General features: G+C 65.0%; 208 protein-coding genes, 1 other RNA gene and 3 pseudogenes. 123 read left to right on the plus strand and 89 right to left on the minus strand.

Annotation, left to right across the window (positions count from 1 at the left end; all coding sequences use genetic code 11):
• Window positions 1–38: 38 nt before the first annotated feature.
• On the minus strand, window positions 39–764 hold the full coding sequence (gene phnF, locus JQ604_RS04095; RefSeq protein ID WP_212353360.1) for a phosphonate metabolism transcriptional regulator PhnF: 726 nt from the start codon (window positions 762–764) through the stop codon (window positions 39–41).
• Window positions 765–868: 104 nt separating this feature from the next.
• On the opposite strand from phnF, the gene phnG reads away from it, so the two are divergent.
• The 9 genes from phnG to JQ604_RS04140 are packed head-to-tail and all read left to right on the plus strand — an operon-like array spanning window position 869 to window position 7,820.
• Window positions 869–1,330: a phosphonate C-P lyase system protein PhnG gene (gene phnG / locus JQ604_RS04100; RefSeq protein WP_212353363.1), complete on the plus strand. Its 462-nt coding sequence runs from the start codon at window positions 869–871 to the stop codon at window positions 1,328–1,330.
• A 4-nt stretch (window positions 1,331–1,334) separates the two neighbouring features.
• Window positions 1,335–1,943, plus strand: a complete 609-nt coding sequence (gene phnH, locus JQ604_RS04105; RefSeq protein ID WP_212353366.1) for a phosphonate C-P lyase system protein PhnH — start codon at window positions 1,335–1,337, stop codon at window positions 1,941–1,943.
• Between the two features lie 3 nt (window positions 1,944–1,946).
• Window positions 1,947–3,050 carry a carbon-phosphorus lyase complex subunit PhnI gene (locus JQ604_RS04110; protein WP_212353369.1) on the plus strand — a complete coding sequence of 368 codons (1,104 nt, stop codon included), beginning with the start codon at window positions 1,947–1,949 and terminating at the stop codon, window positions 3,048–3,050.
• A complete protein-coding gene (locus JQ604_RS04115; protein ID WP_212353373.1) occupies window positions 3,047–3,931 on the plus strand; it encodes an alpha-D-ribose 1-methylphosphonate 5-phosphate C-P-lyase PhnJ in 885 nt (294 codons plus the stop codon). Before JQ604_RS04110 ends, JQ604_RS04115 begins: the two co-directional genes overlap by 4 nt.
• Window positions 3,924–4,724, plus strand: coding sequence for a phosphonate C-P lyase system protein PhnK (phnK, locus tag JQ604_RS04120; protein ID WP_212353376.1), 801 nt, complete (start codon window positions 3,924–3,926; stop codon window positions 4,722–4,724). Before JQ604_RS04115 ends, phnK begins: the two co-directional genes overlap by 8 nt.
• Before the next feature lie 8 nt (window positions 4,725–4,732).
• Window positions 4,733–5,431 (plus strand): phosphonate C-P lyase system protein PhnL, encoded by a 699-nt coding sequence (gene phnL / locus JQ604_RS04125; protein WP_212353379.1) that lies wholly within the window; start codon window positions 4,733–4,735, stop codon window positions 5,429–5,431.
• 13 nt (window positions 5,432–5,444) lie between these two features.
• Window positions 5,445–6,599, plus strand: coding sequence for an alpha-D-ribose 1-methylphosphonate 5-triphosphate diphosphatase (locus JQ604_RS04130; protein WP_212353381.1), 1,155 nt, complete (start codon window positions 5,445–5,447; stop codon window positions 6,597–6,599).
• Window positions 6,596–7,192 carry a phosphonate metabolism protein/1,5-bisphosphokinase (PRPP-forming) PhnN gene (phnN, locus tag JQ604_RS04135; protein ID WP_212353382.1) on the plus strand — a complete coding sequence of 199 codons (597 nt, stop codon included), beginning with the start codon at window positions 6,596–6,598 and terminating at the stop codon, window positions 7,190–7,192. The genes JQ604_RS04130 and phnN overlap by 4 nt, the downstream gene beginning before the upstream one ends.
• Window positions 7,193–7,208: 16 nt before the next feature.
• Entirely contained in the window at window positions 7,209–7,820 is a 612-nt protein-coding gene (locus JQ604_RS04140; RefSeq protein WP_212353385.1) for a pyridoxamine 5'-phosphate oxidase family protein, read from the plus strand.
• Between the two features lie 12 nt (window positions 7,821–7,832).
• Here JQ604_RS04140 and JQ604_RS04145 read toward each other — a convergent pair whose 3' ends face one another.
• The 4 genes from JQ604_RS04145 to JQ604_RS04160 form a co-directional block, all read right to left on the minus strand.
• Window positions 7,833–8,057 carry a hypothetical protein gene (locus JQ604_RS04145; RefSeq protein WP_212353387.1) on the minus strand — a complete coding sequence of 75 codons (225 nt, stop codon included), beginning with the start codon at window positions 8,055–8,057 and terminating at the stop codon, window positions 7,833–7,835.
• Between the two features lie 192 nt (window positions 8,058–8,249).
• Window positions 8,250–9,050: an SDR family NAD(P)-dependent oxidoreductase gene (locus JQ604_RS04150; protein ID WP_212353389.1), complete on the minus strand. Its 801-nt coding sequence runs from the start codon at window positions 9,048–9,050 to the stop codon at window positions 8,250–8,252.
• Window position 9,051: 1 nt separating this feature from the next.
• A complete protein-coding gene (locus JQ604_RS04155; protein WP_212353391.1) occupies window positions 9,052–9,606 on the minus strand; it encodes a carboxymuconolactone decarboxylase family protein in 555 nt (184 codons plus the stop codon).
• Between the two features lie 37 nt (window positions 9,607–9,643).
• Window positions 9,644–10,597 carry a hypothetical protein gene (locus tag JQ604_RS04160; protein ID WP_212353393.1) on the minus strand — a complete coding sequence of 318 codons (954 nt, stop codon included), beginning with the start codon at window positions 10,595–10,597 and terminating at the stop codon, window positions 9,644–9,646.
• A 201-nt stretch (window positions 10,598–10,798) separates the two neighbouring features.
• Between JQ604_RS04160 and JQ604_RS04165 the strand changes: the two genes are divergently transcribed.
• The 4 genes from JQ604_RS04165 to JQ604_RS04180 all read left to right on the plus strand — a co-directional run bounded on the left by JQ604_RS04165 (window position 10,799) and on the right by JQ604_RS04180 (window position 17,562).
• Window positions 10,799–14,269, plus strand: a complete 3,471-nt coding sequence (locus JQ604_RS04165; RefSeq protein ID WP_212353396.1) for an indolepyruvate ferredoxin oxidoreductase family protein — start codon at window positions 10,799–10,801, stop codon at window positions 14,267–14,269.
• A gap of 169 nt (window positions 14,270–14,438) precedes the next feature.
• Window positions 14,439–14,882, plus strand: coding sequence for a hypothetical protein (locus JQ604_RS04170; RefSeq protein WP_212353398.1), 444 nt, complete (start codon window positions 14,439–14,441; stop codon window positions 14,880–14,882).
• A 108-nt stretch (window positions 14,883–14,990) separates the two neighbouring features.
• A complete protein-coding gene (locus tag JQ604_RS04175; RefSeq protein ID WP_212353401.1) occupies window positions 14,991–16,565 on the plus strand; it encodes an alkaline phosphatase D family protein in 1,575 nt (524 codons plus the stop codon).
• A gap of 178 nt (window positions 16,566–16,743) precedes the next feature.
• Window positions 16,744–17,562 (plus strand): aldo/keto reductase, encoded by an 819-nt coding sequence (locus JQ604_RS04180; RefSeq protein WP_212353404.1) that lies wholly within the window; start codon window positions 16,744–16,746, stop codon window positions 17,560–17,562.
• 160 nt (window positions 17,563–17,722) lie between these two features.
• Here JQ604_RS04180 and JQ604_RS04185 read toward each other — a convergent pair whose 3' ends face one another.
• Window positions 17,723–17,938 (minus strand): hypothetical protein, encoded by a 216-nt coding sequence (locus JQ604_RS04185; RefSeq protein ID WP_212353407.1) that lies wholly within the window; start codon window positions 17,936–17,938, stop codon window positions 17,723–17,725.
• 440 nt (window positions 17,939–18,378) lie between these two features.
• Here JQ604_RS04185 and JQ604_RS04190 point away from each other — a divergent pair, with 440 nt between their 5' ends.
• Window positions 18,379–18,666 carry a helix-turn-helix domain-containing protein gene (locus tag JQ604_RS04190; RefSeq protein WP_349631048.1) on the plus strand — a complete coding sequence of 96 codons (288 nt, stop codon included), beginning with the start codon at window positions 18,379–18,381 and terminating at the stop codon, window positions 18,664–18,666.
• A gap of 15 nt (window positions 18,667–18,681) precedes the next feature.
• Here the strand turns inward: JQ604_RS04190 and JQ604_RS04195 are convergent, their stop codons facing one another.
• A complete protein-coding gene (locus tag JQ604_RS04195; RefSeq protein WP_212353410.1) occupies window positions 18,682–19,920 on the minus strand; it encodes a PLP-dependent aminotransferase family protein in 1,239 nt (412 codons plus the stop codon).
• A 165-nt stretch (window positions 19,921–20,085) separates the two neighbouring features.
• Window positions 20,086–20,625 (minus strand): DUF3124 domain-containing protein, encoded by a 540-nt coding sequence (locus JQ604_RS04200; RefSeq protein ID WP_212353413.1) that lies wholly within the window; start codon window positions 20,623–20,625, stop codon window positions 20,086–20,088.
• Between the two features lie 160 nt (window positions 20,626–20,785).
• Between JQ604_RS04200 and JQ604_RS04205 the strand changes: the two genes are divergently transcribed.
• From JQ604_RS04205 to JQ604_RS04220, 4 genes are all read left to right on the plus strand, one after another.
• Window positions 20,786–22,510 carry a cation:proton antiporter gene (locus JQ604_RS04205; protein WP_212353415.1) on the plus strand — a complete coding sequence of 575 codons (1,725 nt, stop codon included), beginning with the start codon at window positions 20,786–20,788 and terminating at the stop codon, window positions 22,508–22,510.
• Between the two features lie 116 nt (window positions 22,511–22,626).
• The gene (gene ribB, locus JQ604_RS04210; protein ID WP_212353418.1) at window positions 22,627–23,703 is read left to right on the plus strand and encodes a 3,4-dihydroxy-2-butanone-4-phosphate synthase; all 1,077 of its coding nucleotides are present in this window, start codon (window positions 22,627–22,629) and stop codon (window positions 23,701–23,703) included.
• Window positions 23,704–23,787: 84 nt separating this feature from the next.
• Window positions 23,788–25,002 (plus strand): acyl-CoA dehydrogenase, encoded by a 1,215-nt coding sequence (locus JQ604_RS04215; protein ID WP_212353421.1) that lies wholly within the window; start codon window positions 23,788–23,790, stop codon window positions 25,000–25,002.
• Between the two features lie 164 nt (window positions 25,003–25,166).
• Complete coding sequence (locus JQ604_RS04220; protein WP_212353423.1) at window positions 25,167–26,087, plus strand: MBL fold metallo-hydrolase; 921 nt, start codon at window positions 25,167–25,169, stop codon at window positions 26,085–26,087.
• A 162-nt stretch (window positions 26,088–26,249) separates the two neighbouring features.
• Here JQ604_RS04220 and JQ604_RS04225 read toward each other — a convergent pair whose 3' ends face one another.
• Both JQ604_RS04225 and JQ604_RS04230 read right to left on the minus strand, forming a co-directional pair.
• The gene (locus JQ604_RS04225) at window positions 26,250–27,107 is read right to left on the minus strand and encodes a DUF1499 domain-containing protein (RefSeq protein WP_212353426.1); all 858 of its coding nucleotides are present in this window, start codon (window positions 27,105–27,107) and stop codon (window positions 26,250–26,252) included.
• Between the two features lie 257 nt (window positions 27,108–27,364).
• Complete coding sequence (locus JQ604_RS04230) at window positions 27,365–28,993, minus strand: fatty-acid--CoA ligase (protein WP_212353429.1); 1,629 nt, start codon at window positions 28,991–28,993, stop codon at window positions 27,365–27,367.
• Between the two features lie 238 nt (window positions 28,994–29,231).
• Here JQ604_RS04230 and JQ604_RS04235 point away from each other — a divergent pair, with 238 nt between their 5' ends.
• Window positions 29,232–30,257, plus strand: a complete 1,026-nt coding sequence (locus tag JQ604_RS04235; RefSeq protein ID WP_249157987.1) for an extensin family protein — start codon at window positions 29,232–29,234, stop codon at window positions 30,255–30,257.
• A 26-nt stretch (window positions 30,258–30,283) separates the two neighbouring features.
• Here JQ604_RS04235 and JQ604_RS04240 read toward each other — a convergent pair whose 3' ends face one another.
• Window positions 30,284–30,961, minus strand: coding sequence for a L,D-transpeptidase (locus JQ604_RS04240; RefSeq protein WP_212353433.1), 678 nt, complete (start codon window positions 30,959–30,961; stop codon window positions 30,284–30,286).
• Window positions 30,962–31,302: 341 nt separating this feature from the next.
• Between JQ604_RS04240 and JQ604_RS04245 the strand changes: the two genes are divergently transcribed.
• The 5 genes from JQ604_RS04245 (at window position 31,303) to JQ604_RS04265 (ending at window position 33,869) form a co-directional block, all read left to right on the plus strand.
• The gene (locus JQ604_RS04245) at window positions 31,303–32,280 is read left to right on the plus strand and encodes a magnesium transporter CorA family protein (RefSeq protein WP_212353436.1); all 978 of its coding nucleotides are present in this window, start codon (window positions 31,303–31,305) and stop codon (window positions 32,278–32,280) included.
• Window positions 32,281–32,309: 29 nt separating this feature from the next.
• The gene (locus JQ604_RS04250; protein ID WP_212353898.1) at window positions 32,310–32,504 is read left to right on the plus strand and encodes a type II toxin-antitoxin system HicA family toxin; all 195 of its coding nucleotides are present in this window, start codon (window positions 32,310–32,312) and stop codon (window positions 32,502–32,504) included.
• On the plus strand, window positions 32,504–32,710 hold the full coding sequence (locus JQ604_RS04255) for a type II toxin-antitoxin system HicB family antitoxin (protein WP_212353439.1): 207 nt from the start codon (window positions 32,504–32,506) through the stop codon (window positions 32,708–32,710). Before JQ604_RS04250 ends, JQ604_RS04255 begins: the two co-directional genes overlap by 1 nt.
• Before the next feature lie 123 nt (window positions 32,711–32,833).
• On the plus strand, window positions 32,834–33,028 hold the full coding sequence (locus tag JQ604_RS04260) for a hypothetical protein (protein WP_349631049.1): 195 nt from the start codon (window positions 32,834–32,836) through the stop codon (window positions 33,026–33,028).
• Between the two features lie 352 nt (window positions 33,029–33,380).
• Window positions 33,381–33,869, plus strand: a complete 489-nt coding sequence (locus JQ604_RS04265; RefSeq protein ID WP_212353445.1) for a hypothetical protein — start codon at window positions 33,381–33,383, stop codon at window positions 33,867–33,869.
• Between the two features lie 31 nt (window positions 33,870–33,900).
• Here JQ604_RS04265 and JQ604_RS04270 read toward each other — a convergent pair whose 3' ends face one another.
• Together JQ604_RS04270 and pdxH are read right to left on the minus strand one after the other, a co-directional pair.
• A complete protein-coding gene (locus tag JQ604_RS04270) occupies window positions 33,901–34,653 on the minus strand; it encodes an SDR family NAD(P)-dependent oxidoreductase (RefSeq protein ID WP_212353450.1) in 753 nt (250 codons plus the stop codon).
• A gap of 43 nt (window positions 34,654–34,696) precedes the next feature.
• Window positions 34,697–35,338 (minus strand): pyridoxamine 5'-phosphate oxidase, encoded by a 642-nt coding sequence (gene pdxH / locus JQ604_RS04275; RefSeq protein ID WP_212353452.1) that lies wholly within the window; start codon window positions 35,336–35,338, stop codon window positions 34,697–34,699.
• Window positions 35,339–35,458: 120 nt separating this feature from the next.
• On the opposite strand from pdxH, the gene JQ604_RS04280 reads away from it, so the two are divergent.
• Together JQ604_RS04280 and JQ604_RS04285 are read left to right on the plus strand one after the other, a co-directional pair.
• On the plus strand, window positions 35,459–35,854 hold the full coding sequence (locus JQ604_RS04280; RefSeq protein ID WP_433996223.1) for an RT0821/Lpp0805 family surface protein: 396 nt from the start codon (window positions 35,459–35,461) through the stop codon (window positions 35,852–35,854).
• A 109-nt stretch (window positions 35,855–35,963) separates the two neighbouring features.
• Window positions 35,964–36,923 carry a DnaJ C-terminal domain-containing protein gene (locus JQ604_RS04285; RefSeq protein ID WP_212353454.1) on the plus strand — a complete coding sequence of 320 codons (960 nt, stop codon included), beginning with the start codon at window positions 35,964–35,966 and terminating at the stop codon, window positions 36,921–36,923.
• 384 nt (window positions 36,924–37,307) lie between these two features.
• Here JQ604_RS04285 and JQ604_RS04290 read toward each other — a convergent pair whose 3' ends face one another.
• Both JQ604_RS04290 and JQ604_RS04295 read right to left on the minus strand, forming a co-directional pair.
• Window positions 37,308–38,072, minus strand: coding sequence for an anti-sigma factor family protein (locus JQ604_RS04290; protein ID WP_212353459.1), 765 nt, complete (start codon window positions 38,070–38,072; stop codon window positions 37,308–37,310).
• 67 nt (window positions 38,073–38,139) lie between these two features.
• A complete protein-coding gene (locus JQ604_RS04295) occupies window positions 38,140–38,628 on the minus strand; it encodes a sigma-70 family RNA polymerase sigma factor (protein ID WP_212353462.1) in 489 nt (162 codons plus the stop codon).
• A gap of 287 nt (window positions 38,629–38,915) precedes the next feature.
• Between JQ604_RS04295 and JQ604_RS04300 the strand changes: the two genes are divergently transcribed.
• A complete protein-coding gene (locus JQ604_RS04300) occupies window positions 38,916–39,515 on the plus strand; it encodes a histidine phosphatase family protein (protein ID WP_212353465.1) in 600 nt (199 codons plus the stop codon).
• Window positions 39,516–39,524: 9 nt separating this feature from the next.
• On the opposite strand, the gene JQ604_RS04305 is transcribed toward JQ604_RS04300, so the two are convergent.
• On the minus strand, window positions 39,525–39,935 hold the full coding sequence (locus tag JQ604_RS04305; RefSeq protein ID WP_212353468.1) for a hypothetical protein: 411 nt from the start codon (window positions 39,933–39,935) through the stop codon (window positions 39,525–39,527).
• 129 nt (window positions 39,936–40,064) lie between these two features.
• Here JQ604_RS04305 and aroC point away from each other — a divergent pair, with 129 nt between their 5' ends.
• From aroC to JQ604_RS04320, 3 genes are read left to right on the plus strand one after another with little or no spacing between them, the layout of a single operon-like run.
• Window positions 40,065–41,153, plus strand: coding sequence for a chorismate synthase (gene aroC, locus JQ604_RS04310; protein ID WP_212353472.1), 1,089 nt, complete (start codon window positions 40,065–40,067; stop codon window positions 41,151–41,153).
• 41 nt (window positions 41,154–41,194) lie between these two features.
• Window positions 41,195–42,388, plus strand: coding sequence for an adenylate/guanylate cyclase domain-containing protein (locus JQ604_RS04315; protein ID WP_212353475.1), 1,194 nt, complete (start codon window positions 41,195–41,197; stop codon window positions 42,386–42,388).
• A gap of 12 nt (window positions 42,389–42,400) precedes the next feature.
• Window positions 42,401–43,285 (plus strand): DMT family transporter, encoded by an 885-nt coding sequence (locus tag JQ604_RS04320; RefSeq protein WP_212353477.1) that lies wholly within the window; start codon window positions 42,401–42,403, stop codon window positions 43,283–43,285.
• Here JQ604_RS04320 and JQ604_RS04325 read toward each other — a convergent pair whose 3' ends face one another.
• The 3 genes from JQ604_RS04325 to clpS all read right to left on the minus strand — a co-directional run bounded on the left by JQ604_RS04325 (window position 43,286) and on the right by clpS (window position 46,070).
• A complete protein-coding gene (locus tag JQ604_RS04325; protein WP_212353478.1) occupies window positions 43,286–44,590 on the minus strand; it encodes an FAD-dependent oxidoreductase in 1,305 nt (434 codons plus the stop codon). It abuts the gene before it with no gap.
• A 34-nt stretch (window positions 44,591–44,624) separates the two neighbouring features.
• Window positions 44,625–45,602, minus strand: coding sequence for an ABC transporter substrate-binding protein (locus tag JQ604_RS04330; RefSeq protein WP_249157988.1), 978 nt, complete (start codon window positions 45,600–45,602; stop codon window positions 44,625–44,627).
• 162 nt (window positions 45,603–45,764) lie between these two features.
• Window positions 45,765–46,070 carry an ATP-dependent Clp protease adapter ClpS gene (clpS, locus tag JQ604_RS04335; protein ID WP_212353481.1) on the minus strand — a complete coding sequence of 102 codons (306 nt, stop codon included), beginning with the start codon at window positions 46,068–46,070 and terminating at the stop codon, window positions 45,765–45,767.
• A gap of 228 nt (window positions 46,071–46,298) precedes the next feature.
• Between clpS and JQ604_RS04340 the strand changes: the two genes are divergently transcribed.
• A complete protein-coding gene (locus JQ604_RS04340; protein ID WP_212353483.1) occupies window positions 46,299–47,159 on the plus strand; it encodes a DUF1194 domain-containing protein in 861 nt (286 codons plus the stop codon).
• Between the two features lie 108 nt (window positions 47,160–47,267).
• Here JQ604_RS04340 and JQ604_RS04345 read toward each other — a convergent pair whose 3' ends face one another.
• From JQ604_RS04345 to JQ604_RS04390, 10 genes and pseudogenes are all read right to left on the minus strand, one after another.
• Window positions 47,268–48,092 carry a nucleotidyltransferase domain-containing protein gene (locus JQ604_RS04345; protein ID WP_212353485.1) on the minus strand — a complete coding sequence of 275 codons (825 nt, stop codon included), beginning with the start codon at window positions 48,090–48,092 and terminating at the stop codon, window positions 47,268–47,270.
• A gap of 73 nt (window positions 48,093–48,165) precedes the next feature.
• A complete protein-coding gene (locus tag JQ604_RS04350; protein WP_212353486.1) occupies window positions 48,166–49,407 on the minus strand; it encodes a class I SAM-dependent RNA methyltransferase in 1,242 nt (413 codons plus the stop codon).
• Window positions 49,400–50,161, minus strand: coding sequence for a TlyA family RNA methyltransferase (locus JQ604_RS04355; protein WP_433996226.1), 762 nt, complete (start codon window positions 50,159–50,161; stop codon window positions 49,400–49,402). Before JQ604_RS04355 ends, JQ604_RS04350 begins: the two co-directional genes overlap by 8 nt.
• On the minus strand, window positions 50,158–50,718 hold the full coding sequence (locus tag JQ604_RS04360; RefSeq protein ID WP_212353492.1) for a nucleoside 2-deoxyribosyltransferase: 561 nt from the start codon (window positions 50,716–50,718) through the stop codon (window positions 50,158–50,160). Before JQ604_RS04360 ends, JQ604_RS04355 begins: the two co-directional genes overlap by 4 nt.
• A gap of 313 nt (window positions 50,719–51,031) precedes the next feature.
• Window positions 51,032–52,966 (minus strand): 1-deoxy-D-xylulose-5-phosphate synthase, encoded by a 1,935-nt coding sequence (dxs, locus tag JQ604_RS04365; protein WP_212353497.1) that lies wholly within the window; start codon window positions 52,964–52,966, stop codon window positions 51,032–51,034.
• Window positions 52,967–53,311: 345 nt separating this feature from the next.
• Entirely contained in the window at window positions 53,312–54,610 is a 1,299-nt protein-coding gene (locus JQ604_RS04370) for an alpha/beta fold hydrolase (RefSeq protein ID WP_212353499.1), read from the minus strand.
• Window positions 54,611–54,778: 168 nt separating this feature from the next.
• Window positions 54,779–55,030 carry an exodeoxyribonuclease VII small subunit gene (locus tag JQ604_RS04375; protein ID WP_212353500.1) on the minus strand — a complete coding sequence of 84 codons (252 nt, stop codon included), beginning with the start codon at window positions 55,028–55,030 and terminating at the stop codon, window positions 54,779–54,781.
• Between the two features lie 74 nt (window positions 55,031–55,104).
• The gene (locus JQ604_RS04380; protein ID WP_212353501.1) at window positions 55,105–56,031 is read right to left on the minus strand and encodes a histone deacetylase family protein; all 927 of its coding nucleotides are present in this window, start codon (window positions 56,029–56,031) and stop codon (window positions 55,105–55,107) included.
• Between the two features lie 174 nt (window positions 56,032–56,205).
• Window positions 56,206–57,862, minus strand: a pseudogene (locus JQ604_RS04385) (bifunctional metallophosphatase/5'-nucleotidase).
• Window positions 57,863–57,923: 61 nt separating this feature from the next.
• Window positions 57,924–58,679 carry a crotonase/enoyl-CoA hydratase family protein gene (locus JQ604_RS04390; protein WP_212353502.1) on the minus strand — a complete coding sequence of 252 codons (756 nt, stop codon included), beginning with the start codon at window positions 58,677–58,679 and terminating at the stop codon, window positions 57,924–57,926.
• A 137-nt stretch (window positions 58,680–58,816) separates the two neighbouring features.
• Between JQ604_RS04390 and JQ604_RS04395 the strand changes: the two genes are divergently transcribed.
• From JQ604_RS04395 to JQ604_RS04410, 4 genes are all read left to right on the plus strand, one after another.
• Entirely contained in the window at window positions 58,817–59,758 is a 942-nt protein-coding gene (locus JQ604_RS04395; protein WP_212353503.1) for a ring-cleaving dioxygenase, read from the plus strand.
• Window positions 59,759–59,765: 7 nt separating this feature from the next.
• On the plus strand, window positions 59,766–60,452 hold the full coding sequence (locus tag JQ604_RS04400; protein WP_212353504.1) for a phytanoyl-CoA dioxygenase family protein: 687 nt from the start codon (window positions 59,766–59,768) through the stop codon (window positions 60,450–60,452).
• A gap of 168 nt (window positions 60,453–60,620) precedes the next feature.
• Window positions 60,621–61,610: an amino acid ABC transporter substrate-binding protein gene (locus tag JQ604_RS04405; RefSeq protein WP_212353902.1), complete on the plus strand. Its 990-nt coding sequence runs from the start codon at window positions 60,621–60,623 to the stop codon at window positions 61,608–61,610.
• A gap of 27 nt (window positions 61,611–61,637) precedes the next feature.
• Entirely contained in the window at window positions 61,638–62,528 is an 891-nt protein-coding gene (locus JQ604_RS04410) for a L,D-transpeptidase (RefSeq protein WP_212353506.1), read from the plus strand.
• A 51-nt stretch (window positions 62,529–62,579) separates the two neighbouring features.
• On the opposite strand, the gene JQ604_RS04415 is transcribed toward JQ604_RS04410, so the two are convergent.
• Window positions 62,580–62,819 carry a hypothetical protein gene (locus JQ604_RS04415; RefSeq protein ID WP_212353508.1) on the minus strand — a complete coding sequence of 80 codons (240 nt, stop codon included), beginning with the start codon at window positions 62,817–62,819 and terminating at the stop codon, window positions 62,580–62,582.
• Between the two features lie 237 nt (window positions 62,820–63,056).
• Here JQ604_RS04415 and JQ604_RS04420 point away from each other — a divergent pair, with 237 nt between their 5' ends.
• From JQ604_RS04420 to ligA, 18 genes and pseudogenes are all read left to right on the plus strand, one after another.
• On the plus strand, window positions 63,057–63,263 hold the full coding sequence (locus JQ604_RS04420) for a hypothetical protein (RefSeq protein WP_212353511.1): 207 nt from the start codon (window positions 63,057–63,059) through the stop codon (window positions 63,261–63,263).
• 30 nt (window positions 63,264–63,293) lie between these two features.
• Complete coding sequence (locus tag JQ604_RS04425; RefSeq protein WP_212353513.1) at window positions 63,294–63,476, plus strand: hypothetical protein; 183 nt, start codon at window positions 63,294–63,296, stop codon at window positions 63,474–63,476.
• Window positions 63,477–63,672: 196 nt separating this feature from the next.
• The gene (paoA, locus tag JQ604_RS04430) at window positions 63,673–64,314 is read left to right on the plus strand and encodes an aldehyde dehydrogenase iron-sulfur subunit PaoA (RefSeq protein ID WP_212353516.1); all 642 of its coding nucleotides are present in this window, start codon (window positions 63,673–63,675) and stop codon (window positions 64,312–64,314) included.
• Window positions 64,311–65,261, plus strand: coding sequence for an FAD binding domain-containing protein (locus JQ604_RS04435; protein WP_212353518.1), 951 nt, complete (start codon window positions 64,311–64,313; stop codon window positions 65,259–65,261). The genes paoA and JQ604_RS04435 overlap by 4 nt, the downstream gene beginning before the upstream one ends.
• A 4-nt stretch (window positions 65,262–65,265) precedes the next feature.
• Complete coding sequence (gene paoC / locus JQ604_RS04440; protein ID WP_212353520.1) at window positions 65,266–67,473, plus strand: aldehyde oxidoreductase molybdenum-binding subunit PaoC; 2,208 nt, start codon at window positions 65,266–65,268, stop codon at window positions 67,471–67,473.
• Between the two features lie 790 nt (window positions 67,474–68,263).
• Window positions 68,264–69,415, plus strand: coding sequence for a putative lipid II flippase FtsW (gene ftsW / locus JQ604_RS04445; RefSeq protein WP_212353523.1), 1,152 nt, complete (start codon window positions 68,264–68,266; stop codon window positions 69,413–69,415).
• A 133-nt stretch (window positions 69,416–69,548) separates the two neighbouring features.
• Complete coding sequence (murG, locus tag JQ604_RS04450) at window positions 69,549–70,649, plus strand: undecaprenyldiphospho-muramoylpentapeptide beta-N-acetylglucosaminyltransferase (RefSeq protein ID WP_212353526.1); 1,101 nt, start codon at window positions 69,549–69,551, stop codon at window positions 70,647–70,649.
• 110 nt (window positions 70,650–70,759) lie between these two features.
• Entirely contained in the window at window positions 70,760–72,163 is a 1,404-nt protein-coding gene (gene murC, locus JQ604_RS04455; RefSeq protein ID WP_212353528.1) for a UDP-N-acetylmuramate--L-alanine ligase, read from the plus strand.
• Between the two features lie 49 nt (window positions 72,164–72,212).
• On the plus strand, window positions 72,213–73,136 hold the full coding sequence (murB, locus tag JQ604_RS04460) for a UDP-N-acetylmuramate dehydrogenase (protein ID WP_212353532.1): 924 nt from the start codon (window positions 72,213–72,215) through the stop codon (window positions 73,134–73,136).
• A complete protein-coding gene (locus JQ604_RS04465; protein WP_212353536.1) occupies window positions 73,136–74,122 on the plus strand; it encodes a D-alanine--D-alanine ligase family protein in 987 nt (328 codons plus the stop codon). Before murB ends, JQ604_RS04465 begins: the two co-directional genes overlap by 1 nt.
• A gap of 84 nt (window positions 74,123–74,206) precedes the next feature.
• Window positions 74,207–74,401 (plus strand): annotated as a pseudogene (locus JQ604_RS41435) (D-alanine--D-alanine ligase); the annotation flags it as partial.
• A complete protein-coding gene (locus JQ604_RS04470; protein WP_212353538.1) occupies window positions 74,359–75,354 on the plus strand; it encodes a cell division protein FtsQ/DivIB in 996 nt (331 codons plus the stop codon). The pseudogene JQ604_RS41435 and the gene JQ604_RS04470, both read left to right, overlap by 43 nt.
• Window positions 75,351–76,667, plus strand: coding sequence for a cell division protein FtsA (gene ftsA / locus JQ604_RS04475; protein ID WP_212353542.1), 1,317 nt, complete (start codon window positions 75,351–75,353; stop codon window positions 76,665–76,667). The genes JQ604_RS04470 and ftsA overlap by 4 nt, the downstream gene beginning before the upstream one ends.
• An 87-nt stretch (window positions 76,668–76,754) precedes the next feature.
• The gene (ftsZ, locus tag JQ604_RS04480) at window positions 76,755–78,545 is read left to right on the plus strand and encodes a cell division protein FtsZ (RefSeq protein ID WP_212353544.1); all 1,791 of its coding nucleotides are present in this window, start codon (window positions 76,755–76,757) and stop codon (window positions 78,543–78,545) included.
• Between the two features lie 351 nt (window positions 78,546–78,896).
• Window positions 78,897–79,856, plus strand: coding sequence for a UDP-3-O-acyl-N-acetylglucosamine deacetylase (lpxC, locus tag JQ604_RS04485; protein WP_212353547.1), 960 nt, complete (start codon window positions 78,897–78,899; stop codon window positions 79,854–79,856).
• A gap of 256 nt (window positions 79,857–80,112) precedes the next feature.
• A complete protein-coding gene (locus JQ604_RS04490) occupies window positions 80,113–81,021 on the plus strand; it encodes an outer membrane protein assembly factor BamD (RefSeq protein ID WP_212353550.1) in 909 nt (302 codons plus the stop codon).
• Window positions 81,022–81,034: 13 nt separating this feature from the next.
• Window positions 81,035–82,708, plus strand: a complete 1,674-nt coding sequence (recN, locus tag JQ604_RS04495; RefSeq protein ID WP_212353553.1) for a DNA repair protein RecN — start codon at window positions 81,035–81,037, stop codon at window positions 82,706–82,708.
• A gap of 12 nt (window positions 82,709–82,720) precedes the next feature.
• Window positions 82,721–84,871: an NAD-dependent DNA ligase LigA gene (gene ligA, locus JQ604_RS04500; protein WP_212353556.1), complete on the plus strand. Its 2,151-nt coding sequence runs from the start codon at window positions 82,721–82,723 to the stop codon at window positions 84,869–84,871.
• Window positions 84,872–85,018: 147 nt separating this feature from the next.
• Here the strand turns inward: ligA and JQ604_RS04505 are convergent, their stop codons facing one another.
• Both JQ604_RS04505 and JQ604_RS04510 read right to left on the minus strand, forming a co-directional pair.
• On the minus strand, window positions 85,019–86,296 hold the full coding sequence (locus tag JQ604_RS04505) for a multidrug effflux MFS transporter (protein WP_212353559.1): 1,278 nt from the start codon (window positions 86,294–86,296) through the stop codon (window positions 85,019–85,021).
• A gap of 264 nt (window positions 86,297–86,560) precedes the next feature.
• Entirely contained in the window at window positions 86,561–88,390 is a 1,830-nt protein-coding gene (locus tag JQ604_RS04510) for an aminopeptidase P family protein (RefSeq protein ID WP_212353904.1), read from the minus strand.
• Window positions 88,391–88,642: 252 nt separating this feature from the next.
• Between JQ604_RS04510 and JQ604_RS04515 the strand changes: the two genes are divergently transcribed.
• On the plus strand, window positions 88,643–88,822 hold the full coding sequence (locus JQ604_RS04515; protein ID WP_212353562.1) for a hypothetical protein: 180 nt from the start codon (window positions 88,643–88,645) through the stop codon (window positions 88,820–88,822).
• Between the two features lie 3 nt (window positions 88,823–88,825).
• On the opposite strand, the gene JQ604_RS04520 is transcribed toward JQ604_RS04515, so the two are convergent.
• Window positions 88,826–89,710: a 50S ribosomal protein L11 methyltransferase gene (locus tag JQ604_RS04520; protein ID WP_212353565.1), complete on the minus strand. Its 885-nt coding sequence runs from the start codon at window positions 89,708–89,710 to the stop codon at window positions 88,826–88,828.
• Between the two features lie 172 nt (window positions 89,711–89,882).
• Here JQ604_RS04520 and JQ604_RS04525 point away from each other — a divergent pair, with 172 nt between their 5' ends.
• Both JQ604_RS04525 and JQ604_RS04530 read left to right on the plus strand, forming a co-directional pair.
• On the plus strand, window positions 89,883–90,047 hold the full coding sequence (locus JQ604_RS04525; RefSeq protein WP_212353568.1) for a Flp family type IVb pilin: 165 nt from the start codon (window positions 89,883–89,885) through the stop codon (window positions 90,045–90,047).
• Window positions 90,048–90,313: 266 nt separating this feature from the next.
• Entirely contained in the window at window positions 90,314–90,478 is a 165-nt protein-coding gene (locus tag JQ604_RS04530; RefSeq protein WP_212353570.1) for a Flp family type IVb pilin, read from the plus strand.
• 68 nt (window positions 90,479–90,546) lie between these two features.
• On the opposite strand, the gene JQ604_RS04535 is transcribed toward JQ604_RS04530, so the two are convergent.
• Window positions 90,547–90,906, minus strand: coding sequence for a hypothetical protein (locus JQ604_RS04535; RefSeq protein ID WP_212353572.1), 360 nt, complete (start codon window positions 90,904–90,906; stop codon window positions 90,547–90,549).
• 253 nt (window positions 90,907–91,159) lie between these two features.
• Entirely contained in the window at window positions 91,160–92,761 is a 1,602-nt protein-coding gene (locus JQ604_RS04540) for a phytoene desaturase family protein (protein WP_212353575.1), read from the minus strand.
• A gap of 171 nt (window positions 92,762–92,932) precedes the next feature.
• Between JQ604_RS04540 and JQ604_RS04545 the strand changes: the two genes are divergently transcribed.
• The gene (locus JQ604_RS04545; RefSeq protein WP_212353577.1) at window positions 92,933–95,212 is read left to right on the plus strand and encodes a fused MFS/spermidine synthase; all 2,280 of its coding nucleotides are present in this window, start codon (window positions 92,933–92,935) and stop codon (window positions 95,210–95,212) included.
• Window positions 95,213–95,357: 145 nt separating this feature from the next.
• Complete coding sequence (locus JQ604_RS04550) at window positions 95,358–96,641, plus strand: hypothetical protein (protein ID WP_249157990.1); 1,284 nt, start codon at window positions 95,358–95,360, stop codon at window positions 96,639–96,641.
• A gap of 79 nt (window positions 96,642–96,720) precedes the next feature.
• Here JQ604_RS04550 and JQ604_RS04555 read toward each other — a convergent pair whose 3' ends face one another.
• The gene (locus JQ604_RS04555) at window positions 96,721–97,521 is read right to left on the minus strand and encodes a L,D-transpeptidase (protein WP_212353579.1); all 801 of its coding nucleotides are present in this window, start codon (window positions 97,519–97,521) and stop codon (window positions 96,721–96,723) included.
• A gap of 295 nt (window positions 97,522–97,816) precedes the next feature.
• Here JQ604_RS04555 and JQ604_RS04560 point away from each other — a divergent pair, with 295 nt between their 5' ends.
• Window positions 97,817–98,143, plus strand: a complete 327-nt coding sequence (locus JQ604_RS04560; protein WP_212353581.1) for a hypothetical protein — start codon at window positions 97,817–97,819, stop codon at window positions 98,141–98,143.
• A 6-nt stretch (window positions 98,144–98,149) separates the two neighbouring features.
• On the opposite strand, the gene JQ604_RS04565 is transcribed toward JQ604_RS04560, so the two are convergent.
• From JQ604_RS04565 to JQ604_RS04585, 5 genes are all read right to left on the minus strand, one after another.
• Complete coding sequence (locus JQ604_RS04565; RefSeq protein ID WP_212353583.1) at window positions 98,150–98,911, minus strand: ABC transporter permease; 762 nt, start codon at window positions 98,909–98,911, stop codon at window positions 98,150–98,152.
• Window positions 98,908–99,831 carry an ABC transporter ATP-binding protein gene (locus JQ604_RS04570; protein ID WP_212353585.1) on the minus strand — a complete coding sequence of 308 codons (924 nt, stop codon included), beginning with the start codon at window positions 99,829–99,831 and terminating at the stop codon, window positions 98,908–98,910. The genes JQ604_RS04565 and JQ604_RS04570 overlap by 4 nt, the downstream gene beginning before the upstream one ends.
• A gap of 415 nt (window positions 99,832–100,246) precedes the next feature.
• Entirely contained in the window at window positions 100,247–100,909 is a 663-nt protein-coding gene (locus tag JQ604_RS04575) for an OmpA family protein (protein ID WP_212353586.1), read from the minus strand.
• Window positions 100,909–101,322: a hypothetical protein gene (locus tag JQ604_RS04580; protein ID WP_212353589.1), complete on the minus strand. Its 414-nt coding sequence runs from the start codon at window positions 101,320–101,322 to the stop codon at window positions 100,909–100,911. Before JQ604_RS04580 ends, JQ604_RS04575 begins: the two co-directional genes overlap by 1 nt.
• 80 nt (window positions 101,323–101,402) lie before the next feature.
• Window positions 101,403–104,024, minus strand: coding sequence for an ATP-dependent helicase (locus tag JQ604_RS04585; RefSeq protein WP_212353591.1), 2,622 nt, complete (start codon window positions 104,022–104,024; stop codon window positions 101,403–101,405).
• A 273-nt stretch (window positions 104,025–104,297) separates the two neighbouring features.
• Between JQ604_RS04585 and JQ604_RS04590 the strand changes: the two genes are divergently transcribed.
• The gene (locus JQ604_RS04590; RefSeq protein WP_212353594.1) at window positions 104,298–104,471 is read left to right on the plus strand and encodes a DUF1328 domain-containing protein; all 174 of its coding nucleotides are present in this window, start codon (window positions 104,298–104,300) and stop codon (window positions 104,469–104,471) included.
• Window positions 104,472–104,483: 12 nt separating this feature from the next.
• Here the strand turns inward: JQ604_RS04590 and JQ604_RS04595 are convergent, their stop codons facing one another.
• Complete coding sequence (locus JQ604_RS04595) at window positions 104,484–104,993, minus strand: thioesterase family protein (protein ID WP_212353597.1); 510 nt, start codon at window positions 104,991–104,993, stop codon at window positions 104,484–104,486.
• Window positions 104,994–105,078: 85 nt separating this feature from the next.
• On the opposite strand from JQ604_RS04595, the gene JQ604_RS04600 reads away from it, so the two are divergent.
• From JQ604_RS04600 to JQ604_RS04610, 3 genes are all read left to right on the plus strand, one after another.
• A complete protein-coding gene (locus JQ604_RS04600) occupies window positions 105,079–106,503 on the plus strand; it encodes an FAD-binding oxidoreductase (RefSeq protein ID WP_212353600.1) in 1,425 nt (474 codons plus the stop codon).
• A 128-nt stretch (window positions 106,504–106,631) separates the two neighbouring features.
• Window positions 106,632–107,969, plus strand: a complete 1,338-nt coding sequence (locus JQ604_RS04605) for a Spy/CpxP family protein refolding chaperone (protein ID WP_212353604.1) — start codon at window positions 106,632–106,634, stop codon at window positions 107,967–107,969.
• Between the two features lie 84 nt (window positions 107,970–108,053).
• Window positions 108,054–108,470, plus strand: a complete 417-nt coding sequence (locus tag JQ604_RS04610; RefSeq protein WP_212353607.1) for a hypothetical protein — start codon at window positions 108,054–108,056, stop codon at window positions 108,468–108,470.
• Between the two features lie 2 nt (window positions 108,471–108,472).
• Here the strand turns inward: JQ604_RS04610 and JQ604_RS04615 are convergent, their stop codons facing one another.
• Window positions 108,473–108,934 (minus strand): cupin domain-containing protein, encoded by a 462-nt coding sequence (locus JQ604_RS04615; protein WP_212353610.1) that lies wholly within the window; start codon window positions 108,932–108,934, stop codon window positions 108,473–108,475.
• A gap of 115 nt (window positions 108,935–109,049) precedes the next feature.
• On the opposite strand from JQ604_RS04615, the gene JQ604_RS04620 reads away from it, so the two are divergent.
• Window positions 109,050–110,603: a winged helix-turn-helix domain-containing tetratricopeptide repeat protein gene (locus JQ604_RS04620; RefSeq protein ID WP_212353613.1), complete on the plus strand. Its 1,554-nt coding sequence runs from the start codon at window positions 109,050–109,052 to the stop codon at window positions 110,601–110,603.
• Window positions 110,604–110,607: 4 nt separating this feature from the next.
• Here JQ604_RS04620 and JQ604_RS04625 read toward each other — a convergent pair whose 3' ends face one another.
• The 11 genes from JQ604_RS04625 to JQ604_RS04675 all read right to left on the minus strand — a co-directional run bounded on the left by JQ604_RS04625 (window position 110,608) and on the right by JQ604_RS04675 (window position 121,122).
• Window positions 110,608–112,296: a SulP family inorganic anion transporter gene (locus JQ604_RS04625; protein WP_212353615.1), complete on the minus strand. Its 1,689-nt coding sequence runs from the start codon at window positions 112,294–112,296 to the stop codon at window positions 110,608–110,610.
• A 71-nt stretch (window positions 112,297–112,367) separates the two neighbouring features.
• Window positions 112,368–113,348 (minus strand): hypothetical protein, encoded by a 981-nt coding sequence (locus JQ604_RS04630; protein ID WP_249157992.1) that lies wholly within the window; start codon window positions 113,346–113,348, stop codon window positions 112,368–112,370.
• Window positions 113,348–114,124: a creatininase family protein gene (locus JQ604_RS04635; protein WP_212353618.1), complete on the minus strand. Its 777-nt coding sequence runs from the start codon at window positions 114,122–114,124 to the stop codon at window positions 113,348–113,350. The genes JQ604_RS04630 and JQ604_RS04635 overlap by 1 nt, the downstream gene beginning before the upstream one ends.
• 12 nt (window positions 114,125–114,136) lie before the next feature.
• On the minus strand, window positions 114,137–114,922 hold the full coding sequence (locus tag JQ604_RS04640) for an HvfC/BufC N-terminal domain-containing protein (protein ID WP_212353621.1): 786 nt from the start codon (window positions 114,920–114,922) through the stop codon (window positions 114,137–114,139).
• On the minus strand, window positions 114,919–115,815 hold the full coding sequence (bufB, locus tag JQ604_RS04645; RefSeq protein WP_212353624.1) for an MNIO family bufferin maturase: 897 nt from the start codon (window positions 115,813–115,815) through the stop codon (window positions 114,919–114,921). Before bufB ends, JQ604_RS04640 begins: the two co-directional genes overlap by 4 nt.
• Window positions 115,816–115,913: 98 nt before the next feature.
• The gene (gene bufA2, locus JQ604_RS04650; RefSeq protein ID WP_212353627.1) at window positions 115,914–116,171 is read right to left on the minus strand and encodes a BufA2 family periplasmic bufferin-type metallophore; all 258 of its coding nucleotides are present in this window, start codon (window positions 116,169–116,171) and stop codon (window positions 115,914–115,916) included.
• A 198-nt stretch (window positions 116,172–116,369) separates the two neighbouring features.
• Entirely contained in the window at window positions 116,370–116,633 is a 264-nt protein-coding gene (gene bufA2 / locus JQ604_RS04655) for a BufA2 family periplasmic bufferin-type metallophore (protein WP_212353630.1), read from the minus strand.
• Between the two features lie 291 nt (window positions 116,634–116,924).
• Complete coding sequence (locus JQ604_RS04660) at window positions 116,925–118,715, minus strand: thioredoxin domain-containing protein (protein WP_212353635.1); 1,791 nt, start codon at window positions 118,713–118,715, stop codon at window positions 116,925–116,927.
• An 86-nt stretch (window positions 118,716–118,801) separates the two neighbouring features.
• Complete coding sequence (locus JQ604_RS04665; protein WP_212353638.1) at window positions 118,802–119,266, minus strand: DoxX family protein; 465 nt, start codon at window positions 119,264–119,266, stop codon at window positions 118,802–118,804.
• Between the two features lie 114 nt (window positions 119,267–119,380).
• A complete protein-coding gene (locus JQ604_RS04670) occupies window positions 119,381–120,112 on the minus strand; it encodes a cytochrome c biogenesis CcdA family protein (RefSeq protein ID WP_212353641.1) in 732 nt (243 codons plus the stop codon).
• Between the two features lie 263 nt (window positions 120,113–120,375).
• A complete protein-coding gene (locus tag JQ604_RS04675; protein ID WP_249157993.1) occupies window positions 120,376–121,122 on the minus strand; it encodes a FadR/GntR family transcriptional regulator in 747 nt (248 codons plus the stop codon).
• Window positions 121,123–121,290: 168 nt separating this feature from the next.
• Between JQ604_RS04675 and JQ604_RS04680 the strand changes: the two genes are divergently transcribed.
• From JQ604_RS04680 to JQ604_RS04715, 8 genes are all read left to right on the plus strand, one after another.
• Complete coding sequence (locus JQ604_RS04680) at window positions 121,291–122,322, plus strand: TRAP transporter substrate-binding protein (protein WP_212353644.1); 1,032 nt, start codon at window positions 121,291–121,293, stop codon at window positions 122,320–122,322.
• A 7-nt stretch (window positions 122,323–122,329) separates the two neighbouring features.
• Window positions 122,330–124,183, plus strand: coding sequence for a TRAP transporter large permease (locus JQ604_RS04685; RefSeq protein WP_212353646.1), 1,854 nt, complete (start codon window positions 122,330–122,332; stop codon window positions 124,181–124,183).
• A 9-nt stretch (window positions 124,184–124,192) separates the two neighbouring features.
• The gene (locus tag JQ604_RS04690; RefSeq protein ID WP_212353649.1) at window positions 124,193–125,170 is read left to right on the plus strand and encodes an NAD(P)-dependent oxidoreductase; all 978 of its coding nucleotides are present in this window, start codon (window positions 124,193–124,195) and stop codon (window positions 125,168–125,170) included.
• Window positions 125,171–125,329: 159 nt separating this feature from the next.
• A complete protein-coding gene (locus JQ604_RS04695) occupies window positions 125,330–126,526 on the plus strand; it encodes an ABC transporter substrate-binding protein (RefSeq protein ID WP_249157994.1) in 1,197 nt (398 codons plus the stop codon).
• Between the two features lie 21 nt (window positions 126,527–126,547).
• On the plus strand, window positions 126,548–127,405 hold the full coding sequence (locus JQ604_RS04700; protein ID WP_212353651.1) for a branched-chain amino acid ABC transporter permease: 858 nt from the start codon (window positions 126,548–126,550) through the stop codon (window positions 127,403–127,405).
• The gene (locus JQ604_RS04705; protein ID WP_212353652.1) at window positions 127,405–129,204 is read left to right on the plus strand and encodes a branched-chain amino acid ABC transporter ATP-binding protein/permease; all 1,800 of its coding nucleotides are present in this window, start codon (window positions 127,405–127,407) and stop codon (window positions 129,202–129,204) included. The genes JQ604_RS04700 and JQ604_RS04705 overlap by 1 nt, the downstream gene beginning before the upstream one ends.
• A complete protein-coding gene (locus JQ604_RS04710; protein WP_212353654.1) occupies window positions 129,185–129,931 on the plus strand; it encodes an ABC transporter ATP-binding protein in 747 nt (248 codons plus the stop codon). The genes JQ604_RS04705 and JQ604_RS04710 overlap by 20 nt, the downstream gene beginning before the upstream one ends.
• 45 nt (window positions 129,932–129,976) lie before the next feature.
• Window positions 129,977–131,269, plus strand: a complete 1,293-nt coding sequence (locus JQ604_RS04715) for an MFS transporter (protein WP_212353656.1) — start codon at window positions 129,977–129,979, stop codon at window positions 131,267–131,269.
• On the opposite strand, the gene JQ604_RS04720 is transcribed toward JQ604_RS04715, so the two are convergent.
• Window positions 131,266–131,877, minus strand: coding sequence for a TetR/AcrR family transcriptional regulator (locus JQ604_RS04720; protein WP_212353658.1), 612 nt, complete (start codon window positions 131,875–131,877; stop codon window positions 131,266–131,268). The two genes, JQ604_RS04715 and JQ604_RS04720, sit on opposite strands and share 4 nt — an antisense overlap.
• Window positions 131,878–132,047: 170 nt before the next feature.
• On the opposite strand from JQ604_RS04720, the gene JQ604_RS04725 reads away from it, so the two are divergent.
• From JQ604_RS04725 to JQ604_RS04735, 3 genes are all read left to right on the plus strand, one after another.
• On the plus strand, window positions 132,048–133,280 hold the full coding sequence (locus tag JQ604_RS04725; protein ID WP_212353660.1) for a cytochrome P450: 1,233 nt from the start codon (window positions 132,048–132,050) through the stop codon (window positions 133,278–133,280).
• A 176-nt stretch (window positions 133,281–133,456) separates the two neighbouring features.
• On the plus strand, window positions 133,457–137,134 hold the full coding sequence (locus JQ604_RS04730; RefSeq protein ID WP_212353662.1) for an AsmA family protein: 3,678 nt from the start codon (window positions 133,457–133,459) through the stop codon (window positions 137,132–137,134).
• Window positions 137,135–137,243: 109 nt separating this feature from the next.
• Complete coding sequence (locus JQ604_RS04735; protein WP_212353676.1) at window positions 137,244–138,521, plus strand: cystathionine gamma-synthase family protein; 1,278 nt, start codon at window positions 137,244–137,246, stop codon at window positions 138,519–138,521.
• Between the two features lie 195 nt (window positions 138,522–138,716).
• Here JQ604_RS04735 and JQ604_RS04740 read toward each other — a convergent pair whose 3' ends face one another.
• The 5 genes from JQ604_RS04740 to ssrA all read right to left on the minus strand — a co-directional run bounded on the left by JQ604_RS04740 (window position 138,717) and on the right by ssrA (window position 142,123).
• Entirely contained in the window at window positions 138,717–138,989 is a 273-nt protein-coding gene (locus JQ604_RS04740) for a ribbon-helix-helix domain-containing protein (RefSeq protein WP_212353679.1), read from the minus strand.
• Window positions 138,986–139,189 (minus strand): DUF4169 family protein, encoded by a 204-nt coding sequence (locus JQ604_RS04745; RefSeq protein WP_212353682.1) that lies wholly within the window; start codon window positions 139,187–139,189, stop codon window positions 138,986–138,988. The genes JQ604_RS04740 and JQ604_RS04745 overlap by 4 nt, the downstream gene beginning before the upstream one ends.
• A gap of 398 nt (window positions 139,190–139,587) precedes the next feature.
• Entirely contained in the window at window positions 139,588–141,006 is a 1,419-nt protein-coding gene (gene fumC / locus JQ604_RS04750; protein WP_212353684.1) for a class II fumarate hydratase, read from the minus strand.
• Window positions 141,007–141,094: 88 nt separating this feature from the next.
• Window positions 141,095–141,613, minus strand: coding sequence for an SspB family protein (locus JQ604_RS04755; protein ID WP_212353686.1), 519 nt, complete (start codon window positions 141,611–141,613; stop codon window positions 141,095–141,097).
• 152 nt (window positions 141,614–141,765) lie between these two features.
• Window positions 141,766–142,123: a transfer-messenger RNA gene (ssrA, locus tag JQ604_RS04760) on the minus strand.
• A 138-nt stretch (window positions 142,124–142,261) separates the two neighbouring features.
• Between ssrA and JQ604_RS04765 the strand changes: the two genes are divergently transcribed.
• The 12 genes from JQ604_RS04765 (at window position 142,262) to JQ604_RS04820 (ending at window position 153,202) form a co-directional block, all read left to right on the plus strand.
• Window positions 142,262–142,873: a chromate transporter gene (locus JQ604_RS04765; RefSeq protein WP_212353688.1), complete on the plus strand. Its 612-nt coding sequence runs from the start codon at window positions 142,262–142,264 to the stop codon at window positions 142,871–142,873.
• Window positions 142,870–143,403 carry a chromate transporter gene (locus tag JQ604_RS04770; RefSeq protein ID WP_212353690.1) on the plus strand — a complete coding sequence of 178 codons (534 nt, stop codon included), beginning with the start codon at window positions 142,870–142,872 and terminating at the stop codon, window positions 143,401–143,403. Before JQ604_RS04765 ends, JQ604_RS04770 begins: the two co-directional genes overlap by 4 nt.
• A gap of 91 nt (window positions 143,404–143,494) precedes the next feature.
• Entirely contained in the window at window positions 143,495–144,310 is an 816-nt protein-coding gene (locus tag JQ604_RS04775; protein ID WP_212353693.1) for a tripartite tricarboxylate transporter TctB family protein, read from the plus strand.
• A gap of 7 nt (window positions 144,311–144,317) precedes the next feature.
• Window positions 144,318–145,832 carry a tripartite tricarboxylate transporter permease gene (locus JQ604_RS04780; protein WP_212353695.1) on the plus strand — a complete coding sequence of 505 codons (1,515 nt, stop codon included), beginning with the start codon at window positions 144,318–144,320 and terminating at the stop codon, window positions 145,830–145,832.
• 218 nt (window positions 145,833–146,050) lie between these two features.
• The gene (locus tag JQ604_RS04785; RefSeq protein ID WP_212353697.1) at window positions 146,051–147,031 is read left to right on the plus strand and encodes a tripartite tricarboxylate transporter substrate binding protein BugD; all 981 of its coding nucleotides are present in this window, start codon (window positions 146,051–146,053) and stop codon (window positions 147,029–147,031) included.
• A 173-nt stretch (window positions 147,032–147,204) separates the two neighbouring features.
• A complete protein-coding gene (locus tag JQ604_RS04790; protein WP_212353700.1) occupies window positions 147,205–147,999 on the plus strand; it encodes a thymidylate synthase in 795 nt (264 codons plus the stop codon).
• Entirely contained in the window at window positions 147,996–148,487 is a 492-nt protein-coding gene (locus tag JQ604_RS04795; RefSeq protein WP_212353703.1) for a GNAT family N-acetyltransferase, read from the plus strand. Before JQ604_RS04790 ends, JQ604_RS04795 begins: the two co-directional genes overlap by 4 nt.
• Window positions 148,487–148,990: a dihydrofolate reductase gene (locus tag JQ604_RS04800; protein ID WP_212353706.1), complete on the plus strand. Its 504-nt coding sequence runs from the start codon at window positions 148,487–148,489 to the stop codon at window positions 148,988–148,990. The genes JQ604_RS04795 and JQ604_RS04800 overlap by 1 nt, the downstream gene beginning before the upstream one ends.
• A gap of 159 nt (window positions 148,991–149,149) precedes the next feature.
• Window positions 149,150–150,289: an FtsH protease activity modulator HflK gene (gene hflK, locus JQ604_RS04805; RefSeq protein ID WP_212353709.1), complete on the plus strand. Its 1,140-nt coding sequence runs from the start codon at window positions 149,150–149,152 to the stop codon at window positions 150,287–150,289.
• Window positions 150,286–151,185 (plus strand): protease modulator HflC, encoded by a 900-nt coding sequence (gene hflC, locus JQ604_RS04810; protein ID WP_212353712.1) that lies wholly within the window; start codon window positions 150,286–150,288, stop codon window positions 151,183–151,185. Before hflK ends, hflC begins: the two co-directional genes overlap by 4 nt.
• Before the next feature lie 81 nt (window positions 151,186–151,266).
• A complete protein-coding gene (locus tag JQ604_RS04815; RefSeq protein WP_212353715.1) occupies window positions 151,267–151,467 on the plus strand; it encodes a DUF2065 domain-containing protein in 201 nt (66 codons plus the stop codon).
• Window positions 151,468–151,684: 217 nt separating this feature from the next.
• Complete coding sequence (locus JQ604_RS04820) at window positions 151,685–153,202, plus strand: Do family serine endopeptidase (protein ID WP_212353912.1); 1,518 nt, start codon at window positions 151,685–151,687, stop codon at window positions 153,200–153,202.
• A 57-nt stretch (window positions 153,203–153,259) separates the two neighbouring features.
• Here the strand turns inward: JQ604_RS04820 and plsY are convergent, their stop codons facing one another.
• The 9 genes from plsY to serB form a co-directional block, all read right to left on the minus strand.
• Entirely contained in the window at window positions 153,260–153,943 is a 684-nt protein-coding gene (gene plsY, locus JQ604_RS04825; RefSeq protein WP_212353718.1) for a glycerol-3-phosphate 1-O-acyltransferase PlsY, read from the minus strand.
• Window positions 153,944–154,050: 107 nt separating this feature from the next.
• Complete coding sequence (locus JQ604_RS04830; RefSeq protein ID WP_212353721.1) at window positions 154,051–154,278, minus strand: hypothetical protein; 228 nt, start codon at window positions 154,276–154,278, stop codon at window positions 154,051–154,053.
• Between the two features lie 132 nt (window positions 154,279–154,410).
• Window positions 154,411–155,214, minus strand: a complete 804-nt coding sequence (locus tag JQ604_RS04835; RefSeq protein WP_249157996.1) for a dienelactone hydrolase family protein — start codon at window positions 155,212–155,214, stop codon at window positions 154,411–154,413.
• 97 nt (window positions 155,215–155,311) lie between these two features.
• Window positions 155,312–158,029 carry an AMP-binding protein gene (locus tag JQ604_RS04840; RefSeq protein ID WP_212353916.1) on the minus strand — a complete coding sequence of 906 codons (2,718 nt, stop codon included), beginning with the start codon at window positions 158,027–158,029 and terminating at the stop codon, window positions 155,312–155,314.
• Window positions 158,030–158,344: 315 nt separating this feature from the next.
• Window positions 158,345–159,115, minus strand: a complete 771-nt coding sequence (locus JQ604_RS04845) for an SDR family NAD(P)-dependent oxidoreductase (RefSeq protein WP_212353724.1) — start codon at window positions 159,113–159,115, stop codon at window positions 158,345–158,347.
• Between the two features lie 11 nt (window positions 159,116–159,126).
• Window positions 159,127–160,791 carry a thiamine pyrophosphate-binding protein gene (locus JQ604_RS04850; protein WP_212353726.1) on the minus strand — a complete coding sequence of 555 codons (1,665 nt, stop codon included), beginning with the start codon at window positions 160,789–160,791 and terminating at the stop codon, window positions 159,127–159,129.
• A 150-nt stretch (window positions 160,792–160,941) separates the two neighbouring features.
• Window positions 160,942–161,469 (minus strand): hypothetical protein, encoded by a 528-nt coding sequence (locus JQ604_RS04855; RefSeq protein WP_212353729.1) that lies wholly within the window; start codon window positions 161,467–161,469, stop codon window positions 160,942–160,944.
• 641 nt (window positions 161,470–162,110) lie between these two features.
• Window positions 162,111–162,350 (minus strand): DUF2442 domain-containing protein, encoded by a 240-nt coding sequence (locus JQ604_RS04860; RefSeq protein ID WP_249157997.1) that lies wholly within the window; start codon window positions 162,348–162,350, stop codon window positions 162,111–162,113.
• 4 nt (window positions 162,351–162,354) lie between these two features.
• Window positions 162,355–163,260, minus strand: a complete 906-nt coding sequence (serB, locus tag JQ604_RS04865) for a phosphoserine phosphatase SerB (protein WP_212353733.1) — start codon at window positions 163,258–163,260, stop codon at window positions 162,355–162,357.
• Here serB and miaA point away from each other — a divergent pair.
• The 8 genes from miaA to ilvC all read left to right on the plus strand — a co-directional run bounded on the left by miaA (window position 163,259) and on the right by ilvC (window position 171,447).
• Window positions 163,259–164,179 (plus strand): tRNA (adenosine(37)-N6)-dimethylallyltransferase MiaA, encoded by a 921-nt coding sequence (miaA, locus tag JQ604_RS04870; RefSeq protein ID WP_212353735.1) that lies wholly within the window; start codon window positions 163,259–163,261, stop codon window positions 164,177–164,179. The genes serB and miaA overlap by 2 nt on opposite strands.
• 331 nt (window positions 164,180–164,510) lie before the next feature.
• Window positions 164,511–166,286 (plus strand): acetolactate synthase 3 large subunit, encoded by a 1,776-nt coding sequence (locus JQ604_RS04875; protein WP_212353737.1) that lies wholly within the window; start codon window positions 164,511–164,513, stop codon window positions 166,284–166,286.
• A gap of 207 nt (window positions 166,287–166,493) precedes the next feature.
• Entirely contained in the window at window positions 166,494–167,480 is a 987-nt protein-coding gene (locus JQ604_RS04880) for a threonine dehydratase (protein WP_212353739.1), read from the plus strand.
• A gap of 24 nt (window positions 167,481–167,504) precedes the next feature.
• On the plus strand, window positions 167,505–168,047 hold the full coding sequence (gene ilvN, locus JQ604_RS04885; protein ID WP_212353749.1) for an acetolactate synthase small subunit: 543 nt from the start codon (window positions 167,505–167,507) through the stop codon (window positions 168,045–168,047).
• A gap of 3 nt (window positions 168,048–168,050) precedes the next feature.
• Window positions 168,051–168,746 (plus strand): class I SAM-dependent methyltransferase, encoded by a 696-nt coding sequence (locus tag JQ604_RS04890; RefSeq protein WP_212353751.1) that lies wholly within the window; start codon window positions 168,051–168,053, stop codon window positions 168,744–168,746.
• Between the two features lie 36 nt (window positions 168,747–168,782).
• Window positions 168,783–169,661: an EamA family transporter gene (locus JQ604_RS04895; RefSeq protein WP_212353753.1), complete on the plus strand. Its 879-nt coding sequence runs from the start codon at window positions 168,783–168,785 to the stop codon at window positions 169,659–169,661.
• Window positions 169,662–169,668: 7 nt separating this feature from the next.
• Window positions 169,669–170,271, plus strand: a complete 603-nt coding sequence (locus tag JQ604_RS04900; protein WP_212353756.1) for a LysE family translocator — start codon at window positions 169,669–169,671, stop codon at window positions 170,269–170,271.
• 156 nt (window positions 170,272–170,427) lie between these two features.
• Window positions 170,428–171,447, plus strand: coding sequence for a ketol-acid reductoisomerase (gene ilvC, locus JQ604_RS04905; RefSeq protein WP_212353758.1), 1,020 nt, complete (start codon window positions 170,428–170,430; stop codon window positions 171,445–171,447).
• Window positions 171,448–171,604: 157 nt separating this feature from the next.
• Here ilvC and JQ604_RS04910 read toward each other — a convergent pair whose 3' ends face one another.
• Window positions 171,605–171,853 (minus strand): PilZ domain-containing protein, encoded by a 249-nt coding sequence (locus tag JQ604_RS04910; RefSeq protein WP_249157998.1) that lies wholly within the window; start codon window positions 171,851–171,853, stop codon window positions 171,605–171,607.
• Between the two features lie 181 nt (window positions 171,854–172,034).
• On the opposite strand from JQ604_RS04910, the gene JQ604_RS04915 reads away from it, so the two are divergent.
• Complete coding sequence (locus JQ604_RS04915) at window positions 172,035–175,058, plus strand: bifunctional diguanylate cyclase/phosphodiesterase (RefSeq protein ID WP_212353760.1); 3,024 nt, start codon at window positions 172,035–172,037, stop codon at window positions 175,056–175,058.
• Window positions 175,059–175,106: 48 nt separating this feature from the next.
• Here JQ604_RS04915 and JQ604_RS04920 read toward each other — a convergent pair whose 3' ends face one another.
• Together JQ604_RS04920 and JQ604_RS04925 are read right to left on the minus strand one after the other, a co-directional pair.
• The gene (locus JQ604_RS04920; protein ID WP_212353762.1) at window positions 175,107–176,216 is read right to left on the minus strand and encodes a DUF2336 domain-containing protein; all 1,110 of its coding nucleotides are present in this window, start codon (window positions 176,214–176,216) and stop codon (window positions 175,107–175,109) included.
• Between the two features lie 253 nt (window positions 176,217–176,469).
• On the minus strand, window positions 176,470–176,916 hold the full coding sequence (locus JQ604_RS04925; RefSeq protein WP_212353763.1) for a MerR family transcriptional regulator: 447 nt from the start codon (window positions 176,914–176,916) through the stop codon (window positions 176,470–176,472).
• Between the two features lie 90 nt (window positions 176,917–177,006).
• Between JQ604_RS04925 and JQ604_RS04930 the strand changes: the two genes are divergently transcribed.
• From JQ604_RS04930 to JQ604_RS04965, 8 genes are all read left to right on the plus strand, one after another.
• Window positions 177,007–178,290 carry an NADH:flavin oxidoreductase/NADH oxidase family protein gene (locus JQ604_RS04930; RefSeq protein WP_212353765.1) on the plus strand — a complete coding sequence of 428 codons (1,284 nt, stop codon included), beginning with the start codon at window positions 177,007–177,009 and terminating at the stop codon, window positions 178,288–178,290.
• Between the two features lie 37 nt (window positions 178,291–178,327).
• Window positions 178,328–178,699: a lysozyme inhibitor LprI family protein gene (locus tag JQ604_RS04935; RefSeq protein WP_249157999.1), complete on the plus strand. Its 372-nt coding sequence runs from the start codon at window positions 178,328–178,330 to the stop codon at window positions 178,697–178,699.
• A 28-nt stretch (window positions 178,700–178,727) separates the two neighbouring features.
• Window positions 178,728–178,967, plus strand: coding sequence for a hypothetical protein (locus JQ604_RS04940; protein ID WP_212353767.1), 240 nt, complete (start codon window positions 178,728–178,730; stop codon window positions 178,965–178,967).
• Between the two features lie 86 nt (window positions 178,968–179,053).
• Window positions 179,054–179,314: a TetR/AcrR family transcriptional regulator gene (locus tag JQ604_RS41440; RefSeq protein ID WP_249158000.1), complete on the plus strand. Its 261-nt coding sequence runs from the start codon at window positions 179,054–179,056 to the stop codon at window positions 179,312–179,314.
• A 90-nt stretch (window positions 179,315–179,404) separates the two neighbouring features.
• Entirely contained in the window at window positions 179,405–181,114 is a 1,710-nt protein-coding gene (locus JQ604_RS04950) for a sulfatase-like hydrolase/transferase (RefSeq protein ID WP_212353769.1), read from the plus strand.
• Between the two features lie 244 nt (window positions 181,115–181,358).
• A complete protein-coding gene (locus JQ604_RS04955; RefSeq protein ID WP_212353771.1) occupies window positions 181,359–182,525 on the plus strand; it encodes a COG1470 family protein in 1,167 nt (388 codons plus the stop codon).
• A complete protein-coding gene (locus tag JQ604_RS04960; protein WP_212353773.1) occupies window positions 182,522–183,508 on the plus strand; it encodes an ABC transporter ATP-binding protein in 987 nt (328 codons plus the stop codon). The genes JQ604_RS04955 and JQ604_RS04960 overlap by 4 nt, the downstream gene beginning before the upstream one ends.
• The gene (locus JQ604_RS04965; RefSeq protein WP_212353774.1) at window positions 183,498–184,460 is read left to right on the plus strand and encodes an ABC transporter permease; all 963 of its coding nucleotides are present in this window, start codon (window positions 183,498–183,500) and stop codon (window positions 184,458–184,460) included. The genes JQ604_RS04960 and JQ604_RS04965 overlap by 11 nt, the downstream gene beginning before the upstream one ends.
• A 6-nt stretch (window positions 184,461–184,466) precedes the next feature.
• On the opposite strand, the gene JQ604_RS04970 is transcribed toward JQ604_RS04965, so the two are convergent.
• The 3 genes from JQ604_RS04970 to JQ604_RS04980 form a co-directional block, all read right to left on the minus strand.
• Window positions 184,467–186,023 carry an ABC transporter permease/substrate-binding protein gene (locus JQ604_RS04970; RefSeq protein WP_212353777.1) on the minus strand — a complete coding sequence of 519 codons (1,557 nt, stop codon included), beginning with the start codon at window positions 186,021–186,023 and terminating at the stop codon, window positions 184,467–184,469.
• Window positions 186,020–186,808, minus strand: coding sequence for an ATP-binding cassette domain-containing protein (locus JQ604_RS04975; RefSeq protein WP_212353779.1), 789 nt, complete (start codon window positions 186,806–186,808; stop codon window positions 186,020–186,022). Before JQ604_RS04975 ends, JQ604_RS04970 begins: the two co-directional genes overlap by 4 nt.
• 172 nt (window positions 186,809–186,980) lie before the next feature.
• Entirely contained in the window at window positions 186,981–187,196 is a 216-nt protein-coding gene (locus tag JQ604_RS04980; protein WP_212353781.1) for a hypothetical protein, read from the minus strand.
• 282 nt (window positions 187,197–187,478) lie between these two features.
• On the opposite strand from JQ604_RS04980, the gene JQ604_RS04985 reads away from it, so the two are divergent.
• Entirely contained in the window at window positions 187,479–188,315 is an 837-nt protein-coding gene (locus JQ604_RS04985; RefSeq protein ID WP_212353783.1) for a metal-dependent phosphohydrolase, read from the plus strand.
• Window positions 188,316–188,422: 107 nt separating this feature from the next.
• On the plus strand, window positions 188,423–189,094 hold the full coding sequence (locus tag JQ604_RS04990) for a hypothetical protein (RefSeq protein WP_249158001.1): 672 nt from the start codon (window positions 188,423–188,425) through the stop codon (window positions 189,092–189,094).
• A 254-nt stretch (window positions 189,095–189,348) separates the two neighbouring features.
• Here the strand turns inward: JQ604_RS04990 and JQ604_RS04995 are convergent, their stop codons facing one another.
• The 7 genes from JQ604_RS04995 to JQ604_RS05025 form a co-directional block, all read right to left on the minus strand.
• Window positions 189,349–190,272 carry a ketopantoate reductase family protein gene (locus tag JQ604_RS04995; RefSeq protein WP_212353785.1) on the minus strand — a complete coding sequence of 308 codons (924 nt, stop codon included), beginning with the start codon at window positions 190,270–190,272 and terminating at the stop codon, window positions 189,349–189,351.
• Between the two features lie 79 nt (window positions 190,273–190,351).
• On the minus strand, window positions 190,352–191,722 hold the full coding sequence (locus JQ604_RS05000; RefSeq protein WP_212353787.1) for an allophanate hydrolase: 1,371 nt from the start codon (window positions 191,720–191,722) through the stop codon (window positions 190,352–190,354).
• 2 nt (window positions 191,723–191,724) lie between these two features.
• Complete coding sequence (locus JQ604_RS05005; RefSeq protein ID WP_212353789.1) at window positions 191,725–192,513, minus strand: ABC transporter permease; 789 nt, start codon at window positions 192,511–192,513, stop codon at window positions 191,725–191,727.
• A 16-nt stretch (window positions 192,514–192,529) separates the two neighbouring features.
• Window positions 192,530–193,351 carry an ABC transporter ATP-binding protein gene (locus JQ604_RS05010; protein ID WP_212353791.1) on the minus strand — a complete coding sequence of 274 codons (822 nt, stop codon included), beginning with the start codon at window positions 193,349–193,351 and terminating at the stop codon, window positions 192,530–192,532.
• Window positions 193,348–194,358, minus strand: coding sequence for a taurine ABC transporter substrate-binding protein (locus JQ604_RS05015; RefSeq protein WP_212353793.1), 1,011 nt, complete (start codon window positions 194,356–194,358; stop codon window positions 193,348–193,350). Before JQ604_RS05015 ends, JQ604_RS05010 begins: the two co-directional genes overlap by 4 nt.
• A gap of 41 nt (window positions 194,359–194,399) precedes the next feature.
• Entirely contained in the window at window positions 194,400–195,710 is a 1,311-nt protein-coding gene (locus JQ604_RS05020) for a M20 family metallopeptidase (RefSeq protein ID WP_212353794.1), read from the minus strand.
• A 204-nt stretch (window positions 195,711–195,914) separates the two neighbouring features.
• The gene (locus JQ604_RS05025) at window positions 195,915–196,655 is read right to left on the minus strand and encodes a Crp/Fnr family transcriptional regulator (RefSeq protein WP_212353796.1); all 741 of its coding nucleotides are present in this window, start codon (window positions 196,653–196,655) and stop codon (window positions 195,915–195,917) included.
• Window positions 196,656–196,827: 172 nt separating this feature from the next.
• Here JQ604_RS05025 and JQ604_RS05030 point away from each other — a divergent pair, with 172 nt between their 5' ends.
• The 5 genes from JQ604_RS05030 (at window position 196,828) to JQ604_RS05050 (ending at window position 202,002) form a co-directional block, all read left to right on the plus strand.
• Window positions 196,828–197,649 carry an ABC transporter ATP-binding protein gene (locus JQ604_RS05030; protein ID WP_212353798.1) on the plus strand — a complete coding sequence of 274 codons (822 nt, stop codon included), beginning with the start codon at window positions 196,828–196,830 and terminating at the stop codon, window positions 197,647–197,649.
• On the plus strand, window positions 197,649–198,434 hold the full coding sequence (locus JQ604_RS05035) for an ABC transporter permease (protein WP_212353800.1): 786 nt from the start codon (window positions 197,649–197,651) through the stop codon (window positions 198,432–198,434). Before JQ604_RS05030 ends, JQ604_RS05035 begins: the two co-directional genes overlap by 1 nt.
• A gap of 136 nt (window positions 198,435–198,570) precedes the next feature.
• Window positions 198,571–199,266: a RibD family protein gene (locus tag JQ604_RS05040; RefSeq protein WP_212353802.1), complete on the plus strand. Its 696-nt coding sequence runs from the start codon at window positions 198,571–198,573 to the stop codon at window positions 199,264–199,266.
• Between the two features lie 12 nt (window positions 199,267–199,278).
• Entirely contained in the window at window positions 199,279–200,547 is a 1,269-nt protein-coding gene (locus JQ604_RS05045; protein WP_212353804.1) for a flavin monoamine oxidase family protein, read from the plus strand.
• 231 nt (window positions 200,548–200,778) lie between these two features.
• Window positions 200,779–202,002 (plus strand): MFS transporter, encoded by a 1,224-nt coding sequence (locus JQ604_RS05050; RefSeq protein ID WP_212353806.1) that lies wholly within the window; start codon window positions 200,779–200,781, stop codon window positions 202,000–202,002.
• A 105-nt stretch (window positions 202,003–202,107) separates the two neighbouring features.
• On the opposite strand, the gene JQ604_RS05055 is transcribed toward JQ604_RS05050, so the two are convergent.
• The gene (locus tag JQ604_RS05055; protein WP_212353808.1) at window positions 202,108–202,557 is read right to left on the minus strand and encodes a cupin domain-containing protein; all 450 of its coding nucleotides are present in this window, start codon (window positions 202,555–202,557) and stop codon (window positions 202,108–202,110) included.
• A gap of 220 nt (window positions 202,558–202,777) precedes the next feature.
• On the opposite strand from JQ604_RS05055, the gene JQ604_RS05060 reads away from it, so the two are divergent.
• The 3 genes from JQ604_RS05060 (at window position 202,778) to JQ604_RS05070 (ending at window position 205,509) form a co-directional block, all read left to right on the plus strand.
• Window positions 202,778–203,803 carry an ABC transporter substrate-binding protein gene (locus JQ604_RS05060; RefSeq protein WP_212353811.1) on the plus strand — a complete coding sequence of 342 codons (1,026 nt, stop codon included), beginning with the start codon at window positions 202,778–202,780 and terminating at the stop codon, window positions 203,801–203,803.
• A gap of 77 nt (window positions 203,804–203,880) precedes the next feature.
• The gene (locus JQ604_RS05065; RefSeq protein WP_212353813.1) at window positions 203,881–204,582 is read left to right on the plus strand and encodes an NUDIX hydrolase; all 702 of its coding nucleotides are present in this window, start codon (window positions 203,881–203,883) and stop codon (window positions 204,580–204,582) included.
• A gap of 657 nt (window positions 204,583–205,239) precedes the next feature.
• Window positions 205,240–205,509, plus strand: a complete 270-nt coding sequence (locus JQ604_RS05070; RefSeq protein ID WP_212353815.1) for a hypothetical protein — start codon at window positions 205,240–205,242, stop codon at window positions 205,507–205,509.
• 151 nt (window positions 205,510–205,660) lie between these two features.
• Here JQ604_RS05070 and JQ604_RS05075 read toward each other — a convergent pair whose 3' ends face one another.
• On the minus strand, window positions 205,661–206,479 hold the full coding sequence (locus JQ604_RS05075; RefSeq protein WP_349631051.1) for a FadR/GntR family transcriptional regulator: 819 nt from the start codon (window positions 206,477–206,479) through the stop codon (window positions 205,661–205,663).
• Between the two features lie 281 nt (window positions 206,480–206,760).
• Here JQ604_RS05075 and JQ604_RS05080 point away from each other — a divergent pair, with 281 nt between their 5' ends.
• From JQ604_RS05080 to JQ604_RS05110, 7 genes and pseudogenes are all read left to right on the plus strand, one after another.
• On the plus strand, window positions 206,761–208,080 hold the full coding sequence (locus JQ604_RS05080) for an ABC transporter substrate-binding protein (protein WP_212353819.1): 1,320 nt from the start codon (window positions 206,761–206,763) through the stop codon (window positions 208,078–208,080).
• A gap of 12 nt (window positions 208,081–208,092) precedes the next feature.
• The gene (locus JQ604_RS05085) at window positions 208,093–208,866 is read left to right on the plus strand and encodes an ABC transporter ATP-binding protein (protein ID WP_212353821.1); all 774 of its coding nucleotides are present in this window, start codon (window positions 208,093–208,095) and stop codon (window positions 208,864–208,866) included.
• Between the two features lies 1 nt (window position 208,867).
• Entirely contained in the window at window positions 208,868–209,572 is a 705-nt protein-coding gene (locus JQ604_RS05090; RefSeq protein WP_212353823.1) for an ABC transporter ATP-binding protein, read from the plus strand.
• Between the two features lie 10 nt (window positions 209,573–209,582).
• Window positions 209,583–210,464: a branched-chain amino acid ABC transporter permease gene (locus JQ604_RS05095; RefSeq protein WP_212353825.1), complete on the plus strand. Its 882-nt coding sequence runs from the start codon at window positions 209,583–209,585 to the stop codon at window positions 210,462–210,464.
• A pseudogene (locus JQ604_RS05100) lies at window positions 210,461–211,505 on the plus strand (branched-chain amino acid ABC transporter permease). The gene JQ604_RS05095 and the pseudogene JQ604_RS05100 overlap by 4 nt, the downstream one beginning before the upstream one ends.
• On the plus strand, window positions 211,438–212,358 hold the full coding sequence (locus tag JQ604_RS05105) for a polyphosphate kinase 2 family protein (RefSeq protein WP_212353827.1): 921 nt from the start codon (window positions 211,438–211,440) through the stop codon (window positions 212,356–212,358). The pseudogene JQ604_RS05100 and the gene JQ604_RS05105 overlap by 68 nt, the downstream one beginning before the upstream one ends.
• A 467-nt stretch (window positions 212,359–212,825) precedes the next feature.
• Entirely contained in the window at window positions 212,826–214,388 is a 1,563-nt protein-coding gene (locus JQ604_RS05110; RefSeq protein WP_212353829.1) for a 2-isopropylmalate synthase, read from the plus strand.
• Window positions 214,389–214,535: 147 nt separating this feature from the next.
• Here the strand turns inward: JQ604_RS05110 and JQ604_RS05115 are convergent, their stop codons facing one another.
• The gene (locus JQ604_RS05115; protein WP_212353831.1) at window positions 214,536–214,715 is read right to left on the minus strand and encodes a type VI secretion system tube protein Hcp; all 180 of its coding nucleotides are present in this window, start codon (window positions 214,713–214,715) and stop codon (window positions 214,536–214,538) included.
• A 134-nt stretch (window positions 214,716–214,849) separates the two neighbouring features.
• On the opposite strand from JQ604_RS05115, the gene JQ604_RS05120 reads away from it, so the two are divergent.
• Window positions 214,850–215,038, plus strand: a complete 189-nt coding sequence (locus tag JQ604_RS05120; RefSeq protein WP_212353833.1) for a hypothetical protein — start codon at window positions 214,850–214,852, stop codon at window positions 215,036–215,038.
• Window positions 215,039–215,175: 137 nt separating this feature from the next.
• Here the strand turns inward: JQ604_RS05120 and JQ604_RS05125 are convergent, their stop codons facing one another.
• Window positions 215,176–215,574, minus strand: coding sequence for a GFA family protein (locus JQ604_RS05125; protein WP_212353835.1), 399 nt, complete (start codon window positions 215,572–215,574; stop codon window positions 215,176–215,178).
• Window positions 215,575–215,937: 363 nt separating this feature from the next.
• On the opposite strand from JQ604_RS05125, the gene JQ604_RS05130 reads away from it, so the two are divergent.
• Window positions 215,938–216,894: a LysR substrate-binding domain-containing protein gene (locus JQ604_RS05130; RefSeq protein ID WP_212353837.1), complete on the plus strand. Its 957-nt coding sequence runs from the start codon at window positions 215,938–215,940 to the stop codon at window positions 216,892–216,894.
• Window positions 216,895–217,013: 119 nt separating this feature from the next.
• On the opposite strand, the gene JQ604_RS05135 is transcribed toward JQ604_RS05130, so the two are convergent.
• The 3 genes from JQ604_RS05135 to JQ604_RS05145 all read right to left on the minus strand — a co-directional run bounded on the left by JQ604_RS05135 (window position 217,014) and on the right by JQ604_RS05145 (window position 220,823).
• Complete coding sequence (locus tag JQ604_RS05135) at window positions 217,014–217,580, minus strand: hypothetical protein (protein ID WP_212353839.1); 567 nt, start codon at window positions 217,578–217,580, stop codon at window positions 217,014–217,016.
• 22 nt (window positions 217,581–217,602) lie between these two features.
• Window positions 217,603–219,204, minus strand: a complete 1,602-nt coding sequence (locus JQ604_RS05140) for a hypothetical protein (RefSeq protein WP_212353841.1) — start codon at window positions 219,202–219,204, stop codon at window positions 217,603–217,605.
• Between the two features lie 320 nt (window positions 219,205–219,524).
• Window positions 219,525–220,823 carry a hypothetical protein gene (locus JQ604_RS05145; protein WP_212353843.1) on the minus strand — a complete coding sequence of 433 codons (1,299 nt, stop codon included), beginning with the start codon at window positions 220,821–220,823 and terminating at the stop codon, window positions 219,525–219,527.
• Window positions 220,824–221,074 lie beyond the last annotated feature (251 nt).

The following is a 221,074-nucleotide window of genomic DNA, read 5'->3' on the forward strand; positions in this document are numbered from 1 at the left end:
CACAAGGGGAGAGGTGCACCGTCAGCGTGGCGACATGTTCAGCTGTTCTCCACCAGGAACTCCACCCGCTCCGCCGCAAACCGCGAGCGCTTCGTCACCAGCGGCCTGTCCGCCGGATCAACGTCCGTCGAATCCACCACCAGCACCGGCCGCCCCAGCGCGAGATCGAGCCGCGCGGCGTCGGTGGCGTCCGCAATCGCCGCGGTGATCCGCGTGGAGGAACGCCGGAAATCCCCGACGCCGTAATGTGCCAGCATCTTGGTCATCGAGCGGACATTCGCAAACACGCGACCCGCATTGGGAAAGCGCTCGGCTGACAACCACGTCGTCGACACGCAGATCGGCGTGCGGTCGGCGAGCCGCACCGATTCGATCCGGATCAGCGGCGCGCCGGTTTTCAGTCCCAGCTCGCGCGCGATCTCGCGGGTCGCCACGTCATCGGAGGCATCGATCAGCTGGCCGCGCGGCTCGTGGCCGCCGGCGCCGACGATCTCGGAAAAGCGCGTGCGCGAGCGCAAGGGATAGGCGAGGCGTTGCGCCTCGACATAGGTGCCGCTGCCGCGCTCGGCCCGCACCAGCCCGCGTTCTGCGAGCGCTGCCAGCGCCCGCCGCACGGTGTGGCGATTGACGCGGTAGGTGTCGGCGATCTCCATCTCGCCCGGCAGCTTCTCGCCCGCGGCAAAACGGCCGTCGGCGATGCCGCGCTCGATGCCGTCGGCGACCTGGCGCCACAAGGCGACGCCGGAACTTTTCTGCATGCTCATCATGCGGTGATACCAGAAATCATCCCGATGTCACGAAACAGTCATGGCATTCCCCTATCAAGTTGTCTATTATCATAGACAACTTGAACCAGGCAAGGTTGCCCATGAGTTCCACGGTGCGAGACAGCAAGCAGGCGCAGCGCAAGGCGGCGATGACGGTGCTGGCGCATTCCGACGCCGCCGATATCGGCCGCCGTCTGGAAGCGATCGCGGTTCCCGCGCATGAAAACCTGCGGCAGCCCGAAAACGGCCTCGTGATGGTGCGCGGCCGGATCGGCGGCGACGGTGCGCCGTTCAATCTGGGCGAGGCCACGGTGTCGCGCGCGGCGGTGCGGTTGGCGAGCGGCGAGGTCGGCTTCGGCTACACGCTCGGCCGCGATGCCGGGAAGGCGCAGCTGATTGCGCTGTGCGACGCGCTGGTGCAGTCGGCGGATTTTTCCGCCGAGGTGGAGGCGAAGGTGATCGCGCCGCTGCGCGCGGACCTGATCGCCGAACGCAATCGCAGGGCCGCGGAGACTGCGGCGACGCGGGTCGATTTCTACACCATGGTGCGCGGTGAGGGGTGATGCGATGACGACGGTTGCCGAACTGCCCGCAGGATTTGCCGACAAGGTGCTGTCGGCGCAATCGACCTTCCGTTCGGTCATGGACGCGCTGGCGCGCCCTGGCAGCGTGCAGCTCATCACCGCGAAGGTCGGGACACCTGCCGGCATGATGCGCGGGGCGGCTGCGATCGCGCTGACGCTGTTCGATCACGACACGCCGATCTGGCTCGACGGCGCGATGTCGGCCACCTCTGATGTCGCCAAATGGCTCAAATTCCACACCAGCGCGCCGGTCGTTGCAGATTCCTCGATTGCGCATTTCGCGCTGATCGGCGATGCGCAGAATCTCCCGCCGTTCGACCACTTCGCGTTCGGCAGCAATGAATACCCGGATCGGTCGACGACGCTGATCCTGCAGGTCGACAGCCTGACCCAGGGGCCGGCATTCGAGCTGAAGGGCCCCGGCATCGACGGGTCAGCATTATTGCAGGCCATGATTCAGCCGCGCGACTTGTTCGAGCGGCTGGCGGTTAATAGAACCCTGTTCCCGCGCGGCATCGATGTCGTGCTGGTTCATGGCGACCAGATCGTTGCAATCCCCCGCACTACGCGGCTTGTCGCAAGCGGAGCGTAAGAGATGTATGTAGCCGTCAAGGGAGGCGAACGCGCCATCGAGAACGCCCACCGCCTGCTCGCGCATGAGCGGCGCGGCGACCGCGATGTGGCCGACATTTCGCTGGCGCAGATCGCCGAGCAGCTCTCGCTCGGCGTTGACCGCGTCATGACCGAGGGTTCGCTCTATGACCGCGAGCTTGCGGCGCTCGCGATCAAGCAGGCGCGCGGCGATTTGATCGAGGCGATCTTCCTGGTCCGCGCCTTCCGCGCCACCTTGCCGCGCTTCGGTGCGACCGAGCCGGTCAATACCGGCGAGATGCAGATCCGACGCCGCATCTCCTCGACCTTCAAGGACATTCCGGGCGGGCAAATTCTGGGCCCGACCTTCGACTACACCCACCGCCTGCTCGACCCGCAACTCGCCGACGGCTTTGTGCCGGAGCAGCCGGCAATGTCGGAGGCGCCACAAGCCGCGACGCCGCGCGTCACCGATATCCTCGGCCGCGACGGGCTGATCGAGCCGTCGCCGCCAGCCGATAGCGACGCGCCGGTCGGCGACCTCACGCGTGAACCCCTGAGCTTTCCGGCGGATCGCGATCTGCGGCTGCAGAATCTCGCCCGCGCCGACGAAGGCTTCCTGCTCGCGCTCGGCTATTCCTCGCAGCGCGGCTATGGCCGCAACCATCCTTTCGCTGGCGAAATCCGCTTCGGCGAGGTCGAGGTCGAATTCTTTGCCGAGGATGTCGGCTTTGCCGTGCCGCTCGGTTCGATCGAACTGACCGAGTGCCAGATGGTCAACCAGTTCAAGGGCTCGGCGACGGAAGCGCCGTGCTTCACCCGCGGCTATGGCCTCGCTTTCGGGCAGAGCGAGCGCAAGACTATGTCGATGGCGCTGGTCGACCGCACGCTGCGCGCACGCGAACTCGGCGAAGAGGTCAAGTCGCCGGCGCAGGACGAGGAATTCGTGATGTCGCATTCCGACAATGTGCAGGCGACCGGCTTCGTCGAGCATCTCAAGCTGCCGCACTATGTCGACTTCCAGTCCGAGCTCGGCCTGCTGCGCAAGCTGCGTCAGGAATTTTCCGATGCCAATGCGGCGCCGGAGATGCAGGAGGCCGCGGAATGAACGCGCCGACGTACAATTTCGCCTATCTCGACGAACAAACAAAACGGATGATCCGCCGCGCGATCCTGAAGGCGATCGCGATTCCCGGCTATCAGGTGCCGTTCGCCAGCCGCGAGATGCCGATGCCCTATGGCTGGGGCACCGGTGGCGTGCAGGTGACGGCCGCGATCCTCGGTCCCGACGACGTGCTGAAGGTGATCGACCAGGGCTCCGACGACACGACGAACGCGATCTCGATCCGAAAGTTCTTCGAAAAGACCGCTGATGTCGCCACCACGACCGCGACGCCGGACGCGACCGTGATCCAGACCCGCCACCGCATTCCCGAGGCGCCGCTGCATGCGGGGCAGGTGCTGGTCTATCAGGTGCCGATCCCGGAACCGCTGCGCTTCCTCGAGCCGCGCGAGACCGAGACGCGGCGCATGCACGCGCTCGCCGAATATGGCCTGATGCATGTCAAGCTCTATGAGGACATCGCACGCTTCGGCCACATCGCGACCTCCTACGCCTATCCGGTGAAGGTGAACGCGCGCTACGTAATGGACCCGTCGCCGACGCCGAAGTTCGACAACCCGAAGATGGACGATTGCCCGGCGCTGCAGCTGTTCGGCGCCGGCCGCGAAAAGCGGATCTATGCGATCCCGCCGCACACCAATGTGGTGTCGCTCGATTTTGAGGATCATCCGTTCAGCCGCTATCGGTTTGACGCGCCTTGCGCGCTGTGCGGCGCCGACGATTCCTACCTCGACGAGATCGTGACCGACGACAAGGGCGCGCGGATGTTCGTCTGCTCCGACACAGATTACTGCGAGGGTCGCCAGGCTGCCGGCCATCACGGCACCGAGAGCGGGGCGCCGCACAAGGAGAAGGCGCATGTCTGAGCTCACGAGCGCCCTCGACAACGACCAGCCGCTGCTGGTCGCTGACAGCCTGTCGAAGAATTACGGCCGGCTCTCCGCCTGCCGCGATGTCTCGTTCGCGCTCTATCCCGGCGAGGTGCTGGCTGTTGTCGGCGAATCCGGCTCGGGCAAGTCGACGCTGCTGCAGCTGCTGTCGGCGCAACTGGAGCCGAGCGCAGGCCGGGTGTCTTACCGGATGCGCGACGGCGTGCTGCGCGATCTCGCTTCGCTCGGTGAAGCCGAGCGGCGCTTTTTGTTTCGCACCGATTGGGGTTTTGTGCACCAGGATCCCGCGCAGGGCCTGCGCATGGCGGTCTCGGCCGGCGCCAATGTCGGCGAGCGGCTGATGGCGGTTGGATGGAATCACTATGGCCGGATCCGCGATACCGCGTCGAACTGGCTCGAGCGCGTCGAGATCGATGTCGGCCGCATCGACGATGCCCCGAAGACCTATTCGGGCGGCATGCGGCAGCGGCTGCAAATCGCACGCAATCTCGTCACCGAGCCGCGGCTGGTGTTCATGGATGAGCCAACCGGCGGCCTCGATGTCTCCGTGCAGGCGCGGCTGCTCGATCTGATGCGCTCTCTCGTCAGCGAGCTGGGGCTCGCCGCCATCGTCGTCACCCATGATCTCGCCGTCGCACGCCTGCTGTCGCATCGCGTGATGGTGATGAAGGGCGGTTCGGTGATCGAGACTGGCCTGACCGATCAGGTGCTCGATGATCCCCGCGAGCCCTATACGCAACTGCTGGTTTCCTCGATCCTGCCGCCATGAGCCGACCAATGACTGCGATGATCGATATCTCGAACGCCGAAAAGACCTTCACCATGCATCTGCAGGGCGGTGTCGAACTGCCCGTGGTGCGCGGCGTCTCCTTTCAGGTCGAGCCCGGCGAATGCGTGGTGCTGTCGGGGCCGTCGGGCGCCGGCAAATCCTCGATCCTGAAGATGATCTTCGGCAACTACCGTTGCGACGGCGGCCGGATCGGCATCCGCCACCAGGGCCAGGTGGTCGATCTCGCCACTGCCGAGCCGCGGCAGGTGCTGAGCATCCGCCGCGCCACCATCGGCTATGTCAGCCAGTTCCTGCGCGCGGTGCCGCGCGTGCCAACTATCGACGTCGTGGCCGAGCCGCTGATCGCTACCGGCATGGCGCGCGAGGAGGCCCGCGCGCGCGCCGGCCAGCTGCTGCGTCGGCTCAATATTCCGCAGCGGCTCTGGCAACTGCCGCCCTCGACCTTCTCCGGCGGCGAGCAGCAGCGCGTAAACATCGCGCATGGCTTCATCTCCGATCTGCCGATCCTGCTGCTGGACGAGCCGACCGCCTCGCTCGATGCCGCCAACCGCGCCGTGGTGGTCGAGCTGGTGGCCGAAAAAAAGAAGGCCGGCGTCGCGATGGTCGCGATTGTCCATGACGACGAAATCCGCCATCTGATCGCCGACCGTATCGTCGACGTCACCGCGTTTGCTGCCGCTGCCTGAAGGACCGACTGAAATGACTGCCAAGCAAGACACCATCATCGGCAATGCCCGGATCGTGCTGGCCGACCGCGTGATCGAGCACGGTTGGGTGGCGATCGCAGATGGCAAGGTCGCCGAATTCGGCGAGGGCAAAGCGCCGGGTGCTGCCGAGGACGCCGGCGGCGATCTGATCATGCCGGGCCTGATCGAGCTGCACACCGATCACCTCGAAGCGCATTACGTGCCGCGGCCAAAGGTGTTCTGGGATCCGGTCGCGGCCGTGATCTCCTATGACGGCCAACTCGCGACCTCGGGCATCACCACGGTGTTCGATTCGCTCCGGGTCTGGCGCGAGGACGGCGCCGAGGAGGTCGACGGTCGCGCCGGCGTGCTCGCCAAGGCGATCTCGGTGGCGCGTGACGAGAATCTGCTGCGCGCCGATCACTTCCTGCATCTGCGCTGCGAGGTGCCGATGCCGAGCGTGGTGGAGGAGGCCAGGGAGCTGATCGACCGGCCCGACGTGCGGCTGATGTCGCTGATGGACCACACGCCGGGCCAGCGCCAGTTCCGCGACGAGGTCAAGCTGCGCGACTATTATCGCGGCAAGGGCGGCGGCATGACCGATGCCGAGCTCGACGTGCTGTTCGCGCGCCGCTTCGACTACCAGCAGAAATACGCCGCCACCAACATCCGCGAGATCGTCGCCCTTGCGCAGGCCTACAACATCCCGCTGGCAAGCCACGACGACACCACGGAAGAGAACGTGACCGATGCCATCAAGGACAAGGTTGCGGTCGCCGAATTCCCGACCACGATGGAGGCGGCGCGCGGCCTGCACGCGGCCGGCATCGATATCCTGATGGGCGCGCCGAACGTTGTGCGCGGCGGCTCGCATTCCGGCAACATCGCCGCCGTCGATCTGGCACATGAGGGGCTGCTCGACATCCTGTCGTCGGACTACATCCCGTCAAGCCTGTTGATGGCGGCGCTGCAGTTGCCAAAGCTCGTGCCGGCGATCGATCTCGCCTCCGCCGTGCGCACGGTGACCAAGACGCCGGCCGAGGCCACCGGGCTCGATGATCGCGGCGAGATCGCGGTCGGCCGGCGCGCCGATCTGATCCGCGTGCATGTCGCGCGCGATCTGCCCGTGGTGCGCAGCGTGTGGCGCGAGGGAGGGCGGGTCGCATGAGCGAAGCCCCCGTCATCACCGAACAACGGGTTGGTGCAATCGGCCCGGGCCGCTTGATCCTGGTCGTCGGCCCGAGCGGCGCGGGCAAGGATACGCTGTTGGGACTGGCGAAAGCCGCCTGTGCGGATGACGGCAACGTCGTGTTTGCGCGCCGTCTGATCACCCGCGAATCCTCGGCCTCCGAGGACAATGAGGAGGTCAGCGCGGAAGCGTTCCAGCGCGGCATCGCCGATGGCGACTACGCGATGCATTGGGAAGCCCACGGCCATCGCTACGCGCTGTCGCGGGCGATCGACGATGACATTCGCGCCGGCCGCACCGTGATCGCCAATGTCTCGCGCACCGTGATCGCCGCGACACGTCGCAGCTACGCCAACGTCGTGGTGGTCTCGATTACCGCGCCGCCGGACGTGCTCGCGGCCCGACTGGCGATGCGGGCGCGGGTGAGCGACGGCGGCATCGCACAACGGCTGGCGCGCACAGTCGATGAGTCGACGGCGACGCCGGATTTCACCATCGTCAATTCCGGTGTTGCCGATTACCACGCGCGGCAGCTGGTGCGGATCATCAAGGGCGAACGCTGGGACTGCTGAAAATGAAGAGGAACGCATGTCGGTGATTGAAACGATCGAGCAACTGGAGGCGATCTACGGTACGACGGGCGAAGCCTCGACGGTGAAGGTCGCCGACCGCGTCACGTCCTCCTATCGCGTGCTAATCGAAAAATCGCCGTTCGCGGCGCTGGCCACCTGCGGGCCCGAAGGGCTCGATTGCTCGCCACGCGGCGATCTGCCCGGTTTCGTGCGGATCCACGACGACAAGACGCTGATGATGCCCGATCGCCGCGGCAACAACCGCTGCGATTCACTGCGCAACATCGTGCGCGATCCGCGCGTCGCGCTGATGTTCCTGATCCCCGGTTCCGGCACCACGCTGCGCATCAACGGCCGCGCGCACGTCTCCGCCGATGCCGAGCTGTGCGCCTCGTTCAAGATGGAGGGAAAGGCGCCGCGCACCGTCATCGTGATTGATGTTGAGGAGATCTACTTCCAGTGCGCGCGAGCGATCGTGCGCTCCGACCTCTGGAATCCCGACAAGCGGATCGATCCCAAGACGTTGCCGACGCCCGGCCAGATCCTGGCCGAGATGAGCGACGACACGGTCGGCGGCGAAAAATACGACCGGGAATGGCCGGCGCGTGCGGCCGCCACGATGTGGTGAGACCGCACGAGATCAGGCCGCGAGATCCTGCAGCAGCTTCTCCGAGCCGCGCACCAGCATCTTGCGGCCGGCAGGCGTGAGCGCCAGGGAATCGCCGCGCGGAGCGACCAGGCCGAGCGTGATCAGGCTTTCGACCGCAAAGCGGCGCATGCGCGACGGGTTTGCCTCAGGCGCGCGCAGCGCCTTCAGCGCCTCCCACTGATCGGGCCGGAGTTCGAGTTCGATGTCGTTGTTCATCGCGGTGCCTGCACTTCCAAACTTGATGGCGTGCCTGATACCGAGCGCAGATGAAAATCGTGCGACCACAACGCGTCCGGATTTCGATTTATGTGGACGCGGCGTCACATCATCGTGTCATTGGAATATCTCAACTTTTTCGAATCATGCGACGCGTTGCCGCGCTTTTCTGCACGATGCGCGCCACAAGCGTTAACCGCGCCGCACGCTCGATCCGCCGTCGACCGGCAGCGTGACGCCGGTGATGAAGTCGGCTTCGTCGGACGCGAGGAACAGCGCGGCGTTGGCGACGTCCCAGCCGGTGCCCATCTTCTTGCGCAGCGGCACCTTGCTGTCGCGCTCGGCCTCGACCTCGGCGCGGCTTTTCTTGAACTCGCGCGCACGGGTGTCGACCGCCATCGGCGTATTCATCAACCCGGGCAGGATCACATTGGCGCGAATGCCATATTGCGCGTTCTGGTAGGCGAGTTGCTCCGTGAAGGCGATCATCGCCGATTTCGTCGCCTTGTAGGCGACGTAGGGATAGGTCGTGATTGCCGCCATCGACGAGATGTTGATGATGGAACCGCGCTGCTGCCGCCGCATGATCGGGATCACATGTTTTGCCGCAAGGATGCAGCTCTTCAGGTTGATCGCGACGCAGCGGTCGAACGCTTCCTCGGATATCTCCAGCAGCTCGGCATCGCCGCCGGACAGGCTGACGCCGACATTGTTGTGCAGGATGTCGACGCTGCCCCAGCGGGTATGCGCGTCCGCCACCATCGCCTTGATCTCGGCGTTCTTCGTGACGTCGGCCCTGAACGCAACCGCAGTGCCGCCCTTGGCCGCGATCAGGTCGACGGTTTCCTGTGCCGAATCGAGGTGATGATCGACGCACAGCACTTTCGCGCCTTCGCGCGCGAAGGTCAGCGCGGTGGCGCGGCCGTTGCCGATGCCCTCGCCGGGGCTCTGGCCGGCGCCGACGACGATGGCGACGCGATCTTTCAGCCTCATGTCAGGTCACTCCCGGGATCGGGTACTGCTGCAGTACCTCTTTGTAGGTGGGATCATTGTCGATCTTCATGGTCGCGAGCACGCGGACCACGGCGCAGTAAAACGCGATGGTCAGCACCAGATCCGTCATGTGCTCGTCGGAGAGATGCGTCTTGATCTCGGCGAAGGTTGCATCCGACATCGCGAGCTCCCGCACCATCTCGCGGGCGCCTTTCAGAATCGCCTTCGCCAGCGGCTCCAGCTTCGACGGTTTGCCCTCGGTCTCCGCAAACAAGCCCTGGATGTCCTCGTCGGTGACGCCGAATTCCTTGCCGATCTTCACATGGTGGGTGAATTCGTATTCCGATTTCTCCAGCCAGCCGACCTGCAAGATCGCGAGTTCGCGTAAGCGCGGATCGAGCTTGCTCTTGAAACGGATGAAATTGCCGACGCCGTTGAAGGCACGCGCCATGTCCGGCGAGTTGACCAGCAGCTTGTGCAGATTGGTGTTGCGCTTGAGCATGTCGCGATACTCGGGCGCGACCTCTTCGGCTTCGAGATAGGGCAGGCGGGCCATTGTTGGGTCCTTCTGTCTGCTTATGTGGGGAGACGGATCAGCCGTAGAGCGCTTTGTGCTCGCTTTGGTAGTTGGCGTAGGAATCCTTCATGCTGGCGCCGTTGAGCAGCATCGTCGCAATCACCTGGCCCTCGGCGTCGAACACTGACGTGCGCACCCACATGCTCTCGGTGCGCTTGCTGCCGGAGAGCGCGACGACCTCGCGCTCGGCGTAATAGGTTTCGCCCGGGAACAGCGGCCCGCGCAGCAGACGGATCTCCTGATCGGCGAACAGCCCGATGGCGGGGCCGCGGACCGGCAGGCGATCTTCGCGCGCGCGGTACTGGAACAGCACGCTCAGCATCTCCATCGGAATGACGGCGCGGCCCCAGGGATTGTGCTCCTGCGCATAATAGGCGTCCGAAGGCTCGGTGATCACCCTCAGCTTCTCGGCCAGCGAGAACGGATAGAGGTCACCCATGTGCTGGTCGAAATCCATCTTGATGGCCTGGCGTGGTGTCTTCATGCCGACCTTGATGTCGGCGAGGATCACGGGATCAGCCAGCGGCTTCAACTCGCCGAGCCGATGGGCGAGCGCCGTCTCGCGGCCTTCGCCGCCGACCGAGGCTGTGCCGCGCAACACCTCGGTGCCGTCGCGCTTGATCATGCCAATGGCGCACACGGTCTGGCCCGGCTTCGGTGCCTCGATCTGGGCCTGCACCTCTTCGCCTTCGTAAGCCACGTTGCGGTAGTGCGCGGAGATGCAGCCGGTCTCGAACCACGCGCGGCCCCAGATCCGCTCGCAGAGCGGTGCGAACTGGCTGAAATGGGTCGGACCCTCGATCGTGCCGCCGCGGAAGCCGAGTTTTTGCGCGGTTGCGTCATCGTGGATGGAGGCGTGGGAATCGTAGGTCTGCGCCTGCAGCATCTGCTTCGGGCTGCGCCATGGACCGACCAGCAGATCGCCATCAGGCACGATTTCGGTCGTGAATGCGGTTTCAACTTTCAGCATCCTTGGTCTCCCTTTACCGGCACCGTTTCAAAGATGGCAGGCTCGCGCAAGACCTCGCGGAGGCAGGATGCAGATATGTCCTGCGGCCATGGAACGGGGCTGTTCATGCATAACAAAATCAGTGCATGCTGATGCATGATCTTGCGCGGATAAGACCGGTTCGCAACCGGCGCGACACTCCGGGACGGGGAGCCCCAAAGCATGGCGTTGATGGAAGTCGGGCTGGACGACAAGTACCGGTTGGACGCAAAGCGAATCTTTCTGTCCGGGACCCAGGCGCTGGTCCGCTTGCCCATGTTGCAGCGCGAACGCGATCGCGCCCAGGGGCTCAAGACTGCAGGCTTCATCTCCGGCTATCGCGGCTCGCCGCTCGGTATGTACGACCACGCGCTGTGGCGCGCGAAATCCTTCCTGAAAGAACATGACATCGCCTTCGTGCCCGGCCTTAACGAGGATCTCGCTGCGACCGCGGTGTGGGGCAGCCAGCAGGTCGGTATGTTCCCGGGTGCCAAGGTCGATGGCGTGTTCGGCATCTGGTACGGCAAGGGCCCCGGCGTCGACCGTTCGCTGGATGCGCTCAAGCACGCCAACTCGGCCGGCACTTCGGCCAACGGCGGCGTCATCGCGCTCGCCGGCGACGATCATGGCTGCCAGTCCTCAACATTGGCGCACCAGAGCGAGCAGGTGTTTGCTTCCGCGCTGATGCCGGTGGTCAATCCGGCGACGCTGCAGGATTATCTCGATCTCGGCATTCTCGGTTTCGCGCTGTCGCGCTATTCCGGCTGCTGGGTCGGCTTCAAGGCGATCTCGGAGACGGTGGAAAGCTCGGCGTCGATCGTCAGCGACCCCGATAGAATCAGGATCATCACGCCCGATGATTTCGAAATGCCGCCGGGCGGATTATCGATCCGCTGGCCCGATCCGCCGCTGGAGGCGGAGCGGCGGCTGCATGGCGCGAAGATGGACGCGGTTGCGGCTTTCACCCGCGCCAACCGGTTTGACCGCATCGTGCTGGATTCGAAACCTGCGCGGCTCGGCATCATCGCGACCGGCAAGGCCTATCTCGATCTGCGCCAGGCGCTGGCCGATCTCGGCATCAGCGACGGCGACGCGCAGGAGCTCGGCCTGCGCATCTACAAGGTGGCGCTGACCTGGCCGCTGGAAGAACGCGGCGCACGCGCCTTCGCCGAAGGCCTGCAGGACGTGCTCGTCGTCGAGGAGAAGCGTGGCTTCATGGAGGACCAACTGGTCCGCATCCTTTACAATGTCGACGCCTCGCGGCGTCCTTCCGTGGTCGGCAAGCGCGACGAGAGTGGCGCGCCGCTGCTGCCGAGCGAAGGCGAACTGACGCCGACCATGGTCGCCGCTGCCGTCGTGGCGCGCTTGCGCAAACTCGGCCATCGCAGCCCGCTGCTGGAGCAGCGGCTTGCAAAACTCGAGGCGTTCGATCGCCCCGTGGAGGGCGTCGGTGCCGCAAAGCTGCAGCGCACGCCGTATTTCTGCTCGGGCTGCCCGCACAACACCTCGACGAAGATTCCGGAAGGCAGCCGCGCCATGGCCGGCATCGGCTGTCACGGCATGGCGCTGTCGATTCCCGCGCGGCGCACCCAGACCATCTCGCATATGGGCGCGGAGGGCGTGGCCTGGATCGGGCAGGCGCCGTTCACCGACGAGCAGCACGTCTTCCAGAACCTCGGCGACGGCACCTACACCCATTCCGGCCTGCTGGCGCTGCGCGCGGCGGCCGCGGCCGGCGTCAACATCACCTACAAGATCCTCTACAACGACGCGGTGGCGATGACCGGCGGCCAGCCCGCCGAAGGCGCCTTCAACGTCTCGCAGATCGCGCATCAGGTCGCGGCCGAAGGTACAAAACGTCTTGCGATCGTCTCCGACGATCCCGACAAATATCCCGCCAATTATTTCCCGGCAGGCGCCACCATACATCATCGTCGCGAGCTCGATGCCGTGCAGCGCGACTTGCGCGACATCCCGGGCCTCACGGTCCTGATCTACGACCAGACCTGTGCTGCCGAAAAGCGCCGCCGCCGCAAGCGCGGGCTCTATCCCGATCCGCCGAAGCGCGTCTTCATCAATGAGCGCGTCTGCGAAGGCTGCGGCGACTGCTCGCAGGTCTCGAACTGCGTCTCGGTGCAGCCGCTGGAAACCGAGCTCGGCCGCAAGCGCCGCATCGACCAGTCGAACTGCAACAAGGATTTCTCCTGCATCGAGGGCTTCTGCCCGAGTTTTGTCACCGTGCTCGATCCCAAGCTGCGCAAGGCGGACCGCACTGCGGCCGATCCCAAGGCGCTGTTCGCGGATCTGCCGACGCCGCCGACACCGACGCTCTCCGGTCCCTACAACATCCTGGTCACCGGCATCGGCGGCACGGGTGTGATCACCATCGGCGCGCTGCTCGGCATGGCCGCGCATGTCCAGGGACTGGCCTGCTCGACGCTCGACTTCACCGGCCTGTCGCAGAAGAACGGCGCCGTCATGAGCCATGTGCGGCTGGCACCCGTTGCGGATGATCTCGCCAGCGTCCGCATCGCGCCCGGCGGCGCCAACCTCATTCTCGGCTGCGACATCGTGGTGGCGACCAGCATCCCGGCGCTGACCCGCGCCGAGCGCGGCGTCACCCGCGCCGTGGTCAATGCCGATCTGCTGCCGACCGCGAGCTTCGTGATCGATCCCGACATCGATTTCGAGGCCAGTTCAATGCGCGATGCGCTGAACGAGGCGGTGACGCCTGGCGACCTCGACATCCTCGATGCCACCGGCCTCGCCACCGCGCTGATGGGCGACAGCATCGCGACAAACGCTTTCATGCTCGGCTTCGCCTTCCAGCGTGGCGCGATCCCGCTGTCGCTCGAAGCGATCATGAAGGCGATCGAGCTCAATGGAGCCGCGATCGAGATGAACAGGCTGGCGTTCTCCTGGGGCCGGCTCGCCGCGCACGATCTGCCGCGCGTGGTCAGCGCCGCGCGCTTCAAGAGTGCGGGACAGGCGCCGGCGAAGCGCTCGCTGGATGAGACCATCGCGTTCCGCACCAAATTCCTGACCGACTATCAGGACGAGGCCTACGCAAAACGCTATCTCGCCGATGTCGAACGCGTCCGTGCCGCCGAGACCGCATCCGCGCCCGGTTCGCAGGAACTGACGGAGGCCTTCGCAAAGGGTTTGTTCAAGCTGATGGCCTACAAGGACGAATACGAGGTCGCGCGGCTCTATAGCGATGGTGAATTCACGAAAGCCCTTCGCGAGCAGTTCGAAAGCTCGTCGAGCTTGAAAATCCTGCTCGCGCCGCCGCTGCTGGCGCGCCGTGATCCCGTCACCGGCCATCTGCAGAAGCGCGAGTTCGGGCCCTGGATATTCAAGGCGTTCGACGTCCTCGCCAGCCTGAAGCGCTTCCGCGGTACCGCCTTCGACATCTTCGGCTACACCGCCGAGCGCAGGATGGAGCGGGCGCTGCCGGGCGAATATTCGGCGACGATCTTCCGGCATCTCGGCGGCAAGGCGCTCGACCTGCCGCGGCTGGTGGCGCTGGCGAAATCGGCCGAGTTGGTGCGCGGCTACGGCCACATCAAGGAAGCCAACGTCGCGCGCTACCGCGCTGAATGTGCGCGGCTGGAGAAGGCGATCGGCCAGCCGGTGGCGCAGGCGGCGGAATGAAGCATGATCATGCTTAAAACATAGGCTTTCGCGACGATGAACGGCCGCGGGAACTTTCCGCGGCCGGCTTGGTTCACCAGTAACCTTGCCGGCGGGAATGGCTGGAATTACCGGCCCGGCTCCCTACATCATGCTCATTGTTTCCCTGAGTGATTTCAGGAGGCCTTGAATGGTCCTGAAAAGCGCTTTCGTTGCAGCGGTTTGCACCCTCGTCGTGGCGTTGTCCGGCTCCGCAAGGGCCGACGAATACCGTCCGGGCGAGTTCTTCACGCTCGACCTCTCCAAGGCTGTGCTGTCGCCGAAGCGGCTTGGGCCGCCGGCGGAATTCGCATCCGTTCCGGTGGAGGCCAAGGCCGACCGTAGCCTCGAGCCGCAGGCCGCCGTCGAGCCGAAGGTCATATCCGAGCCCCCGGTCGAGCGCCGCAAGATGGTCCGCACCAGCAAGGTGACGGAAGAGCCGGCCGAGCGTCCGCGCGCCACCGCGCGTGCGCATGTCCCGGCGCGGGCAAAGCTTGCGCGCCGGCACACCAATCCGCTCGACGCGCAGGCGCGCGACACGCGGATCCAGACCTGGCCGTGCCGCTCCGGCGGCATCTGCAACTGGCGGCGGTGAGCGGTCATCTTCCTGTCGCAAAACCGTAAGGTCGGAGTCAGAAAACCGTAAGCGCGGAGTCAAGGAGCGCAGGCACAACCGTCGTCGCGACTCGACGAAGGTTATTCGATGCCGATATCCGCAGCCGCCGGCCTCACCCGGCGACAGCTCCTGGTCCGCTCCGCCTCGACGGCCGCGCTCGCCGGCCTCGGCAGTCTTGCGAAGCCCTATCTCAGCCGCGCTGCCGATCGTCCGCAGATTGCCGGCGGCATTCAATCCGGCGACGTCGCCTCCGACTCCGCAGTGATCTGGGCGCGCGCCGATCGGCCGGCGCGGATGCAGGTCGAATGTGCAACGGTGGAAAGCTTCTCCACCATCCTGCGAACCGCCACCATCGACGCACTGCCCGAGCGCGACTTCACGGCCAAACTGCTGCTCGATGGCCTGCCGGCCGGACAGGACGTCTTCTATCGGGTGCGCTTCGAAGACGCCGATGGTCTCCGCGGCGAATCCCGCATCGGCCGTTTCCGCACCGCGCCGACGGGCCGTCGCTCCGTCTCGTTCGTCTGGTCCGGCGACACCGCGGGACAAGGTTGGGGCATCGATCCCGCGCGTGGCGGCATGCGCACGTATCGCACGATGCTGAACGAGGCGCCGGATTTCTTCATTCATTCCGGCGACCACATCTATGCCGACTGCACGGTGCCTTCGACGCTGCAACTGCCCCATGGCGAGACCTGGCGCAACATCGTCACGGAAGAGAAATCCGTCGTCGCGCACAGCCTCGCCGAGTTTCGCGGCAACTACAAATACAACTGGCTCGATGAGAACTTTCGCGCCTTCCACGCCGACGTGCCGATGTTCGCGCAATGGGACGATCACGAGGTCACCAACGACTGGTCGCCGATCGGCAGTGCCGACGACACCGGCTATGACGAGGATGGCACCTCGCGTCTCGTGGCGCGGGCGCGCCGTGCCTTCCACGAATTCATGCCGATGCGGCTGATGCCGGAGCGCGACGGCCGGGTCTATCGCAAGATCGCCTATGGTCCGCTGCTCGACGTCTTCATGCTCGACATGCGCTCTTACCGCGATTCCCTCTGGAACAAGCAGGGCGATCCGAACCAGACTTTCATCCTCGGCCCGACGCAACTCGCCTGGCTGAAGCGCGAGCTGGTCGCATCGAATGCGACCTGGAAGGTGATCGCCGCCGACTTGCCGATCGGCCTGATCAGCCTCGACGCCGTCGCGCTCGGCGACGGGCCGCCGGAGCGGCGCGAGCACGAGATCGCCGATCTGCTCGGCTTCATGAAGCGCGCCGGCATCCGCAACACGGTGTGGCTCACCGCCGACATGCACTACACCGCCGCGCATCACTACGATCCGAACCGCGCCGTGTTTAGGGATTTCGAGCCGTTCTGGGAGTTCGTCTCCGGCCCGCTGCACGCCGGCAGCTGGTCGCCGGGTGAGCTCGACAACACCTTTGGCCCGAAGGCGATGTACCAGAAGGGCTGCACGGCGGAGCAGGGCGACAATCTCGCGCCATGCTTCGGGTTGCAGTTCTTCGGCCATGTCGCCATCGACGGCCGGACCGAGGTGATGACGGTGACCTTGAAAGATGTCGACAACCGGAATCTCTGGTCGGTCGATATCGCGCCGCGGCCCGATGCGCGGCCGGGCCAGATCATGGCGCAGCATATTTAGCCCAAGGCGAGTCGCGGCATCTTCAAGTCGCGACATCTTGATGACCGGGCATCTTGCCCGGCGCGCCCCTTTGCAGGCAGACTGCGATCGGCAGACCTGCCGTCTCTTTCCACAAACCCATTTGCTTGCGCGATGCCGCTGTTTTTTCCCTGGTGGCGCACGTCTTCAGGAGCCATGCATGGACAATCTCAAAACCCAGGGCATCAGCCTGCCCAAGCTCGGGCTCGGCACCTACCGCATGCAGGGCGACGTCTGTCGCGCGGCGGTCGAAAGCGCACTCACCCTCGGCTACCGGCATATCGACACCGCCGAGATGTACGGCAATGAGGACGCGATCGGCGCCGCGATCGCGGCCTCGAAGGTCGCCCGCAACGACCTGCATGTCACCACCAAGGTCTGGAACGAGAATCTGACGCCGGACGCGATGCGCCGAGCGTTCGACACCAGCTTGAAGAAGCTGCGGCTCGATCATGTCGATCTCTATCTCGTGCACTGGCCGGCGCGGAACATGAACCTGCGCGCGATGTTCGAGACGCTCTCGAAGCTGAAGGACGAGGGCCGCACTCGCGCCATCGGCGTCGCCAATTTCAACATCGCGCTGCTGAAGACCGTGGTCGAGGACATCAAGGCGCCGATCGCCTGCAACCAGATCGAATATCACGCGATGCTGGACCAGACGAAGGTGCGAGGCTATCTCGCCAAACACGCGATTCCGCTGGTCGCCTATTGCCCGCTCGCGCAGGGGCGCTTTGCCTCCGACGAGACGATGGCGAAGATCGGCAGGAAGCATGATGCGTCGGCTGCGCAGGTCGCGTTGAAATGGTTGCTCGATCAGGACGGCGTCGCCGCGATCCCGAAGGCGTCGCGCGCGGAGAGCCAGCAGGCCAATCTCGATGCGCTGAAGGTCGAGCTCGATGACGACGACCGCAAGGCGATCGCGGCGTTGCGCAAGGACATGCGTTGCGTGAATCCGGGCTTTGCGCCGGCGTGGGATTGAGAGTGTGGAATGCGTAGGGTGGGCAAAGGCGCTCTTGCGCCGTGCCCACCATTCCCGGCGTGCTCGTGATGGTGGGCAGGCTTCGCTTTGCCCACCCTACGAACCTAGAAATCGCGCAAGAAAAATGGCTCCTCGCGGAGCCATTTCCTCGTGTCGGTTCTCAGTAACGATGCTTCTTCACGATCACGACGCGGTCGTGATGATGACGATCCCAGCCACGATGCCAGCCGCGGTCATGACGCATCTCGGCGCGCGCGCCGTGCCAGCCATAGTGATGGCCGCCGCGCTTGACCACGATGGTCTCCGCGCTCGCGATCGACGGCAATGCCACGGCAAGCGCACCAAGGGCTGCAACAACAAGACCAAGCTTCTTCATCTCATCCTCCTCAAAAATCGAGCGAGGATGAAACAGCGCGTGGATTGAAACGTTCCGAAGGAACCTGAAGAGTTTTCTGAATGGATGTTCAGCAAGACCACGCGCGTGCGGCTTTCGTTGCGCTGTTTGCGAACCGACTGAGCCAAACAACTCAGTGTCGTCCTGGCGAAAGCCAGGACCCATGACCACAAATGCGAATCGTTGCGCGACGCTGCGGCAACGGTCCCTTACACAACAAGACTCGGTGGTAATGGGTCCTGACTTTCGTCAGGACGACGGCGAAGCGCTTGCGCAACCGGCGCGTCCGACGCATCTTCGCGCCTGGCCCTACCGGTCGCCGTTTGCGGTGAGGTGAGGGCGGCTTCCTGTTTCGTCATTGATCCGGATCAAGGACGGGACCGTCTGCTCCTCGATAATCGCCAACAGATCGAGGGCGGAACGTGGTTGGCAGGCAGGATCAGTCGGCAAGCGTATCGGCTCTCTCAGAGGCAGAGAGGGCGGAGGAGGCGACGTGGCACTCCGAGGAGCGCGAGTTCTTGGCTCAACTCGGCGCGGCCATGCGTCACGCGCGCCAAAATCGTGAGATGTCGCGCCGCGATCTGGCGCGCCGATCCGGCGTGTCCGAGCGCTACATCGCCATGATCGAGGCCGGCAAGGGCAATGTCTCGATCGTGTTGCTGATCCGCCTGCTGAAGGTATTCCGCAGCGATGTCTCCGATGCAGCGTGAGGTCGCCGAGCGGTGTTACGCCCGCTTCTCCACATTGCTGCTGCGCGCGGGCACGCCGAACTCCCGACGGCAGACGTCTGCGAGCACGGCGACGCCCTCGCGGATCTGCTGCTGCGAGGGGCTCGCGAAGCAGAGCCGCAGCCGGCTGCCGGAGAACGCCTTGTCGGTCGACCATTCCGGCCCCGGATTGATCGAGACGCCCGCCGCCAGTGCCGCCTGATAGAGCTTCAGCGTATCGACATTGTCGGGCAGCTTGACCCAGAGGAAGATGCCGCCCTTCGGCGCCTCGAATTCGGCAGCTGTGCCGAACTGCTCGGCCAATGCCTCCATCAGCGTGTCGAGCTTCTTGCGCAGGCCCTTGGTCAGCCGCGGCACATGGGTCGCAAAATGCGGCGCGCAGAATTCGGCCAGCACCATCTGCTCCAGCGCGCCACTTCCGGCATCGGTCTTCAGCGCCAACATCCGCGACATCACATCCCAGGGCGCGACGATGAAGCCGACGCGGAGCGCCGGCGCGATCGATTTCGAGAACGAGCCGATATGGATGACGCCGCAATGCTGGCTCATGGCGTAGATCGCCGGCGGTCGCTCGCCGGTCCAGATCAGATCGGCGTAGCAATCGTCCTCGAAGATCGGCACGCCGTACTCTTGCGACAGAAGCAGCATCTCGGCGCGCCGGCTCTCGGGCAGGATCGAGCCGGTCGGGTTCTGCACGGTCGGGATGGTGTAGATGTATTTCGGCGTGATGCCGCGCCGCTTGTGATCGGCGAGCGCTGATGCCAACGCATCCATCCGCATGCCCTCGGCATCGAGGGGGATGCCGACCTTATTGACGCCGAGCCGGGTCAGGCGGTTCAGCGAGCCCTGATAGGTCTCCTGCTCGACCAGCACGGTGTCGCCCCTCGTGAGCAGCGTGGCGTTGACGAGATCGAGCGCCTGCAGCGAGCCGGAGACGATCATGAGGTCATCAGGCGTGCAGGTGATGCCGGCGTCGCGCTTGAGTTTCTGGGTCAGGAATTCGCGCAGGCGGACATAGCCCTGCGGCCCGCCGGCAAGATTATAGGTCGCGAGATTCCTGCCCTCGCGTTTCATCACCGCATTGAACGCCTCGAGCAGGCCATCGACCGGCACCTGCTCGGGATCATTGTTGCCGCCGACAAAGCTGTACTTTGCAAGCCCGGTCCACCGTGCCGCGGGCGCGGGCAGGCCGGCCGGCAGCAAGGGTGCAAAGTCGAATCGGGCTGATGTGGACATGGAATTTCGCTCCCGTCTTGTTTTTGTTTGAGAGGACCGTTGCAGTCCTCCGGTCTTGCTTGGTCTAAAGCGCGATGAGATTAGGTTGAATCGTCATCGCGCTTTAGCTCTTTGTTTGAGCATGATCTTTTCGGAAAACCGCTTCACACTTTTCCGGATCATGCTCTAGTTCTTGACCAGCCGGATCGAACGCCCCTGGCTGACGAAGGCATAATGCCCCGGGCCGACGCCGCCGACCATCAGCGCTTCCACCGCCGGTTCCGCAATCTCGTTTGGCGCGGCCCAATCGACCACGAAATTGGCGCCGGTGCCGCCGCGGGTATCCGTGGTTGCGATGAAGACCTCGACGGTGGCAAACGGCTTCAGGGCGATCGGCGCCTTGAGGTAGTTTTCCACCATCTTGCCTGATGTGTCGAAATAGGCGATCCGCTTCAGCACCAGCGGCTTGGTCTCCGAGGCGTTGTGGACGCTCAGCGTCACCGAGAAGTCGGCCCGAAGCTTGCCCTGGCTCATCGACACGCTGGAGTAGACGGGCACGTAGAAGGCGCCGGAGACGGTCAGGGGCTCCGTCGGGACCGCGGTCAGCGAGCCCGCAAATGTCTGCTCGATACTTCCGGCGGATTGCGCCAGCGCCGCGGTCGTGCGCACGGTGAACAGGCAGGCCAGAATCGCGATAGACAGGGCGCCTGCGCGGATGTGACACATTGCTCGTTTGATCCTGGAGCCCAGCCCTCTAGAGCTATTTTCGTTCCGATGGAATCGGAACGGAGCTCTGGATTCTTGTTTCGACGCGTTTTCTTTACGCGAACCGGTAGCCACTTCGCTTGAAAACGCTTTAGGTTGCGGCATTGGGAAGTTTTGACGCATGCATGAGCTCGTTGGCGATATCACTCTATGTATCCTGTTTGCCTGGGTGCTCGGCCTTCTGGCGCATTTTTTCCGGCAGCCGCTGATCCTCGCCTACCTTATCGCCGGGTTCCTGATTGGTCCATTCGGCATGGGCTGGGTCAAGTCCCAGGAGTCGATCAGCGTCATCTCCGAGCTCGGCCTGATCTTCATGCTGTTCATGATCGGGCTCGAGATCGACCTGAAGAAGATCATCCGCGCCGGCAAGGTGATCCTGTTCGCGGCCGCGGGCCAGTTGCTTGGCGGCTGCCTGCTCGGCACGCTGTTCTTTGTCGCGATCGGTCTTGCGCTCGGCGGCGGCAAGTTCGATGCGCTCTATCTTTGCGTCGCCTGTGCGCTGTCCTCGACCGTGATCATCGTCAAGGTGCTCTACGAGAAGCGCGAGCTCGACACGCTGCCCGGCCGCATCACGCTCGGCGTGCTGGTGCTGCAGGATATCTTCGCCATCCTGTTCCTGGCGGTGCAGCCGAGCCTCGACAATCTGCAGGTCACGGTCGTGCTGATCTCGATCGCCCGCGTCGCGGCGCTGGTCGCGACCGCGCTGGTGCTGAGCCGCTACGTGCTGCCGCGGCTGTTCCACCAGATCGCGCGGCGGCCGGAACTGATGATGCTCGGCGCGCTCGCCTGGTGCTTCCTGGTCGGGGAGATCGCCGAACGGCTGCACCTGTCGCGCGAGATGGGCTCGCTGGTTGCCGGCGTCTCGCTCTCGACCTTCCCTTACGCGCTCGACGTCACCGCCAAGGTCACCACCCTGCGGGATTTCTTCATCACGCTGTTCTTCGTCGCGCTCGGCATGACGATCCCGATCCCCGGGCCGTCAGTCATCGCCCTCGCGCTTGTGATCGCCGCCTTCACGGTGGCGAGCCGCATGCTGACCACCTTCACGCCGCTCTATCTGATGAAGCAGGGCCTGCGCGCCAGCCTGCTGCCGGCGATCAATTTGGCGCAGATCTCGGAGTTCTCGCTGGTGGTGATTCAGACCGGCGTCGCCGCCAATCACATCACCACGGCGACCGCGAGCGCCGCCTCCTTTGCCTTCGTCGTGCTGGCGGTGCTCTCGACCTTCGTGATGGGCCGCAGCGACCAGGCGGTCCGCGGCCTGATCGGGTCCTTGAAGCGGATCGGCATCCGCGATCTCGATCACGGCCACGAGGAGGGCGGCCATGAGGGTGACCACGGCGAGATCAACCGCATCGTGATCCTCGGCTTCTTCCGCGCCGCCAGTGCGCTGCTCAGCCAGATCGAGCGGCAGAACCAGTCGCTGCTGGAGCAGATCAGCGTGATCGATTTCAATCCCGTCGTGTTCCGCACCCTGACCGACCGCGGGCTGCACGTGATCTATGGCGACATCAGCAATGTCGACACCCTCGTCCATGCCGGCATCGGCAAGGCCGAGATCATCATCCTGAGCGTGCCGGATTTCCTCCTGGTCGGCGCCGACAACGAGAAGCTGGTGCGCCACGTCCGCACCCTGAACCCGACCGCGAAGATCGTCGCCACCGCCGACCTCCTGGCCGACGTCGCCGATCTCTACGCCGCCGGCGCCGACTACGTCACCGTCACCCGCATCAGCGATGCCGGCGAGCTCTACGCCGTGATCGAGGCGGCCGACGCCGGCCTGCTCGACGACAAGCGCGCCGAGATGGACGCGCAACTCAGCGAGCGGCGCGAGGTCCTGCCGTAGGACGGCAGATACCTCCCGACATGCTTGCCGGACGCATGGCGGCCTGCATAATGATACTGGCGCGCGGTTCGGAACCCGGCTAATCCACTGCCTGCAAATAACGAGATATCAGGACAATGGCCGATACGATCCAGGAAGTGCTGCAAGCCTTTGCGCGGGGCGAACTCGTCGTCGTCACCGATGATGACGACCGGGAAGGCGAGGGTGATCTGATCGTCGCCGCCTCGCTCTGCACGGCGGAGAAGATGGCTTTCATCATCCGCCACACCTCCGGCATCGTCTGTGCGCCGATCACGACCGACGATGCACGGCGGCTGCGGCTCGATCCGATGGTGGCGCATAACGACTCCAGCCACACCACCGCCTTCACCGTCTCGATCGACTACAAGCCCGATGGCGGCACCGGCATTTCCGCCGACGAGCGTGCCTCCTGCTGCCGCGCGCTCGCCAATCCCAATGCCGGCGCCAACGACTTTGCCCGCCCGGGCCACATCTTCCCGCTGATCGCCCGCGACGGCGGCGTGCTCTTGCGCTCCGGCCATACCGAGGCCGCGGTCGATCTCTGCAAGCTCTCCGGGCTGCCGCCGGTCGGCGTCATCTCTGAATTGATGAACGACGACGGCACCGTGATGAAGGGCGAGCAGGTCGCGAAATTCGCCGCCGCCCACAGGCTCAAGCACGTCACCATCGCCGACATGATCGCCTATCGCCAGGCCCGCGAGAAGCTCATCGAACGTGTCACGACCTTCACCGTCGAGAGCCCGATCGGCCCGCTGCAGGGCTATGCCTACCGCTCGCCGTTCGACGAGATCGCCCATGCCGCCTTCGTCTACAACGGCATCGGCGACGGCAAGAACGTGCTGACCCGGCTGCACAAGCCCAACATCGTCAAGGACCTCTTCACCGGCCAGGCGCGGATGGAAGCCGTGCTGCGCCATTTCAAGCTGGCCGGCCGAGGCGTTCTGGTATACCTGCGCGACGGCGCCGCCGGTGTTCCGGTCCAGCCCGTCGGCGAGCCGAAGAGCGCGGAGGCCGATCGCAACAGGCAGTGGCGCGAGGTTGGCGTCGGCGCGCAGATCCTCAGGGATCTCGGCATCACCTCGATCGTCAACCTGACCTCCTCGGTGCATGACTACAAGGGCCTGTCCGGCTTCGGGATCGAGATCGTGTCCAACGAGCGGTTGGAGACCTGACGGCAGCCAAGTTCCGGTCGCGCGAGGTTGCGCCGGAATTATTTTAAGTATAAAATATCTAGGATCGATGCGAAAGGATAAGCCATGAGCGTAAGCCCGAAGGCCAAGGACAAGCCGGCAGCCGCCAGCTTCCAGTGGGACGACCCGTTTCTGCTCGACGATCAGCTCACCGAGGATGAGCGCCTGATCCGCGACACCGCGCGGGCCTATGCGCAGGACAAGCTGCTGCCGCGCATCACCAAGGCCTATCTCGAAGAGAAGACCGATCGCGAGATCTTCAACGAGATGGGCGAACTCGGCCTGATCGGCGTCACGCTGCCGGAAGAATATGGCTGCGCCAACGCGAGCTACGTGGCCTACGGCCTGGTGGCGCGCGAGATCGAGCGCGTCGATAGCGGCTATCGCTCGATGAACTCGGTGCAGTCCTCGCTGGTGATGTATCCGATCTACGCCTATGGCGACGAGACCCAGCGCAAGAAATATCTGCCGAAGCTCGCGACCGGCGAATGGGTCGGCTGTTTCGGCCTGACCGAGCCGGATGCCGGTTCCGATCCCGGCGGCATGAAGACCCGCGCCGAGAAGGTCGCCGACGGCTACAAGCTGAACGGCGCCAAGATGTGGATCTCGAACGCGCCGATCGCCGACGTGTTCGTGGTCTGGGCCAAGTCGGCCGCGCACGACAACCAGATCCGCGGCTTCATCCTCGAGAAGGGCATGAAGGGCCTGTCGGCGCCGAAGATCGGCGGCAAGCTCTCGCTCCGCGCCTCGATCACCGGCGAGATCGTGATGGACAACGTCGTGGTGCCCGAGAGCGCGCTGCTGCCCAACGTCTCCGGCCTGAAGGGCCCGTTCGGCTGCCTCAACCGCGCTCGCTACGGCATCTCCTGGGGCGCGATGGGCGCCGCCGAGGACTGCATGGCGCGCGCCCGGCAATACACGCTCGACCGCAAGCAGTTCGGCCGCCCGCTCGCCGCCACCCAACTGGTGCAGAAGAAGCTCGCCGACATGGAGACCGATATCGCGCTCGGCCTGCAGGGTAGCTTGCGCGTCGGCCGCCTGATGGACGAGGGCAAGATGGCCCCGGAGATGATCTCGATCGTCAAGCGCAACAATTGCGGCAAGGCGCTCGACATCGCCCGCATCGCCCGCGACATGCACGGCGGCAACGGCATCCAGATCGAGTATCACGTGATGCGCCACGCCGCGAATCTGGAAACCGTGAACACCTATGAAGGTGCGCACGACGTCCACGCGCTGATCCTCGGCCGCGCCATTACCGGCATCCAGGCGTTTTCGTAAGAGGTACGAGAGCGCCATCAAAGACGCTGTCATCGTCCGCCCTGTGCGCATTTGCGCACTGGAGCGAACGACCCAGTATTCCAGAGGCCTCTCGTCCAATCCCGACTGCCGGTGTTTACTGGATCCCCCGCTTTCGCGGGGGATGACACTGAGTGTAGGTGCCCATGGCCGACAACGACGACATCCCGTTCAACCGCGATTTTCCGCTGAAGCCTGGCATCGTCGAGGAGGTCCGTCCCGGCGTCCGCCGCGTTCTCTGCAACAATCCGAGCCCGTTCACCTTCACCGGCACCGTCAGCTACATCGTGGGTACCGGCAAGGTCGCGATCATCGACCCGGGGCCGGACAATGCGGCGCATGCGGACGCGCTGCTCGACGCGGTGCGGGGCGAGACGGTGACGCATATCCTGGTCACCCACACCCACCGCGACCATTCGCCGAACACCGCGCGGATCAAGGCCGCGACCGGCGCGACCGTCTATGCCGAAGGGCCGCACCGCGCCTCGCGCCCGCGCTTCGAGAGCGAGAAGCACAATCCGGAATCCGGCGCCGACCGCGACTTCCGCCCGGACGTGCAGGTCAAGCATGGCGACGTCATCGAAGGCGCAGGTTTTGCGCTCGAGGCGGTGGCAACGCCCGGCCACACCGCGAACCATCTGGCGTTTGCGTGGGGCGAGCGCAGCCTCACTTTCGTCGGCGATCACGTGATGGGTTGGTCGACCTCGATCGTGGCGCCGCCCGACGGCTCGATGATCGACTACATGGCTTCGCTCGACGTGCTGGAGCAGCGCCCCGAGCAATTATACTTCTCCGGCCACGGACCCGAAATTCCCGAAGGCCCGCGCTTCGTCCGCTTCCTGGCGCGCCACCGCCGCGCGCGCGAGACTTCGATCCTGCATCGCCTGGCCAAGGGCGAGGCCGACATCCCGACCATGGTGCGTGCGATTTATATCGGGCTCGATCCGCGCCTTGCGGGCGCCGCCGGCTATTCGGTGCTGGCGCATCTGGAAGACCTGGTCGCGCGCGGCGTGGTCGCGACCGACGGCGATCCCGTGATCGGCGGCACGTATCGGCTGGCCTCTTAACCTCTCCCCGCTCTTTGCGGGGAGAGGTCGAAATTCGAGCGCAGCTCGAATTTCGGGTGAGGGGCAAGGCACGCTCCCAATCCGACTTCGGTGCTCGCGGAGAGAAGCCCCTCACCCCAACCCTCTCCCCGCAAGAGCGGGGCGAGGGGGCGCACCTGTGCGCTATTTCTTCACCGTCTTCGCCGGCGGGGTCTTGGTCGGCGGCGGCGTGGCCTTCTTGACCGGCTTTTGCGCGGCCGCTTCGGCGGCGGTGTTGATGTCCTCGATCAGCTTGGTCACGCGCGAGGCGTTGCTGCCGAGGTCGGCGTCGAAATAGCGCGAGGCGGAACGGATATCGACCCGGGAGTCGTCGCCGTCGGGCGTGACGCGGATCGAGACATCCTCGCGGAATCCCATAATCGGCGTGCGCGCCACCGCCTCGATCCGGCCGATCCGGCGCGGCGGCGTCGGCGGGCGCTCGTCGATCACGATCCATTTGCGGCGGTTGACGAGCTTCAGCGTCACCTCATAGGCGCGGTCGACCGGCACTTCGAGCTCGACCGGCTCGATATCGGGATAGGCGATGCGCTGCTGCTCGGCCGAATAGAGGCCGGCATAGACGGCCGGATTGACCCCATCGCCGGTGCGCAGGCGCGCCAGCGCCTCGAAGCGCGGCGGATCGATCGGATCGGTGGTGATGTCGTGGATCTTTGGCAGCTTCTGATATTTGAGGCCGAGATAGGCGGGGTAGGCGAGCACGACCGCGTCGATCAGGAACGCCAGCAGGATGCGGCTCATGCCGCGGCTGCCGTTCTGCCAGATCGCGGCAAAGGCGCCGAGCCCGACCAGGATCGACAGCCCCGCGCAGGCCAGCGCCCCGAAGAAGGTCGCCATCGCCGGCTTGATCTCGAGGAAATCGAACCGGACGATGATGACCGAGACCACCACCACGATGACCGAGAAGATCGCAAGGTTGCGCGACCAGGTGGCGAGGCCGGACACGGGCTCCGACTGGTAGGGAGCGGAAAACCTGCGGGCCATTCGATAAAATCTGCCTGATGGTGCTCTGCCGGCGCTTAAGGCCGGCTCCAATGGCCCCGTGAGACCATGGACCTGCGGCAAATTCAAGGGATTTGGGCTGTCGCCCTTGCCTCTCCCGCTTGCGGGGGAGGCCGACGCACTCGAAGAGTGCGGCGGGTGGGGGTCTCTCCGCGCAGAGAGTCCCAACGCGGAGGCACCCCCACCCCAGCCCTCCCCCGCAAGCGGGAGAGGGGGCTCAGTACCGATGCCGTTGACGCTTACGCCGCCGCGTTCGGGAATCTGTAGTCCTTGAACTGGTCGCGCAGCGCGGTTTTCAGGATCTTGCCGGTCGCGGTGTGGGGGATGCCGTCGACGAAGGCGACGTCGTCGGGCATCCACCATTTGGCGATCTTGCCGTCCATGTATTTCAGGATGTCCTCGCGCGAGGCGTTCTGACCGGCCTTGAGCTGCACGATCAGCAGCGGCCGCTCGTCCCATTTGGGATGGTAGATGCCGATCACCGCAGCCTCCGCCACCGCGGGATGGCCGACCGCGAGGTTTTCCAGGTCGATCGACGAGATCCACTCGCCGCCCGACTTGATGACGTCCTTGGAGCGGTCGGTGATCCGCATGTAGCCATGCGCATCGATCGTGGAGACGTCGCCGGTGTCGAAATAGCCGGCCTCGTCGAGGATGTCAGCATCGACCCGGAAATAGGCTTTTGCGACCGCGGGACCCGACACTTTGAGGCGGCCGAAGGTCTTGCCGTCCCACGGCAGCTCCTTGCCGGCGTCGTCGGTGATCTTCATCTGCACGCCGTAGGGCGGGTAGCCCTGGGTCTGCAGGATGTCGAGGGCCTCGTCGCCGGTGCGGCCGGAGAATGGCGGCTTCAGCGTCGCCAGCGTGCCGATCGGGCTCATCTCGGTCATGCCCCAGGCGTGGCGGACCTCGACGCCCATGTCGAGGAAGTTCTTGATCATCGAGCGCGGCATCGCCGAGCCGCCGCACACCACCATCTTCAGATGCGGCAGCTTCAGATTGTTTGCCGCCATGTGGTTGAGCAGCATCAGCCACACCGTCGGCACGCCGGCGGTGTAGGTGACCTTCTCGGTGTCCAGGAGCTCATAGACCGAGGCGCCGTCGAGCTTCGGCCCGGGCATCACCAGCTTGGTGCCCATCGAGGGCGCGGAGAACGCGATGCCCCAGCTGTTGGCATGGAACAGCGGAACCACCGGCAACATCGTATCCGCAGCGGAGGTGCCGAGCGCATCCTTGTTGTTGGCCATCAGCGCATGCAGCACGTTGGAGCGGTGCGAATACAGCACGCCCTTCGGATCGCCCGTGGTCCCCGAGGTATAGCACATCGCGGCCGCGGTGTTTTCGTCGAAATTCTTCCACTCGAACTTGCCGTCGGAGGCCGCGATCCAGTCCTCATAGGCGACTACGTTCTTCAGCGTGGTCTCCGGCATATGCGCCTTGTCGGTCAGCACGACATAGCGCTCGACGCTCGGCAGCGAGCCTGCGATCTTCTCCAGGATCGGAATGAAGGTGAGGTCGGTCATCACCACGCGATCCTGGGCGTGGTTGATGATCCAGGCGATCTGCTCCGGGAACAGGCGCGGGTTCACGGTATGGCAGATCGCGCCGATCCCCATGATGCCGTACCAGACCTCGAGATGGCGCCAGGTGTTCCAGGCGATGGTGGCGACGCGGTCGCCGAGCTTGATGCCGTCGCGTTCCAGGCTCTGCGAGACTTTCAGTGCGCGGGCATGAATTTCGGCGTAATTGGTGCGATGAATCGGGCCCTCGACCGACCTTGTAACGACCTCCTGCGTGCCGTGATATTTCGCCGCGTGCTCGATAATCCGATGACACAGCAAAGGCCAGTCTTGCATCAAGCCAAGCATACGCAAATCCCTCCTCATTCCTCGCGCATGACCCGCCGGCCTCTCAAGGGGGCGGCGGTGAAATCATGGAACTGACATGAACTCTAGCGCGGAGAAAGCAAGCCGAAAATGGGCCAACGCGTTTTCGAGCGAAGTGGACACCGGTTCGCGTGAAGAAAACGCGTCAAAAGAAGACCTCAGCGACCCCAATCGGAACGGAAATGCCTCCGGTGTGAGGTTTGGCCGCGGGCGGGCAGCCATGGTTACCGCTGCGATGGCGCTGATCTGGCTTGGCATGCAAGCAGATCCCGCCGAGGCGCGGCGGCCGCCGCGCTCGCCCTGGGATGACCTGTTCGGCGGCCCGCCGCCGAAGTTGCGGGGACCGGTCCACCATCACTCGGTCGTGCCGTTGCCAAAGCCGCGCCCGGCCGAGGCGCCCGCCGCCGAGCCGGAAGAGCCGCCCGCGGCCGAGAAGCAGCCGCCGGCCGGGACGGCCAAGCCGGCAGAGCAGGCGGCGCCCGCCGCGCCTGCGCAATCGGCCTGCCGGCAGGCGCTGACCGCCGAGATCGCGATCGCACCGAGCATACCGGACATCCATGGCGCCGGCGGCTGCGGAGGTGAGGATCTGGTGCGGTTGGAAGCGATCGTGCTGCCCGACAGGCGCCAGGTCGCGGTGAAGCCGGCGGCGATCCTCCGCTGCAAGATGGCGACCGCGATCGCCAACTGGATCCGCTCCGACATCGCGCCGCTGGCGCAAAACCTCGGCAGCACCATCAGCGATCTCGACAACTTCGATTCCTTCGAGTGCCGCGGCCGTAACCGCATCGTCGGTGCCCAGCTCTCCGAGCACGGCCGCGCCAACGCGCTCGACGTGCGCGCCTTCAAATTGGCCAACGGCAAGCAGATCTCGCTGACGGATCGCAGCGTGCCGCGGGATCTGCGCGAGACCGTGCTGCATTCGGTCTGCGCGCGGTTCTCGACCGTGCTCGGCCCGGGCTCGGACTGGTACCACGAGGACCACATCCATCTCGACCTGATGGAACGGCGCAACAATTACCGGATCTGCCAGTGGAACGTGTACGAACCGCTGCCGCATGTCGCGCCGCTGTTGCCGGCCGAGCGCCCCGAGGAGGCGCCGCCGCGCGAGGTCGCCGCGAAGTCCGAGGGCAAATCGAACAGTGCCAGGCCCGAAGCGGACAAGTCCGACGAGGAGGCCGAGCCGGAGGCCCCGGCGGACACAAAGCCGCAGCCAACAAAAAAGCGCCGGCAAAACCGGCGCCTTTAATCTCTTTGAGCGTTGCCTTTCGGCGATCAGTAGTTGGCGTTGCCGCCGCCCTGCAGCGCCATCTGGGGCTTGTAGGGGGAGTCGCCATGCTTCGGCTCGAGCACCACCACGACGGTGCCGACGCCGACGCGATCATAGAGGTCGATCGCATCCTCGTTGGTCATGCGGATGCAGCCCGACGAGATCGAGGCGCCGATATATTCCGGCTGGTTGGTGCCGTGGATGCGGAACAGCGTGTCCTTGCCGCCCGAGTAGAGATACATCGCGCGCGAGCCCATCGGATTGTCAGGGCCCGGAGCGACGTAGGTCGGTACGCCCAGGCGCGAGATCTCGCCAGGGGTCGGGTGCCAGGCCGGCCATTCCGTCTTGCTGCCGATCTTGGCGATGCCGGACCAGGCCATGGCTTCTTCGCCGACGGTGATGCCGTAGCGGATCGCCTTGCCGTCCTTCTGGACGAGGTAGAGATAGTGGTTGTCGGAATCGACCACGATGGAGCCCGGGGCTTCCTTGCGGTGATATTCGACGATGGCGCGGCGGAACGGTTCTGCGACCGGCGTCTTCACATAGGTGGTCTTGGCGAGCAGTTCCTTGTCGCGCGGCTTGAAGTTGGCGGTGTTGGTCGCCTCCCAGGTCGTGGCCTGCATGCAGCCCGACAACATCAGGCCGGTGGCCAGAATCCCCAGGGTCACTTTCAACGATGACATGACTACAGTTCCAATCGAAAAACTACGCCTGAAAGCGCCAAGATTGCGCCCCAAACGCCACGACTCCATTAAGGCGATTATCGCCGAAACCTGCCTTTATTCCCAGCGCTTAGATGCCCGTGACGCGCTGCGGGACGCCGCCTGTGGCTTTTTTGCCGCAAGTCTTGTGGCGTCCGTCCGGTTTTTGTGCAAACAGGCAACGGTCGTCGTATCGGTGCCCCGTCACCGCCACTTCGTTGCCACATATGTGGATGGACGGTTAATGCGACGGTCATGATGCGACCGCCAGAATCGCGCTAACCCCGCCCGATCGCCTGCCTACCGTTTCCCGGAGTTTCCTGATGCTGTCGGTGTACGTCCCCTCCGATTTCTCCCTCAAGAAGGCCACCGTCACCGACCTGGCGGCGTTGCCCGACAACGCGGTCTGGGTCGACCTGGTGAACCCGACCCAGGAGGAGGACCGGGCGGTCGAGAAGCTGGCCGGCATCGCTGTCCCGACGAGGGAAGACATGCAGGAGATCGAGATCTCCAGCCGTCTCTATCTCGAGAACAGCGCCCGCTACATGACGGCGACGCTGATGTGCCAATCCGACACCGACATGCCCCGCACCACGGCGGTGACCTTCATCCTGACCGGCCATCGGCTCGTGACCGTGCGCTACGACCTGCCAAAGCCGTTCGCGCTGGTGGAGAACAAGCTGGCGCGGTCCTGCTCGCCCGGCATCACCGGCGAGATGGTGCTGATGGAACTGCTGGATGCCGTGATCGACCGCTGCGCCGACATTCTGGAGCGCTGCGGCCTCGAGATCGACGAGGTCTCGCACGACATCTTCGAGCCCGAGAGCGAGCGCCATGGCCATGCCAAGCAGTATTCGCAGATCCTGATCGCAATCGGCCGCAAGGGCGACCTGACCTCCAAGGTCCGCGAAAGCCTGGTCTCGATCGGCCGGCTGGTCGCTTTCCTGTCCGCGGTGATCGAAGGCATCAAATGGTCCAAGGACATGCGCGAGCAGCTCAAGACCATGCAGCGTGACGTCGTGTCGCTGACCGATCACGCCTCCTATCTCTCCAACAAGATCACCTTCGTGCTGGACGCCATGCTCGGCGTCGTCAATCTCGAGCAGAACAACATCATCAAGCTGTTCTCGGTGATGGCCGTGGTGCTGATGCCGCCGACCCTGATCGCCTCGATCTACGGCATGAATTTCAAGTTGATGCCCGAGCTTGAATGGGCCCACGGCTATCCGATGGCGCTTTTGATGATGCTGGCGGCGGCGATCGTGCCGTACTGGATCTTCAAGTGGAAGAAGTGGCTGTGACGCTGGCAGGATGATGCATCGCCCACATGATGAAGGTCAGGGACATCATTCGCTTGCTGGAGGAGGACGGCTGGTTCTTGGTTGCTACCCGCGGGAGCCATCGTCAGTACAAGCATCCCGTCCGGCCCGGGCGGGTTACCGTAGCAGGTAAGCCTTCCGAGGACCTTGCGCCGGGAACTTTGAACAGTATCTTGAAGCAATCCGGTCTTAAGGAGCGGGATTGATGCGCTACGCTGTCGTAATCGAGAAAGCCGAGGGCAATTATTCGGCCTATGTGCCGGACTTGCCGGGTTGCGTCGCTACTGGTGACAGCGTCGCCACTGTGGAGAGCGAAATTCGCGAAGCGATCCGCTTTCACATCGAAGGATTACAGGCCGATGGCCTAGTTGTCCCAGAACCGACCAGCATCGCAGAATATGTCGAAGCGTGATCGGTTCGCCTCATTTCCTCCCCTAAAATTTGAGCGTTGCGCTGAACGTTTGGGCGAAACTTGTCTGCGATAACGCGCTCCTCAGGCCGGAGGACAGCAATGGTTGAGAGAGTGATAAGACCGGTGCGCAATGTCATCGACTTTGCGCGCTATCAACAAGACCGCACGCTCGGCAAGGTGCAACCGATGCCGGCGCGCGCGTGCCGCCATTGTGGCGCAGCGCTGCTCGATGGCGAGAACGAAGACGACTGCTCCAGCGCATTCAATGTCGGCGCGCTGCAGCCTCGTGAGAAGCCGCGCAGGTTCTACGCGGACTAACTCACGCTCTAACAACGAGGCAGGAGCCTCGTTGCCTCGTTGCAAATGCCGCCCCGGCATCTGCAGTCGAAGCCATCCCGAGAAAGCGGTCGCGGCGGCGGCCGGGGATTGCTCCTTCACCGTCATTCCACAAGCGATAGCTCTCAGCAGTGCTGCGGATTGCCGTTAGCGAAATTTCGGCGCCAACTCGTACGAGCTGTTCCCTAGTGGGCCAAGGTTGACATCGTTAGCATTAGGTAACGGCGATGGTCGCGATTTTCTGGCTACGATTTTCGGCTTCTTGGTAGCTGGAACGTAAGGTGGCCGTTCGCCTGCATCAATTTCCGGCGGCAAGGACCTGCGAAAGTCGTACATGAAGGCTAAGCTGGCAATTGCAGCGGTCTCCGTCGCTAGTGTCACTTTGCTCGGCTATGCGTACGTTCACAGTTGCCCGCCATTTACCTCCCAATTCGTGCAAACCTGCGACAGGGCCGTCAAGCAGCGGCTGGCGGTTCCGTCCTCCTATCAACGGACGGGGTTGGAGGAGTCGAGGAGGGAGATTACGTTCGACGAGTTTTTTGCCGACCCGCTTCGCGCCGTATCGGAAGCAGCCCAGAAGGCCATGATCGGAATTGCGCGCGTGCCGCCGGTTCAGTACGTCGCGGTCATTGACTACGAAGCGCAGGAATCAAAAGGCGCCAGCATTCGCGAACGGGCGGCATGCACGTTCAACTCGCTCGATGGGACCGATGCGCCAACGCGTACCTACTGGGTCAAGATCGATGGCGAGTACAACCTCGTCTGGGCTGCGAGGGAGCGCAAAGACGCCATGTTTGATCGGCGCTGGCGAGAGCTCGAGTAGTGTCGCCCGGACTAGGTAAGCCGAACAGATCTCACACGTGCTGACCACCGTTAATGTGGATTTCCGCACCGTTCACGTAAGAGCTGGTTTCCGTACACAGGACGTAAATGATCTTGGCGACCTCGTCCGGCGTGCCGAGCCGGTGCATCGGAATCTGCGTATCGACGATCTTCTCGGTGCCCGGCGACAGGATCGAGGTGTCGATCTCGCCCGGCGCGATCGCGTTGACGCGGACGCCGACGCGGCCGAAGTCGGAGGCCATCTCGCGGGTCAGCGCGGCGAGTGCCGCCTTCGAGGTCGCGTAGGCGGCGCCCGCGAACGGATGCACGCGGGAGCCGGCGATCGAGGTGACGTTCACCACCGCACCCCTGGCGTGCTTCAATTCCTCGATCAGGCCGCGCGCCAGCATGATCGGCGCGAAGAAGTTGACGCGGAAGACGTGCAGCCAGGTGTCGATGTCGGTGTCCATGGTGCCGAGCCGCGAGCCGCCGTCGCCCTTCGGCGAGATCGCGGCGTTGTTGACCAGCGCGTGCAGCTCGTCATTGACCAGCCGCTTGCGGATCTCGGCGATCGCGCGGACCGTGTCGTCGTGGTCGCCGAAATCCACCTCGATGTGATCCTCCGGGCCGGCGCCCCAGGGGCAGATGTCCGGAAAGGCATGCCGCGAGCAGGTGATGACGCGCCAGCCGGCGGAGGAAAAGCGGATCGCGGTGGCGTGGCCGATGCCGCGGCTCGCGCCGGTGAGGAGGAGCGTGCGGCGCGGCGCGTTGGACGGAGGGGACATATCGAACTTTCAGGCTGTGAGGTCTTTCAGGCTGTCGTCGTCATTACGGATAGAGGCGGACCTTGGACCAGGCCTGCCCTGAGCCTTCACGGCGGAATTCGATGCGGTCGTGCAGGCGGAAGGGGCGGTCGTGCCAGAACTCGAAACGCTGTGGCGTGATGCGCCAGCCGCTCCAGCCCGGCGGCCGCGGCACCTCGCCGATGAGGTATTTGGCGCCGACCTTCGCGATCGCCTGCTCGAAGGCGAAGCGGCTTTCCAGCGGCTGCGATTGCTTGCTGGCCCAGGCGCCGATCTGCGCCTGCTTCGGGCGGGTCGCGAAATAGGCGTCGGCCTCGGTATCGGTCACCGGCGTCACGTCGCCGCGGATTCGCACCTGCCGGCGCAGCGACTTCCAGTGAAACAGTAAACCGGCCTTAGGATTTGCGGCAAGTTCGCGGCCCTTGGCGCTGGCGATGTGGCTGTAGAACACGAAACCGTCGGCATCAAAACCCTTCATCAGCACCATGCGCACGTCGGGCAGGCCGCTTTCGTCGACGGTGGCGAGCGCCATCGCGTTCGGATCGTTCGGCTCGGACTTGCAGGCTTCCGCAAACCACTCGCCGAACAGCGCAAACGGTTCCTCCGCTGCGGTAAAATCACCCGATGTTAACGGTGTCGGGTGTTTCATGTCGGTTGTGTCGGTCATGTCAGGAGTCCCGAATTGCGTCCGTCCGCGTCAGAGCGCGCGTTTGAAGCCCTATATAGGGCATGGGGGCGCGTTGGCCTATCGGTGATCCCGACGGCGAGAGCCGTTGCATCGCTGATTTTGATCGGCCTGGGCGCCTCCGGCTGCAGCCTGTCGCGCAGCGATGCCGTCGCAAAGATGGACGACAAGGATGTGACGGGTTCGATCACGCCGGTGGCTATGGTCGACCGCGAGCCGACCGAGGCCGATCTCGCCTTTGCCCGCAACGCCGCCTCCGACGTGCTGACCAAGGGCGACAAGGATTCCAGCCAGCCCTGGTCGAATCCCGAGACCGGCGCGCGCGGCTCGGTGACGCCGCTGGCGCAGGCCTATGCCGGCGAGGACGGCCGCACCTGCCGGGACTTCCTGGCGAGCTACGTCAATGGCGCCACCGAAAGCTGGCTGCAGGGCGCTGCCTGCAAGACTGGACAGGGCCGCTGGGAAATTCATACGGTGAAGCCGTGGCGCAAGTCCTGAAATTGGTGCCCGGCTAGTTGCAAAAATGCCACGGAGCCCCCAGATGACAACAAACTGGGGCCATTGGTTCCAAATCCAGGACTGAATTCCCGTGAAGGAGACGTGACGGATGCGCGACCCCTATGAGGTCTTGGGGGTGCAGCGGAGCGCCAGCGCCGCGGCGATCAAGAGCGCCTATCGCAAGCTCGCCAAGAAACATCACCCGGACCAGAACAAGGACGATCCGAAGGCGGCGGCCAGGTTTGCCGAGATCAATTCGGCCAACGAGATCATCGGCGACGAGGACAAGCGCAAGCAGTTCGATCGCGGCGAGATCGATGCCGACGGCAAGCCGCGTTTCCAGGGCTTTCCCGGCGGCGGCCCGGGCGGCGGTCGTGCCGGTCCCGGCGGCTTCGAATATTCGTTCCGCACCGGTCCCGGTGGCGGCATGGGCGGTGGCGGTGGCTTCGAGGACATCCTCAACAGCATGTTTGGCGGCGCGGCCCGTGGCGGTGCACGCGGCGGCCGCTCGAGCCCGTTTGAATTTGATACCGGCGGGGTCGGGCTCGACCTCGATCTCAACGTGTCGATGTCGGTGTCGCTCGAGGAGTCGGTCCATGGCGGCGAGAAGCGCGTGCGCCTGCCCACGGGGCGCGAGCTCAACGTCAAGATTCCGGCCGGCGTCACCGCGGGCCAGCAGATCCGCCTGAAAGGGCAGGGCGAGACCGCGCAGGGCCATCCGCCCGGCGATCTCCTGATCACGGTCTCGATCGCTCCGCATCCATACTTCAAGGTCGACGGCAACGATCTGCGGGTCGATCTGCCGATCACGCTGTACGAGGCGGTGCTCGGCGGCAAGGTCCGCGTGCCGACGCTGGGCGGCGCGGTGGAGTTGTCGATCCCGAAAAACACCTCCAGCGGCCGCACCTTCCGCCTCAAGGGCAAGGGGCTGCCGAAGGCAGGCGCGACCGGCGACCTCTACGTCACCACCCGCATCATCCTTCCTGACGGGAACGATGCCGAGCTTGAGGCATTGATGCAAAAGTGGCGCGACGGACACCCCTACAATCCGCGCAGTGATCTCGGCTGACCGCCGGGATCAGCGCTCTTCAGATGCGAAACTGACCTGCCCCCGCAATTTCCGGGGGTAGACAGTGAGCATCGTCAGGGCGTTTAGAAGACGACAGACCGACGTCCCCTGATCTGCGGCGGCAGATTGATCGGGATAGCGGACAAAGGAGTGCGGCCTCGAGAGGGGGACCAGCGCGGTACCAAACCCCAATCGAGGCCGCGTGCGCCGATCGGCGGATCGAGCGCAGCATCATTTTCGCGTGAGCACCCGGTGCGATAATGAGACGCGCTGGTGACGTGATTCCAGATATTCAATGACGGAATTGGGACGCCGAGTGAGGCCGGATTCATTCTGCGCTTTTGCACGTCCGGCGTGACGACGGCTTCCGTAGAATTACGGAAATCAGCCGCCGCCCTTTTCCATCTGGTCGTAGACGGCCTGCGCCACCTGGGTCAGCCGCGAGCGATCGACCGCGCCGCTGACGACATAGGCGACGCCGCGGTCGGCCCAGAACAGCGCGCTGTCCGAGCCCTGCGCCGAATAGCGCATCTGCGTCGCCTCGGTCTCGGCCTTGGCGGTGTAGATGGTGAAGCGCTCGCCGGAGGCGCTCTCATACATCAGGAACGAGGCCGGCCCGCTCGGCCCGGGCAGCAGCCGGCCGCCGACCAGCTTCAGCCCGGCAAGCTCCGGCGCGCGGACGTCCCAGCCGCAGCGCTTGGTCAGCCATTGTTGCAGATGCGCGCGCTCGCTGCCCGGCACCTCGACGGGATGGCGGACCTCGACCACGTAGAGGCGGTGCGCATCCAGCGCGTCGACCGTAAAACTCTGGAACGTCGAGGGCCTGGCCGCGGCGCCATGCGCCACCCAGCCGACGCCGCCACCGGCCATGAAGGCGGCGAGCGTCGCGGCGACCGCGCCATAGACCCAGCGGCGCGGCTGGCGCACCAACTGCTCGATCTCGAGCCGCTTCGGCACCGCCTCGTCCAGCACGGAATCGTAACGCGCATGCAGGGCGTCGGCCATCGTGCGCCATGACTGCACCCGCGCGGCTTCGTCCGGATGCGCCGCCAGCCACGCCTCGACATCGCCGCGCCGCTCGGCCGGCAGCTCATTGTCGACGTAGGCGTGGAGCTCGTCCTCGGTGACGGGAATCTTCGGATCGGTCATCTCAATCGTCTCTGTCAGATCTCGAAATGTGATTGCTCAAGCAAGGCACGGACCACTCATTGCTCTGTCATTTCACCCGCCTCAGCGTCGGCCGCTCGCCCTCTATCGACGCTTTGACGTGGGCACGGGCGCGCGCCAGGCGCGACATCACGGTGCCGATCGGCACGCCCTGGATGTCGGCGACCTCGCGGTAGCTCATGCCTTCCAGCATCACGAGCAGCAGCACCGAGCGCTGCTCTTCCACCAGCGTCGACAGCGCGCGCTCGATGTCGCGTCCCTCCGCCTCGGTGCCGCTGGCGTCGGGATTGTTGTCGAGCAGCGGCATGAACTGCGGCCGCCGGGCCAGCGAGCGCCGGCGGTTCTTGTTCAGATTGGTCAGGATCGTGTAGAGCCAGCTCCTGACGTCGCCGCCGAGAAACAGCTTTTCCGAACGCAGCGCCCGCACCAGCGTATCCTGCACCAGATCGTCGGCGATGTCGGCGTCCCGCGTCAGCGCACGCGCGTAGCGGCGGAGCGCCGGAATCATGGCTTCGACACTTTGACGAAACGCGGTCATGCCACCCAGTCTTCGATGGTTTCGGCGCGAACGCCTTGCTCAACATAACACCCAAATCGCGCCACTATTCCGAATGCGGCGATTTGCACGAAACAGCGTTAACCCATGCTGGAATGGGACTGTACCCCGCCAGAGTGCTGGTGTACCTCGGGACCATATACCACGCATGATGGGAACGAGATGTCGCGGAGTTCGGGGCCAATGCAGAAGCGCCGCAGCGTGATCACCAGGGAATACGGCGCCGGCGCGCGCGACCTGTTGCCGGGCAAGGATTGAGTGCGCGTACGATGCCGGTCCCAACGATCTACTACATCCGCCACGGCGAGACGTCGTGGAATGCCGAAGGCAGGCTGCAAGGCGTGCAGGACATCGTGCTGAACGATCGCGGCCGCAAACAGGCCGCGCATGCCGGCCGCATCCTTGCCGATTTGTTTGCACGCCACGGGCACGACAAGGCAAAACTGTCGTTCGTTGCGAGTCCATTGATCCGGGCGCGGGCGACCATGGAGTTGGTGCGCGGCGAATTGAATCTGCCGGCCGGCGACTACACGCTCGACCCGCGGCTGCGCGAGATTGCTTACGGCACTTGGGAAAGCCTGACCTTGGCCGAAGCGCAGGTCAACGATCCCGCGCTCTACGCCAAACGCCAGGTCGAGAAGTGGACGGTCTCGCCGCCGGGCGGCGAGAGCTATGTCGACGTGCAGGTCCGCATGACCGACTGGTACGGCTCGGTGACCTCGGACACCGTCGTGGTCGCCCATGGCGGCACCGCGCGCGCGCTGATGGTCGCGCTCGGCTTCGAGACGCCGCAGAGCGCCGCCGATCTCACCATCGAGCAGGGCGCCGTCTACCTGTTCCGGGACGGCAGCCTGCAGAAATACAGTTAACCGCCAGTCTCAAAACAACGTGGCGAGGAACGCCGCAGCCTCGTCCGAAATGCCGACGATCTTGTTGGTCGCCTGACGATAGAATTTGAAATTGAGCTCGGTGCCGGGCTGGCCGTCGTTCCAGTCGGTGAGGGGTTTAAGCTCGGTCCGGCCCAGCGGCCGTTTGGCCCGTGCCGTCCGCTTCACCGTGATGCTCACGCGCGGTGTTTGCCGATCACGGCCAGGCTTTTTTCGAGCCGCTGTGGCCGAGGTCACCACGCCCCGTGCGACAAGGCCCGCGCCGCCCTCGTTCTCGCTGGCGAAGAGGAAAATCGCGTCCCCCTCCGCGATCTGCTTGCCGCCATACATCGTCTTCTGCGCGATGAAGGTGAATGTTTTCGCCTTGGGATCGCTGATCTCGGCCTTGATCGCATATGCCATCCGTCTCCTCCCGCCCGATGCCATCCCTATATGTAGCCGGCGGTCCGGAAGGCCAGATTTTACGCGTTTGACGGGCCCGCAGCGGCGCGTTACCACACGGTCGGAATTGGCTTACAACTCAGTAAACAGATGTCCTTCAACACCTTCGGCCACATGTTCCGCGTCACCACCTTTGGCGAGAGCCACGGGGTTGCGATCGGCTGCGTGGTCGATGGCTGCCCGCCGTTGATCCCGCTGACGGTGGAGGAGATCCAGCGGGACCTCGATCGCCGCAAGCCCGGCCAGTCGCGCTTCACCACCCAGCGCCAGGAGCCGGATGCGGTGAAAATCCTGTCCGGCGTGATGGCGCATCCGGAGACCGGCGTGCAGGTGACGACGGGCACCCCGATCGCGCTTCTGATCGAGAACACCGACCAGCGCTCCAAGGACTATTCGGAGATCAAGGACAAGTTTCGCCCGGGCCATGCCGACCTCACCTATGAGGCGAAATACGGCCTGCGCGACTATCGCGGCGGCGGCCGCTCCTCGGCGCGCGAGACCGCTACCCGCGTCGCGGCCGGCGCGATCGCGCGCAAGGTGTTGCCCGAGGTGAAGGTGCGCGGCGCGCTGGTGCAGATCGGCCCGCACAAGATCGACCGTCAGAAGTGGGACTGGGACGAGATCGCGAGGAATCCGTTCAACTGCCCGGACAAGGATAAGGCGGCGTTCTTCGAGAGCTACCTCGACGGTATCCGCAAGAGCGGCTCATCGATCGGCGCGGTGATTGAAGTGGTCGCCGAAGGCGTGCCGCCGGGGCTCGGCGCACCGATCTACGCCAAGCTCGACAGCGACCTGGCGGCGGCGATGATGACCATCAATGCGGTGAAGGGCGTCGAGATCGGTGCCGGCTTCGCGGCCGCGGAATTGACCGGCGAAGAGAACGCCGACGAGATGCGCTCTGGCAACAACGGCACGCGCTTCCTGTCCAACAATGCCGGCGGCATTCTCGGCGGCATCTCGACCGGGCAGCCGATCGTGGTGCGCTTTGCGGTGAAGCCGACCTCATCGATCCTCACCCCGCGCCAGACCGTTGACCGCAAGGGCGCCGACACCGACATTTTGACCAAAGGCCGCCACGACCCCTGCGTCGGCATCCGCGCCGTCCCGGTCGGCGAGGCCATGATGGCCTGCGTGCTGGCGGATCATTTTCTGCGCGATCGTGGGCAGATCGGGCGCTGATCCCTATATAGTGGCGGTCGCCAGATCGCCGGGGAGCTGCCATGAATGCGTCGGAGTTGCGGGACATCGTCGCGTGGATGATCGGCGGTGCGCGGTCGGCTCCGACCCCGCCGCAGATGATGGCGGAATGCTGCGAACGGCTGGTGCGGGCCGGATTGCCGCTGTGGCGCGTCGGCGTCTTCGTTCGCACATTGCATCCCGAGATTTACGGCCGCCACTTCCTCTGGAAACCGGGGAGCGAGGTCGAGCAAGGTACCGTCGACCACAAGATTCTGGATACGCCGGAATTTTCCGTCAGTCCGCTCTCGATCGTCTTCAAGCAGGGGCTTGAAGTCAGGGCGCGGCTCGACGATCCCGCAAGCGCGCGCTTTCCGATCATCGAGGACCTGCGTGCCGAAGGTGTGACCGACTATATCGCGCTGCCGCTGGTCTATACCGACGGCTTCGTCAATGCCTCGAGCTGGACCACACGGCAGCCGGGCGGCTTTACCGAGGAGCAGTTGAGTGCGCTTCGGTCGATCGCCGTGCCTTTGGCGCGCTACATCGAGATCGTCACCTTGCGCCGCACCGCCTCGCTGCTGCTCGACACCTATGTCGGCAACCGGGCCGGCGAGCGCATCATGGGCGGCCAGATCAGGCGCGGCCATGCCGATACGATGGACGCCGCAATCTGGCTGTCCGACCTGCGCGGCTTCACCGCGTTGTCGGACCGCTTGCCGGCCGAGACCGTGGTGGAGATCCTCAACCTCTACTTCGATTGCCAGGTGTCTGCGATCCGCGCCCATGGCGGCGAGGTGCTCAAATTCATGGGCGATGGCCTGCTCGCGGTATTCCCGATCGACGAATATCTCGGCGACGAGGTCCAGGTCTGCTCGCAGGTGCTCGAAGCCGCGCGCGAATCCCGTGCCGGCATCTCGGCCCTGCAATTCCCCAACGGCGACGACGTCGAGCGCTTCCGCTTCGGCGTCGCATTGCATCTCGGGCGCGTGCTCTATGGCAATATCGGCGGCGGCAACCGGCTCGACTTCACCTGCATCGGTCCGGCGGTCAATCTTGCAGCAAGGCTGGAGAAGATCGCCGGCCGGCTCGGCCGCACGGTCGTCGCATCCGAGCGCTTCGCGGGCATCTGCGACGGCGGCTGGAGCGATCTCGGCGAATTCCCGATCGCCGGCTTTTCGAAGGCCGAACGGATCTACGGTCTGTTCGACGAGGCGTCGGCCGCGTCGGCTGGATAGGCCGGGCATGGCATGACGGTGGACGTCGATCGACAGCATCGGACCGGCATCGTGCTGGTGGTCGCGGCGGCGGTGGCATGGAGCACTGCGCCGTTCTTCACCCGGCTGCTGCATCAGGATTCCTGGACCATCCTGTTCTGGCGCGGTGTGTTCGCCAGCATCTTCATCACGTCCGTGCTGGCCGTGACCGAGGGCCGCAAGGGCCTGCGCAATCTCGTCGCGATGCGGCCGCACGGATGGCTGGTGGCGGGGCTCTCCGCCTTCGGTATGATGACCTTCATTCCCTCGCTGCAATTGACCAGCGTCGCCAATGTCGCGGTCATCGTCGCGGTGCAGCCGTTTGCGGCGGCCGCGATCGCCTGGATCTGGCTGCGCGAGAAGGTCGCGCTGCGGACGCTGCTGGCGAGCCTGCTGGCGTTCGCCGGCATCGTCATCACCGTGAGCGGTGCCACCGGCGCTGCCGACTATCGGGGCATCGGCCTTGCGGTCGCGATGATGCTGGCGATCTCGCTGATGACGGTCGTGATCCGCCGTCACCGGGAGACGTCGATGCTATCAGCCGTCGCAATGTCGAACCTGATCAGCAGCCTGACCTGTCTACCCTTCGCCTACGGCCATGTGTTGGTCTCGCAAGCCGACCTCGTCACGCTCGCACTGTTCGGCTTCTGCCAGGTCGGCATGGGGCTGACGCTGTTCACGCTGGGCTCGCGGCTGATGCCGTCGGGGCAGGCGTCCCTGATCGCGACGCTGGAAACGCCGTTGATGCCGTTCTGGGTGTGGCTCGCATTCCACGAGGTGCCGTCGGGCCGCGCCCTGATCGGCGGCGCGCTGGTGATGGGCGCGGTGATTGCCGACATCGTCGCCGACCGACGGGTGCAGGCTGTCGCCGCGCCCTGATCAGTCCGTCCGCTCCAGATTATCCCGCAGGCGCCGCTGCAGCGCGTCGATGTCGATCTGATGCACGCTGCCGCTGCCGGCGAGGTCGAGCGCGTGCGCGGCCGCTGCGCCCATCGCCATGCACGGTCCCATCACCCGCACGCTCGACAGCGCCGCCTTGTCGCCATCGATGCAGCGGCCGGCGGCCACGACATTGTCGGCTTCCGCCGGCGTCAGGCTGCCGAACGGCACATAGTGGACGTGATCCTTGTCGAACACGTGCCAATGGTGGCCGGAGCCGTGATCGTGCAGCTCGATCGGCCAGGCCGTGCGGCCGATCGCGTCTTCGAACTTCGTGCCGGCGCGCACGTCGTCGACCGACAATTGCTGGCGGCCGACGATCCAGCGGGTCTGGCGGATGCCCGGAAAACCATAGGAGCGGATGCGGGCATTGCCGAAGCAATCCGGAAATTCGTTCTTGAGAAATGCAAAGGCGCGGTCCGCCTGATCCTTGCCTTCGATGCCCTTCTGGCTCGCCGCGAGCGGCTCCAGCGGGGTCTCGACATGGGTCATGTTCATCGCGGCGACGCCGCGGCCGGGAATCACAAAGGACAGGCCCTCGCGCCGCAGCAGCCCATACTCGCCGGCCTTCTCGCGCATCCGCGCCGGCAGCTCCTCGCGGCTCGGCACCTTGCTCTCGTCGATATTCTCCACGATCAGCATCTGCGTGCCGTAGATCGGGCCGTCGTCCGGCTCGCGGCAGGCGAACCCCGCCTGCCACACCAGCGCGGCATCGCCGGAAGCATCGACAAAGCCGTTGGCCTCGACCTCGACGTCGCCATAGCGGGTGGAGAGATCGAGGCCGGTGACGCGCCGGCCGGAAACCTTCACGTTGCGCATGACCGCGCCGACGATCACGGTGACGCCGGCCGCCAGCATCGCCTTCTCGACCCAGCGCCCGAGTGCGACCTCGTCGTAATAGACGACGGTGGTGTGCGGACCGCGGCGATAGAACAGCGCGTTCTCCTGCGCGCCGAGCTCGCGCAAGATGTCGTCGGCGACGCCGTGGGTGAACTGGTAGCCGTCGGTGCCGTTGGAGAACAGGCCGCAGAAGGTGCCGATGATCGAGTTGACCGCTTGTCCCCCGAGCGCGGGCAGGCTGTCGACCAGCACGACGCGCCGGCCGGCCCGCGCGCCCTCGATCGCCGCCGACATGCCGGCCGCCCCCGAGCCGACCACGCAGATGTCGGCGGTGACGCGCGACGGCGTCGGATTGGCGCCGCGGCGGACGATCCTGGTGCCCGCGGTGACTTCGCTCGCGCTCATGGGCGGCTCCGTGTTCTTGTTGTCGTCGTCCTGGTCATTTCCGCTCGGTCGGCTTGTCCGGCACGAAGGATTTGTCGATGATCTTGTCAGCCTCGATATCTCCCTCGATCATCTTCTGGCGCTTGAACCACGCGACTTGTCGCGCGATGTCGGCGCTGTCGAGCGCGGGATCGACCACCGACAGCCCGATGCGCAGCGTCTCGAGCTTCTGCTCGGTGTATTTGGAGATGATGGCGAGCATCGCATCGCCCTCGTCGCTACGGACGAATTTGCCGTCGGCATCGCGCTGCAGCAGCACGCGGGCATATTCCTCGGTGCCGCGGCGATAGGCGGCCAGGACCTTCTCGATCAGCTTGCGGTTCTTGTCGATGGCAGCGGTGGAAGCCACCGCGCAGCCGAGCATCCACGGCGTCTCGTCGCCGACAAAGCCGAGCACAACCGCATCGCCGGAGGCCACGACCGGGCTGATCGTGGTCGTCGCCGTCAGGGCCGCGTCGAGCGTGCCGCCCTTGATGGCGGCGGCGACATTGGGCAGTGACTGCAGCGGCACCACGCGGACGGTGCCGATGTCGAACTTCAGCTTGTCGGCGATCAGGCCGAGCGAATAGTGGAAGGTCGAGCCGACCTGCGTGATGCCGACCGAATGGTTCGGCAGGTCCTTCAGCGTCTTCAGGCCGGCATCATAGGCGCGCTTGGAAGCGACATAGGCGGTGTTCTGGAAGCCCGGCGCCTCGCGCGCCGTGCCGGCGATCACCTTCAACCCGCCCTTGCCGGCGAGATTGTAGAAAGCCGCAGTAAAGCCGGTGAAGCCGATATCGATGTCGCCGGAGACGGTCGCGACCGCGATCGGCACCGCCGCATCGAAGAACCTGAAATCGACGTCGATGCCTTCCTGCTCGAAATAGCCGCGTTCCTTGGCGAGGAACAACGGCGCGGCCGAGGACAGCTTCAACAGCCCGATCCGCACCCGTTCGGCGGCCTGCGCCGCGGTCGCAGCGAACGCGATGGTCATTGCCAGCAGCAGACTCAGAACCGGTCGGCCCCTTGCTCGGAGGCTTCTTGAGGTCGCTTGCATGCCGTTGTTTCCCGCCCTTGTGCTGTCCGGCTTGGGCCGGTCCTTTGCGGGGATTGTCGATGATCCCGGGCGGGAATGCAAAGCCTGCCGTCGTCCGGGCTATTCCTCCGGCTCGGTGGTGAACAGTAGCGGATAGCCCTTGGCGCGGCCGGCGTCGGTGGCGCGCGTCGCCTTGGTCTCGGCGACGTCCCGGGTGAACACCGCGACCACGCAGACGCCGCGCTGGTGCGCTGTCAGCATCACCTTGTAGGCCTGGTCCTCGGTCATGCGGAATTCGGCCTTGAGCACGCTGACCACGAACTCGCGCGGCGTGTAGTCGTCGTTGACCAGAATCACCTTGTGCAGGCGCGGCCGCTCGACCTTGGTCTTGGTCCGGGTTTTCGGCTTGACGACGGTCTCGGGCATCGCCCGGCACTCCCTAAGGGCTTACCGTAAGAATACCGTCTTCGCGGCTGGCTTGGAACTGACCGATTTGCACGGGTTCGTTGCGACACGAGCAAGCCGCATCGGTGTCCATGGTGCGCTCAAATCAGGGCGACGTTCCTAACCTGAATGTGAAGGATGGATCATATCAGCGCTTTGCGCTTGGCGATTTGCATGTCACCATGACGGGCATACGACGGGAGGGCCGCCATGCGCTGGTATGTCTCGATCGGAGCTGTGCTTGTCGCGGGCGTGCTCGCCGGTGGCGATGTGGCCGGTGTTGCCGCGCCCAACCCCCTTCTGCGAGGATCTGGCAACCAGCCACAGCTCGCCCAGAAGGAAGCCAACCCGAGCGTCGATGTCGAGCTGATCCTCGCGGTCGACGTCTCCTATTCGATGGACATGGACGAGCTCGCGATCCAGCGCGAGGGTTATGCACAGGCGATCGTCTCCAAGGAATTCCTGCAGGCGCTGAAGAGCGGCCCGAACGGCAAGATTTCGGTCACCTATTTCGAATGGGCGGCCTCGACCGACCAGAAGATCATCATTCCCTGGCGCGTGATCGACGGCCCGGAGACCGCGGATGCGGTCGCCGCCGAGATCATGAAGACGCCGATCCGCCGGGCCTCGCGCACCTCGATCTCGGGCGCGATCTATTTTGCGATGCCGCTGTTCGACGAGAACCCGCATCGCGGCATCCGCCGCGTGATCGACATCTCCGGCGACGGTCCGAACAACAACGGCAGTCCGGTGCTCGCCGCGCGCGACGAGGCGTTGTCGAAGGGCATCGTGATCAACGGCCTGCCGATCATGGTGAAGGAGCCGTCCTACTCGACGATGGATATCGACAACCTCGATTACTATTACGAGGATTGCGTGATCGGCGGCCCCGGCTCGTTCGTGGTCACGATCAAGGACCGCGACAAGTTCAAGGAAGCGATCCGCACCAAGCTGCTGCTCGAGGTCGCCGGCCGCACCCCGGAGCGGCGCATCGTGCCGGTCGATGCCAAGGAGCCGCGCGTCAATTGCATGATCGGCGAGAAGATCTGGTCGGACAGGTGGGGCAGGTAGCTGTTGCGTAGCGCTGCCGTAGGATGGGTGGAGCGAAAGCGATACCCATCATCTCACCACGCGGCACGAAAGTGATGAGTATTGCTGCGCTCCACCCATCCTGCGATTTCACGATATCTGGCGCAGTTTCTGCTCCAATGCCCGTAATATCTGCAGCGCCGCATCATATTGTCCCGATCCAATCAATCTCCAGACCTTGGCAACCTGCGCCGCCAAACCATCGATCGTCACCGGAAGGCCAGCGGCCTCAGCCAGCGCGCCTTTCTCGTTGATCAGATAGCGCTCGTTGATCGCAAACAACACCTGCCCGATGCAGGCGAGCGCGCGATAAGCGCATCCGGCGATATGCGTCGTGTCGCCGCGTGCCACGGCGAGCTCGGCATTCTCGATGCTGAACAGCACCTCCCACTGAAATCGCCGGATCAGGGCGTCGCGCAGCGGGCGCGGGTAGGGCGACGTCTTCGCCTTCAGGCCGGTGATGACACCATCGGGATCACGCAATGGCTGGCACAGCGCGATCTCGCCCATCCAGATCGCCGAGCCAAAGCCGTGCGGATGGCCTGGTTGGTAGTGCATTCTGACATCGCCGTTGCGGCAGGCATCGATCGTCACCGCGACATCCTCGATGCTGCGATAGAGCAAATCGACCTTGCGGCCGCCGATCCTGAGCCATGCGCCGCCGACGATCCATGGCCCCCATTCACCGATCTTGGTCACCGCGGCGTCGTCGGGCTGATCGGCCAGGCCTCTCACCACTTCGCGAAGCCGATCGACATCCAGCGGGGCCGCGTCGGAATAATAAAGTCCGATGTCGTAGTCCGACCCATCATGCGCCGTGCCGCGTGCTCGCGACCCGCCGAGCACGATGGCCGCGATGCCGGGGACGCTCGAGAGGATGGGGATGATGCGTTCGAGGAGAGGATCGTTGAGCATGGAACGGGCTTCACAGAATGAGCCCGCAGTATATCGAGCGCATCGCGGATCGTGAAAGTCGTATCGCGCAGTTTCAGCGTGTAAACTTCGCCACCAGCTCGACATGCGGCGTGTGGCGGAATTGGTCGACCGGCGTGACGCCGGCGAGCTTGTAGCCGCCGTCGATCAGGATTTTGGCGTCGCGCGCAAACGTCGCGACGTTGCAGGACACGGCCACCACCGTCGGCACTTTGCTGGCGGCAAGCTGCGTCACCACCGCCTGCGCGCCCTGGCGCGGCGGGTCGAACACCACGGTGTCGAAGTCGCGCAGCTCCTGCGGCACCAGCGGGCGGCGGAACAGGTCGCGGGCCTCGGCCTTGATCGGCTTCAGGCCCTTGGTGGCGGTTACCGCTTTCTGCAGCGAGGTGATGGCGCCGGCATCGCTGTCGAAGGCGGTGACGCGCGCAGACGTCGCGAGCCGCAGCGCGAACGGTCCGACGCCACAGAAGAGATCGGCGATGTGCTTGCTGCGCTTGCAATGGCCTTGCACGAGTGCGGCCAGCGTCTCCTCGCCGGCGGCCGTCGCCTGCAGGAACGAGCCCGGCGGCAACGTCACCTGCGCGGCGCCCATGGTGACGACGGGTGCGCTACGCATCAGCACCAGTTCGCCGTGGCGCGTCAGCCGCGCCAGACGATGTTTTTCAGCGACGCGCGACAGCGTCGCGATCATTGCCGTCGGCAGTGGACCCGAGCCGCGCACGTCGACATCGAGACCATTGAGCGTTGCCGTGACCTGGATGTCGAGCGGCTTGCCCGAGGAGATCAAGGGTTCGGCGATCGCCCAGGCCGCATCGAGCGCGCCATCCAGGGCGGGATCGAGGATCGGGCAGCGATCGACCGGAATAATGTCGTGCGCGCCGGCCGCCGCGAAACCGACTTTCAGGATCTCGTGGGTGCCCATGCGCGCATGCAGCGTCATGCGGCGTCGGCCTGCGCCGTGAGCATCGACCAGCGGCGCGACGTCGCAGGCGATCTTCGCCTGCGTCAGCGTCTCCACGACGATGTTGCGCTTCCACGCGCGATAGGCCTCGTCAGACCAGTGCTGGATGGCACAGCCGCCGCAGACGCCGAAATGGGGACAGAAGGGGGCAATGCGCTCGCAGCTGGCATTTTCGACGCGCACGAGCCGGCGGCGGTCGGGATGATGGCCGGGAACGTCGGTGACCTCGACCGTTTCTCCGGCCAACGTATAGGGTACGTAGATCGACTGGGCGCCGACGATGGCGACGCCGTCGCCGCGGTGGCCGACATGATCGATGGTTAGGAGCTCAGCCACGGCGCGCGCCGATGAAGAATTCGATGTTGCCGTCGCCGCCTGATATGGAGGACGGGAACACCTGGATGTCGGTGCAGCCGAGCGAAGCGGCGAAGGCTGCGATGTCGTCGCAGATCTCCTGATGCACCATCGCATTGCGGATGATGCCGCGCTTGGAATGCTTTCGCTGCGCCTCGAATTGCGGCTTGATCAGTGCCAGCAGATGCATCGGCGCCGCCGCCAGCGACAGCGCGACCGGCAGCACGGTCTTCAACGAGATGAAGCTGACGTCGATCACGACGACATCGGGCCGTGCGGGCAGCCGCTTGCCTTCAAAACTGCGGATGTCGGTCGCCTCCATCGAGACGATCTTGGGATGGCCGTGCAGCGAGGGATGCAACTGGCTGTGGCCGACGTCGATGGAGAACACCAGGCTCGCGCCATTGGCGAGCAGCACTTCGGTGAAGCCGCCGGTGGAGGCACCGACGTCGAGGCAGATATGGTCCTCGATCTCGATCGGATAATGTTCGAGCGCGCCGGACAGCTTGACGCCGCCGCGCGAGACCCAGGGATGCGCCGGTTGCGCGGATAGCTCGGCCGTCGCTGCGACGATCTCGGAGGCCTTTGCGATCGGCTTGCCGTCGGCGATGACGAGCCCGGCCTCGATCGCGGCCCGCGCCCGTGCGCGGCTTTCGAACAGGCCGCGCTCGACCAGCAGCACGTCGATCCGCTTGCCCGCAGGCGAACCGCTATCGTTCTTGTCCGCCAAGGTCAGCTCTTTGCGTTGGCGCGATCCGCGGCGAGGCGAACGCACGCCTCGAAGCATGCGAGATCATGCCAGATATCGGCGGGCCTCACAGCCGGCGTCACCAGCGGGGCGCCGTGCAGGTCGAGTGCATGGATCATCATGAGATTGTCGGGCCAGCCAAAGTCTTCCACGGTCAGTCCCTCCGGGTCGACGTGCGGGCCGCCGGGCCTTTCCGTCACATCATAGTGCTGCGCGACGCGCTCGCGATATGACGCCGGATCGTTCGAATAGGCGAAGCACAATTTGCCGCGGCCCGCCATGTAGCCGAGCTCGTACACCGTGCCTGCGTCGGCACTGGGGCCGCGAAACGGCGTCAAATTGGCGATGATCGCGTCGGCCGCATCCATCATCGCCTCGTTGGCCTTGAAGATCGCGAGCGAAGCGTCGGGGCTGGAGAGATCAACGACATTGTCGAGCGGGTAGAGTCCGGTCAGCCCGTGGCGTGCACACTGCGCCGCCTTCTTCCGCCCAATCTCGATCGCGTCCGGCAGGAACACGTCGGGACCTGCCAGATAGATCTTCATGGAGCGACCGCAGGTTCAGGTGAGTGATGGCGTTGCTGCGGCGTTTACGGTGCGACACCTTTGCCGAGGGCCAAGCTGTGGACACGTCTCTCGCAGCCGATCTTGTTTCAGGCCACGCGAGAGGTGGGAGGGCTCTCTCCCCCCTTGCGGGGGAGAGTTGGAGAGAGGGGTGAGCCACGAACACCGCCCGTGCGGCTTACCCCTCTCCCTAACCCTCCCCCGCAAGGGGGGAGGGAACCCATCCGCTCGTGCCTTCCTGACGTGCGCGCTCTCGCAGAGACGAGGGCGCACCCTTGGGAGAGGTGAAGCAAGCTCACGCCAGCTTGACGGTCTCGGCCTTGAAATCCTTGCCAAGCGCCGCGAACACCTTGGCGACGATGCTCTTGGCGTCGAGGCCGGCGCGGGCATACATCGCGTTCGGCGTGTCGTGGTCGAGGAACATGTCGGGCAGGATCATCGAGCGGAACTTGAGCATGCCGCTGTCGAGCATCGCATTGTCGGTCAGGAACTGCGCGACGTGGGAGCCGAAGCCGCCGATCGAGCCTTCCTCGATCGTGATCAGGATTTCGTGGTCGCGCGCGAGCTTCAGCACCATGTCCTCGTCGAGCGGCTTCATGAAGCGCGCATCGGCGATGGTGGCGGAGAGACCGTGGGCGGCGAGCTCGTCGGCCGCCTTCTCGCATTCGGCGAGACGCGTGCCGAAGGAGAGCAGGGCGACCTTCTTGCCTTCGCGGATGATGCGGCCCTTTCCGATCTCGAGGGGAATGCCGACTTCGGGCATCTCGACGCCGCGGCCTTCACCGCGGGGATAGCGCACCGCGCTCGGCCGGTCGTTGATCGCGACCTGGGTTGCGACCATGTGCACCAGCTCGGCCTCGTCGGACGCCGCCATGATGACGAAGTTCGGCAGGCAGCCGAGATAGGCGTTGTCGAACGAACCGGCATGGGTCGCGCCGTCGGCGCCGACGAGACCGGCGCGATCGATCGCGAAGCGGACCGGGAGCGACTGGATCGCGACGTCGTGGACCACCTGGTCGTAGCCGCGCTGCAGGAAGGTCGAGTAGATCGCGCAGAACGGCTTGTAGCCTTCGGTGGCAAGGCCGGCGGCGAAGGTCACCGCATGCTGCTCGGCAATGCCGACGTCGAAGGTGCGGGTCGGGAACGCCTTGTTGAAGATGTCGACGCCGGTGCCCGACGGCATCGCCGCGGTGATGGCGACGATCTTGTTGTCCTTCTCGGCTTCCTTGACGAGGCTCTGGCCGAACACGTTCTGATAGGCCGGCGCGTTCGGCTTGGCTTTCGCCTGCGCGCCGGTGGCGACGTCGAACTTGACGACGGCGTGGTACTTGTCGGCGGAAGCTTCGGCCGGGCCATAGCCCTTGCCCTTCTGCGTCACGACGTGGACCAGGATCGGGCCGGTCTCCATGTCGCGGACGTTCTTCAGCACCGGCAGCAGATGGTCGAGATTGTGACCGTCGATCGGGCCGACATAGTAAAAGCCGAGTTCCTCGAACAGCGTGCCGCCGTCCATCATGAAGCCGCGGGAGTATTCCTCGACGCGGTTGGCGCGGTTGGCGATGATCTTCGGCAGCCGCTTGTTGATCTGCTTGGCCGCCTCGCGCAGCGAGCGGTAGGTCTTGCCGGAGTAGAGGCGCGACAGATAGGCGCTCATCGCGCCGACCGGCGGCGCGATCGACATGTCGTTGTCGTTGAGGATCACGATCAGGCGCGAGTTCATCGCACCGGCGTTGTTCATGGCCTCATAGGCCATGCCCGCCGACATCGAGCCGTCGCCGATCACCGAGATGATGTTGTTCTTGCCGCCGGAGAGGTCGCGCGCCACGGCCATGCCGAGGCCGGCCGAGATCGAGGTCGAGGAGTGCGCAGCGCCGAACGGGTCGTAATCGCTCTCGGTGCGCTTGGTGAAGCCGGACAGGCCGCCGGCGGTGCGCAGCGTGCGGATGCGGTCGCGGCGTCCGGTCAGGATCTTGTGCGGGTAGGCCTGGTGGCCGACGTCCCAGATCAGGCGGTCGCGCGGGGTGTCGAAGATATAATGAATCGCAGTGGTCAGCTCGACCACGCCGAGGCCGGCGCCGAAATGGCCGCCGGTCACGGACACGGCGTCGATGGTTTCCTGGCGCAGCTCGTCGGCAACCTGCCGCACCTGCTCGATCTTCAGCTTGCGCAGGTCGTCAGGCGTTCGAATGGTGTCCAGCAGCGGCGTCTTACTAAATTCGGTCACAGCCATATTCCAATTTTTACAGGTCGCGGCACGGGGCCGGACGCGAGAGGGGTGCGCGGTCCCGCGCAGTGAAAAGTCAGACACAGGTTTGCCGCCCCGGCAGGCCGATATCTGATCTAAAAGCCTAGATGCACTCCGGATAGAACCACGTGACTACAATCACGTTGGTGTCCCAAAACCCGTCCCGGTTCAGTTTATCGAACCATTTGAAGCGCTTGCTGCCGTCGGAAAACGGCCGCTTGCCACCTTCAAATGCCCATAGAACTGGAAGCATTACACCAAAGCGCCCCCTAAAGCCAACCCGCAAGCCGCACCGGGTTCCCGACCAGGGATGCGAAAAGTTCAATGTTTTCAACGCATGGAGCGGGCGGAAGGTTCCATGCCGCCCATTTGAGAGGCATGGACATGGTTACCGGCGGCCGATTCGATCTCGGCCCAGGCCCGCTCCCGGGCCGCCTTGTCGCCGCTTGCGATGGCCAGTGCGGCGTCGGGATGGGCCATCCGATCGGTCACCGGCACCGGTCCGCACACGATCATGAAGAAGTCGTACGGAGCCGGCCGGTCATTGGCCATCACGAACTGGAAGTGGACGCGGAAGAACTGCCAGCGGAACGAGTCGTAATCCTCTTCCCTGACCAGATCGCGGAAACGAACTGCAACAATCCGCGGATTCCGTCTGGCCGCGCCGACATCGATGCCGTGGCTCAAGATCGGATCGAACTGGAAGAAGTTCATCACGTCCTTGCGCGCCTGGCAGTCGATCCAGTCGATCGAGGGCGCGATCGCGAGCTGCCGCAGGTGCTCGCGGAAATCTCTGGAAACGGAGTGATAGCCGACGATCGGGAAATTCCCGCCAATGGTCAGAAGCACCACGCGCGGTCCGCGCTCGCCGAGCGCGGGATCGAGCAGAAGCGCCCGCGCCAACAGCTCGGTGCCGAGGAACGATCCGGAACTGTGGCCGACGATAACGATTTCGTCGGCGTCCGTCGTGCGCGCGACATTGACGAGATGCTGCGCGAAGCGGTCGATCCGCCGGTCCCATTCCGGCCGTTCGCGATGCGAGAATTCCCAGGTCCAGATCGTGTCCGCCAGCAGATACAGCACATAGGTGCTGTTCTCGGTGTATTTCAGCATGACGCCGAGCAGCGCGATGAAGATCGCGACAGCGGTCGCAATGCTGATCGGCGCTGGAATACCGATCGCCGTCAGCCCCTTCTCGAACACGAACGCGACCGCGGCAACCAGCATCGCTTCCAGCAGCAGCACGATGTGCGGATAGGAGATGAAGGTCGCAAAGCGCCAGTTTGCCTTGGCAAAGCGCGCGATGGTGCCGGAGACGATCAGCCGCAAATAGATCCAGACCGCATGCAGCACCGTGCGCCAGATTGGGGATGCCAGATCGCGCTGGATGAAATCCTCAAAGCGCAGGAAATCGTAGGCGGTATGGGTCTGCCAGTCGTCGGCCCTGGTATCGACGGTCCAGGATGCGATCTCGTCATCGGCCGCGACCTTGGGCCGGCTGATCGTCGCGTTGACCTGATAGAGCCGGCCGAACTTGCGCAGCTCGGTCCGGAACATGCGGTAATATTGCGCCAGCCCGCGCGGATCGTAACCCTGGATATAAATGATATGGCGGTGCTGGACGCGCAACGAGATAACCCCCCTGAGGGCGCGACTATAGCAGGCCGCCTCCCGCGCCAAGAGCCAATTTGGCCGTAGCACGGCGCACGCAGCGCACAAATCGGCTGATTGTTGGCAGCTGTTGCCGGGGAAGCGCTACTGAACGTCGGCTGCTGGACGTCCGCTACTGAACGTCCACTACTGAACGTCTAGAGGCTCGGTGCCCGCGGCCTGGCCGGAGGCATCCGTGGTGATCTTGTCGACGCGGGCTTCCGCCTGGCGCAACAGTTCCTCGCAGCGCCGCTTCAGCGCCTCGCCGCGTTCATAGATCGCAACCGATTCCTCAAGCGGCACCTTGCCGTCCTCGAGCCGCTTCACGATCGATTCCAGTTCCTCGATCGCGCGTTCGAAGGAGAGCTTTTTCACGTCGGCTTGGGTGTTTTCGGCCATCTCATGTTCCCAGCTGCGCCCGTTCCCCGAGCGCAGAATCAATCGAATTTTTGCGGGCGTATTGTGGCGGGGATTCAAGCGCCCATCAATGCGGTGACGTGAGATGCCACCGACTCTTTCAGCCCCTGCAAATCATACCCGCCTTCCAGCACCGAGACCACGCGGCCGCCCGCGCTCCTGTCGGCGACGTCCATCAGCTTCCTGGTCACCCAGCCGAAATCCTCGCCCTTCAGGTTGATCGAGGCGAGGGGATCGCGGTGGTGCGCGTCGAAGCCGGCGGAGATGATGACGAGCTCGGGCGAGAATTTCGTAAGCTGCGGCAGGATCAGGTTCTCGAACGCCGAGCGGAATTTTGCGCTGCCATCCTCCGGCGCCAGCGGCGCGTTGACGATGGTGTCGTGCTCGCCGCGTTCGCCCAGCGCACCGGTGCCCGGAAACAGCGGCATCTGGTGCGTCGAGCAGTACATCACGGTCGGATCGGCCCAGAAGATGTCCTGCGTGCCGTTGCCATGATGAACGTCGAAATCGATGATCGCCGCGCGCTTGATGCCGTATTTGCGCTGCGCGTGGCGCGCCGCGATCGCGACATTGTCGAAGAAGCAGAAGCCCATCGGCGTCGACTTCTCGGCGTGGTGTCCGGGCGGCCGCACCGCGACGAAGGCGTTGTTGTGCTGGCCCTGCATCACCGCATCGGTCGCGGTCACCGCGCCGCCGACGCCGCGCATCACGGCTTCCCAGGTGCCCGGCGACATCGAGGTGTCGCCGTCGAGATAGATCATGCCGGACGTGGGCGCGACATGGCGCAACTCGCCGACATAATGCTCGCCATGGCAAAGCAGCACCGAATCCAGATTGCCTTCCGGCGCCTCGCCGCGCGTCAATCCCTTGAAACGATCTTCGCCGAGCACCTCGGCGACCGCGCGCAGCCGGTCGGGCCGTTCAGGGTGGCCGGGCGGCGTGAGGTGATTGAGGCAGGCGGTGTGCGTCAGCAGCAGTGTCATGCAAATTCCCGGCGCAAACCGATGCGCGTTCCAGTCGGGGCTAATCTAGGCCGTTACCGGCCGCCCGGAAAGGCCTGAGTTCGTTCTCCGTCATTGCGAGCGCAGCGAAGCAATCCATTCTTCCGCACGCTCGGTGACAATGGATTGCTTCGCTGCGCTCGCAATGACAACGGCTCAATTGATCCTGAGAATGCGATGTCCCGCGGCCGGGCTGACCGGATTGTTGGCCTGGAAGAAGGCATAGAGCGCATCGACGTCATAGATGCCGAACCGTTGCGCCGTGCCGTGCGTGAACACGGTAAAACCGTCGCCGCCGTCGGCGAGATAGTTGTTGACGGTAACGCGATAGCTCGCAGCCAGATCGATCGTCTTGCCGTCGAGCGCCATCTTCTCAGTGACGATGCGGCTGCCGTCCGGCTTGCTCGCGTCCCATGTGAAGGAAAATCCCTTCGAGACCTGCAGGATCCGCGGCCGCTTCGGATCGGTCCATTGCTGCTCCAGCATGTCCTTCAGCTGCTGGCCGGTCAGCGTCATCGTGACGAGCTGATTGCGGAACGGCTGGCTGGCGAAGATGTCGGCATAGGTCACCGCGCCGTCCTCGCGGCGGACGATGTCGGTGCGCACGCCGCCGGGATTGGTGAAGGCGATCACGGCGCCGCCGTTCGCTTCAGCCGAGGTCGCCGCGAGCTGCGCATCGGCGACGATATCGCCGAGCACGCTTTCGCCTGATTCATTCGGCGTGCGCGACAGCGTCTCCGTCACCGCGCCCGCGGCGCGATTGGCGATGGGGGCGGCGAGCCGGTCATAGGCTTCGAGCAGCGCGCTCTGCTCGGGATCCTTCGGCGTATTGAGCCGCACGATGGTATTGTCGGCCTTGGCGCTGATCACGTCCTTGGTGGCCGGATCGAGCTGCAGGTCGATCGCGGTGACCAGCGTGCCATATTTGTCGCCCGAGGTGACGAGACGTCCGTCGATCTCGCAGACATAGGCCTGATGGGTGTGGCCGGAGATCACGAGGTCGACCGCGCGATCGAACTTCTTGACGATGTCGACGATCGGCCCGGAGATGCCCGGGCAATCATTATAGTCGCCGGTCGGAAAGCCGCCCTCGTGGATCAGCACCACGATCGCTTCAACGCCCTTTGCTTTCAACTCCGGCACCAGCGCGTTCACCGTCGCAGCCTCGTCGCGGAATTCGAGCCCTGCGACGCCGGACGGCGAAACCAGGTTCGGCGTGTTCTTCAAGGTCAGCCCGATGAAGGCGACCGGAATGCCGTCGAACGTCTTGATCTCGTAGGGCGGAAATACGGTCTTGCCCGCCGCCTTGTCGAACGTGCTGGCGGCGAGGTAGCGGAATTTGGCGCCGGTGAAGGGATGCGGGCCCTGGCACTTGTCGGTCGGATGACAGCCGCCATTCTGCATCCGCAGCAACTCGTCCTTGCCCTCGTCGAATTCGTGATTGCCGACCGAGGAGATCGCAAGTCCCATCATCGACAGCGACTCGATGGTCGGCTCGTCATGGAACATCGCCGACAGGAACGGGCTCGCGCCGATCAGATCGCCGGCCGCGACGAAGATGTTGTTCGCATGAGCGCAACTGCTTGACGATGGTCGCCATCCGCTCGGCGCCGCCGGCGGGCACCACGACCTTCTTCGCGTGGTCGGCGGGATCGCTGATGCGGATGCCGCCGGGCGGGGGCCGCAGATAGCCGTGGAAGTCGTTGATCGCGAGGATGCGCAGATTGACGGGCGCCGTGCCCTCGGCGCGGACAGGACCGGCAACCAGGGCAAGCGACAGGATGGCGGCGGCGAGGGCAGGCGGGCGGGTCATCACGCGTCCATGGAACACGTACCCATGACGCAGCGCCACTACATTCTTGCGACGGCCCCGTTCAATCCTTCGTGCGCTCGACGAATCCCTTGAAGGCGGCGATCGCTTCCGTCGAGCGCATCCGCTCGGTGAACAGATGGTTCTCCTGGTCGATCCGCCGCGTGACGTCCTCGGGCGGCAGGCGGATCAGCCGCCGCGAGATCGCCACCGCCTCCGCCGGCAGCGCGCAGATCTCACGCGCCACCTTCTTTGCCTCGACCTCGGCATGGCCCGCCGCCACCACCGTGTTGACGAAGCCCGCCACGCGGGCGTCGTCGGCGGTCATGGTGCGCCCCATCACCAGCATCGCAAAGGCGCGCTGATGGCCCATGCAGCGCGGCATCAGCAGGCTCGAGGCGCCTTCCGGCACCAGGCCGTAATTGCTGAAAGGTGTCGAGAAGCTCGCCGCTTTGCTGGCCAGCACGTAGTCGCAATGGAACAGCATGGTGGTGCCGATGCCGATCGCGACGCCGTCGACGGCGGCGATGATCGGCTTGACGTTGTGCGCCAGCGAATACAGCAGCTTGACCAGGTTCGAGGCGCGCGGCTGATCGGAAGTACCCTCGTTGAGCAGATCCTCGATGTCATTGCCCGCGGTGAAGACGCCGGAGCCGCCGGTCACGATCAGGCAGCGGATATTCGGATTGTTCTGCGCCTTGTCGATCGCATCGCTCACCGCGCGATACATGTCCTGGGTGAAGGCGTTCTTCTTCTCCGGACGGCGCAGCCTGATCACCCGCGTGGCGGCTTCATCGGTGACTATGACGTGCTCGGTCATCAGGCGGTTCCCCGGGGCGCGCGGCGGGCGGCATCGTTGCCGCCGGCCGGCTTTCTGACATTATCCTTACATGAACCGACACCGGCCCCAAGCGTCGGCCGCGAATTTTCCCGCCATGCGACCATGAGGAGAGCGCAATGCAGTTAACCGGCATTCACCATCTGACGGCGATTTCGGCGCGACCGCGCGACAACCTCGCCTTCTATACCGGCATGCTCGGCATGCGCCTGGTCAAGAAGACCGTGAACCAGGACAATGTCAGCGCCTACCATCTGTTCTACGCCGACGGCGAGGCGCGGCCGGGCACCGACCTCACCTTCTTCGATTTCCCGGTTCCCTCCGAACGCCGCGGCACCAACGCGATTTCACGCACGGGTCTGCGCGTCGCGGGCGAAGCGAGCCTCGGCTACTGGCGGGATCGCCTGAAAGCGGCCGGCGGCACCACCGGCGATGTCATCGAGGTCGACGGCCGGCTGACCCTGCCGTTCGAGGATGGCGAAGGCCAGCGCCTGGTGCTGGTCGACGATGGGGGCGCCGGCACGGCTTCGCCTTGGGCGCGCAGTCCCGTGCCGGCGGAGCATCAGATCCGCGGCCTCGGTCCGATCGTGCTGACCGTGCACGACCTGTCGCGCACATCGGCGGTGTTGACCGACGTCATGAACATGCGCCGCGTGCGCGATTATGCCGCACACGGCGCGCACATCCACGTCTTCGACATGGGCGAAGGCGGTCTCGCCGCCGAGCTGCATGTGATCGAGGACAAGGCCTCGCCGATGACCCGGCAGGGCGCCGGCGGCGTCCATCATGTTGCCTTCCGCACGCCTGACGAGACGCAGTATCACGGCTGGACCGAACATTTGAGCAAGCTCGGCATCCGCCACTCCGGCGAGATCGACCGCTTCTATTTCCGCAGCCTGTATTTCCGCGAGCCCAACGGCATCCTGTTCGAGATCGCCACCGACGGCCCGGGCTTCGCGAGCGACGAGCCGATGGACAAGCTCGGCGAGAAACTCGCCCTGCCGCCGTTCCTCGAACCGCGGCGCGCCGCGATCGAGGCGGGGCTGAAGCCGATCGAATGACGCGCACATGACATTGTCGGACCGCGACACCGAAATTTTTACGCGCGACGGCGCGTTGCGACTGGCATCGGCGCTGAACGCGGCGTCGCTCGGTGAGCTCGCGCACGCGCTCGACGATATTCCGCTGCATCACGCCGGCACCCGGCTGCACGGCGTGGCTGCACTCGATCCATTTCTCGCGACGTCAGGTCCCGTCGGTGCGGTGGCCGCTGCCGCGATCGGCGCGGCGGCACGGCCGGTGCGGGCGCTGCTGTTCGACAAGACCGCGTCGGCGAATTGGTCGGTGCCCTGGCACCAGGATCGCACCATCCCGGTGGTCGAGCGCGTCGAGGTCGCGGGCTTTGGTCCGTGGACGATGAAGAGTGGCCTGCTGCACGTCGCGCCGCCTTTCACGGTGCTCGCGAAGATGGTGACATTGCGCGTGCATCTCGACGCGGTGCCCGAGACCAACGCACCGCTCCTGATCGCGCCCGGCTCGCATCGGCTTGGGCAAATCAGGGAGCGTGACGTGAAGGACGTCGTGCAACGATGCGGTACCGCGGTGTGCGAGGCGGAGCCCGGCGACATCTGGCTGTATTCCACGCCGATCCTGCACGCCTCCGAGGTGGCTCGCGCGCCACGGCATCGTCGGGTGCTGCAGGTCGATTTCGCGGCGGACGATCTGCCCGGCGGCCTCACATGGCTCGGCGTGTGACACTGCGTTGACCCAGATCAAGCCCCGCGCCTTTCGGCAAGAAAGACTCAAATCCCGGTTGCATCTCGCTCTCCCGTTAGCGAAACTTCTCCCATCCCGCGCGCCACCTACGATCGCGAGACCGTCATGCCTGGTTGTATACGACGAGCCCTCATCCTCTGCGCCGCAATGCTCGGCATGCTCGTTGCGGGGAACCCGCCCGCGCAGGCGCAGACTCTGAAAGCCGTCAAGGAACGCGGCACGCTCAACTGCGGCGTGGGGCAGGGGTTGCTCGGTTTCTCGAGCCGGGATGACAAGGGCAGCTGGACCGGCTTCGACGTCGATATCTGCCGCGCGGTCGCGGCCGCCGTGCTCGGCGATCCCGCCAGGGTGGCGTTCACGCCGCTCGATGCAGGAAGCCGCTTCGCAGCGCTGCAATCCGGCCAGATCGATGTGCTGTCGCGCAACTCGACCTGGACGATGTCGCGCGAGACATCACTCAACCTGCTGTTCGCCGGCGTCGCCTATTATGACGGCCAGGGTTTCCTGCTGCGCCGGGAGAGCGGCGTCGATACCGCGCTGCAGCTCGGCGGCAAGACCATCTGCGTGCAGGCCGATACGACCACCGCGCTCAATCTGGCGGATTATTTCCGCGTCAACGAGATGGCGCTGAAGGTGCTGGCGCTCGCCACCGCCGAGGAGAGCCGGAAAGCCTATGACGATCGCAAATGCGACGTGCTGACCAGCGACGTCTCGCAGCTCTACGCCGAGCGGCTCAAGCTCGCAGCACCCGACGGCCAGGTCATCCTGCCGGAAGTGATTTCAAAGGAGCCGCTCGGGCCGGTGGTGCGCCAGGGCGACGATCAGTGGTTCAACCTGATCAAGTGGACGCTCTATGCGCTGATCAACGCCGAGGAGCTCGGCGTGAAGTCGACCACGATCGACGACGCGTTGAAATCGTCGGATCCCAATATCCGCCGCCTGCTCGGCGTCGAGGGCGAGTTCGGCACGCAGCTCGGTCTCTCCAACGACTGGGCCGTGCGCGCCATTCGCGCGACCGGCAATTACGGCGAGATCTATGAGCGGAACATCGGCACGCAATCGCGGCTCAGCATCCCGCGCGGACTGAACGCGCTGTGGTCGAAAGGCGGCATCCAGTACGCGCCGCCGGTCAGGTAAGTCTAAGGCAAGTCTTGGGGGTGACCCATGGACGTGGATTATTTCGTGGTGCTGTCGAGGGCGGTCGCGGGCAAGGACGCAGCCGCGCGCGACAAGATCTACGGCGACGCGCACGCGCTGCTCCGGCGATCGCGCCTCTCGCGCGAAGCCGTCGCGGCGCACACCGCCGCACTCGAGGCCGCCATCGGGCGGATCGAGGACCAGCTCGCCGACGATCAGTCGGAGCGGGCGGCGGAAGTCCAGGAGGTTCTGTCATCGGGCGGAAGCCGCGCACCACTCTTCGCCGGCATCGCCGCGCTGGCGGCCGTCGTGATCGCGGCGGGCCTCGGCTACTACATCTACATCGCAACGCGAGGCGAAGGCACCGGCACCGTTGCCAGGGTAACGACGACATCGCCGAAGGCCGCGCGCGCCAGCGAAGATGCCGTGGTGGCGGACCTGAGTCCCGGCACCGACGGCGGATCGACCGGCGCCGGCCTGCCGTTCGCGCTGCAGCGGCAGGTGGTGTTCTATCGCACCACCATCGTTCCCGGCTCGATCGTGATCGACCGCGACAACCGCTTCCTCTACCTGATCGACGCCAACAATTCCGCGCGCCGCTACGGCATCGGCATCGCGCAGGAATGCCTCAAGGGCGGCAGCTTCTTCAAGGTCACCAACAAGATGGAATGGCCGGACTGGAAGGCCGCCGACAAGAAGGACGCGGGCTCGCTGCTCGCGTCTGCCGGCCAACCCGGCAGCCTGCTCGGCGCCCGCGCGCTGCTGCTCGACAAGCCCGGGCTCCTGATCCACGGCACCAACTCGCCGAAGACCATCGGCCATCTCGTCGCGAGCGGATGCATCCGCCTCGTCAACGACGACGTCGAGGATCTGTACCGGCGCGTGTCGCTGGACACACGCGTGGTGTTCGTGAGCTAGCTGCCGCTGCACAATTGCGCGGGGAAACGCAGGGCCGCCGCGTCGGCGTCCTCACTTCAAGGCGACGGCGATCTTGTGTCCGAGATGGCCGGTCTGGTGATCGCGGCGAAGCTGGCTCAGCGACGTCTCGTTGAGATTGATCAGAACGTCGCTCAGTTTCTCGGTGTCGGGATAGCCGGCGGCAAAGCTCCGCCCGTAGATCTTCCGCAAGGTCCCAAGGGCCGTGGTTCCGTGCGCGCCCCTGATTTCGGCGTCTTTGCTGTGCAGATTGTCCGGGCCTGCCTTGCTCATGCTGCTCTCCCTGGTGGCCGCAGCCGATAGCATCCGCCTCAAGCAATCAAATGGCAACTCACCAATATTCGATGGCTATTCGTTGCGTGTTGGGTCAATGCTGGTCCTGAACGGATTTCGTTGCGGTGGTTGCGTGCTGATTTCGTTCCACGAGCCCACGCGCGACGGAGCCACAAGCTTCATTGCACTGCGGCACGGTCCACGCGACAGCGGCGGTCGTACCCCGCAGGTCGACACATGTCATATGCTTACAAGCTGAACGAAGACGTCCTCCATCAGCGCCAGGGCCCGCAAGGACGTGCGGAAACCGAGCCGCAGAGGATCTACACCATCGTTCAACGCATGCCGATCGAAGCGGATGGACGCCTGAGATATCGCATCAAGAGCAAATCGGAGAATGTCGAACGCGTCGTGACGGAAGATGAGCTGTCGTATTGTCAGTGATGTGACGCGCTTGGAGATGGCAGGAATCGAATGACGTCGACCGAACGGGAAAAGGTCTTGAGCGCGCTTCGCGAGAAGCCGCTCAAGCTCTACGAAATCATGCGACGCACCAACATTGCGAACGAAGAAGCCTGCCAATCGCTGCTGCTGAAAATGCGCGATGAAGGTCTGGTGAAGTTCGACATCCACAAGGGGCGGTGGCACCTCGGCTGATCGAGGCGGCCGACGACGGCCGCGGCATCACGCCTTCCGGCACTTCCGCAAACCGCGCCTGAGCACATCGCGCTCGCGATTTGTTCAGCACTCGTAAGAAACATTCCGCTTCCCTCCGAATTCAAATCCTTGGCTCGGCAGCTGTCGGCCGCGCGTCGTCGTGCGCGCGAGTTCCCATGCGAACAGGGAGAGCGGCATGCAAATTCGCGGCGGTTTGGAACTATCTCGTCGCCATCTGTTGATTGGGGGAGCCGCTTCGCTGGCGGCGTCCCACGTCGCGCCGGCACAAGCGGCGGCGAGCCCATCTGCACCCTCCGGAGCGCCCGTGATGACAAGAGTGTCCTTTGACGTGAACGGCAAGGCCTGCGCGCTCGAGCTCGACACGCGCACCACGTTGCTCGATGCGCTGCGCGAGCATCTGCATCTGACCGGTACCAAGAAAGGCTGCGATCACGGCCAGTGCGGCGCCTGCACCGTGATCGTCGACGGACGGCGGATCAATGCATGCCTGACGCTCGCGGTGATGCACGAGGGCGACGAGATCACCACCATCGAAGGTCTCGGCAAGCCCGACAAGATGCATCCGATGCAGGCCGCGTTCGTCAGTCATGACGGCTATCAATGCGGCTATTGCACGCCGGGCCAGATCTGCTCGGCGGTTGCCGTGCTCGACGAGGTCAAGGCCGGCATTCCCAGCCACGCGACATCCGACCTGAACGCCACGCCGCAGCTGACCAATGCCGAGCTGCGCGAGCGCATGAGCGGCAACATCTGCCGCTGCGGCGCCTATTCCAACATTGCGGAAGCGATCGCTGAGGTCGCGGGGAGGAGCGCATGAGAGCCTTCACTTATGAGCGGGCGCATTCGCCGGCTGAGGCCGCTGACGTTGCCGCACGCACCGCTAACGCAAAATTCATCGCAGGCGGCACCAATCTGCTCGACCTGATGAAGCTCGAGATCGAGACGCCCTCGCATCTGATCGACGTCAACGGCCTCGCGCTGGATCGGATCGAAGCGACCCCCGAAGGTGGTTTGCGGATCGGCGCGCTGGTGCGCAACACCGATCTCGCCGCCGACGCCAGGGTGCGCCGCGATTACGCCGTGCTGTCGCGCGCGCTGCTCGCGGGCGCCTCCGGCCAGCTGCGAAATAAGGCGACGACATCGGGCAACCTGCTGCAGCGGACGCGCTGTCCCTATTTCTACGACACCAACCAGCCCTGCAACAAACGCGCGCCCGGCAGCGGCTGCGCTGCGATCGGCGGCTTCAGCCGCCAGCATGCGGTGGTCGGCGTCAGCGATGCCTGCATCGCGACCCATCCGAGCGACATGGCGGTCGCGATGCGCGCGCTCGATGCGGTCATCGAGACCGTGCGGCCCGACGGCACCACGCGCGGCATTCCGATCGCGGAATTCTATCGTCTGCCTGGCGACACGCCGCAGCTCGAGACCGTGCTGCAGGCCGGCGAACTGATCACCGCGGTGACGCTGCCAAAGCCGGTCGGCGGCACGCAGGCCTATCGCAAGGTCCGCGACCGCGCCTCCTATGCGTTCGCGCTGGTCTCGGTCGCCGCGATCGTGCAGCGCGACGGCACCGGCCGTGTCGCGCTCGGCGGTGTCGCGCACAAGCCGTGGCGCCTCGATGCCGCGGAGGCCGAGTTGCCGCGTGGCGCCAAGGCCGTTGCGAGGGGCCTGTTCGTCGATGCGCATCCGACCGAACACAATGCATTCAAGCTGCCGCTGGCCGAGCGAACGCTGGCCGCGGTGCTTCGCGACGCGAGGGCTTAACGTCATGAAGTTCGAACATCCCGCCACGTTCAACCCGATCGACCAGCTCAAGGTGGTCGGCCATCCGACCAGCCGGATCGAGGGACCGCTGAAGACCACCGGCACCGCGCCTTATGCTTATGAGCGGCATGACGTCGTGGCGAACCAGGCCTATGGCCATGTGATCGGCTCCGCGATCGGCAAGGGACGCATCGCGTCGATGGATTTGCGCGCCGCCAAGGCCGCGCCCGGCGTGCTCGCGATCGTCACCGCTGACAATGCCGGCAAGCTTGACAAGGGCGAGCGCAATGCGGCGCCGCTGCTCGGTGGCCCCGAGATCGCGCATTATCATCAGGCCGTCGCCGTCGTCGTCGCCGAGACGTTTGAGCAGGCGCGCGCCGCCTCCCAGCTGGTGCGCATCGATTATGAGAAGGAAGACGGTAAATTCGATCTCGCCGCGGGCCGGGACAAGTCCAGCGTGCCCGATCCCAAGATCGGCGGTCCCGCCGATACGGCGATCGGCAGCTTCGCATCCGCTTTCGCGGCATCGCCGGTGCAGCTCGATGCCACCTACACCACGCCCGATGAGAGCCACGCGATGATGGAGCCGCATGCGTCGATCGCGGCCTGGGACGGCGACAAGCTCACGATCTGGACCTCGAACCAGATGATCGCCTGGGGCGTCACGGATCTCGCAAAGACGCTTGGCATGCCCAAAGAGAACGTCCGCCTGATCTCGCCCTATATCGGCGGCGGGTTTGGCGGCAAGCTGTTCCTGCGCGCCGACATCTTGATGGCAGCGCTTGGCGCGCGCGCGGCGAAGCGGCCGGTCAAGGTCGCACTGCAGCGGCCGCTGATGTTCAACAACACGACGCACCGGCCGGCGACGATCCAGCGCATCCGGCTCGGCGCCAACAGAGACGGCACCATTGCCGCGATTGGTCATGAGAGCTGGTCGGGCAATGTCGAGGGCGGCGAGCCCGACATGGCAGTGAGCCAGTCGCGGCTGCTCTATGCCGGCGCCAACCGGATGACCGCGACCCGGTTTGCCGGCCTCGATCTGCCCGAAGGCAATGCGATGCGCGCGCCCGGCGAGGCCTCCGGCATGATGGCGCTGGAGATCGCGGTCGACGAGCTCGCCGAAAAGCTTGGCATGGATCCGGTCGCACTGCGGATCAAGAACGACACCCAGGTCGATCCGGAGCATCCGGAGCGGCCGTTCTCGCAACGCCAGTTCATCGAATGCCTGCAGACCGGCGCCGAGCGCTTCGGCTGGAGCCAGCGCAAGCCGCAACCGGGCCAGGTTCGCGACGGACGCTGGCTGATCGGTATGGGCATGGCCGCGGCGTTCCGCAACAATCTCCTGACCAAATCGGCCGCGCGCGTGCGGCTCGATCGCGACGGCATCGTCACCGTCGAGACCGACATGACCGATATCGGCACCGGCAGCTACACCATCATTGCGCAGACCGCAGCCGAGATGATGGGTGTGCCCTTGGAGAAGGTCGCGGTGCATCTCGGCGATTCCGACTTCCCTGTGTCCTGCGGCTCCGGCGGGCAGTTCGGTGGCAACAATTCCACTGCTGGCGTCTATGCCGCCTGCGTCAAGCTGCGCGAGGCCATCGCGCAAAAGCTCGGCTTCAATTCCGACGAGGCGGTGTTTGCCGACGGCTTGGTCTCCTCAGGCAATCGCAGCGTGCCCTTGGCGCAGGCCGCCGGCAATGACGGCCTGATGGCCGAGGACGGCATCGAATACGGCGATCTCGCCAAGACCCATCAGCAATCGACTTTCGGCGCGCATTTCGTCGAGGTCGGCGTCGATGCCGACACTGCGGAGATCCGCGTGCGGCGGATGCTTGCCGTCTGTGCCGCGGGCCGTATCCTCAATCCGAAGGCGGCGCGCAGCCAGGTGATCGGCGCCATGACCATGGGCGTCGGCGCTGCGCTGATGGAGGAACTCGTGGTCGACACCCGTCAGGGCTTCTTCGTCAATCACGACCTCGCCGGTTACGAAGTGCCGGTTCATGCCGACATCCCGCACCAGGACATGATCTTCCTCGACGAGACCGATCCGATGTCCTCGCCGATGAAAGCCAAGGGCGTCGCCGAACTCGGCATCTGCGGCGTCGCCGCCGCCGTGGCCAATGCGGTGTACAACGCGACCGGCGTCCGCGTGCGGGAGTATCCGATTACGCTGGACAAGCTGTTGGCCCGGATGCCAGAGGTGGGGTAGCTAGCGTAGGGCGCCCCCGCCTACATTGGACTCACTGATTTGCCCGACGGCGCAAGGCTTCCAGGCAAAAGATTCCTCTTTACACGAACTTCCGATTATGCTAACAATGTGCCCATCTCACCCTCTGAGGGGCGTTGCGCAACGTCAGGAACGCGGGTCGGGATGCGGTGGACGCCGAGTGTGCAACTGACGTGTGCATGCAAGGCGTACGGTGAAGTCGTGTGGGCCTGCCGCCCCGATGTTGGTGGTAAGCTCGTGAGAGGCCTAAAGCCGCTCGCGGATGATGGTGGCACAAAAGCAGAGTCTCACCAGGGCGAGCACGTATAAGCCGTAAGACCATCGCGCAGGGAAGGCCGGCGTGCCTCCGCTGCATTTGTATGCCCGTGTGCGCCACTTTCTCCCCATTGCGCACGGGACCGCGGGTGCAGCGTGCACCCGGTCTTCCCTGCGCCCTCTTTCAGGAGAGAGGGCGGAACGAACGGAAAAACTCGGGCAAATCATGTCGCGAGAATGCGAAGCTGCGAGTTGTTGAGATTGCTGCGCACCACAGACTCGTCGTCCTGGCGAAAGCCTTGACCCATTACCACGAGTGTGAATTGTTGCGCGACGCTCGGGCCACGATCCCTTTCACTACAAAACTCGGTGGTTATGGGTCCTGGCTTTCGCCAGGACGACGATGAGGGGAGAGCCGTGCAAGACCCTCATCCCTCAAATCTTCCACACCCCGTTAACGCCTTGGAAACCATCCTGCGCCACCAATGGAGCCTACCTCTGCCATCTGGGGACGCCCATGCTCGCCCGTGACCAACGCACCCCGTTCTCGGACTGGTGGTGGACCGTCGACAAGCTGCTGCTTGCGGCGATCGTCGCGTTGATGCTGGGCGGCGTCATCCTGTCGCTGGCGGCATCCCCGCCGGTGGCGACCCGCATCGGGCTCGAACCCTTCCACTTCTTCACGCGCCACGTGATGTTCCTGCTGCCGTCGATTGCCGTGCTGCTGACGGTGTCGTTCCTGTCGCCGCGGCAGATCCGCCGTGCGGCGCTGGTGGTGTTCGCGGTCAGCATCATCCTGATCGTGGCGACGCTTTTGATCGGGCCCGAGGTGAAGGGCTCGCGGCGCTGGATCACGCTGGTTGGCGTCAACATCCAGGCCTCCGAATCCGCCAAGCCCGCGTTCGTGATCCTCGCCGCCTGGCTGTTTGCCGAGTCCACGAAACGGCCGGAGATGCCGGCGACCTCGATGGCGATGGCGCTGCTGCTGTCGCTGGTCGCGCTGCTGGTGATGGAACCCGACTTCGGCCAGACCATGCTGATCACGATGGTGTGGGGCTCGCTGTTCTTCATCGCGGGAATGCGGATGATCTGGGTGCTTGGGCTAGCCGGCGCTGCCAGCGCCGGCCTGTTCGGCGCTTATCTCCTGGTGCCGCACGTCGCCGGCCGCATCAAGCGCTTCATGAACCCGGCCTCCGGCGACACTTTCCAGGTCGACACCGCGATGGAAGCGTTCTGGAACGGCGGCTGGTTCGGCCTCGGCCCGGGTGAAGGCATCGCCAAGCGCAGCCTGCCGGACAGTCACACCGACTTCGTGTTCGCGGTCGCTGCCGAAGAGTTCGGCATCATCCTGTGCCTCATGCTGCTCGCGCTGTTCGCCTTCGTGGTGATCCGCACCTTGAGCCGCGCCTATTCGACCGACGACATGTTCGCGCGCTTCGCCGCATCGGGCCTTGCGATCCTGTTCGGCGTGCAGGCCGCGATCAACATGTCGGTCAATCTGCAGCTCATTCCGGCCAAGGGCATGACCTTGCCCTTCATCTCCTATGGCGGCTCCTCGATCGTGTCGCTGGCTTATGGAGTCGGCATGATGCTGGCGCTGACCCGGCAGCGGCCGAAAACCGAGATTGAATCGGCGGAAGGCGCCAGCACCAGGCAGGCCTACGCGTGATGCATTTCGCCGTCATTGCGAGCGCAGCGACTTGTCCGCCGTAGCCTTGGCGAAGGCGGAAGCAATCCATAGAGCCGCACATTGGATGGATGGATTGCTTCGCTTCGCTCGCAATGACGGTATAAGTGTCACTATGGCTGAATCACCCCTCATCCTCCTGGCCGCCGGCGGCACCGGCGGCCATCTGTTCCCGGCCGAAGCCCTCGGTGTCGAGCTGATCAAGCGCGGCCTGCGCGTGCGGCTCGCGACCGACGCGCGCGCGCTGAAATTCAGCGGCCTGTTCACAAGGGACATGATCGACGTCGTGCCGAGCGAGACCGTGCGCAGCCGCAATCCGATCGCGCTGGCGCGTACCGGTCTGATGCTCGGTTACGGCATGCTGGTCGCGCTCAATGTGGTGCGGCGCCTGAAGCCGGCCGCCGTCATCGGCTTCGGCGGCTACCCGACCCTGCCGCCGCTGCTGGCCGCGCGCGTGCTCGGCCGGCCCGGCATCATCCATGATGCGAACGCGGTGCTCGGCCGCGCCAACCGTTTCCTCTCCACGCGAGTCAATGCGATCGCGACCTCGCTGCCCGGCGTGCTCGACCGAGATCCCGCGTTGGCGAGCAAGGCAACGACCGTCGGCACGCCGATGCGTCCGGCGATCCTCGCTGCGGCGGCGGTGCCTTACGCCTCGCCCGAAGTGAACGGCCCGCTGCGCCTGCTCGTGGTCGGCGGCAGCCAGGGCGCGCGGGTGATGAGCGACATCGTTCCTCCCGCGATCGAGAAGCTCGAGCCCGCGTTGTGGAGCCGGCTCATCCTGACGCAGCAGGTGCGCGACGAGGACATGGCGCGGGTCCGCGCGGTCTATGACCGGCTCAAGATCAACGCCGAGCTCGCGCCGTTCTTCAGCGATCTGCCGGCCAAGCTCGCCTCCAGCCATCTCGTGATCTCGCGCTCCGGCGCCGGCACCGTCGCCGAGCTTGCCGCGATCGGCCGGCCCTCCATCCTGGTGCCACTGCCCGGCGCGATCGACCAGGACCAGTTCGCCAATGCTGGCGTGCTGGCCAAGGTCGACGGCGGCTTGCGCATTCCGCAGAACGAATTCACGCCGGACAGGCTGGCGTCGGAGATCTCCGCTCTTGCCGCCGAGCCCGCGAAACTCACCGCGATGGCGGTCGCCGCACGCGGCGTCGGCCGGCTGGATGCTGCGGAACGGCTGGCCGATCTGGTGATGAAAGTGGCTGGAATTTAGGCCGGAATGACGAATTTAAGGGGAAGGCCGGGCTTGTCCCGACCGTCCCTGTCTTTCATAAGTCGGTTGATGTCCGGATCGAATCCGGACGCGACGAAGGTGATAGCAAGATGAGACTGCCGCGCGAGATCGGGCCCATACATTTCGTCGGAATTGGCGGCATCGGCATGAGCGGCATCGCCGAGGTGCTGATCAATCTCGGCTACACCGTGCAGGGCTCGGACGCATCGGACAATTACAATCTCGATCGCCTGCGCAAGAAGGGCGCGAAAATCTCGGTCGGCCACGCCGCGGAGAATGTCGATGGCGCCGATGTGCTTGTTGTCTCGACCGCGATCAAGCGCGACAATCCGGAACTGATGGCGGCGCGCGAGCGACGCATTCTCGTGGTGCGGCGCGCCGAGATGCTGGCGGAGCTGATGCGGCTGAAGAGCTGCGTTGCGATCGCCGGCACCCATGGCAAGACCACGACCACCACGATGGTCGCGACCTTGCTCGACGCCGGCAATCTCGATCCGACCGTGATCAATGGCGGCATCATCAATGCCTACGGGTCCAATGCGCGGCTCGGCGCCGGCGACTGGATGGTGGTCGAGGCCGACGAGAGCGATGGCACCTTCCTGAAGCTGCCGTCCGACGTCGTGATCGTCACCAACATCGATCCCGAGCATCTCGACCACTTCAAGACCTTCGAGGCGATCCAGGACGCGTTCCGCAATTTCATCGAGAACGTGCCGTTCTACGGCTTTGCCGTGATGTGCATCGATCATCCCGTGGTGCAGACCCTGGTCGGCAAGATCGAGGACCGCCGCATCATCACCTACGGCCAGAACCCGCAGGCCGATGCGCGGCTGGTCGACCTGACGCCGATGGGAGGCGGCTCGAAATTCACGGTCGCGATCCGCGATCGCAAGACCGGTGCGACGCACGAGATATCAGACATCACGCTGCCGATGCCGGGCCGCCACAACGCGTCGAACGCGACGGCGGCGATCGCGGTGGCGCATGAGCTCGGTGTCTCCGACGACGTGATCCGTAACGCCATGGCCAGCTTCGGCGGCGTGAAACGGCGCTTCACCAAGACCGGCGAGTGGAACGGCGTCACCGTGATCGACGATTACGGCCATCACCCCGTCGAGATCGCGGCGGTGCTGAAGGCGGCGCGCGAATCCGTCAACGGCAAGATCATCGCCGTGGTGCAGCCGCATCGCTACACCCGCCTGCAGTCGCTGTTCGAGGAATTCTGCACCTGCTTCAACGACGCCGATACCGTCGTCGTCGCCGACGTCTATGCCGCCGGCGAAGCGCCGATCACGGGCGTCGACCGCGATCATTTCGTCACGGGCCTCCGCGCCCATGGCCATCGCGACGTGGTGCCGCTGCCGAACGCGAGTGAGCTCGCCAAGATCGTGCACGGCAAGGCCAGGTCCGGCGATCTCGTTGTCTGCCTCGGTGCCGGCAACATTACGCAATGGGCGTACGCATTGCCCGATCAGCTGAAGGCGTTGGGGTGATGGACGCTTCGTACCCCTCCACGTCATGGCCGGGCTTGGGAGGGTGACCATGACCTTCCCCGACATCACCCCCGATCTCAAATCCGCGATGCCCGGGCTGCGCGGCCGCTTGCTCGCCAACCAGTCACTTGCCGAACTCACCTGGTTTCGCGTCGGCGGTCCGGCGCAGGTGCTGTTCACGCCGGCGGATGAGGACGATCTCGCTTATTTCCTGAAGCACCTGCCGAAGGATCTGCCGGTCTATGTCGTCGGCGTCGGCTCCAATCTGATCGTGCGCGACGGCGGGTTGCCCGGCGTCGTGATCCGCCTCGCGCCGCGCGCGTTCGGCGAGACCAGCGCGGACGGTGACATCGTCACCGCTGGTGCTGCGGCGCTCGACAAGCGTGTCGCGGAGACGGCTGCGAGCGCCAACATCGGCGGCATGGAATTCTTCTTCGGCATCCCCGGCACGATCGGCGGCGCGCTACGCATGAATGCCGGCGCCAATGGCGGCGAGACCAGGGATGTGCTGCTCGAGGCGACCGGTGTCGGCCGTGACGGTACGAAGCACGTTTTTGGCAATGCCGACATGAAATTCGTCTACCGCAACAGCGGCGTCGATCCCTCCATCATCTTCACCTCCGCGCGCTTCCGCGGAAAGCTCACCGACGCCGAGGCGATCCGCGTCCGCATGAATGAGGTGCAGGCCCATCGCGAGACCGCGCAGCCGATCCGCGAGAAGACCGGCGGATCGACGTTCAAGAATCCGCCCGGCAACAGCGCCTGGAAGCTGATCGATGCTGCCGGCTGCCGCGGCCTGAAGGTCGGTGGCGCGCAGGTGTCGGAGATGCACTGCAATTTCCTGATCAACACCGGCAGCGCCACGGGTCACGACATCGAGACGCTCGGCGAAACCGTGCGTGAACGGGTCAGGCAGACATCCGGAATTGAGCTACACTGGGAAATCAAGCGGATTGGAATCGGACGAGACTGATGCGCACCACCATTCTCTTTGGCGGCACCAATAAAGAGCGGCTGGTTTCGGTCGCGAGCACGCAGGCGCTGTGCAAGGCGCTGCCCGAGGCAGACCTCTGGTTCTGGCACGTCAACGACACTGTGCACGTGGTGCAGACCGATGAACTGCTGCGCCATACGCGACCGTTCGAGGACGAGTTCAAGCCGGCCGCGCGCGGCATCCCGTTGGCTGAGGCGCTGGACCAGGCCAAGGCCGAGGATCGCGTGCTGGTGCTCGGCCTGCATGGCGGTCGTGCCGAGAACGGCGAATTGCAGGCGATGTGCGAACTGCGCGGCGTGCCCTTCACCGGCTCCGGTTCGGCGTCGTCGAATCTCGCGTTCGACAAGCTCGCCGCCAAGCGCTTTGCGGCGATTGCGGGTGTGAATGCACCGCAGGGCATCGCGCTCGGGGATCTGGACGACGCCTTCGACAAATATGGCAGGCTGATCGCAAAGCCCGCCAAGGACGGCTCGAGCTACGGGCTGATCTTCGTCAACGCCAGACAGGATCTGATCGCGGTCCGCAACGCGGCCAAGACCGAGGAATATCTGATCGAGCCGTTCGTCGCCGGCATCGAATCGACCTGCGGCGTGCTGGAGCGCGCCGACGGCTCGATCATCGCGCTGCCGCCGATTGAGATCGTGCCGGGCGAGGGCGCCTTCGACTACGCGGCGAAGTACCTGCTCAAGTCGACCCAGGAGATCTGTCCGGGGCGTTTTGCGCCCGATGTGACGGCTGCGCTGATGGACCAGGCGGCGCGGGCGCACCGGGCGCTGTCATGCAGCGGCTACTCCCGCAGCGACTTCATCGTCTCCCCGACCGGGCTGGTCTATCTCGAGACCAACACCCTGCCGGGCCTGACCGCCGCCTCACTCTATCCGAAGGCCCTGAAGGCGCAGGGCATCGCGTTCGCCGACTTCCTGAACGACCAGATCGAGCTGGCGAAACGCCGCGCGCAGAAATAGGGAACCCGGGAGTTGCACGGGGAGGGGAACCCAAACTGTTGCAAAAATGCTAACGAGTTCGCGCCAAAGCACTCACAAGGTTGATCAAAACACGCTCCAGTCGGGTCGGTTTTACCATTTGTTTACCAGGAAGCCCGAAGGTTAACGCTGGCGGCGCATGTTGCGACATCCCTCAAGACGTCACCTGCGCCGGAACCCGCAAGTTGTGCGGGCACAACCTGTGACGAGCTCGTGCAATGGATGGTGCAGGACGCCTCGCCCGATCGACCCGATCGCTGAGGCCCCAAGCTGACCTGAAAGCAGCCGCTATTGGAGCGGCCGTGCTGACGCGCGAGTTTTTCGCCCGCCATCTTCCGCGCCCCCGCCGCAAGCCCGCCCCGATCATCGACCGCGAGCCGTCGAACCGCGTGATTCTGCTGCTGGAGCGTTATCTGCCGCGCCGCATCGGCGTCACCGCGACGCTCGCGATCCTGCTCGGCAGCGCCGGCTTAGGCATCGTCAAGGGCGGCCATGTTGATGAGGCCGTCGAGGCCTTCAGCGACGCCCGCAATGCGCTGGCCAATTCCGCCGGCTTCCGCATCACCACGGTCGCCATCAACGGCCGCAAGCAGCTGAGCCAGGACGAGGTGCTCGCGATCGGCGGCGTCAACGGCCGCTCGTCGCTGCTGTTCCTCGATGCCGCGACCGTGCGCGAGAAGCTCAAGGCCAGTCCCTGGATCGCGGATGCCACGATCCTGAAACTCTATCCGAACCGGCTGCAGATCGACATCGTCGAGCGCGCCGCGTTCGCGTTGTGGCAGCAGGATGGCCGCCTTGCCGTGATCGCCGACGACGGTGCGGTGGTCCAGCCGTATTTCTCGCGCCGCTTCGTCAACCTGCCGCTGGTGGTGGGCAAGGGCGCCGATACGCGCGCGAAGGATTTCCTGGCGCTGCTCGACCGCTACCCGCAGGTGCGCTCGGTCACCAAGGCCGCGATCTTCGTCGGCGAACGGCGCTGGAACCTGCGGCTGAAGGACGGTCTCGACATCCGTCTGCCGGAGAACGACGTCGGCAATGCGCTGGCCGCGCTCTCCAGGCTCGACAAGGAAGACAAGCTGTTCTCGCGCGACATCGTTGCCGTCGACATGCGCCTGCCCGACCGTCTGTTCGTGCAGCTCTCCGAGGACGCCGCAAAGGCGCGCGAAGAGCTGTTCAAGGACAAGAAGTCCAAGAAGAAGGCCGTTGACCTATGACCGGCCTCGACCGCAATTTGACCCCGAAGACCCGCCCGATGCAGAAGCGCACCGCGCTGGTGGCCTCGCTCGACGTCGGCTCCAGCAAGATCGCCTGCATGATCGCGCGGCTGAAGCCGTCGCCGCCGAACGAGGCGTTGCGCGGCCGCAGCCATGCGGTGGAATTGATCGGCTACAGCCAGATCCAGTCGCGCGGCGTCAAGGCCGGCGCGGTGGTCGACCTCGCCGAATGCGAGAAGGCGGTGCGTCACGCCGTGGCGCTCGCCGAGCGCATGGCCAAGGTCCGCGTCGAATCCGTGCTGCTCTCGGTTTCCGGCGGCCGGCTGCATGGCCAGCTGGTCGAGGCTGCCGCCGACATCCGCGGCGGCTCGGTGACGTCGGACGACATCAGCCGCGTCACCTCGGCCGGCATGCGCCACGCCACCGGCGAGGGCCGCACCGTGCTGCATGCGCTGCCGGTCGGCTACGCGCTCGACGGCGTCAAGGGCATCCGCGATCCCAGAGGCATGGTGGCGCGCCAGTTCGGCGTCGACATGAATGTCGTGACGGCGGACGCGACCGTCGCCAAGAACCTGATGCTGGTGGTGGAACGCTGCCATCTCAACGTCGAGGCCATGGCGGCGAGTCCTTATGTCGCAGGTCTCTCGATCCTGACCGATGACGAAGCCGATCTTGGCGCCGCCGTGATCGAAATGGGCGCGGGGTCGACCACGATCGCGACCTATTCCGGCGGCCGCTTCGTGCACGCGTCGGGATTTGCGCTCGGCGGCCAGCACATCACGATGGATCTCGCGCGCGGCATCGGCGCCTGCATTGCGGATGCCGAGCGAATCAAGACCTTATACGGCACCGTGTTGACCGGCGGTTCGGATGCGCGCGAGCTGATGTCGGTTCCGACCGCAGGCGACGACCGCGATACCCCGCAGATCGTTTCCCGCGCCACGATCGCGAACATCGTCCGGCATCGCGCCGAGGAGATCTTTGAGATGGTCCGGGACCGGCTCGCCGACTCCCCCTTCGCCGCGGAGCCGAGGGCGCGCGTTGTGCTGAGCGGCGGCGCCTCGCAGCTGACCGGCACCGTCGAGCTCGCCACGCGCATTCTCAACCGTCCCGTCCGCATCGGCCGTCCGCTCGGCTTCGGCCGGCTGCCCAACGAGGCCAAGGGCGCCTCGTTCGCGGTGCCTGCGGGCCTGCTCGTCTATCCGCAATACGCTCATCTTGAACATGTCGAACCGCGACACACGCGGCAACTCAGGACAGGGACTGACGGTTACTTCGGAAAGGTCGGACGATGGCTTCGCGAGGGCTTCTGATGACCGACACCCATCACCAAGGAATTTCACCAACTCCCGCGGCCGCCGGCCGGGGCGAACCCACGCGCGCGTAATCGAGAGGCAACCATGGCACTCAATCTGACCCCCCCTGACATCAGCGAGCTGAAACCGCGGATTACCGTCTTCGGCGTCGGTGGCGCAGGCGGCAATGCCGTCAACAACATGATCACTGCCGGGTTGCAGGGCGTCGATTTCGTCGTCGCCAACACCGACGCACAGGCGCTGACCATGTCGAAGGCGCAGCGCATCATCCAGATGGGTACGCAAGTCACCCAGGGTCTCGGCGCCGGTTCGCAGCCCGATGTCGGCGCGGCCGCCGCCACCGAGGTCATCGACGAGCTCCGCGATCATCTGACCGGTGCCAACATGGTGTTCGTCACCGCCGGCATGGGCGGCGGCACCGGCACCGGCGCAGCTCCCGTGATCGCCAAGGCCGCGCGCGAGATGGGCATCCTCACCGTCGGCGTCGTGACCAAGCCGTTCCACTTCGAAGGCGGCCGCCGCATGCGCACCGCCGAGCACGGCATTGCCGAGCTCCACAAGGTGGTCGACACGCTCCTGATCATCCCGAACCAGAACCTGTTCCGGGTCGCCAACGAGAAGACCACCTTCGCCGACGCGTTCGCGATGGCCGACCAGGTGCTCTATTCGGGCGTCGCCTGCATCACCGACCTGATGGTCAAGGAAGGCCTGATCAACCTCGACTTCGCCGACGTCCGCGCCGTGATGCGTGAGATGGGCAAGGCGATGATGGGCACCGGCGAGGCGACCGGCGAGAAGCGCGCACTGACCGCAGCCGAAGCTGCGATCGCCAACCCGCTGATCGACGATAGCTCGATGAAGGGCGCCCGTGGCCTCTTGATCTCGATCACCGGCGGCAAGGACCTGACCCTGTTCGAAGTCGACGAAGCCGCCACCCGCATCCGCGAGGAAGTCGATCCCGACGCCAACATCATCGTCGGCGCCACCTTCGACGAGACCCTCGACGGCATCATCCGCGTCTCCGTGGTTGCGACCGGCATCGAGCAGGCCGCGATCGCCCGCAACGCTGCCGCCGCGCCGGCCGTGCAGACGAACGGTTCGCCGGAGAACCGGCTCGCCGACCTCACCGCGCGCCTGAAGGCCGACAATGCGCGGATGGCCGAGCGCGCCCAGAAGCTGGAAGCCGCTCCCGCCCCGGTGACGGTTGCTCCGATCGTGACCCCGGCGCCCGTCGCGCCGCAGCCGCCGCGCCAGGCCATGAATAATGTCGAGCGCGGTGCTTTGGCCGCGATCGCCGCGGCGGTCGCCCCGGAGGCCCCGGCGCCGATGCAGGCGGCAGCCTATGGCGATGTGACGGTCCGCCCGATCGCGCAGAAGCCGACCCTGTTCCCGGATCATGAGGTGGCCAAGATCGAGCACCACGAGCCGGCAACCCCCGAAACCTTCATCCCTCAGGCGGCCGAACGTGCGCCGGCCCGCGCCCCGCGGATGCCGAAGTTCGAGGACCTGCCGATGCCGGCCCAGGCCGAGATCCGCCAGGCCCGCGGCGACGGCGAGGAGGAGCACCAGCAGCAGAAGACCCGGCTGTCGCTGCTGCAGCGTCTGGCCAATGTTGGCCTCGGCCGTCGCGACGAAGAGTCGGAACCGCCGATCGCCGCCCGCTCCGCGAATCCGGCGATGCCGCCGCTTCCCGAGCGCAAGCCGGCCCGCTCCGTGGCGCAGCAGATCGCAGCTCACGATCCGGTATCCGAGTATGCGAAGCGCCCGGCGCCGCAGGGTCTGGACGCCCATGGCCGTCCCGCACCTGTTGCCCAGGCGCCACAGGGCGACGACCATCTTGATATCCCGGCCTTCCTCCGCCGGCAGGCAACCTGAAGTTTGTTACAATTCTGGCGACCCAACAGGCCCCGGCGCGACCCGCCGGGGCCTTCGCTTTTGGATCGTTGCCGTAGTCACAGTTTGGTGACCAAGCAGCTGATATTAAATGATTAATTATTCTTTCGGTGATCTGATGAAGGGGCTGAAAAGGCGCTTTTGCGCTGCCGCAATTTGGTTAACCCTTGGCGCGATTGCGGCGGAGATGGGGTAACAATCGGTAAAGAAGCGTGAGTTGGCTTCCTTAGGGCAGTGACTATGGTCTGCCGTGACTTGGGGAGCTCAAGCGAGTCGGCCTTGGGGAAATTGGCCTCTCTGTTTGAGTGAAGTCGGGTAGTGGGCAGTTATCGAATGAAATTGAATCGCCAAACGACGCTTCGGTCGCAAGCCACCGTGACGGGTGTAGGCGTTCACTCCGGTTTGCCGGTCAATCTGACGTTGGGACCTGCGCCTGTCGACGCAGGTTTTATTTTTGTCCGCACCGGTCTCGACGGTGCCGACCGTGAAATCCAGGCCAACGCCAGTGCCGTGATCGCGACCGATTTCGCGACGGTGCTGGGCGACTGCGAAGGTCCGCTGGTCTCCACCGCCGAGCATGTGCTTGCTGCGCTGCGCGGCATGGGCGTCGACAACGCTGTCATCGAAGTCGACGGTCCCGAAGTTCCGATCATGGACGGCAGCGCTGCGGCTTTCGTTGCCGCGATCGAGCAGGCCGGTATCGTCACCCAGCAGGCCGCCCGCCGCTTCATCCAGGTGTTGAAGCCGGTCAAGGCAGTCATCGGTGATTCCGTCGGTGAACTGCGCCCCTTCGCCGGCGGGTTCCGCGCCGAGGTCGAGATCGACTTCGCCAACCCTGTGATTGGCCGCCAGGTCTACAATTTCGATCTCTCGCCCGAGAGCTTCCGCCGTGACGTCGCCCGCGCCCGCACCTTCGGCTGCATGAACGACGTGGCCCGCCTCTGGAGCGCCGGTTTCGCGCTCGGCGCCTCCTTCGAGAATTCCGTCGTGTTCGACGACACCCGCCTGCTCAACACCGAAGGCCTGCGCTACAGCGACGAATGCGTCCGCCACAAGGTGCTGGACGTGGTTGGCGACCTCGCGCTGGCCGGCCTGCCGCTGCTCGGCCTCTATCGTTCGGTCCGCGGCGGCCACAAGCTGAACCACGCGGTGCTGAAGGCCCTGCTGGCCGATCCCAGCGCTTGGCGGGTGGTCGAATCGGGGACCGCACGTCGCCCCCGCGGTTATGTCGAGGCCGGCGTTGGCATGGTCGGCGGCATCGTTTCCCCGGCCTACGGCCCGGACGTTTCCTGATATCGCGTCGCGCGTTGCAATTTCCGTAGTATCCACAATCGGTAAGGCCTGTGGCCGGCCGCCTTAATCCGGGCGAAATGGCTCCCTATTCGATTGGTTCAGGACTGTTTTTCGGGTAGAAGGCCTGCGGCTGCACGACACGCGCCGTTGGCGTGGGGAATTACCGGGGACGGGGAATATTGCGTCCATGGCCGCGTTTCATGGATGACGTGGGCTTCGCCGTTAACCGCATCAAAGGCGTCAGGTTTTACATTTCATGTCGGCAAAGCGTATGACGCTCGAAGCACGCAACTCGTCTGACGTTTCCGGCCTCTCGCAGGCCGTGCGCTCGCTGCGCTTCGCAGCGGGCCTGATCGTGCTCGCGCTGCCGCTCAGCGGCTGCGGCACCGGCGCGCTCTGGGACAAGTTCATGGCGAAGGACGACACCTTCGTCGAGGAGCCCGCGGACAAGCTCTACAATGAGGGCTTGTACATGATGAACCAGAAGAAGGATCCGAAAGCGGCCTCGAAGAAGTTCGAGGAAGTCGACCGCCAGCATCCTTATTCGGACTGGGCCCGCAAATCGCTCCTGATGTCGGCCTATTCGTTCTATCAGGCCGGCGACTATGACAGCTGCATCGGCGCCGCCAGCCGCTACGTCACGCTGCATCCGGGCAGCCCGGACGCAGCCTATGCGCAGTACCTGATCGCGGCCTCGCACTTCGACCAGATTCCGGACATCTCCCGCGACCAGGGCCGCACCGAGAAGGCCATCAACGCGCTGCAAGAGGTGGTGCGCAAATATCCGACCTCGGAATACGCGACCTCCGCCAAGTCCAAGCTAGAGGCCGCGCGCGACCAGCTCGCCGGCAAGGAGATGGCGGTCGGCAAATACTACATGGAGAAGCGTGACTTCACCGCCGCGATCAACCGCTACAAGTCGGTGGTGACGCAGTACCAGACCACGCGTCATGTCGAAGAGGCGCTCTACCGCCTGACCGAGGCCTATATGGCGATCGGCATCAACGGCGAGGCGCAGACCGCGGCCGCCGTGCTGGGCCACAATTTTCCTGACAGCCGCTGGTACAAGGACGCCTATAATCTAGTAAAGTCCGGCGGTCTCGAGCCGAGCGAGAATCAAGGGTCCTATATCTCCAGGGCCTTCAAGAAGATGGGTCTCGGCTAGGAATTAGTCTGGCATGCTGGCGCGTCTGTCGATCCGTGACATCGTCCTGATCGAACGGCTCGATATCGAATTCTCCCGTGGCCTCGCCGTCCTCACTGGCGAAACCGGCGCGGGCAAATCCATCCTGCTCGATGCCTTTGCGCTGGCGCTCGGCGGCCGCGGCGATGCCGGCTTGGTGCGCCATGGCGCGGAGCAGGGGCAGGTCACCGCCATGTTCGATGTGCCCAAGGGACATCCGGCGGCGAAGATCCTGGCCGAGAACGGCCTCGACGACACCGGTGAGATGATCCTGCGCCGCGTCCAGCTCGCTGACGGCCGCACCCGTGCCTTCATCAACGACCAGACGATCTCCGTGCAGACTCTGAAGGCGGTCGGCGCCGCGCTGGTCGAGATCCACGGCCAGCACGACGAGCGCGCGCTGGTCGATGCATCGACCCATCGCCGACTGCTAGACGCCTTCGCGGGGCTGGAGAAGGACGTCGCGGCGCTGGAGGTGTTGTGGGACGCCCGCCGCGTCGCCACCGCGGCGCTGGAGGAGCATCGTGCCGGCATGGAACGCGCCGCGCGCGAGGCCGACTATCTGCGCCATGCCTCGCAGGAATTGCAGGCGCTGGCGCCGAAGGAGGGCGAGGAGACCGAACTCGCCAACCGCCGCACCACCATGATGCAGGGTGAGAAGATCGCGACCGACCTGCGCGAGGCGCAGGACGCGATCGGCGGCTCGCACTCGCCGGTGGCGACGCTGTCGGCTGCGGTGCGCCGGCTGGAGCGGCGGGCCGCCAATGCGCCTGGGCTGATCGAGCCCGCGGTGAAGGCGATCGACATTGCGATCAACGCGCTGGAGGAGGCCGACCAGCATCTCCATGCCGCACTGGCTGCGACCGATTTCGATCCCGCCGAGCTCGAACGCATCGAGGAGCGGCTGTTCGCGCTGCGCGCCGCTTCGCGTAAATACTCGGTGCCGGTCGATCTGCTGGCGCGGCTGGCGGCCCAATATGCCGACGACGTCGCCTTGATCGATGCCGGCGCCGACCAGTTGAAGAAGCTGGAGGCTGCCGCCGCCAATGCCGACAAGGTCTATGCCGCGGCTGCCGCGAAGCTCTCGGCCGCGCGGACCAGGTCGGCCGACAAACTCAACAAGGCCGTCAATGCCGAGCTCGCGCCGCTCAAGCTGGAGCGCGCCAAGTTCACCACGCAGGTCGAGAGCGACGCCAACGCGCCGGGCCCCGAGGGCATCGACCGCGTCGAGTTCTGGGTGCAGACCAATCCGGGGACGAAGCCGGGGCCGCTGATGAAGGTCGCCTCCGGCGGTGAGCTGTCGCGCTTCCTGCTGGCGCTGAAGGTCGTGCTGGCCGACCGCGGCTCGGCACCAACCCTGGTGTTCGACGAAATCGACACCGGCGTCGGCGGTGCGGTCGCGGACGCGATCGGCTCGCGGCTTTCGCGGCTCGCCGGCAAGGTGCAGGTGATGGCGGTGACGCACGCGCCGCAGGTCGCCGCGCGCGCCAGCCAGCATCTCCTGATCTCCAAGGACGCCCTCGACAAGGGCAAGCGCGTCGCCACCCGCGTCAACGCGCTGGCCGCCGATCACCGCCGCGAGGAGATCGCGCGGATGCTGGCGGGCGCGGAGATCACGGCTGAGGCAAGGGCTGCTGCCGAGCGGCTGCTGCGCGCGGCGACGGCGTAGTTTTGCATCGCTATGGCAAGAGCAGCAAAGTCAAAACCGCTTCCCGATGTCGAGAAACTGACCAAGCCTCAGGCTAAGGTCGAGCACATGCGCTTGGCGCTCGAACTCGAAGGCCACGATCGGCGCTACTACCAGGACGACGCGCCCTCCGTCACCGACGCCGAGTACGACGCGCTGCGTCAGCGCTTCAACGCGATCGAGAAGCGCTTCCCGGAATTCGTCAGCGCGGACTCGCCGTCACAGAAGGTCGGCGCGGCGCCGTCGGGGCGGTTCAAGAAGGTCCGTCATTCGGTGCCGATGCTGTCGCTCGACAACGCCTTCGCGGAAGAAGACGTGGTCGATTTTGCCGGTCGCATCGTCCGCTTCCTGAAGCTCCCCGACGACAAGATCGATTTCTCCGCCGAGCCGAAGATCGACGGTCTGTCGATGTCGCTGCGCTATGAGGGCGGCGAGCTCGTCAAGGCCGCAACTCGCGGCGATGGCGCGGAAGGCGAGGACGTCACCGCGAATATCCGCACGCTGGAAGACGTGCCCGAGAGGCTGAAGGGCCGCAACATCCCTGATATCTGCGAGGTGCGCGGCGAAGTCTACATGACCAAGAAGGCCTTCCTGGCGCTCAACGAGCGCCAGAAGGCGGCCGGCGACACCATCTTCGCCAACCCGCGCAACTCGGCGGCCGGCTCGCTGCGGCAGAAGGATCCGACGATTACCGCCTCGCGCCCGCTCGGCTTCTTCGCCTATGCCTGGGGCGAGATGAGCGCGTTGCCGGAGGAGACGCAGAGCGGCATGATCTCTTGGTTCGAGCGCTGCGGCTTCAAGACCAATCCGCTGACCAAGCTGTGTCACTCGGTCGAGGAGCTGATCGCGTTCCATCGCAAGATCGAGGAGCAGCGCGCCGAGCTCGACTACGACATCGATGGCGTCGTCTACAAGGTCGACCGCATCGACTGGCAGGAGCGGCTCGGCTTCGTCTCGCGCACGCCGCGCTGGGGAATCGCGCATAAATTCCCGGCCGAGCGCGCCATGACGGTGCTGCGCGACATCGAGATCCAGGTCGGCCGCACCGGCTCGTTCACCCCGGTCGGCAAGCTTGAGCCGATCGGTGTCGGCGGCGTCATCGTGCAGAACGTTACGCTGCACAATGAGGATTACATCAAGGGCATCGGCAACAAGGGTGAGGTGTTGCGCGAGGGGCGCGACATCAGAATCGGCGACACCGTCGTGATCCAGCGCGCCGGCGACGTGATTCCGCAGGTGGTCGACGTTATCATCGACAAGCGGCCGAGCAGCGCGAAGGAATTCCACTTTCCGAAGAAGTGCCCATGCCCGCTGCACACCGACGTGGTGCGCGGGGAGACCGCGGCTGGCGAGGAAGAGGCACGCGCCCGCTGCAGCGGCGAGTTCGCCTGTCCCTATCAGAAGATCGAGCACTTGAAACTGTTCGTGTCGCGGCGCGCCTTCGACATCGACGGGCTCGGCGAGAAGCAGCTGCAATATTTCTTCGACGAAGGCTGGGTGAAGGAGCCCGCCGATATCTTCACGCTGCAGAAGCGCAACAGCAAGCTCAAGCTGGAAGAGATCGAAGGCTACGGCGAGACGTCGGTGCGCAATCTCTTTGCCTCGATCGAGGCGCGCCGCAGAATCGCGCTGGAGCGCTTCATCTTCGCGCTCGGCATGCGCCATGTCGGCGAGACCACAGCGCTGGCGTTGGCGCGCGGCTATGGTTCCTGGGACGCCTTCCACGATGCCTGCCTCGCGGTCGCCAAGGGTGACGAGGAAGCGATTGCCGAGATGGATGCGCTGGACCAGATCGGCGACACCGTGATTAGGAGCATCGCCGATTATTTCGGCGAGAAGCACAATCGCGGCATCGTCGAGCGGCTGACCGAAGAGCTTGACGAGATCGTCGACGCCGAGAAGCCGAAGAGCAATTCAGCGGTCGCCGGCAAGACGGTCGTGTTCACGGGCTCGCTCGAGAAGATGACGCGCGACGAGGCCAAGGCCACGGCCGAACGGCTCGGCGCCAAGGTCTCGGGCTCGGTGTCGAAGAAGACCGACCTCGTCGTCGCCGGCCCCGGCGCCGGCTCGAAGCTGGCGGACGCCAACAAGCATGGTGTCAAGGTGCTGACCGAGGACGAATGGCTGACGCTGATTGGGGAGTAGGCGCTCTGCCGCCACATTCTCCGGTGTCATCCCCGCGCATGCGGGGACCCAGTATTCCAGAGGCGGCGGTGGGATGCGGAGAAGCCGCGGCATACTGGATCCCCGCGTGCGCGGGGATGACATGCGAAAGCGAGGCGCGAGCACGCCTCACATCATCCCGCCCTCATCCTCCTCCGCCTGTGCGATCAGCTCCTCGCTCACCACCACATCCCGTCGCGGCACGATGAAGATCATCGTGCACGCACACGCCACCGAGATCGCGAAGATCGCCGACATCAGCGGCAGCGTGCTCGCATAGTGGCCGCCGAGATAGGCGCCGAATTGCGAGACCAGCGCGCCGATGCCTTGCTGCAGGAAGCCCATGGCGCCGGAGGCGGTGCCGGCGGCTTCGGGGCGGATGCTGATGGCGCCGGCGGCGGAGTTCGCCATCACGAAGGCATTGGCGACCATCACGATCATCTGGGTGCCGAACAGCCAGGCCGGCGCCTGGTTGACGCCCATAAAGCTCCAGATCAGGTTCAAGAGGCTGCCGCCGACCTGCAGTGCGAGTCCGAACCAGATCAGCTTTTCCAGCGAATGCCGTGGCGCAAACCGCACGCAGAGCAGGTTGCCGACCAGATACGCAAAGCCCGTGCAGGCGAACCACGCGCCATATTCGGCGCTGTTGCGGCCCATCTGCGTCACCACGATATAGGGGCCGCCGCCGGCGAAGGCGAAGATGATCTGCGAGGCCAGCACCTGGCACAGCAGATAGCCGATGAAGGCGCGGTTGGTGAAGAGCTTGCCGACGTCGCCGCGGAAGCCGCCACCTTCGACGCGGTCGCGCTTCGTTTCCGGCAGCGCCAGCGCGATGAAGATCGTGATCACCAGCGACGCGCCGGTGATGAAATAGAGGACCGCGCGCCAGCCGAACGCGGTCTCGAGAAGACCGCCGGTCAGCGGGCTGACCATCTGTCCGACCATCAGCGCGGCGACGACCAGGCTGATCATGGCGCCGACGCGCTCGCGCGGATAGAGATCGCGGATGATGGCGCGAGAGATCACCATGCCGCTGGCGCCGCCGAGCGCCTGGAAGAATCGCGCCGCGATCAGCTGCGGCAGGTTCTCGGCGAACACACTCGCGATGCCGGATACGACCATCAGCCCGAGACCGCCGAGCAGCACCGGGCGGCGGCCGAACCGGTCCGACAGCGGCCCCATGATCAGCTGCGACAGTGCGATGCCGACCATGTAGAGCGACACCGTCATCTGCGCCACCGAGATGTCGCGGCCGAAGGTGGTGGCGAGCACCGGCAGCGCGGGCACCAGCATGTACAGCGAGATCGGCGCCACGCCCGTCATCACGACGAGCATCAGCAGCATGACCTTCGATGTCGCAAGTTTCTCCGTGGCCGCCATGGGCGGCTTGCCCATCATGCCGTGCATTCAAATCCGTGTCCGTGTTGCGGTCAGACTGTAGCGTGCTGGTCCGCGCGGAATACGGGTGTTTCGGCATGCGGCCATGCCGAAAGCGGGAGGCGGAGCTGGGATTTCGTCTCGCGCAACAGTCCTCGCTGTCATCCCCGCGCATGCGGGGACCCAGTATTCCAGAGACCGTGGTGGGATACGGAGAAGCCACGGCGTACTGGTCCCCCGCTTTCGCGGGGGATGACAGTGGGGTGTGTGGCTGCCGTGGTGCTCGAAAGCGAGCTACTTCAATTCCGCCGTCGCATCATCGAGCCACAGCTTGGTCGCGTTGTCGTCGAGATGCGGGCGGACCGCCTTGGCCACGCGGGCGTGATACTCGTTCAGCCACTTCAACTCGCCTTCGCTCAGCATGCCGACATCGATCAGGCGCCGGTCGATCGGCGCCAGGGTCAGCGTCTCGAACGCATTGACCGGCTTCTCCGCGCCCTTGATGTCGGTGCCGATGACGAGCTCGAGGTTCTCGATCCGGATGCCGAAGGCATCGGTCTTGTAGTAGCCGGGCTCGTTGGAGAGGATCATGCCGCGCTTCAGCGGCGTGGTGCCAAGCTTTGAAATTCGCGCCGGGCCTTCGTGGACGGACAGGTAGCTGCCGACACCGTGGCCGGTGCCGTGCTCGAAATCGACGCCGGCCGACCACAGATATTGCCGCGCCAGGGTGTCGAGCTGCGCGCCGGTGGTGCCATCGGGAAACACGGCGCGCGCGATCGCGATATGGCCGCGCAGCACGCGGGTGAAGCGGTCGCGCATCTCGTCCGAGGGCTGGCCGATCGCGATGGTGCGGGTGACGTCGGTGGTGCCGTCTTCGTACTGCGCGCCGGAATCGATCAGCAGGAGATCGCCGGGCTCGATGCGGCGGTTGCTCTTGCGGGTGACGCGGTAGTGTACGATGGCGCCGTTCGGCCCGGTGCCGGCGATCGTTGGAAAAGACACATCCTTTAGCGCGCAGGTCTGGCGGCGGAAGGTTTCCAGCGCCTCGACGGTGTCGATCTCGGTCAGGCCGCCCGACGGCGCCTCGCGATCGATCCAGGCGAGGAAGCGCGTCAGCGCCACCGCGTCGCGCTGGTGCGCCGTGCGCGTGCCCTCGATCTCCGTGATGTTCTTCACCGCCTTCAACAGGCTGACGGGATCGTTGCCGCGTACCGGCTTGCCGCCGTTGCCTGATATCAATCGGCTCAACGCGTCGGCCGCGGTGGTACCATCGAGCGCGATCGAGGCGCCGCGTTTGGCGAGCTCGACCAGCTTCGGCGTCAGCGCCGCCGGCTCCTCGACACCGGCGGATTGTTCGAGATGGTCGCGCGTCGCGTTGGAGAGCTTGCGGTGGTCGATGAAGATCAGCGGCCGGCCGTCCTTCGGCACCAGCGCGTAGGACAGCGGCAGCGGGGTGTGCGAGACGTCGGCGCCGCGGATGTTGAAGGTCCAGGCCACCGCGTGGCTGTCCGAGAGCACCAGCGCATCGACGCCGAGCTTGTTGATCTCGAGCCGGATCCGCTTGAGCTTCTCGGCCTCGATCTCGCCGGAGAATTGCGGGCCGTGGATCGCGACGGGCCCGAGCGGCGGGGCCGGCCGCTCATTCCAGACCGCATCGACCGGATTGCTCTCGACCGCCACCAGCTCCGCGCCGGCCTTGGCGCAGGCCGCGGCCAGCCGCTCGGCTGCTGCGGAAGTGTGCAGCCACGGGTCAAATCCTAGGCGGTCGCCGGCCGAAAGGTGCCGCGCCAGCCAATGCTCCGGCGGCGGCTCGACCAGCGGCTCGACCTGCCAGGCCTTGCGGTCGACCTGCTTGCCGGCCTGCAAGGTGTAGCGGCCGTCCACGAACACCGCGGCCTCCCGGGCCAGCACGATGGCCTGGCCGGCAGAACCGGTGAAGCCGGTCAGCCAGGCCAGCCGCTCCTCGGAGGGCGCCACATACTCATTCTGCTGCTGATCGGCGCGGGGAACGACAAAACCCGTCAGCTTGCGGCGCGCCAGCTCCTCGCGGAGCGCGCCCAGCCGCGCAGACAACGCCACGCCGGTCTCCGGTTCCTCGAACGTCTGGAAGTGGGCTTCGAACATCGGCGGGCGGCCTCTCAGGTGGAGCATGATCTTATCGGAAAACCGGTCTCCACCTTTCCGGATCATGCTCGCGGTTGAAGAAAAGTGGACAAGTCCGCGACGCGGCAGACCTGCCTATAATTTGGCATAGCTTATGCTTGAATCATGGCGTCATCATTAGAAAAGCCGGAACGGTGTCCACGACAAGCCGTTTGGTCAGAAAATGCCGGGAGTGCCCAGGAGTGTCTCAACTCAACGGTGAGGGGAAACACGATGCCTGCTTTCTCGTTTGAGAAGATCTCGCCGCCGGTCCGTCGCGAGCCGATTGCGTCGATCGAGCAAAAGCAGCGCGGCGTCATCGTCCAGATCCTGGACCGGATTGTCGAAGCCCGCGTCAAGCGCGGCATGAAGACCGGCAAGACGACCGTCATCCCCCGTAAATCGACCGATTGAAATTCAGCCGGCCTTTCGCAGCAGCAGGCTGCTCCAGCCCTCGATCCTGAGATGCCGCAGCGGCACCAGGCCACGGGCGCGGTAGGCTGCGATCACGGCCGGCGCCTGATGGGTCAGCAGGCCGGAAAGGATCACCTGCGCCGACGGCGCCAGATGCCGCGCCATCGGCCCGGCCAGTTGTCGCAGCGGATTGGCGAGGATGTTCGCGAGCACCAGATCGAACGGCCCGCGTTGCGCGAACTGAGGCGCGGCGAAGCCGGTGGCGCGGATCACGTCGACCCAAGGCCCGGTCTCGTTCAGCTCAGCATTCTCCGCGGCGACGCGCACCGAGGGCGGGTCGATGTCGCTGGCCAGCACCTTGCCATGCAGCGCCTTGGCGGCGGCGATCGCCAGCACGCCGGTGCCGGTGCCGAGATCGAGCACGCGGCGCGGCTGATGCGCCTTCAGCACATGATCGAGCAGCAGCAGGCAGCCGCGCGTGGTGCCGTGATGGCCGGTGCCGAAGGCGAGCGCCGCCTCGATCTCGATGGCGAGCTTGTTCGGCGCGACGCGGTCGCGATCATGCTGGCCGTGCACGACGAAGCGGCCGGCCGGCACCGGCACGAGATCTTCCAGGCTCGCCTTGACCCAGTCCTTGGCTTCGATGGTGTCGAAGCTGACGCTGCGCGCGATCTCCTCGCCCGTGGCGTGACCGATCAGTTCGCGGATCAGCGTCTGGTCCGGGGCCTCGGCAAAATGCACCGTGACGTCCCAGCGCCCGTCCGGCCGCTCGAACGCGGCGAACGCCGCCTGATCCTCAAAGAACATCTCGGACAATGTATCGACCACGCGCCGGGCGGACGGCTCATCGGTCAGGGCAATGGTGGCGCGGTGCGTGACTGGGATCATCGGGGGGAGTTCGTCGATTTTTATGCAAATTTCAACTGAGATTGCTGCGGTTTCACGCATAGATTTAGTTATGGGTCATTAAAACAACCTTAGATGTTACCGTACTAGTACGGGACCTGGAACTTGGAAGCATCCCCCAGTTCCGGGATTTAAAAATAGGGCAGGTCAAACCATGAAGTCTTTTGTCGTTAAGTTCTTGAAGAACGAGTCCGGCGCCACCGCGATCGAATACGGACTCATCGCCGCCGGCATCGCGATCGCGATCATCGCTGCGGTCAACGGTGTCGGCACCTCGCTGAGCTCCACCTTCTCCAGCATCAGCACCTCGTTGAAATAGGTCTTAAGGCCTTCTCGGCGTTCTCCAGGCATCGGGCGTTCCTGTCGCCCGGTGCCTTTTTCTTTGGACCGGATAGGTTGGCGCCGCGCGTGACGTCGGAGGCGCGATCCGGCCGCGGTGATCCCTCAAGTTTGAACGGTGATTGACTCGAATTATCGGGAAAATCGTGTCGTGACGCTTAAAGCAACCTTAGATTCCCTTGGTTATGACAACGCCGGACCTCGGACGCACCGTTCCGGGACGCTGCAACAAGGGTAGGATCAAACATGAAGGCGATTGTCGCAAAATTCCTGAAGGACGAATCCGGTGCTACCGCGATCGAATACGGCCTCATCGCTGCCGGCATCGCGATCGCGATCATCGCGGCGGTCAAGGGCGTCGGCACCCAGCTGAGCTCGAACTTCGCCACGATCAGCACGTCGCTGAAGTAAGCACCTTACGTCTCAAGGCGTTCTCGGCGCACCGGGCGACTCCGTCGCCCGGTGCTTTCTTTTTGGCGTTAGCGCCGCAGTTCACGTGTTTTGTCGAAGGCTTGCCGGACCATGTTGTTGATCATCGTGGCCCCCTCGGACATTTTTGCCGCTCTCGGACGCCCTTCCGTGTTGCCCACAAATTTTGACAGGAAGTCCGCTTCTGGCTTGGCGCACAGCTTGATGTAGAGACTGCGAAAGCTTTCGAATGTCACCGCACCTTTTTCGTGTGCAGCCACTGTCACTGCGCATTTCGTCAGCGCCCTGAACGACGCATAGGTCGCGTCTCGCTTGCCATCATCGTCGCCTGCGACGGCCGGCGTGAGAGCAGCAAAGCTCGCGGCAACGGCAAACGCGGCCGGGCGGATCCATTTTTCGAGCTTGTTCATCATTCCTCTTCTCTCGCGCAGTTTGCCGCAACGCAAACCTATCCAATTTCCAATGGATGTTCGCATCTTCTCCGCAGGGTTTTGCACGGGATATCCAGAGAGCTGGAAGCGGCGCCATCGACAACCGGTCCACAGCTTTGCACGCGATCTATGCCGGACTTATCCACCGCTGAGCCCGTGGCTTTTCCCGGCGATATCCATCGCCTGCCCACAGCCTTTCCACCGGCTTTTGCACCGCGCCTGTTGATCATTGTCACGAGAACAGCCCGCGGTGATCCGACAAAATCGCCCGCGCCGCGTTGTGGCCGGGGGCGCCGGTGACGCCGCCGCCGGGATGGGCGCCGGAGCCGCAATGGTAGAGGCCGCGCAGCGGGCCGCGGTAGTCGGCATGGCCGAGCATCGGGCGGGCCGAGAAAATCTGGTTCAGGGTTAAGGCCCCGTGAAAGATGTCGCCGCCGAGCAGGCCGAATTGCCGCTCCAGGTCGAGCGGTGACAGCACCTGCCGGCCGACGACACTCGCCGCGAAGCCGGGCGCGAAACGGTCGACGGTCGCGATCATGAGATCGGCGACCTCGTCGCGATGATCGTCCCAGCTCCGGCCCGCGGGCAATTCCGGCGCGACGTGCTGGCAGAACAGGCTCGCGACGTGCTGGCCAGGCGGGCTCAAGGAGTCGTCGAGCGTCGAGGGGATCAGCACCTCGACGACCGGCTCGCGGCTCCAGCCCTGCGCACGCGCGTCGAGCCAGGCGCGATCCATATAGGCGAGATCAGGCGCGATGATGATGCCGGCGGTGAGATGATCGCCGGTGCCCGGCAGCGCCGTGAACGAGGGCAGGGCGCTCAGCGCGACATTCATGCGGAACGTGCCGGAGCCGTTGCGCCAGCGCGAGATCCGCGTCAGGAAATCCGGCGCCAGCGCATCCGCCGGCACGAGGCGCGTGTACAGCAGCTTTGGATTGACGTTCGAGACGACGTATCTGGCGCGAATGGTGTTGCCATTGTCGAGGGTCACGCCGACCGCGCGATCCTTCTCGACGATCACCTCGCGGACGCCGGCATCGGTCTCGATTGCGACGCCGTGGCTTTGCGCTGCGCGCGCCATCGCCTGCGTGATCGCGCCCATGCCGCCGACCGCGTGACCCCAGACGCCCTTCTTGCCGTTCACCTCGCCGAAGGCGTGATGCAGCATCACATAGGCGGAGCCGGCCGCATACGGGCTCGCATAATTGCCGACGATGGCGTCAAAGCCGAACAGCGCCTTCACCAGATCATGCTCGAAACGCGCATCGAGCATCTCGCCGGCCGACATCGTGAACAGGTCGAGCAGCGCGCGCTGCTGCTCCAGCGTCAGCTTGCGCAGGATGTTGGCGGTGCCGAGCGCGTTGAAGGCTTCGCCGATCGCACTCGCCCCAAAGCTCTCGACCAGGTTCGGCGGCGCGCGCAGCACGAATTGCCGGAGCACGTCGGCGATCGCCTCCAACTCGTGCGAGAAGGTTTCGATTGCGACGGCGTCACGCGGATTGAGCCGCGCGACCGACTCCCTGGTGCGGCCTTCGCCTGTCAACAGATAGCTGCCGTCGGGCGCGGGCAGGAAATTCTGGGCGCGCCGCTCGACGATTGTCAGGCCGTGCTCGCCGAGTTTCAGGTCAGACATGATTTTCGGGTTGAGCAGGCTCACCGTGTAAGCCGCGACCGAATTGCGGAAACCCGGGCAGAATTCCTCCGTCACCGCGGCGCCGCCGACCACCTTGCGGCGTTCCACGACGCGGACCTTCAAGCCGGCCATCGCCAGATAGGCCGCGCAGGTGAGGCCGTTATGCCCCGCACCGATGATGACGACGTCCGTTTCGTTCATGTCCGCTTCAAGATGCAGTGATTAGAACTGCTAGTCGCGCCTGAGCAGCGCTTCGTCAAGTCCGCGTGACGCCACTTTCTTGCCCGCCATGTTGCCATATGCTCAACTCAGACCCTCCGGCGCGGTGCCGCCGGACCATCCGGCGCCCGCCGGGTCCATGCCGGAGCTTTCATGAATTCTGAGCCGTCCGCCTCGCGAAACCGGCTGGTGCTGGTCGTCTACACCGCTGCGATCTTCGTCAGCGCGCTGCTGCTGTTTTCGGTGCAGCCGCTGTTCACCAAGATGGTGCTGCCGCGGCTCGGCGGCTCGCCGGCGGTGTGGTCGGTGGCGATGGTGTTCTTCCAGTCGCTGCTGCTGGCGGGCTACGCCTATGCGCATCTGCTGATGAAGCTGCAAAACCGCGTCATTCCCGTCGCGGTGCATCTGGTGCTGCTGGTCGTCGCACTCTTGACATTGCCGCTGTCGATCAAGAGCGGCTGGGGCGAGCCGCCGACCTCAGGCTATGCGATCTGGCTGCTCGGGCTGTTTGCGGTCTCGATCGGCCTGCCGTTCTTCGCGCTCGCTGCCAACAATCCGCTGCTGCAGGCCTGGTTCGTTCGGACCGGCCATCCCAACGGCCCGGATCCGTACTTCCTCTATGCGTCCTCGAACATCGGCAGTTTCCTCGCGCTGCTGTCCTATCCGGTGCTGCTGGAACCGATGTTCACGCTGCGCACCCAGAACCTGATCTGGACCGGCGGCTATGGCTTGCTGATCCTGCTGATCGCGGGTTGCGGCATCCTGCTGCTGCGCTCGCCGGCCAAAGCGGCCGCGCTCAACCTGCCCGCGGATGATGCGGATGCGCCGGCACCCGGCTGGCTCACGCGCGCACGCTGGATCTTTCTCGCCGCGGTGCCGTCCGGCCTCCTGATCGCGGTCACCGCGCACATCTCGACCGACGTCGCCGCGGCGCCTTTGCTTTGGGTGCTGCCGCTGTCGCTCTATCTGCTGACCTGGGTGCTGGTGTTCCAGTCGCGGCCGCTGCTGCCGCACAAATGGATGCTGCTGGCCCAGCCGCTGGCAATTGCCGGCGTGGTGATCCTGCTCGCGGTCGGCGGCGAGCAGAATCTGCTGCTGACGCTCGGCGGGCATCAGCTGTGCTTCTTCGTCATCGCGATGGCTTGCCATGGTGAACTGGCGCGGACGCGGCCGGCGGCCAAATATCTCACGGGCTTCTATGTCGCGCTGTCGTTCGGCGGCATGGTCGGCGGCCTCTTTGCGGGCTTGATCGCGCCCTTCACTTTCTCCTGGATCGCCGAGTACCCGATCCTGCTCGCGCTGGCGGCGCTGTGCCGGCCGACCGGCGGCGCCGAGCGTCTGCCGCGCTGGAGCGCGTGGTACTGGCCGTTCCTCGCGGTGCTCGCGGTTGCGCTGATCGCACCGACCACCACGGCCGGGCAAAACTTCGACGCGCAGATCTTCAACTGGTTCGACGACCGGCGGGTCTGGATGATCGGCGCGGTCGGCGTGCTCTCGGCGCTGCTGGCGCTGGCGTTCAATGCCAACCGCTGGAAGATCTTTGCCACCGTCGTCGTCGCGCTGGTGCTGCTGCGCGCCTATCCGTCGGATGACGGCCGCGTCGAGACCGTGCGCAGCTTCTTCGGCGTCCACAAGATCGTGGTGACCCCGAACGGCCAGTATCACGTGCTGATGCACGGCACCACGATCCACGGCGCCGAGCGCTTCAAGAACGATGACGGCACGCCGGCGACCGGGCGGCCCGAGGCGATCACCTATTATCACAAGGACGGTGGCATCGGGCAGGCGATCTCGGCGATGCGCGAGCGGAAGGGCGGGCCGCTGAAGGTTGCCGTGATCGGGCTCGGCTCGGGCACGCTGACCTGCGCCTCGGAGCCGGGCGAGGATTGGAAATTCTTCGAGATCGACCAGACCATGGTCGACACCGCGCGCGATCCGAAATACTTCACCTACATCCAGAGCTGCGAGCCGAATTTGAAGCCTGTGATCGGCGATGCCCGGCTGACCTTCGCCAAGGAGCCGGACGGCGTCTACGATCTCATCATCGTCGACGCCTATTCGTCGGATGCGATCCCGATCCATCTGGCGACCGAGGAGGCGATGGAGATCTACAAGGAGAAGCTCGCGCCGCAGGGCGCGGTGGTGATGCACGTCTCCAACCGCCATCTCGAGCTCGCCAGCGTCATCGTCGGCATTGCCGATGCCAACGACATGAAGAGCTGGGTCTATAGCGAGGATTCCGGCCGCGACAACGAGTACATCTTCTCGACCTCGGTCGTGGTCTCCGCGCGCGAGGAGGCCGATGTCGGCAAGCTCGCCTCATCGGACGTCTGGGCCGAGACCGAGGCCGACGAGAAGCAGCGGGTCTGGACTGACGATTATTCGAACGTGCTCGGCGCCGTCTACCGCCGCCTACGCGACGGCGAGCAGTAGGGGCCAGCCGTTACTTGCTTGTCAGGCGTCGCGGCATTCGCCGACGAGCAGCGGGACGGTCGAACCGTCGTTGACGATGCTTCCGCGCGGTCCGATAAAGGGTGACCGACAAGCAAGACCAAGAACGAATTCGGGAGACGATCCAATGCCGGGATGGCACGTCCTCATCGCGATGACGGCTCTGGTGATTTCACAACATTCCGCCGCGGCGGAGGATTTCCTCGCCGGCCCCAGGCTCTACAAGGACGTCGCGCAGTATGCGTCGTTCGGCCTGCATCGTTTCGGTTCACCGGGCGACAAGGCGACCTCGGACTGGATCGCGAGCGAGCTTGCGACCGCAGGCTTCCGTGTCGGATTCCAGCCGGTCACGCTGGGACGGCAGTATGTCGTCGAGCGCGCGACCGCGGAAACGGGCGGCACGGCGATCGAGGCGACGCCGTTCTGGTGGCCGCCGGAGGACAAGGCCAGCTTCCGGCTGTCCGCGCCATTGGTGCGGGACGGCGATGTCGCGGGCAAGATCCTCTGGGTCGAGCTGCCCTACGACCGTGGCGCCTATCTCGGGCCCGAGCATCGCGCCGCGATTGCCAGGGCGGCCGCACGCAAGCCCGCGGCAATCCTGCTGACGATCGGCAATCCCGCCGACGACCGCTTCGCCTACAATGTCACGCAAGAGGACCAGCCCTGGCCGGTGCCGGTCATGGTCGTCGCCGGCAAGGCGCGCGGCGTGTTCGAGAAGGCGGTGGCTTCAAGCGCGCCCGTGACGTTCGATGTCAGCGGCCGCTACGAGCGCGATGTCACCGGCCGCAATGTCATCGCGCTCGTCGGCGAGAAGGCGGGGCCAGTGATCGTGGTCTCGACGCCGCTGACCGGTTGGTACAGCTGCGTCTGCGAGCGCGGCCCGGGCATCGCCAATTTCCTGGCACTCGCGCGCACCGTCGCGGCCGAGAAGTGGCCAGCGAAATTCGTCTTCATCGCCACCGTCGGCCATGAGATCGGCCATGGCGGGATGGAGCTGTTCCTGAAGCAGGGCGCACCGCCTCCGAAGGAGACGCTGGCCTGGGTGCATTTCGGCGCGTCGAATGCGTGCTACGCCTACAGCGAGGGTCCGCAAGGCCCGACGAAGAGTACGCAGGCGGATAGTGAGCGAGTCCTGGTCATCAGCAGGTCGGCGGTGCCGCTGGTGACGGAATCTTTCGGCGCGGTGACGGCCAAGCAATTGGTTGCGGAGAAACAGGCGGTCGGCGAATTGCGCGACGTGCATGCAGCCGGCTACCAGAACTTCCTCGGCATGGCCGCGCGACATCACTTCTTCCACACGCCGGCCGACGATCTCGCCCTTACCGGACCCGAGATCCTGGAGCCGGTGGCGCGGGCGTTTGCCGATGCGGTCCACAAGGCGGTGACGCGCGGCGAAGGCGCGTTCAAGTAGTTGAAATCACCAGGTCGCCGGTGCGATGCCGCCGCGCGCTGCGCCCGCTTCGGCGATGCGCGCGCCTGCGGTTCGAACGCTACTGATAATAGCCGGGCTGCTGCTGGTAGTAGGTTTGCGGCTGCTGGTCGTAATAGCCCTGCGGCGCCGGAGCGTAGCCGCGATTGTAGTAATACTGCTGCTGCGGCTGGCCATAGACCTGCGCATCATAGAGGCGGCGCGCGCTCGGCGGCGCCGGATAGCGCTGGTCGGTGGAACTGCCGTCGGCCGGATAGATGTAGCCGTCATCCGCACGGGCCTGCGCGGGATAGCCGGGCTGCGCCGGATAGACGCGCGGCTGCGGTGTCAGCACCACGGGATCGCCGGCGGTGCCGTATTGCGGATCGATCTGCTGCGGCGCGCCGCGGGCGACTGCGGTGCCATTGCGGCCCTTCGGATTGCGCGCCAGCGCGACCTGCGCGGAGCCGGTCAGGGTCACGGTGGTGTTGAGCACGCCTTCCTTCTGCACGAGCGCATAGAGCGTCGTCGCATTGTCGCGCGACAGCCGCACGCAGCCGTGCGAGGCGGGCGAGCCGAGCCGGCCGACCGAGTCGGTGCCGTGGATCGCATGACCGACTTTGGTGAAGAAGATCGCGTGCGGCATCGGCGCGTCGTCGAATTCCTTGGAGTAGTGATCCTCTTCCATGCGGAAGGCGCGGAAGGCGCCGTTCGGCGTTTCGCGCGAGGGGATGCCGGTCGAGACCGGCCAGCGGTAGCGCGCGACGCCGTCGACCGCGACCGTCATCTGCTGATTGTCCTTGTCGACGGTGATGTCGACCTTGGCTTGCGCGGCGGCGCTGAAAAGCATCAGGGATGAAAACGCAATGATGAGGGAACGCATTTGACTGAAGGCCCTCCAGGCCCGCTTGCAGCACCGCAACTCTCCGTCCCCGACATCCAATATGCCCGGAATCCGGCCTTCGTTCCAGTGTCCTGCCCATCCATCGTTAATCGCGGGCGCGGCGCAAACAAGGCGGAAGCGTGCTCGCCGCGATCACTGTTGTCTGACGTTTTCGCGAGCCCAAAGGTTCAGCCAATTGGACTCGAATTGGCCACACCGGCGCAACCATTTCGCCGCCGGGACGTTTCAGACTCCCGCCCGTTGACGCATCCCGTCGCGTTTCCAAGGACTGAAGATGAACAAGACCAAGGTCAAAGTTGCCGCCGTCCCGGCCGGCCTGCCTTGGCGGCTACTGCTCGCCGCCGCGGCAATCATCCTCGCGCTGCTCGCGATCCCCCCTGCCGGCCATGCCCAAGGCATCGTCCGTGGGGCGCAGGAGGGAGCGCATGAAGGTAACCGGATCGCCGGACCGGTCGGCAGTGTGGTGGGCGGCGCAGTCGGTGCCGGTGTCGGCGGCGCCGTCGGTGCGGTCAACGGCGTGCTCGGACTTCCCAACCGCGGCTGGCACCACCGCTGTCGCGGCTACTACACGCGCCACGGTCATTTCCGGTGTTACGGATGAAGGCCGTCAGTTCTTCAGCCGATAACCCGTCTTGAAGATCCAGGCCACGATCGCCATGCAGGCTACCAGGAACCCGATGGTCATGCCGATGCTCAAGGTCACGCTGACATCGGCGATCTCGTAGAAGCTCCAGCGGAAGCCTGAGATCAGATAGACCACGGGATTGAGCAGCGTGATGGTGCGCCAGCCCGACGGCAGCATGTTCACCGAATAGAAGCTGCCGCCGAGGAAGGTCAGCGGCGTCACCACCAGCATCGGGATCATCTGGAGCTTCTCGAAGCCGTCGGCCCAGATGCCGATGATGAAGCCGAACAGGCTGAAGGTGACGGCGGTCAGCACCAGGAAGGTCAGCATCCACACGGGATGATGGATGTGCAACGGCACGAACAGGCCGGCGGTCGCCAGGATGATCAACCCTAAGATGATCGACTTGGTCGCGGCGGCGCCGACATAGCCGATGACGATCTCCAGATACGAGATCGGCGCCGAGAGAATCTCGTAAATGGTGCCGACGAATTTCGGGAAGTAGATGCCGAACGAGGCGTTGGCGATGCTCTGCGTCAGCACCGACAGCATCACGAGGCCGGGCACGATGAAGGTGCCGTAGCTGACGCCCTCGACCTCGGTGATGCGCGAGCCGATCGCGGCGCCGAACACCACGAAATACAGCGAGGTCGAGACCACCGGCGAGACGATGCTCTGCAGCAGCGTGCGCCAGGTGCGCGCCATTTCGAACAGGTAGATGGCCTTGATGGCGCGGAAATTCATGGCGCCCTCACGAGGCTGACGAAGATGTCTTCAAGCGACGACTGCTTGGTATCGAGATCGCTGATGCGGATGCCGGCATTGCGGAGATCGCTGAGCAGGCTGGTGATGCCGGTGCGGTCGCCCTTGGTGTCGTAATTGTAGGTCACCTCGCGGCCATCGGCGGACAGTTCGAGATTGTAGGCGGCGAGCGTCGACGGGATCGCATCGACCTTGTTCTGCAGATGCAGTGTCAGCTGCTTGCTACCGAGCTTCTGCATCAGGGTCGCCTTGTCCTCGACCAGGATGATCTCGCCCTTGTTGATGACGCCGATGCGGTCCGCCATCTCCTCGGCTTCCTCGATGTAATGCGTGGTCAGGATGATGGTGACGCCGGACTCCTGCAGCGCGCGCACCACCTCCCACATGCCCTTGCGCAGCTCGACGTCGACGCCGGCAGTGGGCTCATCCAGGAACAGGATCTTCGGCTCGTGCGACAGCGCCTTTGCGATCATCACGCGGCGCTTCATGCCGCCGGACAGCGTGACGATCTTGTTGTCCTTCTTGTCCCACAGCGAGAGGTCCTTCAGCACCTTCTCGATATGGGCGGGGTTCTTCGGCTTGCCGAACAGGCCGCGGCTGAAGCTGACGGTCGCCCACACGCTCTCGAACGCGTCGGTGTGCAACTCCTGCGGAACCAGCCCGATCATTGACCGCGCGGCGCGATAGTCGGAGATGATGTCGTGGCCATCGATCGCGACATTGCCCGTGCTCGGATTGGCGATGCCGCAGATGATGCTGATCAGCGTGGTCTTGCCCGCGCCGTTCGGCCCCAGCAGCGCAAAGATCTCGCCGCGGTTGATGTCGAGATTGATGTTGTTCAGCGCCTTGAAGCCGGAGCCGTAGGTCTTTGACAGATTTTTGACGGAAATGATCGGCGACATGAGCGGTCGATGGCGGGTGTGACAGGGATGAGTCGCGCGGCGTTGCGGCCCGAACTGGCGCGGGGAGGGGTCTTCGGCAGATAGGGACGCGCAGTGCGTTCTGCAATCACCCGGCGTGATAGAAATTTATTCTGCGGCGTGTGCGCGGACCCTAGGCGGTAGCGGAAATTCACCTCTCCCCGCGCTTTTGCGGGGAGAGGTCGACGCCGGAGCGTAGCGCAGGCGGCGGGTGAGGGGCGAGGCACGATGCTTCGACAGGTTCGCAATGAGACAACGACTGGTCGATCGAGGAGTCGGAGAAGCTGATTGCATGGCATCGCTGTGCACAGCCCCTCACCCGGATCGCATCTGGCGATGCGATCCGACCTCTCCCCGCCAAAGAGCGGGGAGAGGTGAATCAAAAATTGGTTCCGTCTCAGTGCTTCTTCTTCGCCGGCTTCTTGGCCGGCGCGGCAGGGGCCGGATGGGCCGGCGGCTCCGCCTCCGGGATCTTGCCGACCAGGAAGATCTGCAGCTGGTTGTTGACCGGCGCGTTCGGGCGCGCGGGGTCGAGCAGTTGCTCCTCGCCGAGGCCGACCGACTGCAGGCGCTTGGCCGAGATCTTGAAGGTGTTGACCAGGATGTCGCGCACCGCGTCGGCGCGGCGCTGGCTCAGGATCGCGTTGTTCTCGCGCCGGCCGGTCGATTCGATGTGGCCGACGATCAGGAACGTGTAGGGCAACAGCGACGCATGCGTCATCGCGTCGGCGATCCGGCCGATCGTCTGGTAGGACGACGGCAGGATGATCGGGGTATCGACGTCGAAGGCGATGTCGAGATTGACCACCGGGGACTTGTTGAGGTCGGGCGCGATCGGCGGCCGCTTCTGCGGCGGCGGCTCGTTCTTGCCGCGGGACTTCGAGCGCTCGCCGACCTGCTGGCGCAGCGCAGGGACGTCGATCTCCATCGGCGTCTCGAAATGATCGAGCTTGCCGATGATGTCGTCGCGCGTCACCGCGGACTGCGCGCGCACCGGCGAGGTCTGCAGCGCCAGCAGCAGCGCCGCCAGCATGCCGGCGCCTCGCGAAATGCGAAGCATCACTGATACCCCGCGTCGGTGATGGCCTGCGTGCAGTTGCGGCTGACGCCCTTGGCGGCGATCACGCAGGGCACTGCCTTGCTGGTCTCCTTGGTCGAGCCGTTGCACAGCTTGACGATCTCGCGCGTGCAAGCATTGGCAACCGTGACGCGCGCCGCAATCCGCTTCTGGATCGCATCGAAGGTCGACAGGTAGCTCGACTTGCACTCCGGCGTCATGACGTCCTGGTTGCGCGTCAGGCACTCTTTCAGGCGGTTGGAATCGAGGTTGACGCCGCGGCAATTGGCCGTGATCACCGTCCCGCAAGTCTTGGCGAGCTGCGCCGCCGAATCGCCAAAGCTCATCGTCTCCGCAACCGCCAGCGACGGCGCAGTCAGCGCGATGACAAAAAGGACAAAACCTCCCCGGACCATGCGGCCATCTCAACCTAGGAATTCAGCGGCGGTCAAGGGCCACCAATAGAGAAGGGCGACCGACAGAGAGAGGCCCTCTGTCACACCCGCTCCACAAAACTGTCGACCACCTTCTTCTCGCCGGCCTTCTCGAAGGCGATGGTGAGCTTGTTGCCGTCGATCTTCACCACATGGCCGTAGCCGAATTTCTGGTGAAATACCCGGTCGTCCACCGAAAATTCCGATGATGTGCCGGTGGATTTCGCCACCAGCTCGCCCTCGATCACCAGCGGGCCGCGCTTGGTGCGGGCGAAGCCGGTGCCCGATGCAAAGGACGATTGCCGCTCCTCGAAGCCGCCGTTCCCGCCACTGTTGCCATTGCCCCCGCCGCCGCGGGCCTGGCCGCGATTGCGGTTGGCCTGGGCGCGCTGCCAGCCCGGCGTCGAATAGCTCGAGCCGAATGATTCGAGGTTGTCGAAGCGCGAGGCGCCATAGCCGCCGGCGCCGCCCCAGCCCGAACCGCCCTTGGACTCCGTGATCTCGACATTATGCGCCGGCAGTTCGTCGAGGAAGCGCGAGGGGATCGTGGTCGACCAGGTGCCATGGATCCGGCGGTTGGTCGCGAAATAGAGCTTTGCACGGCGGCGCGCCCGGGTCAGGCCGACATGGGCGAGGCGGCGCTCTTCCTCGAGGCCCGCGCGGCCCTGTTCGTCGAGGGTGCGCTGGCTCGGGAACAGGCCTTCCTCCCAGCCGGGCAGGAACACGTTGTCGAATTCGAGGCCCTTGGCCGAATGCAGCGTCATCAGAGACACCGCTTCCTCGCCGGCCTCGCCTTCGCGGTCCATCACCAGCGAGATGTGCTCGAGGAAGCCCTGCAGGTTCTCGAACTCCTCCATCGAGCGGATCAGTTCCTTCAAATTGTCCAGCCGGCCCGCGGCGTCGGCTGAGCGGTCCTTCTGCCACATCTCGGTGTAGCCGCTCTCGTCGAGCACGATCTCGGCGAGCTCGGTATGCGACATCACCTCGCGCGCGGCGCGCCAACGATCGAACTGCATCACGAGATCGCGCAGGCTGCCGCGCGCCTTCGGCTTCAGCTCGTCGGTCTCGACCACGGCGCGCGCGGCCTCGAACAGCGGAATCCGGCGCTTGCGGGCGTGGTCGTGCAGCATCTGCACGGTGGCGTCGCCGAGCCCCCGCTTCGGCACGTTGACAATGCGCTCGAAGGCGAGATCGTCGGCCGGTGAATTGATGGTGCGCAGATACGCCAGCGCGTCGCGGATCTCGGCGCGCTCATAGAATCTGGGACCGCCGATCACGCGATAAGGCAGGCCGAGGGTGACGAAGCGATCTTCGAACTCGCGCATCTGGAACGAGGCGCGGACGAGAATGGCGATGTCGTTGAGGTTCTCGCCGGCGCGCTGCAGGTCCTCGATCTCCTCGCCGATCGCGCGCGCCTCCTCTTCCGAGTCCCAGGAGCCGGTGACGGTGACCTTCTCGCCGTCGACATCCTCGGTGCGCAGCGTCTTGCCGAGCCGTCCCTCATTGTGCGCGATCAGATGCGAGGCGGCGGCGAGGATGTGACCGGTGGAGCGGTAGTTGCGCTCGAGGCGGATCACCTTGGCGCCGGGGAAATCGTGCTCGAAGCGCAGGATGTTGTCGACCTCGGCACCGCGCCAGCCATAGATCGACTGGTCGTCGTCGCCGACGCAGCAGATGTTTTTCAGCGCCGATGCCTTTCCCCTCTCCCCGCTTGCGGGGAGAGGGTCAGGGTGAGGGGGAGTCTCCGCGAGTTCGGTCTGCGGAGAGTCCCCCTCACCCGACGCGCTCTGCGCGTCGACCTCTCCCCGCAAGCGGGGCGAGGTGAGATCACCCGGGATCACCGCCGACAGCGGCGCGTTCGGCCGCGACGGCGCCTGCGACAACAGCCGCAGCCACAGATATTGCGCGACGTTCGTGTCCTGATACTCGTCGACCAGGATGAACTTGAAGCGGCTCTGGTACTGCCGGAGAATGTCGGGGTTCTCGCGGAACAGGCGGATGTTCTCGAGCAGGAGATCGCCGAAATCGGCGGCGTTCAAAATCTTCAGCCGCTCCTGATAGGTCGCGTAGAGCTTGCCGCCCTTGCCGTTGCCAAAGGACGCAGCTTCGGCCGCCGGCACCTGCGACGGCGTCAGGCCGCGGTTCTTCCAGCTGTCGATCAGCCCGGCCAGCATCCGTGCCGGCCAGCGCTTGTCGTCGATATTCTCGGCCTGCAGCAGCTGCTTCAACAGCCGCACCTGGTCGTCAACGTCGAGCACGGTGAAGTTGGATTTCAGCTGCACCAACTCGGCATGGAAGCGCAAAATGCGTCCGCCGATCGAGTGGAAGGTGCCGAGCCACGGCATGCCCTCGACCGCCTGGCCCAGCATCTGGCCGAGCCGCAGCTTCATCTCGCGCGCGGCCTTGTTGGTGAACGTCACCGACAGGATGTCCTGCGGCCGGGCGCGGCCCTGGCTCAAGATGTGCGCGATGCGCGTGGTCAGGACCCGCGTCTTGCCGGTGCCGGCGCCGGCGAGCACCAGCACGGGACCGTCGAGCGTCTCGACCGCGTCGCGCTGCTCCGGATTGAGACCGTTCAGATATTGCGGACCGCCCGCGGCCGCCCGCGCACGCGCGGCGATGCCGCCAGCCACCGGCTGGTGCTCGGGAACGCCGTGATGGGGCAGCTTGCTCGGCTCGGTCATGTCCTTGCGAATCATTCGTCCCGCGATGGCGCCGCGGGAAAGGGAGCCTTCTTAGCAGGGATTGAGGGGCATATAGGGCCTGATCGGCCATTTTGACAGGTTTTATCGCCGCTGCGTCGTGGCCTGATGTGGCCGACTTTGTTCCTGACGAATGCGAAAATTTCCCGGTTTCGGCGTTCGGAACCGGTGTTTCCCGGTTGGATTGTCTCAGCAGGCAGAGCGACGGACTTCGGTCCGCGCTAGGAGAGCAAAACGGAAGCAGAGGTTCTGGTCATGCTGAGCTGGGTCGTAACGTTTTTGGTGATCGCCCTGATCGCGGGCGTTCTGGGTTTTGGCGGTGTTGCCGGTGTCTCCATCGAAATCGCCAAGACGATCTTCTTCATCGCCATCATCCTGTTCCTGGTCTCGGCGGTGATCGGACTGGCGCGCGGACGAACGAGGGTCTAGCGCGCAATCAACCTACTTCGGGGGCATCGCCACGTTGCGGCCGATGCCCCCGGGACGCGGCACGGCCGCATGCGCGCCCACGATCGCCTGAGCACGGGCGCGGATATCAGGTGGAAACGGTCCGACCTTCCGTGCCTGCATGTCCATGTGAAGCGACATATTCTCCGACGTCGCCGAGAGCCAGCCTTCGTCGGCGTGGCGCAACTCCTCAAACGTATGCAGTCGCTTGTCGTCGGCGCCGAGCAGATAGACTGAAATCTGCACGGGATCGCCGAGATGGATTTCCCGCAAATAGCGCACATGGCATTCGGCCGTGAAGGTCGAGCCGTGCCGCTCCTTCATGTAGGTCGGGCCGATGCCGATCTCGAGCCACATCTCGTCGATGGCGCGGTCGAACATCACGTTGTAATAGGCCATGTTGAGATGGCCGTTATAGTCGATCCATTGCGGCTCGATCTGCATCACCGAGGCGCGGAACGGGGCGGGCGGAAGCGGCAGATCGTTGGCAGTTTCGGTCGTCATTTCCATCCCTGGTTACTCTGATGTGATCTCTTGACCCCTTATATAACCTTTGCCACGGTCGGCTAAAGCCGGGAGGAATTTTGACGTGGCGACAACGATTTCGAACAGTGTGGCGCGGCCCGATCCGATAGCCCTGAAAAGCGCGATCGACGCGCTGGCGGCGCGCTTCGGCAACCGGCTCGTCACCTCGCAGGCCGTGCGCGAGCAGCACGCCCATACCACCACATGGTTGCCGAACCAGCCGCCGGATGCGGTGGTGATGGCGCAGGAGACGGCAGACGTTCAGGACGTGGTGCGGATCTGCGCCAGGCATCGCGTGCCCGTGATTCCCTTCGGCACCGGAACCTCGCTGGAAGGCCAGGTCAACGCGCCCGGCGGCGGCGTGTGCATCGACATGCGCGACATGAACAAGGTGCTGGAGGTCCACGCCGAGGACCTCGACTGCGTGATCCAGCCCGGCGTCACGCGCAAGGCGCTCAACGAGCATCTGCGCGACCAGGGCCTGTTCTTCCCGATCGATCCCGGCGCCGACGCCTCGCTCGGCGGCATGACCTCGACCCGCGCCTCCGGCACCAACGCCGTGCGCTACGGCACCATGCGCGAGAACGTGCTGGCGCTGAAGGTGGTGCGCGGCGATGGCGAGATCATCACCACGGGCACGCGCGCCAAGAAATCCTCGGCCGGCTACGACCTGACGCATCTGTTCGTCGGCGCCGAGGGCACGCTCGGCATCATCACCGAGCTCACCATCCGTCTGCGCGGCATTCCCGACACCATCGCGGCCGCGGCCTGTTCGTTCGAGACCGTGCGCGGCGCCTGCCAGGCCACGATCCTCGCGATCCAGACCGGCATTCCCGTCGCCCGCATCGAGCTGCTCAACGCGGCGCAGGTGAAGGCGTGCAATTCCTATTCGAAGCTGACATTGCCGGAGACGCCGCTGCTGCTGCTGGAATTCCATGGCAGCGAGGTCGAGGTCGCCGAGCAGTCGAAGAATTTCCGCGACATCGCGGCCGAATGCGGCGGCGGCGATTTCAGCTGGACCACCAAGCCGGAAGATCGCACCAGGCTGTGGCAGGCGCGGCATGACGCCTACTGGTCGGTGAAGGCGCTGCGTTCCGGCGACAACATCGGCGTGGTCGCGACCGACGTCTGCGTGCCGATCTCGCGGCTCGCCGATTGCGTCACCGAAACCGAAGAGGATCTGGCGCAGCTCGGCCTGCTGTCGCCGATCGTCGGCCATGTCGGCGACGGCAATTTCCATTGCTCGCTGGTCTGCGACGTCAACGACAAGGAGGAGATGGCGCGCGGCGAGGAATTCATGCATCGCCTGGTCGAACGCGCCCAGGCGATGGGCGGCACCTGCACCGGCGAGCACGGCATCGGGCAGGGCAAGCAAAAATATCTCAAGGCCGAACTCGGCCCGGAAGCGCTCGACGCGATGCGGGCGCTGAAGCAGGCGCTCGATCCGCAGAACATCTTCAACCCCGGAAAGATCGTGCCGGCGGCCTGAAATAGCGCCTGTCCACACATTTGCCGGCCGCCTGTCCGCGGCCGCGCGTGGAACCTTTCGGTTCCATCAGCGTCTTCCTTGTGCCGCAGTGTGATGCCGCAATGTAAGCGGTCGCACAGGAGGAAGCCGTGGTCAGACGGGCAATTGGAATTGCAGTTGTTGTCCTTGCGATGGCGCTCTCGGGCGACGTGCTCGCCCGGGGCGGCGGTGGCCATGGAGGCGGTCATGGCGGCGGCCATGGTGGAGGCCACGGACACGGCGGCGGTCATGGGCACGGCTTCGGCCGCGGCGGCGGACATCACGGCGGCTTCGCGCGGTCGCACGGCTTTTCCGGCCATCGTTCCTTTGCCTCGCGCGGCGCGAATTTCGGCCAAATGCGAAATGCCGCGATCAGGCCCGGCAATGCCCGTAACTCCTTCGCCGCGCTCTCGCGCAGCGGCGCATTGCGAAACGGCCGCTTGCTGAGCAATCCGGCGGCGCGCGCGCAGTTCGCGACCGCGGCGGCGCTTGCGGGCTGGCAAGGCGGCGTCGCCGCGAATGGCTGGTGGCAGCATGCCGGCGGCGGTTACGGCTGGGTCGGCCCGCTGTTCTGGCCGTTCGCCTACAATGACATCTACGACTACGCGGTCTGGGGCGATGACAACGCCTTCTGGGGCTACGGCTATCCGGACATCTATGCCGGCATCTTCGGACCCTATGGCTATGATGACCTCAGGGGCTATCTGCCCGATCGCCGGGCGGGCCGCCGGTATCGCAGTGGCGCGCCGATCGAGCAGATGTGCGGCAACGACAGCCGTTCGGTTGCGGGCCTGCCGGTCGATCAGATCGCGGACGCCGTGCAGCCGACGCAAGCGCAACTGGCGGCGCTCAGCGAACTCGGCAACGCCTCGCTCGCCGCGGCGAAGTCGATTCGCGCGGCGTGCCCCTCGGAAGTGGTTTTGACGGCGCCGGGCCGGCTCGCCGCCATGCAGCAGCGGGTCGAGGCGATGATCGCCGCGGTCGCAACCGTGAAGCCGCCGCTTGAGAGGTTCTACGGCCTGCTCGACGATGAGCAGAAGGCGCGGCTGAATGCGCTCGCCGAGAACCAGCGCAAGGACAGCGCGGCAAGGGATACGACAAGGGATTCGAAGGCAGCGATCGCCGAGAACTGCGGCGCCGCGCAGCCGGCCGCGCAGGAATGGCCGACCGCCGAGATCGACGCCAGGCTGCAGTTGAACACGACGCAGCGCGGGGCGCTCCAGGCGCTCCAGGACACCAGCGCCAACGCAGCCCAGAAACTCAAGGCGGCGTGCCAGGGCAACGAGACGCTGACGCCACCCGCGCGGCTTGCCGCCGTTTCCAGGCGGCTCGACACCATGCTGCAATCCGTCAAGGACGTTCGTGCCGCGCTCGAGAACTTCTACGCCACCCTCAGCGACGAGCAAAAGGCGCAATTCGAGGCGATCGGTCCGAGGCGGTCGGCCTAGCCGTTGTCGCGCTGATTTCAATGCCCAGTGTGCGGTTCACAAACCGCATCGTCAGCCGCTATGCTCCGGCCTGGAGGAGTGGCAATGCGTTGGTTCGGCAAGACGCCGCAGACAGAAGTCTGGGACCAGGAGATCGCGGAGCCGCTCGGCGACATCGAGGCGTCGCAGAGGATTCGCGCGATCTGCCGTGCGGTCACCGACAGCGCGGAGAAGCTCGGCAAGCCCGACGCCCATTCGCCCAAGAAGCTGCAGCGCGAACGCGAGCGCTACGAGCGTGCCGCCAAGGTCGCGATGGAGCTCGCGATGAAAATCTCCGACCAACTGATGCGCGACGCCTCGGTGCGCGAGATCATCGGCATCTGCATGAAGGCCAACAACATCAAGACCGCGACCGCGCTGTTCCGTGTGATCCAGGCCCCGTCGATCCGCGCGGAGGTGTCGAAGGAGCATCCCATGCTGGGCGGGCAGGGCCCAGCGGGCGCGCCGGAAACGGCCCGATAAGCCTAAGACCGCGTCGTCAGTGTCGACAGTTGATCGGTGTCGTAGCGGTCGCGCAGCCGGGCGAGGGCATCGGGATCAGGCGAGCCCTTCGCCGCTAGCTTTGCCAGCTCCTCGAAATAATGTTCGTGGCCGGGCGGCGACACGGTCATGAGCACGCGTGCCGTCTTCTCGCTGACATTGGTGATGTTGTGCGGCACGCCCGGCGGGATGAACAGATAGGTCCCCGGAGTGGCTCGGATCTTCTTCTCGCCGACGTGCCATTCGCACTCGCCCTCGAGCACATAGAAGGTCTCTTCCTGCACGCGATGAACATGCAGGCCGGTGGCGAATCCCGGTGGAATCGTCCAGTCGAACATGCTGGTATGCTTCGTGTCCTTGCCCGTGACGAGAAACACCATTGGCTGACCGCGCAGCGTGACGCCATTGTTGGTCTCGGGCAGGCGAATGACGGGCGCGGCGCTCATGTGATCCTCCGTTGGCTCGAACTCCTTCCAGGAGGGTGCGTCCGTCGTGCGCGCAAGTCGTGAAGCGGTTCCGAAATTGTTGCGAAAAGATCGCAAACGCGGTCCTATCCGAACCATGGCGAAGAGCTTCTCATTTGGTCCGTTTCGCCTCGACGTCGAGGCCGGAATCCTGTTCCGCGGCGCCGAGCCGGTGGCGCTCGGCCAGCGCGCGGTCGCCTTGCTCGCCATCCTGCTCAAGCAGGCCGGGTCGCCGGTTGCCAAGGACGCGCTGGTCGAAGCCGCATGGCCCGGACAGGCGATCGAAGACAGCAATCTGACGGTCCAGATCGCTGCGATGCGGCGGGTCCTGGACGCGCAGGCGGGCGGCGCCGCCTGGATCGAAACGCTGCCGCGGCGCGGCTATCGCTATGTCGGGCCTTCGGTCGTCGGCGATGAACCTTATTCGGCCCCGGTCGTCACGACCGCAGCGGGACTGCAATTGCCGGAGAAACCATCCGTTGCCGTGCTGCCATTCCAAAACCTGAGCGGCGATCCCGATCAGGATTACTTCGCCGACGGCATGGTGGACGACATCATCACCGGCCTCGCGCGGATCAAGTGGCTGTTCGTCATCGCGCGCAACTCGACCTTCACCTACAAGGGCCGCGCCGTCGACGTGCGGCAGGTCGGCCGTGAGCTTGGCGTCCGCTATGTGCTTGAAGGCAGTGTGCGCAAGATGGGAAACAGCCTGCGCGTCACCGCGCAGATGATCGATGCATCGAACGGCGCGCACATCTGGGCCGAACGCTACGACCGCAGCTCCGACGACATCTTTGCGCTGCAGGACGAGATTGCAGTCTCGGCCGTCGGCGCGATTGCGCCAAGCTTGCGGCGGGCCGAGATCGACCGGGTGAAGCGCCAGCGTACCGACAGCCTCGACGCCTACGACCTCGTGCTGCGCGCGCAGCTCGACGTGGATTCGGGCATGCCCGCACAGGTCACGCGCGCACTCGTGTTGCTCGATCAGGCAATTGCGCTCGATCCGGCCTATTCGCTCGCGCATGGCAACGCCGCGATGTGCCATCATTGCCTGTTCCTGCGCGCGGGCCTGCAGGAGACCAGCCGCGCGGCGTCGATCCGCCATGCGCGCGCCGCGATCCTGCACGGTCAGGACGATGCGGCCGCGCTGACGCTCGCGGGGTTTTCGCTCGGCATGGACGGGCACGACCGTGGTGCCGCCTTCACCGCGATGGAAACCGCGCTCGCTCTCAGCCCGTCGTCGGCGCTGACTTATATCCTGGGCGGCGTCATGCTCGGATGGGGCGGCGAGGCCGAGCGCGCCATCGAATGGAGCGAGCGCGGCATGCGCCTGAGCCCGCTCGACTCCTGGGCCTTCGCCGCGTTCGACGCGCAGGCGATGAGCCATCTGCTGCGAGGCCGCTATCACGAAGCCTGCCAGGCCGCCTACAGGTCGGTTCAGGCCAATCCCGCCCACAGCATCACCTATGTGCAACTGGCCGCGGCGCTCGCCAGGCTTGGACGGCTGGAGGAGGCGAGGGCCGCTGCCGCCCGGGTGCTCGAACTGCATCCGACATTCCGCTACAGCCGCCAGTTCAAGGCTGTGAACTGCGCACCGGCGCTTGCGGAAACGCTGGGCGACGCGCTGCGGGCCGCGGGGCTACCCGAATAGACCGCTATGTTGTCCCGGCCAGAGCCCGCACGGCTTCGTCGACGCTGTGGAAGACGTGGTCCTTCGGCAGCACGGCATAGAGATTGAACCGTTCGAAGGCCTCCTGCGCGCGGGTCGATTCCAGCCGGGCGATGGCGACGGTGACGCTGGCTTCGCGGCAGTCGCGGAGCAGATCGAGCAGGGCTTGGGCCGCGGTGAAGTCGATCTCGATCACGCCGCTGGCCTCGATCACCACCAGTTTTGGTTTCGGCGTCGCCGTGCTGATCACCTTCTGCACGTCGCTGCGGAAGTTGGCGGCGTTGAGGAAGGACAGCGGCGCCTGCAGGCCGACCACGGCGACGTCAGGCTTCCGTTCGCCGGTCATGTGCGGGCTCGCCGGCCACCAGATCGTGGTGCCGGGCACGCGGTCGAACTGGATCAGCCGCGCCCGCGTCGTGGTCCAGACGCCGTGCAGCAGCGACAGCGCGATGCCGACGGCGACGCCTTGCTCGATCGGCAGCACGATGATCGCGGCGGCGGTTGCCACGATCAGCAGGAATTCGCCGAACGACTGGTGGAAGATCGTGATGATCTGCTTGAGGCGGATGATGCGCAACGCGACGAACAGCAGCACACCGCCCAGCGCCGCGTCCGGCACGTGCTGCAGCAGCGTCGCGCCGAAGGCGAGCAGCGCCAGCACGATCGCGGCCGCGAACAGCCCGGCGAGTTGCGTTCGTCCGCCGGTCTCCGACACGATGCCGGTCCGCGGCGGGCTGGCATTGACCGGGAAGGCGCCGAACAGGCCGGCCAGAATGCTGCCGGCGCCGGCGCCGAGGAAATCGCGGTCGACATCGGCCGGCTTGTCGGGATCGGACAGGAAGGAGCGGGTGGTCGCCGCGGTCTGCACCATTACGACGATCGCGATCAGCAGCGCCAGCGGCACCAGCTTCACCCAGCGTTCCGGCGCGAGATCGGGGAATGATGGCGTCGGCAGCGTGCCTGGCACGGTGCCGACCACATTGACGCCCTTGCTCTCGAGACCACCTGCGACGACGGCGATGGTGGCGGCGACCAGGCCGATCAATGCGCCGGGAATCCGCGCGCTGATCTTCTCCGATCCGGCGACGAGCGCGAGCACGCCGAGGCCGATGACGAGCGTGTAGGGATTGGTCTGGCCGAGCTGTTGGGCGAGGATGCCGATCTTGTCGAGCATCGGTCCGTTCGGCGACGGCAGTCCGAGCACACCCGGCAATTGCGAGACCAGGATGTGCACGGAGATGCCGGCGAGGAAGCCGACGGTGACCGGCGTCGACAGCAGATTGGCGATCCAGCCGAGCCGGAACAGGCTGCCAAGGATCATGGTCACGCCGACCAGCAGCGCCAGCGCGACCGCGAGCGCCTGATAGTCCGGCGTGCCGCTTGCTGCCATCAGCACCAGGCCGCCGGCGAAGATCGGCGTGATCGTGGAGTCTGCACCGCAGGACAGGAAGCGGTTGGCGCCGAGTGCGGCAAAGCCGAGCGACCCGGCAATGAACGCAAAGAAGCCGATCTGCGGCGAGAAGCCGCCGAGCCTTGCGGTCGCCATCTGCTCGGGGATCGCGATCGCCGCCAGCGTCAGGCCTGCAATGAGGTCACCCGGCAGCGCGCTGGGCTGAAAGCCGGCGAGCGAGCGGAAGATCGGCCAGTGCCTTGTTGTTTGATGATCCTGGGCCATCGCTCCGGGCTCTCGTAACGCGTTGAGTCCGGAATATTCCGCTATCATGCGACCAAAAGCCAGAGCCGCCGTCAGCGCCGCTCGGTGATCGCCTTGCGGATCGCGGCCAGCGGCGCGCTGTCGTCGAACGCGACACTCTCGCCGTTCATTCTCACGCCGAGTTCGCGCCAGAGCGTGGCGAGGTCAGGTGTTACCGGCTTTGGCCCCATCTCATTGTGCAGGCGCGTCAGCACGTCGACGCCGACGGCCTTGTCGGCGGTCGAGAGCACCCGCTCGATCGTCCAGTCCTTCTCGTGATTGCCGCCTGCGGCAATCACGCCGCGCATGGCGTCCTGCAGGCCAAGTTTGTTGTTGGTCGCCTTGCGTATCTCGACATCGGCGAGCAGGCAGAACATCGCGCCACCCCAGTACTTCCGGCCCCAGGTATCGGTATTGTCGAGGCCGCGGTCGCCGGCCTGTGGCAGGCCCTTCGGCATGTCACGCGCCATCGCATGCCAGATCTCGCGCGCGGTGAGGTCGCCGGCCTGCACCCGCGCGATCGGTTCGATGTAGACGGCGAGGCCTTCCGAGAGCCAGCCATAGCGGTCGTCGAGATCGGGCAGCGCGGTGTGCACCATCTCGTGCACCATCACCCAGTCGCGCTTCAGATCGTCTTCGCTGGCGTCGCGTCCGATCGTCACGCGGATCGCGGCACCCCGATAGCCCCAGGTGGTGCCGCCGCGCACCCGCGGCCCATCCACCGGCACAAGCAGCAATCTGAGCGAGTCGACCGGGAAGCGGCCGTAATAGGTCGAGATGGCCCGGGAAGACATCTTCACCCAGTCGAGAATCTTGTCCTTCGGCAGCGCCATCTCGCCGGGCGCGAAGCCGACATGGATGACGCCGTTCGGTACGTCGATATCGGTCTTTCGCAGGCGATCAAAGGCATCATAGGGCATGCGATCGCCGCGCATGAATTCGGACTGTGCCTCGGCGCGGGACGAAGCGACCCCTGCGAGTGTTGCCGCGGACAGCATTATCGCCGTGATCCAGCGAAGGAGCAGGGCACGCATCATCGCTTCGCTCGCGCCGGTGAGGCACGCGCCTTCTCCAGGAGGAGCGCGTCGACCTGTTCATGGAGATCATCGAGGATTGCGGACAGCAATGCCTCGCCTTTTGCCAACGTCGCCAGCGTCGGGTCGCCGTAGCTGCCGGAACGGCTGTAGTTCGGCGAGGCTGGGTTGGTTGGCGTCAGGCGGCCGGGCGTATCGCGTGGGACGGCGGGGCTCGCCTCGGCGCGCGCCATGTCGACCAGTCCGGGAGCGAGCGCGAGCATCAGCGAAGTCTCGAGTTCGTCGGCGTGGCTGCCGTGGCTCTGCTGGCAGAGTTCTTCACGGACGTGGCGATAGCGGGGGCCGTCGTAGATGCGCAGATGCGACACCTTGCGTGAGCCAAGTTGCTCCAGCGCGCGCTCGACAGGTGCCAGTGTGCTGATGCCGGTGTTGAGCACGAACAGCAGCTCGCAGCCATGACGAAGAATTCCGGCTGCGATCTCCTGCACCATCGCTTCGAATGTGGAGCTGGAGAGGCTGGCGCTGCCCGAATACGCGACGAACGCGGGATAATGGCCATAAGTCACGGCCGGCCAGATCAGCGCATCGATGCGGGCGGCGAGCTTTGCGGCGAACCATTCGGCCTGCACCTGATCCGTATTCAGCGGCAGATGAAAGCCGTGCTGCTTGGCCGCAGCCCCGATCGGCAGGATCGCCGGATTGCCGGCCGCGATCCGTCGCGCGACCTCATTCCAGGTGAGGTGCGCGATGAAGAAGGTATCGCCCTCGGTGCCCATGCGGCTGGCCCTTCATTCGGGGACGCTAGCGCCGGTCAGAAGTCCGGCCGTGATCCAGCCATGCAGATAGCCGGCGCCGCGCGCGGCTGCTCCGTCGGGATCGTCATAGGTCGCAAGCATCTCGCAGAGCACGCCGAAGGGGATGCCGTTGGCGGCCTCGTCCCACATCATGGCCTCCTCGATCGGGATTTCGCGGAACATGGGTGTGGTGTCCTGCCGCCAGATCAGCAGTCGCGACGGCTCTCCAAGCGTCGCTGCCTCGGGCGGTGTTTCCCCGTTCTTCAGGGCCATCCAGATCACGGCGGCATTGGTCGCGACGTCGAGCCTGATCGCGCTCGGATGCGGCGTAAAGACGAGATCGTTCCACTGCTGCGGCGCAAATCCCGCCATCGCCTCCAGTACGAGCACGTCGCCTTCGCCGGCATCGAAGGCATCGTTGAGCGCCTTCTCCAGCGCGGCGAGGTCGGACAACACGGGATACTTGCTGTAAGGCTCCGCCGACTTCAGGAAATCGGGCAGCCCTTGCGAGAACCAACGCAGGTTCGGGTGCTCCGACGGCCTCGCCTTGACATAGGCATGGCCCATCTCGTCAAAGGTCTCGTCGCCGAGATAGGAATGCAGCAGCTCATGGTCGCTGCGCATCGCCTCGACCAGGCGTGAGCTGTAGGCGTAGCGGTAGACGCCGAACAGGGTTTGCCGCGTCTCCCTGGGGCTGTCTAGAATTTCGGCCAGGATATTATCGTCGCCGGTCAATATGGACCGCTGGAATTCGGCCTGTTGCCGCGCGAAATCGCTCATCGCGCCGATGCGCCTTCGGGCAAGATCTTCCCGGCGATCTCGCGGGTGCGGTTCACCTCGTCCAGCAATTCGTCGAGCGGCGGAATGTTGTCGTCGCGCTCGATCATGGTCGAAACGCGGCCGAAGCGCTTCAGCGCCGCGGCATAGAGATCCCAGACATCCTCGCAGACGGGATGATCGTGGGTGTCGATGATATGCGTCCCCATGTGGCTGTGGCCGGCCATGTGGAACTGCACCACGCGATCGGCTGGAATGCCCTCGAGGAAACTCAGCGGGTCATAGCCGTGGTTGAAGGCGCTGACATAGACGTTGTTGATGTCGAACAGCAGCCAGCAGCCGGAGCGGCGCGACAGCTCCGAGAGGAATTCCCATTCCGTCATCTCGGAATTACTGAACTGCACGTAGGTTGAGACATTCTCGAGCACGAGCGCGCGGCCGAGATAGTCCTGCACCAGCTGGACGCGGCTGACGACGTGATCGAGCGCTTCCCGCGTGTAAGGGATCGGCAGCAGATCGTGCAGGTTCTTGCCGTGCACGCCGGTCCAGCAGAGATGATCCGAAATCCATTTTGGCTGCACGCGTAAGGCGAGTTGCTTCAGGCCCTGCAGATAGTCGAAATTCGGCGGCGCGGTGGAAGCGATCGACAGCGACACACCGTGCATCACCACGGGGTAGCGTTCGCATATCCGATCGAGGATGCGCAGCGGCCGGCCGCCGGGCAGCATGTAATTCTCGCTGATCACCTCGAACCAGTCGATCGGCGGATTGCCGTTGAGGATTTCGTCGTAATGCTGCGCGCGCAAGCCGAGACCGAAACCAAGGAACGGCGGCCTGGCTGATGAGCGCTCTGCGCGCGCCGTCGGCTCGTCCGGCAACCGGCTTGCGACGTTCATGGCACCTCCGCCCTTCCGGCGCCGAGCTCGCGGCGCCTGCGCCAAAACTATCATGCAAACGAGGCCCGGCCTACACCGGGCCGCGCTTGATCCGATACTCAACCGGCCTTGAACTTGCCCTTTGCCGCGGTGCAATCGGCCTTGGTCATCTCGGCGAAGCCCTGACCTTTGCAGGCGTTCTGGCCCTTGCAAGCATGATTGCCGCCCTTGCAGGCGCTCTGGCCCTTGCAGGCATTTGCGCCAACGCACTTGCCTTCGCCTGCTGCGTAGCTGGTGCTCGACACCACGGCGCCCGCCAGGAACAGAGTGGCTGCAGCGGCGGCAAGTGCGGCTCCGGACTTGGTCGTAACCTTCATGGTCATCTCCTGAGAAGAAGTTTGAAGGTGCGCCGCCCCGCAAGCCTTGTCGGTTCCGGCTCAGAAGGCTGCACCCGGGGATAGCTACGCGCGCAACGTGCTCCAGGTTACACACCTGTTAGCAATTATTTTCAACAACGGGAGATGAAGAAGGCCCGGCAGCGACGCCGGGCCTTCGGGTGCGTCCGATCGGAACGATCAGCCCTTCACATACTTGCCGCCCTGCGCCATGCACTGCTTCTCGGACGTCATAGAGAAGCCGTTGCCCTTGCATGCGTTCAGGCCCTTACAGGCATTGGCGCCGCCCTTGCAGGCGCTCTGGCCCTTGCAGGCGTTGCCGGCCATGCACTTGCCCATCGCGGCATTCGCCGGCGATGACGTGGTCGAGACCACGGAGCCGGCGAGAAACAGGGTGGCGGCAGCGACAGCGAGCGTCGCACCGGGCTTGGAATTGAGCTTCATGACGTCTCCTCGATGATTGTGTGACAACAACAGGCACGCTGTGAACGTCCGATGATCGCTCGATCACGGCCGCACAACGAATGGATCGGAAAACAATCGGATCGCGGTGTGCTGGAGGTTCGCTTCCCTCGATCTGATTGCTCATCCAGAAACAGCTACGGGGTGTCCGGCGATTTGGTTACACAGTTTCAAAAGAAAATCTTTTTGTCGGGTTGGACATCCCGACCGAGCCAAATCCCGCGGCCGCGAGAAGCTCCTTCGCCGGCTCGCTGCGTTGCACAACGCTGTGCATCAGTTCTGCGCTGCGCGCGCCGGCTTCAGCTTGGCCATCTGGGTCACATTGGTCTGCAGTTCGGCACCGTTGAACGCCGGGAAGGAGCAGATGCGGTTGCTGCATGCAAAGGCCGCGGGCTCGCCGAGGTCGGGGTATTCGACGTCGGGGTTTGGCAGCTTGCCCTCGCGCGGATCGAGCCATTCCAGTCGCTTGTAGCGGGCCGGCAGGGCGCGGGCGATCGCGTGCAAAGCTTGCGCGCGGCTGTCGTCCTTGTTGCCGACGATCGTCAGGTGCGTCGGCTCCAGGGCCAACTCGTCGTCAGCCAGCAGCACGCCCGGCAGCGGGCGCGGCATGTCTGCTGACGCCGCGGAGAGATAACGCATCGCGTGCGCGGCCTGCTCGCGATAGGCCTCGTTGCCGAAGTAGCGATTCAGCAGGTTCATGACGCGTGCGACTTGTACCTGATCATCGATCAGCTTGGCCGGCTTGGCGAATACGCCACTTTTTCCCTCTGACGTCTTCGAGGTGAAGAAGCCGCCGGCCTCATCGCGGAAAGTAACCACGACATCGCCAGCCCTGGCGGCGGAGGTCAACCAGTCGCGATTTCCGGTCGCCGCGTAGAGATCGAGGAAAGCCTGCGTCATCGCCAGCGTATCGCCGAGGAACGGTCCGCCGCGATCCTTGTCGCCGTGGCGGAAACCCGCGTCCGGCTGCGCACGGTTCGCAAGCACCCATTTCGCCGCGCGCTCCGCGGCGGCCAAGATCTTCGGGTCGTTGGTGACGTTATAATGGGCGGTCAGCCCCGAGATCGCCCAGCCGTTCTCCCGCGCGTAGAGGTTCTTGTCGATGCGGGGCAAGCCAAGCTTGCGGCGCTCGGCGTCGGATAGCGCGTAGTATTTGTGACCGTCGGTGTCGTGGTTGAGATCGGCATCCTGGCTGACGTAGAAGGCCCCGTTGGAGTCTTGCAGGAATCCGGTCAGGTAGCGGGCGACGTCGCGCGCCGCAGCAAGATATTTCGGGTCTTTCCATTGCGCATAGGCCTGGCTGTATTGCCGCAGATACTGCGCCTGGAACGACATGATCTTCTCGAAATGCGGATGTGTCCAGGAGCCCGCCTCAGAGTACTGGAACGCGCCACCCCACACCGGATCGATCAGTGCGATCGCCGCATCAAGCGTCTGCCGCACGCGCTTGACCGCGGTGGCATCGCCGGCCTCGGCGCGGCTGAGCGCAAAATCGAGGCTGTCGGCATCGATGTATTTCTGGTTCTCGCCCCAGCCGCCGAGCTTGTCGTCCCAGGATTCGTCGAATGTTTTCGTCAGCTCCGCGCGCTGCTGCTTGCTGAGGAAAGCTGACGTCGCGGGTTTCACCTCGAAGGCCTCGCCGACCGACGGACCGGGCGAGGGATCGTCGATCACCGCCTTGAGCAGCGCCTGCATTCGCTCCGGTTCGATATATCCCCTGATCTTGGCGATCTCGGTCCCGTCGGGGCCGAACACGATGGTGGCCGGCCAACCCCAATCGCCGTAGCGGCTAGACAAATCCGGATTGGCGTCCTGGTCGACGCGAACTGGAAGATACTTATCCGCCAGCAACGCCTGCACCTTCGGATCGGCGTAGGTCGTCTTCTCCATCACGTGGCACCAATGGCACCAGACCGCCTCGAGATCGAGGATGACGAAGCGCTTCTCCGCGGTAGCGCGCGCGAACAGATCCTCGCTCCAGTCGCTCCATTTTGGTCCATCCGCCGCAAGCGCGGGTGAGGCGGTAAATGCGGCGACGATGGCGGCAATGCGGACGAGTTTCATGATGGCTCCCGGATGCGCGTGGCATTGCCAGCTACGCGCTGGCGGACATCGAGGCTCGCGGCGTCACGGGAAAGTGAGGCGCTTCTTTACGTCGACTCCTTCGGATGCCCGGTCGTATTCAACAGCAACCGATCGAGCGAGGCCGCACCGGGACCTGCGATCGCAAGCCACATGAAGGCGGCGAAGTAGGTTGCTTCCTCGAAGCCGAGCAGCGTTTCCAGCGAATCGACATCGCCCCATTTGGCCGACTTGATCGCCACGATCATCACCACCGCCAGCATTGCGGCCGGGATTCGGGTGAACAGGCCGAGGATCAGCATCGCGCCGCCGAAGAATTCGACGCCGGAGACGAAGGGCGTGAGGATGTTCGGGAAAGGTATGCCCCAGCCGACAAAATTCTCGGTGACCTGGGCCAGGTTGGTGAGCTTGCCCCAACCGGCCAGCATGAAGGTGTAGCCGACGATCAGGCGCATGATCAGTGGACCTGCCCAAGAGAAATAAGAGGCGATCCGCGCGGGCAGCAAGATTAGCAAATTGACGATGAAATTCATGGAACCCCCTCCAGAATGCCGTCACTCGATGAGCACGCAGCATAGGGCCGAACCCAGAGCTACGGCCGCATCATGGAGAGAGTTTCGCGCGCGCCGCCCGCTTGTTACGTGGCGTCAGCCGATATTTTGCAGCGCCGGAAAGGTCTCGAGCAGCCAGACGCTGACATTGGAGACGGCGCCGGTGAGGAAGCCGATGCCGGTGATCACCATCAGCACGCCCATCGCGCGCTCGACCGTGTCGAGATGCCGCTTCATCCGCGCAAACAGCGAGGAGAACTGCTTGATCATGACGGCCGCGAGCAGGAAGGGAATGCCAAGGCCGGCCGAGTAGACCGCCAGCAGTCCGGCGCCCTTGGTGACGGTGGCTTCCGCCGCCGCGATCGACAGGATCGCCGCCAGGATCGGCCCGATGCAGGGCGTCCAGCCGAACGCGAAGGCCAGCCCCATCACATAGGCGCCCCACATCCCGACCGGCTTCGGCGCCGTCATCCGCCCCTCGCGCATCAGAAGCCCGATCCGGGTGACGCCGAGGAAGTGCAGGCCCATGATGATGATGACGATGCCGGCGAGGATCGACAGCTCGGCCGACCACGCCCGCACCAGCGAGCCGACGAAGGAGGCGCTGGCGCCGAGCGCCACGAACACGGTCGAGAAGCCGAGCACGAACATCAGCGCGGCTGCCATCACCGCCCGCTTGGAGGCCTGCGTGGCGCCATCCTGGTTGACCTGCTCGATGGTCGCGCCGGTCAGGTAGATCAGATAGGGCGGCACCAGCGGCAGCACGCAGGGCGACAGGAAGCTGACGAGACCCGCAATCAGCGCCGCGGAGATGGAGACTTCGTGCATCAAGAGACCTTGGAAGAGATATAGACCTTGTCTTGGCGTCTACGGAGCCAACAATCCAGAAGTTTCCTCACCAATTGGTTCAACTATGGTCACAGGGCCGTGTCCGGACGATGGGGATGCAGCGCGTGCATCAAATTCAGGGCCGTAGGGTGGGCAAAGGCGCGCTTGCGCCGTGCCCACCATTCCCGGCGTGCTCGTGATGGTGGGCACGCTGCGCTTTGCCCACTCTACGGCTGGCTTTCGCCAGGGCGACGGGGGAGGGATCACCGCTTCCTTGCAGGCCGCTTCGCAGGCGCATCGAACGCGTGGCCCCTGATCCGCACGAGATCGTCGGCGGAATTGGTCAGCAGCACATGCGTCGCCGTGCGGGCCGCCTCCGCATCCCCGGCCGCAATGGCATCCAGCACCGCGCGATGCTCGACCAGCGCGCGCGGACGGTGGGTGCCGGTCGCGGCAATCGAAAAACTCTGGCGCAGGGTGATGTCGAACATCTGGGCGATCGGCCAGAAGAACTCGTTGCGGGTGGCGAAATAGATCGCCTGGTGGAAGGCGATATCCGAGGTGACGAACTCTTCGTTCGTCTTCGCCGCGGCCATGCCCTCCCAGCCGGCGCGAATCCGCGCGACATCGTCCTCGGTCGCATGCGTCGCCGCAAATGACGCCGCAGCCGGCTCGACCGCGGTGCGCAGCTGGAACAGTTTCGCGAGGTAGCGATCCATATCGGCGGTTTCGAGATGCCAGCGCAGCACGTCGGGATCGAGTTGGTTCCACTGCTCGGGCGGACGCACCCGCGTGCCGCTCTTCGGGCGCGACTCGATCAGCCCCTTGCCGGTCAGCGTGCGCATCGCCTCGCGCACCACGGTGCGGCTGACATCCATCATCTCGCAGATCTGCATTTCCGGCGGCAGCGTCTCGCCGACGCCGATGTCGCCGCGCACGATGCTGCTGCCGACCCGGTCGGTGACCTGGCTGTGCACGTTGCGGCGCAACGCGTCGGATGTGCGGAACATCGAAGAGCCTCGCTGCGGTCGATGCGCGCGCATGCAGGGCATGGACTTGCGCAACCCGGTTGCGCCCTTGCGCAACCTGGTTTCTTTTGTCATACATTAAGACAAATAGACTGCCAAGCTCTGCTGCCGTGCGCGGTCAAAGTCAAAAACAAATCGGGGAGAAGCGTTATGGGGTCGAAGCTCGTCAGCCGTCGTCTCGTCCTGCAATCGTCATTGGCCGGAGCCAGCTGGCTCGCCGCTTCCCCCGCCATCATCGGCCGCGCCGAGGCCGCTGCCATGAAGATGCGCTGCTCCTCGTCGCTGCCCAACGATCCCAAATTCGCCAATGGCCGCGTCTACTACGACAATCTGGTCAAGAGCCTGAAGGCCAACGGTCTCGGTGAGCAGATCGACGTCACCTTCTTCCCGGACAACCAGCTCGGCCAGGAGATCGACGTCATCAACTCGGTGAAGCTCGGCGTGATCGACCTGATGGTGTCGGGCTCGTCGATCTCGGCCAACCTGGTGCCGCTCGTCGGCACCTTCGACCTCGGCTATCTCTTCAACAGCTTTCCGCAGCAGACCAAGGCGTTCGACGCCGGCGCGGCCAAGCCGATCGAGGATGCGCTGCAGAAGGGCGCCAATATCCGCATCATCGCCTGGGCCTATAATTTCGGCTCGCGCAGCGTGCTGGCGAAGAAGCCGGTGAAGACGCCGGAGGATCTCGCCGGGCTCAAGATCCGTACCCTGCCGAACCCGATCATCACCGAGTGCCTGCGCCTGATGGGCGCAGCCGCGACGCCGCTGGCGTTCGGCGAGATCTACACCGCGCTTCAGGCCGGCGTGCTCGACGGCCTCGAGCATGATCCGCCGACCATCCTGGCCAGCAAGTTCTACGAGACCTCGAAGCACTACGCGCTGACCCAGCACAATTTCTCGCCGCTCGCGATCTATTTCAGCGACACGACTTTCAACCGGATGGATCCGAAGCTGCGCGAAGGCTTCCTCGATGCCGCGAAGAAAGCCGCTTCCGACACCCGCACCCATGGTCTCGCGGTCGAGAAGGAAGCGCTTAGCGCGCTGGCGGAGAAGGGCGTCACCGTCGTCGAATGCGACAAGGAGGCGTTCCGCAAGCGCGTGCTGCCGCAGACCGACAATTTCATCAAGGCGCGGCCCGAAGCCAAGCCGGTGGTCGACGCGATCCGCGCAACGCAAGCCTGAGGCTGATATGTCTGTGGCTGCAGCCGCACCGTCCAGCGGCTACCGGATCACGGCGCCGCTGCTTCACCTCAGCGACGCCATCGCGGCGGTCCTGCTCGCCGCCGATTTGGTCGTGGTCTGCGTCTCCGTGCTGTTGCGTTTCCTGTTCAACGCGCCGGTCGAATGGTCCGACGACGTCGCCCGCGGCCTGATGGTCGGCTCGAGCTTCTTCGGCGCGGCGAGCGCGCTGGCCCGCAGCGAAAATCTCGGCGTCGCCTTCTTCATCGATAGGCTGCCATCGGGCACGCGACGCGTGGTCGATTCCGTCGGCGCGCTGCTGGTCACGATCGTGTCCGGCTACGTCGCCTTCAACGCCATCAAGATGGGCTGGCTCACCAGCGGCCAGACCTCGGGCTCCGGCCTGCCGCTGGAGTGGACGTTCTATCCGATGGGCGTCGGCGCGCTGTTCATGACGGTGTTCGCCTTCGAGCTGTTCTGCAGCCGGCGGGTCAGCGACATGATCGCCGGCATTGTCGCGACCGGGATCATCGTCGGCATCTATCTCGCCTGGGATGCGCTGGCGCCAAATTCCGTGCCCTCGTCGCAGGCGCTGATGCTGGTCGGATTTTTCCTCACTCTGTTCGGCGGCCTGCCGATCGGCTTTGCGCTGGCGCTCGCTGCGCTGATCTTCATCTGGGTCGAGGGCACGCTGCCCGGCGTGATCTTCGCCCAACAGATGGCGCGCGGCATCGATAATTTCGTGCTGCTGGCGATCCCCTTCTTCATCCTGGTCGGCTACCTCATGGAATCCAACGGCATGTCGGTGCGGCTGATCGAGCTGTTGCAGCGCGCGGTTGGGCGGATGCGCGGCGGGCTCAACGTCGTCATGGTGATGTCGATGGTGCTGTTCTCGGGCATCTCCGGCTCCAAGATGGCCGATGTCGCCGCGGTTGGCTCGGTGCTGATCCCCGCAGCGCGCCGCTCGCGGCAGAATCCCGGCGGCGCCGTGGCGCTGCTCGCGGCGTCCGCTGTGATGGCGGAGACGATCCCGCCATGCATCAACCTGATCATCCTTGGCTTCGTCGCCAACCTCTCGATCGGCGGATTGTTCGTCGCGGGCATGTTCCCCGCCGCGCTGATGGCGGCGGCGCTGATCGCGGTCTCGATCATCTTCGGCAAGCGTCCGGCCGTGACCGAGGAGGCCGAGCCGCGCAGCACGGTCACGGGCCTCTGGACCGGCGCGATCGCATCCTTCGGCCTGATCTTCATGATCTTCTTCGGCTTCAAGAGCGGCTTTGCCACCGCAACCGAGATCTCGGCTTTCGCCGCGGTCTATGCCATCGCGGTCGGCAGTCTGCTGTTCCGCGAGCTGAGCTGGCGGGGCCTTGCGCATTGCATGGTCAATTCGGCGACGCGCTCGGGGCTGGTGCTGTTCATCGTCGCCGCCGCGCAGTCGCTCGCCTTCATCCTGACCCTGCAGCAGGTGCCGCATACGGTCGGCGACTTCATGCTGGCGATCTCGGGCAGCCATGGCGTCTGGCTGTTCATGCTGATGTCGATCGTGGTGCTGGTGGTGATGGGCTCGGTGCTGGAAGGCGCCGCGGCGCTGATCATCTTCGGGCCGCTGCTGCTGCCGGTCGCGGTCAAGCTCGGCATCGATCCCCTGCATTTCGGCGTCGTGCTCGTCATCGCGATGGGCCTCGGGCTCTTCGCTCCGCCACTCGGCCTTGGCCTTTATGGCGCCTGCCTGATCGGCAATGTGCCGATCGAGCAGACCATCAAGCCGATCATGGGTTATCTCGGCCTGCTGCTGCTGTGCCTGCTGGTGATCGCCTTCGTCCCCGTGATCTCAACCGCGCTGCCGCACGCGATGGGTTATTAGGAGGTCCCTGTGAAAGTCCTGCTCGCCCACACCCCGCCGATGCGCCGCGACTATTACGGCGAGCGCAGCCTCGCCGGCCTGCGCGCGATCGCCGACGTCAAGCTGCATGAGGGCGAGATCGCGCTCGACGCGGCGGCTCTGGTCAAGGCAGCCGAGGATGTCGAGGTCATCGTCGCCGATCGCATGACGCAAGGCCCGGGCGAGATCTTTCCGCGACTGCCAAAACTGCGCGCCTTCGTCCGCTGCGCCGTCGACATCCGCAACATCGATGTCGCGGCGGCCTCCAGCGTCGGCGTGCTGGTGACGCAGGCGAGTCCCGGCTTCGTCCAGTCGGTCGCTGAGCTCGCGATCGGTTTCATGGTCGATCTGTCGCGCGGCGTCTCGCGCGCCACCGCCGACTATCACGCCGGCAGGATGCCCGAGGTCGTGATGGGCCGGCAGCTCGCCGGAAGCACTATCGGCATCATCGGCTATGGCAGCATCGGCCGCTATCTCGCGGGCATCGCAAAAGCGCTGGGCATGCAGGTGCTGGTCGCCGATCCCTTTGTCAAGATCGACGATGCCGCGATCCAGCATCTGCCGCTCGACGATCTCTTGGCGCGCGCCGACTATGTCGTCTGCCTCGCCATCGCCAATGAGCAGACCGAGAATCTGATCGGACCGGCCGCGCTGGCGCGGATGCAGCCACATGCCGTGTTCATCAATCTGTCGCGCGGCAATCTCGTCGACGAAGCGGCGCTCGCCGCGGCGCTGCGCGAAAAGCGGATCGCAGGCGCGGCAATGGATGTCGGCCGCGCGCTCGACCAGATGCCGTCGCTGGACCTGGCAAAGCTTCCCAACGTGATCGCGACCCCGCATGTCGGCGGGCTGACGCCGCAGGCGATCGAGCATCAATCGGCGGAAACCGTGCGCCAGGTGGCGAAGATCGTCGCCGGCGAGGCGCCGGTCGGCGCCGTCAATGCGGATCGCTGGACGCGGAAGCCATGAGCGTCGCGCGCATGATCATTCCGGCACGAGGGCTGGACAAGCTGTTCGCATCGGGCTCAAACTTGGACGCGTAAAACCCCGGCCATGAGCCGCGGAAAATCAATGATGGACGTCCCGCAATCAACGACGGGCGCCAAAAGGGAACAGGGAGTGCATCACATGGCTATCTCTCGTCGTGACGTTTTATTGGGCAGCGCCGGCGCGATCAGTGCGGCATCCTTCTCCTTCCCGGCTCCGGCCATCGCACAGTCCGAACCGATCAAGGTCGGCTGCCTCGCGGCGATGACCGGGCCGAGCTCGGCGCCGACCATCGGCTTCAACCGCGGCGTCAATTTCGCGGTCGATGCCATCAACAATGCGGGCGGCGTCAAGGGCCGCAAGCTCGAGCTATTCATGCGCGACACCCAGGGCGATCCGACCAAGGCGGTCAACGCCACGCAAGAGTTGATCAGCCAGGCCAAGGTGCATGCGATGTGGGGCCCGCTGAATTCCGGCGAGGCGCTGGCGACGACGCCGATCATGGGCCGCGCCAAGATGCCCAATCTTCACCCCTGCGTGGTGGAGAGTCTGATCGATCCTGTGAAATTCCCCAATGCGTTCCGGATCGCGCCGTCGAACAACCAGTGGGACGATGCGGTGCGCAATTATTGCCTGAAGATCCTCAAGGTGAAGAAAGTCGCCGTGATCGGCGACACCACCGGCTATGGCGTCACCGCGGTCGGTGCCTCCGTGGCGGCCTTCAAGAAGGACGGCGCCGAGGTCGTCTATCAGGCCAATGTCGATTCGACCCAGCCGGACATGACGCCGGACATGCTGCGTGCCAAGAATGCCGGCGCGGAGGCGATCGTGGTGTGGAGCGTCTCGACCGGCATGGAGGCGCGCATGTTCAACGTTCGCGCCACCATGGGCTGGGACGTGCCCTTCGTCGGCCATCCCTCGATGGCCTCGGGCGAGCTCGCCGGTCTCGTGGCGAAGCCCGAGAACTGGAAGAAGGTCTACGCCATCGGCTACAAGAGCTGCAGCTATGACGGTGCCGGCAAGCTGCCGCCGAAGAGCGAGGATCTGGTCGCTCGGCTGACCAAGGCCAACATCGTGCTGAGCGACACGCTGCTGTGGTGGGTCGCCGGCGGCATGGATTGCATCGAGCTGATCGCCAAGGCCGTCGGCGAGAGCGGCGGGACCGACAGCGCCGGGATCATCGCCTACTGGAACACGCTCACGACCTATCCCGGCTATTTCGGCAACTACCGCTTCTCGCCAACCGAGCATAACGGCTATCTCACCGATGAGATCGTGATGTCGGAGGCGTCGACCGCCAAGAACGGCACCTTCGCGCTGGCGCCGGGATACACGTAAAGGTCGGGGAGGGCGGCAACGATGCTCGCCTCGATCCTCGCATCCGGTCTGGCCGCGGGCGCGATCTACGCGCTCGTCGGCGTGACCTACAACACGATGTTCTCGACCTCGCGGGTGATGAGCTTCACCGCCGGCCAGCTCGCGATGCTCGGCGGCGTGTTCGGCTCCATGTTCACACTGAAGCTGGGTCTGCCGATCATCGTCGGCTTCGTGCTGACGCTGGTGTGCTGCGCCATCATCGGCATCATCACCGAGTTCGTCGCGGTGCGGCCGGTGCTGAAGAGCCTCGACCAGCATCTCTACGTGCTGTCGACCCTCGCGGTCGCGCTGATGATCCAGCAGGTCGCCGCGATCAAATGGGGCACCGAGCCGCAGCCGTTCCCGCGCCTCGTGGGTTTCGGCGAGGCCATCCTGGACGAGAAATTCTGGCTGCCGGTGGCGGCCTGCGCCGTCACGATTCTCTGCCTCGAATACCTCTACCGCCGCACGCTGGTCGGCCGTGCCTTCCTCGCGATCGCCGAGGACAATTTCGCCGCGCGGGCGCTCGGTTTGCCTGAGCGCAATCTGCGGGTCGCGAGCTACGCGCTCGCCGGCGTGATCGGCGGCGTCGCCGGCTATTCCGGCGGGCAGTTATTGCTCGCCTTCTTCGCCAATGGCGGTCTCCTCAACTTCTACGGCTTCGTGCCGGTCGCGCTTGGCGGGCTCGGCAACAATCGCGGTGCGATCGTCGGTGGCCTCGCGCTCGGTTTGTTCCAGCAGGCCGCGAACTTCCTGGTCGGCGGCATCTTCTCCTCCGTCGCAGTGTTCACGTTGTTCATCGTCGTCCTGCTCGCTGCGCCGCAAGGCCTGTTCGGCGCCGCGACGGCGCGGAGAGTGTGATGACCGCGCTGACCACCACGCCGGCACAGGACGAGACGAGCGGATGGCGCACCGCCTTGCCGCACGTCGTGCCGTTTCTCGGCATCCTCGTGCTGGCGCTGCTGCTGCCCTTCGTCAGCAATGACTATTGGGTGCTGATCGGCACCCGCGCCGCGATCTACTGGGTGCTGATCTCGGGCCTCAATCTCGTCGTCGGCTTCGCCGGCCATCTTGCGATCGGCTATGTCGCGCTGCTGACGCTCGGCGCCTACACCACGAGCGTGCTGGTCGCCGGCAATGTGATTCCGGCGGTTCCTGTATTTGCGGCGCTGCCGATCGCGGGCCTCGTCGGCGCGGTGTTCGGCGTGATCGTCGGCCTGCCAGCGCTGCGGCTGCGCACCTTCTATTTCGCGATGTCGACGCTCGGCTTTGCGACCATCGTCACGCAGATCGCACTGGCATGGCAGAGCGTCACCGGCGGCGGCATCGGCATCACCGGTCCCGAGTTTCCGGCGCCGTTCAACACGGCGTGGGGCTTCTACGGCCTCTGCATCGCCTTTGCGGCGGTGACGACCTGGATGAGCGCCAACGTCGCGCGCAGCCGGTTCGGCCGCGCGCTGATCGCGGTGCGCGATGCCGAGGTGGCGGCGGAGGCGACCGGCATCTCCAAGCCAAAGATGCTGATCGCGATCTTCCTGTTCGCGGGTGCGCTGGCCGCGATCGCCGGCGGGCTGTTCGCGACCTTGCAGACCTACATCACGCCGGACGCCTTCACCTTCGATCTCTCGGTGCTGTTCTTCATCGCCATCCTGATCGGCGGCCGCGGCTCGATCCTGGGGCCGCTGCTCGGCACCATCATCCTGACCATCCTGCCGGAGATTGCAGCCCCCCTGGCGGCGTGGTCGACGTTCCTTTACGCGGTGCTGCTGCTGGTGATCGTGCTGGTGATGCCGGGCGGCATCGCCGCCTTGCTCGACTTTCGCAATCGCCGTCCGCTCGCCAGCAACCGCTCGATCGTACCGCGGCCGGCGGCGCTGGCCGAGATCGTGCGCCAGCGCAAGGGCGGCAAGCTGTTGAAGCTGCGCGGCATCGAGCTCGCGTTCGGCAATGTGAAGGCGATCGACGGCCTCGACCTCGACGTCACGCCCGCCCAGATCCACGGCCTGATCGGTCCGAACGGCAGCGGCAAGACCACCACGCTCAACGTGATCTCCGGCTATTACGCCGCCAAGGCCGGCAATATGACACTCGGCGACGAGGCGCTGCCGCCGGGCCAGCCGACCTTGCGCGCGCCCTGCGGCATCGCGCGGACCTTCCAGACCCCGCGCGTGATCGGCGAAGCCTCGGTGCTGCAGAACGTCATGATCGGCGGCTCGATCGAGGGCAGGGCGACGTTTGTCGAGGCGATGCTGGCGCTGCCGCGCAACGGCGAGGACGAACGCAAGCTCGCCGCCAAGGCGCGCGCGCTGCTCGGCGTCGTTGGGCTGGAGACGCTCGCTGACGTTCGCGCCGACCGCCTGCAGCACAGCGAGCTCCGCTTCATCGAGATCGCCCGCGCGCTGATGCTCGATCCGGATTTCCTGCTGCTGGATGAGCCGGCGGCGGGTCTCTCCAATGACGAGATCGAGCGGCTGGCCGCGCTGATCAAGGCGATCTGCGCCCGCGGCACCGGCGTGCTCTTGGTCGAGCACCACGCCGATCTCATCTTCGACATCTGCCACCAGGTCACCGTGCTCAATCTCGGCCGCACGCTCGCGGCGGGTACCCCGGCGGAGATCCGCGTCCACAAGGAGGTCGTCAGTGCCTACCTCGGCGGCTGAATCCCTGCTCTCGGTGAGCGCGCTGCAATCCGGCTACGGCAAGATCCGCGTGCTGCACGGCATCGACGTCAGGATCGCCGCCGGCGAGGTGGTGGCGCTGCTCGGCCCGAATGGCGCCGGCAAGACCACGCTGCTGCGCGCGCTGTCCGGCCTGCTGCCGGTCACGTCGGGGCAGGTGCACTTCGACGGCAGCGACATGACCAACGCCACGCCGCGCGACGCGGCGCGTGCCGGCCTCGTGCATGTCATCGAAGGCCATCGCGTGTTCACGCAGATCTCCGTCACCGACAATCTCCTGCTCGCCGGCTACGATCTGCCGCGCGCCGAGCGCGCCACGCGGGTCGAGGAGGCGCTGTCGTTCTTCCCCGAGATCGCCGAGAAGCGCCACGAGCGCGGCGGCGCGCTCTCCGGCGGACAGCAGCAGATGCTGACGGTGGCGCAGGGGCTGGTGCGCCGGCCGCGGCTGCTGATGCTCGACGAACCCTCGGCCGGCCTGTCGCCGGTATTGGTCGACCGCGTGCTCAACGTCATCGGCCAGTTGCGCCGACAGGGCACCGCCGTGCTGCTGGTCGAGCAGCTGCTCGAGAAGGCGCTGGCCTGCGCCGATCGCGTCTACGCGCTGGTGCAGGGGAACATCGTGCTGGAGGCGCCGACCAGCGAGAGCGACCTGCCGCACCGGCTGGAGCGCGCCTATTTCGGCCATGAGAGCCACGCGCTGAGCGGCTGAGCCTTTCGCGTGCAATCGGTTTACAACTCTGACACAAAGGGATTCATGCGGCTCCCCTTTTTCTACGGCTGGGTCATCATCGCGGTGACGTTCGTCAGCATGGCGATCGGCGTCAATGCGCGCACGGCGTTCTCGCTGCTGTTTCCGCCGATCATCACCGAGTTCGGCTGGGATCGCGCGATCACCGCCGGTGCATTCTCGTTCGGCTTCGTGGTGTCGGCCATCGTCAGTCCGCTGATCGGGCGGCTGATGGACCGTGCCGGGCCGCGCGCGGTGATGGAGGTCGGCGTCGTGCTGATGGCCGGCGGGCTGCTGCTGGCGCCGCTGACGTCGCAGCCCTGGCATCTCTATCTCACCATCGGCGTCCTGGTCGGCGCGGGCAGCGTCTGTCTGGGCTATTCCGGCCAGTCGCTGTTCCTGCCGAACTGGTTCCTGCGCCGCCGCGGGCTCGCGATGGGCTTGGCCTTCGCCGGCGTCGGCATCGGCTCGGTGACGTTGCTGCCCTGGGTGCAGCACATGATCGAGCAGAGCGGCTGGCGCACGGCCTGCACCGCGATGGGCATCGTGCTGCTGGTCGTGCTGGCGCCGATCAATCTCCTGCTGCACAAGCGGCCCGAGGACATCGGCTTGCGGCCCGACGGCGACGCCGCGCCATCGGCGACGTCGGTGAAGCCGATGTCGAACATCGTCGATCCCGTCTGGGCCGGCACCGACTGGACCCTGGCGCGCGCGCTGCGCACGGCGCGGTTCTGGTGGGTCTGCGTCGGCTATTTCTGCGGCCTTTACATCTGGTACGCGGTGCAGGTGCACCAGACCAAATTCCTGCTCGACATCGGTTTCGATTCCAGGGTCGGCGTCTGGGCGCTCGGTGCCGTCAGCTTGCTCGGCATTCCCGGCCAGATCTGGCTCGGGCATCTCTCCGACCGCATCGGCCGCGAATGGGTGTGGGCGATCGCATGCCTCGGCTTTGCGATCTGCTTCGCCGCGCTGGTCGCGCTGAAATTCTGGCCGGCCCTGCCGCTGGTCTATCTGATGGTGCTGACCCAGGGTGCGCTCGGCTATGGCCTGACGTCGGTGATGGGCCCGGTGGTGCTGGAGATCTTTCAGGGCAAGCACTACGGCAGCATCTTCGGCACCATCATGCTCGCCGCGCTCGCCGGTGGCGCGGCAGGGCCGTGGGCCACCGGCCTGCTGTACGACATGACCGGCAGCTACACCGCGGCCTTTGCGGTCGGCATTGCCGTCAGTATCCTGTCGGCAATCGCGATCTGGCAGGCCTCGCCGGGCAAGGTCCGCGCCGTCGCCGGACAAATGCACAAGCTGCAGAGCAATACTTAAGCGTTGGCCAGCCCGATTGCGCGCTGCAGGTCGGTGATGGCGCGCAGGAAACTGTCGGGCGGCGTGGTCTCCGGATCAATCAGGCGGTGCAGCCGGAAGCCGTCTTCGAGCGCGAGCACGATGGCGCCGGTCCATTCCGGCTTGAGCACGCCGCTGCGGCCGGAGTTCTTCAACGTGGTCTCGACGATGTCGGTAATCAGCTTGCGCCGCGCGCGCAGCCGCTTGGCGAGTTCAGGCCGGCGCTTCTCGGCGCGCGCCACGAACAGGATCATCTCCATGTGCAGCAGCGGGGAGCGGCCGAGCGGATCCTGCTTGCTGCGGTCCATGGTGCGCAGCGCTTCCAGATAGTCGGGCAGGTTGCGATGCTTCGACAGCAGATCGAGGTTGCGGCGGATCGACTGCTCGACGTGATCCTCGAGCAACGCGAAGATCAGCTCGTCCTTGCTGGTGAAGTTCGAATAGAACGCACCGCGCGTAAAACCGGCGGCCGCCGCGATCGCCTCGATGCTGGCGCCGCCGATGCCCTGTTCCTCGAACACCAGCGCCGCCGCCTCGAACAGTTTTTCGCGCGTGTCGTCGCGTGTCGGTCTGGTCCGCACCCTTGACATCTTCCGAGTTTAGGGCACAATGCAACTCGATACAAGAGTGTATCGAGTTGCAACTCGATCGAATTGAGCCGGCCGGATCTGATAATGCGGCCCTGAGGATGACACCAAGGCGCGCTATGCCCCAAGACATTGGCACGGCATCGGCGCAGCAAACTGTTTGGAGGGTCACCATGAACGAGCACGTTCAGACGGCAGGCAGCGAGCCGCTTTTCAATCCGTTGGCGCCCGAATTCATCCGCAATCCCTATCCGCATTACGAGCGGATGCGCACCACCGATCCGGTGCATCTCAACGTGCACGGCGCCTTTGTCGCCAGCCGCCACGCCGAGGTCAGCCTGGTGCTGCGCGACAAGCGCTTCGGCAAGGATCACATCAACCGCACCGTCCGCCGCTATGGTCCTGACATCTTGAAGGAGCCGGCGTTTGCCAGCATGAGCCACTGGATGCTGCAGCAGGATCCGCCCGACCACACCCGCCTGCGCGGCCTGGTCGTGAAGGCCTTCACCGCGCGCCGGGTCGAGGACATGCGCCCGCGCATCCAGCAGGTCGTCGACGAGACGCTCGACCGCATCATCCCGAAAGGGAAGATGGACCTGATCGAGGATTTCGCCTTCCGCCTGCCGGTCACGATTATTTGCGACATGCTCGGCATCCCCGAGGAGCATCGCGAGGCCTTCTACAACGGCTCGCGCGACGGGGGGCGCCTGCTCGATCCGGTGCCGATGTCGCCCGAGGAGATCAAGCAGGCCAACACCGGTCACATGATGGCGGCGATGTACTTCCATCAGCTGTTCGAGCTGCGCCGCAAGCAGCCCGGCGACGACCTCGTCACCCAGCTGGTGCAGGCCGAGGAAGACGGCCAGAAGCTGACCAACGAAGAGCTCACCGCCAACATCATCCTGCTGTTCGGCGCCGGCCATGAGACGACCGTGAACCTGATCGGCAATGGCCTCCTGGCGCTGTTCCGCAATCCGGACCAGCTGGCATTGCTGAAGGCAAAGCCCGAGCTGATCACCAACGCGATCGAGGAGTTCCTGCGTTACGATTCCTCGGTGCAGCTGACCGGCCGCGTCGCGCTGGAGGACATCGAGGACCTCGGCGGCAAGCGGATCCCGAAGGGCGAGACCGTGCTCTGCCTGCTCGGCTCGGCCAATCACGATCCGGCCGTCTATCCCGACCACCCGGAGAAGCTCGACATCACCAGGCCGAATGTGAAACCGCTGTCGTTCGGCGGCGGCATCCATTTCTGCCTCGGCGCCCAGCTGGCGCGGATCGAGGCCGAGATCGCGATCTCGACCCTGCTGCGCCGGATCCCGGACCTGCGGCTCGATGACGCGGAAAACGCCGAATGGCGGCCGACCTTCGTGCTGCGCGGGCTGAAGCGCCTGCCGGCGAGTTGGTGAGGGCTTAGGTCGTTCAGCCGCCCCCGCGCGGCGGATAACACCTTCGCGCCAAGGCCCACAACCGCGGCTCACAGCAGCAAAGCCGCTGTGACTTCGCCATACTTGTCTCTATATATGGGGCTGTTCCGGCCTGCGCTCGGCGAAGCTGCGGCGGAGCTGGCTCAAAGGGAGACACCGTGCAGACGACGCTGCTCGGCCTGGCAATCGCTTTCATCCTCGCGCTGGTGGCCGCACTGGTCGGCCCGTATTTCGTCGACTGGAACCAGTTCAGGCCGCAATTCGAGGCCGAAGCGAGCCGGATCATCGGCGCGCCGATTCGCGTCACCGGGGCGCTCGATGCCCGCCTGCTGCCGGCGCCCTCGCTGCGGCTGAAGACGGTGACCGTCGGCGGCGCCAACGATCTCGGCAAGGTGCGCGCCGACAAGCTGGACGTCGAGTTCAGCCTGGGCTCGCTGATGCGCGGCGAGTGGCGGGCCACCGAGCTCACCATCAACGGCGTGTCGCTCGATCTCGGGCTCGATCCCAAGGGGCGGATCGACTGGCCGACCTCGAGCGGCAGCTTCAATCTGGCTTCGCTTGCGATCGACCGGCTCAATCTCACCGGCCGCGTCGCGCTGCATGACGCGGCGAGCCGCAGCACGCTCGAGCTCAACGACATCGCATTCGGCGGCGACGTCCGCTCGCTCGCCGGCGCGATCCGCGGCGACGGTAATTTCATGTTCGACGGCACGCGCTATCCGTTTCGCGTCTCGTCCGGCCAGGCCGGCGACGGCACCCGCCTGCATCTCAGCATCGAACCCGGCCAGCGGCCGTTCTCGGCCGATCTCGACGGCGTGCTGAGCTTCGAGGCCCGCGCGCCGCGCTTCGAGGGCACGGTGATGATGGCGGGACCCCCCGGTCAGCGCAGCCGATCCGACGACCTGCCGATGAAGATCACGGCGAAGATCAAGACGGACTATTCGGCAGCCCGGCTCGATCAGATCGAGGTCAGCTATGGTACCGAGGATCGTGCGCTGAAGCTTGCCGGGAGCGGCGACATCCGCTTCGGCACTGCGCCGCTGTTGCGGGCCTCGCTCTCTGCGCGGCAGCTCGATGCCGATCGCTTTGCCACGGGCGATGGCAAGGATACCGAGCCGGCGCGCGTGCTGCCCGCCTTCCGCGCGCTGCTGGCGGGATTGCCGCAGAGCCCGTTACCGGCGCAGATCGAGTTCAGCTCCGAGCAGATCATGCTCGGCGGCCGTCCATTGCAGGACATCACCGCCGAGCTGCAGTCCGATGCGAAATCCTGGACCGTTCGCCGGCTGGAGTTTCGCGCGCCGGGCACGACCAAGGTCACGATGAACGGCGCGAGCGCGGTAAGCGCGGCGTCGAACAGCTTCAAGACCGCGCTCAACATCGAGTCCACTGATCCCGATGCGTTGATGACCTGGCTGCAGGGCCGCGGCGACGTGGCCTATCGCAGCCAGAAGCCGCTGCGGCTGCGCGGCGACGTGATGGTGAGCCCGGCGGGCTTCTCGATCGACGCGATGAAGGCCGAGATCGACGGCGGCGCGATCGTCGGCCGCGTCGCGGTGTCGCGTCGCGAGGGCGCGACGGGATCGAAGGTCGATGCCGACCTGAAGGCCGATCGCCTCGATGTCGACGCGGCCGCGGCCTTCGTCCGCTCCCTGGCCGGACCGCAGGCCGAATGGCCCGACGAGGCGCAGCTGTCGCTCGACATCGGCCGCGCGCTGTCGGCGGGGCAGGAGCTGCGTCCGCTGCAGGCCAGGCTCCGCTACAGCCCGAGCGCCTTCGTGCTCGACCGCGTCAAGATCGGGCAGCCCGACAATGTCTCGCTCGAAGGCAGCGGCAATTTCGACCGGACCAACTCGATCGGCAAGCTGGCGCTCGATGCGACGGCGGCGTCGGTCGGGCAGCTCGCGACGCTGGTGCAGCCGTTCGCGCCGTCGGTCGCGACGCGCATCGGTGCGCTGCCGCTCAATCCCGGACCGGTGCGCACCAAGCTGTCGCTCGATCTCAACAAGTACAAGCAGGCCAGCGACCGCAGTACCGCGCAGATCCTGCTCGATCTCGATGCGCCGCAGCTGAAGGGCCGCGCGCTGTTGACGGCGACGCCGTCGGTATCGGCCGTGCACGGCCTCGATCTCACCGCGCTCGGCAAGACCGACGTCAACGTCGAGACGAAGCTCTCCGCCGATCAGGGCCGCGTGCTGCTTGCCGTCCTCGGCCTCGACAAGGCGGTTGCCGCCGGTGACGGCCCGGCGCAGTTCGAAGGCGCGATCAACGGCGCCTGGCGCGCGCCGCTGCGGCTGAAGGCAAAGCTGTGGGGCACGGGCCTCGATGCCGATGCCGAAGGTACCGCCGAGCCATGGGCTGATGACGCAAAGTCCAGTGTCAGCCTGCGCGTGCGCAGCGCCGACATCGCACCGTTGCTTGATGTGAAGTCGGATCCATCGACGAACGTGCGCGTGTCGTCGCGCGTTGTGCTTGCCGGCAACAAGGTGACCTTCGACGATCTCGACAGCATCGTCGCCGGTTCGCGATTGCGTGGGCGCCTGGCGCTGACGCTGGCCGACGAGAAGAGCATCGAGGGCGAGGTCGGGCTCGACCAGATCACGCTGGCGCCGATCTTCACGGCCGCGATCGGCGGCTCCGGCCACGATGCGGCCGAGCCGCTCGGCGCTGGGCTCACCAAGGGCTGGCGCGGCAAGATCACCTTCCAGGCGCTGCATGGCTTGCTGCCCGGCGGCAGCGAGCTGCAGCCGGTCAGCGGCATCATCAAGGCCGACGGTCAGTCGCTGACCTTCGACAGCCTCAAGGGCAAGATCGGCGGCGGCGAGGCGAGCGCGACGGTCGATGCGCGGCAGGGGGCCAATGGTCTTGCGGTGAGTGCAAGCGTTCAGCTCTCCGGCGTCGACGGATCGGCGCTGCAATATCGCAACCTGGCGATGCCCAGGGGCCGCGCGTCGATGCAGATGACGCTGATGAGCCAGGGCCGCAGCGCGTCGGCGCTGTCCGGCGCGCTGTCCGGCAGCGGCACGGTGACGCTGGAAGGCATCAAGCTCTCAGGCCTCGACCCGCGCGCCTTTGAGGTCGCGATCCGCGCCAGCGATAGCGGCCAGGCGACCGATGACAACAGGCTGAAGCAGATCATCGAGCCGGTGCTGGCGGCCGGCACGCTGTCGGTCGCCTCGGCGCAGATTCCCTTCAACATCCGCGACGGCCGGATCCGCGTCGGTGCCACCACGCTCGCGGCCAACGGCGCCAATGCGATCGTGTCCGGCGGCTACGATATCCCGGCCGATCAGGCCGATATTCGCGCGGCAATGGCCTCCACGCTGATCGGCAACACTAACAGCCGGCCCGAAATCCAGCTGCTCGCGGTCGGCACGCCGGATGGACTCAACCGCTCCATCGACATCGCGGCGCTGTCGTCCTGGCTTGCGGTGCGGGCGATCGATCGCGAGACGCGGCGGCTCGATGCGATCGAGCGCGGCGAACCGCCGCCGCCGCCCGAACCGCTGCCCGTCGCGATCCCGCAGCCGGGGGAATCGCCGGCGGACGCGCCCGACGCGAATCTGGTCCAGCCCGGCGACGTGCCCTTGCCACGCCGTGCGCCGCCGAAGCCGAAGATGATGGCGCCGCGCCCTCCGGCCGTGGTGCCGCCGGTCGCCAATGCGCCGAGCGCTGTCCCGCCCTCCGTCGCAAGCCAGCCGCAAGTCGCGCCCTTGCCGCCGCCGATCGAGGTGAAGCCTGCGCCGGGCGCGGTCGCCAAGCCGAAGCCGCGGCCGCCGCTCTCACTGACGCCGCAGGTGGCGAATCCGCCGCCGCAGCGGCCGGCCGTGCAGAATTAGAGCATGATCCGGAAAAGTGTGAAGCGGTTTTCCGAAAAGATCATGCTCAAACAAATAGATTCAGGAGCGCTTCAACCCAGGATCCATCGACCAGTGCGGAGGCGGTGACATGAAGGCGAAGAACTACAAGCAGCGCGTGATCGACAATCGCCTGCTGCACCCTGAGACGCTGATGATGGGCTACGGCTATTCGCCCGCGCTGTCGGAGGGCGCGCTGAAGCCGCCGATCTTCCTGACCTCGACCTTCGTGTTCGAGACGGCGCAACAGGGCAAGGACCTGTTCGACATCACCTCCGGCCGCCGCGAGGTCCGCGCCGGCGAGGAAGCAGGACTGGTCTACTCCCGCTTCAACAATCCGAATTTTGAAATCCTGGAGGATCGCATCGCGGTCTGGGACGACGCCGAGCGCGGCGCCGTGTTCTCCTCGGGCATGGCGGCGATCGCAACCACGCTGCTGACGTTCCTGAAGCCTGGCGACGTCGTGATGCATTCCCGGCCGCTCTATGGCGGCACCGAGACGCTGATCCGCAATACGCTGTCGACGCTGGGGATTGCCTCGGTCGGCTTCACCAACGGCATCAGCGCCGCGCATGTCGAGGCCGCCACCGAACAGGCGCTGCAGCTCGGTTCGGTCGGCATGATCTTCGTCGAAACCCCCGCCAATCCGACCAGCGGCCTGATCGACCTCAAGCTGATGGCGGCGACCGCAGACGCGATCGCGGCGCGTCAGGTCCGGCGGCCCTTGGTCGCGGTCGACAACACCCTGCTGGGCCCGATGTTTCAGCAGCCGCTGCACCACGGCGTCGATCTCGCGCTCTATTCGCTGACCAAGTATGCCGGCGGGCATAGCGACCTGATCGCCGGCGGGGTGACCGGCAGCGCCGCCAACATTCGCAAGATCGTCCAGACGCGCGGCGCGATCGGCACCCAGCTCGACCCGAATTCGTGCTGGATGTTGCTGCGTTCGCTGGAAACCTTGCAGATCCGTGCCGAGCGCGCCTGCGCCAATGCGCGCCGTCTGGCGGAATATCTTCGCGGCCACCACAGCATCGCACGGGTCGATTACCTCGGCTTCCTGGCCGATGACGACCCGCGCAAGGCGGTGTTCGAGCGCCAGTCCACGGCGCCAGGCTCGACGTTCTCATTCGATATCGAAGGCGGCGAGCGCGAAGCCTTCGCATTTCTCGACAAGCTGTCGGTCTGCAAGCTCGCCGTGAGCCTCGGTGGCACCGAGACGCTGATTTGCCACCCGGCTTCGACCACGCATTCGGGGGTCCCCAAGGAGCTGCGCGAAGAAATCGGATTGTCAGACGCGCTGATCCGGATCTCCGTCGGAATCGAGAACCCTGACGATCTGATCGCCGATCTCGACCAGGCGCTGAGGTAACGGGCGGCGGGCTCATTATCGCTACCAAGACAACGGACGGCCCCCCACGCCGATAGCCGCTCGCGGTAATATAATATGAATATTCGAAATCCGCGCGGGCGCGCGCGTTTGGCTTTCACATCGTGCGTCGAAACAACAAAAAACGCCGCATGCGCGAAGCCTGCGGCGTTCTCCGTCTCAGCGAGCGAGATGCTCTCAGGCCTGCTGGCGCGTATCCACCTGCTGCGACCGGATCTCCGGCCCGGAAGGGGTGGCGCGCGAGCGGAAATAGTCGAGCACGAAAAGCCGGATCGCCGAGGACAAATTGCCCTGCTGGCGATTGCTGTCGATCTCGCCGACGAGTTCCGAAAGGGTCATGTTCCGCAAGCCGGAAATTTCTTTCATGCCGTTCCAGAACGCCTCTTCGAGGCTGACGCTGGTCTTGTGACCGGCAACGACGATCGAACGTTTGACAACGGGCGACTTCATGATGCGTCTCCGCCATCGCGTTGATGTTGGTCGAGTTGATGCTGATCGAGCAGGCGCTTGCCGCGTTCGCCAAGAAGCTCGTCGCGGGCGCGCTCGGACTTGGTGCGGCCAAACAACGCACGATTGGTTTCAGCCTGTTTTGCGGCCTCTTCGCGCTCGTTACGCTTCTTGAAACGTTTCAGATTGACTACGTCCCCCATGCTCGCCCTCATCATTCATTCACTCGAGTTGGTGATGCAAATTGACGAAAGCAATAGTACGCACATCGCGCGCCAGTTGGTTCGATATCCATCCAGAATCCCCGTTTGATGCTTCGTGTTAGCATCAAAAATACAGTTTCGCTCTGCGAAAACCAGATATCTGCTTGATGTACCATGCGTCAGTGCAGAGCTGTTAGATGATTGACCTCATTCTTTCGGCGTTATGAACTATAATCTTATCATGCACGCACGCTGCAATTGTTCGGACAAGCTCGACCAAAGCGCAATGAGATCAATGCAAGCCTACTCGCGCTCTACGTTCATTTGTCGAAATATAATCCATTTGGACTAAGCACTTTGTGCCAAAGGCCGTCCTTGATCTGGATCATGCTTCGCACTCAGCCCGGCTGTGTCATTTTGTCCGGCTTCACCAGCCGATCGAATTCATCCGCAGACACGAAGCCGAGCCGCAACGCTTCTTCCTTCAACGTTGTTCCACGCGTATGCGCCGATTTTGCGACCTTGGCGGCGTTGTCGTAGCCGATCCGCGGCGCAAGCGCCGTCACCAGCATCAACGAACGCTGCATCAGATCCTGGATGCGCTTTTCGTCGGCGCGTATCCCGACAACGCAATGCTCGGTGAAGGAGCGCGCGGCGTCGGACAGCAATTGAATCGAGTGCATCATACAGTAGGCGAGCACCGGTTTATACACGTTTAGTTCGAAATGCCCCTGACTTCCTGCAACCGTGATCGCGGCCTGATTTCCGAACACCTGGCAGCACACCATGGTCATGGCCTCGCACTGGGTCGGGTTCACCTTGCCGGGCATGATCGAGGAGCCCGGCTCGTTCTCGGGCAGGATCAATTCGCCGAGGCCGGAGCGGGGACCGGATCCGAGGAAGCGGATGTCGTTGGCGATCTTGAACAGGCCGGTCGCGACCGAATTGATCGCACCATGCACCAGCACATAGGCGTCGTTGGAGGCGAGCGCCTCGAACTTGTTCGCCGCGCTGGTGAACGGCAACTTCGTGATCCTGGCCACGTGCCGGGCAAAGCTTTTGGCGAATTTCGGCTTCGAGTTGAGACCGGTTCCGACCGCGGTGCCGCCCTGCGCCAGCGGGAGCAGGTCCCGAGCGGCCACGCGCAGGCGCGCAATGCCGCTTTCGACCTGCGCGGCGTATCCGGAAAACTCCTGGCCGAGCGTCAGCGGCGTGGCGTCCTGGGTATGGGTGCGCCCGATCTTGACGATCCCGGCGAACGCCTTCTCCTTCTTGCGCAGCTCACGGTGCAGATCGCTCAGCGCCGGGATCAGGTCGGCGACGATCCGTTGCGCAGCCGCAATATGCATCGCAGTCGGAAACGAGTCGTTCGAGGACTGGCTCATGTTAACGTGGTCATTGGGATGCACCGGCTTCTTGGCGCCGAGCTCGCCGCCGAGCATCTGGTTGGCGCGGTTGGCGATGACCTCGTTGAGGTTCATGTTGGTCTGGGTGCCGGAGCCGGTCTGCCAGACCACCAACGGGAAATGATCGTCGAGCTTGCCCTCGATCACTTCCTTTGCGGCGCGGATGATGGCACCGGCGCGCCGCGCATCGAGCAGGCCGAGCTCGCGGTTGGTCTCGGCGGCGGCGAGCTTGACGATGCCGAGCGCGTGCACGATCGGCATCGGCATCCGGTCATGGCCGATCTTGAAGTTCTGCCGCGAGCGTTCGGTCTGCGCGCCCCAGTAACGGTCGGCAGGCACATCGATCGGACCGAAGCTGTCGGTCTCGCTGCGGGTGGTGGTCTTTGTCGAGGGAGTGATTGATCGCGCCATGGAGTGCCTTCCGTCTGCGTCAGGGGACGACGCAGGCGGCACTCTATCGGGACGGCGACGATCTCGCCCTTAGATTCTGTCTTGCCGATTATTTCTTGCGGAAGCGATCGAGCCGCACCACTTCGGCGCCCTCACTGGGCTTCGGCGGTTCGTCGTCACTGCCCTCGGCGGCCGGCGTTGCGGCGGGGACGGGCAGGGGAGCAGCGGCCGGAACTGCCGGCACCTTCGGCTCGGGCTTCTCCGCCACCGCATCGGAGGCGTCGAACTGCAGGTCGAACGGCGCCGACGGATCGAGGAACCGGGTCACCGCGGCAAACGGGACGTTCAGCCGCTCGGGAATGCCGCCAAAGGAGAGGCCGACCTCGAACTTCTCCTCCGTCACCACCAGATCCCAGAACTGGTGCTGCAGGATGATGGTCATCTCCTCCGGATATTGCGCCAGGAGCCGCGGCGACAGCTTTACGCCCTCGGCGGTCGACAGGAAGGTGATGTAGAAATGGTGCTCGCCCGGCAGGCCATGCTCGGCGGCGTCCGCCAGCACCCGGCGCAGCACCCCGCGCAGCGCGTCGCGCGCCAGCACGTCATATCGGATGTGATCGGTCGCCATGGTGATCCTGCCGTCTCAAAAATTGCCAGTGCCTGAAAGCGGCGTCGTCGGAGCCCGACTCGCCCGTTTCGGACCCATGCTACCCTGCCGCCGCGCCGCGGTCAGCCTGCCCGGCAGCGGAAATTACGGACAGGCACCGGTTTGGAAAATGAAGTGGAGGCTTCTGTTGCCAGGTGCCTCCGAACCCCGCCTAGCGGAGCTTAACCCGCTAGGACTTTAAGATGGTCTTTCAAACTGCGTTACGCAGCCTGAGCAACCGGAGCAAAGTTGTCGTTGGCAACTATTGCATTAGCCCGATAACGGCGGAACCATACCGAGAAAAAACACGCCCTTTACGCCCTCGTCGATCCTATTTCGCCCCCGCCAAAACCCACTGATTTCAAATGAGTTTTGGTGGAGGCGCCGGGTACCGCCCCCGGGTCCGAATGGTTTATTGCGACGGCCATTTATTTCCATAGCCGGCGAACCGGCACCCCCAATATAGGGGGCAAATCGCGCGAAGGACAGGCCCCTTAGAGGTCGCTTTCAGGGCTGTGCAAACACGGCGATTTGGGTCGGCCGCCGCCTGAGCCAGGTTCTCCATGTTTTGACGGGGTTTCTTCACGCGAACCGGTGTCCACTTCGCTCGAAAGCGCTATAGATTTTGCCATGCCTCCGGAATCCCCGCCGGTTGCCGTTCCGGCGCCGGATTTGCCCGCATCGACCCCGCCCATCCACCCCAGCCTGCTGGAGCTGTTCATCGCGTTCGCCAAGATGTCGCTGGCGGGCTTCGGCGGGGTCCTGATGTGGGCGCGGCGCGGCATCGTCGAGCAGCACCGCTGGATGACCGCGGACGAGTTCAACGAGACCTACGCGCTCTGCCACTTCCTGCCCGGGCCGAACATCGTCAACCTGTCGTTCGTGTTCGGCTCGCGCTTCCGCGGCATTGCGGGCGGGCTTGCCGCCTTCGCCGGCCTGGTCGGTCCGCCGATGCTGATCGCGATCGTCCTGGCCGCGATCTATGCGCGCTTCGGCGAGATCGATGCCTTGCGCCGCACGCTGGAAGGCGTGGCCTGCGCCGCGGTCGGGCTGCTGATCGCGGTCATCTTCAAGATGGCGACGCCGCTGGTGAAGCGGCGTGACGTCGTCGGCCTGCTGGTGATGCTTGCGGTGTTCGTCGCGATCGGCCTGGTGCGTTGGCCGCTGCAGATCGTGCTGCTGGTCGCGGTCCCCTTGAGCCTGGCCATCACCATCGTCACGCGGCGCAAGGTGAAGGCATGAACGATCATCCCAATCCGATCGCATCCCTGGTCTGGACCTTTGGCCTGATGTCGCTGTTTGCGGTCGGCGGCGCGAGCTCGGCCGTGCCGGAGATGCATCGCATTGCCGTCGACGTGCAGCACTGGATGACCGACAAGCAGTTCGCCGACATGTTTGCGATCTCGCAGCTCTCGCCCGGGCCGAACGTGCTGATCGTGACGCTGATCGGATATTCCGTCGCAGGGGTCGCCGGCGCGCTCGCGGCGACGGTCGCGATGTGCGGCCCGACAGCGATCCTTGCCTATTATGTCAGCCGCATTCTGCAGCGATCCAGCCAGTCGCGTTGGCCGGCGCTGATCCAGGCGGCACTGGTTCCGCTGTCGATCGGCCTGATGGCGGCGAGCGCGCTCATCCTGGCGCGGACATCAGACCAAAGTTGGATCGCCGCTCTCATCACGATCGTCGCAGCCATTTTCGCATTTGCAACACGGCTCAATCCGTTCTGGATGTTGCTTGCCGGCGGCCTCTTGGGTTTTGCTGGCGTTGTCTGACGAAACTCGCTAGGCAGGGGTGGGGCGGGGACGTTTCCAGCCAATGAGAAGAAGCACGGCCCGCGGATAGCGGGGCACGGAGGAGACAGGCATGGCCGATACGATGGGCCACACAGCGTCAACGACAACGGCGCGCAACACGTCGGCTGCGCTCGGAATTTTCCTGCTGGCGCTGGCGCCGCAAATCTTCGAGCTGGTGTGGTCGTTCGGAACGATCTTCGGGTGGGGATCCGGCCGCGGTCCGCTGCAGGTCGTGGCCGCGCATGCAACGGCGCTCGCCACCTCGATCCCCGACCTCCTGGTCATCCTGTCGGCCGTTCCCGGCGCGATTGCGAAATATCTGTCCACGGGATCGAGCGGCCAGGTCGTCAAGGCGACCCTGTCGTCGGATGCGCTGCTGGCGCTGATCTACTCCTATCCCCTGTTTGCCGTTGCGATCGGCTCGCTCTTTGTCACGATCAGAGGGGCGCAGGATTACATCGGCGGCGTCATGCTGGCCGCGTTGGCGTTGTTTGCGCTGTGGGCGTCCAGCGATCTGCAGGGCATGCACGGATTCTCCTTCGGCGCCGGCACCGCGCCGCGCATGTTCGGCGTTCTCCTGCTGGCGCTCGGGGCCGGCATCGCCGTGACGGGCCTTGCGACCGACGGGCCGAACGTTGGCCATTATTCCTGGCGCGGTCCGTTTTTCGTTGCGGCGGCGATCGTGTTCTTCGCGCTGGCGATCCGGCCGCTCGGCCTCGTGGTGACGGCGTTCGCAAGCTTCCAGATTGCAGCGCTCGGCTCGCACGAGACGCGCTGGATCGAGGCCGTCATCGTCGGCGCCTGCCTGACCGCGGGCTGCGCGGTGCTGTTTCCTTATATTCTGGGACTTCCGATGCCGATGTTCCCGCGTTTCCTGATTCAGTGAGGGCGTGATGGAGCTTTTTGCCAATCTTGCTCACGGTTTCGTCGTCGCGTTCTCGCCGATCAATCTTCTGATGTGCCTGATCGGTGCGCTGGTCGGCACCCTCGTCGGCGTGCTGCCGGGCATCGGCACCATCGCCACCGTCGCGATGCTGCTGCCGATCACCTTTGGCCTGCCGCCGGTCGGTGCGCTGATCATGCTCGCCGGCATCTACTACGGCGCGCAATATGGCGGCTCGACCACGTCGATCCTGGTCAATATTCCAGGCGAGGCGACGTCGGTGGTGACGGCGATCGACGGCCACCAGATGGCCAAGCAGGGCCGCGCCGGCCCGGCGCTGGCGATCGCCGCGATCGGCTCGTTCTTCGCCGGCTGCGTTGCGACCATCCTGATCGCCGTGCTCGGCGCGCCGCTCACGAAACTCGCGCTGGCGTTCGGTCCGGCCGAATATTTCTCGCTGATGTGCCTCGGCCTGATCTTCGCGGTGGTGCTCGCCAAGGGTTCAGTTCTCAAGGCGATCGCGATGATCGTGTTCGGACTGTTGCTCTCGATGGTCGGCTCCGACATCGAGACCGGTGCGTCCCGGATGGCCTTCAACATCCCCGAGCTCGCCGACGGCCTCGGCTTTGCGACGGTGGCGATGGGCGTGTTCGGCTTCGCCGAGATCATCCGCAACCTCGACCATGGCGCGGAGATGAACCGCGATCTGGTGCAGCAGAAGATCACCGGCCTGATGCCGACAAGGAAGGACCTGACCGACTCGACGCCGGCGATCCTGCGCGGCACCGTGCTCGGCTCGATCCTCGGCATCCTGCCGGGCGGCGGCGCGGTGATCGCCTCGTTCGCGGCCTATACGCTGGAGAAGAAGCTCGCCAGGGATCCGCGGCGGTTCGGCCGCGGCGCGATCGAGGGCGTGGCGGCGCCGGAGAGTGCCAACAACGCTGCGGCGCAGACCTCCTTCATCCCGCTGCTCACCCTCGGTATCCCGCCGAACGCGGTGATGGCGCTGATGGTCGGCGCGATGACCATCCATGGCATCGTGCCGGGCCCGCAGGTGATGCAGAAGCAGCCGGACCTCGTCTGGGGCATGATCGCCTCGATGTGGATCGGCAATCTGATGCTGATCATCATCAACCTGCCGCTGGTCGGCATCTGGGTCCGTCTGCTGCGCGTGCCGTACCGGCTGATGTTCCCCTCGATCGTGATCTTCTGCGCGATCGGCATCTATTCGGTGAACAACGCGCCGGTCGACGTCATCCTTGCCGGCGTGTTCGGCCTGGTCGGCTACTGGCTGATCAAGCACGATTTCGAGCCGGCGCCTTTGCTGCTCGGCATGGTCCTCGGACCGCTGATGGAGGAGAACCTGCGCCGTGCGCTCTTGATCTCGCGCGGCGACTGGAGCGTGTTCGTCACGCGTCCGTTGTCGGCGGTGCTGCTCGCGATCGCGGCGGGTCTCCTGGTGCTGACGGTTCTCCCCGTGCTGCGCGCCAAGCGCGACGAGGTGTTCACCGAATCCGAGAACTGATCGCCGAGAGCATGATCCGGAAAAGTGTGAAGCGGTTTTCCCTCGCGACAAACGCCGAAGGCGTTTGCGCGGAGATCATGCTCAAACAAAGAACCTGCGTCGGCGCGCCGCAGGCGGAAGTCGAGTAGACGTTTGACCAAGCTTCGTGAAATGAAAATGCCGGCCCAAATGGCCGGCATTTTTGCGTCGACGCAAAATGAATCGACAAGGGGATCAGGATGACTTCCATTCGCTCGCTTGCGGGCGCATGCGCCGTAGCGCTCGCCTCGATGTGCGCTTTTGCCGCGCCGGGTCAGGCGCAGACCTATCCGACGCGCAGCATCACCATGATCGTGCCGTTCGCGGCCGGCGGTCCGACCGACGTGATCTCGCGCATCGTCACCGGCCATATGGCGCAGACGCTCGGACAGAGCATCATCATCGAGAACGTCGTCGGTGCGGGCGGCACCACCGCCACCACGCGCGCCGCGCGCGCGGCCAATGACGGCTATACGCTGATCACCGGGCACATGGGCACGCACGCCGCCTCCGTGCCGCTCTATCCCAAGCTCGCCTATCACCCCGAGAAGGACTTTGAGCCGATCGCGCTGCTCGCGGGCACGCCGATCCTGATCCTGGCGCGCAAGGATTTTCCGCCGAAGGACCTCAAGGAGTTCATCGCCTACGTGAAGGCCAATGCGGAGAAGGTGAACGCCGCGCATGCCGGCATCGGCTCGGTCTCGCATGTGTCGTGCGAACTCCTGCACTCGATCATCGACGTCAAGCCGATCAGCGTGCCCTTCAACGGCACGGGTCCGGCGATGAACGCGCTGGTCGGCGGCCAGGTCGACTACATGTGCGACCAGATCGTCAACGCGGTGCCGCAGATCAACGCCGGCACCATCAAGGCCTATGCGATCGCGACCGCGGAGCGCAATCCATCGCTGCCGAACGTACCGACCACGACGGAAGCCGGTTTGCCGGCCTACCAGGCCCAGGCCTGGAACGCGATCTTCGCGCCGAAGGGAACGTCGCCGGCGATCCTGGCCACCCTGAACGCGGCGGCGGGCAAGGCGCTCGATGACGAGAACGTGCGCAAGCGCTTGCTCGACCTCGGCAGCGTCATCCCGGCGCCGGCCGACCGCACCCAGGCCGCGCTCGGCACCCTCGTCAAGAACGAGATCGCGAAGTGGACCCCGGTGCTCAAGCCGGCGAGTTAAGCAGCTTAATCAAGCGGATAGGCAAGGGGGCGGAGCGTGAGTTCCGCCCCCTTGTCGTTTCCCCGGGGAACATCATTTTCACTGTATAATCGGTGGGAAATGCCGAATCGGCGTGTCGATCGGCGGCCCCGGCCGCTACATTCGCCGCTTCCCGGAAAAGGCCAGCCGACGCCATGAATCAGTATCACGACCTGCTCGAACGCATCCTCGCCGACGGCGCGGAGAAGCAAGACCGCACCGGCACCGGCACGCTGTCGATCTTCGGCCACCAGATGCGCTTCAATCTGTCGGCCGGCTTCCCGATGCTGACCACCAAGCGGCTGCCGCTGAAGGCGATCGTGCACGAGCTGTTGTGGTTCCTGGCCGGCGACACCAACATCAAATACCTCAACGACAACGGCGTCACGATCTGGGACGAATGGGCGGACGCCAATGGCGATCTCGGCCCGGTCTATGGTTCGCAGTGGCGCTCCTGGCCCGCGGCCGACGGCCGGACCATCGACCAGATCAGCAACGTCGTCGACATGATCAAGCGCAACCCGGATTCGCGGCGGCTGATCGTCAGCGCCTGGAATCCGGCCGAGGTCGACAAGATGGCGCTGCCGCCGTGCCACTGCCTGTTCCAGTTCTATGTCGCGGGCGGCAAGCTGTCCTGCCAGCTCTATCAGCGCTCCGCCGACGTCTTCCTCGGCGTGCCCTTCAACATCGCTTCCTATGCGCTGCTGACGATGATGGTGGCGCAGGTGACGGGGCTGAAGGCGGGCGACTTCGTGCATTCGCTGGGCGATACGCATCTCTATTCCAACCATCTGGAGCAGGCGAGGCTGCAACTGACGCGGCCGACACGGCCGCTGCCGACCATGACGATCAACCCTGATGTGAAGGACATCTTCGCCTTCCGCTTTGAGGACTTCAAACTCGAGAACTACGACCCGCATCCGCACATCAAGGCCGAAGTCGCGGTGTGAGCGAATCTCTTTTGATCCGCCGCGCGCGGCCCGATGAAGCGCCTCTGGTATTCGCGCTGGTGCGCGAACTGGCCGAGTACGAAAAGCTCTTGCACGAAGTCCACGCCACCGAGGCCGACATTGCGGAGGCGCTGTTCGCTGACAATCCAAAACTGTTCTGCGACATCGCCGAATGGAATGGCGAGCCGGCCGGCTTTGCGGTGTGGTTCGTGAACTTCTCGACCTTCGCCGGCCGTCACGGCATCTATCTCGAAGACCTTTTCGTGCGCCCGGCGCTGCGCGGCAAGGGCATCGGCAAGGCACTCCTTGTCCATTTAGCAAAAGAATGCCGCGCCAATGGCTGGGCGCGCCTGCAATGGGCGGTGCTCGACTGGAACGCGCCGTCGATCGCGTTCTACAAATCGCTCGGCGCCGAGCTGATGGACGAATGGACGATCTGCCGCGTCTCGGGGTCCGCGCTGGACAAGCTTGCGGAAGGAGCGCGCTGATGGAGATCGTGTTCGTGGTCGCGGTTGCCGAGAACGGCGTCATCGGCGCCGGCAACGCCATTCCGTGGCGATTGAAGGCCGACATGAAGCGCCTGAAGGCAATCACCATGAACAAGCCGGTGGTGATGGGCCGCAAGACCTACGAGTCGATCGGCCGGCCGCTGCCGGGCCGCACCAACATCGTGGTGACGCGCGATCCCAATTTTCGCGCGCGCGGCGTCATCGTGACCAATTCGTTTGCCGACGCCGACGCGATCGCGCGCGGCGATGCGCTGCGGCGTTTCGCCACTGAGATCGCGATCCTGGGCGGCGCCGAGATCTACGCGCAATGGCTGGACCGCGCCGACCGCCTCGAGATCACCGAGGTCCACGCCCGCCCCGACGGCGACACGCGGTTTGCCACAATCGATGCGAAGGACTGGGAAGAGGTGGCGCGTGAGCGTCACACGGCCGGCGAGAGCGACAGCGCCGACTTCTCCTATGTGACATATCGTCGGCGGTAGCCCGCATTAACCAATGTTTGCATTGACAATTTTGGCCCTGCGCATAGCTCGAACGGCCAGGAAGCTTGCGTTGTAAGGGCCCTGACGGTCCCCTATAAAGCGCAGCGGACATTCGAGGCCGGACCATCCAGGTCCTAAGGCCTGCCGAGGAGATGTTTGATGCCGTGGAAGAATCAAGGCGGGGGCCCCTGGGGCTCGGGTCCGAAGGGACCATGGGGCTCGGGTCCGCAATCGGTCGGGCCGCGCCCGCCGGATCTTGAGGACCTTCTGCGCCGCGGCCAGGACCGGCTGCAGCAGATCCTGCCGGGCGGCCATTTCAGCGGCATGGGCATCGCGCTGGTGCTGGTCGGCGCGCTGGCGATCTGGGGCCTGTCCGGTTTCTTCCGCGTGCAGTCCGAAGAGCTCGGCGTCGTCCTGCGCTTCGGCAAGCATGTGCGCACCGTGCAGCCCGGCCTGAACTATCATCTGCCGTACCCGATCGAGACCGTGCAGCTGCCGAAGGCGCTGCGCGTCAACACGATCTCGATCGGCATGCAGCTGATCGACGATCCGGCCCGCCGCGGCCGCAGCATGCGCGACGTGCCCGAGGAAAGCCTGATGCTGACCGGCGACGAGAACATCGTCGACGTCGACTTCACGGTGCTGTGGCGCATCAAGCCCGACGGCGTCGGCAACTATCTCTTCAACATCCAGAACGCCGACGGCACCGTGAAGGCGGTGGCCGAAAGCGCGATGCGCGAGGTGATCGGCCGCTCCCAGATCCAGCCGATCCTGACCGGCGCGCGTAACGCGACCGAGCAGGGCGTGCAGGAACTGATTCAGAAGACGCTCGACAGCTACGGCGCCGGCATCCAGATCACCCAGGTGCAGATGCAGAAGGTCGATCCGCCGGCGCAGGTGATCGACTCCTTCCGCGACGTGCAGGCGGCGCGCGCCAACCTCGAGCAGTTGCAGAACGAGGCGCAGACCTACGCCAACAAGGTCGTTCCCGAGGCGCGCGGCCGCGCGGCGCAGATCACCCAGGCCGCCGAAGGCTACAAGGAGCAGGCGGTCGCCGAGGCCAAGGGCCAGAGCGCGCGCTTCCTCAAGGTCTATGACGAATACAAGAAGGCGCCCGACGTGACGCGGCAACGCATTTATCTGGAAACGATGGAGCGCGTGCTCGGCGGCTCCGAGAAGCTGGTCTATGACGGCGGTGCGGGCGGCCAGGGCGTGGTGCCCTATCTGCCGCTCAACGAGCTGACGCCGAAGCGTCCCAACGTGCCGGCCACCACCGGCCAGCAGGGAGGCACCCGATGAGGTCTCCCGTCACGGGCATCGTGTCCCTGATCATCCTGTTTGCCGCGATCATCGTCGCTTACAGTTCGGTCTTCACCGTGCAGCAGACCGAGCAGGCGCTGGTGGTGCGGTTCGGCAAGCCGGTCGACATCGCGACCGAGCCCGGCCTGCACTTCAAGGCGCCCTTCATCGATGCGGTGATCCCGATCGACAAGCGCATCCTGGATCTCGAAAATCCGTCGCAGGAAGTGATCGCCTCCGACCAGAAGCGTCTCGTCGTCGACGCCTTCGCGCGCTATCGCATCAAGGATGCGCTGCGTTTCTATACCAGCGTCGGCACGATCCAGGCCGCCAACGTGCAGCTCACCACGCTGCTCAACGCGGCGCTGCGCCGCGTGCTCGGCGAGGTCACCTTCATCACGGTGGTGCGCGACGAGCGCGAGCGCCTGATGGCGAAGATCCGCGAGCAGCTCGACAAGGAGGCCGACGGCTACGGCATTCAGGTCGTCGACGTCAGGATTCGGCGCGCCGATCTGCCGGAACAGAACAGCCAGGCCGTCTACGACCGGATGAAGACCGAGCGGCAGCGCGAGGCCGCGGAATTCCGTGCCCAGGGCGGCCAGAAGGCGCAGGAGATCCGCTCCAAGGCTGATCGCGAGGTCACCGTGATCGTTGCGGACGCGAATTCGGCGGCGGAGCAGATCCGCGGTGCCGGCGACGCCGAGCGCAACCGCCTGTTCGCCGAAGCCTATGGCAAGGATGCCGACTTCTTCGCCTTCTATCGCTCGATGACGGCCTATGAGAACGGCCTGAAGTCGAACGACACGCGTTACCTGTTGCGTCCGGACTCCGAATTCTTCAAATACTTCGGCAGTCCGAGCGGCAAGGCGCCTGAGGCCGTCGCGCCGAAGCCGTAAGAGAAGCCGTAAGATCAGACGGGCGACGCGTAACGGCGTCGCCCGGCCAAAATAAAAGAGTCTGGGGGAGGTTGCCATCCGATGAGGTCCATAGCGTTCGCCGACTTCCTCATCGGCCTGGGAATCCTGTTCGTGCTCGAAGGCCTGATGTTCGCGGCAAGCCCGGCCTGGATGCGGCGGGCGATGAAGAGCGCGCTGGCAACCCCCGACAACATCCTGCGTATCGTCGGCATCGGTTCGGCGGTCGCCGGTCTGATTCTGATCTGGTTCGTGCGCCGCTAGTTCCAGCGCGGAAAGCGTGGTGGATTCAACGTAATCGTGAGACTTTTCAGGCCGGTTTTTCGCCGAAATGCCCGGCCGAGATGCTTGCGCCATGGCCCCGTTCAGGCGCACTCTGTGCCAACTGATTTCTGCCCATTTTGCCTGGAGAGAAGCCGATATGACCGCTAGAGCGTTTTCAAGCGAAGTGGGCACCGGTTCGCGTCAAGAAAGCGCGTCAATACAAAGAGCCACACCAGCCCTGAGCCGTCGCCTGCGCCTGTTCGGGGCCGCGATCTCGATCGGTGCTGCGAGCATGTTTGCGTCCCTGCCGGCGTTTGCGCGCGGTCCTGAGGGCATTGCCGACACCGCCGAGAAGGTGATCGACGCGGTCGTCAACATCTCGACGTCGCAGACGGTCGAGGCCAAGGGCGGCGGCGGTGGTGGTGGCGGCGCGATGCCGCAATTGCCGCCGGGCTCGCCGTTCGAGGAGTTCTTCGACGACTTCTTCAAGAATCGTCGCGGTCCGGGCGGTGGCAAGGGCGGCGACAAGGGCAGCGATCTGCAGCCGCGCAAGACCAACTCGCTCGGCAGCGGCTTCATCATCGATACCGCCGGCATCGTCGTCACCAACAACCACGTCATTGCTGACGCCGACGAGATCAACGTCATCCTCAACGACGGCACCAAGATCAAGGCCGAGCTGGTCGGCGTCGACAAGAAGACCGACCTTGCAGTGCTGAAGTTCAAGCCGCCGCGCGAGCTCACCGCGGTGAAGTTCGGCGATTCCGACAAGCTCCGGCTCGGCGAATGGGTGATCGCGATCGGCAATCCCTTCAGCCTCGGCGGATCGGTCACGGCGGGCATCGTCTCGGCCAAGAACCGCGACATCAGCCAGGGGCCGTATGACAGCTACATCCAGACCGACGCCTCGATCAATCGCGGCAACTCGGGCGGTCCGCTGTTCAACCTCGACGGCGAAGTGGTCGGCGTCAACACGCTGATCATTTCACCGACCGGCGGTTCGATCGGCCTCGGCTTCGCGGTGCCGTCGAAGACGGTCGCCGGCGTCGTCGACCAGCTGCAGAAGTTCGGTGAGCTGCGCCGCGGCTGGCTCGGTGTCCGGATCCAGCAGGTCACCGACGAGATCGCCGAGAGCCTCAACATCAAGCCGGCGCGCGGCGCGCTGGTCGCCGGCGTCGACGACAAGGGCCCGGCGAAGCCGGCCGGCATCGAGCCCGGCGACGTCGTGGTCAAGTTCGACGGCAAGGACGTCAAGGATCCCAAGGATCTGTCGCGCATCGTCGCCGACACCGCGGTCGGCAAGGAAGTCGACGTCACCGTGATCCGCAAGGGCAATGAGGAGACCAAGCGCGTCACGCTCGGCCGCCTCGAGGACAATGAGAAGGTCCAGCAGGCCAACGCCAAGCCGAACGATCCGCCGGCCGAGAAGCTGGTCACGCAGAAGGCGCTCGGTCTCGACCTCGCGGCGCTCAGCAAGGATCTGCGCACCAAATACAAGATCAAGGACAGCGTGAAGGGCGTCATCGTCACCGGTGTCGACAACGGCTCCGACGCCGCCGAGAAGCGGTTGTCGGCCGGCGACGTCATCGTCGAGGTCGCGCAGGAGGCGGTCTCCTCCGGCGCCGACATCAAGAAGCGCGTCGATCAGCTCAAGAAGGACGGCAAGAAGTCGGTGCTCTTGCTGGTCTCCAACGGCGAGGGCGAGCTGCGCTTCGTGGCGCTGAGCGTGCAGTAGGCGCGCCGGTCCGAATGTCATGGAAAAGGCCACCCAGCGGGTGGCCTTTTTGTTTCCTCATGTTTGCGGACTACTTCGACCGAGCCGCGGCTCCGTCCCCGCGAGCAGCCGTTGAATGTTGGCGCGATGGCGGAGGATCACGTAGAGGCCGCCTGCGATCACCAGCAATCGATACGACAACGGCTGCTCGAAGCCGCAGACCAGCGCGATCGCCGTCAACGCCGCGAGGATCGAGGCCAGGGAAACCATCCGGCCGATCGCCAGCACGACGCCGAACGCCGCCGCGACACCCAGCCCTGTCGGCCACGACATCGCCAGCAGCACGCCGAGCCCGGCCGCCGCGGATTTGCCGCCCGTGAAGTTCAACCAGATCGAGCGGCCATGCCCCAGCAGCGCGGCAATTCCGGCGAGGCAGACCGCCCAGGGCACCCAGGTCTGCAGGTCAGACGCTGTCGGCGGCGCGGGCGATAATGCGGCATAGAGCCAGGGACAGAACCAGCGCGCCACGAGGATGGCAGCCCCGCCTTTCAGCACGTCGACGAGGAGCACCACCAGCGCCGGCCATTTGCCAAGCGTCCGCAACACATTCGTCGCGCCGGTGGATCTGGAGCCATGCTCCCTGATGTCGATGCCCCTGAGGAGCTTGCCCGCCAGATAGCCCGTGGGGATCGAGCCGAGGAGATAGGCGATCACCAATCCAGCCGCGCCCGCAATCCAGAAGGCCGCCGTCCCGAAGGTCATGGGGGTCTATCCTCGCAACCCGTATGTTGTCGCCGACCTTGCTTGATCGCTATCGCGCCGAGCGTGCAGCGACGTCGGCTTTGGACTGACCCGCAGGAGACGCGGGCTCAGCCGCAAATTTCGACATTTCCGCCGGTCGGCACCGGGCCTCCCTTGATGCCGAGCCGGTATTCCAGGTGGCATCCTTTCCGAATTTGCCGACAGCCTCTGCTATCGCAAACCATCTGCCCCTTCGAAGCGGATGCCGACATATCCGATGACGCTGCATTTGCCACGATCGGCTGGCTCTGAGCTGCGATCAAAAGGAATGCACCGATTGCAAGACGCTTGATCATGATCTCCCCCTTTGAGCGCCATGGACAATCAATAGTTGAAAATATTTCCAGTCAATCCTCGGTCGCCCAGCGGGTAACGCGAAGATCACGCGCCACGGATGAAAAAGGCCACCTTGCGGGTGGCCTTTTTGCTTACTGCTTCAGGTTCGCCGCGAACAGCTTGGCGGCTTCTGCCTTGGCTTCCTGATCCGCCTTCGCGTTGTAGGCGAGCGGCAGGTTGAACTTCTTGCCGGCTTCGGTGGCTTCGGGGTTGGTGAAGGCGTGCACTGCGCCGGGATACTCGACGATCCGGTAATCGGCCTTGGCGGCATCGAAGTCCTTCTTCAGCGCATCGTACTGCTCGCGCTTGACGAACGGGTCGTCCGCGCCGTTCAGGATCAGGATCTTCGCCTTGACGGTTCCAGGTGCCGGCGCGGGCGTGTTGAGACCGAGCGAGGCGTGGAAGCCCGCAACGGCGGCGAGATCGGCCCCGGTGCGCGCCATGTTCAGCACCACGGCGCCGCCGAAGCAGTAGCCGACCGCGCCGATCTTCTGCGGATTGACCGAGGCCTGCTTTGCGAGCTTCTCGCGCGCGGCGTTGAAGCGCTGCTCCATCACCTTCGGGCTCTTCATCACGCCGCCCGACAGCGCGCCGGCGTCCTTCGGGTTGTCGGCGGTCTTGGCGTCGCCATACATGTCGGCAATGAAGGCCGTGTAGCCCTGCTCGGCGAACTTCTTCGCCTCGTTATGGATATGCGGGGTGATGCCCCACCATTCGTGCACCATCACGATGCCGGGCCGCTTGGCCTGGATCGCGTCGTCGTAGACCACGAAGCCCTTCATCGTGGTCTCGCCGTCGGTGTAGGTGACCGGCTCTTCCTTGACCGCCGCGTGTGCGCTCGCGATCATGGCGATGGCGCAAAGTGCTCCCACGATGTTCGTTGTTGTCGTTCGCATGCTGACCTCCTGCGGGTTTGGCACGGCGCCACATTGGCATGCCAGCAATTCCCGCGCTAGGCGTCCCAGGAAGTCTGCGCGATATCCGATTGCACCGTCAGCGGCGAAGCCGTCGCGATGTCCGGCTCAAGCTTCGCCTCTCTTCGGTCCGCCGATTTGTTTCCCGTGAGAAAGAAATCGGCGACGCGGGCGGTTCGACGGCCGCGGGGGCGCTGTCAGCCAAGGCGTCGATTCGTTGCCGCAGATGGTCAACCATGCATTCCGCGCCGATTGTCAGGCAGCCATGGTGTCCCCAGGGAAGCTGGACGACGTCCAGTTGAGAGCTGAGGCGCCGCCATCCATGACCCTCATGTTCGGCCGCGTAGAAAACCACGGGGACCTCGAGCGGCGCAGGAAAATAGCGCGACATCAGGATTGAGTAAGGGTCCCACATCGGCTGCGGAATCTCGCCGGCCATCACAATCGGCGCGCTGGTCGCATGCTTGGACTCCCGCTCCCACTGCGCCATTCGTTCAAACACCGCGCGCAGGAAGTAGGGCGAAGTCACCGGTTTCAGGAGACGGACGATCGTCCTGGTCAGCGGACGGGCGTTGACGGTCGGCGGGTCCACCATCGCAACCAGACCGACCTCGTGTCCGGCGGCCATGAGCTGGCGGGCGGTTTCGAACGCGACCATGGCCCCGTTGCATTTGCCGCCGAGAAGGAAGGGGCCGCTGGCCTGCCGTTCCAGGATGAACGAGAGGCGATCGGCGGCCATTTCCTCGATCGATGGCGGGATCGGCTCTCCACGGAGCCCGTGTGGATTGATGGAGATGATCGGGTAATCGGGACCGAGAAGCTCGACCATCCGCCGCACGCTCGCGTGGCCGCTGATCAGGCTTCCATTGAAGAAGTACAGGGGAGGCCGATGGCCGCCGGCGTGAAGCTGGAGGAACGGCGTCGGCGTCGCCTGCACGTCGATGTGGGTGTCGATCTTCTCGACGAGTTGCCGGATGGTTTCCGCGCCGAACAGGATCGTCTCCGGCACGGCGTGGCCGACGAGCTGTTCGAGCTCGATCAGCATCTCCATGGCGAGCAGCGAGTCACCTCCGCTTACAAAGAAATCATCGTCGACCGTCACGGCTTCGGACTTGAGCAGCCTCCGCCACAGCGTCAGCAGTTCGCCTTCCAGGTCCAGCGGGCTCTTGCGCACGACAGGCGCGGCCGTCCCCTGGCGATCCGGCGATCCGTCGAACGATTCGCGCAGTCGCCGGCGTTGAACTTTTCCCGTCACGCCCTTTGGCAACTGGTCGAGCATCACGATGCGCCGCGGAATCTTGAAGGATGCCAACTGACGCTGCAGGAACTCCCGAATCTCCCGAGGCGTCGTCTGCGCGCCGGGACGGACAATGACCGCGGCCGCGACGTCCTCGCCAAGACGTGGATGCGAGATTGCAAAGGCGGCAGCCTCGGCGACGGCCGGATGGCGCAGCAGCGCGGCTTCGATCTCCGCGGGGGCAATCTTGTCGCCGCCGCGATTGATCAATTCGCTGAGGCGACCATGCAGCGTGAGAAAACCCTCTTCGTCGAGGCTGCCGATATCGCCGGTGCGGAACCAGCCGTCGACGAACGCCGCTTGATTGAGTTCCGGCGCATCGAGATAGCCGGAGAACACGGTCGGGCCACGAATCCAGATTTCACCGCGCTCGCCGGCCGACAACAGGTGCCTGTCCTCACCGACGATGGCCAGGGTCCCGGGCCAGGCCTGGCCGCAGGTTCCTGGCTTGCACGGGCCGGGCGGCGGCAAATTGGTGACGATCTGCGCGGCTTCGCTGGATCCGTAATGTTCCAGCACGGGCACGCCCAAAATGCGCTGCAGACCATCCTGGACGGCGTTCGGCAACGGCGCGCCGCCCGATACGACGAACCGCAAGGTGTGCGCCGCCTGCGCATCCTCGAGACTTTCGGCCTTGTCCAGCACGGCGGCGTGGAGCGCGGGCCCCGCCGAATACCAGGTCGGCCGAAGCACATCGAACCACTCGTCCAGCGCCACGATGGTGTTGCTCGCCGGCACGGCAATGCTGCCGCCGGTCAGGAGCGGCGTGAAGATCGTGACTTTGAGCCCATGGGAATAAAATGGGGGCGATACGCTGAGGCAGCGGTCCTGGGGCGTGAGGCCGAACCAGCCCTGAACACGGGCGGACGCCGCCAGCATGTTGCCGTGGCTGAACGGAATGAGCTTCGGCTGCGCGGTTGTGCCTGACGTCTGCAGGATGAAGGCGGGCGAGTCGGGATCAGGTTCAGCGTCGATCGCAGCGGAGGCCGCGGTGCGCATGGCGGCGTTGAATCCAAGCTGGCCGGGTCCGACCGGAACGGCCTCGATGACGGCGATCCCGCGCCGCTCGGCGGCTTGCAAGACTTCGGAATCGCTGCCGTGCGGGACGAGAAGCGCGTTCAGGCCCAGCAGGTCAAGGCGCTGATTGATCTCCGCCGGAGACAGCCGCGGATCAAGCGGAACCGCGACGCTGCAGCAGGCGACGGCCACGATGGCGAGAACCGCCTCCGGACCATACGGCATCAGCACCCCGATCCGGGCGTTGCAATCGAACCCGCCTACACGCAGTTGCGCACGGACGTTGTCCAAATGGCGCTGAAGACCGCCATAGGTCAGCGGCGCAAACGTCGTTGAGACGATCGCAGGCTGGTTCGGGAACCGGCTCGCCGTCCGACCAATGACCTGGCCCAGCGTGAATTGTGCGTGGAACTCTGCACCCCGGGAGGCGGGTGAGATTGTGTTGGCGCCAAGCGACTCAGCGATTTCTGGGAGCAAATTCATCACGGATAGCCCCTGTCGGCCGTGTCGTTGGACAAGGCCAAGTGCGATCGCTGGTCGCGACATTAGGCGCGCCTCCCTCCAAATCGGGCAATCGGAACTGGTGGGTACCTCGGAATTGCAGGGAATATTCGCTTTATGTTGTTGCCACCTTTGCAACCGGACGTGGAACCCGGTCTCCGCAGAACGCGCACTTTGGCGCGGTGAGATCGCAACAATGATGTCTGACCAAACACTTGGCTGTCGTCTGTCTTCAAGGCTGCGGTCAGCGGACTTGCCGATGCAGCCGCCTTTCGGAGACTGCCTTTGCTCCCGGTCTCAGGCCGCGCTGTATCCGCCATCGACCACGTGCGATGCGCCGGTCATGAAGGAGGCCTTGTCCGAGCACATCCAGACCACGGCCTCCGCGATTTCCTCGGGCACGCCGAGGCGACGGACCGGAACCTTGGCGATGATCTCGTCGTAGCGTTCGTCCATCGTTTCCCTGGTCATCGGCGTCTTGATGTAGCCGGGATTGACGCAGTTCACGCGGATGCCGTCCTGCGCATACTCGATCGCTGCACTCTTGGTCAGACCGACGACGCCGTGCTTGGTCGCGACATAGTGGGCTGAGGTGGCGAGGCCGATCAGGCCAGCAATCGAGGCGGTGTTGACGATCGCGCCGCCGCCGCCCTGCTTCAGCATCTCGGCGATCTCGTATTTCAGGCACAGGAACACGCCCATCAGATTCACCGAGAACATTTTCGCGACGCTTGCCTGCGTGAGCTCATGGGTGCGTTGGCCGGGCGGGCCGACAGAGCGGCCGGCGATGCCGGCATTGTTGAACGCGCAGTCGATGCGTCCGAACGCCGACACCGTGCGCGCCACCATGTTGGTGACGTCAGCCTCGTCAGTGACGTCGCCCTGGATCGCGATCGACTGCCCGCCGGCGGCGTTGATGAGCGCGACCGTCTCGTCGATGCCGTCCTTTGACAGATCCGACACCGCGACGCGCGCGCCTTCGCGTGCCATGGCGATCGCCGTGGCCCGGCCGATGCCGGAGCCGCCGCCCGTCACCAACGCGGCCTTGCCGTCCAGGATACCTGTCATGAGAATTCCCTTTACCGCTTGCCTTCGATTGCGATCTCGACGAGATACGGCCGCCCCGTCGCGACCGCCTTTGCAATGGCACCGGCGATGTCACTTGCCTTCTCGATCCTGACGCCCTCGACGCCCATGCCGGCCGCGAGATGCACGAAGTCGAGCGCGGGGCCGGTGATATCCATGTTCTGGTAGGGATGCTGGGTGCCGGCTTCGAAATTCTGCCGCCAGACATCCACATTGTGCTTGAGGATGCGGTACTCGTGATTGGCCAGCACCACGAACACGATGGCAAGCTTGTGGTGCGCCGCCGTCCAAAGCGCAGGAATCGCATACATCGCCGAGCCGTCGCCGGAGATCGCGACGACCGGGCGGTTGGGCATCGCGACCTTGACGCCGATCGCGCCGGCCAGGCCCTGGCCGATGCCGCCGCCGCGGCCGCCGAAATAATCGCCGAAGCCGCGATAGTCGAAGGCGCGCGCGAGATCGAGGCTCGCGGTGATGCTCTCGTCGACGATGACGACATTGTCGGGCAGGCCGCGACGCAACTCCGCGGTGACACGCGGCATCGAACTCGGCTCCCGGTTCCAGCTCTTTTCGACGCGCGCGCGATAGGCGTCTTTTTCCTTCGCCTGCAAGTCGGCAAGCGCCGCATTGCGGTTCTGCGCAGCCTGCTTGAAGTCGGCACTCGCCTTGGCGCGCAACTCATCCGTCAAGGCACCGATGCTGATGGCGATGTCTCCGACGACGCCGGCATCGAGCCGGTTGTTGAGCGCGAGCCGCTCGGCCGAAGCCTCGATCTGCAGCAAGGCCGCGCCATCAGGGATGTGGCCGCCGTGCGCAAACCAGATGTCTTCGAAGAAGGGCCCGCCGATCAGCAACACCAGATCGGCCTCACCGAGCGCCTTGCGCACCTGGCGAGCGTCGCCGGGCAGCGATTGCCGATAGCTCGGATGGCTGGTCGGGAACGATGCGTGATGCCGTAGCCCCTCGAACCACACGGTGGCACCGAGCGCTTCGACGAGCGTCACCAGCGCCTGCTCGCCGCCCGACCGCGCCACGTCGTCGCCGGCGATGATGGCCGGATTTGTCGCCTTCAGCAGCAGCGCGGCTAGCGCGTCGATGCCCGCCGGGTCCGGCCGCGTCGATCGCCACACCCTGTCCGGCGTCGCTGCCTCGACCGCGGTCTCCTGTTCCAGGACGTCGATCGGCAGCGACACGAACACCGGCCCCTGCGGCGCATCGGTCGCCACCTTGAACGCGCGCCGCATGATCGGCGCGATCTCGTCGGCGCGCTCGATCTGCACGCTCCACTTCGTCACCGGGGCCGCCATCGCCACGAGGTCATGGCCGAGCAGCGGATTGTTCAGCCGCATCCGGGTGTCCTGCTGGCCGGCCGTCACCACCACAGGCGAGTCCGCCTTCAGCGCGCCGTAGAGCGACCCGATGCCGTTGCCGAGGCCGGGCGCGACGTGCAGATTGGCCACCGTGACGCGCCCCGAGGCCTGCGCGTAGAAGCTCGCGGCGCTGACCGCGACGCCTTCATGCAGCGCCATGATGTACTGAAGTTGCGGAAACGCCGGCAGGCTGTCGAGCAGCGGCGTCTCCGTCGTGCCGGGATTGCCGAAGATATGACGCACGCCGTGCGACACGAAGGATTCCATCAGCACACGACGCCCGCGCATTCGCTTCCTCTCGATTGGCTCTTGTTTTGCGCATCATCGACCGGGGAGCGGCCCATGGCAACCGCGCGAGGCTGTCAGCGTCGCGCGGCCGGATGCGTGTTTCGCATGGCTTTGGAGTTGCTTGGCGGATGGCTTTGTGAAGCCGAGGGCTTATTGCCGCGACAGCGTGGCGCCGTATGCCCAAATGCTGTCTTCGGTACCATTCTTGAAACGCTTCATGACACGTTGGACAGGCCACAAGACTGTTCCGTCATTGAGGCGAACGGCAATGTTGATTTCTGCTTGAGGGTCGCTGTCATTGCCCTGCCACTCGCCGCCATTCTGACGGCGGATGACTTCTCCAACGTAAGCACCAAGTGCAAACAGCCGTGCGCCTAATTCTTGTGACAGAAGTCCTCCCGGCCTGGGCAGTCCGTTCGACACCTGCTCCTCGAAGAACCTGTCAACGTGTTTGAGGCTTTCCAGGGTGAAATCCGCTCTGTAGCCCGACTGCGTGAGTGCCATCGAGATTTGCTCGGCCAACGCGATAGCATCGTTCACGATTTTTGGTCGACTGATCATGTTGGTAGCCGCACCCTGAGCTTCGGGTGGTTGCTGTTCAGCACCGAAGGCGGGCACAGCTTCTGCGATGAGAGCAATTGTCCCCGCAAACTTCAAGGCGGCCCAAATAGTTCGCATCGTCGCACTCTGAGGCAAACAGCATTCGCTGGCAACCGAATGGCTGTGTCCGGGCGCGGAACTAGATCCTAGGAGCGGACATTATTGCCCTTCAACGCGAAATACGATACGAAATTCGTAACTTCTAATACGACGAATTTTTCTTGACTGCATACCCAAATCAGTCCTATAATCCGCGCCGTCCCGCCCGATGAGAGGGGCGTGCGCACGTCACGAACGCGCGGTGGGATGCGGTGGACGCAGCATGCGCGACTGACGAGGGCGCGTGAGGCGGACGGTGAAATCGTGTGGGCCTGCCGCCCCGATGCTGGTGGCAAGTCCGCGAACAGGCTAACGCCTGTCGCTGACGATGGTGACACAAAAGCAGAGTCTCACCAGGGCGAGCACGTATAAGCCGTAAACCATCGCGCAGGGGAAGCCGGAATGCCTCCGCTGCCCTGTATGCTCGTGCGCGCACTCTTTTGTGCACATTGCGTACGAGACCTCGGGTGCAGCGTGCACCCGGCTTTCCCTGCGCCCTCTTTCCAGCGAGGGCGAGGTTCAGATCATAGCTTCGGGCGCACTGCGCCGCGAGATCGCGAAGTCGTGTTCGATAACAATAATCATATCCCGGCGCATGGTGCCGAGCAGTTCGCAGGTCATTAGGTCGCCGGACGGCCCTGCAGCATCCCGGCGATACCGAGGTCCTCGTCGATCTCCGGCCAATGGATGCCCATCGCCATCAGCTCGAAATGGCCGCGGGCGGCAGGACTGGCGTCGCGCAACCGCGGGTACCAGGCGAGTGGCGTTGCGATCCGGCGTCCGTCCGCAAGCGTCACCACGAGCTCGGTGTTGGTGAAGGCAACTGAGACCGGCCGGATGTTACCGACGTCAATTTCCAAATTGCTACCCCTCCACGAACTCGTCCCGCCGATACCCCTGCGCATACAGCAGCGCGGTGAGATCGCCATGGTCGATCCGCGCGGCGGCAGCGGCCGCAACCGCGGGCTTGGCGTGATAGGCGACGCCCAGTCCGGCGGCCTCGATCATGCCGAGGTCGTTGGCGCCGTCGCCGGTCACCAGCGTGTCGATGTCGTCGAGATCGAACGACTCGGTGAGCTCAATCAGTGTGGCGAGCTTGGTGGCGCGGCCGACGATCGGTTCGGCGACTTCGCCTGTCAGCTTGCTGTTTTCGACGATCAACTGGTTGGCGCGGTTCTCCTGGAAGCCGATCATCGCGGCCACCGCGCCCGTGAACAGCGTGAAGCCGCCCGAGATCAGGCAGGTATAGGCGCCGTGCTTGCGCATGGTCATGACCAGCTGCCGGCCGCCCGGCGTCGGCGTGATGCGCTTCTGCAGCACTTCGTCGATCACACCGACCGGCATGTCCTTCAACAGCGCGACGCGCTCGCGCAGTGCCGGCTCGAACTCGATCTCGCCGCGCATGGCGCGTTCGGTGATCCCCGCGACGTGGGCCTTGAGGCCGGCGAAATCGGCGAGCTCGTCGATGCACTCCTGGCCGATCATGGTGGAGTCCATGTCGGCGAGAAAAAGCTTCTTGCGTCGCGTTGCGATCGGTTGCACGACGATGTCGATCGGCAGGTCACCGCGCGCCGCGCGCAGGCGGGCCTCGATCGCCTTGACGTCGTCGCGGCCGGCGTTCGGGCTTTCGAAGGGAATGTCGACCGCGACCTCGTTGAACAGCCATTGCGCGTGGCCGGGCGAGGGCAGGATGGCAAGCGCGCCGTCGACGATGGTGGTGTCGAGGGCGGGGGTAGCGGGGTTGCAGATCAGCGTGGCGACGAGGGACATGCAGGCGAATTCGGACCGGTTGCGAGAGGCCGTGCTTATCGCAGGGCCGACCGCCAGCGGCAAGTCGGCGCTGGCGCTCGAACTGGCGCAGAAGCGCAATGGCGTCGTCATCAACACCGATTCCATGCAGGTCTATCGGGATCTGCGCATCATCACGGCGCGGCCGACGGTGAGCGAGGAGGCGCTGGCGCGGCACCGGCTCTATGGCCACATCGACGCGGCTGTGAATTTCTCGGCCGGTGCCTGGGTGGCCGATGCGGCAAAGGTGCTGGCGGAGGCGCGTGCCGAGGGCCGGCTGCCGATCTTCATCGGCGGCTCCGGCCTCTATTTCAACGCGCTGACGCGGGGCCTGTCGGCGGTGCCGCAGACCCCGCCCGCGATCCGCGAGGCGGTGCGGGCGCGGCTGGAGCGCGACGGTGTCGAGGCGCTGCATGCGGAACTGGCGCAGCGCGATCCGCCTTATGCAGAACGGCTGAAGGTACGCGACCGCACCCGCATCGCCCGTGCGCTGGAGGTAATCGAGGCGACCGGCCGGTCCCTGACCGACTGGCACCGCGAGGGCCTGCCGCCGCTGCTGCCGCCGGGACAATTCTCCGCACTGTTCCTCGCCCCCAACCGCGACCAACTCTACGCCCGGATCGATGCGCGGTTCGGCGTGATGCTGGCCTCCGGGGCGCTGGACGAGGTCGCTGCGTTGGCCGCGCGAGGGCTCGATCCGCTGCTGCCGGCCATGAAGGCCCACGGCGTACCGGCCCTGATCCGGCACATCAGGGGCGACATCAGCCGCGAGGAGGCCGCCGAAATCGGCCGCGCCGACACCCGCCACTACGCCAAGCGCCAGTTCACCTGGTTCCGCCACCAGCTCCCGGACTTCGAATGGGTCGCCCCGGAGGCGGCGCGGGGCTGGCTGGGCCTGTAGGCCGTAGCCCTGCCATGCGCGCCGTGCCGCGCAAAAAGGCTCGCCGAACCGCCGGAACCCCGTTACACTCCAAATATCGCGCAACCTGCGGCTATGCCTTGACAATCGGGCTTTGGTCGCTATGTTCGCGCAACCTTTGGGAAGTTCGAGCCGCGCCATGCGCAATATTATTGCCAAACTTATTATCGTCGTCGTAGCCAGGCGCACCGCCGGGGATGGCTAGCGGCCATCCACATTCGGGCGGTGTGCATGGGGCCTCTGGGGCCCTTTTTTATTTCCCGAAGCAGAACACAACGAAAGCCGCGCAAAACAGCGCATCCGGAGCGAGATCATGAGCGACAAGAGCCACGACCCCAATCAGATGACCGGCGCCGCGATGATCGTGCGCGCGCTCATCGATCATGGCGTCCAGCACCTCTTCGGCTACCCCGGCGGTGCCGTGCTTCCGATCTATGACGAGATCTTCCAGCAGAGCGAGGTCGAGCACATCCTGGTCCGCCACGAGCAGGGCGCCGGCCACGCCGCCGAAGGCTATGCCCGCTCGACCGGCAAGCCGGGCGTCGTGCTGGTGACCTCTGGTCCCGGCGCTACCAACATGGTGACGCCGCTGGCGGACGCGCTGATGGATTCGATCCCGCTGGTCTGCATCACCGGACAAGTTCCTACTCATTTGATCGGCAACGACGCGTTCCAGGAATGCGACACGGTCGGCATCACGCGGCCCTGCACCAAGCACAATTGGCTGGTGCGCGACGTCAACGATCTCGCCAAGGTGCTGCACGAGGCGTTCTACGTCGCGACCTCCGGCCGCCCCGGCCCGGTCGTGGTCGACGTGCCGAAGGACGTGCAGTTCGCCACCGGCACCTATCATCCGCCGCGCAAGTCCGACGTCCACGTGTCCTACACGCCGCGCGTGAAGGGCGATGCGGCGCAGATCCGCAAGGCGGTGGCGATGCTCGCGAGTGCCAAGCGGCCGGTGATCTATTCCGGCGGCGGCGTGATCAATTCCGGTCCCGAGGCGTCGAAACTGCTGCGCGAGCTGGTCGAGGTCACCGGCTTTCCGATCACCTCGACCCTGATGGGGCTCGGCGCCTATCCGGCCACCGGCAAGAACTGGCTCGGCATGCTCGGCATGCACGGCACCTACGAAGCCAACATGACCATGCATGATTGCGACGTCATGCTGTGCGTCGGCGCACGCTTCGACGACCGCATCACCGGCCGCACCGATGCGTTCTCGCCGGGCTCGAAGAAGATCCACATCGACATCGATCCGTCCTCGATCAACAAGAACATCCGCGTCGACGTGCCGATCATCGGCGATTGCGGCAACGTGCTCGGCGACCTCCTGCAGGTGTTCAAGGCGGAGACGAAGAAGCCGGATATCAAGGCGTGGTGGCAGCAGATCGCGCAATGGCGTGCGCGCAACTCGCTGTCCTACCGCAAGAACAACGATATCATCCTGCCGCAATACGCCATCCAGCGCCTGTTCGAGCTGACGCGCGGCAAGGACACCTACATCACGACCGAGGTCGGCCAGCACCAGATGTGGGCCGCGCAGTTCTTCGGCTTCGAGGAGCCGCATCGCTGGATGACCTCGGGCGGTCTCGGCACCATGGGCTACGGCCTGCCGGCCGCGCTCGGCGTCCAGGTCGCGCACCCGGACAGCCTCGTCATCGACATCGCCGGCGATGCCTCGGTGCAGATGACGATGCAGGAGATGTCGACGGCCGTGCAGTACGAGCTGCCGATCAAGATCTTCATCCTGAACAACCAGTACATGGGCATGGTGCGGCAGTGGCAGCAACTGCTGCACGGCAACCGCCTGTCGCATTCCTATTCGGAAGCATTGCCCGACTTCGTCAAGCTCGCGGACGCCTATGGTGCCGTCGGCATCCAGGCGATCAAGCCCGGCGATCTCGACGGCGCGATCAAGGAGATGATCAAGGTCAGGAAGCCGGTGCTGTTCGATTGCCGCGTCGCCGCGCTGGAAAACTGCTTCCCGATGATCCCGTCGGGCAAGGCGCACAACGAGATGCTGCTGCCGGAAGAGGCGAATGACGAGGCCACGGCCACCGCTTTCGCCGGCGGCAAGGCGCTGGTGTGATGATGCTGAATCCGCGACAAGCGCTCTTCCTTCGCCTCGCCCCGCTTGCGGGGAGAGGCCGGATTGCGCGCGAGCGCAATCCGGGTGAGGGGGAGTCTCCGCGAGTCCGTCGCTCACCGTCCTCGCGGAGGCTCCCCCTCACCCTAACCCTCTCCCCGCAAGCGGGGCGAGGGGACCGCGCGAACGCGTGGATGGAGCTTGCATCCGATGTTTGACCTCAACGAGCTCGAGCGCGCACACAGAATCGTCGGCACTGAGGTGCCGCCGACGCCGGCGCATGCCTGGCCGCTGCTGGCCGAGCGGCTCGGCACGCATGTCGTGGTCAAGCATGAGAACCACACGCCGATCGGCGCCTTCAAGGTGCGCGGCGGGCTGGTCTATCTGGAGAAGTTGAAGCGCGAGCGTCCCGACGTCCCCGGCATCATCTCGGCGACGCGGGGCAATCACGGCCAGAGCCTCGCCTTCGCCGCCAGCCGTCACGGCGTGCCCGCGGTGATCTACGTGCCGCGCGGCAACTCGGTCGAGAAGAACCGCGCGATGGCCGCATTCGGCGCCGAGCTGGTCGAGCACGGTGACGACTTCCAGGCCGCGCGCGAGGAGGCCGAGCGTCGTGCGCAGTTCACCGGTCTGCACATGGTGCCGTCGTTCCATCCCGATCTCGTGCTCGGCGTTGCGACCTACGCGCTCGAGCTGTTTCGATCAACGCCCGATCTTGACGTGCTTTATGTGCCGATCGGGCAGGGCTCCGGCATCTGTGGCTGCATCATGGCGCGCGATCTGCTGGGCCTGAAGACCGAGATCGTCGGCGTGCAGTCGAGCGAAGCGCCGTCCTACGCACTGTCGTTCGCGGCCGGCAGGATCGTCACCACCGAGACCAGCAACACGAACGCCGATGGTATGGCGACGCGCATTCCCGATGCGGATGCGTTTGCGCTGATCCGTGAACGTGCCGCACGCATCGTGCAGGTCACCGATGACGAGGTCGGCGCCGCGATCCGCGCCTATTGGACCGACACCCACAACCTCGCTGAAGGCGCCGGCGCTGCGGCGCTCGCGGCCGCGCTGCAGGACAAGCCAAAGCTCGCCGGCAAGCGGGTCGGGCTGATCCTGAGCGGCGGCAATATCGATTTCGATCTGTTCCGCACATGGGTCGGAACGGACACCGCGCGAGCCGCCCAGGCGGCGGTGGCGTGATGAGACGAATGTAAGGGGACGACAATGAACCAGCCCGCATCGGCCTATTTCCTGGAAGAACGTCACGATCCGAACGAGACGCACACGCTGTCCGTGCTCGTGCAGAACGAGCCCGGCGTGCTCGCGCGCGTCATCGGCCTGTTCTCCGGCCGCGGCTACAACATCGACAGTCTCACGGTGTCGGAGACCGAGAGCCAGAAGCACCTCTCGCGCATCACCATCGTCACCACGGGCACGCCGATGGTGATCCAGCAGATCAAGCATCAGCTCGACCGCATGGTGCCGGTCTATCGCGTCGTCGACATGACCTTGACCGGACGCTCGATCGAGCGGGAGCTCGCGATGGTGAAGGTGAAGGGCGGCGGCGAGCACCGCGTCGAGGCGCTGCGGCTGGCCGATGCATTCCGCGCCCGGGTGATCGACGCCACCACCGAGAGCTTCGTGTTCGAGATCACGGGCAATACGTCGAAGATCAACCAATTCATCGACCTGATGCGCCCGCTGGGGCTGGTCGAGGTGTCACGAACCGGGGTGGCCGCGATCACGCGTGGGCCGGAAGGGATGTGAGTCATGTTGGCGCGCGACTGGTACTACACGCAACGACGGCGGATGGGCCTCGATACCGCGGTCGCCTCGATCTATGACCGCCACGATGACAGCGACGCCCGCGCCCGTCAGGCGCTGACCATGCTCGGCGTCAAGCCGGGCTGGCGTGTCGCCGATATCGGTTGCGGCAACGGCGTGCTCGCCACCGAAGCCGCGCTGATGGGGGCCGAGGTCGACGCCATCGACATCTCGCCGGCGATGCTCGGCCTCGCCGACATTTACGCCCGCGACCGCAAGGCCCGCATCCGCACCCAGCCGGCCGGGCTGCTGTCGTTCGCCTACCAGCCGAATTCATACGACCTGATCGTCAGCGAGTTCACGCTGCACCATCTGCCCGACTTCTGGAAGGCGGTGGCGATGTCGCGGATCTTCAACGCGCTGAAGCCCGGCGCCAACTTCTATCTGCGCGACATGGTGTTCGTCAGCATGCCCGACGGCGTCGATCGCGACGTCGAGGGCTGGGCCGATTTCTCGATCAAGAACCACGATTTCGAGCGCGACAGCGTGATGACCCACATGCGCGACGAATACTCGACCTTCGGCTGGGTGATGGAGCGGATGCTGACCGAGGTCGGTTTCACGCTGGTCTCGGCCGACTATCATGCGCCGCTGCACGGCACCTATCTGCTGCGCAAGCCGACGCCGGACCAGCAGAGCTAGGCCAGAACAAGAGCAACAACGAAAGAAGCCAGGACGATGAAGCCGGCCGACGTTGGTATTGCCGTGATGGTCGCGGTGATCTGGGGACTTGCGTTCGTGGCAAGCCGGATCGCGCTCGACGAACTGCCGCCGGAACTGATGACCGCGATGCGCTTCGGCATTGCCGCGATCCCGTGCCTCGTCGTGCGCAAGCCGAAGCAGGTGTCGTGGGGCTTGCTGATCGCCATCAGCTTCACGCTGTTCCTCGGCCAGTTCCTGGCGCAGTCGATTGCCATCGCCCATGGCGTGCCGGTCGGGCTCACCAGCGTCATCGTGCAGAGCCAGGCGCTGTTCACGATCGGCCTCGCTGCGTTGGTATTCGCTGAGGTGCCGTCGCGGATGCAGGCGATCGGCATCGCGATCTCGGCGATCGGGCTTTTGATGATCTGCGGCACTGTCGGCTACGATTTCTCCGTCACGGCGTTCGCGATCCTGATGATCTCACCGATCTCGTTTGCGGTCGGCAATTTGCTGCTGCGCCCGGCGCAGGGCGCGCGGATGTTCGACCTGTTCGCCTGGCTGTGCCTGTGCGCGGCGATCCCGCTGTTCGCGCTCTCCTTCGTCACGATCGGCGCGCAGCCGATGTGGCAGGCGCTGACGCATATGTCGGTGCCCGTCATCATCTCGCTGATCGTGATCGGCGCGATCTCGACCAGCATCGCCTACTGGCTGTGGGGCCGGCTGCTGCGGGATTATCCGGCGGCGCAGGTGGTGCCGTTCGCGCTGCTGGTGCCGTTCGTGGGGTCGGCGGCATCCAGCGTCGTGTTCGGCGAGCGGTTCGGACCCTTGAGGCTCGCCGGCATGATCACCGTGATCGGCGGCATCGCCGTGATGCTGTTGTCGAAGCGCCCGCAAGCGCTGCCGAAGACCGCGTGAGGAGACGATGACCACCTCGCTCTTCTATGCCTTCCTCGCCTTCATGGTGGTGATGTACTTCACCCCCGGGCCGAACAACATCATGCTGCTGGCGTCGGGCCTGACCTATGGCTTCCGGCGCACCATCCCGCACATCGCCGGCATCGTCATCGGCTTTGCCTTCATGGTCGCCGCGGTCGGGCTCGGACTGGGGACCGTGTTCCTGGCCTATCCGATCCTGCAGACCATCCTGAAATATGCCGGCGCGGCCTACCTGATCTATCTTGCGGCCGTGATCGCCATGTCCGGCCCGACCAAGCCCGGCGAGGACAAGGCCGGCGGCCCGATGACCTTCTGGGGCGCGGCCATGTTCCAGTGGATCAATGCCAAGGGCTGGGTGATCGTGATCGGCACCATCACCGCCTATGCCGCGATTGCCCAGTTTCCGGTCAACATTGCGATCCAGACCGTGATCAGCCTGCTGGTCGGCACCGTGTCGACCGTGGTCTGGGCCCTGTTCGGCACGGCGCTGCGGCCGGTCCTGACCTCGGAGCGGCTGGTCCGGGGCTTCAACATCCTGATGGCCATCCTGCTTTTGGCCTCCCTCTACCCCGTCTTCATGGACGCATGAATGCCGCACCGCGCCATGCGAGAACGGGGTTTCCCCTGAGGAGAAAAAGCTCTAGACAACGCCGGAAATTCGCGGGCGCCCGGCGGTTTTGATCCATCCGAAAGCCTGATCCATCGGCCGATTTCGGCCTCCCTTTTTTGAAACGAGGAAACCACGATGCGAGTTTACTACGATCGCGATGCCGACCTGAACCTGATCAAGGGAAAGAAGGTCGCCATCGTCGGCTATGGCAGCCAGGGCCACGCCCACGCGCTCAACCTGAAGGATTCCGGCGTCAAGGACGTCGCCATTGCGCTGCGCAAGGGCTCGGCCTCGGCCAAGAAGGCCGAAGCTGCCGGCTTCAAGGTGCTCGAAGTCGCCGAGGCCGCCAAATGGGCCGACCTCGTGATGATGCTGACCCCGGACGAGCTGCAGGGCGACATCTACCGCGAGCACCTGCACGACAACATGAAGAAGGGCGCGGCGCTCGTGTTCGCCCACGGCCTCAACGTCCACTTCAACCTGCTCGATCCGCGCGCCGACCTCGACGTGCTGATGATCGCGCCGAAGGGCCCCGGCCACACCGTGCGCTCGGAGTATCAGCGCGGCGGCGGCGTGCCCTGCCTGATCGCGATCGCCAAGGACGTCTCGGGCAACGCCCATGACCTCGGCCTGTCCTACGCTTCCGCGATCGGCGGCGGCCGCGCCGGCATCATCGAGACCACCTTCAAGGAAGAGTGCGAGACCGACCTGTTCGGCGAGCAGGTCGTGCTCTGCGGCGGCCTGGTCGAGCTGATCAAGGGCGGCTACGAGACGCTGGTCGAAGCCGGCTACGCGCCGGAGATGGCCTATTTCGAGTGCCTGCACGAAGTGAAGCTGATCGTCGACCTGATCTATGAAGGCGGCATCGCCAACATGAACTACTCGATCTCCAACACCGCGGAGTACGGCGAGTACGTCACCGGCCCGCGCATCGTGACCGCGGAGACCAAGGCCGAGATGAAGCGCGTTCTGGCCGACATCCAGGGCGGCAAGTTCGCCCGCGACTGGATGCTGGAGAACAAGGTCAACCAGACCTCGTTCAAGGCAACCCGCGCCAAGCTCGCCCAGCACCCGATCGAGGAAGTCGGCGCGAAGCTGCGCGACATGATGCCGTGGATCAAGAAGGGCGCGCTGGTCGACAAGTCCAAGAACTAGGGCTTGATCCACGCTTGAGGTGGCGAGATCGCGCAAGCGCGATCTCGATGATCAAGAACGGCGCGCTGGTCAAGAGCAAGAACTAAGGTCTGCTCGCGACATCAGATTCGAGTCGAACGACATCGCCTCTCTCCGCTCCGCGGGGAGAGGCTTTTTCTTAATCGAAGGTCAGGCCGAGCCGTAACGCCCTGCGCCAGGCGACATGACAGGGCATGTGCAGCCCATCGCCGGGCACCACCAACGTGAAATGGTCGGGGATGCCCGTCTGGTTCTCGACCTCGATCGCCGCGCCTGATGGCGAGAGGTTGCGGATCGTGCAATCGATCGCGGCGCCGCCGAACTCGATGGTGCCGCCCTTCAAGACGCGATGCCGGGCGTTGCGTCGTTTCTCCACTGTCATCGTCATGGCACGGGGTCCCGTGTGAGCTTGATTAGCCTCAACTTGCGCCGCGAAAGTTAACGCAACTTTACCTTTGTCGGCTGTGGAGCTACGGAACCGCACCCTGCAGTTCCCGATCACGGCATTGCGCACCAAATTTTAAGCTGCCCGCGTCAATTTTACCGCCACATTGAGGGCGGAACGCGTGATGCAGGGACTTACTCGCTGGTTGGCCCGGTCCCCGGGATCGCCGATTGCCGTGCTCGGCATCGTGCTGTCGCTCTCGACCATCGTGCTGTTCGTCACCGATCTCGAGGTTCGCTACCTCGAGCGGATCGCGAGCGCCAAGACCGATGCCAAGAGCTTTGCCAGGATCCTGGCCGAGCATACCGAGCTCACCTTCGACGATGTCGACCGTGTCCTGTTCGAGGCCCAGGCGATCCGCACCAGGAGCCTGTCGGCCGGCAGCGCCGGTCTTGCGACGGCCAACGTCGCACTGCGACAGCTGCAGAGCAGCTCGTCGGTTCTGGTCGCAATCGGATGGACCGACGCGAGCGGCAATCTGATCGCACATTCCTATCCGCGGACGCCGCCGCTCACCAACATCGCCGACCGCGAGCACTTCATCGCGCAGCGCAACGCAACCGACGACCGGCTGTTCGTCTCGCCGCCGTATCGTTCCGTCGCGACCAACAAATGGTACAGCGCCGCGACCCGCCGGCTGAGCAATCCCGACGGCAGCTTTGCCGGTGTCGTCTCCGCGGCGATCGACCAGACTTACTTCACCAAGATCTACCGCTCGATCAATCTCGGCAAGAGCGGCTCGGTCGTGCTGCTGCACCGCGAGGGACGCATCCTGGCGCGTCAGCCCGAGATCCGCGAGGCGATCGGCAAGTCGTTCGCCGACGCGCCGCTGCTGACGGAATATCTGCCGAAGTCCGAGAGCGGCACGTTCGAGACCGTCAGCGTCGTCGACGGCGTGGAGCGCATCGCCGGCTATCAGGCCGTCGACGGCATGCCGCTGGTGCTGATCGTCACCTATGCGCGGGCCGAGGTGCTGGCGCCGTGGTACCGCCATCTCTACACCTACGGCCTGCTCGTCCTCACCATCGTCTCATTCATCCTGTTCGGCACCTATCTGCTGGTGCGGCAGACCAACAGGCTCGCGGCGCAGAGCCGGGCCCTCCAGCGCACCAACACCCGCTTCGACGTCGCCATCAGCAACATGAATCAGGGCCTCTGCCTGTTCGATGCCGACAAGAATCTGGTGATCTCGAACGGCCGCTATCAGGAGATGTACAGCCTGCCGGACCGGCTGGTGCGGCCGGGCACGCCGTTGCAGGACATTCTGCAATTCTACAAGGATCGCGGCGAGAGCAGCACGCTGACCGTCGATCAGCACGTCCAGCTGATGCCGACGCAGCGCGAGCAGAATTTCGAGCTGGCCGACCGCCGCGAGATCTTCATCCAGCGCAAGGCCTTGCCCGACGGCGGCTGGGTTGCGACCCACGAGGACATCACCGAGCAGAAGCGCGCCGAACGTCTGATCGCCGAGAAGGCCATCGAGCTCGAGGCCATGAACGTGCGCTTCGATGCCGCGCTCAGCAATATGTCGCATGGGCTGGCGCTGTTCGACGCTGACCAGAAGGTCGTGGTCGCGAATGCGCGTTATGCCGAGATGTATCAGCTGAGCCCGGACCAGGTCCGGCGCGGCACGCTGCTTGCGCAAATCCTCGACTATCGCCGCAACGCCGGCACGCATTTCATCGATGTGACGCCGGAGACCTATCTGGCGCACAACATCAGGGATGCGAAGGAGGTGCGGGAGTGCGCCGACGGTCGCATCATCGCGATCGCCCGCGCCATGATGCCGGACGGCGGCTGGCTGACCACGCATGAGGACATCACCGAGCGGGCGCGCAACGAGAAGCGGATCGTGTTCCTCGCCCAGCACGACCAGCTGACCGGCCTCGCCAATCGCGCAGTGTTCTCCGACAAGCTCGCCGAGGCGTCGCGCCGGCTGCAGCGGCACGGTTCGACCTTCACCGTGCTGATGCTCGACCTCGACAAATTCAAGGCCGTCAACGACACGCTCGGCCACCAGGCCGGCGACCAGCTGCTAGTCGAGGTTGCGCAGCGGCTGACCTCGTCGCTGCGCGACACCGACGTGCTGGCGCGGCTCGGCGGCGACGAATTCGCGATCATCCAGGAGAACGAGAAAGACCAGCGCGAAGGCGCGATCGGACTTGCGCGCCGCATCATCGGCCTGATCGAGCAGCCCTTCGTCCTCAACGGTCACCGCGTCCACGTCGGCACCAGCATCGGCATCGCGTTCGCGCCGGAGCACGCCACCGAGCCCGAGGTCCTGCTGCACGACGCCGACGTGGCGCTCTATGCGGCGAAATCCGGCGGCCGCAACGATTACCGGATCTACCGGGCGGAATTCGCCGAAGCCGCCGACCAGCAGAAGTCGCTCGAGGCCGAGCTGCGGGACGCCATCGCCCATGGCGAGTTCGAGCTGCGCTACCAGCCCTTCGTCGACGCCCGATCACGCGCGGTGCGCGGCGCGGAGGCGTTCGTTCGCTGGCAGCATCCGACCAAGGGGCTGCTCGCGCCCGATCAGTTCCTGCCGCTTGCGGAATCGACCGGCCTGATCCTGCCACTCGGCGCCTGGATCCTGCGCGAGGCTTGCCGGCGTGCGGCGGCGTGGCCGGCGCCGCTGCGCGTTGCCGTCAACGTCTCGGCGGCGCAGTTCGATGCCGGCAATCTGTTCGAGGTGGTGCTGGGCGTGCTGACCGAAACCGGGCTGTCGCCCGATCGGCTCGAGCTCGAGATTCCCGACGGCGCGCTGCTGCATGGCGATCAGGACGCTTATCTGCGGATCGTTCGGCTCTTGAAGAATGCCGGCATCACCATCGTGCTCGATAGCTGCGGCTATTCGGCCGCAAGCTCGCTGACCGGTCTCCCCTTCGACAAGATCAAGATCGACAAGCCGATCGTCCAGGGCATGGCGAGCCGCCGCGACTGTGCTGCCGTGGTGTCGTCGATCCGCGCGCTGGCGCAAGGCCTCGATATCGTGACCGCGGCAAAGGGCGTCGAAAGCGCCGATCAGTATGAGGCGCTGCTCGCCGCCGGGGTCGACGTGGTGCAGGGCTATCTGTTCGGACAGCCCGTCCCGCACGACACGCTCGACTTCGGCACGCGCCAGGTCCGGACCAGGAACGTCGCGTGACGTTGCGCCCCGGTGATGCGCCACGTCAGGCCGTATGCCGTTGATGGATTACTGCTCGGCAGCCATCGGCTGCTTCTCGATCCGGTTGTGCAGCTGCCAGAACCGCACGGTGCGCTGCGCGGTCTCCAGCGACAGCCGGCGGTAATCGCGCTGCGCGACCTGCAGCGTGGCGTCATCGAGGGTATGCGGCAGCGGCCGCTTGCGCAGGATGGTCTCGACTGTCGGCCAGTTCAGCCGCGCCGAGCGGCAGGGGATCAGGATCAGGTCGGACCGGTGGCCGAGCATCAGCCGCTCGACCATCTCGATCGGCATGTCGTTGAGCACCGCGAGCGCGACCGTCACCTCGTCGAACTTGTTGGCTTCGGCAAATTTGTAGACTGCGACGTCGTCGAGCTCGTTCAGCTGCTTCATCAGCTTCACCAGCTCCTCGGCGACGCCGTAGTTGCGGCGCGGGGCGGCGGGGCCCTGATTGGCGATCTCGTTCAGCACCTTCTGGATCTCGTCGCGCACGGCGGCCGGTGCCACCGCGAGCAGCCGGGCCCGCACCGCATCCTTGGCGCGGCGCAGCAGGTCGCGCAGGAATTTCACCGGCATGTCGATGCGCAGCCCGAGGATCTCGATCAGCTCGTCATCGCCTTCGGCGCGCGCGACGATACCGGAATAGCCCTCCTCGGAGAAGCGCGCGCTGGCGTTCTTGGCCAGCCGCCGGATCACGCGATCCTCGCCGCGCTTGACCACGACATCGGTGACGCTCTCGGGCAGATTATCGCGGGCTGAGATCGCGAGCAGGTGGTCCTGCCCCCTGGTGTTGGCGATCTCGATCAGCGCCTCGGTCGAGAGACGGCTGGACTGGGTCAGCACGTCGCCGGCGACCGTGATGTCGTCGTCCCAGGCGAGATACTGGATCACCTCGAACGGCGCGTAGTCGAGCGGCGCCAGACGGCGGCTCAATTCGGCGCGCGCCCGCGTCTCGACGCGTGCGATCAACAGGCACAACACGTCGTCGAACACCTGGACCTGTTCGTCGTTGAGGCGGTCGCCGTCGTTGAGGAAAAGGTCGGTCACCCGCCGCAGCGTCTGCACGCGCTTGGCGGAGCTTCCATCCCTGACGGCATCTTCAAGTTCGGCAATGATCGAGTGCGCCGGCTGTTGCACCATTATGGGCAGCCTGTTGGTTTGTTGGATGACACCTGCGTGGACGATGGAACAGGCTACCTTTCACCTCTGTTAAGGGCGCGTCCCGTAGAACTACAGGCGTTGTGCATCGTTAACCGGCAACGACCGCGCGCCATGCAATTTGCGCCTTCGATCGGTTTTGGGCATCTCGCAATATCAATGGGTTAGACGGCAGCCTGCGCCAGGCGCGGTTAAGGAAGTCTTGAGCACGACACCATGCGCAACGTCGCCGGCCTCACGACGCGGATCGCCGGTTCGGCTGTCGCGGCGCGCGCAGCTTGCTGGTCCCTGACGGCAGCGTCGGAGTTTTTCCGGCGCAATTGATGCTATTCTTCATGCGCGTCTTGAGCTCGTTCCTGGCGCAGATCAGGCGCCCGCGCAGCTCCTGCACCTGCGCGATATGGCGGTCGAGCTCGGTCAGTTTTTGCGTGATCTGTCCGATCAGATAGTCATGACGCAGGCCGTTGGTCCTGGACTCGGCCAGGGCGCCCTTGATCTCGTCGAGCGTGAAGCCGAGCGATTGCGCCTGCAGGATCATCGCCAGCGCCTCGGCCGAACTCTCGTCGTATTCGCGATAGCCCGTCCGGGTCCGGCGCGCCGGCCGCACCAGCCCTTCAGCCTCCAGGAAGCGGATTTTCGATGGTGCCACCCCGAACCGCTGCGCCAGCTCTCCGATCTGCATCGCCTGTGCTCCCTCGAAAATGGCCTTGACCTTAAAGTTAAGTTGAAGGTGTAGGGTGCCCCCATCACCCCCCGAATTCAAGGCCTCTCCATGCACGCACCGCTCCAGCCGTCGCCTTTGTTTGCGCCCCTGGCGCTGCCGAATGGCGCGATCGTTCCCAACCGCATCGCCAAGGCCGCGATGGAAGAAAACATGGCGGATCACGGCCAATTGCCGGGCGAAGCGCTGCGGCGGCTTTACGAGCGCTGGTCCGTCGGCGGTGCCGGCCTGATCCTGTCGGGCAATGTCATGATCGATCCGACCGCATTGACCGGTCCGGGTGGCGTCGTGCTCGACGAACGCCAGCCGGTTGAACCGTTCAAGGCCTGGGCGCGGGCGGCAACGCGCGGCGGCGGCCAGGCGTGGCTGCAGATCAGCCATCCCGGCCGGCAAGTCTTCGCATCGATGGGCCAGGAGGCAGTGGCTCCGTCGGCGATCGGCCTCGACATGGGCGCGCACTCACATCTGTTTCCGGTGCCGCGCGCGCTCGACGCTGCGGAGATCGCTGCGATTGTCGGACGTTTCGCGACGACGGCGCGGCTGGCCGAGGCCGCCGGCTTTTCCGGCGTGCAGATTCACGCCGCGCACGGCTATCTGATCAGCCAGTTTCTCTCGCCCCTGACCAACCGGCGCACCGATGCTTGGGGCGGCGAGCTCAAAAATCGCGCGCGTCTGCTGCTCGACGTGATCAAGGCGGTGCGCGCCGTGGTCACGCCGGGCTTCTCGGTTGCGGTCAAGCTGAACTCCGCCGACTTCCAGAAGGGCGGTTTCGATGCCTCCGATGCGGCGCAGGTGGTGCGCTGGCTGAACGAGCTGCCGGTCGAGCTCGTCGAATTGTCCGGCGGCAGCTACGAAAGCCCGGCCATGCAGGGTACGCCGCAAGCCGGCAGCACGGCCAAGCGCGAGGCCTACTTCCTCGACTTCGCCCGCGACATCAGTGCGGTCGCGCGGATGCCGATCATGGTCACGGGCGGCATCCGCCGCCGCGCCGTCGCGGAGCAGGCGCTGCAGGAAAGCGAGGGCAGGCCAGGCGTCGCCATGATCGGCATCGCCAGCGCCATGGCGTTCGAGCCGCGGCTGCCCGAACGATGGAAGGCGGGCGAGACGCTCGATGTCGACATTCCCAGTGTCGGCTGGCGCAACAAGGCCTATGCGAGCCTGGCCAGGATGGCGGTCGTGAAGCTGCAGCTGCGGCGCCTCGGTGCGGGGCGGCCGCCGAAGCCCGGCGCAAGCCCGCTGCTCGCCTTGGTCCGCCAGCAGATCATCACCAAGCGGCTGACCCGGCGTTACCGGGCCTGGGTGTCGCAACCGCGCGCCGAACCGAACGGCATGTGATATCGTGCGGCCGAAACGCGGGGCATGCTTCTTGACCATGATGAGACGATTGATCGCGATCACCTTCATCGCGGCGCTGGCGACCGCAGCGCATGCCGGCGACGAGGGCGACCCCAAGGAATTCTGCGACGGCAACACGTTTCAGATGGTCGAGTGCCTGAAGGCCCAGACCGCGCAATGGGACAAGCGGATGAACGTCGCCTATCAGGCGGCGCTGAAGGATGCCTCCAGCGACAAGCAGCGCGAGCAGCTGCGCGCCGCGCAGCGGCTGTGGATCCAGTATCGCGACGCCAACTGCCTGTACTACGGGCTCGGCGAGGGCACCATCGCTCGCATCGACGCCGGCGAATGCATGCGCAACCTGACCCAGGCGCGCGCCAGGGAACTCGAAGAGATCGGCCATCAGTGAGCCACTTTCCGCCGCCATCACTGCCGCGATGAGCGACGGAAAGAATGCTGACGAACTGACGCAGCTTGCGGACGAGGCGCTGCGCGGCGAGCCCGGCTGTGAGACGGCGCGCGTCGCTGGCGTGTCCGCGCTGCCGCATGTGCAGATCGGGCGCAACTGGGAAATTCCCAACGTCGTCCTCGGCGACAGCCTGATCAGCGACGTCGACCGCGCCGTGATGAGCGTGCATCGCCGGCTCGGCCGCAAATTCCATTTACGCGGCGATTAGCCGACCTTGGCCATGCGCGCCGTCGGGCCGCGGAGGCCAAGCCCTATCACCATGGCGACCTCCGCCGGGTCCTGATCGAGGCGGCGATGCAGCTGGCAGGCGAAGTTGGACCGGAGGCGGTCAGCGTCCGCGAGGCGGCGCGGCCGGCCGGGGTGTCGCTGGGGGCGCCGTTCCGCCACTCCCCCGGCCGGGACGCCCCTGATCAATTCGGTGGCTGCGGAGGCGCAGCGTCGCTTCAGGACGCGCGGCCTCTCCGCCGAAAGTTTAGCGCGCTTGCCGCCGGCCGGCGGCGCGCGGTGTCCGCAAATTCATTGCCTGTTCATGACGTTTCCACTACGTTTTTATGACACGACGCAGGCTCCGGCTGCGGCGTGCGCCTCCTGGCCGTTGCCAGCCAAGGCCTAAGGATTGCGCCGGGTCGTATTGCGTCTCACCTCATGGCGCCCGCGCCCAATCAAGGTTCCCACGCTACGACGCTGGTCGGCGGTCTCGCCGCGATCGGCATCTGGCGGCTGATGGCGGTGTCCGCGCCGCATCTGGGCGCGCTGATCATCCTGCTGCAGACCGAGACCGATTTCGGCTCGCGGGTCTGCTTCCTGTTCACCTGGGGGATCCTCAACTTCCTGTTCATCGCGCTGCTGCGGCGGCCGGCATTGTCGGGTGCGCTGTCGCTGACCCTGGTGGTCGCGCTGGTCTTGCTGTCGCGCTTCAAGCACGACGTCGTTCAGATGACCGCGAACTTCGTCGACCTGATGGTGATCGATCGCGACACCGCGGCGTTCCTGCTGACGATCTTCCCCAATCTGCGCTGGTCCCTGATCGGCGCGGCGCTGGTCACGCTCCCGCTGATGTACGCGCTGTGGTGGCTCGATCCGTTCCGGATTCGCCGCCTGCCGGCCGCGGCCGCCTGCCTCGCCTGCACCGCGGCGCTGTCAGCCTATGCCTTCACCTGGCCGGATGAAGCCTGGCGCGGCTATTACGATGACGGCTATCTGTCCAAATTTGCCCGCTCCGGCGTTACCGCGGTCTCCGACTTCGTCAGCTACGGCTTCATGGAGTCGGCGCCGAGCCTGAACGAGCGGCTCAAAGTGCCGCTGGTCGATGAATGTCATCCCGCTGGCCGCCGCCCCAACATCATCATGGTCCATGATGAATCGAGCTTCGACATCCGCGCCGCCGACGGCGTCAAGGTGCCGGCCGGCTACGGCAATCAGTTCAAGTCCTATGACGGCGTCGAGCGCAAATTCCTCGCCGAGAGCAATGGCGGGCCGAGCTGGTTCACCGAATACAACGTGCTCGCAGGCCTTTCCTCGCGCTCGTTCGGCCGCTTCTCCTATTTCGTGACGCGGATCGCGTCGGGCCGGGTCGAGCGCGGCCTGCCGCTGGCGCTGCGCCGCTGCGGCTACACCACGCTGTCGCTCTATCCGGCGTTCGGCGCCTTCATGAGCGCGCGCAGCTTCCAGACCACGACCGGCATCCAGAACTTCTTCGACGCGCACGATCTCCACGCCAGGGATGTCGAGCCCGACAGCTTCTTCTACGACAAGGCGCTGAAGCTGATGGGCGAGCAGCAGCCGGGCTCGCCGCTGTTCACTTTCGTCTATCTCGCCGCCAACCATTTTCCGTGGGAGACCAGGTTCAGGCCGGACCTGCTGCCGTCCTGGAAGCGGCCGGGCAATTCGGCCTCGGTCGACGAATATCTGCGCCGCCAGACCATGAGCGCCAACGACTATGCGGGTTTCATCGCAGGCTTGAAGAAGAAGTTTCCCTCGCAGCCGTTCCTGATCGTGCGCTACGGCGACCATCAGCCGGAGTTCTCGCCGCAGCTGCTCGATCCCGCGCTCGACGAAGCCGGCATCGGCAAGAAGCTGATGGACTACGATCCGCGCTACTACGCGACCTATTACGCGATCGACGCCGTCAATTTCGAACCGGTGAAGAGCCCGGCGGTGATGCCAACGATCGACGCCGCCTATCTGCCGCTGGTGATCCAGGAAGCGGCCGGCATTCCGCTCGATCCGTCGTTCGAGGAGCAGAAGGCGATCATGCTCCGTTGCAACGGCCTGTTCTATGCCTGCAAGGACGGCGCCGAAGCGCGTCGCTTCAACCGGCTCTTGATCGACGCGGGAATGATCAAGGGACTGTGAACGCGCCGTGCGATCTGCTGTGATCGCAGCCCACGCTCGACGAACGTCGTAAGCCTTGTGTCGAATGCGCGCGCCGTTTTTCACGCGTATTACTCATTTGTAATTCGTCGTCGAAGGAATTCCCAAACTTCGTACAGATTTCGTCACGATTGTTTCGATGATCTGGCGCGCCGCTGCAACACACTTCGATCAACGCGCAGCGTCACCTCACCCATCTTGCCATCTCTTGCAGGAGTGTTTGCCCATGCGAGCGCTCGATTTCGCGCGTCTTCTCTTCGCCTTCGGATTCGCCATTCCCACGGCCTACGCCGCGGAGCCGCCACACGACATCAAGGGGCTCTTCATGATGACGGACTATCCCGCCGTCACGATCAGGCCCGGCACCACCTCGAACATCTCGTTGCGCCTGCAGAACTACGATCTCGGTCCGCAGCGCTACAAGCTGTCGGTCGAAGGCGTGCCGAGCGGCTGGACCGCAACGCTGCTCGGCGGCGGACAGCCGGTCGCGGCCGCGATGCCGGCGCCGGATTCCAGCGTGCCGTTGCAGCTTCGCCTCGACGTGCCCGCGAACAGCGCGCTCAACGAGCAGACGCTGACGGTGAAGGCCGAGGGCCAGGGCAGCGAGGCGAGCCTGCCGATCGTGGTTGATCTCGCCAAGGAGCTGCCGGCCAAGCTCACCGTGGCCTCGAAGCTTCCCGAATTGCGCGGCAGCCCGAAATCGAACTTCGAATACACGCTGTCGATCAAGAACGACAGTGGCCGCAATCTGGTGGCAAGCTTCGCGGCGGCTGCGCCCGCCAATTTCGAAACCTCCTTCACCGAGGCCTATGGCACCCAGGAGCTGTCCTCGATCCCGATCGAGGCCGGCCAGTCCAAGGACATCAAGCTCAAGGTGCGGCCGCCGAGTGCAGTCGATGCCGGACATTTCCCGGTCAAGGTCACGGTCAATGCCGAGGATGCGACGGCTGCGACCGAAGTGGCGCTCGATATCGCCGGCCAGCCGCAGCTGCAGCTCTCCGGGCGTGATGGCCTCCTGAGCGCGCGCGCGGTCGCCGCGCAGCAGAGCACGATCCCGATCGTGGTCACCAACAGCGGCACTGCACCCGCCGAGAACGTCGCGCTGTCGGCGAGCGCGCCGAGCGGCTGGAAGGTCACTTTCGAGCCCGCGACGATCGAGCGGCTGGTGCCCGGCAAGGATGCCGAGGTGCAGGCGCTGGTGACGCCGAGCGACAAGTCGCTCGCCGGCGACTATCAGGTCTCGATGCGGGCGGCCTCGCGCGGCGAGAACGCGTCGAGCCAGTTCCGCATCACCGTCAATACCTCCACCGTCTGGGGCATGGCCGGAGCCGGCGTGATCGGCGTCGCACTGCTCCTGATGCTTGGCGCCGTTGCGAGGTTCGGACGCCGATGAACACGCAGCACAATGACAACGCAGCGACGTCGCATGACGTCGTCATCGCAGCGCGCGATCTCACGAAGCGTTACGGCAAGAGCACTGTCGTCGACGCCATCAACTTCAACATCATCAGGGGCGAGGTATTCGGCCTGCTCGGGCCGAACGGCGCCGGCAAGACCACCACGATCCTGATGATGCTCGGCCTCACCGAGATCTCGGCCGGACGCATCAGCGTGCTCGGCTTCGATCCGGCGCGCGCACCGCTCAAGGTCAAGCGCCATGTCGGCTATCTGCCCGACGCGGTTGGCTTCTACGATCACCTCACGGCGGTCGAGAACCTCGCCTATGTCGCCAAGCTGATGGGCTTGTCGATGGCCGAGCGGACGCGGCGGATCGTGGCTGCGCTCAGCCGTGTGCGGCTGCTCGACGTCGCCAACAGGCGGGTTGCGACCTATTCGCGCGGCATGCGGCAGCGGCTCGGACTTGCCGAGATCATCGTCAAGCGCGCCGAGATCGCGATCCTGGACGAACCGACCTCGGGCCTCGATCCGCAGGCGACGCTGGAATTCCTCGAGCTGATCCGCGAGCTCAAGGCCGAGGGCGTCACGGTGCTGCTGTCCTCGCACATGCTCGACCAGGTGCAGCGCGTCTGCGACCGCGTCGCGCTGTTCCAGGCCGGCAAGATCGTGATGATGGGCTCGGTGGCCGAGCTCGCCGTCCAGGTGCTGGGCGCGGGTTTCGTCGTCGAGGTCGAGGCCGAAGGCGCCGGCATTGCACGCCGGCTCGCGGCGATCCCCGGCGTCGGCAGTGTCGAGACACTCGCTGACGATCGCTTCCGGATGATCGCTGACCGCGATGTGCGGCCGGATGCGGCACGCGTCGTGGTCGCCGCCGACGGCGTGCTGCGACGGCTGTCGGTCGACGAGCCCAGCCTGGAGGCGATCTATGCCCATCAATTCCAGGCCAAACAGGCGAGAGGAGTGCAAGATGCGGCGTGAAGGTTCGGCCTTTCAGGGCGTCGGCGCCGTCTTCGTCAAGGAGCTGTCCGACAACATCTCCAGCGTCCGCATGCTGATGCTGGAGCTTCTGGTCGTGCTGACGGCGCTCGCGGCGCTGTACGAGGCGATCGACACCCTGCGCAAGAACACGGCGGAGGATCCGTTCCTGCTGCTGCGCCTGTTCACGGTCGACCAGGCGCCGCTGCCGTCCTTCGTCGCCATCCTCGGCTTCCTGATTCCGCTGATGGCGATCGGGCTCGGCTTCGACCTGATCAACAGCGAGCACAACCGGCGGACGCTCTCGCGCATCCTGGCGCAGCCGATCTACCGCGATGCATTGTTGCTCGGCAAATACCTCGCGGGGCTTGCGACCATCACCATCAGCCTCACCGCATTGTGGCTGCTGGTGATCGGCCTCGGCCTGATCTTCCTCGGCGTTCCCCCGGGCGGCGAGGAGATCGCGCGCTCGCTGGCGTTCCTGGTGATTGCGATCTTCTATGCCGGCGTCTGGCTGTCGCTGGCGATGCTGCTCTCGATCGTGTTCCGCTCGCCGGCGACCGCCGCGCTGGTGGCGCTCGGCGTCTGGCTGTTCCTGACCGTGCTGTGGCCGATGCTGGCGCCCGCGATCGCGCAACTGGTTGCGCCGCCCGATCCGCGCTATGCGATGCTCGGTCTCGACACACCGGACACCGCAATCTGGACGCAGTTGCTGCAGCGGCTGTCGCCGAACGATTTGTTCGGCGAGGCAATGCTGGCTGTGCTGTCGCCGACCACGCGGACGCTCGGTCCGGTCTTCGTCGATCAGCTGCGCGGCGCCGTGATGGGCGCGCCGCTGCCGTTCGGCGAGAGTGTGATGATCGCATGGCCGCAGACGGTGGGCCTGATCGCCTGCACCATCGTGCTGTTCGTGGCCGGCTACATCCTGTTCCAGCGCCAGGAGGTGAGGGCCTGAGGCCGGTTATTTCCCGCCGACCTTCTCCCACAGCCAGCGCGCCACGGCGTCCGGCGATGACGAGGCGTCATTGCCGGCCGCCCGCAGATTCGCTTCGCGCATGGCGGCGATGTCGATCTTGCCGAGCAGCGGCTGCAGCGCCGCCTTCAGCACCTGATCATCTTTCCGTTTCGGCGACAGCAACAGGATCGCGTCATAGGGCGGGATCGCATGCCGGTCGTCCTCGAGCGCCACCAGATCGTACTTCGCGATCAGGCCGTCGCTGGTGTAACCCGCGATCACGTCGACCTCGCCTGAGGCGACCGCTGCATACATGAAGTCCGGCTGCATCTGCCGCTGGGCGCGGAAGCCGATGCCGTAGGCCTTCTGGATGCCCGCCCATTCCGGCCGCGAGAAGAACTCGTAGTCACCGGCAATCGACATCGACGGCGCGCGCGCCACCAGATCGGAGATCTTGCTGATGCCGAGCTCGGCGGCGCGCTTCTTGGGCATCACGAGCGCGTAGGCATTCTCGAAACCGAGCTCGCCGAGCAGGGTGATATTGTCCTTGGCGAGCGCCGTCTTCAGCTCTGCGATCACCTCGGCGCGCGGCCGGATATCGGTGTGGTGCAACTGGTTGGCCCAGAGCGTGCCGGAGTAATCGACACAGGCATCGACGTCGCCAGCGGCAAGCGCTGCGAAGATCACGTTGGAACCGAGCCCCTGGCGCGAGGTCGCCGAAAGGCCCGCAGCCTGCAGGCGCTGGGTGATCAGGGCCGACAACACATAGCTTTCGGCAAAGGTCTTTGCGCCGATCACGTAAGTCGACGCCGAGCGTGCCGTGGGCAGCAGCGTTGCGGCGATCAGCGCTACGATCCCGAGACCGCCGAGCGCGGCGCGGACGCGTCCTCGCGATCGGAGCCCGCTCTCGATCAGCGCCAGCAACTGGTCGACCGCGAGCGCCAGCACCGCGGCGGCGAAACAGCCGAACAACACGAACACCCAGTTCTGGGTCTGCAGTCCCGCAAAGATGTAATTGCCGAGGCTGGTCTGGCCGATCGGCGTCGACAGCGTCGCGGTACCGATCACCCAGACCGCCGCGGTGCGGATGCCCGCCATCATCACCGGCAGCGCCAGCGGCAGCTCGACGGTGAGCAGCGATTGGCGTGGCGTCATGCCGACGCCTTGCGCGGCTTCCAGGATCGCGGCGTCGATGCCGAGCAGGCCGGTGATGGTGTTGCGCAGCACCGGCAGCATGGAATAGAGCGCGAGCGCCAGCACCGCGGGCAGGAAGCCGAACGCCGAGAAGCTGAAGCCGAACCACGAGGCCGTCAGCGCCGCCAGCGCCAGCAGCAGCGGATAGAACAGCGCGAGCAAGGCGAGGCCCGGCACGGTCTGCACGATGCTGGCGAGCCCGAGCAGCGCGCCGCGCAGCACCGGTCTGTTGCGCGCGACGATCGCGAGCGGCAGGCTGACAGCAAGCCCGAGCGCCAGCGAAGCGACGCTGACGCGGACGTGGTTGCCGAGATAATCGGGCAGGTGGCCAAGCGCCTCGGCCCAGCGCGGATCGGCGAACAGGCTCATGCCGCGCCACCGCTCGGCAGCAGCGCGCCGAGCCGCTCGGCCTGCCGCCGCGGCGTGCGCAGGAGCTCGCCGACATAGGCGTCGTCGCTTTGGGACAGTTCGGCCGGCGTCCCCAGCGCCAGCATTTTCCCGCCGTGCATCACCGCGACGCGATCGGCGAGCAGGATCGCCTCCGTCATGTCGTGGGTGATCATCACGGTGGTCAGCCCGAGCTTGCGATGCAGCTCGCGAAAATCGTCGCCGAGCGCGTCGCGGGTGAGGGGATCGAGCGCGCCGAACGGCTCGTCCATCAGCACGATGCGCGGCTTGGCCGCCAGCGCACGCGCCACGCCGACGCGCTGGCGCTGGCCGCCGGAGAGCTCATGCGGCAGGCGATCGCGGTATTGCGCGCGGTCGAGCCGCACCAGATCGAGCAGCTCATCGACCCGCGCTGATATCTCGGCCTGCGGCCAGCCGAGCAGCTTTGGCGTGATGCCGATATTGCCGCCGACGGTCAGGTGCGGAAACAGCCCGCCGCTCTGGAAGACGTAGCCGATGCGGCGGCGCAGCAGGATCGGATCGGTACGGCCGACATCCTCGCCCTCGACTGTGATGCGACCGTGATCTGCCTCGATCAGCCGGTTGGCGAGCCGCAGCAGCGTGGTCTTGCCCGAGCCGGAGCCGCCAACGATGGCCAGGAATTCACCCGCGGCCACCTCGAGTGAGACGTCGTCGACCGCGACCACGCGGCCGCCGTCAAAGCTCTTGCCGACATGCGCATAGGCGATCAGCGGCGAGGTGGGCATCGGGCGGCGACCTCCAGCTCAGGTTCATGGGTCAGTGATAACCCATAAACCCCGCCTCGGTCTCAGGCCCCGACGTCTTTTCATCCCCGCATCGCGGGCCGCGATCCGGTCAGGTTACGTCTTGCAGAAGCGCCCCATTTGCGGGAACGGCACGATGCCTTGCGCTTCGTGCTCAGGCTTCGTTTTTGGGCACATATTTGCCCATGACGCATTTATAGCTCTGCAGGCGCCAGGCGTGATACGGGCCTTTCGAGAGCCAGTCCGCGATGCCGATCTGGGCGTTAACCGCGCAGGCGCCCATGGTGATACCGGACTGATCGCTGGTGGTGACGACTTTCTCCATGCAAAGCTGGGCATTGCAGAGGACGGCGACGAGTGTGACGAGCATGATAGCCTTTATGAATGGGATTTACCCGGTCTCACGCGACTCTTTCTGAGGCGGCGTAGCCTCCTCTTTAGGAGGCGGGCCTAGCCGACTCATGCAGGGTTCATGCCACTATCAGCTGTTTCTGCACGCCCAAGTGCAATCCCGGGACACTACGGCCGGGCCACCACGGAGGGCCGGATACCGCCGCGTAGCCCGCAGCACAGAGTTGCGCTATAGTCGCGACCAATAATGATGAGAGAGATCGGGAGCCGGCAGGGAACGTTTGCGCGGGGCAGAATTTCGATGATGACGGTACCTGAGCTTGCCGCGAGTGCCTTGGAGAAATTTCTCGCAACGCAAGCAGACAAATTGTTCGGCGCCTCGCAGGCGCGCTATGCGGAGCTGCTTCCGGCCGCGGCGCGGATCGCGCTGGAATGCATCGGCAACAGCGATGCGCTGTATCACAATGTCGAGCACACGATGCTGGTCACGCTCGCGGGCCACGACATCCTGCGCGGCCGCGCGCTGCACACCCATGTCACCGCCGAAGACTACACGCATACGCTGATCGCCTGCCTCACCCACGACATCGGCTATGTGCGCGGCCTGCTGAAAGGCGACGGCGAAGACGGCTACGTCATCGATGCGAAGGGCAACAAGATCAATCTGCCACGCGGCTCGTCGGATGCGGGCCTGATGCCCTATCATGTCGATCGCTCGAAGATCTATGTGCTGGATCGGCTGGAGGCCGTGGTTCCGATCGATCGCGAGCGCGTCGCCCGCGCCATCGAGGGAACGCGCTTTCCGGCGCCCGAAGGCCAGACCTATGACGACGAGGCTGCGATCGTCCGCGCCGCTGATTTCATCGGGCAGCTGGGCGATCCCAACTACATCCGGAAATCCAACGCGCTCTATCACGAGTTCGAGGAAGTCGGCATCAACCGCCAGCTCGGCTATGAGTCGCCGGCCGATATCGTCGACCGCTACCCCCAGTTCTACTGGAGCATGGTGGCGCCGAACATCCAGGACGCGATCCGCTATCTCAACATGACCGGCAGCGGCCGGCAGTGGCTCGCCAATCTCTACGGCAATGTGTTCCGTGCCGAGCGTGAGATCGGGGGCTCCGGTCCGCAAAGCTGACCCTTGCCTGCGACGCGCAGAATCTGCTTGATCGATGGCGCCGCCATAAACCAGCCCGCTTTTGGGTTCCTCACTGGTCGATCGATCGCAGCCCTCGCCATTCCCCGATGATGACATCCCTTTGCCGTCGAATGCTGGCTATCGCGACGGGCCTGTGGGCCACCGCCGCGCTCGCAGAGCCGGTCTACGACGTCGACATGTATGCGCTGATGTCGGGGACGTGCCGCACCGTCAGCATTGCCGGGCAGAGTTTTGGCTGCAAAGCCGTGGCCTATTTCCACAACCAGCGCGGCCGCTCCGAATTCACCGTCGTGCTCGACGATCCCGCCGACGACAGCCACATCGTCTCGTTCTCCGGCGAGAGTGCCGAGCGGGCCCAGGACAATGTGTTCGAGCTCACGGTCGACCGCATGCTGCTGAAGTCGCGCGACCGGCCCAAGGTCGACGGGCTGCCGGTGCCGCTGGCCGAGCCTTCGACCGGCTCGTGCAAGCAAATCGGCAGTTTCGTGACCCGCCAGGTCTCGAGCATCGCCTGCGCCGCGACCGACAGGAACGGCCGGAAGTACGAGCTGAGCTTCGAGTCGGACGGCTCGCCGATGACGCTGCGCAAGCTGCGGCAATCGTCGTTGCCGAGCGAGAAGCGCAAGGCCCGCCTCGTCGCCCAGCTCGAATGCCGCCTCAAGGCCCGCGCCGCACAGATCCTGCCGCGGGATACCGCAGCCTTCGTGATCCGCTGCCTCGGCGAGGACGCTGACAAGCCCGCGGACGGGCAGCGGTAGGGTGAGACACGAGCAACGGGCTCCGCTTCACCTCGCCCCGCTTGCGGGGAGAGGTCGAAATTCAAGCACAGCTTGAATTTCGGGTGAGGGGGAGTCTCCGCGGGCTCAACTCTCACTGTTGGCGCAAATTCGATGCATGGGAGCGTGCGGAGACTCCCCCTCACCCGGATTGCATCTGCGATGCAATCCGGCCTCTCCCCGCAAGCGGGGCGAGGCGAAGAGAACCCCGTCGCGCTCGTCGGGATCCTGTCGCGCTATTCCGGCTTGCCCATCGCATACGGCTTCAGTGCGGCGTAGAGCAGGCCGTGCGTCGGCGTCGGGATGCCGAGCTTGCGGCCGAGCTCGACCACCTTGCCGCTGAGCCAGGGCAGCTCCAGCCGATTGCCGCGCTCGAGGTCGAGCGCCATCGATGCCTTCATCGCCGGCGGTGCGTGGCCGATAAAGACCATCGTCTTGTCCAGCGCATCCGGCGGCAGCGTGATGCCGCTGGCCTGCGCGAGCGCAATGGTCTCCTGACAGGCCGCAACGAAGTACGGCCGCATATCGGGATCATCGCGCAGCCCGCCGATCGGCAGCCGCGTCACTGCGGTCATGCTGGCATTGGTGGCGAGCGCGATGAACTTCATCCACAGCTCGGTGATGATCTGCTCGCTCAGCGTCGCGTCGAAGCCGGCCTTGAGGCAGAGCGCCAGAAAATCCTTGCCGCGTTGCGAGACGCTGCCGTCGAGCTCACCAAAGATCATCCGCATGAAGGTGCCGACCTGGTTGATCACGCCGGGCTTGATGATCGAGGCGCTGATCTGGGCGACGCCGCCCATCACGGCCTTTGGCCCGAGGATCGGCAGCAGCCGCTCATGCGCGTCGATGCCGTTCTGCAGCGGGATGACGGCGGTGTGGGGGCCGACCATCGGCTTGATGTGCGCGCCGGCGCTCTCGACATCCCACAGCTTGACGCAGAACAGGACGATGTCGACGACGCCCACGCTTGCGGGATCGTCGGTCGCCTGCGTCGGCACCAGATGGCTGTCGCCGCGGCCGCCCTGAACCCTGAGGCCCTCGCTCTTCATCGCGGCGAGATGGGCGCCGCGCGCGATAAAGGTCACGTCGGCCCCGGCATGGGCCAGCGCCGCGCCAAACCCGCCTCCGACGCCACCGGCGCCAACCACTGCGATCCGCATCAAGATGTCTCCCGTCTGAATTTGGCCGGGAGCCTATCGACTGACGGGGCGGATCGGAAGACGCGTCCGATCATCCTCGCTATGCGTGAACGGTACCTTCGAACGCGGTGGCGAGCGTCCGCAGCACGCCATCCTGGCCGGCGCCGCCGACGAAGCACAGCGCGGACGGCAGGCCGTCGCCGCGCCGCACGCCGGGCACGGACACCGCGCAGAGGTCGAGCGGGTTCACGAAATAAGTGTAGGTCCCCATGATGCTGTTGCGGGTCATCGGCTCCGCCAGCATCTCCTCGATGGTGAAGATGGTCGGCACCGTCGGAACCACCAGCGCTGCGACGTCCTCGAGTGGTCCGGCCACGGTCCGCTGCAGCCGCTTCAGGGCATACATTGCCTCGAAGGCATCCCTGGCGCTGTAGTTCAGCCCCGGCTCGATCGCGGCCCATACCGCGGGATGAATCGCGTCGCGATGGTGCGCGATCACCTCGCCATAATCGCACAGCCGCTCCGCCACCATCGCCGACTGGAACACCAGCCGTCCGGCCTCCGCGAACGGTTTGAAGTCGATCTCGTTCAGCGAGAATCCAAGCGCCTCAAGCCGCTTCAGATTGGCGTCGAACGCGTGCCTTGCGTTGGCGTCGCCGAAGAACTGCAACTGGTCCCGTCGCGGCATCGCCAGCGTCTTGCTCTGCGGCGTTCGCGCCGAGAGATCGATGCCGTCGGCATCGCTGCGGCTGAAGGGATCGAGCGGATCGTAGCCCGCGATGGAGTCCAGGATCTCGTAGGCATCCGCCGCGCGCTTGGCGAAGACGGGGACGCAGTCGAACGTCCGGCTGTTGTAGAGCAGGCCGCGCGAGCTTACGAGGCCGATTGTCGGCTTCAGGCCGATGATGCCGTTGCAGGCCGCGGGAACGCGCCCCGAACCGCCGGTATCGCTGCCGAGCGAGAACGCCACGATGTCGCGCGCCACCGCGACCGCCGAGCCCGAGCTCGAGCCGCCCGGGATGTAGCGCGGATCGATCGCGTTCCGGCACAGCGGCTCCGGGCTGCGGGTGCCGTTCAGGCCGGTCGCGAACTGGTCCATCGTGTTCTTGCCGATCAGCACGGCGCCGAGCGCTTCGAGCCGCTGCACGGCCAACGCGGACTCATCGGGTCGGATCGCCAGCGCCGGGCAGTTGCTGGTCGTCGCTATGCCGGCAACGTGGATGTTGTCTTTCACTGCGAATGGAAGTCCGAGCAAGGGCAGCCGTGCGCCCTCGCGCGCACGCTTCATCAGCGCTTCGGCACGGCTGATCGCCTGGTCCGCCGAAACCAGCGCAGTGAAGACGCCACCCTGCGCGGCGGCCTTGGCGCGCAAGCAGGCCTCGGCGATCAAGGCTGTGGCGTCGGTGCCGTTACGCCGCGCCGTGCGGAGGCTGTCGAAGGTGAAGGCAAGGGTCGAAAGATCGCTCGTCATGGTCACCGCTTGCCTTCCCAATGCACGATGCGGCGGGCGAGCCAGGCGATGCCGCGATCGCTGGCGAGCCCAATCAGGCCGATCAGGATGATGCCGCCGAACACGTAAGTGGTGCGGAAGAAGCTGCTGGCATCGAGGATCACGAAGCCGAGGCCGCGATCGCCGCCGAGCAGCTCGGATGCAACAAGAATCGTCAGCGCCGTTCCCATCGCGATGCGCAGGCCCGTCATGATCTGCGGCAGCGCCGAGGGCAGCACCACGAAGCGGAACACCTGCCAGCGGTTGGCGCCCATCGATTGCGCGGCGCGCAGCGAGTCGAGCGCACAGGCGCGGGCGCCGGCCTGCGCGTTCACCATCATGATCAGCACCACCGAGATGAAGATCAGCAGGATCTTTGACAGCTCGCCGATGCCGAACCAGAGAATGAACAGCGGGATCAGGCCGAGCGGCGGGATCGGCCGCACGATCTCTGATGGCACCAGGAACAGCGCATCGATCGCCGCGATCCGGCCGCGCAGCAGGCCGATCGCGATGCCGATGAGCGAGCCCGCGACGAACGCGACGCCGACCCGCCACAGGCTGGCGGCGATATGGGTCCAGATGCCGATGCCGGAATAGCCGCGCTCGATCATGTCGACCACGGTCGCCGCGACAGCGCCCGGCGAGGGCAGCAGCGTCGGCGTCACCGTGCCGCGCGCTGTCACCAGCGCCCAGACCAACAGGATGGCGAGCGGCGACAGGATGGCGAGCGCCCAGTATCGCCGTTGCGCCTGTCTGGAATTTGAACTCATGAGAGGCCTCGCAAAGTCAGTGACGCATCTTGCGGTAGATCGTCTCGCGCAGCTTGATGAAGCTGGCATCGAGCCGGTTGTCGCCATTGGCGCGCGGAGAGGGCAGCTCGACCTGGAATTCGTCGAACTGTCCCTGCTTGAGATCGGTCAGCAGGAAAATGCGGTCGCCGAGGAACACCGCTTCGTCGATGCTGTGGGTGACGAACAGGATGGTGCAGCCGGTGCGGTCGCGAATCCGTAAGACCTCTTCCTGCAGCACCTCGCGGGTCTGCACGTCGAGTGCAGAAAAAGGTTCATCCATCAGCATCACCTTCGGCTTCGCCGCGAGCACGCGCGCCAGCCCGACCCGCTGCCGCATGCCACCGGAGAGCTGATAGGGATAGAGATCCTCGACGCCGGAGAGACCAACCAGCGCCGCCATGTCCTCGGCGACCTGCCGGCGCTCCTTCGCGCCCTTGCCGGCGCAGCGCAGGCTGAAGGAGATGTTGTCGGCGACCGTCATCCAGTCGAACAGCGCCGCCGCCTGGAACACGACACCGCGATCGGGACCGGGGCCGGTGATCTCCTGGTCGTCGACAAACGCCACGCCGTCGGTCGCGCGGATGAAGCCCGCGGCGAGATTGAGGATCGTGGTCTTGCCGCAACCGGACGGACCGAGCAGCGCCACGAGCTCGCCGGGGCGGATCGCGAAGCTGACGTCGCGCAGGATGGTGCGCTCGTCATAGTCGAAGCCGACCTTCTCGAATTTGAGCATCGGCTTCGCCGCGGCGCGCGCGGCCGCAGGTTCAGTTGGCTCGGGATCGGGTGCGAGGCTCAAGGCTCTGACGCGTGCGCTCATTTCTGGCTCGCCAAATATGCCTGAAGGGGCTTGGTATTGAGAAGCCCGCTCCAGTCGGTCGGAACCGCCTGGATCCGCTTCTCCTCCAGCAGGAAGGCTGCGATCCGCTGCAGATGCTTGCCGAGCCGCGAATCCGCCTCCGCGCCGGGCGGGCCCATGAAGTCGGCGGTCAGGATCTCCGCAAAGCTCGGATGGGCGACGCTCTGGCCTTCGACGAGCTTGTCGAAATCCGCCGGGGTCATGTTGACGCGCTTCGCCTCATACTGCCGGACCTCCGCGGGCTTCGCCTTGTAGTCGGCCTGCGCCTGCTCCCACACTTTCAGGAAGGTGTGCACGGTCTCGGGGCTGCCCGAGGTGAACGCCTTGCGCGCCACCCAGACGCCGCCGGTGATCATGCCGAGGCTTTTCGTCGTCGCGATCGGCTTGGCGCCGGCGCGTTCGATCGCACCGACATTCGGCTCCCAGACGAACGCCGCATCGATCTGGCCGGCCTGATAGGCCGGCGGCATGTTGGCCGGCGTCAGGTTGACCAGCGTGACGTCGGAGGCTTTGAGATTGGCTTTCGCCAGCGCCTGCAGGGTGTGGAAGTGGCTGGTCGAGCCGATCGCAACGCCGATGCGTTTGCCCTTCAGATCGGGCAGGCCGTTGATGCCGGCCTGCGGATTGGCCGCGAGCCGGACGTTGGTCGCATCGATCCGCTCCATGAAGAGTATCTCGATCGGCAGCCCGTTCGAGTAGCCGGTGACGGCGGGGAATTCGCCCATCCAGGTGAGGTCGACTTCGGAGGCCGCGAGCGCCGGCAGCATCGCGGGGCCGGCCGGAAATTGCGCGGTCTTCACATCGAGGCCGGCCTTTTCGAACATCCCGGTCGCGAGTGCATAGGACAGGATCACATTGATCTCGCCGGTCTGGAAACCGATCTTGATCGGCTTGCCGCCCTCGGCATGTGCCAGCGGGGTGGCGGCGAGGCTGATCGCGAATGCGATCCAACGAAACAGGTTACGCATTGATCGTCTCCTTGTGATCGAGAATTGGGTGAGAGGGCGCGTCATGCGGCGACCCCGAGCAGGTCGAGCACGGTCAGCGCGAGGATTTTCGTCGCCGCCACCGATTTGCCGATCTGGATGTACTCGTTGATCGGCGGCCAGCCGTCCTCACCGGGGCCGAAGGTCACCGCGGCATGGCCGCGCTCGGCAAAGCGGATCGTGTCGTTGAAGGCGTTCTTGCGATAGAACGCCGGCGCCTCGCCGAGGATGCGCTGATAGGCGCGGCTCAGCGCTGCCGAAGGATTTGCGCTTTCGTCCTGTTCGATCGTGCCGTCGACGAACAGCGCGCCGGGATAGGGGCGGGCGGTTGCCTTGAGGTCGGGATCGAGCGCGGTCTGCAGCTCGATCACCTTGTTGATGTCGGCCATCACGCTGTCAGGTGTCATGCCCGGCAGGATGCCGACCACCGCGAGCACGGCGTGCGCGACATCGGGCGTGAACTGCATCTCGCGCCTGACGCCGCCCTGGACGCGGATGATCGCGACCATCGGCGGCGTGCCGCCGGCGCGCCGTGCCGGCACGTGCTCGAACGTCATGGTCTCGAACGCGGTCAAGAGCTTCGCCATCTTGGCCACCGCATTGACGCCGGTGTCGGGCCGCCACAGATGACTCTTGATGCCCTGCGTCTCGATCTGCACCAGGAAATTGCCGCCATTGGCGACCGCGATGCCCATGCCGGAGCGGCCGTCCGGTCTGGTCCAGCCGGTCGGCTCGCAGACGATGGTGTAGTCGGCGTCGAGCCCGCATTCGTCGAGCAGGAAGATCGAGCCATCGGGCCCGTTCTTCTCCTCGTCGGCGGTGTAGACGCATTTCAGCGTACCCTGCAGCGCGATGCCGGCTTCACGAATGGCGCGCACCGCCAGCAGCGTGCAGGCGAGGTTGCCGCGCGTGTCCGAGGTGCCGCGGGCGTAGAGCCTGTCGCCATGGCGGGTCGGACGGAACGGATGGCCGCCGGTCATCGTCCATTTGCTCCAGTCGCCCGCCGGATAGGTGTCGAGATGGTCGTTGAGGATCAGCGACGGGCCGCTGCCGTTGCCTTCGAGGATGCCGACGACGTTCGGCCGTCCCTCGCGCTTGATCGGCATGGTGACGGCAAAGCCCATATCCCTGAGTTTGTCCGCGATGCAGAGCGCAGCGCCTTCCTCGCGCGCCGGCGGCTCGTCCGGGTCGAGCGGATTTTCCGCCTCGGGCTGGCCGGCCGGAACCAGCTCGCAGGTCAGATCGAGCCAGGCCTGCTCGGTGATGCCATCGAGCACGCGACGTTCAAGGTCGGTAAGCCCATCGCGTTCAATTGTGTCCAGCGTTTGTTGCATGATCACTCCGGCTATGCGCCATAGAGAACAGCAAGCCATGTGCCATCGACGTCGCAAGCGCCCTTAGTCGCCGGCGAGCTAGCTATCGCTCTGTGATTCCTTGAGAAAACGTCCGGCGAAACGTCTGTCAGATAATTTCAGTCGCCTGATAAACGCGGCTTCGTTACGCACGGACAACCTCGCCATGATGCTTTGTCGCGCGTGTCATTCCGCATCGGCCGCAAGCTGCGCCGACAGCAGATCCGGCCGCTTGATCACCAGCAGGCCGCGCTTCTGGCGGAGCACGCCGGCATCCTGCAGGCGGTTGAGGCTGATCGTCACCCACTGCCGCGTCGCGCCGATCAGGCTCGCGATCTCGGCGTGGGTGAAGGCCGCCGCGATCAGGGTTCCGCCGCCCTTCTCGTCCTCGTCGAAGCCGTAGGTCTGTGCGAGATGCAGCAGCACATGGGCGAGGCGCTGCGACATCGAGCGCGTGCCGAGCATCTGCGCCAGCGACGAGTAGCAGCGCGCCTTGAACGACAGCGCGTCGATGATGGCGAGCGCAAAATCCGGCACCTCGCGCGCCAGCTCGCGGAGGCCCGCGCCGGGCAAATGCGTCACCTCGCTCTGCTTGGCCGCCACCGCCGACCACATGTGAACGCCGCCTGAGAAGATGTCGGGGCCGCCGACGAAATTGCCCGGTAGCCAGTAGGCCAGCGTGATCTCGCGTCCGCTCGGCGCGGTGTAGAAGCTGCGGATCAAGCCGCTGTCGAGCAGGAAGATGCCGTCATGCGGCGCGCCCTGGCTCAGAATGGTTTCGCCGCGCTGGTAGGTCCGGCTGCGGCCGAACGCCTTGATCCGCTCGCGCGCCTCCTCAGGCAGCCGCTCGATCAGGCTCGCCTGGCGCGGGATGACGTCGTCGGTCTCCGACAGCAGGATACCGGCCGTTTTCTCTCCGACTTCCATCGCCTCTCCAGCGCGTGCGTGAACCGCCTCAAGCCTATCGTCTGCCCGACGCCTGTCCATTCCATAATAAGTCCAGCAGGCGATAGTGAGATGCTGCGGCCGCCGACCGTGCCGCGTTGAACTTGCCGTCCGTCTCAGCTAAGCCATCCCTCAAACCGGGAGGAATGCGCAGGTGGATACGGCAACGCCAAACGCGGTCGCGCTGCAAGATGCGACGGTGGCTTTTCGCGTGGCGGACGGGCGGGTCTACACCGCGGTCGAGAAGGCCAATCTGACGGTCGCGCATGGCGAGTTCGTCGCCATTGTCGGGCCGACTGGCTGCGGAAAATCGACACTGCTCAATGTCGCGGCCGGGCTGTTGAAGCCGGCAGGAGGCGCGGTGCGGATCTTCGACAAGCCGCTGTCAGGGCTGAACCGCGATGCCGGCTATCTCTTCCAGGCCGATGCGCTGTTTCCCTGGAAGACCGCAATCGACAATGTCGCGATCGGGCTCGAGATCCGCGGCACGCCGCCCGACGAGGCGCTGAAGCGCGCGCAGACCTGGCTCACGTCAGTGGGGCTCGGCGCCTTCGCCAACCGCTATCCGCACATGCTCTCCGGCGGCCAGCGCAAGCGCGTCGGTCTTGCGCAGGTCTTGATCCGCGATCCAAAGATCCTGCTGATGGACGAGCCGTTCGGCCCGCTCGATGCGCAGACCCGGCAGATCATGGGCAATCTGCTGCTGGAGCTGTGGAGCGCCGACCGCAAGGCGGTGCTGTTCGTCACCCACGACCTGGAAGAGGCGATCGCGCTGGCCGACCGTGTGGTGATCATGTCGGCCGGGCCCGGCGCGCGCATCATCGGCGACTGGCGCGTCTCGCTGCCGCGGCCGCGCGACATTTCCGAGATCCGGATGGAGAAGGATTTTCACGCCCTGCACAAGGAGATCTGGAGCGTGCTGAAGGACGAGGTGATGAAGGGCTACGCCCAGTCGACGCAAGCGGGGGCTGCCTGATGTCGCGCGTCACGCTGTTGTCGCTGCAGGTGCTGGTCGCCGTCGTCACGCTGGCGCTGTGGCAGTTCTTCTCGAGCGTGGAGGTGTTCGGCAAGGTCCTGCTGCCGCCGTTCTTCTTCTCCAATCCAGTCGACGTGTTCGCCCAGATCGTCAAATGGTTCTCCACCGGCGTGATCTGGAAGCACCTGATGATCACGCTGTGGGAGTCGATCCTCGCCTTCGTGATCGGCTCGGCTGCCGGCATCCTGGTCGGCTTCTGGTTCGCGCGGCAGCCGCGCGTCGCCGCGGTGTTCGATCCCTATGTGAAGATGGTCAACGCGCTGCCGCGCGTCGTGCTGGCGCCGATCTTCGCACTGTGGTTCGGGCTCGGCGTCTGGTCCAAGGTCGCGCTCGGCGTCACGCTGGTGTTCTTCATCGTGTTCTTCAACGTCTACCAGGGCGTCAAGGAAGTGAGCACGACGGTGCTCGACAACGGCCGCATGCTCGGCATGAGCGAGCGGCAATTGATGCGCCACGTCTACTGGCCGTCGGCGCTGTCCTGGATGTTCTCCTCGCTGCACACGTCCGTCGGCTTTGCCGTGGTCGGCGCCGTCGTCGGCGAATATCTCGGCTCGGCGGCAGGCCTCGGCTATCTGATCCAGCAGGCCGAAGGCGTGTTCGACGTCGCCGGCGTGTTCGCCGGCATGTTCGTGCTGTCGGCGTTCGTCATCCTGATCGACATGGGCGTCACGGTGGTCGAGAAGCGGCTGCTGGTCTGGCGGCCGACCGCGGTCGTGCGGGACTAATTGTAGGGTGGGCAAAGCGCAAGCGTGCCCACCTTCGCGAGCAGGGCGTGAATGGTGGGCACGGCGCTGGCGCGCCTTTGCCCACCCTACATGTCTTCGGAACTTGATCGATCGTACACAAGAATAAGAGGTCTTCATGAAACCCCACGTCGCCTGCCTGATGGCGTCCAGTCTCGATGGCCGGACATGGCCGAGCCGCTGGCGGCCGAAAAACTCCGGCAATTTGTTTGAGCAGGTGCATGACGAGATCGCCGGCGATGCCTGGCTGGTCGGGCGCGTGACCGGGCAGGAGTTTGCGAAAGGCACGTCCTACCCGGCATCCACCGCCGAGACATTCCCGCGAAAACCGTGGTTCGCGCGGCGCGAGGCCAAGGCGTTCGGCGTGGTGCTGGATGCGCAGGGCAAGATCGTCTGGGGCCGCTCGGATATCGGTGGCGATCCCATCGTCGTCGTGCTGACGGAAGCCGTATCGGACGCGCATCTGGCCGGCCTGCGCAGCGAAGGCATCTCCTACATCTTTGCCGGCAAGTCGGAGCTCGATCTCGCGCTGACGCTTGACATCCTCAACCGCGAGCTCGGCATCAAGCGCCTGCTGGTCGAAGGCGGCGGCATCGCCAACGGCAATTTCCTGCGCGCCGGGCTGATCGACGAGCTCTATCTCATCCTCTGTCCTGCGATCGATGGCGCCAAGGGCGCGCCCCATGTGTTCGATTCCGCCGAGGCGGATACCGACAAGCGTGCGCCACTCAAGGCGATGGCGCTGCAGAGCAGCAGGGATCTCGGTGGAGGCGCATTGTTGCTGCACTATCTGATCCAGAACGATGCAGCGTAGACGGCTGCGCGAATGACCAAACCGAATTCCGATCGCATCATCGTCGTCGGCGCCGGTCCCGCCGGGTTGATGGCCGCGCGCGAGCTTGCCCGCGCGGGCCGAAAAGTGACCATCCTGGAGGCGCGCGACCGGTGTGGCGGGCGCATCGACCCGCTGCCGGCGACGGAGTTCGGGTATCCGGCGGAGGGCGGCGCGGAATTCATCCATGGCGAAGCGCCCGTCACCCGCAGCCTGCTGAGCGAGGCGGGCCTCAAGACGCTGCCGTTGCAGGGGTCGTCATGGACGATCGAGGATGGACAATTCGCGCCACGCGAGCAGAACGCCTACGAGGCCGAACTGCATCAGGCACTCAGCGGATTGAAGGAGGATCGCCCGCTCGCCGAGTTCCTGCAGGCGCATTTCTCCGATCCGAAATACGCGCAGCTGCGCCGCTCGGTCGAGCGGATGGTCGAGGGCTATGATGCCGCCGATCCAAAACGGATCAGCGTCATGGCGCTGCGCGAGGAATGGATGGATGGCGGCCGGGCCAACCAGGGGCGGCTCGTTGGCGGCTATGGCGGGCTGATCGCCTATCTCGCGAAGGACTGCCGCGACCATGGCGTCGACATCCACTTCGGTGCGATAGTGAAGGCCATCGAGATCGTCGACGGCAAGATCGTGGTTCGTTGCGCCGATGGCACCTCTCATCCATGCGCGCGAACGGTGCTGACGGTTCCGATTGCGCTGCTCGGCGACATCACCCTGCCGCCGGCGGCGCGCGCGAGAGCTGACGCGGTCAACGACATCGGCTTCGGCAACGTCATCAAGATCCTGCTGCGCTTCCGTAACCAGTGGTGGCGCGAGAAGAAGGCCGACGATCTGACCTTCGTGATCTCGAGCGAAGCGATTCCGGTGTGGTGGACGCAGTATCCGAATCCGCAGGCCGTGCTCACGGGCTGGTTCGGTGGACCGAAGACGGCTCAGATGGATCATCTCGGTGAGCGCGAGCTGATCGACGTCGGGCTCGATTCGCTGGCGAAGATATTCCGCCTCGGCCGTCAGCAATTGGCCGATCAGATGATCAACGGTCGCGCCATCAACTGGGCCCACGATCCCTTCGCGCGCGGCGCCTATTCCTACGCGACCCCTGCGACGCGCGCTGCGCAAGCGCGGCTCCGCGAACCCGGCGATGGGACGATCTTCTTTGCCGGCGAGGCCCTTTACAGCGGGCCGGACATGGGGACGGTCGAAGCTGCGCTGGACAACGGTCTGGCGACAGCGCGGATGATTTTGGGCCGGTAAGGCAACAACTCCGTCATTGCGAGCGAAGCGAAGCAATCCATCTTTCGGCATATGCGGCGCTTCGGCATATGCGGCGCGATGGATTGCGTCGTCGCTTCGCTTCGCTCGCAATGACGGTGGCAAGAGCGTTGTGTAACACTCACTCCATCATTCGTGACTCGCCTTGCGCCAAACGCGCGTGCATGACATCTCCGCTGCGCAGGCGAGCGCGCTGGGGACCGGGGCCAGCACATGCACGACGAGACGTCACCGCGCTACGCCGGCTGGCGGGTCGTGCTGGCCTGCTTCCTGCTGGCGCTGTCGATCTTCGGCTTTGCGCTGTACGGGCAGGGCGTTTATCTCGTCGAGCTGCAGCGGCTGAACGGCTGGCCGGCCTCGCTGATCTCAGGAGCAAGCACACTGTCGCTCCTGATCGGCAATGTCGTCGTCATCTTCACCGACGAGATCGTGCGGCGGCTCGGCCTGAAGCGGCTGGCGCTGGCGGGCATCGCGTGCCTCGCGATTTCGATGGTGCTGCTCGCCTTCGCACCCGCGCCGTGGGCGCTCTATCTAGCGTTCGCGCTGATGTCGCTCGGCTGGGTCGGCATGGGCACGGTGGTCATTTCCGCGGTGGTCGGCGCGTGGTTCGTGCAGCGCCGCGGGCTTGCGATCAGCCTGGCGTTTCTCGGCGCCAGCTCGGGCGGCGTCATCGTGACGCCGGCGCTGGTGCTGCTGGTCGGCCATGTCGGATTCCAGACCGCGATGCTGATTGCGAGCGCGGTCATGCTGATGATTCTCGTTCCAGCCACGCTCGCCTGGATCGCTCCGCCGCCGGAAGCGGCCGCGAGGACTGCAAATCCATCCTCGCCAGCGCCCACCAGCGGCATCTCCCGCGCCGAGGTGATGCGCCGGCCGGCGTTCTGGACCATCGCGCTTCCCTTCGCGTTCGGCATCACGGCCCAGGTCGGCTTCATCGTGCACCAGATCGCGATGCTGGAGCCGAAGATCGGCGCGGTCAGGGCAGGGCTCGCCGTCAGCGCCATGACGGCGATGGCGGTCGTTGGGCGTCTCTCGCTCGGCGTGGTCGCCGACCGCCTCGATCCGCGGCTCGCGGCCGCCGTCTCGCTGATCAGTCAGGCGATCGCGCTCGCGACGATCCGGCTGACCGACGATGTCCATCTCGTGCTGCTGGCGTCCGCCGTGTTCGGCTTCTCCGTCGGCAATCTGATCACGCTGCCGCCGCTGATCATTCACCGCGAATTCGAGGCGCAACATTTTACGGTGGTGATGGGCCTCTTCACCGCGATCAGCGGGACGATCGGTGCGTTCGGTCCGGGATTGATCGGGCTCGTGCGTGGCCGGAGCGGTGACTATGGCGCGGCGTTGTTGCTCGCGATCGGGCTGGAGGTGATGGCCGCAGCGATCGTCGTCTTGCGCAGCTCCCGTAGGGTGGGCAAAGCGTCTTGTCCGCCGTAGCTCGAAGAGCGAAGGCGGAAGCGTGCCCACCATCACGAGCACGCCGTGAATGGTGGGCACGGCGCTTGCGCGCCTTTGCCCACCCTACGCAGCTACGCAGTCTCCTCAATCCAGCAGCTTGGTATCGTCAGGCGCCTGCGGCGGCGTCTTGATTGCGATCGCCTTCAGCGCGCGGCCATTCGGCTTGCTGCCGCCATGCGGCGTGCCCTTCGGGATCACTACGAGGTCGCCGGGCTTCACGGTGACTTCCTTGTCACCGAGCCAGATCGTGCCGGTGCCTTCGAGGATGTATTGCAGCTCGTTGGTGTTGGGATGCAGGTGTTTCGGCACATTGCCGTCCTGGATCGAGACGGTGGCGCCGTCGGCGGCGACGAACATTTTGGAGCGGAAACCCACATTGTTGGCGTTGCCGAGCGCATCGCCCTGCATCTCGCCGGTGTGGATGATCTGCGCGGTGATGTTTTCGGCGGCGAGCGCGGGCCGCAGGACATGGGTCACGGCGCAGCCGGCGGCAAAGGCGGCGGTGAGCGAGAGCGTGGTGGCGATACGGTTCATGGAAGACCTCCCCTTGGAACGTTTCTTGTGGCGGCAATGCTATGCCGCGCCGTCATCATTGGCCAGCAAGGCGGCGGCCGGTGCGACGAAAAGATCGCGAAAGCCAAGCGGAATAAACCGTCCGCGCCGCACATGGCAGCCATTCCTTCTGGCACCAAAGTCGCCTTCTCAAGCCTACTGCACTGCATTATGTTGCCGGCCAATCAGATGGAGGAAACCAATGAACAAGATGATTGGCAGGTTGGCGGGAGCGGCGATTGCGCTTCTGATGAGCGCGGGCCTGGCCGCGGCGCAAAGCAAGATCACGGTCGCGGTCGGCGGCGGCGCCTGCCTGTGCTATCTGCCGACGGTCCTGGCCAAACAGCTCGGCGAATATGAGAAGGCGGGGCTGGCGGTCGAACTGGTCGACCTCAAGGGCGGCTCGGACGCGCTCAAGGCCGTGCTCGGCGGCAGCGCCGATGTCGTCTCCGGCTATTTCGACCACTGCGTCAATCTCGCGGCCAAGAAGCAGGAGCTGCAGTCCTTCGTGGTCTATGACCGCTATCCCGGGCTCGTGCTGGTGGTCTCGCCGAAGCACACCGCGGAGATCAAGTCGATCAAGGATCTTGCCGGCAAGAAGGTCGGCGTCAGCGCGCCCGGTTCCTCGACCGACTTCTTCCTGAAATACATGCTGAAGAAGAACGGGCTCGATCCGACCAGCGCCGCGGTGATCGGCGTCGGCCTCGGCGCCACCGCGGTCGCCGCGATGGAGCAGGGCCAGATCGATGCCGCCGTGATGCTCGACCCCTCCGTCACGGTGCTGCAGGCCAAATACGCCGACCTGAAGATCCTGAGCGACACCCGCACGCAGAAGGACACGCTCGCCGTGTTCGGCGGCGAATATCCGGGCGGCGCCCTCTATTCCACCGCGGCCTGGGTCAAGGGCCACGAGAAGGAGGTGCAGGCGCTGACCAACGCGATCGTGGCGACGCTGAACTGGATCCACGCGCATTCGGCCGAGGAGATCATGGCCAAGATGCCGGATGAGATCGTCGGCTCCAACAAGGAGCAGTATCTTGCCGCGCTGAAGAACACGATCCCGATGTATTCGGAGACCGGCAAGATGGATCCGAAGGGCGCGGACGCGGTGCTCGCCGTGTTCAGCGAAGGCTCGCCCGAGGTCGCCAAGGCCAATATCGACGTGACCAAGACCTACACCAACAAATACGTCGAGCAGGTCAAGAAGACGACCGGGAACGCGAAGTAAGTCCGGAGCATGATCCGGAAAAGTGTGAAGCGGTTTTCCGACAAGATCATGCTCAAACAAGAAGTGCGGTGAATGCAATGCAGTCCCTCGTCATTCACCGCGTCACCGCGCTCGATCTCACCGTGCAGCGGCGGCCGTGGCCGTTTGCGGAAGCGAAGCGTGCCGAGATCGACGCGTACTTTGCCGAGGAGCAGCGCAAGAAGCCCGAGATCTGGAACGGCCAGGTGCTGATCGGCCGCGACGCTCACTTCTCCGGCGGTCGGCTGACCGCGAATTATTTCGAGACCGATTTCGCCAGCTTCCTCGCCTGGCGCGACTGGGGCTTTCCGGACAAGGACGTCTTCAACGGCTTTGGCATGGGCGCGCTGCTGTCGAGCGACGGCGCCTTCGCGCTCGGCGTGATGGGCGGCCACACCGTGAATGCCGGCCGCATCTACTTTCCCTCCGGCACGCCCGACCTCAGCGACATCAGGGGGGACACCGTCGACATTCCCGGCAGCGTGGTGCGCGAGCTCGAGGAGGAGACCGGGCTCATTCCCGGCGACTATCAGCTCGATGCCGACTGGCACGTCGTCGCGACTGGACCTGCGATCGCGATGATGAAGATCGTGCGCGTCGATCTGCCCGGCAGCACGCTGCGCGCCAAGCTCGAAGCCAATCTCGCCGCGCAATCCGAGCCGGAGCTTGCGGGCATCCATCTGGTGCGCACGCGCGACGACTTCACCGCGACCATGCCGCACTTCGTCACCGCCTTCATCGAGACGCAACTGCCGGGTTGAGCTTCGCGGACGTGCTAGAGAGTGCGGGCTCATAGCGCGCGGTTTGAATCACAGGACTGGCCAGACGCGACGCTTCCGGGCAGTCCCTAGTTGGACGCTTCCGGGGTAGAAGCGGACGTCAGCCAGCCGACAATCTCCGCTGAAACCGTCGAAAATGACCCAAAGCGGACCTCGCAGTCAAAATTCATTCAAAATTGAGCAGTTACCCGCACAGAAGGTAGATAAAATCGCTTTATGCAACCAAGCGCCTCGCTTACAACCGTCGTATTGCCTTAATGTCGCTCCTCTTAGTCATACTGATCCTGGCATTCATAGGAGTTGCCGGATGGGGATTTCAATCCGTCGTGGTGCAGCTGGATGAGACGTCTACTCAGCCGGCGGACGCGATTTCTCGTAAGTTTCAGGTCGATGACTTTGTCTGGAGTAGCCGTGCGCCGCTCGCATTGCGGAGGCGTTATGTTGCGACACAAGCTTGTCTTGTTCCGGCCTGCCTCGGCTTGGCCGTGCTAGTTTGGTTGAACGAGCCAGATCACGGTAAGCGTTTATTGGCGGCCGTTGCTTTCGGCTTCGTGTCGTTTCTCGTAGCCGCGACTTTGGCTCGGAAGGTTGTTCGTCGAAGGACCTTCTAGCATTCGCAAAGAACGGGGCCGCTATCTAATGACCGACAAGCAAGCTCCGCGCATTACGCTCAAGACTGCAATCGTCGGGCTTGTGTTGTTTTGTTATTCAGGTTTCAATCTTTTTCGGTGGTACTCGACGGGCAATTTCTACGCCTCGCACAATGGCGAACTTGCGATCAACTACCACGACCATCCCGGCTATTTCGTGTTTTTAGCCGCCCTCAACGTTGGAGCATTCTTGCTGTTCGGCGTTGGCTTGTTGATGGCTGCATACAAAAGTCTAGTATCCGCGGACCAGGCAAAGTAGGGCCACCACGGGCGTCAGCCTCATTCATTTCGATGTCGCCATTGGCCCATCGCGACATACTGCGCTGCCGCACGAATTTGGTCGCTATAGGAGCAAAGCGGACCTAGTCACAGTCACGTGACGCCGCCGGGTTTGTGGGTGCACGGCCTAGCTAGGACGCGTTGCGCTTTCGCTTCGTGCCGGCACGGGCTTTCCCGCCGCGCGAACTCTTCGCGCCGCTGTCCGCAGCATCCCATCGTCGTTGCGTGCCGGCCTTCCGCCGTGCCGACAGCTTGAATTTCGTGTAGCCCAGCACCCGCTCCATCGCGATGCGCGCCTTCTCGGCATCGCCGCTTTCGATTGCGCGCGCGGCGGCCACGTGATTGGGCAGGTTTTCCTTGAACCAGTTGGCGCTGCCGACCGCGACGAGGAAGACCGTGCCGAGGATGGTGTCGATGGCGCCGCGAAAGCCCTGCAGCACCGGGTTATGCGTCGCGTCGAGAATCGCCAGATGAAAGGCCTTGTCGGCAGCCAGCGCGCTGGCCTGGTCGTTTGCCGTCTCCATTGCCGACAATGCCGCATTGATGCGCCAGCGGTCGTTTCTTGTGGCGCGTTGCGCAGCGAGCGCTGCGGCCGCCGGCTCGATGATCGAGCGCACCTCCTGGATGGCGAGCAGCAGGTTCCTGTCGGGCTCGTCCTTGCCGACCAGCCAGCTGAGAACGTCGCGGTCCAGCAGGCTCCATTCGTGACGCGGCAGCACGTGCGTGCCGTGCCGCGGACGCACGCTCACCAGTCCCTTGGCAGCGAGCGTCTTGATCGCCTCGCGCACCACGCCGCGGCCGACGCCGAAGCGCGCTTCGAGGTCGGGTTCGGGGGGCAGCGCAGTCTTCGCCGGAATGATGTCCTGCGCGATCTCGCGGCCAAGTGTCGCAAGCACGCTGCCGATCCGCCCGGGCTTGACGCGCTTGCTGGCGATCTTCGGCTTGGCCACCCCTGTCTCCCTCGCATGGCCCACGTCCGCCGGGGCACCGGCGTTGCCTAGCATGCAGCCTCTTGCGCTGGCAATCATCCGATGTTTAACATCGGATGATTGAATAACCGGCGCCGAGGGTCATCGGCAGGTTGCCGGTTGTTCAAACCGACACTGCTTCGAATTGATGAGACATCGCCGTCGCGCCGTCGTCCTTGTTTAGCTTGACATCTGATGGCGCTGCCCATGTGATAGACGACTTAAAAACAAGAACGCACTGCACAATCTCCGGGAGGGGGAATATGACGGCCAAAAAGGCTGCGCGCCTGTTTGCGGCGCTGTCCGTTGCGCTTGCGACGCTGGGACTGACGGCAAATGCCGAAGCCCAGGAAAACAAGGACAAGAAGATCAAGATCGGCGTGATCTTCGACCTCACCGGCCCGCTCGCCGGTGGCGGCTCCGAGCTGCAATACACCGGCGTCAAGATCATGCTCGACCATTACGCCAAGACCGGCGTCGAGGGTTACAAGGTCGAGGCGGTCTATGCCGACGCGCAGAGCAAGCCCGATATCGCCATCAACGAGGCCGTGCGCCTGCTCGAGCAGGAAAAGGTCGACATGGTGATGGGCTTCTTCTCCTCGGCGCAATGCGTGCCGGTGGCCGCCCGCGTCGACCAGATGAAGAAGTTCATGTGGATCACGACCTGCATTTCGTCAGGCGTGTTCGACGGCAAGAACTACAAATACGTGTTTCGTCCGCAGGCCAGCGGCAGCCAGTACGGCATGATGACGACGGACTTCATCGCGCAGAATTCGGTTGCCAAGTTCGGCAAGGAGCCGAAGGACCTGCGCGTCGCCATCATCCATGAGGACGGCGCCTATGGCGTCGACGTCTCCAAGGGCAACGAGGCGGGCGCCAAGGCGGCCGGCTTCAACATCGTGCTGAAGGAAGGCTATGCGGCGACTGCGCCCGATCTCTCGGCGCTGGTGACCAAGCTGAAGCGCGCCAAGCCCGACGTGATCTTCCACACCGGCTACAATCCGGACATTACGTTGTTATTCCGCCAGGCGCGCGAGCAGGGCCTGAAGTTCGGCGCCATCGTCGGCCATGGCGCGGGCTACGGCGTCTATGAGAAGCTGAAAGAGGGCCTCGGCGCCGACGCCAACTATCTCTTCAACACCGACCCGATCTCGATCTGGCTCGCCAACCAGGCCAGCATGGACAAGAAGCTGCCGCCCGTGATCAAGATGGTCGGTGAGGAGTTCGACAAGGCCAAGCCGGGCGTCGCGATCCGCTCCGCCCATGTCGGCATCGGCGCCTCCAATGCCTTCGTGTTTCTCGACGACGTGCTGCCGCGCGCGATCAAGAAGTATGGCGGGGTCGATCCCGACGCGCTGCGCAAGGCGGCGCTCGACACCGACATCCCTGAAGGAGGCACCATGCTCGGCTTCGGCGTGAAGTTCTACGGCGAGGGCACGCAACTCGCCGGCCAGAACGAGCGCTCGTTCCCGGTAGTGCTGCAATATATCGACGACAAATCCTATGTGGTGTGGCCGAAGAGCCAGATGCAGCGCGAGACCGTGCTGCCGCTGCCTGCCGGCACCACCTACAGCTACAAGTAAAGCGGAGTTGTCGTGCTCGTCGTCGAAGGCCTGGTCAAGCGGTTCGGCGGGTTTCGCGCCGTCAACAACGTGTCGTTCAAGGTCGAGAAGGGCGAGATCCTCGGCCTGATCGGCCCGAACGGCTCGGGCAAAAGCACGATCTTCAACATGCTGTCGGGCACGCTGCCGCCGACGGCAGGCTCGATCCTGTTCGACGGGCACGAGATCGCAGGCCTTGCTCCGCACCGGATCATCAACCGCGGCATCGGCCGCACCTTCCAGATCCCGCGGCCGTTCCACCGGCTCTCGATCTTCGAGAACGTCACGCTCGCCGGCTACTACGGCCAGGGCCGCCACAGCCGCGCCAAGGCGGAAGAAGCCGCCGAGCGCGCGCTCGCGATGGTTGGGCTACCGACCGCGCGCGATGCCAGTGTCGACGGCCTCGGCGCCGCCGGCCTGAAGAAGCTCGAGCTCGCAAAGGCGCTCGCGACCGGGCCGAAGCTCTTGCTCGCCGACGAAAGCCTCGGCGGGCTCGACGAGAAGGAGATGGACCAGGCCGCCGATATGCTGCGCAAGATCCGCGACGAGCTCGGCATCACCATCATCTGGGTCGAGCACATCATGGGCGTCTTGATGCGCGTGGTCGACCGCGTCATGGTGCTGGATCACGGCGTCAAGATTTCGGAAGGCCTGCCTGCCGACGTTGCCGGCGATCCCAAGGTGATCGAGGTCTATCTCGGCACCGATGCCGATGCGAGCCTTGCAGCCGCCGTCGCCGAGCAGGCGCGCCGCAAGATCGAGGCGTGACATGCTGGAATTGAAATCGATCGATGCAGGCTACGGCACCTTCCAGGCGCTGTTCGACGTCAGCCTCGAGGTCAAGGCCGGTGAGGCCGTCGGCGTGATCGGCCCGAACGGCGCCGGCAAGACCACCTTGATGCGGGTGATCTCCGGATTGATCCGCCCGACCAGGGGCGCGATCACGATGGAGGGCACCGACGTCCTGAAGACGGCGGCACACCGCATCGTCAGCCTCGGCATCGCCCATGTGCCGGAGAACCGCCGGCTGTTTCCGCGGCTGACCGTCGACGACAATCTGAAGATGGGCGCCTACATGCCGGGCGCGCGCGCCAAATATGCCGAGCGGCTGGAGTTCGTGTTCGACCTGTTCCCGCGCATGAAGGAGCGGCGCAACCAGCTCGCCGGCACCATGTCCGGCGGCGAGCAGCAGATGTGTGCGATCGGCCGCGCGCTGATGTCGAACCCGAAATTGCTGCTGCTTGACGAGCCTTCGGCCGGCCTCGCGCCGGTCGTGGTGCAGAACGTGTTCGAGCTGGTCAAGCGCATCCGCGCGAGCGGGTTGACCGTCTTGATCGTCGAGCAGAACGTGCAGCAGGTGCTGCGCGTGGTCGACCGCGCCTATCTGCTCGAAGCCGGCACCATCCGCGCCGCCGGCACCTCGGAAGAGCTCGCGGCGAGCGACACCATCAAGCAGGCATATCTCGGAGTGTAGGGCAGGGGCGATGCAGGCATTCCTCGACGTCTTCGACATCTACTTCCTAGAGGCCGTGATCAACGGCATCCTGCTCGGCGGCGTGCTGGCGCTGCTGGCGCTCGGGCTGAACCTGATCTTCGGCGTCATCGACGTCACCTGGATCTGCTACGCCGAGCTCGTGATGATCGGCATGTACGGCATGTACTACCTCGTGCAGTACTACCATTTGCCGTATTGGGCCGCCGCGCCGCTGGTCATCCTCCTCGTCGCGCTGCTCGGCGCGGCCTTGCACTTCCTCGTCATCGCGCCGCTGCTCACCGCGCCGCCGATCAATCAATTGCTCGCCACCGGCGGCGTGCTGTTCATCCTGCAGAGCTTTGCCACCGTCGCCTTCGGCATCGACTTCCGCAACCTCGGCATCCGCTTGCCCGTGCTGGCGCTCGGCGACATGAATTTCAGCTACGCGCGTCTGCTGTCGTTCGGCGCGGCGCTGATCGGCATGATCGGGGTCTATCTGTTCATGACGAAAACCTTCACCGGCACCGCGATCCGCGCCATCGCGCAGGACCGCCAGATCATGTCGCTGATGGGCGTCGATGCCAAGCGCATCTATCTGATCACGTCTGCGATCGGCGGCGGGCTCGCCGGCCTCGCCGCGTGTCTCCTCGTGCTGCAATATGACGTGCATCCCTTCGTCGGCCTGTCCTTCGGTCCCGTCACCTTCCTGATCTGCGTGCTCGGCGGCCTCGGCAATTTCATCGGCGGCTTCGTCGCCGCCTTCGTGTTCGCCGAGATCATCTCGCTCGGCGGATTGTTCTCCGATCTCGAATGGGGCTACGTGCTGGCGTTCGCCTTCTTCATCATCATGATGTTCATCCGGCCCGCGGGCCTGCTCGCGAGGCGCTCGTGAACAGGCAGGTTATCGGCTGGATCGTCGGCATCGCGGCGCTGATCGCGCTGCCGTTCGTGCATCGAGATCCCTATCATCTGCATCTCCTCGTGCTGATCCTGATCTGGTCGTTCGCCTATACGTCGTGGTCGATCATGGGCCGCTTCGGCCTGGTGTCGCTCGGCCATGGCGGCTTCATGGGCATCGGCGCCTATGTCACCGCGCTGCTGTGGAATCATGTGGGCATCTCGCCCTGGATCGGCATTCCCCTGAGCATGGTCACCGCGGGCGTGCTGGCGCTGATCGTCGCCTATCCCTGCTTCCGCTTCCGCATCACCGGGCATTATTTCGTGCTGGTGACGCTGGCGCTGTCGGGCATCGTGCTGCAGGTCATCACCGCGACGCGCGACTGGACCGGCGGCTCGCTCGGCTACACGCCGCAGCGCGCCGGTAGCGGCAGAAGCCTGTTCGCGCTGCAGTTCGACGACAAGATCACCTGGTACCTGATCGCGCTCGGGGTCTGGCTCGTCGGCCTCGTGGTCTGGCGCTGGATCGATCACAGCATGAGCCGCCACGCCATGGAGGCGATCTCGGAGGATGAGGACGCAGCCGCCGCGGCCGGCGTCAACGTCACCGCCGAGAAGCTCAAGATCACCCTGATCTCGGCGCTGATGACCGCGCTCGCCGGGGCGCTGTACTGCCAGTACCAGATGTTCATCTCGCCCGACACGGTGAGCGGCATCGCCGTGTCGCTGCAGATGGTGTTCGCCGTCATCGTCGGCGGCGTCTACGTCTCGCTGGGCCCGACCATCGGCGCCATCATCACCATCCTGCTCGCGGAATTCCTGCGTATCGGCTTCGGCACCAAGGCGGTCGGCTGGGACAATCTCGTCTATGGCATTCTCCTGGTGCTGTTCATCATCTTCCTGCCCAAGGGCATTCTTGGTAGCGTGCTGGACAAGTTCAGAACGCAACCGAAAGTGCCGCAGAGGTCATGAGCAAGAAACCGTCGCAACCGCTCTCCGCCGAGCTGAAGCCCTTTGTCGCCCCCTTCCGTTATGACGGCAGCGGCGAGTTTCATCTCAAGTCGCACACCACCGCCGAGAAGGGCGGCATGGACAAGGAGAAGGGCGCCGAGATCATCGAGGCCAACCGCAAGCGCCTCAACGATTTCCAGGAAAAGCTCTACGCCCAGGACCGCTGGTCGCTGCTCTTGATCTTCCAGGGCATGGACGCCGCCGGCAAGGACAGCGCGATCAAGAGCGTGTTCGAGGGCGTCAATCCGCAGGGCTGCGAGGTCGCCTCGTTCAAGCAGCCGTCGACCAAGGAGCTCGACCACGATTTCATGTGGCGCGCGATGCTGGCGCTGCCCGAGCGCGGCCGCATCGGCATCTTCAACCGCTCCTATTACGAGGAATGCCTGGTGGTGCGCGTGCACCCGGAAATCCTCGCCAAGGAGAAAATCCCGAAGCGCCTGGTGACCAAGAACATCTGGCGCGAACGCTTCGAGGACATCTCCGCCATCGAGCGCTATCTGTCGCGCAACGGCACCGTGATCCTGAAATTCTTCCTCAACGTCTCCAAGGAGGAGCAGCGCCAGCGTTTCCTCGATCGTCTGGAGGAGCCCGCCAAGAACTGGAAGTTCTCGATGGCCGACATCGCCGAGCGCGGACTGTGGGCGAAGTACCAGGCCGCCTATCAGGACATGATCCACCACACCGCGACGAAGGAAGCGCCCTGGCACATCGTGCCGGCCGATCACAAATGGTTCGCGCGCGTCGTGATCGGCTCGACCATCGTGGCGGCGCTGGACAAGCTCGACCTGAAATTCCCCGAGGTCGACAAGGCGGACTTGAGCGAGTTCAAGAAGATCCGCGACGCGCTGCTGGCGGAGGGGAAGGGCGCGAAGAAGTAGGTCACGTCGTAAGGTGAGCACACCGCGCAGGCTCCCTTCCCCCCTTGCGGGGGAGGGAACCCTTCTGCTGGTGGCTCCCTCACTTTAGCAGTGCGATCGACGAGTTAGGTCAGCTCCCCTGACCATCTTTCCCCATTGCGGCGGCTTGCCATAATCGTCTAGAACGACCGCCGGACGCTGGCATCCGGCAACGAACCGTCAATGGTTTGGATACTAGGATTCAGCCTCCAAACAGGGTCTGGCAATGTCGATTCGCGGCGAAAAGTTCGGAAGTAGGGACGGGGCGATCGCCTCGGCTCGTCCGGCTGCGACCATGCCCACCCTCCTTCTTGGCGGGCTTCTGCTTCTTATCGGCCCCTGAGGGCCGTCTGGGCGGTTGGCGCCTGGGCACTCAGGGGTTGCGCGAGAACACCAGGAAACCCCCAGCGCCAGATTGAGCGCGATCGACCCAAAAAGGAATTGCAGACATGACCACCGCCCCGAAGTCCGACAAGGACCGCGTCATCATTTTCGACACCACCCTGCGCGACGGCGAACAGTGCCCCGGCGCCACCATGACCTTCGAGGAGAAGCTCGAGGTTGCCGAGTTGCTGGATGACATGGGTGTCGACGTCATCGAGGCCGGCTTCCCGATCACCTCGGAAGGCGACTTCCAGGCCGTCAGCGAGATCGCGCGCCGCTCCAAGAACTCGATCATCGCCGGCTTGTCGCGTGCGCACCCGGCCGACATCGACCGCTGCGCCGAGGCGGTGAAATTCGCAAAGCGCGGCCGCGTCCACACCGTGATCGCGACCTCGCCGTTGCACATGCGGGTGAAGCTGAACAAGACGCCGGAAGAGGTGATCGAGACCTCGGTCGCCATGGTCGCCCGCGCCCGCAACCAGATCGACGACGTCGAATGGTCGGCCGAGGACGGCACCCGCAGCGAGATGGACTATCTGTGCCGGATCGTCGAAGCCGTGATCAAGGCCGGCGCCACCACGGTGAACATCCCCGACACCGTCGGCTACACGGTGCCGGAGGAATACACCCACTTCATGCGGACGCTGATCGAGCGCGTGCCGAACTCCGACAAGGCGGTGTTCTCCGTGCACTGCCATAACGACCTCGGCATGGCCGTTGCGAACTCGCTGGCCGGCATCGTCGGCGGCGCGCGCCAGGTCGAGTGCACCGTCAACGGCATCGGCGAGCGCGCCGGCAACGCCGCGCTGGAAGAGATCGTGATGGCGATCAATGTGCGGAACGACAAGTTTCCGTACTGGAACAAGATCGACACCACGCAGCTGACCCGCGCCTCCAAGGTGGTGTCGGCGGCGACCTCGTTCCCGGTGCAGTACAACAAGGCGATCGTCGGCCGCAACGCCTTCGCCCATGAGAGCGGCATCCATCAGGACGGCGTGCTGAAGGACGCCTCGACCTACGAGATCATGCGGCCGGAGATGGTCGGCCTGAAGCAGTCGTCGCTGGTGCTGGGCAAGCATTCCGGCCGCCACGCCTTCGTGCACAAGCTGGAGGAGATGGGCTACAAGCTCGGCCCCAACCAGCTGGAGGATGCGTTCACGCGGATGAAGGCGCTGGCCGACCGCAAGAAGGACATCTATGACGAGGACATCGAGGCGCTGGTCGACGAGGAGATCGCCGCCTCCCACGACCGCATCAAGCTGACCTCGCTGACCGTGATCGCCGGCACCCATGGCCCGCAGCGCGCGACCATGAAGCTCGACGTCGACGGCCAGATCAAGATCGAGGAAGCCGAGGGCAACGGTCCGGTCGATGCCGTCTTCAACTGCATCAAGCGCCTGGTGCCGCATGAGGCGAAGCTGGAGCTCTACCAGGTCCACGCCGTCACCGAAGGCACCGATGCCCAGGCCGAAGTGTCCGTGCGCCTCGCCCATGAGGGCCGCTCGATGACCGCCCGCGCCGCCGATCCGGATACGCTGGTGGCCTCGGCCAAGGCCTATCTCGGCGCCCTGAACAAGATCGTCATGAAGCGCCAGCGCGACGCGGCTCCGGCGAAGGTCGCGGGTTGACGGTTTCGATATCGATGCATGACGGAAACGCGGCGCCTCTGCGCCGCGTTTTTGTTTGGGATGCGTAGGGCGGATTAGCGATCGCGTAATCCGCCATTACGCACGGCAAAGACGGCGGGTTACGCCAACGCTAACCCGCCCTACGATCTACTTGAGGTGTTCGCCCGTGGCGCAGGCCACAAAGAGATTCGGCGACGCTGCGTCGATCTTCCTGGTGACATGCACGCCGCCTGCGACGGCATCCAGAGACTCGATCGCCAATTCGCAAGGCTTGTCCTCACCGGGATTGATGAGCTTGGCGTTGCCTTGGTTTGCTGTGTCAAACATCGTGTGTCCTCCGTTCGGGCTTGCTGGGCTGCTTTGTCGCACACGGTGGGCCGCTCGACTGTGACACGGGTCACGGTCGCTCATGGCCGGATGGAATAGCGCTCCACTGGATCTCAATCTATGGAGCACTCTCGATGACGGACAGCAATGCAGTCGAACTGAACGCCGAGCGGCTGAACGAGGCCGCCGGCGGCATGAAGTGGGACCGCAACTACGTCAGCCCGAACGTGATCGATGCCCGCGGCGGATCCACCACCGTCTTCGGAATTACGTTCACGTATGACATCAACGGCAAGTGCAGCAGCGTCAGCTACACGGGCTGAGGTGCCGTAGGGTGGGCAAAGGCGCGCTTGCGCCGTGCCCACCATCTATGGCGTGCTCGTGATGGTGGGCACGCTTCCGCCTTCGCTCGTTGAGCTACGGCGGACGAGGTCGCTTTGCCCACCCTACGCGTCGGTGTTCAATCGATCACCGTGACATCGTCCGGCAGCAGCAGCCACGCCGGCTTGTTCCTGCTCCACACCGACTGTACCGGACCGGGCAGGTCGGGATCCGCAAACGCACCGGCCGCGACGCCGATCAGTGTCGGCGCGCGGGCCGGCTCCCAATAGACGTTCGATCCGCACGCCCCGCAAAAATGAAACGTGACGGTCGACCCGCTCGCCGAGCCGCGCGCGAAACTCCTGATGTCGGTGCCTTGCGCGGTTACGCGGTCGCGGTCGTAGAACACGCCGATGCCGAACGTGCTGCCGGTCCGTCGCTGGCAGTCGGTACAGTGGCACATCGATATCTTGTTCGGCTCGCCCTCGCAGGCGATCGTGAGCGCGCCGCAATGGCAACTGCCGATCCGCGTCGTCATGTCAGCTCTCCAATCCCGGTCAACGCGCCGCCGGCCGTCCGTGTCGGGGGACAGCTTGCGCGAAATCTTGACCATCAATGTCGGGGAAGGAGTTCAGGCTAGGCTGCGCGATTGTTGGTGTCAACGCGGCGGATGCGTAGGGCGGATTAGCGAAGCGTAATCCGCCATTCTTCCACGCGGCACGACACAGCGGCGGGTTACGCTAACGCTAACCCGCCCTACGCACTTCTTGGAATCGATGAAGCTCCGCGCGGCCTTTCCTGGAATCTCTTTCCAATCTACCGGTCCGTGACACTCCCATTTGAGAAATTCGGTGCCCGCCAACCGGATAGATTGCCGCGGTCAGCTCATCGGGATTTGCCCATGCCGCTCGCCTCCATCGCTCTCGATCTCCCGCGCGCCGTCACCCCGTCCGAGGCCGCGCTGACCCGCCGGGTCGACCTCACCACGCTTCGTCTGTTCGTGGCGATCTGCGACGAACAGAACCTGACCCGCGCCGCGCAACGCGAGGGCATCGCGGCCTCCGCCGTCTCCAAGCGCATGAACGATTTCGAGCTCGCTTTCGGCGTCACGCTGTTCAAGCGATTGGCAAAGGGCATGGCGCTGACGCCGGCCGGCGAGGCGCTGCTGCATCATGCGCGGGTCACGCTGCTCAACGTCGAGAAGATCGCGGTCGAGCTGTCGGAATATTCCGAAGGCGTGCGCGGCCATGTCCGCATGCTCGCCAACCTGTCGGCGATCGTGCAGTTCCTGCCTGAGGATCTCTCCGCCTTCTTCGGCGCGCACGAGCTGCTGCGGGTCGACCTGCAGGAGCGGCCGAGCGGGCAGGTGGTGCGCGGCATCGAGGAGGGCGCGGCCGAGATCGGCATCTGCTCCGGCGAGGCGGATGTGCGCGGCCTGGAGTCCTTCCACTACCGCCACGACAATCTGGTCGTCGTGACGCGCGCCGACCATCCGCTGGCCGGGCGCGGCGACGTCGCATTCATCGACACGCTCGACCACGACTACATCGGCCTGCATACCGCAAGCTCGATCTATTTGCGTTGCCAGTATGCGGCGACGCAAGCAGGCCAAGCGATGCGGCTGCGCATCAACGTGCCGGGCTTCGACGCAGTCTGCCGCATGGTGCAGGCCAATATGGGCATCGGCCTGATCCCCGACCGCGCCTTCGAGGTCGTCGGCGCCGGCATGGGGCTATCCGCGGTGCCGCTGCGCGACGATTGGGGCCGCCGTGCGCTGAAGATCGTGGTGCGCGAGGCCGCGAATCTGTCGTCGACGGGAAAGCTGATGCTGGAGCACTTGCGCGCCGTCGAATCGTAGGATGGGTGGAGCGAAGCGATACCCATCAACTTCGTACCGCATAGTGAGATGATGGGTATCGCGTCCGCCTTCGCTCTTCGAGCTACGGCGGACGCTCCACCCATCCTACAAGAGCACTTCTACAATCCCAGCGCGACCTCGGCCCATTTCAACATGCGGTCGCTGTTGAGGAACGCCAGCACGGCCGGCTCCAGCGACGCGGGCGCGCCCGGTCCGACCAAGGCCGTCGCGGAGACCATGTCGCAGCGCTGATTGAAGGCGAGTGAGAGCGCGGTGTTGCTTTTCCCCTCGACGCGATAGGCCCGGCTGCGGCCGCGCATCGGACCAACGGTGATCTCCCGGCCGGCGCCGATCGGCGTCGCCTTGCCGATCAGCGGCAGGTCGCCCATCTGCTCGAGATCGCTGTCGTCGGCGACGCCGGTGGCGCAATTGCAGAAGCCGAGCTTGGCCCGCACATAGAGCTGCACCTCGCCGCCGCAATCGGCGGCCTTGCAGCGGAACGCCTTGCCCTTGCCCCAGGGGTCGGCGCCGAACGGCCAGTCGGCTTCGGTCCACACCGGGCGGATTTCGCCCGACGTCGCCGTCGCGCGTGCCGGCTCGCCGGATCGCAAGATCCAGACAGCAGCCACCGTGCAGACGAGCGCAGCGCCTGCGACGATCGCAACGAGTTTGCTTGTCAGGCGCATGAGAGTCGCCTCGGCGCTCCCGCTAGTTCTGGGCCATGAACTTTCGTGCGTCCGCCAGATCCTGCCGTGAGGTGTCGCCGTTGCGCGCCATGTCGACGACCTTCGCGTAGTACTGGCGGGCCTTCGCGGCGTCGCCCGCCTTCTCGGCGGCGCGGGCGGCACCGATCGTGGCGCCAAACCGGTTCGGCTCCTTGCGCATGGTGCTTTCGAACGCGGCCAATGCCTCCGTCGCCATGCCGCGTTCGAGCAGCATGGTCCCGTAAAGCTCACGCGCGGGCGCGAGCGGTCCGGGCGTCACGATGGATTTTTCCGTCTTGTCCTCGGCATCCGCCGCAAGCCGCATCGCTTCCAGCGCGTCCGCCTGCTTGCCCTGGGCATTGAGCTGCCAGGCGGTGGCGACCTGGCGCTGAATGTCGACGATCTCGGACCAATAAGCGTCCTTGTCCTGCTTGAGCTTGTCGCTCAGCTCCGCCAGCCTGGCGATATCAGGCGTTGCCGCATCGGGATTGCCGGAGCGCGCGGCGCCGAGCGCGCGGGCGAAGTAGGTGATCGCATCGACATAGGCGAACCGGCTCGGCTCGACCTTCAGCGCGGCGGCTCCCTGCCAATCGCGGCGTTCGACCATATAGCGTGCCTGGCTCGCGGCGATGGCGTAGGGACCGGCGCGGACGGCCGGCGCATAGCCCGTCGTCGCGACCATGTCCGCGATGATGTCGCGGGCGCGGCCGTCCTGCGCGAGCTGGAGCAGGGCGTAGACCATATAGTCGTCGGCGTGCAGCTGCTCGCTGGGATCCTTGCCCGCCTTGGCAGCCTGTGCCGAGCGGCTGTTGGCTTCGATGGATTCGTTCCAGTAGCCGACGCGGGTGAAGATGTGCGAGGGCATATGCAGCGCATGCGGGGCTGCCGGCGCGATCTCGGAATAGCGCTTGGCGGCGTCGAGACCCTGCTGCGCGATCGCCGGATAGTCGTAGAGATGGATCAAATAATGCGCAACGCCCGGGTGCCGCGGCTGCCGCTTGAAGATCGGCTCCAGGATGGCGGCGCCCTTGAGCTGGTTGGCATAGGTCTTGTCGTTCGGTGACGCCGTGACATTCAGCGTGATGGCGTAGGCGATCTGCGCCTCGTCATCGTCAGGGTAGCGTGCGGCAACGGCCTCGGTCGCCTTCAGATACGCCTGCGCGCGCTGGCCAAACGTCGTCTTCTCGTCGCCGGAGTAGAACGCCAGCAGCGCATCGATATAGTCGCGCTCGCGATCGGTCTTGGCGCCGACGGCCTTGCCCTTCTGCAGCGCGGCCAAACCTTGAGCGAGGTTTTCCTTCGGCGCCGGGAAATGCGGGTTGTACAGCAGGCTGAGCGCAATGCCCCAATAGGCGATCGCGCATTCCGGATCGGCCTGCAGCGTCTCCTCGAAAATCTCCTTCGCCGGCACGTACCAGAACGAATGCTGATAGCGCATCCCGCGATCGAAGCGACGTTGCGCCACCTCGTTGCACGATGTCTGGAAGTGAACCGTGCCGAACTGCGCGTCGGTCGCATCCTCCGCGCGCGCGGCAGGTGTGGTGGAGATCGAGCTCAGGGCGGCGAGAGCGAGAAGAGAGACGGTCCTCAAGGCGAGCGTACGCATCGGCCCCTCCGTTTCTGTTCAGAAATAAATGCGTTTGGTGGCGCCGAGAAAGTCGGGTCGCCGAAGTTCGCAGTGCTGAAAATTGACGATGGTCCAGTATCGTTGGCGGAAGGATTTGCCTGTTCGCAATCTCTGTCAAGGAGAATGGAAATCAATCAGAGTTGATCGATCATCGGCGGCCGCTGTGAGGGAGGCAACGAAACCGTAGGGCGGATGAGCGCAGCGTAATCCGCCATTCCTTGCGGAGGCAGCGGTCGGCGGATTACGCCGGAGCCTGTCATCGGGCCGCGCTTTGCGCGGGCCCATTGGGCGAATTCGCCCTACGGACTTACCAGTTCCGCAGATCCGGCTACCCACACCCGCATCGCGGCAGTGAGCGCGTCGAGGCCGGCCGCCTGCAGGATGCCGTTGATGACGTCGGTGTTGCCCAACTGCCAGGTGACCGAGCCGTCACCCTGGCCCCAGCTCAGCTTGAACGCGCGCGCGTAAGCCTCGGCCTCGCCGGGATTCCAGGACGCGCTGAACTGGTCGTCGTCGCCGCGGCTATTCCATACGGCCGACATCGTCGCCAGGATGTTGTTCCTGAAATCGTGGCCGAGCACCCGCAGCACGGGGGCTGAGGACAGATGGCGCAGCAGCACGCCGCGACCGCAGACATAGTCCTTCGGGTCACCGCTGAACAGCTTGTCGAACGGCGCCTCCTGCAGCACGCCGGAGGTGTCGAAAAACATCCGCGACAGGCCGACGGCGAGAAGCCGAATGACCTTGAGGGCGGCAGGTGCGGCCTCCGGGTTGATCGCCGCGTAGATCGTCAACGCCGCGAGCATCAGGCCATGGTCGCCGCTCCAGATCAGGCCCGGCTCCCACATCTGCTTGCGCTCGTAGTCGGGTGGGGCAATCGGTCGCTCTCCGATCAGCCGTGCGTTCATCTGCACCGGATGGCCCGGCGGGCGCAGGTAGCCGAAGTCGGAATTGAACCAGGCATCGAACCAGGTGTATTGCGCGTTGCTCTTGGCGAGATAGGCCTTGAAGTCGAAGCCATCGAGCTCCCGTGTCGTCACGTAAAGGCGCGAGCACAGCAGGAAGAAGGTGGCATTGGTGACCGTGTTCTTGAACGGGGTATGGCTGGGCTGCGCGACCTTGGGGGCGTTGTAGCATCCATGCGGGACCGGCCTTGCCGTATCAGTCGCGTCCCAGCCGATGTCGACCAGGTTGCGCCAGCACTGGTCGGCGATCGCTAGATAGGTGCCGGCGCCCTTCACGATCTGCTCGGTGTCGGGAAAATCGAGGATGTATCTGCGGGCCGACAGGCTCGCATTGCCGCACCAGCCGAAATCGTCGGCCCAGATCGCGTCGATGTCGCTGAGCTTGTTCTGGAAATACGTGATGTTGCCGAAGATCACCTTGTCGATCTTCCGGACCGATGTCAGGACCTCGTGATCGTGCGGCCACAGTTTGCGTGCGGCGGTGACGAACTCGATGGCCGCCTCGAACGTGTTGGCCCGCGTCCAGTAATCGTCGAACTCCCAGACTTCCATGTAGCGATCGAAGGCTGCGACGACCTGCTGTTTGAGATCGGCGGGCGGGACGGTGGGATCGGCCTGTACGGGATGGATCATGGTCGCTCCTCGCTGAGTGGATCGGATGAACAGAGGATCGCTACCATAGATTGTAATTGCGGCTTTGAGATGACAGTGCGGGAGATGGTGAGGGGCGGCCCATGGGGTGAGTTTCCCGACGGCGCAAGTCCCTTGGAGCAAAAATATTCCTCTTTACACGAACTTCGGTTTATGCTAACAATATGCCCGTCTCACCCGACACGAGGGGCGCTCGCGAACGCCACGAACGTGGGTGACGATGCGGTGGCCGC

Source organism: Bradyrhizobium jicamae (genome assembly GCF_018130695.1).
GTDB classification, from domain to species: Bacteria; Pseudomonadota; Alphaproteobacteria; order Rhizobiales; family Xanthobacteraceae; genus Bradyrhizobium; species Bradyrhizobium jicamae_B.

What these genes read in the sequence shown, in the direction of transcription:
- JQ604_RS04225 (WP_212353426.1), bottom strand. Translation starts at nt 27,107, where the DNA reads ATGGCCCGCAGGTTTTCCGCTCCCTACCAGTCGGAGCCCGTGTCCGGC.
- JQ604_RS05135 (WP_212353839.1), bottom strand. Translation starts at nt 217,580, where the DNA reads ATGCGCCTGACAAGCAAACTCGTTGCGATCGTCGCAGGCGCTGCGCTC.
- JQ604_RS04965 (WP_212353774.1), top strand. Translation starts at nt 183,498, where the DNA reads ATGCGGCGTGAAGGTTCGGCCTTTCAGGGCGTCGGCGCCGTCTTCGTC.
- hflK (WP_212353709.1), top strand. Translation starts at nt 149,150, where the DNA reads ATGCCGTGGAAGAATCAAGGCGGGGGCCCCTGGGGCTCGGGTCCGAAG.
- JQ604_RS04180 (WP_212353404.1), top strand. Translation starts at nt 16,744, where the DNA reads ATGGACAATCTCAAAACCCAGGGCATCAGCCTGCCCAAGCTCGGGCTC.
- JQ604_RS04535 (WP_212353572.1), bottom strand. Translation starts at nt 90,906, where the DNA reads ATGAACAAGCTCGAAAAATGGATCCGCCCGGCCGCGTTTGCCGTTGCC.
- JQ604_RS04740 (WP_212353679.1), bottom strand. Translation starts at nt 138,989, where the DNA reads ATGAAGTCGCCCGTTGTCAAACGTTCGATCGTCGTTGCCGGTCACAAG.
- JQ604_RS04930 (WP_212353765.1), top strand. Translation starts at nt 177,007, where the DNA reads ATGCACGCACCGCTCCAGCCGTCGCCTTTGTTTGCGCCCCTGGCGCTG.
- JQ604_RS04165 (WP_212353396.1), top strand. Translation starts at nt 10,799, where the DNA reads ATGGCGTTGATGGAAGTCGGGCTGGACGACAAGTACCGGTTGGACGCA.
- JQ604_RS04530 (WP_212353570.1), top strand. Translation starts at nt 90,314, where the DNA reads ATGAAGGCGATTGTCGCAAAATTCCTGAAGGACGAATCCGGTGCTACC.
- JQ604_RS04220 (WP_212353423.1), top strand. Translation starts at nt 25,167, where the DNA reads ATGGCCGACAACGACGACATCCCGTTCAACCGCGATTTTCCGCTGAAG.
- JQ604_RS04490 (WP_212353550.1), top strand. Translation starts at nt 80,113, where the DNA reads ATGTCGGCAAAGCGTATGACGCTCGAAGCACGCAACTCGTCTGACGTT.
- JQ604_RS05060 (WP_212353811.1), top strand. Translation starts at nt 202,778, where the DNA reads ATGAACAAGATGATTGGCAGGTTGGCGGGAGCGGCGATTGCGCTTCTG.
- JQ604_RS05095 (WP_212353825.1), top strand. Translation starts at nt 209,583, where the DNA reads ATGCAGGCATTCCTCGACGTCTTCGACATCTACTTCCTAGAGGCCGTG.
- JQ604_RS05005 (WP_212353789.1), bottom strand. Translation starts at nt 192,513, where the DNA reads ATGAGTTCAAATTCCAGACAGGCGCAACGGCGATACTGGGCGCTCGCC.
- JQ604_RS04145 (WP_212353387.1), bottom strand. Translation starts at nt 8,057, where the DNA reads ATGAACAACGACATCGAACTCGAACTCCGGCCCGATCAGTGGGAGGCG.
- JQ604_RS04510 (WP_212353904.1), bottom strand. Translation starts at nt 88,390, where the DNA reads ATGTTCGAAGCCCACTTCCAGACGTTCGAGGAACCGGAGACCGGCGTG.
- JQ604_RS04980 (WP_212353781.1), bottom strand. Translation starts at nt 187,196, where the DNA reads ATGCTCGTCACACTCGTCGCCGTCCTCTGCAATGCCCAGCTTTGCATG.
- lpxC (WP_212353547.1), top strand. Translation starts at nt 78,897, where the DNA reads ATGAAATTGAATCGCCAAACGACGCTTCGGTCGCAAGCCACCGTGACG.
- JQ604_RS04300 (WP_212353465.1), top strand. Translation starts at nt 38,916, where the DNA reads ATGCCGGTCCCAACGATCTACTACATCCGCCACGGCGAGACGTCGTGG.
- phnH (WP_212353366.1), top strand. Translation starts at nt 1,335, where the DNA reads ATGACGACGGTTGCCGAACTGCCCGCAGGATTTGCCGACAAGGTGCTG.
- JQ604_RS04265 (WP_212353445.1), top strand. Translation starts at nt 33,381, where the DNA reads ATGAAGGCTAAGCTGGCAATTGCAGCGGTCTCCGTCGCTAGTGTCACT.
- JQ604_RS04895 (WP_212353753.1), top strand. Translation starts at nt 168,783, where the DNA reads ATGAAGCCGGCCGACGTTGGTATTGCCGTGATGGTCGCGGTGATCTGG.
- ftsW (WP_212353523.1), top strand. Translation starts at nt 68,264, where the DNA reads ATGCTCGCCCGTGACCAACGCACCCCGTTCTCGGACTGGTGGTGGACC.
- JQ604_RS04555 (WP_212353579.1), bottom strand. Translation starts at nt 97,521, where the DNA reads ATGCGTTCCCTCATCATTGCGTTTTCATCCCTGATGCTTTTCAGCGCC.
- JQ604_RS04590 (WP_212353594.1), top strand. Translation starts at nt 104,298, where the DNA reads ATGCTGAGCTGGGTCGTAACGTTTTTGGTGATCGCCCTGATCGCGGGC.
- JQ604_RS04960 (WP_212353773.1), top strand. Translation starts at nt 182,522, where the DNA reads ATGAACACGCAGCACAATGACAACGCAGCGACGTCGCATGACGTCGTC.
- JQ604_RS04620 (WP_212353613.1), top strand. Translation starts at nt 109,050, where the DNA reads ATGGCGAAGAGCTTCTCATTTGGTCCGTTTCGCCTCGACGTCGAGGCC.
- JQ604_RS04330 (WP_249157988.1), bottom strand. Translation starts at nt 45,602, where the DNA reads ATGACCATCGCGTTCGCTGCGACCGCGGCGCAGGCCGCCGAACGGGTG.
- JQ604_RS04910 (WP_249157998.1), bottom strand. Translation starts at nt 171,853, where the DNA reads ATGACGATGACAGTGGAGAAACGACGCAACGCCCGGCATCGCGTCTTG.
- JQ604_RS04360 (WP_212353492.1), bottom strand. Translation starts at nt 50,718, where the DNA reads ATGAAGATCTATCTGGCAGGTCCCGACGTGTTCCTGCCGGACGCGATC.
- ligA (WP_212353556.1), top strand. Translation starts at nt 82,721, where the DNA reads ATGGCAAGAGCAGCAAAGTCAAAACCGCTTCCCGATGTCGAGAAACTG.
- JQ604_RS04950 (WP_212353769.1), top strand. Translation starts at nt 179,405, where the DNA reads ATGGCGCCCGCGCCCAATCAAGGTTCCCACGCTACGACGCTGGTCGGC.
- JQ604_RS04705 (WP_212353652.1), top strand. Translation starts at nt 127,405, where the DNA reads ATGACCGCGCTGACCACCACGCCGGCACAGGACGAGACGAGCGGATGG.
- JQ604_RS04525 (WP_212353568.1), top strand. Translation starts at nt 89,883, where the DNA reads ATGAAGTCTTTTGTCGTTAAGTTCTTGAAGAACGAGTCCGGCGCCACC.
- bufB (WP_212353624.1), bottom strand. Translation starts at nt 115,815, where the DNA reads ATGAACGTCGCAAGCCGGTTGCCGGACGAGCCGACGGCGCGCGCAGAG.
- JQ604_RS04200 (WP_212353413.1), bottom strand. Translation starts at nt 20,625, where the DNA reads ATGTGTCACATCCGCGCAGGCGCCCTGTCTATCGCGATTCTGGCCTGC.
- JQ604_RS04140 (WP_212353385.1), top strand. Translation starts at nt 7,209, where the DNA reads ATGTCGGTGATTGAAACGATCGAGCAACTGGAGGCGATCTACGGTACG.
- JQ604_RS04380 (WP_212353501.1), bottom strand. Translation starts at nt 56,031, where the DNA reads ATGACACTGCTGCTGACGCACACCGCCTGCCTCAATCACCTCACGCCG.
- JQ604_RS04245 (WP_212353436.1), top strand. Translation starts at nt 31,303, where the DNA reads ATGCTGTCGGTGTACGTCCCCTCCGATTTCTCCCTCAAGAAGGCCACC.
- JQ604_RS04435 (WP_212353518.1), top strand. Translation starts at nt 64,311, where the DNA reads ATGAGAGCCTTCACTTATGAGCGGGCGCATTCGCCGGCTGAGGCCGCT.
- JQ604_RS04305 (WP_212353468.1), bottom strand. Translation starts at nt 39,935, where the DNA reads ATGGCATATGCGATCAAGGCCGAGATCAGCGATCCCAAGGCGAAAACA.
- JQ604_RS05070 (WP_212353815.1), top strand. Translation starts at nt 205,240, where the DNA reads ATGACCGACAAGCAAGCTCCGCGCATTACGCTCAAGACTGCAATCGTC.
- JQ604_RS04640 (WP_212353621.1), bottom strand. Translation starts at nt 114,922, where the DNA reads ATGAGCGATTTCGCGCGGCAACAGGCCGAATTCCAGCGGTCCATATTG.
- JQ604_RS04840 (WP_212353916.1), bottom strand. Translation starts at nt 158,029, where the DNA reads ATGAATTTGCTCCCAGAAATCGCTGAGTCGCTTGGCGCCAACACAATC.
- JQ604_RS04845 (WP_212353724.1), bottom strand. Translation starts at nt 159,115, where the DNA reads ATGACAGGTATCCTGGACGGCAAGGCCGCGTTGGTGACGGGCGGCGGC.
- JQ604_RS04880 (WP_212353739.1), top strand. Translation starts at nt 166,494, where the DNA reads ATGTTTGACCTCAACGAGCTCGAGCGCGCACACAGAATCGTCGGCACT.
- ftsA (WP_212353542.1), top strand. Translation starts at nt 75,351, where the DNA reads ATGACCGGCCTCGACCGCAATTTGACCCCGAAGACCCGCCCGATGCAG.
- murC (WP_212353528.1), top strand. Translation starts at nt 70,760, where the DNA reads ATGAGACTGCCGCGCGAGATCGGGCCCATACATTTCGTCGGAATTGGC.
- JQ604_RS04580 (WP_212353589.1), bottom strand. Translation starts at nt 101,322, where the DNA reads ATGGTCCGGGGAGGTTTTGTCCTTTTTGTCATCGCGCTGACTGCGCCG.
- recN (WP_212353553.1), top strand. Translation starts at nt 81,035, where the DNA reads ATGCTGGCGCGTCTGTCGATCCGTGACATCGTCCTGATCGAACGGCTC.
- JQ604_RS04285 (WP_212353454.1), top strand. Translation starts at nt 35,964, where the DNA reads ATGCGCGACCCCTATGAGGTCTTGGGGGTGCAGCGGAGCGCCAGCGCC.
- plsY (WP_212353718.1), bottom strand. Translation starts at nt 153,943, where the DNA reads ATGACCTTCGGGACGGCGGCCTTCTGGATTGCGGGCGCGGCTGGATTG.
- JQ604_RS04850 (WP_212353726.1), bottom strand. Translation starts at nt 160,791, where the DNA reads ATGCGCGGGCGTCGTGTGCTGATGGAATCCTTCGTGTCGCACGGCGTG.
- JQ604_RS04670 (WP_212353641.1), bottom strand. Translation starts at nt 120,112, where the DNA reads ATGCACGAAGTCTCCATCTCCGCGGCGCTGATTGCGGGTCTCGTCAGC.
- JQ604_RS04345 (WP_212353485.1), bottom strand. Translation starts at nt 48,092, where the DNA reads ATGCTCAACGATCCTCTCCTCGAACGCATCATCCCCATCCTCTCGAGC.
- JQ604_RS05130 (WP_212353837.1), top strand. Translation starts at nt 215,938, where the DNA reads ATGCCGCTCGCCTCCATCGCTCTCGATCTCCCGCGCGCCGTCACCCCG.
- JQ604_RS41440 (WP_249158000.1), top strand. Translation starts at nt 179,054, where the DNA reads ATGCAGCTGGCAGGCGAAGTTGGACCGGAGGCGGTCAGCGTCCGCGAG.
- JQ604_RS04735 (WP_212353676.1), top strand. Translation starts at nt 137,244, where the DNA reads ATGAAGGCGAAGAACTACAAGCAGCGCGTGATCGACAATCGCCTGCTG.
- JQ604_RS05040 (WP_212353802.1), top strand. Translation starts at nt 198,571, where the DNA reads ATGAAACCCCACGTCGCCTGCCTGATGGCGTCCAGTCTCGATGGCCGG.
- JQ604_RS05115 (WP_212353831.1), bottom strand. Translation starts at nt 214,715, where the DNA reads ATGTTTGACACAGCAAACCAAGGCAACGCCAAGCTCATCAATCCCGGT.
- JQ604_RS04185 (WP_212353407.1), bottom strand. Translation starts at nt 17,938, where the DNA reads ATGAAGAAGCTTGGTCTTGTTGTTGCAGCCCTTGGTGCGCTTGCCGTG.
- JQ604_RS04415 (WP_212353508.1), bottom strand. Translation starts at nt 62,819, where the DNA reads ATGAGCAAGGCAGGCCCGGACAATCTGCACAGCAAAGACGCCGAAATC.
- JQ604_RS04800 (WP_212353706.1), top strand. Translation starts at nt 148,487, where the DNA reads ATGGAGATCGTGTTCGTGGTCGCGGTTGCCGAGAACGGCGTCATCGGC.
- fumC (WP_212353684.1), bottom strand. Translation starts at nt 141,006, where the DNA reads ATGGCGCGATCAATCACTCCCTCGACAAAGACCACCACCCGCAGCGAG.
- phnG (WP_212353363.1), top strand. Translation starts at nt 869, where the DNA reads ATGAGTTCCACGGTGCGAGACAGCAAGCAGGCGCAGCGCAAGGCGGCG.
- JQ604_RS04315 (WP_212353475.1), top strand. Translation starts at nt 41,195, where the DNA reads ATGAATGCGTCGGAGTTGCGGGACATCGTCGCGTGGATGATCGGCGGT.
- JQ604_RS05015 (WP_212353793.1), bottom strand. Translation starts at nt 194,358, where the DNA reads ATGCGTAACCTGTTTCGTTGGATCGCATTCGCGATCAGCCTCGCCGCC.
- JQ604_RS04395 (WP_212353503.1), top strand. Translation starts at nt 58,817, where the DNA reads ATGCAGTTAACCGGCATTCACCATCTGACGGCGATTTCGGCGCGACCG.
- phnK (WP_212353376.1), top strand. Translation starts at nt 3,924, where the DNA reads ATGTCTGAGCTCACGAGCGCCCTCGACAACGACCAGCCGCTGCTGGTC.
- JQ604_RS05055 (WP_212353808.1), bottom strand. Translation starts at nt 202,557, where the DNA reads ATGAACCGTATCGCCACCACGCTCTCGCTCACCGCCGCCTTTGCCGCC.
- JQ604_RS04855 (WP_212353729.1), bottom strand. Translation starts at nt 161,469, where the DNA reads ATGCGAACTATTTGGGCCGCCTTGAAGTTTGCGGGGACAATTGCTCTC.
- phnL (WP_212353379.1), top strand. Translation starts at nt 4,733, where the DNA reads ATGACTGCGATGATCGATATCTCGAACGCCGAAAAGACCTTCACCATG.
- JQ604_RS04765 (WP_212353688.1), top strand. Translation starts at nt 142,262, where the DNA reads ATGCCTCCGGAATCCCCGCCGGTTGCCGTTCCGGCGCCGGATTTGCCC.
- JQ604_RS04985 (WP_212353783.1), top strand. Translation starts at nt 187,479, where the DNA reads ATGATGACGGTACCTGAGCTTGCCGCGAGTGCCTTGGAGAAATTTCTC.
- JQ604_RS04290 (WP_212353459.1), bottom strand. Translation starts at nt 38,072, where the DNA reads ATGACCGATCCGAAGATTCCCGTCACCGAGGACGAGCTCCACGCCTAC.
- JQ604_RS04630 (WP_249157992.1), bottom strand. Translation starts at nt 113,348, where the DNA reads ATGCGTGCCCTGCTCCTTCGCTGGATCACGGCGATAATGCTGTCCGCG.
- JQ604_RS04170 (WP_212353398.1), top strand. Translation starts at nt 14,439, where the DNA reads ATGGTCCTGAAAAGCGCTTTCGTTGCAGCGGTTTGCACCCTCGTCGTG.
- JQ604_RS04270 (WP_212353450.1), bottom strand. Translation starts at nt 34,653, where the DNA reads ATGTCCCCTCCGTCCAACGCGCCGCGCCGCACGCTCCTCCTCACCGGC.
- JQ604_RS04975 (WP_212353779.1), bottom strand. Translation starts at nt 186,808, where the DNA reads ATGCCCACCTCGCCGCTGATCGCCTATGCGCATGTCGGCAAGAGCTTT.
- JQ604_RS04635 (WP_212353618.1), bottom strand. Translation starts at nt 114,124, where the DNA reads ATGGGCACCGAGGGCGATACCTTCTTCATCGCGCACCTCACCTGGAAT.
- JQ604_RS04175 (WP_212353401.1), top strand. Translation starts at nt 14,991, where the DNA reads ATGCCGATATCCGCAGCCGCCGGCCTCACCCGGCGACAGCTCCTGGTC.
- JQ604_RS04595 (WP_212353597.1), bottom strand. Translation starts at nt 104,993, where the DNA reads ATGACGACCGAAACTGCCAACGATCTGCCGCTTCCGCCCGCCCCGTTC.
- JQ604_RS04150 (WP_212353389.1), bottom strand. Translation starts at nt 9,050, where the DNA reads ATGAGGCTGAAAGATCGCGTCGCCATCGTCGTCGGCGCCGGCCAGAGC.
- JQ604_RS04940 (WP_212353767.1), top strand. Translation starts at nt 178,728, where the DNA reads ATGAGCGACGGAAAGAATGCTGACGAACTGACGCAGCTTGCGGACGAG.
- JQ604_RS04680 (WP_212353644.1), top strand. Translation starts at nt 121,291, where the DNA reads ATGGGGTCGAAGCTCGTCAGCCGTCGTCTCGTCCTGCAATCGTCATTG.
- JQ604_RS04410 (WP_212353506.1), top strand. Translation starts at nt 61,638, where the DNA reads ATGGACGTGGATTATTTCGTGGTGCTGTCGAGGGCGGTCGCGGGCAAG.
- JQ604_RS04715 (WP_212353656.1), top strand. Translation starts at nt 129,977, where the DNA reads ATGCGGCTCCCCTTTTTCTACGGCTGGGTCATCATCGCGGTGACGTTC.
- ribB (WP_212353418.1), top strand. Translation starts at nt 22,627, where the DNA reads ATGGCCGATACGATCCAGGAAGTGCTGCAAGCCTTTGCGCGGGGCGAA.
- JQ604_RS04545 (WP_212353577.1), top strand. Translation starts at nt 92,933, where the DNA reads ATGAATTCTGAGCCGTCCGCCTCGCGAAACCGGCTGGTGCTGGTCGTC.
- ilvN (WP_212353749.1), top strand. Translation starts at nt 167,505, where the DNA reads ATGAACCAGCCCGCATCGGCCTATTTCCTGGAAGAACGTCACGATCCG.
- JQ604_RS04700 (WP_212353651.1), top strand. Translation starts at nt 126,548, where the DNA reads ATGCTCGCCTCGATCCTCGCATCCGGTCTGGCCGCGGGCGCGATCTAC.
- JQ604_RS04470 (WP_212353538.1), top strand. Translation starts at nt 74,359, where the DNA reads ATGGATGGTGCAGGACGCCTCGCCCGATCGACCCGATCGCTGAGGCCC.
- JQ604_RS04375 (WP_212353500.1), bottom strand. Translation starts at nt 55,030, where the DNA reads ATGGCCGAAAACACCCAAGCCGACGTGAAAAAGCTCTCCTTCGAACGC.
- JQ604_RS04570 (WP_212353585.1), bottom strand. Translation starts at nt 99,831, where the DNA reads ATGTCGCCGATCATTTCCGTCAAAAATCTGTCAAAGACCTACGGCTCC.
- JQ604_RS04675 (WP_249157993.1), bottom strand. Translation starts at nt 121,122, where the DNA reads ATGTTCCGCACATCCGACGCGTTGCGCCGCAACGTGCACAGCCAGGTC.
- JQ604_RS04990 (WP_249158001.1), top strand. Translation starts at nt 188,423, where the DNA reads ATGATGACATCCCTTTGCCGTCGAATGCTGGCTATCGCGACGGGCCTG.
- paoC (WP_212353520.1), top strand. Translation starts at nt 65,266, where the DNA reads ATGAAGTTCGAACATCCCGCCACGTTCAACCCGATCGACCAGCTCAAG.
- JQ604_RS04425 (WP_212353513.1), top strand. Translation starts at nt 63,294, where the DNA reads ATGACGTCGACCGAACGGGAAAAGGTCTTGAGCGCGCTTCGCGAGAAG.
- pdxH (WP_212353452.1), bottom strand. Translation starts at nt 35,338, where the DNA reads ATGACCGACACAACCGACATGAAACACCCGACACCGTTAACATCGGGT.
- JQ604_RS04160 (WP_212353393.1), bottom strand. Translation starts at nt 10,597, where the DNA reads ATGCTGAAAGTTGAAACCGCATTCACGACCGAAATCGTGCCTGATGGC.
- bufA2 (WP_212353630.1), bottom strand. Translation starts at nt 116,633, where the DNA reads ATGAAGCTCAATTCCAAGCCCGGTGCGACGCTCGCTGTCGCTGCCGCC.
- JQ604_RS04780 (WP_212353695.1), top strand. Translation starts at nt 144,318, where the DNA reads ATGGAGCTTTTTGCCAATCTTGCTCACGGTTTCGTCGTCGCGTTCTCG.
- JQ604_RS05045 (WP_212353804.1), top strand. Translation starts at nt 199,279, where the DNA reads ATGACCAAACCGAATTCCGATCGCATCATCGTCGTCGGCGCCGGTCCC.
- JQ604_RS04295 (WP_212353462.1), bottom strand. Translation starts at nt 38,628, where the DNA reads ATGACCGCGTTTCGTCAAAGTGTCGAAGCCATGATTCCGGCGCTCCGC.
- JQ604_RS04575 (WP_212353586.1), bottom strand. Translation starts at nt 100,909, where the DNA reads ATGCTTCGCATTTCGCGAGGCGCCGGCATGCTGGCGGCGCTGCTGCTG.
- JQ604_RS05080 (WP_212353819.1), top strand. Translation starts at nt 206,761, where the DNA reads ATGACGGCCAAAAAGGCTGCGCGCCTGTTTGCGGCGCTGTCCGTTGCG.
- JQ604_RS04995 (WP_212353785.1), bottom strand. Translation starts at nt 190,272, where the DNA reads ATGCGGATCGCAGTGGTTGGCGCCGGTGGCGTCGGAGGCGGGTTTGGC.
- ilvC (WP_212353758.1), top strand. Translation starts at nt 170,428, where the DNA reads ATGCGAGTTTACTACGATCGCGATGCCGACCTGAACCTGATCAAGGGA.
- JQ604_RS04790 (WP_212353700.1), top strand. Translation starts at nt 147,205, where the DNA reads ATGAATCAGTATCACGACCTGCTCGAACGCATCCTCGCCGACGGCGCG.
- JQ604_RS04255 (WP_212353439.1), top strand. Translation starts at nt 32,504, where the DNA reads ATGCGCTACGCTGTCGTAATCGAGAAAGCCGAGGGCAATTATTCGGCC.
- ftsZ (WP_212353544.1), top strand. Translation starts at nt 76,755, where the DNA reads ATGGCACTCAATCTGACCCCCCCTGACATCAGCGAGCTGAAACCGCGG.
- JQ604_RS04610 (WP_212353607.1), top strand. Translation starts at nt 108,054, where the DNA reads ATGCGTTGGTTCGGCAAGACGCCGCAGACAGAAGTCTGGGACCAGGAG.
- JQ604_RS05125 (WP_212353835.1), bottom strand. Translation starts at nt 215,574, where the DNA reads ATGACGACGCGGATCGGCAGTTGCCATTGCGGCGCGCTCACGATCGCC.
- JQ604_RS04115 (WP_212353373.1), top strand. Translation starts at nt 3,047, where the DNA reads ATGAACGCGCCGACGTACAATTTCGCCTATCTCGACGAACAAACAAAA.
- JQ604_RS04660 (WP_212353635.1), bottom strand. Translation starts at nt 118,715, where the DNA reads ATGAAACTCGTCCGCATTGCCGCCATCGTCGCCGCATTTACCGCCTCA.
- JQ604_RS04615 (WP_212353610.1), bottom strand. Translation starts at nt 108,934, where the DNA reads ATGAGCGCCGCGCCCGTCATTCGCCTGCCCGAGACCAACAATGGCGTC.
- murB (WP_212353532.1), top strand. Translation starts at nt 72,213, where the DNA reads ATGACCTTCCCCGACATCACCCCCGATCTCAAATCCGCGATGCCCGGG.
- JQ604_RS04215 (WP_212353421.1), top strand. Translation starts at nt 23,788, where the DNA reads ATGAGCGTAAGCCCGAAGGCCAAGGACAAGCCGGCAGCCGCCAGCTTC.
- JQ604_RS05140 (WP_212353841.1), bottom strand. Translation starts at nt 219,204, where the DNA reads ATGCGTACGCTCGCCTTGAGGACCGTCTCTCTTCTCGCTCTCGCCGCC.
- JQ604_RS04925 (WP_212353763.1), bottom strand. Translation starts at nt 176,916, where the DNA reads ATGCAGATCGGAGAGCTGGCGCAGCGGTTCGGGGTGGCACCATCGAAA.
- JQ604_RS05035 (WP_212353800.1), top strand. Translation starts at nt 197,649, where the DNA reads ATGTCGCGCGTCACGCTGTTGTCGCTGCAGGTGCTGGTCGCCGTCGTC.
- JQ604_RS05050 (WP_212353806.1), top strand. Translation starts at nt 200,779, where the DNA reads ATGCACGACGAGACGTCACCGCGCTACGCCGGCTGGCGGGTCGTGCTG.
- JQ604_RS04720 (WP_212353658.1), bottom strand. Translation starts at nt 131,877, where the DNA reads ATGTCAAGGGTGCGGACCAGACCGACACGCGACGACACGCGCGAAAAA.
- JQ604_RS04405 (WP_212353902.1), top strand. Translation starts at nt 60,621, where the DNA reads ATGCTCGGCATGCTCGTTGCGGGGAACCCGCCCGCGCAGGCGCAGACT.
- JQ604_RS04915 (WP_212353760.1), top strand. Translation starts at nt 172,035, where the DNA reads ATGCAGGGACTTACTCGCTGGTTGGCCCGGTCCCCGGGATCGCCGATT.
- JQ604_RS04875 (WP_212353737.1), top strand. Translation starts at nt 164,511, where the DNA reads ATGAGCGACAAGAGCCACGACCCCAATCAGATGACCGGCGCCGCGATG.
- JQ604_RS04900 (WP_212353756.1), top strand. Translation starts at nt 169,669, where the DNA reads ATGACCACCTCGCTCTTCTATGCCTTCCTCGCCTTCATGGTGGTGATG.
- murG (WP_212353526.1), top strand. Translation starts at nt 69,549, where the DNA reads ATGGCTGAATCACCCCTCATCCTCCTGGCCGCCGGCGGCACCGGCGGC.
- JQ604_RS04540 (WP_212353575.1), bottom strand. Translation starts at nt 92,761, where the DNA reads ATGAACGAAACGGACGTCGTCATCATCGGTGCGGGGCATAACGGCCTC.
- JQ604_RS04195 (WP_212353410.1), bottom strand. Translation starts at nt 19,920, where the DNA reads ATGTCCACATCAGCCCGATTCGACTTTGCACCCTTGCTGCCGGCCGGC.
- JQ604_RS04935 (WP_249157999.1), top strand. Translation starts at nt 178,328, where the DNA reads ATGATGAGACGATTGATCGCGATCACCTTCATCGCGGCGCTGGCGACC.
- JQ604_RS05105 (WP_212353827.1), top strand. Translation starts at nt 211,438, where the DNA reads ATGAGCAAGAAACCGTCGCAACCGCTCTCCGCCGAGCTGAAGCCCTTT.
- JQ604_RS04155 (WP_212353391.1), bottom strand. Translation starts at nt 9,606, where the DNA reads ATGGCCCGCCTGCCCTATCTCGAAGCCGAAGAGGTCGCGCCCGAGTAT.
- JQ604_RS04955 (WP_212353771.1), top strand. Translation starts at nt 181,359, where the DNA reads ATGCGAGCGCTCGATTTCGCGCGTCTTCTCTTCGCCTTCGGATTCGCC.
- JQ604_RS04505 (WP_212353559.1), bottom strand. Translation starts at nt 86,296, where the DNA reads ATGCACGGCATGATGGGCAAGCCGCCCATGGCGGCCACGGAGAAACTT.
- JQ604_RS04320 (WP_212353477.1), top strand. Translation starts at nt 42,401, where the DNA reads ATGACGGTGGACGTCGATCGACAGCATCGGACCGGCATCGTGCTGGTG.
- JQ604_RS04515 (WP_212353562.1), top strand. Translation starts at nt 88,643, where the DNA reads ATGCCTGCTTTCTCGTTTGAGAAGATCTCGCCGCCGGTCCGTCGCGAG.
- hflC (WP_212353712.1), top strand. Translation starts at nt 150,286, where the DNA reads ATGAGGTCTCCCGTCACGGGCATCGTGTCCCTGATCATCCTGTTTGCC.
- JQ604_RS05090 (WP_212353823.1), top strand. Translation starts at nt 208,868, where the DNA reads ATGCTGGAATTGAAATCGATCGATGCAGGCTACGGCACCTTCCAGGCG.
- JQ604_RS04520 (WP_212353565.1), bottom strand. Translation starts at nt 89,710, where the DNA reads ATGATCCCAGTCACGCACCGCGCCACCATTGCCCTGACCGATGAGCCG.
- JQ604_RS05145 (WP_212353843.1), bottom strand. Translation starts at nt 220,823, where the DNA reads ATGATCCATCCCGTACAGGCCGATCCCACCGTCCCGCCCGCCGATCTC.
- miaA (WP_212353735.1), top strand. Translation starts at nt 163,259, where the DNA reads ATGCAGGCGAATTCGGACCGGTTGCGAGAGGCCGTGCTTATCGCAGGG.
- JQ604_RS04130 (WP_212353381.1), top strand. Translation starts at nt 5,445, where the DNA reads ATGACTGCCAAGCAAGACACCATCATCGGCAATGCCCGGATCGTGCTG.
- clpS (WP_212353481.1), bottom strand. Translation starts at nt 46,070, where the DNA reads ATGCCCGAGACCGTCGTCAAGCCGAAAACCCGGACCAAGACCAAGGTC.
- JQ604_RS05110 (WP_212353829.1), top strand. Translation starts at nt 212,826, where the DNA reads ATGACCACCGCCCCGAAGTCCGACAAGGACCGCGTCATCATTTTCGAC.
- JQ604_RS05020 (WP_212353794.1), bottom strand. Translation starts at nt 195,710, where the DNA reads ATGCAACAAACGCTGGACACAATTGAACGCGATGGGCTTACCGACCTT.
- JQ604_RS04240 (WP_212353433.1), bottom strand. Translation starts at nt 30,961, where the DNA reads ATGTCATCGTTGAAAGTGACCCTGGGGATTCTGGCCACCGGCCTGATG.
- JQ604_RS04830 (WP_212353721.1), bottom strand. Translation starts at nt 154,278, where the DNA reads ATGATCAAGCGTCTTGCAATCGGTGCATTCCTTTTGATCGCAGCTCAG.
- JQ604_RS04755 (WP_212353686.1), bottom strand. Translation starts at nt 141,613, where the DNA reads ATGGCGACCGATCACATCCGATATGACGTGCTGGCGCGCGACGCGCTG.
- JQ604_RS04695 (WP_249157994.1), top strand. Translation starts at nt 125,330, where the DNA reads ATGGCTATCTCTCGTCGTGACGTTTTATTGGGCAGCGCCGGCGCGATC.
- JQ604_RS04775 (WP_212353693.1), top strand. Translation starts at nt 143,495, where the DNA reads ATGGCCGATACGATGGGCCACACAGCGTCAACGACAACGGCGCGCAAC.
- JQ604_RS04770 (WP_212353690.1), top strand. Translation starts at nt 142,870, where the DNA reads ATGAACGATCATCCCAATCCGATCGCATCCCTGGTCTGGACCTTTGGC.
- JQ604_RS04890 (WP_212353751.1), top strand. Translation starts at nt 168,051, where the DNA reads ATGTTGGCGCGCGACTGGTACTACACGCAACGACGGCGGATGGGCCTC.
- JQ604_RS04685 (WP_212353646.1), top strand. Translation starts at nt 122,330, where the DNA reads ATGTCTGTGGCTGCAGCCGCACCGTCCAGCGGCTACCGGATCACGGCG.
- serB (WP_212353733.1), bottom strand. Translation starts at nt 163,260, where the DNA reads ATGTCCCTCGTCGCCACGCTGATCTGCAACCCCGCTACCCCCGCCCTC.
- JQ604_RS04970 (WP_212353777.1), bottom strand. Translation starts at nt 186,023, where the DNA reads ATGAGCCTGTTCGCCGATCCGCGCTGGGCCGAGGCGCTTGGCCACCTG.
- JQ604_RS04325 (WP_212353478.1), bottom strand. Translation starts at nt 44,590, where the DNA reads ATGAGCGCGAGCGAAGTCACCGCGGGCACCAGGATCGTCCGCCGCGGC.
- JQ604_RS04585 (WP_212353591.1), bottom strand. Translation starts at nt 104,024, where the DNA reads ATGACCGAGCCGAGCAAGCTGCCCCATCACGGCGTTCCCGAGCACCAG.
- JQ604_RS05010 (WP_212353791.1), bottom strand. Translation starts at nt 193,351, where the DNA reads ATGAGCGCACGCGTCAGAGCCTTGAGCCTCGCACCCGATCCCGAGCCA.
- JQ604_RS04560 (WP_212353581.1), top strand. Translation starts at nt 97,817, where the DNA reads ATGAACAAGACCAAGGTCAAAGTTGCCGCCGTCCCGGCCGGCCTGCCT.
- JQ604_RS05000 (WP_212353787.1), bottom strand. Translation starts at nt 191,722, where the DNA reads ATGACGAGCGATCTTTCGACCCTTGCCTTCACCTTCGACAGCCTCCGC.
- JQ604_RS04205 (WP_212353415.1), top strand. Translation starts at nt 20,786, where the DNA reads ATGCATGAGCTCGTTGGCGATATCACTCTATGTATCCTGTTTGCCTGG.
- JQ604_RS05120 (WP_212353833.1), top strand. Translation starts at nt 214,850, where the DNA reads ATGACGGACAGCAATGCAGTCGAACTGAACGCCGAGCGGCTGAACGAG.
- JQ604_RS05025 (WP_212353796.1), bottom strand. Translation starts at nt 196,655, where the DNA reads ATGGAAGTCGGAGAGAAAACGGCCGGTATCCTGCTGTCGGAGACCGAC.
- bufA2 (WP_212353627.1), bottom strand. Translation starts at nt 116,171, where the DNA reads ATGAAGGTTACGACCAAGTCCGGAGCCGCACTTGCCGCCGCTGCAGCC.
- JQ604_RS04420 (WP_212353511.1), top strand. Translation starts at nt 63,057, where the DNA reads ATGTCATATGCTTACAAGCTGAACGAAGACGTCCTCCATCAGCGCCAG.
- JQ604_RS04835 (WP_249157996.1), bottom strand. Translation starts at nt 155,214, where the DNA reads ATGCGAACGACAACAACGAACATCGTGGGAGCACTTTGCGCCATCGCC.
- JQ604_RS04665 (WP_212353638.1), bottom strand. Translation starts at nt 119,266, where the DNA reads ATGAATTTCATCGTCAATTTGCTAATCTTGCTGCCCGCGCGGATCGCC.
- JQ604_RS04235 (WP_249157987.1), top strand. Translation starts at nt 29,232, where the DNA reads ATGGTTACCGCTGCGATGGCGCTGATCTGGCTTGGCATGCAAGCAGAT.
- JQ604_RS04815 (WP_212353715.1), top strand. Translation starts at nt 151,267, where the DNA reads ATGAGGTCCATAGCGTTCGCCGACTTCCTCATCGGCCTGGGAATCCTG.
- JQ604_RS04465 (WP_212353536.1), top strand. Translation starts at nt 73,136, where the DNA reads ATGCGCACCACCATTCTCTTTGGCGGCACCAATAAAGAGCGGCTGGTT.
- JQ604_RS04745 (WP_212353682.1), bottom strand. Translation starts at nt 139,189, where the DNA reads ATGGGGGACGTAGTCAATCTGAAACGTTTCAAGAAGCGTAACGAGCGC.
- JQ604_RS04230 (WP_212353429.1), bottom strand. Translation starts at nt 28,993, where the DNA reads ATGCTTGGCTTGATGCAAGACTGGCCTTTGCTGTGTCATCGGATTATC.
- JQ604_RS04565 (WP_212353583.1), bottom strand. Translation starts at nt 98,911, where the DNA reads ATGAATTTCCGCGCCATCAAGGCCATCTACCTGTTCGAAATGGCGCGC.
- JQ604_RS04400 (WP_212353504.1), top strand. Translation starts at nt 59,766, where the DNA reads ATGACATTGTCGGACCGCGACACCGAAATTTTTACGCGCGACGGCGCG.
- JQ604_RS04785 (WP_212353697.1), top strand. Translation starts at nt 146,051, where the DNA reads ATGACTTCCATTCGCTCGCTTGCGGGCGCATGCGCCGTAGCGCTCGCC.
- JQ604_RS05065 (WP_212353813.1), top strand. Translation starts at nt 203,881, where the DNA reads ATGCAGTCCCTCGTCATTCACCGCGTCACCGCGCTCGATCTCACCGTG.
- JQ604_RS04920 (WP_212353762.1), bottom strand. Translation starts at nt 176,216, where the DNA reads ATGGTGCAACAGCCGGCGCACTCGATCATTGCCGAACTTGAAGATGCC.
- JQ604_RS04250 (WP_212353898.1), top strand. Translation starts at nt 32,310, where the DNA reads ATGAAGGTCAGGGACATCATTCGCTTGCTGGAGGAGGACGGCTGGTTC.
- JQ604_RS04725 (WP_212353660.1), top strand. Translation starts at nt 132,048, where the DNA reads ATGAACGAGCACGTTCAGACGGCAGGCAGCGAGCCGCTTTTCAATCCG.
- dxs (WP_212353497.1), bottom strand. Translation starts at nt 52,966, where the DNA reads ATGGCTGTGACCGAATTTAGTAAGACGCCGCTGCTGGACACCATTCGA.
- phnN (WP_212353382.1), top strand. Translation starts at nt 6,596, where the DNA reads ATGAGCGAAGCCCCCGTCATCACCGAACAACGGGTTGGTGCAATCGGC.
- paoA (WP_212353516.1), top strand. Translation starts at nt 63,673, where the DNA reads ATGCAAATTCGCGGCGGTTTGGAACTATCTCGTCGCCATCTGTTGATT.
- phnF (WP_212353360.1), bottom strand. Translation starts at nt 764, where the DNA reads ATGAGCATGCAGAAAAGTTCCGGCGTCGCCTTGTGGCGCCAGGTCGCC.
- JQ604_RS04110 (WP_212353369.1), top strand. Translation starts at nt 1,947, where the DNA reads ATGTATGTAGCCGTCAAGGGAGGCGAACGCGCCATCGAGAACGCCCAC.
- JQ604_RS04340 (WP_212353483.1), top strand. Translation starts at nt 46,299, where the DNA reads ATGCGCTGGTATGTCTCGATCGGAGCTGTGCTTGTCGCGGGCGTGCTC.
- JQ604_RS04390 (WP_212353502.1), bottom strand. Translation starts at nt 58,679, where the DNA reads ATGACCGAGCACGTCATAGTCACCGATGAAGCCGCCACGCGGGTGATC.
- JQ604_RS04550 (WP_249157990.1), top strand. Translation starts at nt 95,358, where the DNA reads ATGCCGGGATGGCACGTCCTCATCGCGATGACGGCTCTGGTGATTTCA.
- JQ604_RS04625 (WP_212353615.1), bottom strand. Translation starts at nt 112,296, where the DNA reads ATGGCCCAGGATCATCAAACAACAAGGCACTGGCCGATCTTCCGCTCG.
- aroC (WP_212353472.1), top strand. Translation starts at nt 40,065, where the DNA reads ATGTCCTTCAACACCTTCGGCCACATGTTCCGCGTCACCACCTTTGGC.